Here is a 229,150-nt window from a genome sequence, read left to right on the forward strand (position 1 = left end):
CGGGTTCGTCCAGCGACGACGTCCGTGTCCGGTGGATCAATCCGCCAGGGCCGGCGACATAGGACAGGCCTCCACCGTTGGAGCCGATGACCAGACCACGGTTCTTCTGGCCGGCATCGACATCGACAGTGCCGTAGTGCTTGAACCGCAGAAGGACATCGGCTGCAGGGTCGACGAAGCAGCCGTTACCGACGTCCGCCCAGGTGACCTCGCCGATGCTGCCGTAGAAGGTGACCAGGTCGGCAGGGACGAGGCCGTCCCGGGCGAGCGTGCGAGCCGCGGCCCGGTCGGCGCTGTCGGCCAGCCGTACCTCGTTGACTCCCGGGGGAAAGCCGTGCCGGCGCTCGAAGTCGTCTGTCATTGCCTCCAGGGTCTCCGAGACCCTGCTGGCCCACGAGGCCACCCAGGCGGGAGAAAGCGAACGATCACTCATGAGGTCGGATCATGGCACGGGAGCGACGGGCGACGAGGTCGTCATAGGTGCCGTCGCGCTCGGCCCAGCGGTGCGTGAGGACGCCCTTTACGAGGATTTCGTGGGGGGTGGGGTCCTGCGCCAGCAGGTGCATTACCTCGGTGGCGAAGTCATCGAGTGGCAGCGCGTGCGGATTCACCTCCTCCTGTCCCGCCGTGGCGACGGCCGGCGGGACCAGCTCGACGACGCCGACACCGGTGCCGTCGAGTTGCGCGCGCAGGGCCTCGGAGTAGGCGTGCACCGCGGCCTTGGAGGCGGCGTAGCTGGGCATGGGCGGAAACGGCAGGAAGGCGATGCCGGAGGAGACGGTGATGAAGGTACCGGCGCCCCGTCGGACCAGGTGGGGGGTGAAGGCGTCGATGACCCGGATGGTGCCGAGCAGGTTGGTGTCGATCGTCGTGTCGGCCGCCTCGAAGTGCGCGGGATCGCGCAGGTCCTCAAGGAGCATGACGCCCGACATGGTCACCACGGTGTCCAGCTCGGGATACCGGTCGAGCACGGCGTCACGCAGGGACTCGACGGAGAAACTGTCGGTAACGTCTGCAAGGAAGGTACCCAAGCCTTCTTCGGCGAGTTCCGAAAGCGCTCTCGGACTGCGGCCGGCGACGGCCACGACGCTGCCCGCAGCGGCGAACCGGCACGCGAGCTCTCGCCCGATGCCCGAGGTTCCGCCGACGATGAGAACGGTGCGGTTGGAGAGATCCACGAGTTCTTCCCTTCAGTCCGGGGCGACGACGGCGTGCAGCCCCGTGGCGCGGACAGTGAGGTCTTCTGTCCCCGTCGAACAGTGGTGCCGTAATCCTTGCTGTCGTCCGCCGGACTTGGCAGTTCCCCCGTCTTCCCTGGTCCTGTCAGGGCCCCCACTGAGTCCACGCACCGCATTACGGTGTCGGTATGAAGGACGAATCCGGCAACCGGCTCGGCAGCTACCTCCGTGCCCGGCGTGAGCTGATCACCCCGGCCCAGGCGGGGATCCCGCCCGGCGGCAACCGCCGCGTGCCCGGCCTGCGCCGGGAGGAAGTCGCCCTGCTCGCCGGAATCAGTCCCGACTACTACCTGCGTCTGGAACGGGGGCGAGACAAGAACCCCTCACCGCAGGTTCTCGAATCACTCGCACGCGTTCTGCAGCTCGACGACATCGAACGGACGTACCTGCTCGGCCTCGCCGCGGCCCACCCCAGGGCGCCGCGCCGCAAGCGGCCCGAGCACGTACCGGCGCGCGTGCACGAACTGCTCGCCCACCTTCCGATCCCCGCGTTCGTCGAAGGGCGCGCGTTCGACGTCCTGGCCTCCAACCCGATGGCCGTCGCACTCTCCCCCCGCCTGCGGCCCGGGCAGAACCGGCTTCGCGATCTCCTCCTCGACCCGGAGGAACAGGAGTTCCACCAGGACTGGCCGAAGGCCACCGCCGATTTCGTCGCCGCCCTTCGCACGACCATCGGGGACGACACCGACAACCCCCGGTTCGTCGAACTCGTCGGAGAACTCGCACTGTCCAGTCAGCGGTTCCGTACCCTGTGGGCCCGCCACGACGTCCGCAGCCTCGACGGAGGCAGCACCACCGTCCACCACCCCGTCGTCGGTGACCTACGCCTCCACCGCGACAAACTCCCCGTGGACGACGTCATCCTCGTCGTGTACTACCCCGACAAGGACAGCGACAGCGACGAGAAACTACGGCTTCTCGCCGGACTCTCCCACCCCGAGTCCGCCGGCAGGCAACGCTCCGCAAGCAGCACCGGAGGGCGTTCCCCACAGTAAGAGTGATCAGTTCGGTGCCGGCGGGGGATCAGTGACGATCACACGGTTGTCCGCCGTTGGAAGCGCCGCGGGTTCCGGTTGTTACCGCAGGCGGGTGCCCGTGAGTTCCTCGGAGGTTCGCCAGACGCGCCGGGCGTCCTCGCCGCTGCGCAGGCGGGAGTAGAGCTCCTGTTCTCCGGGTGGCCCACCCAGGTGGCCGGGGCCGCTGGGCCCGTAGAATCCGCCGGGCTTGGCATCGGGGGAAGTAGCGGCCATGAGAGCGGGAAGCTGCGCGGTCTCCACGGTCCCCACGACGGCGCCGCGGGCGGACATGGCCCGGATCATGCGAACCAGCACCGTGTCCTTGTCCCGGCCGACCTCGGGGCGTGCCGCGAGCAGGCTCGTAGGAGCCACCCCGGGGTGGGAGAGATTACTGGTGATGGCCCAACCGCCTTCCTGGCTACGCCTGTTGAGTTCCAGAGCGAAGAGCCCGAGGGCGATCTTCGACTGGCTGTAGGCCTTCCTGCCGTTGTAGGAGCGTTCCCAGTTCAGGTCGTCCCAGTTGATGGCGTGCTGGTTGGCCGCGATGCTGACCTGCGAGGTGACGCGTGCCTGTCCGGCCCGCAGGAGGGGGAGCAGGTGGGCTACGAGGGCGAAGTGCCCAAGGTGGTTGGTGCCGAACTGCAGCTCGAATCCGTCGACGGTGGTCTGCCTCTCGGGCGGGGTCATGACGCCGGCGTTGTTGATGAGCAGGTGGATGGGCCGGCCCTCCTCCAGCAGCGTCTTGCCGAGCGCCGCGACGGAGGCGAGTGAGGACAGGTCGAGGCTGCGCAGCGACACGTCCGCGTCGGGGGCGTGCTGACGGATCTTGGCCAGCGCCGCCTCGCCCTTGCGTGGATTGCGGACGGGCAGGATGACCCGCGCGCCGGCTGCGGCCAGGCGGACCGCCATACCGAGTCCCATTCCGTCGCTCGCTCCGGTGACGACGGCCCGCGTGTCACGCAGGTCGGGAATCGTGATGTCAATGTGTCGACGTGGCATGTGAGACGGCTTCCTGAGGAGTCGGTTGGACGCAGTGGATTCACGGTGACTCCACGGGCGCCGACGAGGGCGAGAGCGGGCAGTGCGGGACGAGTCCGGAAATCAGGTCGGGGGACGCGCCGGGGCGCAACGGCATACCGGCTGCTCCTGCGCACGCTGGTGGGCCGGACAAGCCCATGGCGATCATGGAGCACGTCTCTCATCCTGGGCCGGCACCGCACGTCTCACAATGCGTGAAGGGGGGATCAGGAATCCGTGGATATCAAGAAGCGCCTCAGGTAGATCTGTGCAGAGAACGGGCCATGTACGTCACGGAAGGCGTGGACAGTGATCGATCGATCCGGTCTGGCACAGTTCCTACGGCAGCGCCGGGAGGCGCTGCAGCCCGAGGACGTCGGTCTCCCGCGAGGACGGCGCCGCAGGACCAGCGGGCTTCGCCGGGAAGAGGTGGCCGCGCTGTGCCACATGTCGACCGACTACTACGCACGTCTGGAGCGAGAGCGCGGGCCCCAGCCGTCCCAGCAGATGATCGTCTCCATCGCGCAGGGCCTGCATCTCTCCCTCGACGAGCGCGACCACCTGTTCCGGCTGGCCGGGCACACCCCGCCCCCGCGGGGCACGGACGGCGAGCACATCGGTCCCGGCCTGCTGCGCATCCTCGACCGCCTCGACGACACTCCCGCGGAGATCGTCACCGAGCTCGGCGAAACGCTACGGCAGACCCGGCTCGGCATCGCACTCACTGGCGACCAGACCCGCTACAGCGGCCCGGCCCGCAGTATCGGCTACCGCTGGTTCACCGACCCCGCCACAAGACAGCTCTACCACCCTGACGACCACGCGTTCCTCACCCGGATGTTCGCCTCCGGCCTGCGGGAGGTGGCCACGCTGCGAGGCCCCGGTTCCCGCGCGGCCCGCTACGCCGACTTGCTGCTTGCCCAAAGCGAGGAATTCCGCCGGGTGTGGAAGGACCACATGGTCGGAATCCGGCCCAAGGAGGTGAAACGCTTCGTCCATCCCGAGGTCGGCGCACTGGAGCTGACCTGCCAGACGCTGCTCGATCCGAGCCAGGCGCACATGCTTCTCGTCTACACCGCCACGCCCGGCGGCGAGAGTTACGAGAAGCTCCAGCTGCTCTCCGTGATCGGCGCACAGACGCTGCCATGAGCCTGTGAGAAGACCAGCCCCGTCGATCGATTCCGCGTTGTCGTAGTCGGTATGTGACCGTGCTGCTCAGAGACCTGTCAGACCTGACAAGATGTATTAATAATTAATGCCTGGCGATATCATAGGTCCGCGTTCGCGCCCGCGGCGCCCACCCCGCGCGCCTCGCGTGCGCCTGATGTCAAGGAGATGGCGGCATGGCGGCCTACAGCACCCGCGGCGTGCACGGACAGGTGGTCCAGTCGCTCGGAGCGCGCATAGTGGGTGGCGCCGTACCGGAGGGCACCACGCTTGACGTGCGGGCGCTGGGGGAGGAGCTCGACGTCAGTCTGACCGTCATGCGGGAGTCGCTGAAGGTCCTCGCCGGCAAGGGCCTCGTCGACGCACGGCAGAAGCGGGGCACGTTCGTCAGGGCGCGCAAGGACTGGAACCTGCTCGACGCGGACGTCATCCGTTGGCGTGTCGAAGGAGGGGCCGGTGAGGATCTGATGCGAGACCTCGCCGATGTCCGGTCCATCATCGAGCCTGCCGCTGCCCATCGTGCCGCCCTGCACCGGACCCAGGCCGACCTCGATGCCTTGGAAGCGGCGCTCGGCCTCATGGGGCGGGCCCGAACGGATTCGTCCGACGCGGCCGAGGCCGACGCGGCCTTCCACCGCGCGCTTCTGGTGGCCACCGGCAACGAGATGCTGGCCCGCATGGACATGCTGCTGGAACCGGGCCTGCGGGAGCGGGACCGTCTCGTCCATGCCCATGCGTCCGTCGACGACCCCGTGCCCAGTCACCGTGCCGTTCTCGATGCCGTGCGCGACGGTGACGCCGCCCGAGCCGAACTCGCCATGCTCGACCTGCTGGCGAAGGCGGTCGAAGACTTGGACCAGGTCGCCGGGCGATCGGTCGATGCCGCCGGCCGCAGGTCCTCCCGGACCGGCTGATCGGGCGTCCGTCCGACGCGCCGCCGCCGGTCACGGGGGCGGCGCGTTCCTCGTTTGTGATCGGTGCCTCGTCGAGACATCTTGGCGTCACTCAATAATTCATATTTAATATCCATGAGGGGGTGGTCATGGCCGCCGACCGCAACCATCTCGTTCCGTTCCGTTCCGTCCCGTCCGCGCCACAGCCTTCGGAGCCGCTCATGCCGTCCATGTATCCGCCGCCTTCCGGGGCCGTGCCCCGTTTCGACGGACGCGTCGCCGTGGTCACGGGCGCGGCAGGGGGGATCGGCGCGGCTGTAGCGCGACGGCTCGCCGACGAGGGGGCCCGCGTCCTGGTCGCCGACATCGACACGACGGAAGGGGAGCGCACGGCCCGCGCCATCCGGGACGCCGGGGGAGAGGCGATGTTCCACCCGACCGACGTGAGCGACGAAGAGTCCTGGACCGCGGCGCTGGACGCCGTTCGCGGAGCCTACGGTCCCGTCTCCGCTCTCGTCTCCAACGCCTACGCCGTGCGCGTCGCCCCCGCCCACGACACCACACTCGACCAGTGGAACCAGCAGCTCGGTGTCACGCTGACCGGCGCCTTCCTCGGCTTTCGCGCCTGCCTGGACGACTTGCGCGCCACCCGTGGCAGCGCCGTCCTGGTCTCCTCGGTCCACGCCCTCGTCGGACTGCCCGGCCGCCCCGCCTATGCCTCGGCCAAGGCCGGACTCACCGGACTGGCCCGCCAGTTGGCCGTCGAGTACGGGCCCGACGTCCGGGTCAACGCGCTGCTGCCCGGTCCCGTCCTCACGCGCGCCTGGGACGGTATCGGCGAGGAGGACCGGCGGCGCAGCGCCGAGCAGACCGTCGCCGCGCGGCTCGGGCGTCCCGAAGAGGTCGCCGGGGCCACGGCTTTTCTGCTGAGCGAGGACGCGTCTTTCGTCACCGGCGCATCGCTGGTCGTCGATGGCGGCTGGAGCGCCTACAAGACCTCTTCCTGAACCGTGCCAGTCCCGCGGAGGACGCCCGTGTCCGGTCTCCCGACCGGCCGACGGTGCCGGACCGCACCAAGGAGAAGCATGAAGATCACCCGCATCGAGACGTTCGCCGTGCCGCCGCGCTGGCTGCTGTGCCGTGTCGAGACGGACGACGGCGTCGTCGGCTGGGGCGAGCCCATGGTCGAGGGCCGTGCGGCCACTGTTCGCACCGCCGTGGAGGAGCTGTCCGAACTGCTCGTCGGCCAGGACCCGCTGCGTATCGAGGACCACTGGCAGACCATGTCCAAAGGGTCGTTCTACCGTGGCGGTCCGGTTCTCTCCAGCGCCGTCGCCGGACTCGACCAGGCACTGTGGGACATCGCCGGCAAGGTGTACGGCGCCCCCGTGTACCAGTTGCTCGGCGGCCCCGTGCGTGACCGGGTCCGGGCCTACACCTGGGTCGGCGGCGACGAGCCCGCACGGATTGCCGAAGCCGTCCGGGAGCAGGTGGAGGCGGGTTTCACCGCCGTCAAGATGAACGCCTGCGGCCGGATGAACCGGCTGGCGACCGTCCGGGACATCGACGAGGTCGTCTCCCGTGCGGACGCAGCCCGGGAAGCCCTCGGCGACGACCGGGACTTCGCCGTCGACTTCCACGGCCGCTTCACCGTCGCCAACGCCGCCAAAGTGCTGCCGCACCTCGCCCCGTACAACCCGCTGTTCGTCGAGGAACCCGTACTCCCCGAGTACACCCACCGGTTGCGGGACCTGACCGCGTCGTCCCCCGTACCGCTGGCCCTCGGCGAGCGCCTCTACTCGCGCACCGACGTCCTGCCCGCCCTCACCGCCGGAGTGGCCGTCCTCCAGCCCGACCTCTCGCACGCCGGCGGCATCTCCGAGGTCCGCCGGATCGCCGCGCTCGCCGAGACATTCGACGTACTCATGGCACCGCACTGCCCGCTGGGGCCCGTCTCGCTCGCCGCCAGCCTCCAAGTCGCCTTCGGCACCCCGAACTTCCTGATCCAGGAGCAGAGCATAGGCATCCACTACAACGTGGGCGCCGGTCCGCTGGACTACCTGGTCGACACCTCGCCGCTGCGGTTCCACGACGGCCACCTGCTGCGCACCGACGTCCCCGGCCTCGGTATCGAGGTGGACGAGAAGGCGGTCCGCGCCGCCGACAACACCGTCTCGGACTGGCACAACCCGGTGTGGCGGCACACCGACGGCTCCTTCGCCGAATGGTGACCCGGCCCGGTGCCCCCGCCCGACCCCGACTTTTCTGGACGTGACCATGAACGCCCCGCAGCCCCGCGCCACCGACAGCTTCTCCGCCGTGCTGCGGCGCACCCGGCTGGCCGCCATCGTGCGCGGCCCGGATGCCGACGCCGCGCTGCGCGCCGTCCTGGCCCTGCTCGACGAGGGCGTGTCCCTCGTCGAGGTCTCGCTCAACACCGCCGACGCCCTCGGTGTCATCCGCCGGGCCGTCGCCGAGGCCGGTCCCACGGCCTTCGTCGGCGCGGGCACCGTGCTGACCGAGGACGACGTCGCCCGCGCCCGGGAGGCCGGCGCGAGCTGGATCGTGACTCCCGCGCTCACCGAGTCCGTGGCGGCCTCGGCCCGAGTCGGCCTGCCGGTCCTGGCCGGCGCCCTGACCCCGACCGAGGCCGTCGCCGCCCGGCGCGCCGGAGCCGACGCCGTCAAACTCTTCCCCGCCTCGATCGGCGGCCCCGCCTACCTCAAGGCCCTCCGCGACCCCTTCCCGGACCTGCCCCTCGTACCGGTCGGCGGGGTCGACCCGACCAGCGCCGAGCAGTACCTCGCGCACGGCGCCGTCGCGGTCGGCGTCGGCTCCCCGCTGGTGGGCGACGCCGCGCACGGCGGCGACCTGGACGCCCTGCGCGAACGCGCCCGCCGCTTCGTCGAACTCTGCGCCGCCGACACCGCGCGGGGACAGGCATGAGCACCGGTCCCGACACAGGGCGCGTCGCCGCAGACGTCCTCACGTTCGGCGAGACCATGCTCGCCGCACAGCTGCCCGGACCGCTCGCCATCGGCGCCGAGGCCCGCACCACCATCGCCGGTGCCGAGTCCAACGTGGCCATCGGCCTGGCAAGGCTGGGCCACCGGGCCGCCTGGGCGGGCCTGGTCGGCGACGACGAACCGGGCCGGCTGATCCTGCGCACACTGCGCGGCGAAGGCGTCGAGACCTCGCACGCCGGCGTCCGTCCCGAGGCACCCACCGGTGGCATGCTCCGTGAGCGACGTGTCGCCGACCTGGTCCGCGTCCACTACTGGCGCCGCCACTCCGCCGCCTCCCTGCTCGCCCCGGCCGATCTCGCGCCAGCCCTGGACGCCGGCGCCCGGATCCTGCACCTGACGGGCATCACCTGCGCGCTCGGCCCCGGTCCGCTGGAGGCGGTGCAGGAGGCCGCCGCCCACGCGCACGCCGACGGCTGGACCGTCGTCCTGGACGTCAACCACCGGCAGCGTCTGTGGGCGGCCGAGGATGCGGGCAAGGCCTTGCTGCCGCTGCTGGAGCACGTCACCGTCCTGATCGCCTCCGACGACGAACTCCCCGTCGTCACCGGCGCTTTCGCCGAGCAGCCGCAGGGTGAGGAGGCCGCCGTGGACGCGCTGCTGGCGGCCGGGGTGCGGGAAGTGGTCGTCAAACGCGGGGGAGCGGGAGCCGCATTCCGCGACCGGGACGGATCCCGGTACACAGTCCCCGCCCTCAGGGTGCCCGTTCGGGACACGGTGGGAGCGGGCGACGCGTTCTGTGCCGGCTACCTCTCGGGTCTGCTCGACGGCCTGCCCCCGGACGGACGCCTCGACCGCGCCAACACCCTCGGTGCGTTCGCCGTCGCCTCGGACGGCGACTGGGAGGGCCTGCCCCGCCGTGACGAACTGGGTCTGCTCGCCGCCGCCCCGGGCACCACGATCCGCTGACCCGTCCACCACCACCGGGAGCGCCTCACCATGACCGATCTGTCGCCCTTGGGCGCACCGGACCGCCTGGAGCTCGGCGAGGGCATCCGCTGGGCCGACGGCCGGCTCGTCTGCGTCGACATCCTCACCGGCCGCCTGCTCACCCCGGACGGTGACGGCACGGCCCCGCTGCGGACCCTTGCCCGCCTGGACGTACCGCTCGGCGCGGTGGCCCCGGTCGCCGGCCGGCCCGGGACCTGGATCGCGGCCGCCGGCACCGGCATCTGCCTGCTCACCACCGGCACCGATCCCGAGTGGCTCGCCGACCCCGAGCGGTCCGCGCCGACCGCGATGCGCATGAACGACGGCTGCGCCGACCCGCACGGCCGCTTCTGGGCCGGGAGCATGGCCTACGACGGGACACCGGACGCCGGCTCCCTGTACCGGACCGGCCCCGACGGCTCGGTCACCCGGGTCCTTGACGGCATCACCATCCCCAACGGTCCGGCCTTCGACCGGAACGGCACCACCATGTACCTCGCCGACAGCGCGCGTGGGCTCGTACGGCGCTACTCAGTGGACCCGCGCGACGGAGACCTCGGCGAGGGCGAGGAGTTCGCCCAGGTCACCGAGGGCAGCCCCGACGGCATGACCGTGGACGCCGAGGGTGCTCTGTGGACGGCGGTCTGGGGCGCGGGCGAGGTCCGCCGATACCTGCCCGACGGCACCCTGGCGACCGTACTGCGCCTGCCGGTGACCCAGGCCGCAGGCGTCTGCCTCGGCGGCGACGACGGGCACACCCTCCACGTCACGACGGCCCGGGTGGGACTCGCCGCCCCCGGACCACTCGACGGGGCGGTGTTCCGTGCCCGGGTGGACGTGCCCGGCCTGCCGACGGCCGCCTACCGCTCCACGGCGACCTGACCGCCGTACGCCCGACATGCCTGTGCCCGGTGCCTCGGCGGACCCGAGGTACCGGGCACGGGTGTATGGGCAAGGCTCAGCCGGGCAGCACCGCCACCGTTCCCAGGACGTCCCTTCCGCAGCACACCTCCACGCGCACAGCGCCCGGGTCCGCGCGCAACCGGGTGTCCAGCACCAGGGGTGCACCCGCCCCGCACTCACCGACGGGCAGCCGCCGGAGCACCCGGCCGGCCATGTCCCGCAGCAGTACGGCGGCCGTGCCGCCGCCGGACAGCACGCACACGCCGGTCACCTTCCCCCCGGCGTAGGTGAGCGGCTCGCTCCACCAGGCGTGCGCGCCGACCGAGGTCACCGCGCCGAGCCGGGGACCGAGGGACACCGTGCCGTCCAACGTGGTGGTGTCGCCGGGCGCCAGTTCCCGGTACGGGCCGAGCGCCTCGCACTCCACGACTCGGTGACGTGGCCGCAGGCCCCCCAGGTGTTCCAGCGGCGCGTCCAGTGGGTGTTCCATCCACACCTCGGCCCGCGAGCCGTCGTCCGGGTACGGAGCGTCGGGGTCGACCGGAAAGCGGTAGGTCCAGGTGCCGGCCGGGCCGACGTGGGCGATCCACCCCACCGCGTCGGGGAAGCCGACCTTGCCGACCACGTCCTGCGCCGGGACGTGCAGGACGTCGCCGTGCTGCTCGACGCGCGGCCGGCCGGTGCCCGCGACCAGGTCGGTGACCGGCGCGCCCGCCCCGGACGTCCCCAGCCAGACCCCGTCACCCGGCCGCTCGGCGGGATGCCCAGGCAACTGGGTGACGTTCCACAGCGCCCACCGGACGGTCCGCGGCGAGACGTTGTCGGCGCTGAGCCTCAGCGCGAAGTCGCACCGCCCGGACGCGAGAGTGATCCGGCGGGTCAGGCGCAGCCCGGTCCGTGGATCGTCGCCGCTGGTGAGGGTGATGTCGGCGCGCGAGCCGTCGTGGGCGACGTCCACCTCGCAGGCGTACGCCCCCGAGTCCAGGACGGGGTCCGGGGGACCCGCCCACTCCTCGGGACCCGACCAGCCCTGAGGGGCGGGCCAGGTCTTGTCGCCGCCCCAGTTGTGCCACGCCGACATCGGGCCGTCGTGGGGGCCGACGGCACGCGGATCCCGGGCGTTGAGCGCCTCGTCCAGGAGTTCCGGGTTGCGGTGCAGGAACTCGCGGCCGTCCCGGACCGCCGACAGGAGGCGGCCGCCCAACACGGGGCTGAGCACCAGGCTGATCAGGCCGTTGCCCACCTCCACGATCTCGTGTCCGGCGCGCGCCCGCCGGAAGGCGCTGACCCTGCCCTGGTCGGCTCGGTGTGCGGGTGTACTGCTCACTGAGGTGCTCCTTGAAAGGCGTGCGGTCAGTTCTCGAAGACGAGGCAGACCTTGCCGGCGGCGCGGCCGGCCGCCGCCTCGTAGGCGCGCTGGGCCTCGGCGAGCGGGAAGCGGTCGCTGACCAGCCGCTCGGGGTGCAGCTCCTGCCGGGCGAGCAGTTCGGCCAGCCGGGTCATGCCCTGTACGGAGGTGACCCAGGAACCGGAGATGAGCACCTGCTTGTGGAGGACGTCGTCCGAGACGTCGAGACTCATCTGCCCACCCTCGCCCACGAGTGCGAGCCGGCCGCGTACTCGCAGTGCCTTGAGGGCGAGGGAGCGGGCCGCGGGGTGACCGGAGCAGTCCACGGCCGCTTCGACACCGGTGCCACCGGTCAGCTCCAGCACCCGCTCCAGCGGCTCGGCGGAGGAGTCGAGCACCTCGTCGAACAGCCCGAGCGAGCGGGCCCACTCCATCCGTTCGGGGACGACCTCGGCGCCGTACACGGTGCGCACACCGAAGGCGCGGGCGACCATGGCAGCCGCCGCGCCGACCGGGCCGAGCCCAGTGACCAGCAGTCGGTCCGCGCCGCTCAGGGCGATTCGGGAGAGTGCCTCGTAGACCGTGCCGATGCCGCAGGCGATGAAGGCACCGTCGACGTAGGTGAGCGGCTCGGGCAGCGGGACGCAGGTGTTCTCCTCGGCGAGGAGGTACGGGGCATGGCCCCCGTCGCGCTGCCAGCCGTAGGCGGCGCGGGACTCAGAAGTGCACCCGATGAAGTAGCCGCGCGCGCACTCGTCGCACTGGCCGCAGCCGGAGATGTGGTAGACGGCGACCCGGTCGCCGGGCTTGAGTCGCTTGCAGCCGGGGCCCACGGCGACGACCTCACCCGCCGGCTCGTGGCCGGCCACGACGTCGTCGTAGCGGGCGCCGCCTTCGCCGATGTGGCCGTTGTAGATGTAGTGGATGTCGCTGCCGCAGATTCCCGAGGCGCGTGTGCGCAGGACGACCTGGCCGTGGCCGGCCCGGGGCCGGGACGTCTCGCGCAGGTCGACGGTGCCGTCACCGGGCAGGAAGGCGCCGGTCATCGTGGCGGTGTGGGAGTCCGTGCTCATGTCGGTCCTCATTGCTTCGAGTGGTGGAGGTGGGGAAGGGATCGCGCCCGGTCAGGACGACTGGAGGTCCTTCGGTGCGAGGGAGACCGCCGGCACGGGGCCACCGGCGCGGCGCGACCCCGGGTCCTCGGGCACGTCCAGGTAGCGCCAGGTGAGCAGGGCGCCCGCCAGGTACATGCAGATGTAGACGATGACGACGCCGGTGTGGCCCACGAGTGGGTCGACGACGGAATACGTCAGGGGCCCGACGAAGGTGGAGAGCCCGGCGGCGAGGCTGTAGATGCCCATGGCGTTTCCCTTGTCCTCCTCGGGCACCAGGGACGGCAGCAGCGCGGAGAGCGGGATGTAACCGGCGAGCATGATGCCGTAGACGACCGTGGCCAGCAGGGCGACGGCGTAGTTGCCGGGCGCGAGCTGGGGCACCCAGTAGACGAGCGCCACACCGAGCGCGCAGCCGACGCCGCCGGCCCAGGCGATGGTGGAGCGCCAGCCCAGCCGGTCGCTGATCCGGCCGAAGAACGGGTCGGCGAGAATGCCGATGACACCCATGAAGGTGACCAGGGCCAGGTACTTGGATTCGCTGATGCCGATCTCGTCGGTGAAGAACGACGGCAGGAAGACGAAGAACCCGAAGTACGGCGTCGTGTTGATCATCCGGACCACCGCTGCGATCCCGATGCGCGGATGGCGCTTGAGCACACTGACGCCGCGCAGCAGCTCCGACCGGAAGGAGAAGCCCGGGGCCGTGGTGTCGACCATCGGCCGCGTACCGCGTGCCTCCTTGACGGCGAAGGAGCCGATCGCCGCGCCCACCGCGACCAGCCCCAGGGACAGCCAGAAGGTGGAATAGGCGCCGACCAGCGGGATGCTGACGGCGGCGATGGCGGAGCCGATGGTGGGCAGGCCCGCGCTGTAGGCGAACCAGAACCAGCCCGCGGCGGAACCGCGCAGTTCCCTGCGGGCGGTGAGCTGGATCCACAGCAGGAACGCGTAGGCGAACAGCGGATAGGCGATGCCGCGCAGGCCGTAGAAGACGTAGACGAGAACCTGGTTCTCGCTGGGGAGGGCCAGCGTGAGGAAGAGAACCTCGAAGACGATCCAGAGCACCGCGCCGATCCGCATGACACGGCGCGGTCCCCACACGTTGGACAGGGCGCCGGAGAGCCAGGAGCCGAGGGCGACGAAGGCGCCGTAGACGCTGATGACGAGCCCCGCGCCGGAGGAGGTGAAGCCGCTGTCGCGGAGGTACGGCTCCAGGTAGTTGGACTCCACGCCGTCACCGATCATGAAGATCAGGACCGCGACGTACCCCCACATCAGGGGGCGGGGGATGCCTATGCGCTCCACCCAGGGCAGCGCGCTGCGCGACACCGTCGGCGCGCCGGGGGCTGTGCTCATCGAAGTTCCTTCCTGGGGCCCGGGGCAGGCCGGGGACGTAGCCGGAAGCGGCAAGCGCAGCCATTAAATATGAATTAATACGGGGTTTCAATAGTGGCGCCGGTCACAGGGGGAGGGTCTGGCCCCAGTAGCCGGTGGTCGTCCGAGGATGCCTGGGGGGTCGCTTCGCCAGTGAAGTTCCCGGGAGGTGCGTGAACACCGTGTGGCCGGGCACAAGGGCTGTCGAACCGAGGTCCCGACGTTCGGGGCCGGTAGGGATCGATCAACTGACAGGCGAACTCGGGCCGTTGTGGGGCCTGTACGCACACGCGCCCGAGTCGCGATTGAGGGATGGGGTTTGAAATGATCATTCTTGGACTGATTCTGCTGATCATCGGCCTGCTCGTCGGCATGGGTCTGCTGACGACGATTGGTGGCATCCTCATCCTGGTGGGCGCCATCCTGTGGATCCTGGGTGCCACCGGACGCGCGGTCGGTGGACGCAAGCACTTCTTCTGAGGCCGCCGGGGTGCTTCACCGGCGCTCCGCGGCGAGTGATTCGCCCGCTCGTCGAACCCAGTCCGCTCCGTATCGAACCGGCGGCGCGCAGCGTGCGGCATGTGGCCCGCACGCAGCGCGCCGCCTGCGGTACGGGCCCCGGCGCGATCGGCGGCTCACCGCCGCCATGACAGACGCATCTGGCTGATCGGCCCAGCGCTGATCAGCCGGACGTGCTCACAGGCCGCCGACGCCTCCAGGAGCTTCTCGCGGGACTCCTGTGAGGCGTGGTAGAAGGTCCGCTCGATGATCCGGCACAGGGCGCGTGCCATCGCCGAGGCTTGTTCGGGTGCGGTGCCGGACTGAATGCCGGCCCGCTCCAGGACAGCGGTCCCGCAGAGTGGGCGAGAGGCGGAGGGTCCGGTCAGCCGAACCGGTCGAGCAGGGCGTCGAGCCCCGCGGCCAGTGTCTCCGGGCCGCCCCGCTCCGTCAGCCCGGTGGCGGTGGCACGCAGATGCGGCAGTTGCTGGGCCGAGATGCGGTGCAGCCCGATGCGGAAGGCGGGGTCCGGCTCGTCCGGGGCGTCGTCCATGGCTCGCAGTTCGACGATCAGATAGCCGAGGAGCCAGGCGGTGAAGGCGCGGTGCAGGGCCAGAGCGCGATGTTCGTCCAGGTCCGCGAGGAGGGCGAGGATCCGCTCGTCGCCGCGCAGCACCGGCTCGGGCCGACGGGCGAGTGGTGTCGACAGCAGGCGGGTGGCGAGCAGGGGCACCACATTCGGGTGACGCATCGCCACCCGGTAGGTCGCGAGCGCGATGTGGTGCAGCCCGGCACGCCAGTCGCCGTCCGGTGTCTGGCCGAGCTCCTCCTCCAGCTCCAGGAAGAGCGCCCCCACGAGCCCGTCGAGCAGTTCGTCCTTCCCCGACGCATAGCGGTACAGCGCCATCGCCTCGACGCCCAGCTCGGCTCCCAGTCCGCGCATGCTCAGTCCCGACAGCCCGTCTCGGTCGACAACCTCGAGTGCCGAGGCCATCACCAGCTCACGGTTGAGCCTTCCGTACCGCCCCCGGTCGCCGGCGCGCCGCCGACGCCCGTCGTCGCCAGCCTTCACCTCTTCCGGCACGCTACGTCACCTCACTTCCTCGAACCGTGCCCTCGGGGCACTCTGCTCTCCCTTGACGCAAGTCCACGATAAGCGCAATATCGTACATATACGTCGTAAACATACGGCGTCTGCGTACGGCGTCAGGAGCGACCATGACGCAGAACGGACCGGGGGGAGCGCCAGACCTGCTGGAGGTGGAGCACCACCTCACAGAGATCTCGGACGGCAACGTCGTCCGGGTCACCCCGGCCGGCCCCTTCTTCCGCCCGGCCCCGCACGAGCGCCGCAGGGCCCGCCCCGGCACCTTCGTCCCCGCCGTGCGACGCCGCGACCGCTTCCTGCTCGCCGTGATCGCGCTCGGCTGGACGACGAGCTTCGTCTGGTTCTGGACCTGGTGGCTCCAGCCCGAGCACCGCGTGGGCTGGGCCGGGTTGGTGATCAACAGCGCGCTGCTGCTGTACCTCACGGCCCTGCCGGCGTACTTCTTCGTCACCGCGCTCAGGGTGCGCCGGGTCGACCCGGCTCTGCCGGTGCCCGCGCTGTCGGTCGCCTTCGCGGTGACCCGTGCGCCCAGTGAACCCTGGCCGACGGCCCGGCGCACGCTGGAGGCGATGCTGACCCAGGACTACCCGTACCCCTACGACGTGTGGTTGTGCGACGAGCAGCCCACCGCGGAGTCGGCGCGGTGGTGCCGGGCCAACCGTGTACGGATTTCCTCGCGCGCCGGCGTGCCGGCCTACCACCGGTCCCAGTGGCCGCGCCGGACCCGCTGCAAAGAGGGCAACTTCGCCTACTTCTACGACCACTGGGGCTACGAGCGGTACGAGGTCGTCGCGCAGCTCGACTGCGACCACGTGCCGGAGCCGACGTATCTCGCCGAGATGGTGCGGCCGTTCGGCGACCCCGCCCTCGGCTACGTCGCCGCCCCCAGCATCTGCGACGCGAACGCGTCACAGTCCTGGTCGGCCCGCGGTCGGCTGCACCGTGAGGCCGTGTGGCACGGTGCGGTGCAACTGGGGCACAGCGACGGACTCGCGCCGATGTGCATCGGCTCGCACTACGCGGTGCGCACCCGAGCCCTGCGGGACATCGGCGGGCTGGGGCCCGAGCTCGCCGAGGACTTCTCCACGACGTACCTGCTCAATTCCGCCGGCTGGCACGGGGCGTTCGCCATCGACGCCGAGGCGCACGGCGACGGCCCCCTGACCTTCGGCGACATGGTCACCCAGGAGTACCAGTGGTCGCGCAGCCTGGCGACCATGCTGCTGGGGCTGCTGCCGGGCCATCTGCGCCGGCTGTCCGCCCTGTTGCGGCTGAGGTTCACCTACGCGCTGGCCTACTACCCGATCCTCGGACTGATGGTCATCGCCGGGCTGGTGCTGCCACCGGTAGCCGTGGTGACCGGCATCCCCTGGGTGGCCGTCGACTATTTCGACTTCCTGCTGCACTTCTGGTCCCTTCCGGGCTGGCTGCTGCTGACCCTGCTCCTGCTGCGCCGACGCGGGCTCCTGCGGCCCCCCGGTGCGCCGCTGGTCAGCTGGGAGGTGTGGCTCTTCGCCCTCGCCCGCTGGCCGTTCGTGGTCTGGGGGCTGGTGGGAGCGGCGGCCCAGCGGCTGCGGCCCCGGCCTCTCACCTTCAAGGTCACGCCCAAGGGCGCCGAGGGCCCACAGCCCCTGCTCGCCCGGCTGATCCTCCCCTTCGCGACTCTCGCAGCCGGCCTGTCCGGCGTCGCCCTGTACGGAGAGCTGAACAGCGCGTCGGTCGGCTACGTCTTCCTCTGCCTGCTCGCCGCGGTCGGATACGCAGCCGTGGCGGTCGCCGTGCCCCTTCTGCATCTGCGCGAGGCCGGACGCCGCGTCGGTCTGCGGCCCGCCGGGCTGCTGCCCCTCGCACGGCTTCCGCTGGCCCTCGGCGCGCTCTCGGCCCTCCCGGTCGTCGCGGCCCTCGTCTTCTTCCCGGCGTACGCCGCCGCCGTCCTGGGGTGGTGAGCCACGTGAACGCCTCCTCGACCCGCTCCGCCACCCGCGCGGGTGCCGCGGCGACCGTGCTGGTGACCGGCGGGGCCGGCTTCATCGGCAGTCACGCCTGCGTGGAGCTGCTGGACCACGGTTACGAGGTCATCGTGGTCGACGACCACTCCAACAGCACCCCCCAAGTCCTCCAGCGCGTCGAACGCATCGCGGGCCGTTTCGTCGGTGCGGTCTACGAGCTGGACATTCGTGATCGGCGCGCCCTGTCGGCCGTATTCGACCGTCACCATGTGGACGCCGTCGTGCACTTCGCCGCGCACAAGGCCGTGGGCGAGTCGACACGGATGCCCGTCCAGTACTACGACAACAACGTGGGAGGTACCACCTGTCTGCTGGCCGCGATGCGCCGTCACGACGTTCGCCGGCTGGTGTTCTCCTCGTCGTGCTCCGTCTACGGCGACACGGGCGGTCGGCCGCTCGACGAGTCGGCTCCGGCCCGGCCCACCAACCCCTACGCGGCCTCGAAGTGGCTGTGCGAGCGCATCCTCGCCGACGTCTGCCGGCACTGGCCCGACCTCGCGGTGCTGTGCCTGCGCTACTTCAACCCGACCGGAGCCCACCCCAGCGGGCTGCTGGGCGAGGCGCCGGGCGGTGAGCCCGACAACCTCATGCCCTACGTGTCACAGGTGGCGCTCGGGCGAAGGGATCGCCTCCGTGTCTTCGGCGGCGACTATCCCACCCCCGACGGCACCGCGATCCGCGATTACCTCCACGTCATGGACACGGTGGAGGCACACCGCGTGGCCCTGGACCATCTCGTCGGCCTGAGGGGGATGCGGACCTTCAACCTCGGTTCAGGAAAGGGAAGTTCCGTCCTCGACGTGGTCCGGGCGTTCAGCGCGGCCTGCGGCAGGCCCATTCCGTACGACATCGTGGGCCGCCGTCCCGGAGACGTGGCGGAACTCGTGGCCGACCCCCGCGCCGTCGCCGGCGCCTGGGGCTGGCGCCCCACCCGCGACCTGGCCGCGATGTGCCGGGACGCCTGGCACTTCCAACAGCTCAACCCGCACGGCTACGCCGGATCGGACCGGCGGCCGGGCACGAAGGAGTGACCCGTCATGCGGTTGACAGTCATCGGCACCGGATACGTGGGAACCGTGCACGCCGCGTGCATGGCGGACCTCGGTCACGACGTCCTCGGCATCGACGTCGACGAGGACCGCATCGCCGCGCTCTCGGCCGGGCGCCCGCCCGTGCACGAGAGCGGACTGGGCGAGTTGCTCGCCCGTAACACCGCCGCCGGACGGCTGCGGTTCACCACCTCGCTCGCCGAGGGCGCCGCCTTCGCCGACGTCCACTTCATATGCGTGGGGACCCCGCAGCGGCCGGACGGCGAGTCGGCCGACCTGCGCTACGTCGACGCGGTGGTCCGGGGGCTCCTGCCCCATCTGCGCGCGGGTGCGCTGATCGTCGGCAAGTCCACGGTCCCGGTGGGTACGGCGGCCCGCCTCGGCCGATGGGTCGACGCGGTCGCGCCCGGCCGCGAGGTTGCCTGGAACCCGGAGTTCCTGAGGGAGGGCTCGGCGGTCCACGACACGCTGCACCCCGAGCGGCTCGTCGTCGGAACCGTCTCCCGGCGCGCCGACACGATCCTGCGGGAGGTGTACCGGCCGATGCTGCGGGCGGGAGTGCCCTACTTCGGCACCGACACCGCCACCGCCGAACTGGTGAAGGTGGCGGCGAACTCGTTCCTCGCCACCAAGATCTCCTTCATCAACGCCATGTCGGAGGTCTGCGAGGCGGCCGGCGCCGACGCCCCCCTGCTGGCGCGGGCGGTCGGGGCCGACTCGCGGATCGGCCCGCTGTTCCTCGACCCCGGTCTGGGCTTCGGCGGCAGCTGTTTCCCCAAGGACATCCGGGCCTTCGCGGCCCGCGCGGAGGAATTGGGCGCCCCCGAGGCGGTGGTGTTCCTGCACGAGGTCGACCGGATCAACACCCGGCAACGGCGCCGTACGGTCGAACAGGCCCGGCGGCTGCTGGGCGGTTCCTTCACCGGTCGGCGGGTCGGAGTGCTGGGCGCCGCGTTCAAGCCGGGCAGCGACGACGTGCGCGACTCGCCGGCGCTCACGGTGGCCTCCGCCGTCCACGCGCAGGGTGCCGCCGTCCGCGTCCACGATCCCGCGGCCCTGGACAACGCGCGCGCCGCCCGGCCGGAGCTCGCGTACGCCCCGGACGTCTCGAAGGTGTGCGAGGGAGCGGACCTGGTCCTGCACCTGACCCCCTGGCCCGACTACCGTCGGCTCGACCCGCGCGCGCTGCTCTCCGTCGTGCGCCGGCCGCTGCTCCTGGACGCCCGCAACGCCCTGGACGCGGCGGCCTGGCGAGCCGGTGGCTGGACCGTGCGCGCTCTGGGCCGCTCCGGGACGGAGGCCGTGTCATGAGAGTGCTCGTGACCGGCGGCAGCGGCTTCGTCGGTTCGCACCTGTGCGAGGCCCTGCTGCGCCGCGGCGACACCGTCTGGTGCCTGGACAACCACTGCACGGGTCGGCCGGTCAACGTCGCCCATCTGCTCGGCCGTCCCGGCTTCGAACTCGTGCGGGCGGATGTCACCCGCGCCCACCCGCTGCCGGGCCCGGTCGACGGCGTGGCCCACCTGGCCAGCCCCGCCTCACCGCCCGACTACGCCCGGCTGGCGCTGGAAACCCTGGCGGTCGGCAGCCGCGGAACGGAGAACGCCCTGCGCCTGGCGCAGCGCCACGGTGCGCGGTTCGTACTGGCGTCCACGAGCGAGGTGTACGGCGATCCGGCGGTGCACCCGCAGCCGGAGGAGTACTGGGGCAACGTCAACCCGGTGGGCCCGCGCAGCGTGTACGACGAGGCCAAGCGGTATGCCGAGGCCCTCACCACCGCATACCGCACGACCTGCGGCGTCGACACGGGCATCGTCCGGATCTTCAACACCTACGGGCCCCGGATGCGTCCCCACGACGGCCGCGTCGTCTCCACCTTCGTCCGGCAGGCCATGGCCGGCGCCCCGCTGACCATCCACGGCGACGGCACCCAGACCCGCTGCTTCTGCTACGTGGACGACCTGGTCCGTGCCCTGGTCGCGATGCTCGACACTCCGCACCCCGGGCCGGTCAACCTGGGCAACCCGGTCGAGTGCACGGTCGGCGAGCTGGCCGACCTGGTGCTCAGACTGACCGGCTCCAGCTCACGGATCGAGCACCGCCCGTTGCCGGTCGACGACCCGGCCCGACGCCGCCCGGACATCCGCCGCGCGCGTTCCCTGCTGGACTGGGAACCCGAAGTACCCCTGGAGACGGGGCTGCGCCGTACGGTCGCCTGGTTCGGCGGACGGACGGTCGCGGCCGCCGCGCGTGTGCAGGACCCGGTCGGGACCTGATCACGATGCCCGGCCGCGCCGCCTTCGCCCTCACCGCCGCACTGGCCGCGGGCATCGCCGCCGGCTGCTCGGCCACCCCGCACTACGTACCGCACGGCACCACCTACTACGTCAGTCCAGGCGGCGACGACAGCGCGGACGGCACCTCGCCCGACGCCGCCTGGCGGTCGCTGACGCGGGCGGACAAGGCGGAGCTGCGACCGGGCGACCGGCTGCTGCTCCAGGGCGGCGCGCGCTTCGCCGGTACCGTGACGGTTGCCAAGGGGGAGGCCGGGGACGCGTCACGGCCGGTGACCGTCGGCTCGTACGGCGCAGGCCGAGCCACCATCACCTCGACCCACACCCCCGGGGTGTCCGTGCACAACACGGCGGGAGTCGAGATCCGCGACCTCGCTCTCACCGGGCCGGGCGCACACCACACCGGTGAGGCGGGCGTCAACCTGTACGCCGACGCGCGAGACGGCGGGGACCGACGGCACGTCACCGTCGAAGACGTCGACGTGTCCGGCTTCCGGGTCGGAGTAGCGGTGGGTGCCTCCGGCGCCGGTCCCGGATTCCGGGACGTCACCGTCCGCCAGGTGGACCTGCACGGCAACCGGGACGCGGGGCTGCTCACCTACGGACCCGCGTTCGACCCGAAGCACCCGGGATACGCCCACGAGGACGTGGTCGTGGAGGCGGTGCACGCGCACGGCAACGCCGGGGACCCGACAGCGACCGAACGGCACACCGGCAGCGGAATCATCCTGGGCGGTGTCCGCGAGGCCACGGTGCGCGACTCCAGCGCGTACGACAACGGAGCCCGGTCGGCACGACGGGCACCGGCCGGACCGGTCGGAATCTGGGCCTACGACTCGACCCGTGTCCGTATCGAGCACAACTCCGCGTACCGCAACCACACCGGATCGAAGGTGGACGGCGGCGGCTTCGGCCTCGACTCCAACGTGTCGCACTCGACGGTGGAGTACAACACGTCGTTCCACAACGACGGTTCCGGTTACTACGTGTACTCGGCGACCGGCAACGGCGCGCACACCGACAACACCATCCGGTACAACGTCAGCGCCGACGACGGACGGAAACTGCCCGCCCACGGCGCCCTGACCGTCTACGGGTCCCAGGTGCGTGACCTGAGCATCTACCAGAACACCGTCACGATGTCCCGTTCCCCCGGCGGACCGGGCACGGTGGTCCTGCTGCGCCCGGGCAACAGCGGGATCACCTTCCGCAACAACCTCCTGGTCTCCGACGGTGATCCGCTGGTGTCCGCCGACACGGCCCTCACCACCGACAGGGTCCTCTTCCAGGGTAACCAGTACGCGTCCTCCGGCCGCTGGAGCGTGAAGTGGGGTGCGCACCGCTACCCGGACCTCGACGCCTGGCGCTCGCACACCGGACAGGAGCGCGTGGAGGGCCGCTCCTCGGGGACGTCCGCCGCGCCCTGCCTGACCGGCGGCGCGCTGCCGGACGTCGACAGGCCCGCTGACGCCCGCCTCCTCGCCCCCCGCTGTCCGCGCCCGGGACTGGACCTACGCGGGCAGTTCGGTACGGACGACGCGGCAGTCGACCTGTTCGGCCACACGGTGCCCACGCCACCCGACATCGGGGCCATCCAGCCGTGAGGTGCCCGAGATGCAGCCGCGCACGGGCGGTGTGACGATCGGGTGAGGAAGCAGACCAGGGTGGAGAGCCCGGTCCCCTCCGCCAGGGAGGCGTATGCCTGTGGCGGCAGCACGACGGCTCATGGCCGCCCTCGTCACGCTCGTGGCCTTCGCCACAGCCGTCTACCTGACCGTTCCCAGCATGCGCACTCCGGTGTGGGCCGTGATCGGCCTGGCCGGTGTGGCGGCCATGGCGGCCGGCATCCGGCTCCACCGCCCCGTCCCTCCCTGGCCCTGGTGGGTCCTCGCCACTGGGCTGCTCGCGTTCATCGCGGGGGACACGTACTACAACGTCCTGGAGGAGTACTTCCAGGCATCCAACCCCTTCCCGTCGCCCGCGGACGCCATCTACCTCGTGACGTATCCGCTCTTCGCCCTCGGCCTGTGGGGCCTGGAACGGCAGCGGCACGCGGGCCGCGATCTGCCGAGCATGCTGGACGCGCTGACTCTCACCGCCGGGCTGGCGCTGCCGGTGTGGGTCTACCTGGTGCGCCCGCTGACGGAGGTGGAGGGGCTGACCTGGCAGCAGCGGGCCATCAGCATCGCCTACCCCCTCGGTGACGTACTGGTGCTCGCTCTGCTGGTGCGTCTGCTGCTACCCGGGCCCGTCGGCGGTTCGAATCGTGCGGTGCGGTGGCTGGTGGCCGGGACGGCGACCCTGCTCGGCTTCGACATCGCCTACGGGATCCTCCAGCTGAACGCGACGTGGCAGGCAGGCACCCTGCTCGACATCGGATGGATCGCCTTCTACACGTCCTGGGGCCTGGCCGCCCTGCATCCGAGCATGGCGGAGGTCACCGCCTCGAAGCCCGGACGTCAGTCCCCGCTGCCACCGAACCACCGGCTGGCGGTACTCGCCGTGGTCACCCTGATCGCTCCGGCGATCCTGCTCTACGAGGGGCTGGCCGGTGCCACGCACGACGCCCCGGCCATCGCCGTGTTCTCGGCGCTGCTGTTCCTGCTGGTCATCATCCGCCTGTGGGGGATGGTCGTGGCGCACGAAAGGGCCCTGACCCGGGAGCGGGCGCTGCTCGGGGCGGGCGCGTCGCTCGTGGCGGCCGTCCGGCCGCGGCAGGTCATCGGCGCCTGCGAGACGGCGGTCGCCGGTCTGATGGGCCCTTCGGTCCCGCATCGGACACTGCTGCTGCCTCCCGAGGACGTGACACGGCAGCAGGCACCCCAGCACACCCGTCTGTCCCACCCCGCCGACCTCGGGCCCGGTGTCGCCGACGAGTTGGCCGGACAAGCCGACGTCCTCGTGTGCCCCATGACCCACCCGGACCGGCCGAAGGGCGAGAACGCGGGCGCGCTGCTGGTCGCCGGGCCCGTGGAGCGGCTGCTGGAGACCTGGGCGTCCCTGGAGATCCTCGCCTCGCATGCGGGCCTCGCCATGCAACGTGTCCTCCTGCGTCAGGAGGTCATCCGCCGCCAGAGCGAGGCGTACTTCCGCACCCTCGTCCGCAACGCCTCGGACGTCATCCTCATCGTGGACGACGACGACCGCGTGCGGTACTCCAGCCCGTCCGCCGAGTCCGTCTTCGGCACGGTCGACCTGGTCGGCAGCCCCCTGCCCAGGCTCCTGGACGCGCGCGACCGGTCTCGGGCGAGCGAGGAACTGCGCGCGGTGCGTGACAGCGGGGCCAGGAACACCCGCGGTCACTGGCGGGTGGGGGGTGAAACCGACGGTGTCGAGGTGGAGGTGCGGTGCAGTGACTTCCGCGACGAGCCCACCGTGGCCGGGCTCGTGGTCACCCTCCGCGACGTGACCGAACAGCGTCGTCTGGAGCATGAGCTGACCCAGCGGGCCTTCCACGACCCCCTGACCGGCCTGCCCAACCGGACTCTGCTGCTGGAGCGGGTCGAGCGGGCCCTGCTGCGCGGCCGTCGCGAGGCTGCCCTGACCTGCCTGCTCTTCATCGACCTGGACGACTTCAAACTGGTCAACGACACGCTCGGGCACGTCGCCGGCGATCGCCTCCTGGTGGATGTCGGCCAGCGTCTGGCCCGGACCCTGCGCCGCACCGACACCGCGGCCCGTATCGGTGGTGACGAGTTCGCCGTCCTCATGGAGGACGCCCGACAGCCGCTCGACGCGGAACTGCTGGCAGCACAGATCATCCAGACCCTGTCCCGGCCGTTCACCTTCGCGGGCGAGCCGGTGCCCGTCTCCGCCAGTGTCGGCGTGGCGACCGCCCGCGACAGCGACGACGTACAGGAACTGCTCCGGCACGCCGACCTCGCTCTGTACGCGGCCAAGTCGGCCGGCAAACGGCAGTGGCGCCGCTTCCGCCGTCGGCTGCACACCCGGATGTCCCAACGGCAGGATCTGCAGGGCAGACTCGCCCGCGCCGTGGCCGACGAGGAGTTCACCCTGCGCTACCAGCCGGTCGTGGACATCACCGAGGGTGAGGTCGTGGGCTTCGAGGCGTTGGTGCGCTGGCCGCACCCGCCGCACCCGCCCGTGGCTCCGGAGCGGTTCATTCGCCTCGCGGAGGAGACCGGACACATAAGGAATCTCGGAACGTGGGTGCTGCGCAACGCGGTGCGCGACGCCGTGGGCCTCCAGCACGAGCCCGGCAGGGCGCCCTACATCAGCGTCAACGTCTCCGCACGGCAGTTCCGGGACTCCGGCTTCGTCGAGCAGGTGGAAGACGTGCTGCGCACCCCTGGCCTCGCCCCCGGTTCCCTGCAGCTGGAACTCACCGAGACGGTAGTGCTGCGCAGCGACGACCGGATCCAGACGGTTCTGCACGACATCAAGGACCTGGGAGTCCGCATCGCGGTCGACGACTTCGGCACGGGGTTCGCCTCGCTGCGCTACCTGCGCGACTTCCCCATCGACGTACTCAAGATCGACAAGTCGTTCATCGACGACATCCCGCAGGACGCCCGGCAGGTCGCGCTCGTCGAAGGCATCGTGCGCATCGCCGACACGCTGGGTCTGCAGGTGATCGCCGAGGGCATCGAGCACCCGGAACAGCGCAACCAGCTGGCGGCCATGGGCTGCCGGTTCGGGCAGGGCTACCTGTTCGCCCGTCCCATGACGGCGCACCAGAGCGCGCGGGTCCTGCGCCGGAGGATCGACCGTGACCACCGGAAGCCGGCCAAGAGCGTCGCCGGCCACGGTGAGCGCCGACCCGCGGCAGCGGGGCGCCGACGCGCGCCGACGACGGACCTGGACTCCCTGCGGCGCACCAACCCCATGAGCGACGCCGTCCTCGACGAGGTGCGGGGACGGCACATCCGCAGCGGTGACCACTGGCTGATCGACTTCGCGTCCTGCAACTACCTCGGTTTCGACTGGGACCCCGAGATCACCGCCGCCGTCGAACCCGCGCTGCGCCGTTGGGGCAGTCACCCCAGCTGGTCGCGCCTGCTGGGCAGCCCGCGGCTCTATCCGCAGATCGAGGAGCGCCTCGCCGCGCTCCTGGGCGCCCAGGACACCCTCCTCCTGCCGACCCTCACCCTGATCCATGCCTCGGTGATCCCGCTGCTGGCCGACGGGGGACAGGTCTTCGTCGAGGCGACCGCGCACCGGACGGTGTACGACGGCTGTGTGGCGGCCCGGGGCCAGGGCGCCGTCCTGCACCGGTTCCACGCCGAACGGCCCGGGGAACTCGCCGAGCTGCTGTCCGCGGCGCCGGCCGACAGGCCCCGGCTGGTCTGCATCGACGGCGTCAACAGCATGAGCGGCAACGTTCCCGACCTGCCCGTGCTGGCCGCGATCTGCCGCACGCACGGCGCGACACTGTACGTGGACGACGCGCACGGCTTCGGCGTGATCGGCGAGCGAGGGCCCGCGGAGCCGTGCCCGTACGGCATGCGGGGCAACAGCGTCGTCCGGCACACGGGGGAGTCCTACGAAGGGGTCGTGCTCGCCGGGGGGTTCTCCAAGGCGTACTCGTCGCTGCTGGCCTTCCTGGCACTGCCCACGGAACTGAAGAGCCGGCTGAAGACGCTGGCCGCGCCCTACCTCTACTCGGGGCCGTCGCCGACCGCCTCGCTGGCGACCGCGATGGCCGGGCTTGAGGTCAACGACCGCCGGGGTGACGCCATCCGGGCGGGCCTCTACCGCAAGACCGCCCGTGTCCTCGACCAGCTCGACGCCCTGGGTGTGGACACCCTCAACGAGGACCGGCTGCCGATCCTGGAGATTCCGCTGGCGGACGCCGATGACCTCGACGCGGTCGGTGGCTTCCTGTGGGACGAGGGCATCTACGCGACCCTGGCCCCCCACCCTCTGGTGCCACGCGAACGCGTCGGATTCCGCATCCAGGTCACGGCGCTGAACTCGGACTCCGACATCGACCGGCTCAACGGCACGCTCACCCGCCTGTCCGAACGCTTCGCGCTCCGGCCGAAGGGCTGACGGGCCATGCCGACGCACAACGACGACGTGGACTGGGACGGCTGGCCGGTCACCGACTACCTCGCCGAGAACTACCGGGTGCTGCACCCCGCAGACGCGGCCGTCATCGCCCACCACTCCGCCTTCTACCGGGGCCTCGCACCCCACCGGGTCGACCGGTCGGTGGAGTTCGGGGCAGGCCCGAACCTCTACCCGCTGATCCTCGCGTCGGCGGTGAGCCGCCGGGTGGACGCCGTCGAGGCGGGCGAGGGGAACGTGAACTACCTGGAGCGGCAGGTCCGCGTCGGTCCCGACCCGAGCTGGCTGCCCTTCCACCGGCTGTGCCGACGCCTCAACCCGGACGTCCCCGCGACACTGACGGATGCGCTCATGCCGGTGGAGGTGATACGCGCAGACGTGCGGGATCTGGAAGCCGGGGCCTACGGGCTGGCGTCCATGCACTTCGTCGCGGAGGGGGCCACCGAGGACATCGGGGAGTTCACGGGATTCTGCCGTGCCTTCGCGCGCTGCGTGTCGCCGGGCGGGTTCCTGGTGGCCGCCTTCATGGAGAACATGCCCACCTATCGCATCGGACCCGAATCACGCTGGCCGGGCTGCCCGGTGGACCCGCAGATCGTCGAAGGAGTGTTCGCTCCTCTGGTCCAAGAGCTGAACGTGACGCACATCGACGCCGACCCGACCCTGCCGGACTACGGCGACTCCGGCATGGTGCTGCTCACCGCGGTGACCGCGACCTCCCCTCCGTGAGAGCGTAGGCCGTCTGCACCAGTGCGAGATGACTGAACGCCTGCGGGGCGTTGCCCAGTTGCCGCCCGTCGTCCGGGTCCCATCGTGCCGACAGCAGCCCCACGTCGTTGCGGATCGCCAGCACCCGGTCGAGCAGAGCCCGGGCACGGTCCGGCCGACCCACCGACTTCAGTGCCTGCGCGTACCACAGGGAACACGCGACGGACGGTGTCTCGCGGCACTGCGCGCGGTCGGCCTCCTGGTAAGGGCTGAGGTACCCGCCGTGTTCCAGGGCGCCCATCGCCCGCACCGTGTCGCACACCCGGCCGTCGGTCGCCGGCAGGAAGCCCAGGGCCGGCATCAGCAGGGCGGACGCGTCCAGCCGGGACGAGCCGTACGCCTGGACGAAGGAGCGTCGCCCGGAGTCCCACCCGTGCCGGCACACCTGCCGCCGGACCTCGTCCCGCAGCGAATACCAGAAGGACGGGACGTCAGCGCCCAACAGCGCCCCGAGCCGCAGCACGCGGTCGGCGGCCACCCAGGTCATCACCTTGGAGTGGACGAACTGCCGCGCGGGCCCCCGCTCCTGCCACAGCCCGTGGTCGGGCTCCCGCCAATGCTCCTGGAGGTACTCCATGAGGGACTTGGCCAGACTCCACACATGCGGCGGCACCTCGATCCCGGCCCGCAACGACAGCCACAGCGTGTCCAGCACCTCCCCGTACACATCGAGCTGCCACTGGCCCATCGCGGCATTGCCGAAACGTACCGGGCGCGAATCCTCGTACCCGGGCAACCACGGAGCCTCCGCCTCAGGCAGCAGCCGCTGGCCCGCGACACCGTAGACGGCCTGGATCCGGGCGGGGTCGCCGGCCACGGCACGCACGAGCCACCCCAGCCACGCGGCGGCTTCCTCGCGGTAGCCGCTCTGCAGGAGGCAGGAAAGGGTCAGTGCGGAATCGCGGAGCCAGCAGTAGCGGTGGTCGTAATTGAGCGGACCGCCGATGCGGTCGGGCAGGGAGGTGGTCGGAGCGGCCACGATGCCGCCTGTGGGCGCGTAGGTGAGTGCCTTGAGGGTGATCAGGGAGCGCAGGACGGCACTGCGCCAGGGGCCCTGATAGCGGCATCGAGCCGCCCAGCGCCGCCAGAAGTCGACGGTCTCCTTCTGGAAGGTCTCGGCGGGTACCAGCAGTGCCGTGGGCTGAGCGGCGCGGTGGGAGGGCGCCCAGGCCATCGTGAGCGCGAGCCGCGTTCCCGCCGTGACGCTGTAGTCGGTCACCGTGGCGGCGGTCCTGACGCGTTCCCCCGTCGGGCCGTCGGTTCCCAGCCAGACGGCGTCCGGCCCGGCGACGGCGACGTCGCAGCCGCCCGCGTCACGCGTCCACGGCACGACCCTGCCCTGATGGAACCGCGGACTGAACTCACTGCGCACGGTCACCGCGCCGGAGATGCCCTCGACGACCCGCACCAGGCACGGCGTACCGGCCTGGGGCGGCATGAAGTCGGTGACGCGGACCGAGCCGGAGCCGGTCCGCCATTCGGAGTTGAGGACCAGGGTCTCGGGCCGGTAGGCGCGTCGCACGCAGGGGCCGTCGAGGCCTCGCGGGGCGACGCGCCAGTAACCGTGGTCCCTCGTTCCCAGCAGTGCCGCCAAGCACGCGGGAGAGTCGAACCGAGGCAGACACAGCCAGTCGACCGAGCCGTCCCTGCCGACCAACGCGGCAGTTTCCAAGTCGCTGAGAAGGGCGTAGTCCTCGATGAGACTGCTCATGACGAGACCTACGTCGTCATGCACTTCACCTGATTACAGGATACGCCCCGCTGGGGCACGTTGCCCGGGGCGTATCCGCCCCGGGCCGGGCCCGGCTCGCGCCGGACATGCCGGACGAACGCTACGGATGCCCGCCGCCCCGCGCAGCGTTCACCGGTGGGTGCGGGTCACCGGGCCCGAGGCCTCGACCGTGTCCACCACGAGCCAGTACTCCGAGCGGTAGTGGACCTCGTCCCCCGCGTAGCCGAGCACGTACTGGACGTTGCCCGCCCGCTCCGGCAGCACGTCCTCCAGGACGAACGTTCCGTCGTCGGCGACAGGGACCGGCGGCAGGTCGGAGACTTCCAGGCCGTTCAGCCGCTGCACCGTGATCCGTGGCGCCTGGGTGGGGGCCAGTCCGTCCAGGTCCAGTCGGCCACTGACCCTGAACGGTTCCCCGGCGACGGCCGGTCCGTGCGTCACGTCCACGAGGCGCGACGGGGCCAGGGCCTGCCGGGTGTAGATCGTGTGCAGCCAGAACTTCGAGCCGTCCTCGTTCGAGGTCACGACGAAGAGCTGTTCCCCGTCCCCGGAGAACTCCATCCCCCGCGGGACGACCCGGTGCCCCGCGGCCTCGTCCTCGAAGCTGATGCGCAGTGGCTGCCGCTCGATGGACGGGTCGGCGAAGGCCAGGGTCAGGTCGGCCGCATCGCCCGACGCCGCGCCGCCCTGCGCGAACCACTTGCCGTCCGGGCTGAAGGCGACGGCCGTCGCCGCCACTCCCGCCGGCAGCGGCGCGTAGTGGTTGTCCAGGAAGCGGGCCTCCCGGCCGTCGAGCAGCACGGTTCCCCGAGTTCCGTCGGCCACCGCGAGGACGGAACCGTCCGCGGCGAAGTCGGCGTCCCGGAAGTCCATGCCTTCTCCCGTGCCGTCCGCGGCGAACCGGCGCTCGCCCAGGAACTCCAGAAGGTTCCCGTCCGCCCCGTCCGTCACCCGGTAGATCCCCAGGTCCGGGTCGTCTGTCGGGGACGAGCGCTCCGGAGCGATCGCCAGCAGACCTCCGGGACCTGCATCGAGATGTGTCCGAGCGCCCGTGTACATGACGGTTCCGGGGGTGCCGCCCTCGCCCGTCGCGACGACGCCGACCGTGCCCAGCCCGTCGGTGCAGCCTCCGGGGCCCGTGGCCGGACGGCTGGTGAAGAACAGCCGCCCGCCGGTGTGCACGAGCTCCCGCCCGCACGCATCGGGCGGCGCCGCGATCGGATCCAGGGGCGACAGCGACCCATTGGTGTGCGAGTAGCCGGCGATGTGGTCCGACTGTCCCGCGTAGACCTTCGAGCCGTCCGGCTCCACCGCGACGCCGGACAGCGGGGCGGCCAGGTGGGCACTGGCGAAGGCGGGCCCGGCGCCCCCGTAGAGCACACCGAGCAGTTCGCCGTCCCGCGACCCGTCCGGATAGACCCGATCGCCGGCTATCCACACGCGCCGGCTCGCCTCGTCCACCGTCATCTGGGTGAACGACACAGTCGGCAGCTCCATGCCCGGCCCCGACGGCACCACGGTCGAGTCGGCGGTGCCGGTGGCGGTGACTCCCGAGGCCGCGGCGCCGGCAGCGGGGGCCGCCGCCAGTGCCGTCCCGACCAACACGCTCGCCAGCAGCACCTTCGTTGCCCTGCCGCTTCTTCTTAACCTGTTCCTCAACTCTGCTCCCACCCCTGATTCCGGCACACCACCGCGGATCGGCGGCGCTCGTGAAGCGCAAACGCCGTCAATGATCGGAGATGATCGGCCTGTTGTCACCGTCGCCTTGCGGAGGGAGTCCTTGGTTTCGACAGTTCCAGAGTGGCGGACACGGGGGACCTCGCCTGCGGCATGGGCGAAATCGGCCGCGACCCTGGCCGGTCTCCACTCCAGCTCCCCGTCGAGTTCGCAGACCGGATCACGACCTCCTCTCCGCACCGCCCCATCAGGGCACGCGCTACTGACGTCGGCAGGTCACCAGTCGACGTGTGCCTCGATCCAGCGGTCCAGTGCCGCGGTCTCACCTGTGGGCGGCAACTCGGGGGCCAGGTTGAGGGGAGAGGCGGCGAGTTGCAGATGGGTGAGGTAGCCGTACGGGCCGTTGTCCGCGTGCGGGCCCACGACCACGGCCTGCGTCTCGGTGCGCCAGATCCGGTGGGGCATCGCCGGGCCCGTGACCACGGCCGCGTCGCTGATGACCGTCACCTCCGGCGCGGCCCCGAGGTGTGCGGAGACGGCGTCCGCGGCCCGGTCCAGTACCTCGGTACACGCGTCCACCGCGGCCGGGCGCCGGACGGTCCAGCCCGGGGCCCGGCCCCAGTCGTCCACGAGTGCGCCCAGCCAGGGCATGTTGTCGAGATCCGGGTCGTCCGGGTCGACAGGATAGAGCTCCCCGAACGCGAGGAAGCGTCGCGCCGTCGGATCCCCGAACGGGGTGTCACCCTCGGTACACAGGACGTGACCGAAGCCTGTTCGATATGAGTCGGCCACACATTCATGCTCCCAACTCCAGCCCCGAGCACGCAGAACGGCGTCGACCGCGTCGAAGTCCCCCGTGACCGCTGGTTGATGTGCCAGGGCCAAGAACTCTGTCACCGCATCCGGCGTCAGGGGGCAGTGGGCCAGAGCGTGCACAGAAGTGGACATGGGACCAGGTTAGGAGGTGCCCGCAGGGGCCCCGTCTGCCAGGGGCTTCACTTCCATGTCACCCCAACTGGTGGACAACTTCGACAGGTTGGATCGCAGCCCTGGCCTGGCAAGTGACCCCTATTTCCTCCGGCGCTCGGCGCACGGACAGGGCGCTCGGAGGCATCGCTGTGACACCTTGCGCCCTTAAGCGCCGTTGGCCGGCCGACGTGCGCGGACAGCATCCCTTCAGCACCGCGAGAGAAGGGGCATGTGATGGCCAGTGAGTTTCAGCGGACCAAGCTGCAGGACATGTTCAATGCCTTCGACGTGAACGGCGACGGCTGCCTGGAGGAGGAGGACTTCGCTGCCCTCGCGTCCCGGTGGGGCCGACTGCCCCGCGTGCGGACGGACGGCGAACTGGCCGCGCGGGTCGAGGGCGTCTTGCTGGGGTGGTGGCAGCACCTCTCGCAGGCCGTCGACACGGACAACGACGGCAGGATCGACATGGACGACCTCCTTGCCATGGTCGACCGGCTGCCCACCATGCAGGATGCCGTGGCCGCCACGGCCGACACGGTCTTCGACGCGGTGGACGAGAACGGTGACGGCCGCATCTCGAGGAACGAGCACCAGCGGCTGATCGACCTGTGGCACGGGCAGGGGATCGCTACCGGCGACGTGTTCGACCGTCTCGACCAGGATGCCGACGGTCACCTCAGCCGATCCGAGTTCGCCGCGCTGTGGATCCAGTTCTGGATCAGTGACGACCCCGCCGAGCCGGGCAACTACGTGTGCGGGCCCGTCGCAGGCCACTCCCTCCGTTGACCCGCAGCCCACGGCGCCGCAGGTCAGGTTGAGGTCGTCGTGCCGCCCCCAATGGGCGGTGACGGCGGCCGTCCGCAGAGGCAGGTCCGGTGCAGCTCACCACCCTGGGACCGGGAGCGCGGCGCGCGCAGCAGGTTCCACACCCCGGCGACCCGGACGTCGAACATGTTCCGCACGTCCTCGCCGCTGGTCTCCTCCCCGGCCGCGAGGAAGCCGTAGCCCGCCTTGTGCCGGATCAGGACTGCTGATCCGGCGCTGACTCAAGCGTGATGTGCGAGGGAGCGGTCTGTGTGTGGGGGGCATGCCATGCACCGTGCGCCCCAGGTCGTTGCTGACTAGGACTGAGAGACCCAGCTTCGGCGGCCACCGGCGATTTTCGTGCCACAGACTTGTTCCTATGGCCTCGTCAACCATGAGCTCACCGCATCCCTCAAGCGGTCCCGTGCCCAGCGCGACCCCGAGCAGGTGGGGCTGCCGCCGGACGTAAGGGTGCGGCGAGTGCCGGGACTTCGTCGGGAGAGCCGTCCTCTTGGCGGGGGTCTCCGCCGACTACTACGCCCGTCTTGAGCAGGGCCGCCCCATCACTCCGTCCCCTGCCGTCGTCGAAGCCATCGGGCACGCCCTGAGACTGGACGAGTGCCATCTGTGTGCCGCCCGTGACATCGCTGCCGCCCTCTCGGAACCGACCGGCGAGGAAAGTGATCAATCCAGGTATGGGACGACTGGCCCAGTGCTGTTCGAGAAAGAGAGTCATGAGTTGAGTTCCCCGGTGCGTCGCTCATTGTCCGGCAGACCTGCCATAGCCGTGCTGGCGCTCGTCGGGATCACCGCAGGTGTACTGGTCGGCAGGGAGAGTCTCCGCACCGTGGTGGGCTGCGGCGCGCCCGACGACCCCTTCCCCTCGCAGACCGCGGCGGACTGGAAAGCGGGCGCGGACCACGTGGTGGTGGCGCTGCCGACCGCCGAGCGGGAAACCAACAGGCAGGAAGTCGCCATGGGGGCGGTGAGCCACACGGTGGACCGGGCGGTGACGCTCCGGCAGGAGAAGGTGCTGTGGTCCGCCGCCACCCCCCGGCATGAACTGGGGAGCGAGTTCGACATGACCGCCCCTGGCTGGTCGGTGTACCGCAACGGCAAACGGGTCAAGGGCACGGCTCCCGAGGCACCCCGGCTGGAGATCGGGCACATGTATGTCCTTGCCCTGCGCTGGAAGGCCGATCAGTGGGTCGTCCTGGGAGAAGGGGCTGCCGTGCCGTTCGACGACCGTGTGGCGGGGCGGGGGGAGTGGTGCGGCAAGGTGCTGAGCGAGGACGACTTCGCCAAGGGCGAGCGGTTCTCGCAGCGCGACGACCACAGTCTGGAAGAGAGCGTGCAGGGGCAGGGCGAAGCGGCGATCTCCCGCGAACTCGCGAAGGCGGGCAGCAAGCGGCCGTAAGGCGGCTTACGTCTTTCGGCTGCGCCGGAGCCCGTGGTCGCCCGCTCGTGCCTGAGGGTAGAGCTGCCTGCCCGACCACCTTGCCTGCGTACGGGACTGCGGCCCCGTCGTCACTGCCCGGACGGCCGCTGTACCCGCCAGTACTGCAACGGTGCCTGCCGTGGCTGGTGGCCAGGGTGCCACCCGCGATGGCGGCGAACCCGGTAGCCATCCAGGCCGCGTCTCTGTTTCGCGCCCCGGAAGCACTCCTCGATGCGAAACCCGGAGGTCGGATCGTGAAGTCCTGCTGGAGTACTAGGTCTGGCGCAGGGGTGTGTCTGGGTCTCTGGTCCGATGGTGTTGGGTCGTTGCGTCGATAGTGTCGGTTCGTATGGGGACTGACGGCACGCTCGATGAGGCCTTGGAACGGTTGTATCGGACCGGGCCGGAGTTCGGAGGCCGGCTGTCCAATCACGGTCCCATGGCGGTGGAGTCCATGGTCAGACGCGGATACGCCCGAGAGGTTCACCGCTGGTTGGACCTCTATATGCGTCGGTTGGACGATCGGCCTCGCGGCGCCTGTCCCATCACCGCCGTCGGATGGCGCTCGGCGCTTGGGAATCCTCGCCGCCTTGGGGACTGGCTCGCGTTCTTCGACCGCGAGGTGACCGAACAGCCGTGGCGCGCCGTACTGGAGGTGTGGTGGCCACGGCTTGTGCCCGGCATCGCGGCCGGGGCAACCCACGGGGTGATCCGTACTGGTCACGCCGTCCACGCGCTGCTGGCCCACGAGGACGGCCCCCGCCTGGCCGAGCTCGGCCAGGCTCTCGGCTACTGGGCGGCGCGCTGGCAGCAGGTGCCGTCCGCCGTCCCTTCCGGAACCGCCGGTCCGGCGTCCGCTCTTGCGGGCGTTCCGCGCATCGCGGATCAGAGCGCGGACATCGACCACCGGCTTGGCCAGCTCACCGACCTGAGCGGATGGGCCGCGGCGCTGGCCGCGCTGACACCCGCCGCGGACGCCGGGCAGGCCCGCGACCTGCTGGCCGGTCTGACGACGGCTGCCGCCGTGCGCTACCTCCCCAACGCGCACGGCTCACCCGTCATGCTGATTCACTCCGCGACCGCGCCCATGGCCGTCCTGCGTACCCTGCCCGCACTCCCCAGCACCCAGTGGGTCATGAGTCTGCACGCGGCCTGGGCGGCCAGCGCGGCCGTGACGGCGGCCTACGCCCCTGCCGCACCTCTACCTCGGCACGCCCTGCCCACCGCCCACCGGTCGGCGGAAGAGACCTTCGCCCTTGCCGTCCGCCACCAGGATGAACACGTCATCAAGCTCGCCGACACCTGCCTTGATGTTCACCGGCGCACAGGCTGCCCCGATGCCCTCGCCGCTGTGACACGCGCGATCGAGCTGATCGACGAGCCCTGACGGGTGCCTTGTGCCTGTGTCCTCAGGCGGGTTCTTCCGAACTTCCCCTGGTCGCGGGCGCCCATCCAGCGGGCCCGGTACGGAAACCTGAGCGACCTTCAGCACTGATGGCCAGGTCCGCCGGCAGAGTGGGCGGTGGTGTCCGGGACGGGGGAGTGGTTGGGGTTGATGCGTGGCCATTGAGCCGTGGGGCGTCCGCCCTGCGCCTCCCGCAGTGGCGGCCAGTCGGGAGCCCCGCCCAAGGTCCGTGTGGCCTGCCCGAGGCGTGGCCAGCCTGCCGGTGAGTCCTCCCAGTCCTCCTGGCGCCCGAATGCCGTGAGGTCCATGAGCGCGTAGCTGTAGTCCACCGCTTCGGCCCCGCGACGGTTGGTCCAGTAGGTCTCGAAGACCCGGTCGCCGTCACGCAGGTAGCACACCAGATGGAACAGGCCGGGTTCCCGGCCGACCAGGAGCGAGTCGAGTGAGGGCTGGGCGGAGTACCACGGCATTGTCCAGCCCATGAAGGTGCGGTAGTGCAGGCTCTCCTCGTACGACGTCCGAGCGTCCCCGAAGCCGTAGGCCACATTCCGCCCCTGACACAGCACGGCGAAGGTGATGTCGCGGGAGTGCAGATAGGCCAGCTCGCCCACGTGGCTCATTACCCAGGTGCAGCCTTCGCACTGCTCGGCGGCCGGCCGGCCGGGCCACCACATGAAGTAGTAGGCGATCATCTGCCGTCGCCCCTCGAACGCGTCCAGGAGCGTCGTGGGGCCGTCCGGTCCCAGCAGTGGGCTGTCTGCGGCCACCTCGACCATCGGGAGCCTGCGGCGCGCTGCGGCGATCGCGTCCCCTTCACGGGTGTGGGCCTTCTCCCTCGCCCGCAGCGCCTCCAACTGCTGCTCGAAGGTGGCGCGGTCGACGGCCGGCGGCTGCGCCTGGCTCAGGTTCTCGGACATCAGCGGCTCCTGGGACTGCTGGGTTCGGCCACGGAGGCACTCCTCGGCAATGTCATCGCAGGTCGGGATCGCTGTCATGCGCAATCGGACCTGGGCCTATCGTCTCCGAACATGTCGGCGACCGCTGGTTAGGCCCGCATACCGGGTCCGAGAAACCATCGAGGGGATGAGCCCTTGAGTCCGGCCTGCAGAGTCCTCGCCCCGTCCCGATGAGGGGCAGACCCCCGGCCTGGGCTGTTCAGGTCCTGTGCGTCCTTCTGCTGTCTGTATTGCACCGGCGTGGCCAGCAGACGGTCACCGAAGGCCATCTTGTGTGCGGCTCCGGCACCGGCACCGACCGCGCCGACGTCCCGGGCCGCCCCGTGGCCTTCCTCCTCCGAGTGGAGGCCCATCATCGACGTGTTGCAGAGGATCGGACGCGAGCAGTTGGCGGTTCTCCACCGGCGGCGGTCCTTGTGACCGCATGACGCGGTTCAACGAAGGGTGCGGATACGCGCGTTGGGGAGCGAGTAGCGGGAAAGCTCCGCGCGCTTCCAGTCGTACGCTCAGGGCCGGTGCCTGGCGTCCTGGTCGATGCTGGGCTCGTTGCCCGGTTGGTGGTCCTCGTCGAGTGTGGCGGCCCAGCTGGAAAGCAGTTTGAGGCCGTCAGCCGAGGGGGTGCCGGGTTCGGCGCTCATGGCCGTAAGGACCAGACCGGGGTCGGTCGGCACGGGCAGAGCCTCGAAGGCGAGGGTGAGATCGCCGACCGCGGGGTGGCGGAAGCGTTTGATTCCGGTGTGGTGCAGGCGCACGTTGTGTGCGGCCCACAACGACCGGAAGTCCTCGCTGCGGGTGGAGAGTTCGCCGATCAGGTCACTGAGGTCGCGGTTGTACGGGTCCTGTCCGGCCTCGGTGCGCAGGAGGGCCGCGGCTGCGGCTCTTTGCTGGTCCAGTTCCGTCATGTACTGCTCGGCGCCCGGGTTGAGGAACTGGTAGCGAGCCAGGTTGACCGGCCGGGCGGGGTCCTGGAACAGCGGCCAGTACAGGGCCTTGCCGAGGTTGTTGGTGGCGAGGATGTCGAGGCGGCCGTTGCGAATGAAGGCGGGCGCGTCGGTCATCGCGTCGAGGAGCTGTTGCAGGACGGGCCGGATGGGCTGCGCGGTGCGGCGGCGTGCGGGCCGGCGCGCGGTGCTGGCGGTCCTGGCCAGGTCCATGAGGTGGGCACGCTCGGACTCGTCGAGCCGCAGCGCACCGGCCAGGGAGTCCAGGACGGCTTCGGAGGTACCGGAGAGGTTTCCGCGTTCCATGCGGGCGTAGTACTCGGCGCTGACCCCGGCGAGCATCGCGACCTCTTCGCGGCGCAGTCCCTTGACCCGCCGGTGTCCGGCGTCCGGCAGACCCGCCTGCTGCGGGGTGATCTTCGCGCGGCGGCTGGTGAGGAACTCGCGGACCTCGCTGCGGTTGTCCATGCCTTCGAGGCTACGACGATCGCGGCTTGTGAGGGGTGCCCTGCCAGTACGTGTAACAGCGGGTCCTTCCGCACACGCGTGACCTGCCGTTTCATCGATGTCACACCAGCAGACGGCCGCCCTGCCGTCAGGTGGCACACACCATCCGGGCAAGGCGGAATGGAAGACGATGCCCTCCCGCGCGTGTGGGAACGCGCTGAGCCTCCACACGGAAAGGAGTCGGTGATGGCGAAGGACAAGCAGCCCGAAGCGCCGCGTCAGCAGTCGGGGGATCTTGCCCCGGCACTGACGCGACGCGGCAAGGAGGCGCTGTTCGAGCGGCGAGAGTGCGGGGGCCACGACCGGCCCCGCGTGACTGGAGCCCGGTCAGGGCCGGCCCGGATGGCAGCAGCGAACAGCTCGCCTTCCGTGTGGGCAAGGCCCGGGCGAACGCACACAGCGACCAAGGAGCTGATCCCGACGCTACCACATGGCGTCCTGCCTCGAACGGCCCAGGGTCACGTCCGCGCTCACCGCCGCCCGCAATGCGACGAGCGACGGCGGATGCACACTCCTCCCTTCATCCACCCCACGGTCAACGAGTCCTCGGGGCGCCGCCGCCCCGCCCGAACCTCCTGACCTTCCTGGATACCTGCGTCCGATCCGGCGTCCCGCACTCCACCTCTCACGATTACGGAAAGAATCATGCGCGCAACCGTCCTTCACGCCCCCCACGACGTTCGGGTCGAAGACCGGCCCAAGGCCGCCCTCCAGCAGCCCACCGATGCGGTGATCCGGACCGTCGCCACCTGTGTGTGCGGCTCGGACCTGTGGGACTACCGCGGAATCAACGCGATCGACGGGCCCACCCCCGGCGGCCACGAATACGTCGGCATCGTCGAAGAGGTCGGCAGCGAGGTGGCGAGCATCAAGCCCGGACAACTCGTGGTCGGCTCGTTCTTCGCCTCCGACAACACCTGTCCCAACTGCGAGAACGGCTACCAGACCAACTGCCTGCATCGCGAGTTCGTCGGCGGCTGCCAGGCCGAGTACGTCCGCGTCCCGCTCGCCGACGGCACCCTCGTCCACGTCCCCGGCGATGTGGCCGAGGAGCACATCCCGAGCCTGCTGGCCTGCTCCGATGTGATGGGCACCGGCTGGTACGCGGCCACCGCCGCCCAGGTCAAGCCTGGCGACACCGTCGCTGTGGTCGGTGACGGCGCGGTCGGCCTGTGCGCCGTCATCGCCGCCAAGGAACTCGGGGCGACGCGGATCATCGCCATGTCCCGCCACACCCCGCGCCAGCAGCTGGCCCGAGAGTTCGGCGCCACCGACGTCGTCGCCGAGCGCAGCGACGAGGGTGTTGCCCGGGTCAAGGCGCTGACCGGCGGCATCGGGGCGGACGCCGTCCTGGAGTGCGTGGGCAGCCCCGAGTCCATGCGGCAGGCCCTGCACTCCACCCGCCCCGGCGGAAACGTCGGCTTCGTCGGCGTCCCGCACGGCGTGCAACTCGACGGAGAGGAACTGTTCTTCTCCCACGTCGCCCTGCGCGGCGGCCCCGCCCCGGTCCGCGCCTTCCTGCCCGACCTCATCGAGCGCGTCCTCACCGGGCGAATCAACCCGGGCAAGGTCTTCGACCTCGAACTCCCCCTGGACCAAGCGGCCGAAGGCTATCGGGCCATGGACGAGCGCCGCGCCATCAAGACCCTCCTGCGCCCCTGAGAACCACCAGCAGGCTCATCCGCCGCGGCCAGAACGCGGCCGACCCCAGCACGAGGCGGTGCCCGACGCCGGGACCGCCGGCCACAGAGATCGGACCCCTGAGTATGAACCCGCAGTACAACTTCGAGGGCCAGGTCGCCCTGGTCACCGGTGCCGCCTCCGGCATGGGACTGGCCGCCGCCCGCGCCTTCGCCCAGGCCGGCGCCGCCGTCGTCCTGGCCGACGTGAACGAGGCCGCCGTGCAGACGGCCGCCAAGGAACTCACCGACGCCGGGCACCAGGCCATCGGCGTGGTGTGCGACGTCACCGACGAGGACCAGGCCGCCGCCATGGTGCAGAGCGCGGTGGACACCTACGGCCGCCTGGACATGGCCTTCAACAACGCCGGCATCCAGGCCCCGCCCTCGGACGCCGCCGACGAGACGGCCGAGAACTTCGACCGAGTCAACGCCGTCAACCTTCGCGGCGTCTGGGCCGCGCAGAAGCACGAACTGCGCCAGATGCGCACCCAGGGCTCCGGCGCCATCGTCAACTGCTCCTCTCTCGGCGGACTGGTCGGCTTGCCCGAGCGCGCCGCCTATCACGCGTCCAAGCACGGCGTGATCGGCCTGACCAAGAGCGCCGCGGTCGAGTACGCGCCCAAGGGCATCCGCATCAACGCCGTCTGCCCCGGCGTGATCGAGACGCCGATGGTCGCCGACATGCTCGAAGGCCAGGCCGAGGCCATGGCCGCGATCATGAGCGACCAGCCCATCGGGCGCCTCGGCCAGGCCGAGGAAGTCGCCGCCGCGGCCGTGTGGCTGTGCAGCCCCGGCGCCAGTTTCGTGATCGGCGTCGCCCTGCCCGTCGACGGCGGATACACCACACACTGAACACCGCCCCGAACCGGGGCACCCCGACCGGGGGCGCGTGTACCGCCGCGCCCCGGCGCCGGGCCGTCCCCGACTCGTCAAGGAGACCACTAAGTGGACGAGAAGGGTCACTGCGCACTCGCGGATCTCGTAGCGGTGGGTAGCGCGGTCAGGATCGGGTGTCGGCCCGTTCCTGACCGGTGGCTGCCCAGGACGCGAGCAGCATGAGGGCATCGTGGTCGGGCGTGCCGGGCTCGGCGCTGTAGGTGGTCAGGGCGAGGCCGGGGTGGGCGGGCATTTCCATGGCGTCGAAGTCGAGGGTGACCTCGCCGATGGCTGGGTGACGGAAGGCTTTGCGCCCAGTGTGATGGAGGCGCACGTTGTGCCTGGCCCAGGCCACGCGGAACTCTTCGCTACGGGTGACGAGTTCACCGATCAGACCGGTCAGGTCGGTGTCGCCCGGGGCACGGCCGGCTTCGGTGCGCAGCAGCGAGACCGTGGTGTTGACCGAGGCGTTCCAGTCGGGGAAGAAGCCGCGGCTGGTCGGGTCGAGGAACTGGAAGCGGGCGATGTTCACCGGGGTGGGGGCCGGGGCCGTGAACAGGGGAGCGTACAGGGCACGACCGAGGTCGTTGACGGCAAGGATGTCGAGACGGCCGTTGCGGATGAAGGCCGGTGAGCCGGTCATGGACCGCAGGACCCGCTTGAGGCCGGCGGGGACGGTGTCCCCGGCCCGGCGAGCGGTGCGGCGGGCCGGACGGCGGCGCTGGGCGGCGGCGAGATCGCTCAGATGGGAGCGTTCGGCGTCATCGAGCCGGAGGGCGCGGCAGAGCCCGTCCAGGACTCCCTCCGAGGCTCCGGCGAGCTGGCCGCGCTCCAGGCGGACGTAGTAGTCGACGCTGACACCGGCGAGCATGGCGACTTCCTCGCGGCGCAGTCCGGGGACCCTGCGGTTGCCGTTTCCGAAGGCGGGCAGGCCGGCCTGCTCCGGGGTGATCTTGGCGCGGCGGGTGGCGAGGAACTCGCGGATCTCGCGGGCGGTGTCCATGTTGCCCAGGTTAGGAGCAGTGGAGCGCGACTGGGAGGTTCTGCCAGTACCTGGAACGACAGCACCTTCCGCACGCCTGTGAGCTGCGGTTTCCTCGATGGTGGCAGCGGGTGCGGCCCCGGGTCCGGTAGGCGGGCACCCTCTTGCGGATGCCTGTCGGCCCCGGGTGACCGACAGTGTTCAACGCCGCGCCCTCGTGTTCGTACCCTCGCAAGGAGTCACCTCATGGCACAGTTGTCCGCGCCTCAGGAACTGGCTGGCATCGCGCCGAAGCTCGTCGATCTCACCAACGAAGTCCTGTTCCAGGACGTGTGGGAGCGCCCAGGGCTCTCCCTGCGGGACCGCAGTCTGGTCACGGTCGGTGTGCTGGCCGCCCTCCACCGCGGCGAGCAGCTGCCGTACCACCTGGGGGTGGCCCTGGACAACGGGCTCACCGTGGAAGAGCTGTCCGAGGCGATCACGCACCTGGCGTTCTACGCCGGATGGCCCAACGCCATGACCGCGATCACTCTGCTGAAGAAGATCGCGGACGAGCGCTCCGCCTGATCCTCGGCGCGAGCGGCAAACAGGGCTCGCACGATCGGCGGGGCATATGCACCACAGCAAAGGAGCAAGCAACAACATGGCCGCTACTGGATTCGACCAGATCTTCCCGCTCGGTGAGAAGAACGACGCCTACGCGCAGTACTTCATCGGCCAGAGCTACCTGGCCCCACTCGCCTCCGGAAGCGTCCCCGTCAGCAACGTCTCCTTCGAGCCGGGCTGCCGCAACAACTGGCACATCCACCACGGCACGGGCGGCGGCGGTGACCAGATCCTGCTGTGTACGGCGGGGAGCGGCTGGTACCAGACCGAGGGCGAGGACCCGATCAGCATGGAGCCGGGAACAGTGATCCGCGTCCCCGCGGGCACCAAGCACTGGCACGGAGCCAAGGCCGACTCGTGGTTCTCCCACCTCGCCTTCATCACCCCGGGCGAAGGCGTCGGCAACGAATGGCTCGAGCCCGTCACCGACGAGGTGTACGGCAAGCTGCCGAGGAACGGAGCGAACGCATGACCATCCTGGACGAGACCTACACGCTGGCAAACGGCGTCGAGATCCCCAAGCTGGGACTCGGCACCTGGTTCATCGACGACGATCGGGCGGCCGACGCGGTCCGCGCGGCTGTGGAGATCGGCTACCGCAATATCGACACCGCCCAGGCGTACGGCAACGAGCGCGGCGTCGGCGAGGGTGTGCGCACCGTCGCGGTACCCCGCGACGAGCTGTTCGTGTCGACGAAACTCGCCGCCGAGATCAAGGACTACGACGAGGCGGTCGCCTCGATCGACGAGTCGCTCCAGAAGCTCGGCCTCGAGTACATCGACCTGATGCTCATCCACAGCCCGCAGCCGTGGAATGACTTCCGCGGCGGCGACTACGCCGAGGGCAACCGCGCAGCCTGGCGCGCGCTCGAAGAGGCACACCGAGCCGGCAGGATCCGCTCCATCGGGGTGTCCAACTTCCAGCAGCAGGACCTGGCGAACCTCCTCCAAGGCGCGACTGTCGTACCGCACGTGAATCAGCTGCTCGTCCACGCGGGCAACACCCCGTCGCAGCTCCTCGACCACTGCGAGGGCAAGCAGATCCTCGTCGAGGCGTACTCGCCGATCGCGCACGGAGCGATCCTGGAGAATGCCGAGATCCAGGCGATGGCGGAGCGGTACGGCGTGTCCGTCCCGCAGTTGTGCATCCGCTACACCCTGCAGCTGGGCACGGTGTCGCTGCCCAAGACGGCGAACCCCGAGCACATGCGCTCCAACGCCCAGGTCGACTTCGAGATCACCGACGACGACATGGACGTCCTGCGCGGCCTGCGGGATGTGGACTACGGCGAGCACAGCGCGTTCCCCGTCTACAGCGGCAAATGACGCCTGCTTCGATCGACGGCCTCGGAGCCTCGGAAGCGCCGCCCTGCCACGCAGCGCTCCTCGACCCACAGAAACCGCACGAAGACGTGCGCGCTCTCGCCGGACTCGACGCGCGTTCCGCGGGCGTACTCCGCACGCTGGTGGAAGCCGACAGCATCCGCTCCGCCGCCGCGGCACTGGGCATGCACCACTCCACCGTGCAAGCCCGCCACGAGGCGCTGACGCAGACCCTGGGCTACGACCCGCGCACCAACGTCGCCCAGATGCGGTACATCGCCGCGGCACCGACCCGGTCACCTCGGCGCACTTCCAGCTGCGTAGCCGGTCCCGCGACCGAAACGCCAGCAGAACGCGCGCCGGACTACAACGGCCGACGACCTGATCGCGTCTCAGAGCTGGTCGTCCAGGTCCTCGTCGATGGCGTGCGCTGCCGCCTCCAGCGTGGCGACCAGCGACTGCAAGCGCTTCGGGTCGTAGCGCACGCCGGGCATCGACACGGACAGGCCGGCCAGCACGGTGCCGTCCCGGTCGCGCACCGGGACGCCGACGGCGATCAGACCCCGCTCTGAGCGCTCCTTGTTGACGGCGAACCCGTTGCGGCGCAGCCGCTTCAGCCCGGTCCGCAGCCGGGCGGGATCCGGCCGTTCGGACGGACGGTCGCGGTAGCGCTCGGGCGCGTACACCTCGTCGGCGAGGTCCGCGAGCGTCAGCAGTCCCGCCGTCGTGCGGTGGGCCGGGAATACCATGCCCTCGCGGGAGCCGACCCTGTACGCCTGGCGGCATTCGACGTTGGCGATGAACCGGGCGGTGTCCCCGGTGCGCACGATCAGGTTCGTCGCCTCGTCCAGGAGGCTCACAACCCGGTGCAGATACGGAAGGGCCGTGGCGCGCAACCGTGACACCAGGGACTGGGAGTGCGCGGCCAGCTCCAACACCGGCCCGGCGCGGTAGACACAGTTGCCGCCGTGCACGGCGAAATCCCGGTACACGCGCATGGCCAGCAGCCGGAGGGCGGTCGACCTGACCACGCCGAGGCGCTCGGCGACCTGTGACACGGTCGCGCCACCCTCCAACTGCAGCCGCGGAGCACGACGCCATCGTCGAGGCAAGCATCGACCAGATCGCGGGCAAACTCACCGAATGGCTGGCCACCCGCGCTACCTAAAACACGGCCTAGTTGGCCAGTGGAGGGTGTGGAACTCGTCGACGGGGCCACGTGGGTCAGCAACCATTCCGACCCTGCATGGGTCCTGTACTTCAGCCCCTGGGAGGGGAGAGTGGTGCTTGAGGACGGGGGAACGCTGTGCGAGTCCGGCGGGTAGCGAGAGGGATCAGTGAGTTCCTGCTGGAGACAGTCGGGGAAGCCGTCGCCGAGGTGATCCTCACCCTGCTCGCTTGCGCCCTGCTCGTCGGACTGGCTCTGATCGTCTACCTGAGCTGGTCATTCAGCCCGCGCCTGACCGTGGCGGCGGCCGGGCTGCTCAGCCTGTTCCTCGCCCACGGCGCCTGGGAGCTCTTCCGCGATCCCGCGAAGGGCCGCGGTCATCGGGCCCTTGCCGCCGCGACCACGGCAGGGTTCACCCTGACCGCCGCGACCGCCGTGTTCCTGCTGTTCTACGGAACAGGATGCGGCTGCATGTGAAAGCAGTTCCTTGCCGCAGGGCTCGTCGCCACACCGACTGAGCTGCTCGACAGTACTCAGACTGGCCAACTATCGCGCTCTGCGAGTGGGCGGCGGGGTGTCATCGAGTGGGCTGCAGAGGGTTCGTGGTGTGGGTGTGCTGGCAGGGGGTGTGGGGGTGGGGGCGTGGTGGCTGTCGCGGGGTCCGCCGGCGGACCCGCCGTCCACGTCCGCAACCGCCCCCGTGGAAGGAAACAACGGTTCGTTGTTTCCTTCCACGGGGGCGGTAGCATGCCGGTATGGCAGCTGAAGCTCATGGCCGGGCCCGCGCGCGGCTGTCCGCGGTTGCGGAGGATCCGGCCGGCAGATGGGGTCCGGCGCATCAACTGGAACAGGACGCTGCGCTGCTGGGGCGTCTGCTGGCGGCCGCCGCAGAACACCGGCAGGACGGTGGGCAGCGTCCGGACGTGAGTGCTGACGAGGTGGCCGCTGGGCTGAGTCTGTTCGAGGAGATGCGTGTGGCACTGGACCGGCTGGAGACGCAGGTTGTCATCGAGGCCCGGCGCCGGGGTATGGACTGGCGGCAGATCGCCGGGCATCAGGGCCTGAATTCCTCCCAGGCGGCTTCCCAGCGCTACCAGCGGCTGGTGACCCGCCTGGAGGAGATCCGTCAGGGTGTCCGGTAGAGGAGCGCAACAGATGACAGACCAGCCGCAGCCCTTGCTCACCGCCGTCGACGCGCTGCTCGCCGCCGTCGACGACGGTGACGTGCTGCCGGTCCTGGACGAGCGGGTCCGCCTGCGTGAGGCGGCCGGACTGACCCAGGCCGCCGTCGCACAGGCCCTCGGCGTGCGTGTAGCCAGCATCCAGGCATGGGAGACGGGCCGCGCCGAACCGAAAGCCGAACGCCTCGAGGCCTACCGCAGACTCCTGGAGGGCCTGTCCCGGCGTTTCCCGGCGTCCGCCGCGCCGTCCGGCCACAGTGAGGCCCCGCCGCGGCCGGACCCGGGCGCCCCCTCGCCGTCCGCACCTGCCGCCCCGCCGTCCCCGTCGGCCGCCGCGCCGACGGCACCGTCCCGCCCGGCGGCGCCCGGCAGACAGCCGGCGGCGAGGCGCGGGGAAGGGAAGCAGAGCGCTGCCTCCCTCCACACCGCCCCGGCCGGTGGCACCGATCCGCGGTTCGAGAACGGCCCGTTGGCGGTCGTCGATGTAGAGGACGGGCAGGTACGGGCGTACTGCACGGGCGGTCTGGTCCTGGACGTGCCCGCCAAGAGCCTTGCGGCCCTGGTGGACTGGACCCTGGCGGAGGCGAGGCTCGGGCAGCCGAAGCTGTCCGGGCCGGGCAAGGACGCCGACCCGCTGCTCGTGCTCACCGAAGCCGCTCTGCACCGCTACGGCCTGCCCGTCACGCTCACGGACGAGGAGCGGCTCGCCGGCCGGATTCCGGAGGGCCACAAGGTCGTCAAGCAGCTGGTCCGCGCGGAGTGGAAGCTGACGAAGCGCGGGTTCGGCCCGTGGGCGCGGATCTACCGCCCGGCCAAGAGCTCGGACCGCCAGTGCGTGCAGCTGTGCATCCCCTCCTGGCACGCGCTGGACACTCGGCACTGGGGCCACGCGGAGCAGCTCCCGCCGGCCGAACTCGCCCGCGTCCTGGGCGTGTACGCATCGAGGGTGATGACGCCGCGCGGTTCGACCGCCGTCACCGGCCTGGAGCTGATGACCGCCCTACACCCGCCGACCCGCGCCTCCCAGCCGGACGCGGCAGGCAAGCGGCACTCCGAGCGCAACCCCGGCAGTCTGGGCCAGGACCCGGTCGACTGCGCGCCCTGCGAGGCCCCCGACGGCCACCCGCTCCTGGCGGACCTGCCGCGCTTCCACGTCCGCGGCCCGGCGGAGAAGCTGTTCGAGGAGGCCTACGACTGGGCCCGGCCCATGACCGACGACGAATGCATGCTGCGGCACCTGGTCGGCATCGACGTCAACATGGCCTTCGCCGCCGGCGCCAACGGTCTGACCGTCGGCTTGGGAGCGCCCACCCGCGTCGAGCGACCGGTGTTCGACGCGAAGCTGCCGGGCTCGTGGCTGGTGGACCTCTCCCATGTCGACCTGTCGCGGGTGAAGGCGGGCAAGGAGTGGGTGGAGCTGGACGCCTCGCTGTTGCCCAGCCCGTTCACGCCGAAGGGCGAGCATCCTGAGGGCCCGGCCTGGTACGCGACGCCCACCGTCGCGTACGCGACGGAACTCGGCTACGAGGTACGTCCGATCGAGGCGTGGGTCCGGTACGAGAACGGCCGCTACCTGGACGGCTGGTACCAGCGGCTGCGGGATGCCTACCTCGCCACGATGTCCGACCTCGGCGTCGACGCCGACCGCGCGCCGGACGACTTCCTCGCCGCGATGGCCGACTACAAGACCCGTGATCCCGAGCTGGCGATCGTCGTCGCGGCGATCAAGGCGACGGTCAAGGGCGGCCTGGGCAAGCTCCGCGAGCGCCCCCGGGGCGAGGGCTGGAAACCCGGGCAGCCGTGGCGCGCCCTGTCCCGGCCCACATGGCGGCCGGACATCCGCGCGGCGGTCATCTCCCGCACCCGCACCAACCTGCACCGCAAGATCGTCAAGCACGCGGCGTTCACCGGCCAGTACCCCATCGCGATCCTGTCCGACTGCGTCGTCTACGCGTCCGCCGGGCCCTCGCCGCTCGACTTCCTGCCCTACCGCGACGGCAAGCCGCTGCCCGGTGGCTTCAAACTGGGCGTCAACCCGGGCCTGGTCAAACACGAGGGCACGCAGAGCGTCCTGTGGGGTGAGGAGGTCCGCGAGCGGTTCGACGCCCCGGAGCTGAACCTCGCCCGGTACATCAAGGACGGCACCGTCACCGACGCCGACAGCGGAGAGTAGGAGCCGGCGATGAGCCTGTTCGGGGACGGCCTGGACGCCGCCGTGCAGAAGGCGTTCACCCGCCCGGCGCCCAAGAGCGCGGGCGCGCAGATGCGGTACCTGGTCAAGCAGCTCAAGGGCACCAAGGCGGTCGCCCAGATGCTGCGGGTCTCCCAGCGCACCGTCGAGCGCTACGTGAAGAACCAGATCAGGAGACCCCGTCCCGACCTCGCTGCCCGTCTGGAGCGCGAGGTGAAGGCCCGGTGGCAGCCGCAGGTCCGCGCCAGGGCCCGGCAGCAGGCGGCGACCACCGGCGGCATCGTCATCGACACCCGCGCCCGCATGGGCTACACCGCACCGATCGGGTCCACGGACCAGGACCGCATCCGTCACCTGACCGTAGCCCTGCCGCCGCAGTACGCCGCCCGCCTCTTCGAAGCCCAGGAAGCCGGCGCCGGCGACGCCGGACTCCAGGAGATCGCGGCCGAAGCACTCAAGGAGGTGTACTTCCAGGACGGCGGCCGCCGCGCCGGCTCCCTGGAGGAGGTCCGGTTCACGGACATCGAGCACCTGGAGTTCGACCTGTAGGCGGGCTGTTACTGAGGTGGAACTTGTGGTGTCGCCTGAGGCAAAGGTTGTTGGTCGGATCACCCGCAGGCCAGCAGCCTGACTGGGTGTCGCCCACGGCCAGTCATGGAGGACCCCCGCGAGGACCGGGCGAGACCCCGGTCCTGGTCGAACCGGGATCTCCCGCAGGTTGACCTTCCCGGGAAACCGACTTCCGCACCTCATTCAGGGGCGGGGCCTCGCGCAGGCCTGTCGTCTGTGCTCCGCCGGGCTTCGGGGAGCACGTCAGGGCGCGCCGGGCGCTCGTCGGACGCGTTACCTGGGCAGGGGGATCCCGCTGCCGACGGGGTCACGACCAGGACCTCGTCCGAGGAAGTCCAGACACGTCGTTCCGCCTTGCCGGGGGCGAGACGTACGTCGACATCCCGGCGCGGGGTGCATGCGTCGTGCGCTCGATACCCGATCGCGCACTCCCCACGCCTGAGGGCGGAAGCCACCACGGTGGCGAACGACGCCGCCCGGCCGGGAAGCACGTAGTGCGAGGCCGGGCGCAGGGCCAGGGCACCACCCCGTGCGGCGAAGAGCTCTTCGAACACAGCGGCCATGCCGATGTTCTGCGCGATCCGGGTCATGACCAGGGAGGTCAGCTCGCCGCGCACAACGGCGTCCGCCTCCGAGCCCAGTGGAGCGAGCATCCGGCCCCGATGGTCGTTGAGTTCGGCGACGACGGGCAGGGCCCGGCCCGTCTCCTCCTCGACGGCCCTCAGGGCCAGCAGCGTGAGCAGGAGCTGGTCGTCGGGTCGGGCCAGGTGTGGTCCGACGTCCGGTCCGAGCACGATCACACTGTCGTAGCCGAACAGGTCGAGTGCACGAAGGGTGTCGGGTCGGGTCGGTTCCCCGACGTGGTACGCCACGGTGACCCTTCCGTCGCCGGTGGGGTCCGCGGGCCCCGCGGTCACCGATCCGTCGTCGGAACCGGTGACGACGTGCAGGTGTGAGCCCGGCTGCGCGGTGCGGCTCAGCAAGTCCAGGACCAGTGGAGCGCGACGGTTCCACCCCAGCAGCAACGTCTTCGACGGAGCCCGCTGTTGGTCCTGCGGGACCGCCATGACGGTGAGATCCACAGCGGTGCCCTCCTGCTTCGGAAGAGGCGGCCGATCGTCCCGCGCGACGACGATCAAACGGTCCCCAGTGCCACATCGTGCGCTGGACGCCGGTGTGAGCAGGGCACGACCGTCGGCCGCCAGGTACCCGACGGCACAGACCTCCTCGTACCGCAGCGAAATCTCCGCGAACGTCAGCCCCACGGCGTCCGGTGCGTGGACAACGTGCAACTCGGCGCCCGCGAGATCGAGGAGGTCCTTCAGCGCGGCCACCAAGCCGGGGTGCCGGGCGGCCTGGACGAGCAGCCGCGCCGTCGTGGACTCGACGTCCAGGACGACGCCCCGGGGGCCGGCAGCGAGCCGGGCCGCAGTCAGGAACCGTTCGTCCCGCACGGCGGCCACCACCGGCGGGCCCGCCTCGGAGCCGAGCAGCGTTCCCAGGGCCAACAGGACCCGGACCACTTCCGCGTCGGCGGCGTCGTCGTCGCCCGGCAGCACCAGGACGGAGTGCGCCGCGGCCGGGGACAGCAGCGTGAGGCTGGCCGGGTCGGTCGGCGCGCCCGTACGGCAGACGACGCGTACTCCGCGCGTCACCCCCAGCGCGACGTTCAAGTCCGAGGCCATCGCGGCGGAGTCGCGATCGGCGAGCACGGCGACGGCTCCCCGCACCCTGCCGGCCTGGGTGACGACCATCTCACCGACGACGGTGAACACCTGGTCGGACCAGCCGAGCACCACCGCGTGCCCCTTCTCCAGCACCGTGGACCGGCCCCGTCGCAGTTCCTCCAACCGGTCACCCAGCCCGGTCGTGATCACACCCACGAGCGTGGAGACACACAACAGAGCGATCAATCCGAGAAACACCGACAGGAGCATGCGGAGCGGCGCGCCGGTCACCCCTCCGAGGCGGAGGGTCTCGGCGCTCGTACGCCACACGGCGACGAGCCGCTCCGAGAGGGAGCGGGGCGCCCGCGGGTCGGTCCACACCAGGAGCGTGCTGACGGGAACGACGATCGCCAGACAGCAGGCCGCCAGCCACCCGAGCAATGCCCCCGTGCTTCGGGCCAGTGTCCGGTCGAAGACATAACGCGCTCGGTGTCGCCATGGAACCGGCCGCTGGCGCCGCATCACGTGAACCCCCTACTGCCCCGCCCACCGCGTGAGCCATCAGCGGAAGAGTGCTGACGCGAGGGTCGCGACACACCGTGCCGCGGGGATATTCACCCATTAGGGAATGACATGGCGGGTCACGGTTCCGAACAGTGCGCCCCGTGTCACGCCGCGCCGTTCACTGTCCACCGACATCGGCGTGCGCCCGGGCGTCACCAGGAAACGGCCGCCGCAGCCATCCTGGGATCTGCTCAGGCGACCGGCACAGGACCAGCCTCGTCTCCACCAGGCGCGCAGAGCGGGCCGCTGCGCGAGCTCGGCCTGCTTGGGGCGGCGCCCGCGGTCGCAGGCGATTGCGTCGGCCGTGGCGGCTCGGTAGCGGTTACGGCCTCCGGTGCGGGAGATCTCGCGGGAGACGGTCGAAGGAGATCGGCCAAGCCGCTTGGCCGGCTGCCGGGCTGATTCCCCGGCGGCGATGCCGCGAGACATCTCCTCGCGCTCGCTACCGCTCGGATGCCGCTCTGACCGCGTCTGCAGGGCGAGACGGACACCGCGGCGAGGCCCCGTGCCCTGCTCTCGCCTCAGCTCCCCCGTTCTGGCTCGGGGCCGGCTCATCGGCACGGTGGAACGCTGACGGACGTCGAGTCCGTCGTGCGGGTGCCGCGAGCACGCGGGGAAAATGTGCGGGCGCTATTTCCCGGCTTCGGTCGCCGGGGCGCTCATGGCAGCGGTCAGGAAGGTGATCGCCCAGCTGCGGGCGGCCCGGCCGGTCGCGGCTGGGCATGTGGGGGTCGGCTGGTGATGGGCCTCGACGCGGTCCACGGCCGTCACGGCGAGGACTCCCCGCAGTCGAAACAGCAGCTCGGGCGCGGTGAGGCCGGGCAGCGCGCGGGCGAAGGCCGTCAGGTAGCGCTCGCGAACGGCGGCGTCGTCCGGGCCGGTCCAGCCGCGGGCCTCCTCGGCGGGATCGCTGAGGATCGTCATGATCAACCGGGACGCGTGTACTCCGCGGTCGCCATCGGTGGGCATGTCGTCGAACAGAGGACCCGCGAAGGCCTCTACGAGATCGGCGACCCGCGGCTCCCCGGCCCTCGCGAGAAGCTCGTCGAGCCGGGTGCGCTGGGCGTTGGTGATCGGATCGATCACGCGGCGGACGACCGCGGCCATGAGGTCCGCCTTCGACCCGAAGTGGTAGGCCACCGCGGCCAGGTTGGCTCCGGCGAGGCCGGTGATCGCGCGGACCGAGGTTCCGCTGTAGCCGTTCTCGGCGAAGAGGCGTTCGGCGGCATCGAGGACTTTGGTCCGGGTATCGGTCTGCACCATGTCCCGTACTATACAAACGATCGATTGAAACGAACGTTTGACCAATTCGGATGTGATCGCATGAAACTGCTCGTCTACGGCGCCGGGGTGTGCGGGAGCCTGCTCGCCGCCCACCTGTACGAGGCCGGGCGTGATGTCACACTCCTCGCCAGGGGCCCCCGTCTGGCCTCCCTGCGCCGGTACGGCGTGCAGCTCGCCGAGGAGGACAGCCCTGCCGTCCGGCAGGTGCCGGTCCCGGTCATCGAGGACCCGGCAGGCGGATACGACCTCGTCATCGTCACCGTCCGCACCCATCAGGTCGACGCGGTGCTGGAATCGCTGGCCGGTGTCGACGGCGACGTCCTGTTCCTCCACAACTGGGCCGCCGGTGCGCAGCCGCTGGAAGCAGCGATCGGCCGCGGGCGTGTTCTGCTCGGATTCCCCCCGGCTCTGGCCGGCGGCACCATGGACGGCGACGTGGTCCGCCACCGGGCGCTCAGCTTCATGGCCGGCCGGGTCCCGATGCCGATCGGTGAGCCCCATGGGCGCACCACCCCGCGGTCGGAACGGATCGTCCGCGAGTTCCGCGCCGCGAACATCAAGGTCAAGGCCGAGCCACGGATGGACGCCTGGCTCAAGACCCACGCCGCGTTCGAGATACCGCTCGGCCGGGCGGTGCGCGCAGCAGGCGGGCCGGCAGCGCTGGCCGAGGATGGGGACGCCGTAGGCGGCATGCTCCGCCTCATGCGGCATGGCATGGCCGCCATGCCGACACCACCGGTCCCGCGCGTGTTCGGCGCACTGCAGACCCTGCCGGAAGGCATGCTCGTCGCCTTGCTGCGGCGCTTCCTGCGCAGCAAGACCGCCGCACGCAGCGCACTCAACGACACCTCCCCCTCGGCGACAGCCGAACTGGATCGACTGGCCGAACAGCTCCGCGCCCTGGCAGGGGCTCCGTAGGCATCACCGTCGTGGCTGGCCACGACTGGAGCGTCGGGCTCGCCCGGCGAGCGACACGGGACGACCCGGCCCACCGCGAGGAACGGGCCGGGTGCTGTGCGCCGCGGGTCGGCAGGTGCGCCGGCCCGGGCGGTCGGGGGTGTGGGGCGCCGTGGCCGGCCTGTGCCGGGGGAGCGGTGCACCGCCGCCATCCAGCGGTGCGCCGCTTCCCAGGAGCAGGCCGACCCCGTCGGTCCCGTCGGGCGGGCCCCGGTCAGGCCGGGTCCGTCACCTGACGCTTGGTGGCCAGGACCACCAGCCCGCCGATCACGGCGACGCCCATCAGGACCGCGCCGAAGATCGTGGCGCCGTTGGTCAGGCCCACGGCGTCGCTGAGGTAGCCGGCGGACACGGGCAGCACACCGGCCGGGACGTATCCGCCCACGTTCAGCGCGGCGTTGGTCTCCGCCAGGCGCTGCGGCGGGATGCTGGAGTTGAGCAGCGACAGTCCGCCGAGCCGGCCCATGCCCTGGCCGGCTCCGGCCAGCAGGGCGGAGAGGATGAGCACCGCCACCGCCGGCGAGGAACATCACGAGAGCACGAAGGACGTGGCGGTGATGCCGGGCGCGAACACCCCAATTCCAAGGGCGAGTTGACGACCGTCGCCCTGCGGCACGCCCGGCACCCGCACCCGGGCGCCCTTGGTACGCACCTCGGGACGGCGCACCGGCATCCGCAACACGCAGGGCACCGCGGTGATCAGAAGCGCGGCCTCGACGACGAAGACGGTGACGGTCGGTCCGGGCACCGTCTCGGAGAGCACGCCGGCGAGCAGCGGGCCGAGCCCCGCGCCGAAGACCATCGCGTACCGAGGCCACGGGGCTCGGCGACGTGTGCTCGACGAGGCTGCCCGCCACCGCTCTTGACCTGGAGCGCGCTCCAGATTCGAGTATGGGCGGCATGAACATCACCAGCCCTCAGATCGTCCTCGGGACGATGGACTTCGGCACCCGTATCGCTTCCGACCATGCCTTCGCGGTCCTCGACTCTTTCGTCGCCGGAGGCGGTGTCTGGCTCGACACCGCGAACTGCTACTCGTTCTGGAGCGACCCCAGTGGCGTCGGCGGCGCCAGCGAGCGCGTCATCGGCGCGTGGCTCAGGGCCCGCCCCGGCGCGCGCGACGCGGTGCGGATCGCGACGAAGGTCCGGCAGAACCCGCTCGTCCCGCACTCCTGGCCCCAGAGCGCCGAGGGGCTCTCCGCCCGCGCCGTCCACGACGGCGTGGAAGCGAGCCTGGAGCGTCTCGGCGTCGATCATGTCGATCTGCTCTGGGCCCACGCGGAGGACCGCACGGTGCCGCTGGAGGAGACGGTCGGTGCGTTCGGCGAGTTGGTCGCGAAGGGAGTGGCTCTGCGGGTCGGGGCGGCGAACCATGCTGCCTGGCGCGTCGAGCGTGCCCGGTCGTTCGCGCGGGACCAGGGCGTGGAGCCGTGGACGGCCCTGCAACTGCGCCACTCGCTCGTCCAGCCACGCCCGTTCGCTCCCGTCCCCGAGGCCGGCCACCGCATGCTCACCGCCGAGGATCTGGACCTCGCCCGGTCGGAGGGGCTCGCCGTATGGTCGTACAGCTCGCTGATGTGGGGTTCTTACGTACGCGCGGACAAACCCCTTCCGCAAACCTATGATCATCCCGGGAACACCCGGGTGCTCGCGGTCCTGGACGACGTCGCGGGCGAACTCTCCACCACACGGAATCAGGTCGTCCTCGCATGGCTGATGCGGCAGGGGATCGATCCCATCGTCGGCGCGAGCCGGGCGGAGCAGATCGAGGAGGCACTCTCCGCCCGCAGCGTGCGGCTCGACGACGAGCACTTGGCGCGCTTCGCCGAAGCGCGGTAGCGACGGTCACAGAGGGAACCCCCATGACGACACTCACCCCGGCGGCAACGGCCGACCGCACCGGCGTCTCCATCGACACGCTGCGCTACTACGAGCGCGAAGGGCTCATCGGGCCGATCGGGCGCTCCGCCGGCGGGCGCAGGCAGTACACCGAGGACGACGTCTTCTGGATCGGCATGGTCACGTGCTTCCGCGAGGCCGGCCTCGGAATAGCGGCCCTGCGGGAATTCGTCGCCATCCTGCGCGCCGATCATTCTCCGCAGGACCGGGTCGCCTTCCTCCGCGAGCGGCGCGCCGCTCTGGAGGAGCGGGTGGTGGCGCTGCGTCGGGCCATGACGGTCCTCGACGAGAAGATCGCCTACTACAGCTGAGTGCGGGGGAGCCCTCGCATTCAGCCGGCGATCGGCCGACTGCGTTGTTCCCCGGCCTGGTGCCGAGGCCGGGCGCATCACGTCGTCGATCAGCGCGCCGTGGCTGACAAGCCGAACGTCGCACCAGGCCAGGAACGAACAGGGCAGCCGAGCTGCTCAATCGCGCTTCGAAGAAGCGTCGGTCGCAAGCTTCCACATCTCGTAGTTCCCGCATTCTGCCGTGATCTCAGCCGTCGCCTGAGCCGCGGCGAAGAAGTCGTCGGTCAGCGGCGAGGTGCGCGACGCCGCCATTGCGACGAATACCTGGTCGGGAGCCAGGTCCGGGACGGGCACGTAGCTGATGTCCGGACGTGAGAAGAACACCGTCTCCGAACGCCCCACGAACGAGATGCCGTGGCCGGCCGCGACGTGCTCGAGCTTCTCCTCCACGCCGCGCACCCGGAGTCCGGAGTCCGGGTGCGGGCGCCGGGTGGGCTGCGTGTTCGCGTCGGCATGCCAGATCAGCGGCTCACCGGCCAGGTCGGCCTCGGTGACCTGATCCTTGCCGGCCAGCCGGTGATCGGCGGGCAGCGCCACCATGAGGGGCTCGGTGTAGAGCAAAGTCAGGCGCAGGCCCGTCTCGTCGATGGGCAGCCGCACGTAGGCGACGTCGACGCGGCCGTCGAGCAGCATCGGCGCCTGGTCGTCCCATTCCATGCGCTGCACGTCGACGACCACGTCCGGATGCTGCGCCTCGAACACCCGCGTCGCGGGGATGACCGGGATGCCTGCCCGGAAGCCGACCACCAGTCGCTGGCCGCCGCGTTCTGCCACGGAGACTCGGCGCCGGACCGCGTGCGCGGAGGCGAGCAGCGGGCCCGCGTCGTCCAGCAGCTGTCGGCCCGCGGCGGTCAGCGTGACGCCGTGACTGTCCCTCGTGAACAGCGAGGCGCCGAGATCCTGTTCCAGTGCGCGGATCTGCCGGCTGAGCGCCGGTTGCGCGATGTGCAGCTCATCGGCGGCGCGGCCGAAGTGCAACCGGTCGGCGACGGCGACGAAGTAGCGCAGCTTGCGCAGGTCCAGATCCACGGGGCCTCCCGGTCCGGCAATGCCTTAAGGGTATCACCGCGGTTGAAACAGGTCTTGGACACGCGATCAGGCCGGTGACATTGTCTATTGGGCCGGGGCAATCCGGTTCAAGAAATTCGGGATCGGCGTTTGGTGTCAGGGTCCAAAATCAGAATGAGCGCATGCGCGTCGATTATTTGGCCCTTTCTTTTCCGTTTCGGAAATTCATCAATTCAAAGGAGTGGTCGTGGGAAAGCTCGATGGCAAGGTAGCGGTGATCACCGGTGGGTCCACCGGCCTGGCACTGGCCGGGGCCAAGCTGTTCGTCGAGGAAGGAGCGCATATCTTCATCCAGGCCCGGCGGCAGGAAGCCCTGGACGGGGCCGTCAAGCTGATCGGCCGCAATGTCACCGCCGTCCAGGGTGACGCGTCCGATCTGGACGACCTGGATCGCCTGTACGACCGTCAAGCGGGAGAAGGGCTCGATCGACGTGCTGTGGGCCAGCGCCGGGTTCGGCGAACCCGGCGTCCTTGGCGAGATCACCGAGGAACAGTTCGAACGCTCCTTCTCGCTCAACGCGCGCGGCACCCTGTTCACCGTGCAGAAGGCCCTGCCGCTGATCAACGACCACGGCTCGATCCTCATGACCGGTTCCAACGCCTCCCTCGGCGCCTTCCCCGGCTGGAGCCTCTACGCGGGCAGCAAAGCCGTCCAACAGGCGTGGGCTCGCGTGTGGCTCAACGAGCTGCGCGACCGCAAGATCCGGGTCAACGTCCTGACCCCCGGACAGGTCGCCACCGCCAAGCAGGAAGAGCTGTTCGACGAGGCGACCAGGGCTTCGTTCGAGTCCCTCATTCCCCGCGGAACGATGGGCCGCCCCGAAGAGATCGCCAGCATCGCCCTGTTCCTCGCCTCCGACGACTCCAGCTACGTCAACGGCCTGGAACTTGTCGCCGACGGCGGCACGACCGCCATCTGAACCAGACCCGACCGAGTCATGGCGGCGCCTGAGGGACAGGCGCCTCGCGAACAGAAAGAGGCACGGCTCATGAGCAGCATCACCTTCATCGGTGCGGGGAACATGGCCCGCACGATCGGCACGCGCGCGGTGGCGGGCGGCAACACCGTCGAGATCATGGCACGCGATCAGTCCAAGGCCGACGCCCTGGCCAAGGTTCTGGGCAACGGCACCACGACAGGTGAGTGGGGCTCCGTTCCGGCCGGGGACATCGTCATCACGGCCGTGTTGTACGCCGGTGTCGTCTCCACCGTCGCCGAGTTCGGAGAGGCACTCGCGGGCAAGACCATCGTCGACATCAGCAACCCCTTCAACGCCGCGTTCGACGGCCTGGCCCACAGCGAGCCGACGTCCATCGCGCAGGAGGTAGCCAAGGTCGCCCCGGCCGACGCCAAGGTCTTCAAGGCCTTCAACACCATCTTCCGCGGCGTCCTGGAGAACGGCCGGCCCGACGTCTTCTTCGCCGGCGACGACCTGCAGGCCAAGGCGGACGTGGCGGCATTCATCGAGAGCCTCGGACTGCGCCCGATGCACGTAGGTGGTCTGAAGATGGCGCACTGGCTGGAGGGGGCGGGCCTGCTCACAGTAGGCCTCGCGGGCAACGGAGTTGGCCACCGAGACTTCGCCCTCGGCGTCAACGAAGTCGACGGCTGAGCGCCCTCGTCCGCGCACTCGAGGGCTGCGGCTCTGACGCTCTGTGGGTCGGCGATCGCCTGGTCACGCCCGTCGATGAAGAAGTGGGCGCAACTACCTGACCCGAGGCCCGCAGACGGGCCGCCCCTTCGGCCCCGTGCTGCTGTTGACCGTCGCCGCGGCGGCGACCAGCCGGGTGCGCCTGAACACCAGCACACTCAGCACGGTCTACTACGAGCCGCCGCACCTGGCCCGGCAGTTGACCACGCTCGACGTGCTCGGCGACGGCCGCCTCGGCGTCGGTGCGGGGCTGGGGTGGATGAAGCAGGAGTACGGCTCCGCCCGCAACGCGGACTGGCAGCGGCGCGGCAAGATGCTCGATGACACGCTGGCGCTCTTGCAGGCGTGGTGAACGACCAATCCCGTGTCCTGAGACAGCGAGTTCTTCACCATGCCACCGGTCCACACCGGTCGAGCGGCTGAAGCGGTACGCCGACTCCGGCGTCGGCGAGGCGTACTTCGATGCCTTCGCGATGTTCACCAGTCTTGACCAGCCGCTCGACTTCGCCGCCCAGGTGATCGAGGGCATCGGCCGACTGTGACCCGCCAAGAAACGTTCACTCAAGAAACGACCACCAAGAAGGAGAGCATTCACCATGAGCAGCATCAGTTTCATCGGCCTCGGGGGCATGGCCCATGCCGTCGCCGCCCGCGCGGTCTCGGGCGGCCACTCCGTCGAGCTCATCGGCCGCGACCCGGCCAAGGCCAAGGGCCTGGCATCCGAACTCGGCGCCGGTGCCACGGCGGGGACCTTCGGCGCGGTCCCCGAGAGCGACCTCGTCGTCCTCGCCGTGCCGTACACCAGCGCTGTGCCGGTCGTCGCCCAGTACGGAGACGCCCTGGCCGGCAAGGTCATCATCGACATTTCCAACACCTTCAACGCCGACACCACCGGGCTCGTAACCCCCGACGGCACATCGGGTGCGCAGGAGATCGCCAAGGCGGCCCCGGCGAGCGCGCACGTCGTGAAGGCGTTCAACACCGTCTTCGGCCACGTCCTGGTCCAGGAACGACCGTTGGACGTGCTCTTCGCCGGAGACGACGAGGGCGCCAAGGCGAACGTGTCGGCGTTCATCGAGAGCCTCGGACTGCGCCCGCTCGATGTCGGCGGTCTGGAGATGGCTCGCTGGCTGGAAGGGATCGGGCCGCTGCTGATGGGCCTGGCCCGCAACGGCGCGGGCACCTTCGACATCGCCCTCAACGTCGACCTGCCCGGCTGAGTGCACCCCACACCCACCGCTTCTTCGGCCGCGTCACTCACGCCACATCACTCACGCCGCGTCATTCACAAGGAGGAGTAACGTGCACGTCTTCGTCACCGGCGGGACCGGCCACTCCGGCTCGCACATCATTCCCGAACTCGTCGCCGCGGGGCACGAGGTCACCGGCCTGGCCCGGTCGGACACGGCCGCGGCGACCCTGTCCGCGCTCGGCGCGAAGGTCCGCCGCGGCGACCTCCGGGATCTCGACGGGCTCAAGGAGGCGGCCGTGGACTCCGACGGCGTCATCCACGTCGCGCACAGGCAGGACCTGCTTCCGTCCGGCGGGATCGACGCCGTGGCCGCCGCCGAGCTCCCGATCGTGCTCGCCTACGGCGAGGTACTCGCGGGAACCGGAAAGCCACTGGTCGCGGCGGGGAGCATCGGCTCGCCCGGGACCGGGCGGAACCTGGGCCGACCGTCCACCGAGGAGGATCCCGCCCTCCCCGTCGGCGATGAGCACAAGGGCACCCTGCGGGCCCGTAACGTCGTCGAGACCACGATAATCGGCCTCGCCGAGCGGGGAGTCCGGTCTTCCGTCGTACGGATTGCCAACATCGCGCACAGCACGGCCGATCGTGCCGGCTTCCTCCCCACCCTGATCGCCCTGGCGAAGGAGAAGGGCTTCGCCGGGTACCCCGGAGACGGCACGAACCTGTGGAACGCCGTACACATCCGCGACGCCGCTTCCCTGTTCCGCCTGGCGCTGGAGAAGGGCCCGGCCGGCAGCTACTGGCACGCGGTCGAGGACGGGGGCATCCCGGTCCGCGAGATCGCGGAGGCCATCGGCGACCGCCTGGGCCTGCCCGCGGTGAGCGTGCCCCTGGACGAACTGATGCTGCCGGGACACTTCGGGTTTCTCACCAACATCGTCACGCGGAGCTACCCGACGTCCAACCTCATCACCCGCAAGACCCTCGGCTGGGAACCCGCGCAGCCCGGCCTCCTCGCCGACCTGGACAACGGCCACTACTTCCCGTCAGCCGACGTCCCCGCAATCTGATGACCACTGTGGGATTCATCGGAAGCGGGGCCATCGGTAGTACGATCGCGCGGCTCGCCGTCGCGGCCGGACACCAGGTCGTGCTCAGCAACTCGCGCGGTCCCGGGTCGCTCGCGGACACGGTGGCGGAACTGGGCCCCCAGGCGTCGGCGGGGACGAGCGAGGAGGCCGCGGCGGCCGGTGACATCGTCGTGGTGACGGTGCCGGTCGCGGCCTTCCCCGCCATGCCCCCCGCGCGGCTGGCCGGGAAGACGGTCATCGACACGTGCAACTACGGGCCCGAGCGCGACGGGCACATCCCCGAGCTTGACGACACGTCGCTCACCTCGAGCGAGCTGCTGCTGCGATACGTCCCGGACGCCATGCTCGTGAAAGCTTTTAACAACATCTACTTCAAGCACCTGCTGTCGCTCGCCCGTCCGGCGGGGGCGGCCGACCGCTCATACCTGCCGATCGCCGGGGACTCCGGGCCGGCGAAGGCGGCAGCCACCGAATTCATCGATTCCATCGGGTACGGCGTGGTGGACGCGGGCCTCCTGGCCGACAGCTGGCGGCAGGCGACGGGCACACCGGTGTGGGGGACCCCGTACGGGCCGCCCTCGAACGAGAAGGGCCGGCCGACCGGCCCGGACGTCATCCGCGCGGCACTGGCCGCCGCAACGCGATAACCGCACGTCGGCGCGTGCCGCAGTATGGCCCGGTCGCGATCATGCTGCGCCGACTGCCACCGATGCGGAGACTGCATCAAGGACGCCTGGGTGAGGACGAAGTCGTCGGTTAACCGGGACGCCAGGTCGCCGCCCGAGTCGCTCCAGGCTCGGTACATCTCGACGAGCGAGGCCAGCAGGCCGGTCGGGGAGTCGGACAGAGCGTGGGCCAGGGTGAGCGGGCGGGTGCTCTGCTGGTGCTGGTAGCCGCCCTCCTTCGCGCTCCAGGTGGCGACCTGGTCGAGGTAGGCCTGTTCGTCCAGGGTGAGGCTGGCGGCGTCGTACTCCTGGGGTGCGGCGACGGCGAGCAGATGGATGCAGGCCAGCGACTCCGCGTAGGCCCCCCCAGGCGCGAGGTGATCCCCGCGCCCAGGTCACCGCCGTGGGCGGCGTACCGGTCGAAACCGAGCTCGTCCCGCAGTAACCCGGTGGGCCCGTCAGACCGTGGTCGGCAGCGCGTTTTCCAGGAGGGTCTCTGCCGCTGTCCGCGCGTGCCGGCCGTAGTTCGACTCGCCCAGCACCATGGCGCGGCTGGCGGCGCCGTCCGCGAGGGTCACGAGTTGCTCGGCGAGGAGGGCGGGCTCGCGGCAGCCCAGTTCCGCTACCAGGTCGGTCACCAGCCGCACCATCAGCAGTTTCTGTTCGCGGGCGTAGGAGTGGACCGCGTTCCGGGGATCGGGGAACTCCGCGGCGGCGTCGATGAACGGGCATCCGCGCACGGGATCCGTGCCGGTCGGGGGCGGGTCGAACAGCGCGAGGATTCGCTCCTTGGCGGGGATGTCCTCGCGTGCCAGCACGCCCTCCAGGGTGCGTCCCGTCGAGGAGAGGTCCTTGAGGTGGGCGAGGACCAGCTCGTCCTTGGTCCTGAAGTGCGCGTAGAGGGTGCGCTTGGACACCGGCGCCCGCTCCGCGATCTGCTCCATGCCGGTCGCGTTGATCCCTTGGGCCGCGAACAGTCCGGCCGCGGCGGCCAGGATGCGCTCCCGCCCTCCTCGCCCCGGCCGTCGAGACGCCGTCGTCGTCGTGGTCATGACGTAAGTATACGCCGACGTTTACTTCGGAGGAGGTGGCTGGCTATAGTGGCCTTCAGGTAAACGGTTGTGTTTACTTTGGCGACCCTGAGGAGAGTTCCATGAGCGGACCGGTCTTCACCCGGACACGCACGGGCGAGGCACCCACCGGCGGGACACGGCCGGGCCGGACGCGAACGTCGGAGTACGCCGAGCAGCTGATCCGCGGGCGCCGCGCGACCCGCGCATTCCGTCCCCACCCGGTACCCGAGGACACTCTGCGCGAGGTCTTCTCCCTGGCCGGCACCGCGCCGTCCAATTCCAACGCGCAGCCGTGGCGGGTCGAGGTGGTCGGTGGCGCACGGCGAGACCGTCTGGCCGACGCCCTGCGAACGGCCCACGCCGAGCGACGCGTCACGGCCGACTACCCGTACTCCGAGGACATGTACGCCCCCGTCCACCAGGAACGGCGGGCCGCCTTCGGCGCCGGTCTGTACGGAGCGCTGGGCATCGGTCCCGGCGACCACGCGGCTCGCGCGGCCTACGACGCGGAAAGCCTGGGCTTCTACGGGGCGCCGCACGCCGCGTTCCTGTTCGTCACCGGTGACGGCGGGCCGCGCCTGGCCGCCGACGTCGGCGCCTACCTGCAGACGCTGCTGCTGGCCATGACCGGCTACGGCTTGGCCAGTTGCCCGCAGGGCCTGCTCAGCTTCTACGCCGACACCGTCCGCGATCAACTCGGAGTGGACGAGGGGAAGCTGCTTGTGGGTATCTCCTTCGGCTACGCCGACGAGGATGCGCCGGTAAACCGGGTCGCGACGGGCCGGGCGGACCTGGAGGCAACCACCACGTTCCACGCCTAGAGTCGGTCGGTCCCGAAAGCGCTGGTCACAGCCATTCGTTGAGGGCTGCGACCAGCACGGTCGACTCGTACGGGACGGCGAGGTTGTCGTACCTCGTGGCCACAGCGCGGTTCCGTTTCAGCCGATGGATCCCACACTCCACGGTGTGGCGTTCTTCGCAGTCGTCCTTGTAGCCGTCTTTGGCGAAGGCCGGCGGCTGGCGGCCGGCCGCCTCGGGAGCCGAGCTTTCTGTGGTTGCGTACATGGTCGGCCTTCTCCGGGATGGGTGCATCCGATCCTGCGTCTGCGCAGGTGGGAGCCGTTCGTGCGGGAGCCGTAGGCCTTGTCGGCACGGACCCTGTCCGGCGTGGTGCGCGGGCGTCCGGGGCCGGTGCGAGGCAGGCAGATATCTTCGAGGACGGGCTGGAACTGCGGCCAGAGCCAATTTCGGGGGCCCCGTCAACGACAGCTACTTCGACTCCCTGGCCGCGCGCGGGGCATCCTCAGTGCCCGCAGGACTCCCGCGCCAACTGGCTTTCCAGCGGGGCGGGGCCGTCCAGTCGGCCCGCGACGCCCTCGGTGAAGTACTCGCGAACAGACGTGATGGTGGTGGGAAGGAGCTTGCGGCAGCACGCGGCACCGTCTCAGACCCAGATGCGACCGTCGGGCGTACGGAAATCGACAAGGGTCCACATCGTGCAACCCCGGTCCATGATCGGAACGATGCCTGGCGGGAGGACGGTCTCGTCGCCGGGGTCTCCGGCGGGAGTGGCGAAACTGCGGTAGAGCTCGAGGATGTCCTCGCCATCGCAGAAGTAGTGGTCAGGGAGCGGGCTCAGTGAGGCGCATTCCCGGCCGTCGATGCCGAAACCGCCATTGGAGACCTCGGTATAGAGCCTGCGCAGGAAACGGGGCATCGGATGACCGATCTCCGCTTCGACGGCGGCGATCAAAGCGGGTGTGGCGACCGGTGCCAGGTTGCCGGCAGACGTCTGCTTCCTGATCACCGCGATCAATTCGTCCTCGGTCATGCTCGCCCCTCGGTTCATCGACTCACGGCTCAGCATGAGGCACGGGCACGCCGATAAGGAAGGAGAGTTCGATGTCCACCTGGCGCAGAGCGACGGCAAGGGGCGCTGGCCGGGCGATCATTCATCCCGCTAGCCGACCATTGTCAGTCTCAGCGCCAACGTCTGCACTGATGTTTCCCAAGGCCGTCCGTGCCGGGGGCTATGCGTCTAGAGTCTGTCTCTTGGAAGTGCGGTGCGCAGGGTGCTGCATGCCGGATCGATAACCTGTGTCGGCGTCGGCGGCATCGTGTGAAACTTCGGGCCATGACCTCACCTGAGCTCAGTGACCTGGACTATCTCCGGGAGATCGAGCGCCTCGCCAACCGTGTCAGTGTGGAGGCGTCCAACGAAGGATGGCTCTCGTTCCAGGCAGACCCGGATGAGGCGACACCGCTCCGGCTCAGCGTGAACGTGCTTGCTCGGGCTCTCCGCCACTACCACTTCGAGGGTGACGGCTGTCTGGACGAGGACCGGCCTCTGGTCCGCCTCGTCGGAGCCTCGGTGTTGAAGCCCGGGGCCATGCCGGCCGGGGTGGAGGAAACGTACGAGGAGGTGTGTGCACGGATCGGCGTCGCCCCCAGGCCGGAGGGCTGGGCACTGTGGAACACCTGGAGCGACGGGGACCTGAAGGTGACCATGGTGGTGTCCGCCGTCGAGACGACCGAGGGGCTGTTCGAGAACTGGGTGCGCGGGAGGGCACTCGACCCGGTGTCACCGCTGCCCTCCCAGATCGCCCTCGTCCGCCAGGGGTGGATAGGACCGATGACGTTCTCACCTCGTGGCGTCAGACGGACTGGCCTTGGCGGTCGGCCGCTGTCCTAGGCTCTGGCCCTCGGTCAGGGCCGTGTCCACATGAGAATCGCAGCGAGGTGCAGTGCGGCCTGGTAGGCGATGGCGAGCTTGTCGGTTCGCATGGCCGGATCACGCCACTGCTTGAGGCGATTGATGCACCGTTCGACGGCATTGCGCTGCTTGTATGCCTCAGCGTCGAAGCCGGGCGGGCGACCACCGGCGCGACCTCGCCGCAGTCGGTGACCGACCTGGTCGGTGGGCTGCGGGATCACGGCACGGATACCTCGCCGCCTGAGATGCGCACGGATCGCGCGGGATGAATACGGGCGGTCCGCCAGGACGACGTCCGGCCGGGTCCGCGGTCTTCCCGGTCCACCTCGCGGAACACGGATGCCTGCCATGACAACCTCGAAGGCCGGCGCATCGCCCGCTTGGCCCGCGGAGACGCGGAGGGTCAAGGTCGTGCATGGCTGTCGCTGACGAGGTGGACCTTCGTACTCGGGCCGCCGCGCGAACGCCCGAGCGCATGGTCATCGGGCTCGGCCCGAAATGGCGCCCCTTTTTCCTGGCTCCGGCGGCGTGCTGGTGAGCCCGGCAGACGGTGGAGTCCACCGACACGGTCCAGCCGACGTCCTCAGCACCGTCGGCCGCTGCCAGGAGCGCGGCGAGGATCCGTTCCCAGGTGCCGTCCACGGCCCACCTGAGCAACTGTTTGTGAGCGGTCTGGAATTGAGCCCAGCTCGTCCGGCAGGTCCCGCCAGGGCGAGCCGGTGCGGTACTTCCACGCGATGGCCTCCAGGGTTCGACGACGGTCGGCCCATCGCCGACCACGGACCGGATCGGCCGGCATCAACGGCTCAATCCGGTTCCACATCGCATCAGTGATCACCCACCGGACAGACACATCCGTTCAACCGACGAGCAGATCAAGGAGACACGCTCTAGCGCTGCAACACCCGCGAGGGCGTCGCCCGTAGCCGACGCCGGGTGCGTCGGGCGTGCCCGGGACAGTCTTCCCGTAGCGGGTGGCGATTCCTCGCCAATGCTTCAATCGGTTGATGCACCGCTTGAGGGTGTTGCGCTGCTTGTAGGTCTGGCGATCGAAGGCCGGCGGCCTGCCTCGACGTAGCCGGTGACTGCGCTGGTCTGCGGGGACGGGGATCACTGCCGGATTCCGCGCCCGCGCAGGTGCTGGCGGATCGCGCGGGAGGACTACGCCTTGTCGGTCAGGACCAGGTCCGGCCTGGTGCGAGGCCGTCCTCGCGGACGGGGAACGCGTAGGCGGGCCATGACCTCGGTGCAGGCGGTGCATCACTGGCTCGTCCGGCGGTGAGAACGAACGCGAGGGTCCGACAGTGGGCGTCGGCTGCGAGGTGGATCTTTTTCGGGCCCCGGCCGCGTGCTGATGGGCCCGCACGATCGCGGAGTCGACCGAGACGGCCCAGTTGAGGTCCTCGTCCGCGTCGGCCTGGGCCACCAGGGCGGTGAACACCCGCTCCCAGATGCCGTCGACGGCCCACATGCGCAGCCGGTTGTAGACACCTCGCCAGTTGCCGTACTTCTCCGGCAGGTGAACCCATTGCGTGCCGGTCTGGATGTAGGCGATCGCGTCGATCACCACACAATGATCGCGCCAGCGGCCACCCCGCTTTGAAGGCTGTCCCGTAAATTGTCGTCGTTCGGGGGTCGGCGGTCAGTTGGAGGTGGGTCGCGCTCCGCTCCGCGTACCCGGAGGAGTACCAAGCGCCGCCGAACCGACCGAACGACAAGCTCATCCCTTGATGAACTCGATGATCTGCGGAGCGATTTTCCTCGGGGCCATGACGACGGCGCCATGGTTCAGTCCGGGCAGGGTACGGTGGTCGGCCTGCGGCAGGATTTCGGTGACGGCGAGGGCGGCGCGCTGGAACGCGGCCGGGCTCTTGCCACCGGTCAACACGCGGGTGCGTACGGCCACCCCTTTCCACTCCTCGGCATCGAGCGGCTTGCCTTGCTGGGTATCGCCCATGACCGCGATGTCATAGGGCAGAGTGCTGGCCATCTTGGTGAGGTTTGCCCACATTTTCGGCATGAGCTTCATGAAGAACACAGCGATGCCGGGCATGCCCTGCACCCTGGTCATGAAGTACTTGACCGCGTCACTGTGCCGGCCTTCCGCAAGCAGCGCGGTGATCTGCTGCGCGAGATCCTTGGGCGGCCCGTCGTCGCCTTCGGCGACCACGAACGGCGGCTCATACAGAGCCAGGCGGTCGACGTTGACTCCGGCCGCTGCCGCACGCAGGGCGAGGACCGCTCCAGAGGACGAGCCAAACAGCGACGCCGAACCGCCGACGTGTTCGACCAACGCGGCGATGTCTTCAATCTCACGGTCGACGGCGTAAGCATTGGCGTCACCGCTGGCACCCCGCCCGCGCCGGTCGTAGTTGATCACAGTGAAGTGGTGGGCGAGGAGAGCCGCGAGTTTGGTCGTGTCCGAGCGGTCTGCCAGTGCCGAGGAAACCAGGACGACGGCCGGCCCGCGGCCCGACTGCTCGAACGCGATGTTGGTGCCGTCGGCGGAGGCGACACGGGCCTCGGCTCCGGCCGACTGCTCTCGCGCTGTTGCCATGTTTGTCTCTCCGGTTCACGTAGGGGCCGTACTGCTGTGGTGTGCGTTACTGCCAATAGGACCCCCGCAGCGCAGAAAACTCATCGGTGCGCCAGGCGCTCGACGCCGAAGCCCTCACATCCCGGAGAGGACCAACCCCCTCAATGAGAATCGAGGGCATGGGGTGGCAGCGGCAACTGGGATGGTCCAGTTGTGACTGGTGTGATTTCGGCGTCGCAGCCGTCCTGGATAGCCCCGTTCGCCGGACTGAGCCCGCGTTCCTTCGGGAAGCTGGTGACGACTCTGCGGCACGAGGGGGGGACGCCGTCGGTGAGGCGGGACGGTGGAGCCTGTCACTGGAGGGCCGGACGCTGCTGGTCGCGGCTTACTGGCAAACGAACTTGACGATGCGGCAGCTCGTCCTGCTCTTGGGTGTGTCGAAGTCAGCCGCAGTAGCCGACACGTGATCCCAGGGAAGCGGGACCAGATAGCTGGCCGTCTGTGCAGAGGATTCCGCGGCGGACGGCCTCCGGGCTCGACAAGGACCGCTACAAGAAGCGCAACACCGTCGAGTGCGATCAATGAACTGAGGCAGCTCCGAGCTGTTGCAACCCGCTACGACAAGCGCGGATACGTCTCCCTCGGGACCGTCACCGCCGCAGCACTCCTGATCTGGCTACGCTCGTGACCGGAGGCATATCCGGCTGCCGCCCTCACCGTCCCATGTGGACCGAGAGTCGACGTAGTAGGGCCAAAACGGGTTGCGGTCGGGCATGTGATCGGTTTGGGTGCATGCTCGTGACTGCATTGAACGATCTCGTACGTCCGGACCGCTATCCACGCTCCTCCCGGTATGAACCCGCCTGGTTGCTCGACCTCGACATGGGGCCCAACCCGCTCTGGCTGTTGGAAGACCTCGCACACGATCTCGACCTGCGCCCGGGCATGCGGGTTCTCGACCTCGGCTCCGGCAAGGGCGCCACGTCGGTGTTCCTCGCCCGCGAGTACGGAGTCGAGGTCGTCGCGGCCGACCTGTGGATCGCCCCCGAACAGGCGGCAGCGGTCTTCGCCGAGGCGGGTGTCGGTGACCAGGTGGAGGCTGTGCGAGCGGAGGCGCACGCCCTGCCGTTCGAGGAGCAGAGCTTCGACGCGATCGTCAGCGTGGACGCCTTCGAGTACTTCGGTACGGCGGACAACTTCCTGCCCTACCTGCTGCGCTTCCTCCGGCCCGGGGGACAACTGGGCATGGCCACCCCCGCCATGACACAGGAGATCCGTGAACTCGGGATGATCCCGCCCCACATCAAGGACGTGGTCGGCTGGGAAGCGATCGCCTGGCACACGGCGGAGTGGTGGCGCTTCCAGTGGGACATCACCGAGTTGGTGAAGGTCACATCCGCGCGACTGCAGCAGAACGCCTGGCAGCACTGGCTGCTGTGGGCCCGGGCCGGCGCTGAACACCATCCCGACGGCCAGAGCGCGAACCAGCCCGTTATCGACATGCTCACCACAGACCGCGGAGAATTCCTCTCCTTCGCTCTGGTAACCGCACATAAGAACTGAGTAGACGTCACGTCGACGGTGTGTCTCTCTGGTCGTGACCGGGGAGACAGACCTAGTAGTAGGTTGCACTCTTCTGAGACAGGTCGTGCGGGAGGTAAGCCCACTGGTAGCCGGTCCGCGACTGCTGGAGGATCGCGTTCACGATCTCCCGCACGTCGTAGGCAGCCTGGTGGCCGCTGACCGAGCGGTGCCGGTTCTTCCAAGCGGCGATCACTGGCTCGATCAACGACCACTGCTCGCCCGATAAGTCACTGTCGAAGAAGCCCTTGCCCCCCTGGGACAGGGGTCCCAGGACTCGTGCCGGATGCCGTGCTCGCGGATCAGCCGGTGGTCGGCGGTGCGCTGGAAGAAGACTGGGTCTCGATCTGGTTCACGGCGGGGACGATCTCGTTGTGGGTGATGAGGTCGGCGAGCCGGTCGGGGTAGAAGTTGCTGACGCCGATCGCCCGGGTGCGGCCCTCCCGGTTGAGGTCCTCCATGGCCCGCCCGGCGCCGTAGTGGTCGCCGAAGGGTTGGTGGATCAGGTAGAGGTCGAGGTGATCGAGACCGAGGCGGTCGAGGGAGCGTTTGAAGGCGTGCTTGGCGCTGTCCTGGCCGTAGTCCTGCATTCACAGCTTGGTGGTGACGAACAGTTCGTCGCGGGGGATGCCGCTGGCGGCGACGGCCCGGCCGACGGCTCGTTCGTTCTCGTAGGCCGCGGCGGTGTCGATGAGGCGGTAGCCGGCCTCGAGCGCGTCCTCGACGGCCTTCTGGGTCTGGTCGTCGGGGATCTGGAAGACGCCGAAGCCAAGGAGCGGCATCTGGACGCCGTTGTTGAGGGTGACGCGGGGAATCTTCACGGTCATCGGGGGAGCCTTCTCTTTCCGGTGGTGGGGGCGGTCAGCGGTGCAGGATGCCGGGCTGGGCGCCGGGGGCGAGTGTGGGGGTGGTGACGGGGACGTCGCCGAGCGCCTCGTCGACTGCGGCCAGCAGGTCGTCGGTCAGGGCGATGCCGGAGGCGGCGGCGTTGGCGTGGACCTGTTCGGGGCGGGAGGCGCCGGTGATCGCGGAGGCGACCTCGGTGCGGCGCAGGACCCAGGCGAGAGCCAGGGTGGGCATGCTCATCCCGGCCTGCTCGGCGATCGGGACGAGGCGCTGGACCGCTTCGAGGGTGGCGTCGCTGTAGACGAGGTCCTGGGAGACCGCCATGTCCGCGGAGGCGAAGCGGCTGCCCTCCGGTACGGGCTGACCGGGCTTGTACTTGCCGGTCAGCACACCCTGGGCGAGCGGCGACCAGACGATCTGGGAGATGCCGTTGGCCGCGCACAGGCCGAAGACCTCGGCCTCGGGGGCCTGCCACAGCATGGAGTACTGCGGCTGGGAGGAGACGAACAGGCCGGGTCCGGCGATGTCGATGCCGGCCTGGATCTGCTCGGGGGTCCACTCGCTGAAGCCGATGTAGCGGGCCTTGCCCTGCTCCACGACCTTCTGGAACGCCTCGACGGTGTCCTCGACCGGTACCGACGGGTCGAAGCGGTGCGCCTGGTAGAGGTCGACGTAGTCGGTCTTCAGCCGGGTGAGTGAGGCGTCGATCTGCTGGGCGATCTGCGCCGGGGACAGTCCCTGGTCGGCCGGGTCGTCGGACATCGGGCCCCAGACCTTGGTGGCCAGGACGTAGGAGTCACGCGGTTGGGCGGAGAGGATCTCGCCCCACGCCGTCTCGGCGGCGCCCTGTCCGTAGACGTTGGCGGTGTCGAAGAAGGTGATGCCCGCGTCGAACGCCGCTTCGGTGCAGGCGCGGGTCCGGTCGGCCTCGATGCCGCCGGAGTAGGTCAGCCAGGAGCCGAGGGAGATCTCCGAGACCTGAAGGTCCGAACTGCCGAGCTGGCGGTAGCGCATGGTGCTGCTCCTTCGGGGAGAGGGGTGTGGTCAGCGTCGGCGAGCCGACGGCTCAGGGGCTGGATCGACGCGGTGAACATCGGCCGGATGGCCGCCGGCGAGGTCCTGGCCTGCCTGTTCGCCCTGTTCGCCCTGTGCGCCCTGTGCGCTCGGTCCGCTCGGCCCGCCAGGTGCCGCCTTGCGGTGCGTGGCGGACAACAGGCCGAGCGGTACCAGGGCCAGCAGGGCGAGGGCCGTGCCGGCCAGCGGCGGACCCTGCGTGTTCAGGGTGGAGGTGAGGGCGGCGCCGCCGGCCCAGGGGCCCAGCGCGATGCCGACCTGGAAGGCGGAAGTGGCCAGCGCCATGGGCAGGGCCCGGCCGGCTCCGGCGACGCGGACCACCTCACCGACCACGACCGGGTTGGTCGCGAAGCCCGCGGCGCCGAGAAGTACGACCAGGACCACGGCCACGACGCTGCTGGTCGCCCACAGGGTGAGCGCGGCCAGGACCGCGGCGGTGACCGCGGTGGCGGGGACGAGGGTGCCGTAGGGCTTGCCGTCGCCGCGGCGTCCGCCGAGCGCGGTGCCGGCCAGTGCTCCGGCGCCGAAGCCGAGCATCGCCAGCGGTACCGCCGCCGCGGCGAGGCCCGCACGGTCGGTCAGCAGCGGGGCGACGTAGCTGTAGAAGGCCATGATGCCGCTCTGGATGAGCGCGATGGCCAGATAGACCAGCCACAGGCGCGGGCGCCTGAGCGCGGACGTCTCGGCACGCAGGGTGCTGTCTGCCCCGCTGCGGTCGGCGGGCACCCGCCGGACGATCACAGCGGCGGCGGCCACCGCGAGAGCGGCGAGCGCCCAGAAGGGGGTCTGCCAGCCGGACAGCTGGCCGGCGGCCGTGCCCAGGGGCACGCCGACGACGTTGGCGAGGGTGGTGCCGCCGACCATGACGCCCATGGCACGGGTGCTGGCGGCCGGGCCGGCGGCGGTCGTCGCGATCACCGCGCCCACGGCCCAGAACGTGCCGTTGCCCAGCGCCGCGGCGAACCGGCCCGCCAGGGCGAGTCCCAGGCCGGAGCTGAGTGCGCCGACGACGTGGCCGGCGGCGAAGACGACCAGGGCTGCGATCAGGGCGGTGCGGCGCGGCAGGCGCAGGGTGGCAACGGACATCGCGGGCGCGCCGATCATCATGCCGACGGCGAAGACGGTGATCAGCGTGCCGGCGCTGGCCACGCTCACGCCAAGGGCCGCGGAGAGCTGCGGCAGCAGGCCGGTGACGATCATCTCGCTGGTGCCCATGACGAAGGTGATGGCGCCCAGCAGCTACACCACCGGCGGCAGCTTGGCTCTCCCGGCACGGGCGGGCTTCTCGCCGTGCCGTTGCGGAGCGCCGGCTGGAGGGGCTTGCCGGGTGGTGGGGGACGGGGATGCGGTGGAAGCCACCGGGGATCCTTTCGAGCAGGCGGCGCGTGCCGGGGCCGCCGGGAAGCGGCCGGGGAGGGCGGACGTGCCGTGGAGACGTACGGTCGGGGCGTTCACACCCCGCTGGCATCTACTGGATCTACGGAACCAGCTGCTGCCCACGGCAGACAGTCACGCTCGTGAGGAGTAGCGCCAGGGGCCCCCTCCGTCCCGACCCCGCCCGGGAGCGCACCGGGACACGCAGGACAGCAGGGTCCGGCCCCGGGCGGCGGCAGCGGTCACACGGCCGCCGGAGAGTGGGACCGGCCCGGACCGGCCCGGACCCGCCTGGGGTCAACGCTCGGGCCGGGGCTGCGGGTCGGCTGGGTCCTGCTGCCGGGTGGCGGCCCAGCTGGCCAGCAGCTTCAGAGCGTCGGCGGCCGGTGTCCCGGGGTCGGCGCTGTAGACCGTGAGGGCCAGGCCCTCGTCGCCGAGCAGGTTCAACGACTCGTGGACCAGCTCCATCTCGCCCACCGCCGGATGCAGGAACCGTTTCGTCCCCTCGGTGAAGACGTGCACGCCGTGGGCGCCCCACATGGTGCGGAAGGCGTCACTGCGGGTGGACAGCTCACCGATCAGGTTCGACAGCTCGCGGTCGTAGGGGTTCTTGGCGGCCTCGACCCGCAGGACCCCCACGCCTTCGCGGGCCACTCGTTCCCAATCGGGGTAGAGGCGGGTGGCCCGTGGGTCGAGGAAGACGAACCGGCAGGTGTTGACCGGCTCGGCTCCGGTCTCGAAGAGCTTGCAGTGCAGGGCGCGGGCCAGTGGATTGGCGGCCAGGATGTCCATCCGGTTGTTGCGCACGTACGCGGGCTGGTCATGCAGACCCTCGACGATGCGCAGCACGCCGGGCCGCACGGTCGCCTTCTTCGGCCCCGCTGCTCCCGGGCCCGGCGCCGGCGCGTACAGGTGGTCCCGCTCGGTGTCGTTGAGGCGCAGGGCCTGAGCGAGAGCGTCCAGGACGCTGTCGGAGGCCCCGGCGAGGCTGCCGCGCTCCATGCGCGTGTAGTACTCGACGCTCATCCCGGCGAGCACCGCGACCTCGCCCCGGCGCAGCCCCGGCACCCGCCGCTGCCCGTACACGGGCAGGCCTGCCTGCTCCGGGGTGATCCTCGCCCGGCGCGATTTCAGGAATGCACTGACTTCTTCCTGGTTGTCCATGCGGCCAGCGTAGGAAGACGCCGCGAGAGGTGGGGGACCCTGCTGTTACCCCTCACACCGCAGACTCCCCCCGCTGGTTCTCGCCGGAGGCCCCATTGCGGAGCCAACGAAGACGTGACGGGGGGGAGTCACCTGCAGCATCCATGTCGCGGCGAGCGCCCGGATGCTGCTGGTGACTGAGGGCGCCGGCAGCCGACCTGCCGCATCGGCGATGCCCTGCCACGCCGGGCTCGTCGGACATGCCGGTGCCGACCCGGCTGAGAGCTACCGCGGAGCTGCGCACCGACCGGTGACCGGTCGGTGCGGCCCGGTCTACCGGTTCGCGGCTTCCCGAGAGGGGATCCGGTTTGTGCGACCGACCGCGCGGCCCATCGCGTTGCGCACCGCGAGCCCCGGCCGGGTGCGGGGCACCATGAGCCTGGAGAGCAGCCCGACGCGTCGCTGCCGCGGGCCTACCTCACGGCGGAGACGGGACTCGTAGGCGGCGAAGGCCCGGGCGTGGTCACCGGGTTGGGCGGCGAGCTCTTCGGCGAGGGCGTACGCGCCCGCCATCGCCATGCTGGACCCGTCGCCCAGCAGGGCTGTCGCCGCCGCCGCGTCTCCGAGCAGTACGACCCGTCCGCGGGACCACGAGGGCACCCGGACGGTGGTCAGGGGGTCGAAGAACGGAGCCGGGTGGTCGAGAAAGGCTGCCACGAACTCCGGTGCCCGCCACCGCACGTCGGCGTAGGCGTCGGCCACGGTCCGCTTGTGAAGGGTGACGTTCTTGCGGTCGTGGGGCGCCGACTGTGCGGCCCGGAAGGTGAAGATCGCCAGCGGGGTGGTCCGCGAAGGGTGGAGGACCAGCATCCGGTTCGGCGCGGTCAGCATGGTCATCTCGGTCGGATCCTCGATGGCGTCGGGTTCCAGCGGGACGGTCGCGCCGTACAGGCCCAGGTCGCTCGTGAACTGCCGCTCGGGGCCGAATACCAGGCGCCGTACGGTGGAGTGCATCCCGTCGGCACCGACTACCAAGTCGAAGCGCCGTGGCGCGGACCGCCGGAAGGTGACGTCCACCCCGCCTTCATCCTGGTCGAGAGCGGTGACCGTGTCGTCGAACAAGAACTCGGCCTCGGTCTGCGCCGACCGGTGGAGCACCTCGGACAGGTCGGCTCGGGTCACCTCGACCGTCGGCGCCTTGTCCGAGGTGAGCGGGAGCTGCAGGATTCGCCTGCCGCCGGGGTCGAGCAGGGTCAGCGACCGATTGCGGGTGGCGAGCTCGCGGAGCTGCGGGAGGATGCCCATGCGCTCGGCGACCGGGATCGCGGGCCCCTTCACGACGATCGCGCTACCACCGGAACGCAGCTGCCGGGCGTGTTCGACGACAGTCGGCCGGTATCCGTTCCGGGACAGCCAGTACGCGAGTGCGGGCCCTGCGATTCCGGCACCGACTATCAGCACCTCGGGCTTCTTCATGACGATGACCTCTCGGAGTGTCGATGACCAGGTCACCGGCGAGTGCCGGGCCGGGCCTGAGGGAGCGGCGGCACGGGAAGGTGCAACCGGACAAAGGTACGATCATTTTCGTACCTCAGGAAAGCATGCCCTTCAGGTACGATGCAAGCCATACCTGAAGGAGGTGCGGCGTGGCCCGGAGGAACCTGGTCGGCCCGGAGGTCGATGCGCTCGATCTGGGTGCGGTGTTTCGCGCCCTCGCCGACGAGAACCGTCGTTCGGTGATGACGGAGTTGGCCGCCGACCGCAGCGACAACGAGCGGGGCTGCAACTCGTTCAACCTGCCGATCTCGAAGCAGACCCAGACCCACCACTTCCGGGTCCTGCGCGAGGCAGGTCTCGTTGACGAGATCGACTACGGCAACCGCAAGGGCATCCGGCTACGACGCGCGGACATCGAGAAGAGATTCCCCGGGCTGCTCATGCTCCTGGGCTCAGAGTCCCCGGGCGGTACCACTCCTCGCTGAACACAGCTGAATACTGCTGAGCACACCGGCGGGGAGTCCGAGTTGAGCCGCGAGCTCGGCCGGATCCACCGCGCCCGGCTCGCACGCAGCCGAACACGACGCGGGCATAAATAGGGTCGGTGTCGCTTCGACCGCCGTCCCGCGCTCGTGATCGGCGCCGAACTCTTCCGCGCACTCCCTCACGCCCACACCCACTGAGGATTCCTCAATCTGCATGCGGAGCAGGGCCACTGGGTGGTGAGGGCGAGGTCCGGGCGTAGAGAAGCTCCTGGTAGACGGGCGCGTGTCGAGTCCAAGCCATCCTGCCAGGAGCTTTCCGCATGCTTGTCTGCCCAGCCGGGGTCGATCTGTCCACCTCCGCTCTGCGCTACCTCGCCCGTGAGTTGACCGCACGTCGTCTTGCGCAAGGGACATGATGGCGCCGGCTGGCCACCGGACGGCAGGCACCGCCCGTGGTGGCTCATCTACGATGCGGCCATACCCACGCTCAGCTCGCCGCCGGATTCGGTGCGGGCGTCACCACCGCCTACTGGCACATCGCAGAGGCCGTCGACATCCTGGCCGCTCTGGCTCCAACCCTCGCCGAGGCGGTGCGGACAGCCTCCGGCAAGGCCTTCATGCTCCTGGACGGCACGTTGCTGCCGATCGACCGGATCGCCGCCGACCGACCCTTTTACTCCGGGAAACATAAGAAGCGCGGCATGCGCGTGCGGGGGATCGCCGACCCGGCAGGACGGTTGCTGTGGGCCTCGCCAGCGCTGCCGGGATCTGTCCACGACATCAAGGCCGCAAGAATCCACGGCATCGTCGGTGCCCTGGCGGGAGCCGGGGTGGATTTGCGGGCCGACAAGGTTTACCAGGGCGCCGTCGGCACCGTACGCGTCCGGAGCCGAATGACCGGACTGGTGCCCGGCCCCGTCACCGTGCGTCGAATTTCGGGACTCCGGTAGTTCGGTCAGCAGGTCCTCGGCAGGTCCTCCTGGCCTTCGCGATATGCCCGGCGGATCCGGCCCGGCCGCCGTGGTGATCGCGCGGGCCAGGCGCTGGCGGGGCTCCTGCACGGTCAGCTGCCGGTTCATCAGACGCCGGTACAAGTCCACGAACACGTCGTCGCGCGGGTTCGCGAGCTCTCCGTTCTCGCGGGCCTCGGCGTCGTCGCGGCCGCGGGTCACCGGGCGAGCGTGGCGCTGGAAACTCTGGCGGCCTGGGTGGCCGAGGCGTGTTGGGCCCGGCGGCGGAGGTATTGACGGCGTAGGCCCTGACGACAGCGTCGGCGCGTGACCGTGAACTGCGGCGCGGTCGGCGGTGCGGGCACGGCCGACCGCGAGTCGAGCCTGCAGCAGTAGAACGATGCACGGGTCCTGCCGAATGTGGCCGGGTGTTGAGGACGGCCCGGGCGGCGTGCAACGGGCAGCCGGGCTCTTCGCGTGTGAAGGCGAAGGCTATAGCGACATCGCGTGCTGTCGTCGATGCTGAGCATAGGCGTAGAGAGGACAGCGGAGGTCCACGGCGGCCGCGTCTCGGCCGTGACGGGTCGGTCACCGGAGGCGACGCCTGCCCGACGGGGCACTGTACGTCAAGGGTGCAACCCGTGGACGGAAGCGTGGCGGACCAGCGGGGGACGAGCATGACGGCAATCGAGCCACCGGACGAGAGACGGGATCATCCGCAGCCGGGCGGTGCTGACGGCGCCCTTGCGGAGCCGGGCCCGCAACAGGCCGGGCACAACGGGGACTTGACCGGCGCCCCGCAGCCCCCACGGCAGAGCGACGCCGACGAGGGAAACGGAGCCCGTGAGAGCTTCGCATCGATCGTCGCGGAGGCACTCGGTCTGGCACCCGGCTCCTCTCGGCGGCGACGAGCGGTGGCCTTGCTGGTGATGCTGTCGATCGCCTTCATGGCCGTCTTCCGGGACACGCTGACCGGCTACCTCATGATCAAACCAAGTGTGACCAGGGAGAACGACGCCAACAAGGAGTACGACGCCAACACGGTGCCGTTCACGGTGTCCGTGCGGCCCGCAGAAGGCGAGCCCGAGACGTGGGCCGTGGTTCTCGACCGGGCACTGACGCCCGAAGAGAAGCAGAAACTGGTAGCCGTCGAGAACGACCCCTCGGGCGCCTTCTCATACCTGATGAAACTGGGCGGTCGCCCGCTCGCCACCGTGGCCACGTTGGAGAAGGCCCCCAAGCGGTACAAGGATCAGCTGGCGTCAAGCACCGTCGGAGGATACGCCGACGTGTTCCAGATGAACGTGATGAGCACCCGGTCCACCTCGGTGGTCATCAACGGCTGGCAGGTCACCGACGTTCACTGCCGAAGGAGCACCGGGCACACCGTGGTGCAGCTTCCGGAGCAGGGCGGAGCGTCCTACGAAGGTCTCCAGCTTCATATTCCGCCCCTCGTCGGCGAACCGGTGCTGACCGACGAGATCGAGGGACAGGGCGAGTCCTATTTCAGCACCCACTACATCGAGGTCGGAGGCGGCCAGTCCTCGGGCGGTTTCAAGGTGCACGCGATCGCCCCATGGGGGAAGTCGTGCCAGTGGGGCATCAAGGTTCGCTACACCGACTCGCACCAGACCGCACGGTGGGTGCAGCTGAAGGACAGTAACGGCAAGCCCCTGCGTATACGCACCGACTCCGTACCGACGGACGCTCGGGAGACGTGGGGCTTCATCGTCCAGCCATGGAGACTGTGCGAGCAGTCGGGGAAATGCATCGTGCATCCAAGGACGTAGTTCGGCTGCCGGCGCCGAGCCTCAGTTGTCCCTTCACGCTGGTAGACCCCCTCCTGGAAGAACTACGCCCGCCCCGGCGTCGACGCAGTCACCCAGCACCCCGAACGCGACCCCCGCCGCCCGACGGAAGAACCGACGCCTCCAAGAGCAACTATTGACCCGTGGTGCTCATCGGCCTGGTTCGCGTCAGCACCGACAAACAGAAGGCCCAGCGTCAGCACGACGCCCTCGATGTGATCTGCTTCGGCGGAAGGCCACTCCGCCCGCGAGATCGCCGAAGCCGTCAAGGTATCCGTCGGCGCCGTACACAGGACCCTCAACCCCGCCCCGTAGAACCTGCTTCATGGCTCGGCGCATCATGCCTTCCTGGTAGCTGCCCGTAGGGAACCTGGGCTCAAGACCCCGCCGCCGCGGGGAAGAGCGTCGAGGGCCCGCGTGTGGAGGTCGGGCCACTGGGTCAGCCATGCGGCCAGATCGCTGGAGGCCAGTCGGGCGTACGAGGAACGGCGGGGTCGTCATGCGGTGGTCTCCTGTCGGTGTCGTGGGGAGGGGATGGCGGGCCGCTAGGCTACGTCGATCGGAGTTCACCTGTGAGTCGTCCACGCTTGGGAATCGCGGTCCTGACCATGGGCAACCGGCCCGCGGAACTGAAGGCGCTGCTGGAGTCGGTAGCGCGGCAGACGCTGCCGGCCACACGGATCGTGGTGGTGGGCAACGGCAGCCCACTGCCGGAGCTGCCCGCAGGCGTGGACGGGGTCGAGCTGGAGGAGAACCTCGGGGTGTCCGGCGGCCGGAATGAGGCCATTGAGTACCTTCGGGCGTGCGGGGATGTGGACGTCGTCGTCGACCTGGACGACGACGGGCTGCTCGTGGACACCGGCGCGTTCGCCCACCTGGCTTCGATGTACGAGGCCGATGAACGGCTGGGGATCGTGTCGTTCCGGATCGCCGACGAACGCGGTCGCACACAGCGCCGGCACGTGCCGCGGCTGCGGTCGAAGGACCCGATGCGGGCCGGGGAGGTGACGACCTTCCTGGGCGGCGGGCACGGGCTGTCGATGCGGATGCTGAACAGGATCGGCGGCTGGCCGGAGAAGTTCTTCTTTGCGCATGAAGAGACCGATCTGGCGTGGCGAGCGCTGGATGACGGGTGGCGGGTGGTGTACGAGCCGTCGCTGCTGCTGCAGCACCCCTGGACGTCACCGGCACGGCACGCGGTCTACTACCGCATGACGGCCCGCAACCGGGTGTGGCTGGCCAAGCGGCATCTGCCCGCCCCTCTGATCCCGGCCTACCTCGGCGTATGGACGGTGCTGGCGGCGGCGCGTACGCGATCCTGGGGCGGTCTGCGGGCCTGGGCGGGCGGGTTTGCCGAGGGTGTCCGTGAGTCGGGCGGGCCGCGCCGGCCGATGCGGTGGGCGACGGTGGCACGGATGACACGCCTGGGCCGCCCCCCGGTCATCTAGACGCGCTGTCCGGCCTCCTGGCGCAGCCAGCCAGCCAGCCAGCCAGCCAGCCGGCCGGGCAGCGCGGCGGGTGTGGACTTCATCCAGCGCACATATCGTGCGACTGCGTCCTCGATGGTGATGGCGGGCTGCCAGCCCAGGATCCGTTGCCTCAGGGGGTGCCGGCACAGCCGCCCAGGGGGTTGCCCGGTGGCATCGGTGTCTCCACCACACGGGGGCCGGGGAAGTGGCCTCATGCAAGGTCGGCGACCTGTGGAGGGTGGTGTGGCGTCCGGTCCCGATGTTGACTGTCCTCCCCTCCACGGCGGGCTCGGTCAGGGCGCGCAGGGTGCCTTCCGCAATGTCGTCGACGTGGACGAAGTCGCGGTCCTGGTGGCCGCCACCGTTGAGGTGCAGTAAGAGTCCGGCTGCGGCGCGGGCTGCGAACCATGCGACCACCCGCGAGTGGCTGCCGGGCTTGATGACCTCCGGCTGGCCGTAGCCCAGGTCGCGCGGCTGTTCCCGCTCCATGAGGTGGAGCTGTGTCAGGCGCATCGCCGGTTCGTTTGTACGTGCGATTCGATGATGTGCTGGGCGCGGGGGTCGAGTCCTGCTCGGGGCTCGGGTAACCGTTGATCCTTCGGCTGCCTCTGGCGACGTAGCTGTATCGCCTGTCCGGCCAGGCTGGTCTGACGCGGCCGTGAGCGGCAGCTCGGGGGTCTCGCCTGCGGGGCTCAACGGCGGGACCAGCCAGAAGGCGGTCGGCGGTACGGTCATTCTCCGCATTGTGGGACGAATACCAATGACCGAGTCCAGAAGGCCGCCCAGTGCGGGCTGCCGGCCCGTGACGAGTAGGCTGGTCGTTTGCTATCGGACCGGGGAGGTCGGCGTGGACTATGGCGACAAGCTCTTCTGGCTCTCGGTTGTGATTCAACGCAAGTACGCGGAGGTCTGCGCCGAGTTCGATCTGACCCCCTCGCAGGCCACGCTGCTCTGCGCGGTCAGGAACGAGCCGCGGCGGATGGCTGACCTCGCCGCGTCGTTGGGTATGACCAAGAACGCATTGAGCCAGCTGGTCGATCGCACCGCGCGGCGCGAGTTGGTCGGCCGGGCAAGCTCGGCGCAGGACCGACGGGTGGTCATGCTGAGTGCGACGCCCGCGGGGAAGGTGCTCGGCGAGGCCGTTTACGCCGAGGTCGCCAAGCGCCTGCCCGAGATCGCGAGGAATCTCGACGCCGACGACCAGCGCGACTTCGAGCGCGTGGCCACCGCCGTCGTGGACACCTCGGATCTCTCTGCGCCCACCTCGAACCAACCGATCACACCGTGAGGTCCCGCTGACCCAGCACCTTGACGAGGTTCATGCCGTGAACTAATTTGGTTCACGGCATGAACTACTGAGAGGTGGCAGCGATGAGCACACAGACGACCGGCACGATCGCGGTCTTCGGCGCGACGGGGCAACAGGGCGGGGCGGTGGTCGACGCGCTGCTGGAGCACAAGGCGCGAGTGCGGGCTTTGGTCCGCGACCCGCAGTCCGACCGGGCTCAGGCGCTGGCCGCCCGCGGTGTCGAGCTGGCGGCCATCCGGGCCGACGACCCGGCGTCGCTGGTCGCCGGGTTGGCGACGGTCGAGGGGTTCTACTTCATGACCCCGGAGGCGAACAGCCTCGAAGAGGTCGAGGCGGAGATCCGCATCGGTACCACACTCGTCGACGCGGCGGCCGAGGCCGGCGTCCCGCACGTCGTGTTCAACTCGGTCTTCGGAGCGGACCGGGAGTCGGGTGTGCCGCACCACGACTCGAAGCACTTGATCGAGGAGCGCCTGAGGAAGTCCGGCCTCAGGGCCTCGATGGTTCGCGCGACCGCCTTCATGGAGAACTTCACGAACGTGATGGCACCCAGCCTGGAGCACGGGGAGATCGTGCTGAGGCTGCCGCTGCCGGAGGACGTCGCCCTGAAGATGATCTCGGTCAGGGACATCGGCCGGGTCGCCGCCGCGCTCCTGATCGGCACCGCGGAGGCACCCGACGGAGCCGTCGAACTCGTGGGCGACGAGCTGACGGGACCTCAGATCGCTGCGGCGTTCGGCGCGCGCGCCGGGCTTCCGGCACGGTACGAGGCCCTCCCGTTGAGCGTGCTTCCCACCGACCTCGACAGGGTGATGTTCCGCGAGTTCGCGAAGGCGGCGGAGTCCCCTTCGGACCCCTCCGCGGTGCGCGCGATCGAGCCGGCCACCCTGGACCTGGCCGAGTGGATCCGAGCGACCGGCTGGACCCCGCCCACAAACGTGGCTGGTTCCTGAGCCTCCGACCGCGATGAACGCCCCCGGGGTGACAGTGGTCAAAGGCTCTTCAGTGCAGCGGCGCTGGGGCTGCCCGCTTCCGCCGTGTACATCACCAAGGAGAAACCTGAGCCGGGCAGGCTAAGGGTGTGCCGGTCGATTTCGAGCTCGCCCAGTGTGGGATGATGCAGGTTTTTTCGCACACCGGGTATGGGGCGCACAGCGTGATTGCGCCAGCTGCGCGCAAAATCTGGATCGTGGGTTGCGAACTCGTTGATCAGCTCCGCGAGCACGTTATCTGTCGGGTGCAGAACGCTGGCTGCACGCAATTGAGCGGCTACCTGCTGAGAGAAATCAGACTCCGAACCGGGCGCGCCGGTGCAGAGGGTGTCACGGAATCTCGTTGAGATGCGCGTGAGGTTGCGCTCGTCGGGTGTGAGGCGAGAGAAGTCCGTGATCAGAGCTGCAGCCGCCGCGTTCCAGGCGACGATGTCCTGCCGGTCGTTGACGACGTAGGCAGGGATGCCGTCGAGTCTGCCGAGTAGCTGTTGGGCGTCCTCGGGCACGTGCTCCGGTGCGCCGCCGTTCTCTGCCGGCAGCACTTGTCCGGCCAGGCGGGCCAGATGGTCACGCTCTGCTTCAGTGAGTTGGAGAGCCGTCGCCAGCGCGGACAGCACTTGCGGTGAGGGCCGGGGTGCCCGTGCCTGTTCCAGCCGTTCGTAGTAGCTCACTGACATCTGCGCCAGGGCGGCTACCTCTTCGCGGCGCAATCCGGGTGTGCGACGGGCGCGCCGACTTGGTGGAAGCGTCGTTTCGCCCCGCACGTCTTCTGGTCGCAGGTCCTCGCGGCGGCGGCGGAGAAAGTCTGCGAGTTCCTGGCTGCTCACTCTCCCCATGCTGTCACAGGAAGGACGGCTGAGCCTCGCACTGTTGGTCCGGGGCTCAGCCGTCCGTTCCGCGCCCGCGAAGCTGCTGTGCATGGTGGTCCAGTCGGTTTGTTGACTACCAGGAGGAATGGTGCACAGCACGCCTGAGGAAACTTTTCGCCGCATGATCGACCTGCTGCTGGCCAAGGACATGAATGCCGTGGCAGATCTATGGGCTCCTGACGGAATTGCGGAATTCCCTTTCGCAGCCGGGAGCTCCCCCCAGATTCTCCGCGGACGTGAGGAGGTACGCGCCTACCTCGCTCACTACCCGGAGCTGATGGACATGAAGGAGGTGGCCGCGCTTACCGTGCGGCCCACGGATCAAACGGACACCGTCGTGGTGGAGTGGACGGCCACCGGCCGCACCGTGGCCAGCTCCCAGCCCTACCTCCTGGAATACATCGTGGTTCTCACGGTCCGCGACGGGCTGATCGCTCTGTTCCGGGATTACTGGAGCCCGCTGTCGGCGGCCGCCGCTGCCGGGACTCTCGCCGAGCTGATCGACTCGCTCGAACGGAAGGACGCCTGATGTCCGGAGTGCTCGTGACCGGAGGGACCGGCAAGACCGGCAAGGCGCTGGTGCAAGTGCTCCGCAACGCCGGTGTGCAGGCTCGGGTCGCCAGCCGGAACCCAGCCGCGGACGACCCCGATCCGATCCGCTTCGACTGGAATGACCCGACCACATACGGACCTGCGCTCGACGGGATGGACCGGGTCTTCCTGCTTCCGCCGGTGGAGAGTGTGGACCCACTGCCGCTGGTCGAGCCCTTCCTGCGCCAGGCACAGCGGGCCGGTATCCAGCGCCTCGTGATGCTCGGCTCCGCGATTGTTCTGCCGAACGCGCCCAGCGCCGTGGAGATGGCCGCTCAGGTTCAGGCTCAGCCCGGAGGTGTCGTATTCCGCGCCTCCGGCTTCATGCAGAACTTCCTGCGCCCGCACCCACTGGCCGAACACATCCATCGACTCGGTGAGATCCGTACAGCAGCCGGTGACGGCAAACTCGGGTGGGTCGATACGCGGGACATCGCGGCCAGTGCCGCCGCGCTATTGGCTGACCTGGAGGTGGACGCTCGAAGCGACTACCTGATCACCGGGCCGCACGGGATGAGCTATCCACAGGCCGCGCAGATCATCACCGCGCAGACCGGCAGACAGGTTCGGGTGGAGCGTATTACGGAGGAGGAACAGGCTGCCGCCCACCGTGCCGCCGGAATGCCGCCCGAGTTCGCAGACGCCCTTGCCGCCGTCGAGCGCGGAATCGCGGAGGGACGCGAAGACCAGGTCAGCACCGCGGTGCTCGAACTGACCGGCCGTCCACCGCGTGCCTTTGCCGAATTCGTGTCCGATCACGCGTACGAGTGGACGCAGTAGTGCCTGACCAGCAGCGATCTGCGGTGGGCGGTCGAGTAGGAACCACGCGGAGCGCAGTTCGGCGGCACATGTGTGACGCTCCAGCGGATTGGAGACGGCCCGCCGAGCTCCAACCGGTCTGGCTCTTCGCCACTTGGCGCCGGTTTGCGTTCCGATGTTCCGCAGTCCTCGACTACACCTCGCGGTCAAGCACCACGCCGGAGATCCACAGCCAACTCCTCGACTGTTACCAACGGCTTCGACAACAGCCAGACGATCCCCATGCAACGCAAACCCGCCGAGAGTAGGCAAACCGCGTCGCTCTCGGGGCCGCCAGGCGGGCCGCTGGGCCGCGATCGACGTCGGCGGCTGGCCCGGCCCGGCCCGGGCCGGGCCGGGCCGAGGCCGTGGAGTTGGCCAAAGAGTCTGACCAGCAGCTTCACGCCTCGACGACGATGGTGCCTATGGTCGATTCCGCGCCGGGCCCTTCCGGACGGTCGACCTTCCACCACCCCAGCACGTCCTGGTACTCCGGCTGCGGGACCGCACGTCCTTCGGCAGTCATCAGGCGTCCTTGGTATGCCTGGGCGTAACGTGCTCGAACCGAGTAGACGCCGGGTTCGTCGGGGACAACGACGTCGCACGACACGTTCACCCACTGCGCCGGACCCGGGTTGTCCTCAGCCAAAGCCTCGACGCGCGTGCCGGGATTGACCACCTTCACGCCGCCCCCGCTGCGCTGCTTGCCGTTCCACACCGATGCCTGGGCCCGGTCCTGGCCCGCCAGGCCGACGATCACCTGGTTGACGGCGTTGCCGCACTGCGAGCAGTCGTGCAGCAGGTCGAAGGTGACCTCGTGCGAACCTCCTCCGCGAACGTGCACCACGTCGGCCCGACCATCGATCTTCACGTTGCGGATCTTGAACCGAAATCCGGTCCCGCCTCCGTACGGCTCGACCATCTCGGCGCCGGGAGCGGGAGCCGTAATCAGGTGGACATTGCTGTGACTCATCTTGTCGGTCATGCGCCAAGTAAACAGGGGGTGGCACCGGGGGAGGCAAGGGGTTCTGGATCATGCGCGGGACGAACTCGGGTTCGGCGTGGCCGCAGTTGGCGAACCCAGGACCGCGCCGACCAAGGACATCGGCATCGGCTGCCCTGTTCTCGTACAGCTACGGCCAGGTGGCGAGTAACGCTGGGTGATGTTCCAGGTGTCCCAGCTACATCCCTTCTGATCAACGGAAGAGTGCCACTAGAGTGGTGCGTGGGCCGTGACTGGCGCTGAGGTGGAGTACCACCGGGGAGCGGTCTGACGAATCGGTCGATGCCGTGCGCCTGGGCGAGTGGTCAGCGACGCCTGGAGGCGACCATGTCCCGGACACAGACAGCCCTGCTCATGGACGGTGTCGGCCTTGCCCGACGCATCGTCGAGGAGACGGCGGACAGGGCGGCGGCGCTTGCGCGACATGTCGGCGTGACGCCCTGTCTCGCAACGGTGCTGGTGGGCGAGGATCCGGCTTCGATGACGTACGTCCGGATGAAGCGGGCGCGTTGCGCTGAGGCGGGCATCGAGTCTCGGCTTGTCAGCCTGCCGGCCACCACTACGACGGCTGAGCTGGTGGAGACCCTCCAGTCCCTCTCGCAGGACGCCGGAGTGCACGGCATCTTGCTTCAGCACCCCGTGGGCCCTCACATCGATGAGCGGGCAGCGTTCGAGGCCATCGCGCCGGAGAAGGACGTCGACGGGGTCACGATGAGCTCCTTCGGGGCGATGAGCTTCGGGCTGCCTGGTTTCGCTTCGTGCACCCCGGGCGGGATCATGCGGCTCCTGGACGAGTACGAGGTCGAACTCGCAGGTCGGCACGCCGTTGTCGTGGGTCGAAGCGCGATCCTCGGCAAGCCCGTCGGGATGCTCTTGCTCGCCCGGGACGCCACGGTCACCTACTGCCACTCCCGTACGACCGATCTGGCCGCGACCGTGCGGGAAGCGGACGTTGTCGTGGCGGCCGTGGGACGGCCTCGACTGATTCGCGGCGAAGACGTCAAGCCGGGAGCCGTCGTGATCGACGCCGGATACAACCCCGGCAACGTCGGCGACGTCGACTTCGACACCGCCCGCACTCGGGCCCGCTTGATCACACCGGTTCCTGGTGGGGTCGGCCCCATGACCATCGCGGTCCTGTTGGCTCAGACGGTCGACGCGGCATCCATCCAGCTCGGGCCGGCCGGCCACTGAGTGAGGACAGCCGTGAGTTCGGCGGGACGACAAGCGGCCAACCTGCTGGCCCGGCCCAGCCGATCGTCCGCTCGACTTTCAACGGCGGGGCCGGTCCGTCGGTTCAGCAGCGGCTCTCTCGTCATTCGGGCTGTGCTCCGCCTTGAGGGCAGCAGCAGGCAGCAAGGATGTGAAGCGATCCGACTCGGGAGTCGAAGCATTTCTCCGCGAGCCAACCGGTAGCAGCATCGCTGGTCTGCTGAGGCAGGCTAACGCGGCTGCGTGTTCCGATGCTGGTCGCCTGCCTGCTCCAAGGCGGTCTCGTAGGCGTGCAGGGCGGTGATGACCGTGGCGCGTTCCGCGGGGTCGAGACCGCGCATGACGCGTTCCCAGGCAGAGGCGCTGCCGGAGAGCCATTCGCCGATCGGTGCGGCGTAGGCGGGGGCGATGGCGACGATGCGGCGGCGGCGGTCGGCGGGATCGGCAGTGCGTTGCAGGACGCCCGGCCGTGACAGCTCGCTGACCATGAGGCTGACGGTCGTCGGGGCCACCTCCAGCCGAGCGGCCAGCTCGTTGACGCTGGTGGGGCCGTCGTACTCCAGGTGGGCCAGCAGTGCGAGGTGCCGCGGTGCCAGGTCCAGAGCCTGGAGCGCGGGCGGTATGGGCAGGCGCTTGGCGCGGCCCACGAGCCGCGGCATGAGCAACAGCAGGGTGCGGACGGCCTCGTTGACGGCTGGGCCGTCCGATTCCGTGGACATCGGTTACCTCTTCCAGATACCTTTGAAGACAAAGGCTTTGAGTTCAAAGGGAACGAGGGTTCACTATGCCGCATCTGACGGTCCACCTTCCAGAGAACAGGCTGACCGGGAACGAGCCCGTGCTCGTCGCCGCACTGACCGACGCTGTTGTCGACGTCTATGGCGAATGGGCCCGCGACCTCGTCAGCATCCGCCTGGCCGGAGTCCCCGCAGGCCGTTTCGCCCAGGGCGGCAAGGCCGTGGATACGAAGGCCTCGGTGATCCTGGGAGTCCGCGCCGGAGTCTTCGACCGCCCCGATGCCGACCGGACGACCGCACGCCTCGGCACCGCGCTCACCGACGCGATCACGCAGGTCGTCGGTGACGACCTGCGCGCCGGCACGATGGTCGAGCTCGTCGCGTCACCGCCGGAACGTACCTTCGTCGGCGGCGTGCTCGCCGTGTGACCTTGCAGCCGGGCCACCTCGCAGCCCGGCTGTGCTCAGGATCGGCAGCGGTCGTTGGGGCGAAGAACGACACTCGCTTCGCGACCAGGGGCCGGCGGTGGGAGCCAGATCGCTGTCCGTCTGTCGAGTCGGCCCGTCAGATGACCTTCCGCTCCTCGGTGACCATCACGGCCACCGATTCCATGTCGATGAAGCGTGCTTCGTCGGGGTTGACCAGAGTCCGATAGTTCTCGGAGGCGAAGAAGGCGTCGTGATCCTCCCAGTCGTCGAACCAGATCTCGGTCATGCCGTCGTAGGCCCGGGGCGGATAGTTCCCGGCGGGGACCGGGTGGGACACGGTGCACTTGCGCACGTAGCGATCCGCCTCCGGGATGGAGGTGAACAGCGGCGCGTGCCGGTTCCGGTGATGGTCGACGAAACGCTCGTACGACATACCCTCGGCGCGGTTGATCATGAAGATGAGCTTCAGCATGGAGTTAACCTAAAAGCTCACATCAATGTGAAGGGCAAGTGAGTCATCGGCATGAAAGGAGTCCGGCATGCGGATCGGTGAGCTGTCCGCCCGGACGGGAGCCAGTCGCCGGTCGCTGCGCTACTACGAGGAGCAGGGCCTGCTCGTCAGCTCCCGCTCACCCACCGGACAGCGCCACTACGAGGACGAGCACGTTCAGCGGGTGCGCCTCATACAGGCGTTCCTGGCAGCAGGCATGCCCAGCAGCACCATTGCCGAGATGGCGCCCTGCATGTCGGAGCCGACCGAGGACAGGGCGCGGCAGGCACTGAGAATCATGGGCCGCGAGCGGGCCCGGCTGTCCGAGGCCATCGACGGCCTCGCCGCCGCCAGGACCGCGCTGGACCACCTCATGGAGGACAACCACGCGTACCTGAAACGGTCGGCGGACGACGGTCGGTGAACCGGGGCCCGGACCAACGACCGGCTGATCCCCCCGACGCTAACTTGCAAAGCGGTTGTCAACGTGCCAACAGAAGGCTGCGGTGGATCAGTAGCGGAGGCGGGCCTCCAGCCCATCGATGAGCAGCGAGCAGTTCCTGTAGACCTTCAGCAGAACCCGCTCGTCATCCGACACCAACGTCAGGTCCAGATCCCGCAGAGGCTTGGCGGCTGCGGAAGTTCTAGTTCCGTCTGGGTCAGGACCGCTGAGAGATGCCCAAGCCGCGAAGAGGAATCCTGGTCGGCAACGGGTGTGGTCACCGTGTGATCATCGGGGTGTGTGGGCTCCTTCTGCCTGAGCAGGCCAGCAAGGTGGTCACGGGACGAGCATGAGCTTGCCGCCGGGGTGGCGGGATTGGTGAGCTTGACCGCTTCCTGGATCAGGTCGAGGGCGGGTAGATGCTGCGGAGGGCGGCGAGCAGCTCCCCGGGCGGTCCGTCCGGGTCGATGCGCTCAGGATCCTCCGAACCGAGCAGCTCCTTGAAGGAGGGGTACGAGGTGATCCGCTGCACGGTGACGTCGAGTTCCCGGCCGGTGTCCCGGTCATGGAAGACGACCGTGTCGCCGGCGACGACGGTCCGCTTGTTCGGGGTGGCCACCCTGACCTCGATCGTCTTGCGGCCAGCTTCCACTTGACGGTAGTACCGGCCGAGCAGGTGCATGTGGTGTTCTTGCGGTACGTCGCCGCCTGTCGGGCTCGGCATGACCGGGGTCGCTTGCTGGGTTTCGTCAGGCACACGTGCCTCCGCTCGATGCTTCCCCGTCCGTTGCCGGTCTGGGGGGCGCTACCGGGGCGGGGGTACTGTGGCGGGCTCCTGTGTCGCGGCTGTCGGTGGGCTGGGCCAGTTCGATCGGTCCGTAGCGGGCGTGCGGCTCCTGCCGCATCAGCGCGTCGTACCGGTCCGCTGCCGAGAAGTGCCAGAACTCGGTCCCGTAGTTCGTGAAACCTGCGCTCTCCATGGCGTTGAGTAGGAGGGTGCGGTGGTGGCGCGCCTGGGCGCTGAGGTTCGGGGCGTGTGTGTAGCAGGTGCCGTCGCTCTCCTCGGGGGAGGCGTTGACGCGGGTGCCCAGGTCGAGTTCGTGGCCGTCCTGGTCGACGAGGGTTATGTCCACGGCCGCGCCCGCGGAGTGCGGCGCGATCTCCGGCGGCGACACGTACCGGCTGGCGGCCTGGTGCAGCTGCTCAGGTGTCCAGTCCGGGTGAGCTGCGGCCAGCTCCTCACGGTAATCAGTGAAGTAGCGCTGCTGTAGGGCCAGTGGCCGGTAGCCCTCGATGAATAGAAGGTCGGTGCCGGCGGGTAGCAGCGAGCGGGCGCGCTTCAGCTGGACCAGGACGCCTTCACGGACGTGGGCGAACGCCCCCAGCGGGTCTTGCTTGCGGGGGTCGACGCGGAAGTCGTGGTCGCGCACGTCGACGAGCGGCTCTCCGCACTCGCGCACGGGGATCGCCGCGACCTGCGGATCGGACATCGGCACCGGAGCAATCAGCGAGTCTCCTTGTGACGGTTTGCGCTGAGGCGGCGAGGCGGGGGCGAGAACGGTCAGACCGGTCTCGCGTACGATCCGGGCGACGGTGTCCTGCAGCGTGCTGTCGGCCGGGATTACGCTCTCCAGCCCGCCGGGCAGCAGATCCAGCTCGCGGTACCAAGAGGTGAGATGGTCGTCGGTGACCTGCGCCAGGTAGGCGGCATCCGCCTTCGACGCGTGCCGTACCAACGTCGCTTCCAGCGGCACGTCCAGGTAGTAGCACCTGGAGACCCCGCGGTGATCCCGCACCAGAGACGTGATCATGTGGCCGTAGCGGTCGGCATACAGGATCCCTTCGAGTACGACGTGGAAGCCGGCGTCGAGGGCTGCGCGTGCGATCGTGCCCAGCAGGGCGATGTTGGCGCCGCGCGCGGTGTCGTGTTCCCTGAGCACGTTCCGGCGGATCACGTCCTGGCCCACGATCGCGATACCGCGGCCGTAGTGATTCCGCAGGCCCTGGGCCACGCTCGTCTTGCCGGACGCCGAGTTGCCGCGGACGACCACGAGGCGGGTATCCGGACGCCCGGTCGATGCGCCGGTCATGCGGGCCAGCCTGTCTCGCTGTACAGCTCCCCGTTCTGGATCTTCGCGATGGCTTGGCGGGTGTAGGGGACGAGGTCGTCGGGGAGCGCGGCGGGGTCCCAGAATCTCCACTGGGTGCACTTGTCAGGCTCGCGCAGTTCCGGCTCGCCGCTCCAGGCGCGGGCGCGGAAGAACAGGCCCATGCGGGGCCGGCCCCCGGTGCGGTCAATGTGGTGAATGACGTGAACGAGTTCGACGTCCTGGCGCTCGATGTGCAGGCCGGCCTCCTCCCTCGCTTCCCTGATCAGGCAGGTGACGGCGTTCTCCTGCTCGCAGTGGCCGGCCAGGGCATGCCAGGTCGACGGTGCGAACGCGGAGTTCGGGTGACGCAGCCCGAGCAGAACCGTCCCGTCGGACCGCTCCAGGTAGAGGTGGACGCCGATGACGTTGAGGACCGTGCCGTGCGGCGAGGCTCGGCGCTGCTCCTGCCGCACGAGCCTGCCCTGCGGCGCGGTGCCGGCGGGATGGCTGGCGGCGTGGCGCCGCACGAGGTCGGAGGTGGTGTCCGCGATACGCAGGCGGTGGAGGTCGTCGGGGGCGAACCAGGCCAGCATGACCCCTTCCGTCAGCCGGATGTCACGGGGGTCGCCGTTCCAACGGCCGGCGTAGATGGCGATGGGCACGCTCACGCCGTCGTCGTCGGAGGCGTACTCGGTGGCGAACGGGGTCAGGTCGCCGAGGTCGAGGCCGGTTTCCTCGGCCAGTTCGCGCCGCACGGTGTGCTCCAGGGTGGCGTCCTGGGGCTCTCGGCCGCCGCCCGGCAGGGACCACATGCCCGGCTCCCAGATCTCACCGGGGAAGTAGTCGCGCAGGTGGAGCAGGTACTCACCACGGTCGTTGTGGATCAGTGCGGAGGCGTTGGCCGTCTCCGGTTCGGCCTCGAGGGGGAGCTTGAGCAGCTTCTCGCGCAGTGCCGGGGAGGCCACCCGGTCCACGGGACGCCACTCGATGCCGCCGACCTCCTCTTCCTGCGGCACCACCGGCGCCTCGTTCGTGGTGTGCAGGCGGAAGAGGAACCGGAGGTCGAAGTGCTGATGGCCGGGTTCGCCTTTGTCCGGGTGGGCGTCGATGTCGTGGATGTCGATGTCGAACGGCACCGTCTCGTATGCGGGCCACGGTGCGACCGCCTGGGGCGGGATCCCGGCCTCCTCGTGCAGCTCCCGTAGCGCCGTCCCGGCCAGGGACTCATCAGAGGGCTCGGCGTGTCCGCCGGGGGCGAGGACCTTCCCGCTCGCCAGGTGGAGCACGTGCAGGACGCGGCCGAGCGGGTCGAGGACTATCGCGCCGCAGGTGATATGTCCGGTGAAGGTAGTGCGGCTGGCGATGTCGGTGGGACGTTCCAGGGCGTCCAAGAGGGCACCGAGCTGCTCGTGCTCGTGGGGATGGCGAGCGAGGTAGGTTTCGACGGTGGTGCGGATGTGGTCGTGCGACAGCGGCATGGGATACCTCAGAGGGTGTGGAGCGGGCCGAGTCGAGGCGGGGCAGCGTCCGGGTCAGCTCAGCCGCATCCCCTCCACCGGGACCTCTTGGATGGCGACGGACCTGCGCGTGGGGCGGGTCCCACCGCTCGCGTGCGGTGTCCACCGTGAGCTGGGCTGCCGCGCGCCGGGCGGGCCCCATCCCAGCAAGGCGGCTGCCTGGGGTGCCCGGGCGGGCGTGAGCAGGCGGGCGAAGGGGGACCGGTGGCAGGGTCGACGGCCGCTGGTCCGACGGCGGTGACCCCGTGCGGCCGGACGGAGCCGGGCGTTGGGTCCCACACCGCCGTACACCTTGCCGGTCATGTCCAGTACCCAGCCCGGTCGCACCAGGTCGGCCAGGGGGAGTTGGGCTTCCTCGGTGGCTTCGCGGTGCAGGGTGTGCTCGGGTGTCGCGGCGGCGTACTCCACGGTGCCGCCCGGCGAAGCGAGCGGCCTCGTCGCGAACTGGAGCTGGAATCCGGGGAACCCGCGCGTGAGTGGCCGCTCCATGAGGAAGAGTATGACGGGTTGCACTGCTCGCCGTGGCTGGACGCGGAGCGCCACGGTCTCGGGCTACCGGGTCGGGCGTTGTTCTCTACGGCATGGGGAGCCGTAGGTTCAGCTGTTCACCCAGCGGGACCTGGAGCGCGTCCCGGGCTTGTTCCGGCTCAGTTCCGCCGCGGTGTGACGAGATCAGTGTCGCGGCGCAGATGAGATGGCCGTGAGCCACGCCGTACTGCTGGTTGAGCGCAGTAGTGGTTGTCCGGGCCGGCCTCTTCGTGTCAGCCGCGTTGTCTGCGCGCCCGCAGAGTGGCCCAGTGGCGCAGGCGCTCGGTGATCTGGGCTTCGTATCCGTTGCGGGTGGGCTGGTAGTACGTCCCACGGTTCATACCGTCGGGGAAGTAGTCGGCGCCGGAGAAGCCGTCGGTGGTGTCGGGATCGTACTGGTAGTCCTTGCCGTAGCCGATGTCCTTCATCAGCCGGGTCGGGGCGTTGAGAATATGGGCGGGCGGCATGAGTGAGCCGGTGCGGCGGGCGGCGCGGTGTGCGGAGTTGAAACCGCGGTAGACGGCGATGGATTTGGGGGCGGTGGCGAGGTAGACGACGGCCTGGGCGATCGCCAGCTCGCCTTCGGGGGAGCCGAGCCGCTCGTACACGTCCCAGGCGGCAGGGCCTGCTGGACGGCGTGAGGGTCGGAGATGCCGATGTCCTCGTTCGCGAAGCGGACCAGACGGCGGGCTACGAATAGGGGGTCCTCGCCGCCGTCGAGCATGCGGGCGAGCCAGTACAGGGCCGCGTCAGGATCGGAGCCGCGCATCGACTTGTGCAGCGCGGAGATCAGGTTGTAGTGGCCCTCCTGCGCCTTGTCGTACAGCGGGGCGCGCTGCTGGATGTGGTGGGCGAGTGCGGGGGTGTCCAGGATGGCCCCGGTGTCGGGGAGGGCCTGGAGCTGTTCGGCCATGTTGATGAGGTAGCGGCCGTCGCCGTCGGCCATGGCGATCAAGGCACTGCGTGCGTCGTCGTCGAGGGGCAGCCGGTGGTCGGTGAGGTGTTCGGCGCGGGCGAGGAGCGTGGACAGGGCGGTTTCGTCGAGGCGTTTGAGGACGAGGATCTGGGTGCGGGACAGGAGGGCGCCGTTGAGTTCGAAGCTCGGGTTCTCCGTGGTGGCGCCGATCAGGGTGATCGTGCCGTTCTCGACGTAGGGCAGAAAGCTGTCCTGCTGGGCGCGGTTGAAGCGGTGGATTTCGTCGACGAACAGCAGGGTGCCCTGGCCGACGGTGCGCCGACTGCGGGCTGCGGTGAAGACCTTGCGCAGGTCCGCCACGCCGGAGAAGGTGGCCGACACCGGTTCGAAGGCCAGGTTGCCGGCGTGGGCGAGGAGTCGGGCGATGGTGGTCTTCCCGACGCCGGGCGGGCCCCACAGGACGGCGGAGCTGAGGCGCTGCTGGGCGATCATGCGACCCAGCGGGGCGTCGGGGGCCAGGAGGTGGTTCTGTCCGACGACCTCGTCGAGCCGGGTGGGGCGCAGGCGGTCGGCGAGTGGCCGGGCGGGCTCCTCGCCGAAGAGCGGCAGGGTCGGTTCCATGGCTCTCTAGCTTTGTGCGGGGGTGCTGGCAGGCGTTGGCGCAGCCGCTGGTGGGCGCGCTGGGAGTGCTTACCGGGGGCGGGGGCGATCGCGTTGTGGCAACTGGGCGACGACCAGGTCGTAGGAGTCCTCGACCGCGTCGGTGATCAGCCGTTTGGTGATGCCGGTTCCCGGTCCGAGCGTGATCCAGTGTCGTTTGTCGAGGTAGCGGCCCGGTGTGATCGAGGCGTGGGCGTGCATGTGGGCACGGGCGTGTTCGGGGTCGCACTTGACCGTGATGATCTGCTCGTCCGGGTCGTCGGTGACGATGAGGAACACCTTGCCCGCGACCTTGTACACGTCGAGCTGGGGAGTGAAGGGGCGTGAGTGGCTGACGCCGGGCAGGGCGAGGGCCGCCTTGCGGGCGGTGTCCTGGAGCCGGTCACCGGCCGCGCTCACCGGGACGCCCGCGTGCCGTCGGCGCAGGTGTGCGGGTCGACGGGCTGCGCGGCCTTGGGCAGGTGAGCGACGACAAGCCGGTAGGACTCGGTGACGAGCTCGCGGACGAGGGATTCGTCCACGCCGTCCCCGTCCTCCAGGGTGATCCAGTGCTTCTTGTTCATGTGGTAGCCGGGGGTGATGTGGACGTGGTGTTCCTGTAGGGCCAGCGCCTCGCCGGGATCCGACTTGAGGATCACGACGGGACGCCCGGGGACCTCGGTCATCAGCATGAACACCTTGCCGCGCACCTTGAGAACCTCCCAGTCGTCCCCGAAGGGATGACCCAGCTCGGCTCCGGGAAGCTCATGCGCGCTGTCGGCGGCGGACTTGTACAGAGTCATGAGGCGTTGTCCTCCTTGAGGTAGTGGCGGGCTGCCGTACTGGAGAGTGCGTGCCGGGCAGGTGCGGCGGCACAGTCCATCCTTGCCCGGAAACCGCCGAAAACGGGCGGTAGGCTGCGGACACATGATGGTCGACAAGAGACATCCAGCCCCCACTGGCCAGGCCGGCCCGGCAGAGGTCCCCTTGTACGGCTTCCAGCCCCCGGTGGGCACGCCCTTCGGGCTGGAGGTGAGCACCGTGGAGGACTTCTTCGCCGAGCACGACGACTGGCCGTGGAACCCGCCCCGTCCGGTCCGCGTCTCCTTCCACTACCTCATCGCGGTCACCGAGGGTGAGCTGCTCCACGACGTCGACCACCTCACGCGGAGCGTCGCCCCCGGCCAGTGGCTGTGGGTGCGGCCCGGGCACACACTGTGCTGGCATCCGCCCGGCACCGCCCGCGGCCCGTTCATCCTGTTCGAACCGGACGTCCTCACACCCGGCACCGCCCGCCTCCTGGCCCCGCTCACTTCGCACGAGGCCCCCGCCGTGCTCAGCCCGCACCCCGATGACGCCACCTGGCTCCACCTGACGGCACTCCAGCTCCTCGACGAACACCGGGCGCTCTCGGACGCCGCCCCCTCGATGTCCACCATGCCCTGCGGCGAAGCCTGCTCGAATCGCTGCTGCTGCGCCTGGCCAACGCCCCCGGCACCACCCCTACGGGCGCGACGACGGCCGGCACCGGCCGTGGTGACGCCTACGGCCGGTTCGCGGATGCCCTGGAGCTGCACTTCCGTGAACTGCACCGGGCGGCGGACTACGCCGAACTGCTTGGCTGCTCGGTGCGCACCCTGAGCCGAGCCGCCCGGGATGCCACCGGCAAAGGGGTGCGTGACCTCATCGGCGAGCGGCGCCTGCTCGAAGCCCGGCGCCTGCTGGGAGGTGCCCGGTGGGACGCCCGAAGTGTGGCCGCACATCTCGGTTTCTCCGACACCGCCAACTTCGGCCGCTTCTTCCGTGACCGCACCGGCCTCACCCCGGCCGCGTTCGCGTCCGGAGAAGACACGACCGCCCCCTGGGACGACCGCACAGACTCAGACGGTTCTCACCCCCGGCGAAGCAGCTACGGGCGGTTAACGCCCGAGAAAGTCTCGAGGACCTCTTTGGCGTGAGCGGTGGCGTCGTAGGGCATGTCGCCGATCCCCTTGGCGGTCGGCACCGTGGTGACGGGCTCCCACAGCGCACCGGTGTCCCCGCAGGCAAGTGCGAGCAGCGCGTCCCGGACGAACGTGTCGCGGGCGATCTGCGTGTCGCTGGCGCCGGGGCGGGTCTGGCCGACGATGCCGTACATCTCAGTGCCGTGCACGGCGTGCGCTCCCTCGACCGGGCCGACGACGAGCAGGTGCGCGATTCCGCCGGCCGCGGCGTGCGCGAGCGCGCCCCGGGTCTGCGGCAACGTGAAGGAGAAGTCGGTGAGCAGCGCCCCGCGGACCTCGACAGAAGTGCGTCCGTCGATGTCGTAGGCGGCGATGATCCTGCGGGCGCGGCTGCGCGGGATACGGTTCCGGTTGGCGAACTCCGCAACGAGGGCGTCGATGCTGCCCGGGTCGAAGTCCTCTGTCCGGTGCCGGACCCACCAGTCGGTCTCGTGGGTGGTGCTGCTGAAGAGGATGTCGACGTCGCGGTGCTGACCGGACTCGAGGACGCGCATGGGGTGGTCCGTGAGGACGCCGTTCGGCTGCTCCCGGTCATCGGTGATGGCGATGACCTCGTTGTCCACGCCGTGCGCGGCACCGGGATCTGGCGACTGCGTATTGGTCATCGTCTTGGCGAGCAGGTCCGCGTCCACGGCGAGGAGCTGCTCGGGGTCGTCCTGCAGCCCGAGCGCGGTGAGGACGGCGTGGGCGCGCTCTTCCGCGCCCCAGGCCGGCACCTGACGCGATGGCATGCCCGAGAACGCGGCCAGGTGGTGGTAGAGCCCCTCTGCGGACGGTGCGGCGAGGAGGCTGAGGGCGGAGAACGCGCCTGCGCTGTGACCCGTGACCGTGACATTGTTGGGGTCACCACCGAATCGGGCGATGTTCTCCCGCACCCACTGCAACGCGGCGATGATGTGCTGCAGGCCGAGATTCGACGCTTCTGCGAGAGCGCCGCCGTACTGGGACAGGGAGAGCCACCCGAAGGGGCCGAGCCGGTAGTTGAGGGACACGCCGATGGCGCGGCCGGTCGCGGCGAGACCTGAGGCGTTGGAAGTGGTCTGCGTGTTCGCGCCGAGCATCCACCCGCCGCCGAAGACGTACACGATGACCGGGAGCGGCTTGCCCCCGGCGTCGGCGGGTGCCCAGACGTTGAGGTTCAGGCAGTCCTCGCTGAACCCGTTGTCGGCCTCGAGCCAGCTGGTGTCACCGGCCTGGAGCGGCGCCGGCCCCTTCCGGTCGTAGGGAAGGTCGGGGTCGAAGGGCACGGCCTTCGGGCTGCGGAAGCGGTCGGCGGTGGCGTACGGGATGCCGAGCCACGAACGCACGGCGCCCGGTTCGGCGGTAGTGGTGCTGGTCATGCGAGAGAGTCCTTACGGGGATCAGGTGTCGTCTCAGGTCGTAGAGTCGCCGCCGGTGGCGGTCGTGTCCTTGGTGGCCTCGCGGCCGGATGGCAGTTGCTCCCCGTGGCGGAGTCGCTTCGTGATCGCGCGTTCATTGCCGGCGGTGGTGTGCTGGTAGTACGACTCGGGGTCCATGCCGTCGGGGAGCCGCGTCCCGCGATCGGTTCTCAGTCGTCCAGGACGACGACGTGCTTGCCCGGGGTGGTGCCGGATTCGACGTCGTCCTGGGCGTCCTGGACCTGTTCCAGGCCGTGGTAGACCTTCGCGACCGGGACCCTCAGGCGCCCTTCGGCGACGGCCTCGAGCTGGCGGGCGAAAACGTCCGCCGGGAGGTCGGCGGCCTCGCCCGCATAGCTGGTCAGCCGCACCCCGACAGGGATCATGAACGGGGTGAAGTCGTTGATCGACCACTGCCCGGCCAGTGCTCCGGTGAAGCAGACGGTGCCGTGCCGGCGGACGGTGCGCAGGGTGTCTGCGAGGACCGAGCAGCCGACCAGTTCCAGAGCGGCGTCGACACCGTCCGGCATCAGCTCGCGTACCTGGTCGGCGACGGTGCCGTTGTCGATGAGGGGGTGGTCGACGCCCGCATCCCTCAGTTCCCCGGTTCTGTCCGGGCTGCGGGTGGTGGACAGTACGGTGGCGCCGAGGTCCTTCGCGAGCGTGGCCGCGCTCAGCCCGACGGTGGAGGTGCCACCGCGGATCAGCAGCGTCTGCCCCGCCCGCAGATCGAGGCCGGTGGTCAGGGAGCCGTACGCGGTCTGGAACATCTCCGGCAGCGCGCCGACGACGTCCCACGGCAGGCCGGTCTCGAACGGGATGACCTGGGCCGCGGGGACGCTCACGTACTGGGCGTAGGCGCCGTCGTAGGTGCGGCCCATGCCGCCCATCATGGTCGCCACCTGCTGGCCCGGGCGCAGCCCGCTGTCCTCGTCGGCCTCGTCGACCACGCCGACGCCCTCAATGCCGGGGATACGGGGGTAGGTGACCTCCGGGTCCGACTCGCCCTTGCGGGTGGTGACCTCGGACTCGTTGACGCCGAACGCCTTCACCCGGATCCGCACCCAGCCCCTCTCGCGTACGGGCACCGGCACTTCCTTGATCTCCAGGGCCCCGAGGCCGCCGGGCCGGGTGACGACGACGGCCCGCATCATCGCCTGTACGGCGTCGCCAGCTGCTGTTGATTGGCTCATAGCGCGATCCTCACTCCGTTTTGCCTCTCGGCACGCTGTTCCGGATGATGGCCCGCCCGCCGTCAGGGCGGTCGATGCCCTCCCACAGATCGAGGACCTGCTGATAGTGGGCTGTGCCCTCGAAAGAAGAGTTGCCTACGGTTTACGCGACGGGTCTGTCCGGGACAGCGGGTCACAGGCGGGAGTGCTCGCCGGTGGCGAAGGCGAACACAATGCCGGGCTGGACGGAGACGACGCCCTTGCGGTCGTAGGGGAGGTTCGGATCGAAGTTTGCGACTACGGGGCGCCGGTACCGCTCGGCAGTGGCGTACGGGATCCCCCACCAGGACCGCGCCCCTGGCGCAGTCGGAGCCGTAGGTGCGGCGGCGCTCATGGCCTCTCCTTCATACATCGATGGTGCCGTGTTAGGGGGTGCCAGGCCACCTCGGGCAGCTGGGGGCCGCGGCACTTCTCCATGGTGTGCCCGTCTCTGACACCTCCACCATTCAGAAGCGGACAGCCAATGGTCATTCGACGACTTTGTCGGCGTGTCCGCTATTAACACCGCGCAATGCCTCAAGTGGGCGCTCGCCAACCCCGACCTCACGACCGGCGTGTGGGCGACGACCACGAAGCGGGACCGCGCACCGAGCTGCGCAAGCAACTTGTAACGCGGTGGCCGAGTTGTGCCAGAAATCGAGGACCCGAGGGTACGGCCTCATCGCACGCCCCTGACCTGCCAACATGCCTGGACGATCCACCGCCGACCGCTCAGGAAACCGCGCGCACTCCGGTTAGTTGTTGCTGACCTTGAGGGAACCGGTCGGCCCCGACCACCGACCACACAAACCCGACCACGATCACGAACAGGCACGAAACCCGTGGTCAGCCCGACCACGGCCGCCACAGGTCCACGGCGGCCGGCTCCAGCCACCATCACGACGGGACGAGGATGCGCGTGCCGGCATGCGGGAGGACGAGGCCTGGCTCCCGGCTGTGTCAGCGGACTGACTGTGCAGCCCGAGGCGACTGTGCATCCGGGTTGTGCGCACTCGCCACGCCCTCCGGCTGCGCAGGACCCCCGCCCTCGTTGTGTAGCCGCCGCGTGCGCATTGAGCGCCGAGACCACTGTGCAGCTGCGAGTGTGCACACCGCCTGGCACGTGAAAGGCACCCGTGGTCGGTACGACCATGGGTCCGACCCTGGCTGGTCAAGGGCATGCCGCGAATTTGTGGAGGGTGGTCGGTGGTGGTGGCCGCCTGTCTTGGGCGGGCCGATGATGGCGATCCTTGAAATGGAAGCCTGGCCTCGATTCCGTACGTGATCTTGGTGCTGCGGCAGGCTGCCACTGAATCGGTCTGGCCTCTCGTCCCTGCTGTCGAAGCGGCAGCGCCGGCGAGCGCCGGATTACCGATGCGGTCCCTGCCTTCGGCAGGATGGGCGCATGACCGAAATCCGTACACCCCGTCTTCTCCTCCGTAGCTGGCACGACGACGACCTCGCGTCGATGGCGGACATCAACGCCGACCCACGGGTTATGCGCTGGACTGACGACGGCTCGGTGCGCGACCTGGACCGCACAGCCGAGGACATCGAACGCTGGGAGGAGGAGTGGGACGAGGAGGGATTCGGACTCTTCGCCGTCGAACTGCTGGCCTCGGGCGAACTGATCGGCTTCACAGGACTGTCCGTGCCCGAGTTCCTGCCGGAGGTGATGCCCGCAGTGGCGATCAACTGGCGGCTCGGCTCACCGTTCTGGGGCCAGGGATACGCGTCCGAAGCCGCGCACGCCACACTGGAGTTCGCACTCCAGGACCGCGGCCTGGACCGTGTCATCAGCATCAGCCGGGTGGGGGACAACGCCTCCGAGAACGTCATCCGCAAGCTTGGCATGGCGCCCGAGCGGGAGACGACCCACCCGGTATACGGCTACCCACTGCGCGTTCACGCCATCGACCTCACCGAGTTCCAGGCATGAACCCGCCCAGCCGTCGATCACCACAAGACAGCCGACCACTGCCCCTGCGTCCCTGAACGCGTTGGTCCCGACGACAGGAACACCCAGGCAGGGACGGCCCCTCCCTGCCACTGACACGCTCCTTCACGGAACTGGGGACAGAGCCAACTTCAGATATCGCCAGCAGGAGAGGCCCTCGTGGTCAGCCCGACCACAGCCCCGACCACGGTCCACGGCAGGATGTGCGCCAGCACCGGGAGACGAATTGCGGCTCCCGGCCGCGTATCAGCGGACTGACCGTGCAGCCCGAGGCGACGGTGAACGATCCCGCCTGCAGTGTCGACCTCCGCCCAGTGCGCTATCAGTTCGCCACCGTTCGGGGCGACTCGCACGACGACAACTGGCTGGTCATTGAGGGCACGGTGGCGACTTCTGAGGGAAAGTGGTCGTTCGCCGATCCGTGTTTGCTCACCGACGAGGCCCGTCAGGTGTCTGCATGGCTGCGCGCGGTAGCCGCAGGGACGGTGGACGTCACCGAACCTGATGCCGACGGTGAGCTGTCGCCGGACACGTGTTTCATCGAGCCGGTCGTGGCTTTCAGCCTCGCGCATCGAATCGAGGGCGGGACCCAGGTGATCCGCGTTCATCTGTCTCTGGAGGCGGCACCTCCGTGGCAACAGGGCGAGGGTGGGCCTGGCATCTACCAGTACGGCGTGGAGGTCAGCTTGGACGCCGCAGCGCTGCTGCACGCGGCTGACGAGTGGGACCTCCCTTTGGCTTCCCTCCCGTCCCGCTGATCCAGCCACCCGACACTCCCCGGACAACCGATTCCTACCTGCCGGGGGTGGGTGTCCCTCCACGATCCGGTGAATGCTGGATCCCGAACTGCTGGAACGGATCACCGCGCGGTGCAGCAACGGGGGAGGGGCAGCCGACGGTGCCTTCGTTGGCGTCGCCCGTGGTGCTGCACGCGGCGGGGGGCGATGGCGGTCAGGCCGACGGTCCGGCGGGGGGCCTCTATGTCTTTCGTCAAGCGGCGCGCGGCGTTTTGGGCTCGTAGAAGGTGCTGTCGCGGAGCATCGAGACAGCGCACTGGTGCGGTGGCGGACCAGGCAAAGGGGGCTCGGGTATGGGTCTTTCCGAAGGCCGCGCTATGCCAGCCGCTCGGCGAGCGGACCATCTCCGCGAGGGCCTGCCCCGGCACCAGCCGAGTCACAACTCGGGGGACTCAGGAAGGTGTGCACGCCTCGGCGATCGATACGCTGTTCTCGTAGAGATGATGCCGGGTGATCCGGCCCTCCTCAACGGTGAGGCGCAGCGAGAAGGGGCCCTCGAAGGACTTCCCCGTCGCGCGTACGGTCCCCGAGAGGTAGCCCATCAGGACGGCGTCGGTGCCGTCAACGAGGAACGTGTCGACGGAGGCCCGTGCATCCTCGGCCACCGTGTGGTCGGCTAGCTCCGTGAACTGGGCGGCGCATTCGGCTCCGGTAGAGCGCGGCCGGATCCACGGTACGGCGGGGTTCTCGGCGAGTAGCCAGTCGACGTCGTCCGCGAAGAGCGCGACGAGCCGCTCGACATCCCCGGCCATCCGGGCGGCGAGGAACTCCTGGACGACGTGGCGGGTGGTGTCGGTGACGGAACTCGCGGTGAGGTCAGAGGACTTGATGGGCATGGTTGCTCCTCGCGCCTAAGGTGCCGGAACCCTCGTCGGGATCTCGTTGACATGGACCACGCTGCCGCAGCACGGGAGCGTGGTCGATTACGTCAGAGGTAGTGGCTGGGTGGAGGGCTACTACGTCCGTCGTCAAGCCCGAGTTGGTCATGCGGTGGCTGCTTCGGGGGGGCGTGGTTCGTAGAAGGTGCCGTCGCGGAGCATGGCGAAGAGCACGCTGATGCGGTGGCGGGCGAGGCGGAGGAGGGCTTGCGTGTGGGTTTTCCCACGTGCCCGGCATTGGTCGTAAGACGTGCGGGAGGTGGGTTCGTGCAGGGCGGCGAAGGCAGAGAGAAACATGGTCCGTTTGAGCTGCCGGCTCCGCCTCGGGGCGCGTGTTCGCCGTGGATCGAGGTGCCGGACGACTTCGTGGCCGGGGCGAGGCCGACATAGGGGGCGAGGTGGGAGGCGGTGGGGAAGCCGGTGCCGTCGTCGACGGTGACCGTCTCCGTCGAGTCCGCCGCTCCGTGACTTCGATGACCGCGAGGTCGGGTCGGACGTGACAGGGCACCCCGCCGTTCTTGAAAGGAGCGTCGCGTCTGAAGAAGACCTGAAGAGGAACGCTGGGAAGTCAAGCGCAACCTGATCGGCTACACGCCCAACTGGACATCGTGGAGTGCCGGGGCCTGATCCGCCGCGACGACATCGGCGTCGGCGTCGGCCGCCGGGCTCACGAACGGTACGCGGCGACCGCCGACGACCTCACCTCGGCGCGTGGCGAGTCGACGTGGACCATGCACCTCAGGCGCGACGACTGGGACGTCAACGTCGTGACCCACTCCCGGCTCACCTTGCGACGAACAGAGTTTCTTCGTGGACGTCACGCTCGACGGCTAGGAAGCGGGTCGCCGTGTGTTCTCCCGCACTTGGAACGAAACGGTGCCGCGGTACCGGATGTGACCGCGCGGTCAGGCGGTCGTTCTGCCCCGGACTGCACTGTCGGGCACGCCCATCGAGGTGAGCGCCTGGTGCGCACAGGCGGTGTCGCGGGCCTGTGGGACCCCGGACGGCCTCGGAAGCATCCGTCACGCACGCCGGGGCAGTCGCAATGCACGGCAACTCGTCCCGACGCGACCAGAGATGAGCGTGATGACGTGACTTACCCCGAACACCCGGGAACTCCCGCCGACGCGGCACGGACGCACCCCGGAGCCGACACGGGACGCAGCAACGGACTGGCCGTCGCCGCGCTCGTTCTCGCGATCCTGGCCGTCCTCCTCTTCTGGACCGTCGTCGGCGGGGTGGTGCTGGGAATCCTGGCGCTGATTTTCGGCATCATCGGCGCCCGCAGGGCCCGAGGCGGCCGAGCACCGCACCGCAAGATGTCCATCGTCGCGGCAGTGCTGGGGACGCTGGGACTCATCGCCTCCGTGGTGATCATCGCGATCGGCGCGTCGATCTTGAACTCGGACGAGTTCAAGGACTTCGACGACTGCGTTCAGCACGCCGACACCCAGAGCGAGCGCGACGCCTGCGCGAACGACTTCGAGGAGGACATCAACAACTGACGCGGCCGACGGCCCGGTCCCGCCGACGACGCCGTGGCGAGCCACAGCGACAAGCATCCAGCCAGGTGCGGTGGACCGGGTCGGCCCGGTCGGGGTCGGGCACCGGGAAGGCGGAGGAAGGAGCTGCGCTGCCTGAAGCGTGCCGACTCGGAGACGCTCACGAACTTCGCCGAGTGGTGCGCGACCACCTGAACTGAACCGCCCCCCGGCTACCCCTTGCTGGGGTACTTGTGCCCTCGGTCGGCCCTCACCATCTGTTCCACGCCTAGGAACGACCAGGGGGGAACCGGGATGCCGGACACACTCCCGTCCGCGCCCGCAGTCATCGAGGGGCGCGTCAGCATCGTCCGGCTGCACGGCGAGGCGTGCTTCGACTGCGGTGCCGTCAACATCGTGGAGCCCGACCCGGCGGCCGTCCGCATCCTGACCCCGGGTCCTTCTCGTGCAGGTGATGCGGTTGTGAAGGCGATCATCGGGCTGCTCGTGCACGTGGCGGCCGTCTCGGTGCCGGTCCTCGCCCTGGTGCTGGCGCGGACACCGAACTGACGCACCCCCGCGGCGGCCGCAGGGTCAGGGTCGCACGCCAATCACGCCCGTCCCGTCGCAGGACCGCAAGCCTCCGGCGGGACGGGTCTGCCACACGCCTCCACCCCGCCGCGACCCACCCCGGGCCGGATGACCGCAGTACTGGAACCGTCGGCCAACACCGCGCCCGGCGGCGTGACGTTCCTGGAGCTGGAGGTCACCGGCCGGTGCCAGCCGATGTGTTCGTCGCACTGATACGCCGAAGCGGGCCCGACCAAGGAGCACGGCACGATGACCGGCGACGACTACCTTCTCACGTTGCGGGCCATCGCGGCGCAGCCGCGAGCGGCCGCCGGTCGCGCCGGGCCGTGTACCCGCCGATCCACAGCCCCGCCCCGACGAGGGCCAGCACGAGCCCGAGCCCACCGGTCGCCAGCGGCACCGGCGGTACGACGAACCCCTCCCGTACGCGCCCGAGCACGCCGGAGGCCGTGACGCTGCCCGACTGCTCGTCGAGGGAGAAGCGTGAGTCGTTCGAGTTTCCCCGGTTGTCACCCAGCAGGAACAAGCGCCCGTCAGGGACCCGCACGTCGTACGGTGCGGCCGCGGAGGACAACTCGTCGCGCCGTACGTAGGGTTCGTCGAGCTGCTTCCCGTTCACCACGACACGGGCCCCGTCGCTCTCCACGTGATCACCGCCCTTCCCGATGACCCGCCGCAGGACCGGGGCACCCTGGTATCGGCCGGGCACACGAACGAGCACGACGTCGCCTCGGCGTATTTCGTTCACGCCGATGTGCTCGACGACCAGGTGCTCGCCCTGGCGGTACCCGGGCTCCATCGACTCGCTCTGGACGGTGACCCCCTGGTGACGCGCGAAGAAGTAGCCCGTGCTCCCCAGCACCAGGGCCAGCCCCAGCGGGGCCAACACCCAGCCCGCGACTCTCAGTCGTCCGCCCACTCTCCGCTGCCGCATGAACGCCCCTCCCCGACAACCGCCCCGGGCGGGCGGACCAGCAGAGATTAGCGTCCCGGACGGAAACGCACTTACCGCCCGGACCGCATCCGAGCCACGGCACCCGCGCCCTGCCCGCGGTCAGCCCTGCCCGCCGGTCAACCCTGACCGCGGGGCAGCCCCCGGTCGCAGCCCGTGCCGTCGCCGGACCCGGACCCGGACCCGGCCCTGGACCCGGACCGGCCGGGTCTCCCTCGAAGGCACTTCACTCCCCGGGGCCGTCGAATGCGGCCGGTGCCGGCAGTCGCCTCACTGGCGTCCCCGGCGTTGGCTGGCGACCGAGCCAAGGACGCCCCGGTGCGCGGTTCCGTACGGCGACACACCTTGCCGAGAGCGTGACTGCCCGGTAGGGCCACCGCATCAGATCCCCGGCTGCCCTCACCCGACCGGCGCAGTGGCGGCGCGCCTCGCCGAATCGGCGGCGCCTCACGCGGAAGCGGTGTGTGCGACGGGCCTGAGGCGCTCCTGGCGTGCGACACGGGCGGTCCGTGCGGTCGCGGCGAACACCAAGGGTGCGCGAAAGTTGGGTCATGTGCGGCCGGTACGTCTCCACCCGCGGTCCTGAAGATCTCGCCCGGCAGTTCCAGATCGCCGACCGGGACCTCGACGATCCCCTGGCGCCGAGCTGGAACGTAGCGCCGACCGACGAGGTGTGGGCCGTCCTCGAACGCATCCCGGCCGACGCCGGTGGCGGCGCCCCGGCGGCACGACATCTGCGGAAGCTGCGCTGGGGCCTGGTACCTTCCTGGGCCCGGGACACGAAGATCGGCGCCCGACTGATCAACGCCCGGGTGGAGACGGTCCACGAGAAACCGGCCTTCCGCACCGCGTTCGCCCGGCGCCGCTGCCTCCTGCCGGCCGACGGGTTCTACGAGTGGCAGCGCATCGAGGACCCGGAGACGGGAAAGGCCCGGAAGCAGCCCTACTTCATCCACGCGGCGGACGACCGGGCGATGGCCCTTGCGGGGCTGTACGAGTACTGGCGTGACCCGGACGCCGGACACGACGACGACCCGTCGGCCTGGCTGACCACCTGCACCATCATCACCACCGAGGCCACCGACTCCGCCGGACGCGTCCATCCCCGCATGCCGCTGACCGTCGCCGACGACCACTACGACGTGTGGCTCGACCCCTCCCGCCAGGACACCGGCGCGCTGCGCGACCTCCTGGAGCAGCCCGCCGGCGGCCGGCTCGACGCCCGCCCCGTCTCCACGGCGGTCAACAACGTCCGCAACAACGGCCCACAGCTGCTCGAAGCGGTCACCGGCCCGGCGCCCGGGGCCACTCCGCCCGGTTGAGCCCTCAGCCGCCGAACAACCGGCGCCTCGCGAAAGACCGGTTGAACGTCACCCGCCCAGCGGCAAGGATGAACGTCACCCGCCCAGCGGCAAGGATGAACGTCACCCGCCCGACGGCAAGGATGACGGCATGCGAAGCATCATGGTCATGGACGCCCCCTCGAACCTGGGCCTGCGCCCCCCGGCCCCCAGCACCGTCCCCGGCTGCTACAAGCTGGCCGGGGCGCTGCGGGACAACGGGATCGTACGCAGGCTCGGCGCCCTCGAAGGCGGTGTCGTCGTGCCACCTCGCTACGACCGGGGCGACTGGCAGGAGGGCGACGGCGTCTTCAACGCACACGCCATCGCCGCTTACACGCGCTCCCTCGCCGACCGTATCGAGGGGCACGTGTCCGCCGGTCACTTCACCCTGGTCCTCGGCGGGGACTGCTCCATCCAACTCGGTGCCGCGCTGGCCCTGCGCCGTCTCGGCCGGTACGGCCTGGTGTCGATCGACGCCTCTCCCGACTTCCGCCATCCGGGCACCTCCGACCGGATCGGCGCCGCCGGCGGCGAGGAACTCGCCCTCGCGACCGGGCGCGGGCAGGAGGACCTGACCGACCTCGAAGGACTGCGGCCCTACCTCCGGGACGAGGACGTCCGGCTCTTCGGCACCCGGGACGCGTTCGTGGACGACGTGGACGTCGCCGAACTGCGCGCGCTGAAGGTCCCCGTCACCACCGTCTCCGACCTCCGCCGCACCGACCCCGGCAGCCTGGGCGCCGCGACCGCCGCAGACCTCGGGGCGGCGGCCCTCGACGGCTTCTGGGTCCACCTGGACGCCGACGTCCTCGACCCCTCGGTCATGCCCGCGGTCGACAGCCCGGACCCCGACGGCCTGCTGCCCGGCGAACTCACCGCCCTGCTGCGCCCGCTCGTACGGTCCCCGCGCTGTGCGGGGCTCAACGTCACCATCTACGACCCCGACCTGGACCCCGACGGCAGCGCGGGCGCCCTCCTGACCGACCTGGTGGTTGCCGCCTTCACCACCGACTGAGACGCGCGACCGGGACACGCGGGGGACGGCTCCGCCGCTCGCACGGCGTGGTGGCCGTCAGGCAACCGGCCGCCAGCCCAACGCGGGACCGACCCGCGGCCGTCATCGCCTTCGTCCTCACCCCGCTGACGGCCGTCGTCACCAAGGGCAAGTACGACCTGCGCCGCGCCGGCGACGGAATCGACGAGCCACTGCTCGACGCCGACGGCAACCCGAGCGCGACGACGTACGACTGTCACGTCTGCCACCAGCCCTACGAGCGTCCCGACCTGGCCGCGTGCCAGACACACGACGCCGTGGTCTGTTCACTCTGCCTGAGCACGGACAAGGTCAAAGACCACGTGCTGCCGGCGCAGCCGACCGTCGTCCGAACGCCGGGGCCGGGCGGCGGGGCCGACCAGAGCCCGCGGTCCACGAGCCGTTGGACCACGGAGCGCCGTGGCGTCCCACCTCCCGGTCGACGTGGCCTCCGCAGGTCGCCGTGGTGACAGGTCAGACACCATCGCCGGTGGCACCCGGCGATCCGGGTGACTGGGCGATCTCCCGTTCGGCGGCTTCGATCAGGGCCAGCACGGCATCCGCGGCGGCCACGGGGTCACGGGCCTCGACGGCCTGCACGACGGCGCGATGACCCGGCAGTGAGGCTTCCACCGCGCCGGGGGTCTGGGTGCTGATGAGGAAACTGTGTTCCAGCGCGATCTCGACAGCGCGGCCCAGTGAGCCGAGGAGGCGGTTGCCGCCCGCGTCGAGCAGCGCCCGGTGGAAGGCGATGTCGGCCTCGACGTACCCGCTGCGACCGGGAGCCGCCGCCGCGGCCTCCATGGCCGCCAGGGACTCGTAGAGGACTCGTACGTCGTCGGGGCCCGCCCGGTCGGCGGCGAGCCGGGCGGCCTCCGGCTCGACGATCCGGCGCAGTTCACCCGTGTCGCGCAGCAGCGCGGTGGCGTCTCCCGCCTGCTTCCATCGCAGTACGTCACGGTCCAGATGGTTCCACTGCTCCGGAGGCAGCACACGCGTGCCGGTGCGGGGCCGTACATGCAGCATGCCCTTGGCCACCAGTGACTTCACCGCCTCCCGCAACACCCCTCGGCTGACGCCGATCTCGGCCGCGAGGGCGTCCTCGACCGGCAGCGGGGCCCCCGGCACCCACACCCCCGCCACGATGCGCCGTCCGAGTTCGTCGACCACGCGCTGGTGCGTGGTCTGGAAATTCTCCACGATCTCCGCTTCCCTCTGGACGCCATTCATCGAATCATTCAATGATTGTGTGACAGGGTACGGCCTGCGGGCCACCACCCGACCACGACCCATCGCGAAGCGGACGAACGCCAGAGCCACGGGAGTGCCTACATGACGGACGGTCAGCAGACGAGTCGCCGCAGCCAGGCGTGGTTCGGCGCACGGGGCCGCAGCGGGATGGTGTACCGCTCCTGGATGCGCAACCAGGGCTTCGGGCACGAGGTGTTCGACGGGCGCCCCGTCATCGGCATCGCGACCAGCGCCTCCGAACTCGCCCCGTGCAATGCCCACCTGACCCGCGTCGCCGAAGCCGTCAAGCGCGGCGTGTGGCAGGCGGGCGGCCTGCCCCTGCAGTTCCCCACCATGGCCACCGGCGAGACCCTGATGCGCCCCACCGCCATGCTGTACCGCAACCTCATGGCCATGGAGGTCGAGGAACTGATCCGGGCCAACCCGCTCGACGGTGTCGTGCTGCTGTCCGGCTGCGACAAGACGACCCCCGCCATGCTCATGGGAGCCGCCAGTGTCGACCTGCCCGCCGTCATGGTCACCGGTGGCCCGATGCTCAACGGCAAGTACCGCGGCCAGGACGTGGGTTCGGGCACCCACGTGTGGAAGTTCGAGGAAGACCTGAAGACCGGCCGGATGACCGAGGAGGAGTGCTACTTCGCGGAAGGCTGCATGGCCCGCTCCAACGGGCACTGCATGACGATGGGGACCGCCTCGACCATGGCCTGCATGGCCGAGGCGCTCGGCATGCAGCTGCCGGGCTCGGCGGCCTGGCCCGCGGTCGACTCCCGCCGGATGGAGACCGCGCAGGCGGCCGGGCAGCGCATCGTGCGGATGGTGGAGGAGGAGCTGCGCCCCTCGCGGATCCTGACCCGGGAGGCGTTCGAGAACGCCGTCCGGGTCAACGCGGCCATCGGCGGCTCCACGAACGCCATCATCCACCTCACCGCCCTCGCCGGACGTGTCGGCGTCGAGTTGAGCCTGTCGGACTTCGACGACCTGGCGCGCGCGGTGCCGACCCTGGTCAACCTGATGCCCAGCGGCAAGTACCTCATGGAGGACTTCTGCTACGCGGGCGGCCTCCCGGCCGTCCTGGCCGAACTGCTCGACGGCGATCTGCTGCACGGCGGGCAGATCACGGTCACCGGACGCACCATCGCCGAGAACACCGAGGAAGCCGAACGCTTCGACTCCGACGTCATCACCCGACTCGACGCCCCCTTCCAGCCGGCCGGCACCGGTATCGCCGTCCTGCACGGCAACCTGTGCCCCGACGGGGCCGTGATCAAGCAGTCCGCCGCGTCACCGCACCTGCTCACCCACCGCGGCCCCGCGCGCGTCTTCGACTCCCCGGAGGCCTACCACGAGGTGGCCGACGACCCGGAACTCGACATCGACGAGAACACCGTCATCGTCATCCGCAACGCGGGCCCCAAGGGCTACCCCGGCATGCCCGAGGTCTCCAACGTCCCGCTGCCCGCCAAGCTGCTCAAGGCCGGCGTCACCGACATGGTGCGCGTCTGCGACGGCCGGATGAGCGGCACCGGGTACGGGACGGTGGTCCTGCACGTGGCGCCCGAGGCCGCCGTCGGCGGACCCCTCGCCCTGGTCCACGACGGGGACCCCGTCGTCCTCGACGTCCCCAACCGCACCCTGCGCCTGGACGTGGACGACGCCGAGCTCGCCCGCCGCCGGAAGACGTGGCGGGCACCCGACGAGCGGTACGACAGCGGCTACACCTGGCTGTACACGCAGAACGTGGAACAGGCCGACCAGGGCGCCGACTTCGGGTTCCTGCGCGGAACCCGCGGACACGAGGTCCCCCGCGACTCCCACTGAGCCCGGGCCCCGACCACCGCACCCCTCGAACCCAGGAGAGCAGCGATCGTGGAACCTGGAGCAGCGCGCCCGCGTCCGGTCCTCACCACCGGCTCCGTCCTGCCGGAGGACGCCGATCGCGCGACCCTCGTCGCACGCGTTCACGCCCCCGAGTACGACGGGCCATGTGTGGCCGCCGTTCGCGGCGAGCGCGTAGTCGACCTGACGGCCGTCGTTCCCACCGTCTCCGACCTCATGGAACGCGACGACGCGGTGGCTGTCGTCCGCGAGGCCGACGCAGGACACGGCTGGCGTCTGGACGAACTGCTCGAAGCACCCGTCGGCCGCCGCGACGTCCCCCATCTGCTCGCCCCCGTCGACCTGCAAGTGATCAAGGCCGCCGGCGTCACCTTCGCGGGCAGCCTGCTGGAACGCGTCATCGAGGAGCGCACCGGCGGCGACCCGGCGCAGGCCGCCCGGGTGCGGGAGCGGGTGACGAAGGCGGTCGGCGGCACGCTCGAGGGCATCCGTCCGGGATCGCCCGAGGCGGACAGGGCCAGAGAACTACTGGTCGCCGAGGGACTGTGGTCGCAGTACCTGGAGGTCGGCATCGGGCCGGACCCGGAGGTGTTCACCAAGGCACCGGTACTGTCCGCGGTCGGCGTCGGCGCCGACATCGGGGTGCTCGGCGCCTCGGTGTGGAACAATCCCGAGCCCGAGGTCGTCCTCGTCGTGGACTCGCGCGGCCGGGTGCGCGGTGCGACGCTCGGCAACGACGTCAACCTCCGTGACATCGAGGGACGCAGCGCCCTGCTGCTGGGCCGTGCGAAGGACAACAACGCCTCGTGCGCGATCGGCCCGTTCATCCGCCTGCTCGACGAGGACTTCGACCTCGACACCGTACGCGGGCTCGACATCGGCCTGCGGGTCGACGGCACGGACGGGTACGTACTGCACGGCAGCAGCACGATGCGGGGGATCAGCCGCGACGTGCTGGACCTGGTGGCCGCCACGCACGGTCCGCACCATCAGTACCCGGACGGGTTCGTGCTGTTCACCGGAACGCTGTTCGCCCCCACGGAGGACCGGCAGGCACCCGGCGCGGGCTTCACCCACGAGTACGGCGACGTCGTGCGGATCTCCAGCCCGCGACTCGGCGCCCTGGTCAACACCGTCGTCCCGAGCGAGCAGGCCGCGCCCTGGACGTTCGGCGTACGAGCGCTGACACGCAACCTGGCCCGGCGCGGCGTCCTGTGAGACACCGAGGACCACCAGGCCTCCGGTCGGCCGCCTGCCGTGCCGCACCCGGCGACCCCGGCGCGGCGACCGACCGGCGGGACGTCCTGGCTCGCTCGGCTCATGCCCGGGCAGCCGGCTCCTGCTCGACCACGGAGCACAGGCGCCGCGTGTGGTCCAGATGGCGTTCGGCTCCGGTCAGCGTGACCCTTGCGATCAGGCGTGGATCCGCACTGGAGGCGGCCAACCTCAGCTCCAGCTCGCCCGGTTCGACCACTCGCCGTCCGTCGCGTCCGGTGAACGATGCGAGATCGGCCGGGACCACGGCACGCAGGCGCCGGGCCTCACCCGGCTCCAGGTCGACCCGGGCATAGCCGACGAGGCGCTGCACCGGCTGGACGACGGAGGCGACCGGGTCGTGCAGATAGAGCTGGACGACCTCGGTCCCGGACCGCCCACCGGTGTTGCGGACGGTGAGGGCGAGGGTGAACTCGCCGTCCGTCGGCGCCTCCCGGGCGTCCACGATCAGGTCTGTCCAGTCGAACCGCGTGTAGGACAGGCCGTGACCGAAGGGGAACGCCGGTGTCGGGTCGACGTTGGACACCTCGCCGGCCTGGGCGAGCCTCGCTCCGAGGTAGGTGGCCGGCTGGGACCCCGGCCCGCGCGGCACGCTGACCGGGAGCCGTCCGGACGGGTTGACGCGTCCGCTGAGCACACCGGCGATCGCGTGAGTGCCCTCCTCACCGGGAAAGAAGGACTGCACGATCGCCGCGGACTCCTGCACGGCGCGGCCGAGGGAGTACGGTCGGCCCGCGAGCAACACGGTGACCAGGGGCGTCTCCACGTCCACCAGGGCGTCGAGCAGTTGCTGCTGCGCCCCGGGCAGCGCCAGCGTCTCGACGTCGCATCCCTCGCCGCTGGTGCCGCGCCCGAAGAGCCCGGCTCGGTCGCCGAGCACCACCAGGGCGATGTCGGCCTCGCGAGCCACCCGGGCGGCCTCGCCCAGCCCGGTGAGGTCGCCGTCGTCGATGCCGGTACCGCGGGCGACCGTGATCTCCGTGTCCGGGAACTCGGCGGCGAGGGCCTCGCGCAGCGTGGGCAACTCGATGCCGTGCGGGGTCCCGGGGTGACGGACGCCGATGTGCTGAGGGAAGGAGTAGCAGCCCAGTACGGCGACGGGCTCGTCGGCGTTGGGGCCGAGCAGGGCGATGCGGCGCGGCCTGTCGAGCGGCAGCGTGCCGTCGTTGCTCAACAGCACGACAGCCTCGTCGGCGACCGTGCGGGCCAGCGCGCGGTTCTCCGGAGTGTCCAGATCGATCCGACCGCGCAGGGCGGCCGGATCGTCGAGGTCCGCCCCTTCGAGTGCGGCCGGCAGAGGATTCCAGTCCGGATCGAGCAGGCCGAGCCTCGCCTTCTGGGTGAGTATCCGGCGAAGGGCCCGATCGACCGACGCCTCCGGAACACGGCCGTCGGCGACCGCCTCGGTCAGGGGAGCGCCGTAGGTCTTGACGTTGGGCAGTTCGACGTCGATCCCCGCTCGCAGCGCCAGGCCGGCGGCGTCGGACCACTCGGCCGCGACGCCGTGCAGGGTCTTGAGGAAGGCGATGGCGAAGTAGTCGGCGACGACGGTGCCCTCGAAGCCCCACGTGTCGCGCAGCAGCCCGGTGAGCAGCTCCTCGTCGGCCGCGGAGGGGACGCCGTCGGTGTCGGTGTAGGCGTTCATCACCGACCGCGCGCCGCCTTCCCGGATCGCCATCTCGAAGGGGGGCAGCAGGACGTCGGCGCGCTCCCGCGGGCCCATGGAGGAGGGCGCGAGGTTGCGCCCGGCGCGCGAGGCCGAGTAGCCGACGAAATGCTTGAGGGTGGCGACGATCCCGGCCGACTCAAGACCCTGCACGTACGCCGTTCCGATGGTGCCGACGAGGTACGGGTCCTCGCCGATGGTCTCCTCGACCCGGCCCCAGCGGGCGTCGCGCACGACGTCCAGGACGGGCGCGAGTCCCTGGTGAACGCCGACGGCACGCATGTCCCGCCCGATGGCGGAGGCCATGCGCCGAACCGTTTCGGGGTCGAAGGTGGCACCCCAGGACAGCGGGACGGGATAGGCCGTCGCGCCCCAGGCGGCGAAGCCGGCCAGACACTCGTCGTGGGCGAGAGCGGGGATGCCGAACCGGTTCGTGGCGGCGATCCGGGCCTGGGTGCGGGCCAGGGAGAGCGCTCCCAGGGCGGGGTCCACCGGAACCGTGCCGAAGGGCCGGGTCAGCTGGCCCAAGCCGGTGGGCAGAAGCGCGTCGAGATCGACGGGCTCCTCCATGTCGTGCTGGTGGGGAGCCACTTCACCGCCCTGATCGGAGGCGCCCACCCAGACTCCGTACAGCTGGGCGGTCTTCTCCTGAAGGGTCATCGCGTCGATCAGGGCGTCGACTCTCGCGGTGACGGAAACGGTGGTGTCGTTCCAGCGGGAGACTCCGGCGGTGTTGTCTACGGCCACGTTGGCGTTCACTTTCCCTCCCACGGCCCGCGGACCCTCGACGTGGGCCGTTACGGGCGAACAAGTAGACGAGCGGACTCGATGCGGGCCGGGGCGCGTCCGGGTTCCGGCACCGTCCGGGACCCGGGTCGGCGTCGGTCAACGACTGAATCCGGCGGTCAGACCGCTCAGCAGTTGACGGCGGCCGAACGCGTACAGGACCAGGACGGGCAGTGTGGTGAGGACGACGGCGGCGAGGACGGCGGGGACGTTGACCCCGTACTGGCCCTGGAAGGTCCACAGCGCGAGCGGCAGCGTCCGGCGCTCCGGGCTCTGCGTGAGCACCAGCGGCAGCAGGAATCCGTTCCAGATGGTCAGGGCGTTGAAGATGGTCACGGTGAGGATGGCCGGCCGGGTGAGTGGTGCCGCCAGCCGCCACAGTGTCGTCCACTCGGTGGCGCCGTCGACCCGCATCGAGTCGAACAGTTCCTTGGGCACGTCACGGATGAAGTTGGCGAGCACCAGCACCGACAGCGGGATGGCGAAGGCGATCGACGGGAGGATCAGCGCCAGCAGGGTGTCGTACAACTGCAGCTTGATGATGATCAGATAGACCGGGATCACCGTCGCCTGCAGCGGGATGGCCAGGCCCATGAGAAACAGCCCGTTCATCGCGCGCAGCAGCCGCATGCGCCAGCCCCGGACGATCGCGTAGGCCGCCATGAAGGAGAACACGACCGCCGGCACCACGGCGCCCGCGGTGACCACGACGCTGTTCAGGAAGTAGCGGAGGAAGTCGGACTCGATGACCAGCCGGTAGTTGTCCAGTGTCGGGTCGCCCGAAGGCACCAGCGGGTTGCTCGTGTAATAACGGCTCTGGGCCTTGAGGCTGGTGATGAGGGTCCAGTAGAGGGGCACGGCCACGACCACGAGCCACAGCCATCCGGCCAGGCCGCCGGCCCAGTTGCGTCGGCGCGTCGGCTGGGGGGAGCGGCGTTGTCGTTCGCGTCGTGCGGTCTTGTGGGGTCGCCGAGCCTCGGGCAGCGTGGCGGTCACTCAGGCCCCCTCGAGTTGGCTCGCCCCGGCGTCGCGGCCCCCGAGCCGGCGCAGCAGCAGGGCGAGGGCCAGACCCACCAGGACGAGGATGACCGCGATGACGCTGGCCGGTCCCATCAGGCTGGCCTGGAATCCCCGCTTGTACATGTCCAGTGCCAGGACCCGGGTGGCATCTCCGGGACCGCCCTCGGTCAGGACGAAGATGAGATCGAAGAAGGTCAGCGACCCGACCACCATCAGCGTGGACGAGGTGATGATCGTGTACCTCAGCTGGGGCAGCGTGATGCTGAAGAACTGCCGGATCCGTCCGGCCCCGTCCAACTGGGCCGCTTCGTAGAGGGAATTCGGAATCTGCTGGACACCACCCTGGTAGATCAGGGAGTGGAACGGGACGAACTGCCAGGAGACGACGAAGACGACGATGCCGAAGGCGAGCCCGGGCCGTCCCAGCCAGTCCTGGCTGAGCAGGGGCAGCTTCAACCCGGCCCCGAGCCCGAAGTTGGGATCCAGCAGGGCCTTGTACGCGATGGCGATGGCCGCGGAGCTGAGCATCAGAGGGACGAAGTACACCACGCCGAGCACCGCACGGTAGCGCTGGCGGCCCGCCAGGAACGTGCCGAGCAGGATGCTCACCGGCGTCTGAACGGCCCACGACACCGCCATCACCATGAAGGTCACCCAGAGGGCGTGCGGCAGCCCGGGGTCGCTGAGCACCGCACGCCAACTGGTCAGCCCGGACTGGTGGATGGCGCCGATTCCGTCCCAGGTGGTGAAGCTCAGTGCGAAGACACCGACGAGCGGGACCACGGCGAAGCCGACGAAGACCACCAGGGCGGGTGCCGCCAGCCAGGGCAGGACGCTGCGCGCTCGGCGCTGCTGCGGGTGACCGGTGAGTGTGCTCATGTGCCGATGACCGCGTTGAGGTTGGCGGCGAACTGCTCCGGGGAGAGGGACAGCTGGAACAGTTTGACGATGTTGTCCAGGAGGGTCTCGGCGGCCGTCGGACTGAGTGCCTGGTCCCAGGACTGCACGAACGTCTTGGCCTTGCTGGCGATGCCGTAGTTGACCTGGAGGAAGTCGGCGCTCTTGGAGGCGGCCAGCAGCTTCTCCGTGCCCAGCCGGACCGGAACCGATCCGTTGTCGATCCAGGCCTTCACCTCGGCTTCCTGGAGGACCCCGGTGGCGAAGAAGTCCTTGGCGACCTTCTTCTCCTCGTCGGTGGCCTTCGAAGAGATGGACAGGTACTGGGCGGGGTTGCCGACCGCGTTGCTCGGGTCGCCCTTGCCGCCGTCGACGGGCGGGAAGTTCATGTAGCCCAGTTGGCCGCTGGAGACGAAGTCGCCGCCGTCGGCCTGCTGGATGCCGTACGACCAAGCACCGTGCAGCATCATCGCGGCCTTGCCGGTGTACAGCAGCGCCTGGTCGGCGTTGGAGTCCGCCGTGATGGAGGAGAACCCCTTGATGAACCCGTCGGCCTTGACCAACTCCTGCACCTTGGTCAGCGCTTTGATGGCGTCCGGGTTCGACCAGGCGTTCTTCTCGCCCTCGATGACCGCTTGGAACACCTCGGGACCACCGATGCGGTCGAACAGGAACTCCAGCCACATCATGTTCGTCCACCGGGACTGGCCACCGAGGGAGAGCGGCGCTATGCCCTTCGCGTTGAACCGGGGCACCAGAGCCATGAGGTCGTCCCAGGACTCCGGCGGCTCCACGCCGACCTGGTCGAAGACCTTCTTGTTGTAGTAGAGGATGATCGGCTGCACGGTCTCGCACGGGATCGCGTAGATCTTGCCGTCGACGGTGGCCGCGCCGAACGAGGAGGGGAACAGCCCCTTCTTGACCTCGGAGTGCTCGTCGAACCACGCCGTGAGGTCCTCGACCTGGCCCGCTTCCGCGTAGGTGCGCAGTGTTCCGCCGCCCCAGCCCCAGATGATGGTGGGCGCCTGTCCGGCACCGATGGCGGTCTTGATCTTCGTTTTGTACGCGTCGTTCTGGAACGTCGTGTCGTCGATCCGGTCGTCGGGATGGGCTTTGTTGAACGCGTCTACCGCGCCGGCTCGGACGCCTTCCTGCGGCTGGCCGTTCAGGTACCAGTACGTGGCCCCGCCATCGCTCTTGCCGGGGCCGGACGAGCCGCAGGCCGCCAGTGCCGCTGAGGCCGGTACAGCGGCGGCCAGGCCGAGGAGGGTACGTCGGGAGAGCGCCATGTCTTGTCTCCGCACTCGAGAGCCACCGGCTTCTCGTGAGTCATGGTGAAAGGTTTTCGAAACAGCCTTCTCCGAACTCTGTGCGAGCAAATTAGGTTTCGGGCTGATGGCCTGTCAAGGGACGTGCATGCGCTTCTGAAAGTGCGCAAGAACCCTGCAACTACGGGCCTGTACGGCTCCCGAGGTAGCCTCGCGCGCTACGAAAGTGTTTCGAAACTGCCTGACCAAGGGTAGGCAGTTCAGGCAGTGATCTCTGCTTGAGCGCCCTCGATGCTGGTCAGACCGTGCCCGGACCGCAGGGCTTGTCGACGCCTCCCGGACGGGCTCGTGGCGGGGGTGCCGTACTGTTGACCGGTTCCACCACCCGAGGTGCCGGCCCGACCGGCGACTCACGGCACCGGTGGACGAACACGGGAGGGGAACCGATGCGACCGAACGCGAGACGCACCACTTTGGCGGACATCGCCCAAGCGGCCGGGGTCTCCGTCGCGACCGTGTCCAAAGTGGTGAACGGCCGCGGTGACGTGGCGCCGCAGACCCGAACCCGGGTGCAGGAGTTGCTGCACCACCACGACTACCTCGCCCCCGTGTTCCGCCACACCGAGGCCGTCGAAAGCCCGACCATCGAGGTGCAGTTCAAGGGCGGCCTGAAGCCGTACGTCGCCGAAACCCTGGAAGGGATCATCGACTCCGCCTCCGAACTGGGGGCTTCAGTGGTGATCAGCAAGGCGTCCAGTGCCCCGCACTGGGCCAGGGACCTGGTCTCCGCCGGGCGCCGCGCCGTCATCGCGGTCACCAGCGTGTACACCACGGCGCATCTGAACGAACTGGCACGGTCCGGGCTGCCGCTGGTCGTGTTGGACCCCTTGCACCTGCCGGACAACCGGGTGAACAGCGTCGGGGCCACCAACTTCGCCGGCGGACTGACCGCGACGCAGCACCTGCTCTCCCTGGGCCACCGCCGCGTCGCCTACCTCGGCGGACCCGCCATGGCCGTCTGCAACCAGGCACGCATGCACGGCTACCGCGCCGCCATGGAGGCGGGAGGAGCCCAGGTACCGGAGGCCTACGTCCGGCCGGGAGAATTCACGTACGAGACGGGACTGCTCGGAGCCGCGGCACTGCTGGACCTGGGGGAGCCTCCGACCGCGATCTTCGCAGGCAACGACGAGATCGCCGTCGGGGTCGTCGAGACCGCTCGGGGCCGAGGCCTGCGCGTCCCGGAAGACCTGAGCGTGGTCGGCTTCGACGACACGAGCCTCGCCCAGATGTCCTCACCGCCCCTCACCACCGTGCGTCAGCCCCTGCGGGAGATGGGCGGTGCCGCCCTGCGCACCGCGCTCCGACTCGCCAACGGCGAGAAGGTCGAGTCCCACCACATCGAGCTCGCCACCGAACTCGTCGTACGCGCCTCGACGGCGCCGCCGTCCGAAGTGCCTCCGGATCGGTAGTAACCGGCGTGTCCGGGCGGGGGACCGAGCAGTACTTCCCGTCGAGTTCCACGCAAGCAGGTCCAGGTGCCTACCGAGCACGACTGCCGGGGTGTCCATCCACCGCAGCAGCCGCCGTGTGCTCTCCGGCACCCGCTCCGCACCGCGCTCCACCCGGGCGAGCCCCGGCCGCAGGGTGGCGTGGGCCAGGCGAACAGGTGCCGACGCTCATCGTCGTCGAGCTTGAGCGCGTCGGCGAGCGCGTCCAGGACTCCGTCGGACGGTCGTACCTCGCGACCTTGCTCCATCCGCTGGCAACAGTGCCTCGGGTGGTCAGCCTCGGCTCGATCACCCACAGAAGCGCGCATCTCGACTTCGAGGACCTGATGTCCGAGCGCGACTACCGGGCGAACCTGACGTCACGCGCCTGGGAACACCGGGGCCGGCTCGGACGGGTGATCGCGTGGCTCGGCCTGTTTGCCACCCAGTCGGCGGGTTCCGTCGACTGACATTCGCCGAGGAGGACGGGGACGGGACCCGTTCGTCGGCGGCGGCAGGTCAGTCCGCGAACGCGGCCACATACGACTCCACGCACGACTCCGGTGTGGCCAGCGAGGTGACGACGTGGCTGTCGACGGTCGCGGGCGGATCGAACGGTACGTGGAGCAACCGCTCGGAGCGGAACCCGGCGAGCTGTTCGGCAGGCATCAGGGTCCAGGCCTCGGGGTCACGGCCGACCTCCAGCAGTACGTTGGACAGGTCGCCGGCGGGCCGGCGGAGCGGGGTCACGGGCACGGCGGCGAGGAGCGCGTCGTGCAGCGGCGGGTCACTCTCCCGGGCGGGGAGCCTCAGCCCTCGGGGGTCAAGGTGATGCGGGCCGACCGCAGGCTCGCCGGCAGCGGCGTGGTCGCGCGCGAGCACCGCGTGCACCGGCTCGGACCATGCGCGCACCACCGTCACCGCCGACGAGGCGATCGTTCCTCGTACCAGCGCCACATCCAGCTCGCCGTCGCGGACCGCGGCCACTCGCGCGGCCACCGGGAGATCGACCAGTTCCAGTTCGGCAGGGCGCTCACTCACGCGCAGGCGCTCCAGCGCGCGGTCGAGCCGCCACATGGCGCACGACGCTGTCCCGATCCGCAGGGCCGCGGCCGGTTCCCCGGCCACCACCCGTACTCGCGCCGCCGCGGCAAGGGTCTCACGGGCCGCGCCGAGCACCCGTTCACCGGCCGGGGTGAGACGCACCCGCCGTGATGTGCGCTGGAGCAGCTGTACTCCGAGTTCGCGTTCGAGTCGGCTGATCTGCTGGCTCACCGCCGACTGCACGATGTTCAGCCGTTGTGCCGCCCGTCCGAAGTGCAATTCTTCGGCGACGGTCACGAAGTAGTGCAGCGCTCTGAGCTCCATCTCTTTGATCTATCACATGATGTGATCGCTGCTGCATGAGACTGGTTCTTGTTCGCCCGGGACGTCATCGCTGTGATGGGTGAGACCGCCGCGGCGGCCGAGGAGTTCGGCCGCGGCAAGGCGGCGAGACCTGAACGGAGAACACAGGTGAGCCGAACGACCCTGGGAATCATCGGCACCGGCATGGTCGGCGTCGCGGTGGCCCGCCGCGCCGTCGACGCGGGTGTACACGTCGTCCTGAGCAACTCCCGCGGCCCCGAGACGCTGGCCGAACTGGTCGCGGAGCTCGGTGTCCGTGCCCAGGCGGGAAGTCCCGCCGAGGCGGCGGCCGCCGGTGATCTGGTCCTCGCCGCAGTACCGCTGGCAGCGCACGAGCGACTGCCCCGTGCGGCGCTGTCCGGCAAGACCGTCATCGACCCGATGAACTACGCGCTGTACCCGGGCTTCTCAATTCCGCAACTCGACAGCAACGAGCTGACCTCCAGCGAACTGGTGCAGAGCCACCTCGCGGACAGCAGGGTGGTCAAGGCCCTGCACAGCATCGGACCCAGGCAACTGCTGGAACTCTTCCGCCCCGCCGGAGCCCGCGACCGCACAGCGATTCCTCTCTCCGGCGACGACGCAACCGCGAAGAAGGAGGTGGCCGATCTGCTGGACCTCCTCGGCTTCGACACCGTGGACCTCGGCACGCTGGCCGAGAGCTGGCGCAGCGAACCCAACACCCCGCTGTACGCCCTGCCGTACGTCGGACAACCGCCGACCGGCCTCAGCTCCGAGGAGTTCGTAACCTGGGTCCAGCAAGCCGCCGGCGTCCCCGCACCCACCGCCCGGATCAGGGACCTCGCTGCTGCCGCAGTGCGCGGTCCCGCGGGATTCCGGATGTAGGTCACGCCTGCCGTCGCCAAGCTCACCGAGTTCTTCAAAACGTACTTGGCATGATCGGCGGATCGGCGGGGGAGTGGCGTCGCCGGCCGAGTCGACTACGGGGCCCCTACACGCGCTTCTGCGCCCTCCAGCGGGAGTTCGCCACCACGCCCGGCAGGTATCGGCATGAGGCGCGGGTCGCTCCGCCGACGTTGGAACAGACGGACGGCCGTTCATGGGCCTCACACAGACGGCGCCGGGACGTACTCGAACCAGTCGAAGGCGACCGTGTCCTCGGTGGCGTACATGCCGATCACACGGCCGGTGAAGCCGCAGGCGACCTCGGTGGACAGGTAGCGTCCGTCCAGTTCGGCGAGGAGCCGGGCGTCCGGGGTGTCGGGGTCGCCGAGTCCGAAGGCGATGGTGTCGGGCCCGGTGGTCCCGCCGTCGGTGAGTTCGGGCGACGCGGGAACGAGGTCTGACGTGCGGATCGTCACGGTGAGGTGCTGTGGCCCGGCCGGGACCGGTCGGCGGGCCACGGTCTGGCGCAGCGGCCCGATCCGGGCGACGACACGGACTTCCCCGTCCCCGGCCTCCACCTCGTAGTGGTGGGCCTCGTCCAGGCGCACGCAGAGACCACCGCGTCCTGTGCCCGGGTCGATCAGCGCGGTGACGCGGCAGTCGTGGTGCTGCTGGCGCCGTCCGATGAAGGTGTAGCCGGGGCGGTCGAGGGTTGGGCCGGTGGCGCCGAGGAGCAGCCAGCCGGGCCGCTCGGTGAGCGACCAGGAGCCCTCGTGGCGGGTGAACGGTGAGATCCAGTGCGGTGCGAGGACGGGCTTGTCGAAGTCGTCGCGGGCGGGCGGGGCCGGGACGGGGTGCCAGGCACCGCCCGGGGCGGCATGGCTCACGGGAACGGGCGCGAGGAGGGGCCATCCGTCCGCGTCCCACTCCACCGGGGTCAGGAACGTCTCGCGGCCGAGCACGTGCACGTCGGGCGTGAAGCCGCGGGGGCGGACACCGAGCAGCACCATCCACCAGCTGCCGTCGGGAGCCTCCACCAGGTCGGCGTGGCCCGTGTTCTGGATGGGTCGGGGGGTGCCGCTGTGGGACAGCAGGGGGTTGGAGGGTGCGCCTTGCCAGGGGCCGCGCGGCGAGCGGCTGCGGGCCACGGACACGCTGTGACCGCGTTCCGTGCCGCCTTCCGCGATCAGCAGGTACCATCAGTCGCCGATGCGGTAGAGGTGCGGCGCCTCGGGGTACTTGAGGCCGCTGCCCGACCAGGTGGCGAATGGCTGCTCCAGCACTGTGCCCTCGACCGGGTCGATCCTGGCCATGTTGATGCCACCCTCGGTGCCGGAGAAGGCACACCAGCAGGTGCCGTCCTCCTCCCACGCCAGGTCGGGATCGATGCCGGGCAGGTCGATCCACACGGGGTCGCTCCAGGGCCCTTCGGGGCGCTGGGCCGAGACGACGAAGTTGCCGCCGCCGTCGATGTTGGTGTTGATGACCCAGTAGCGGCCGTCGTGGTGTCGGATGGTCGGGGCGTAGAGGCCGCCGGACGCCTTGGCGCCGGGGAGGGGCAGCGGCAGTTGCCCGGGCCGGTCGAGCACGTTGCCGATCTGCTCCCAGTGCACGAGGTCCTTGCTGTGGAAGAGCGGAAGCCCGGGAAAGTACTCGAAGCTGGAGCAGACCAGGTAGTAGTCGTCACCGACCCGGCACACACTCGGATCGGGGTGGAACCCGCTGATCACCGGATTGTCGTACATGCGCACGGAAGTGTCGTCCCTTCGAGCCGCCGGGTGCCGAGAGTCTAACGATCTCTTCCGACCCGCTCACAGCAGACGCAACACGCGACCCGCATCCGACAGTCGCCGTTCAACTCGCCCTGTTCCACCAGTTGCTGGGTCCGTTTCAGTAGCGGCCCACGACAGGGGGTGGGCGTCAGTCCGCGTTCGGTTGGGGTGCCGCGGCCAGGCTCTGCTTGACGTGCCGGCTGGTCTCGTCGGCGAGGATCTCGGGCAGGCCGGTTTCGATGCCGTGCAGGGCCTGGGCTGCGACTTCGCCGGCATCGACCTTCTGGTCGGCGGGCACGTCGGCAGCCATGTCGGTGTCCATGTAGCCGACGTGCAGCGCCGAGACGGCGATACCGCGGGGAGCCAGTTCGTCGCGCGTCGCACCGGTCAGAGCCCAGGCGGCGGCCTTGGACGCGGCGTAGGAACCGAGCCCCGCCGGGTGGAACCAGGACAGGGCGGAAAGGACGTTGAGTACCGCTCCGCCGCCGTTGGCCTCGATGACGGGGGCGAAGGACCGGGTCGTGGCGAGCGGGCCGAAGTAGTTGGTCTCCATATCCCGGCGTACCTCGGTCATGTCGCCTCCGAGCAGTGTCGCGCCGGTGGAGACGCCCGCGTTGTTGATCAGCAGTGTCGTGTCGGACGCCACGCGCGTGGCCTCTCGTACAGACGCCTCGTCCGTGACGTCCAGCGGCAGCGGGATGACGCCCGGTACGTCGACCGTCTCGGGGCGTCGGGCCGCGCCGTACACCTTGGCGCCGCGCTCGACGAGCTGGGCGGCCAGATGTCTTCCGAAGCCCCGGTTGGCGCCGGTGACGACCGCGACCGCGTTCTTCAGTTCCATGTCTGCTCCTACGTCCTGGCAGGGGCGATCAGGCCACCCGCTCAGATTAGATTATGCATCCAATCTAAACGACCGGGCTACGATAGATGCCAGTCGACATCCAAACGGGAGCTGGTCATGAGCCGCGTATCGCAGGCGCAGGCGGAGGAAAACCGCAGGCGGGTGGTGGACACCGCGTCCCGGCTGTTCCGGGAGCATGGCACCCACGTGAGCGTCGCCGACCTGATGAAGGCCGCCGGTCTGACCCACGGCGCCTTCTACAAGCAGTTCGCCTCCAAGGAGGCGCTCGTCGACGAGGCCACCGCACACGCCTTCGCCGAGCTTGCCCGGCGGTACAGCACCGGGCTCGAGCGGCACGACGGGCAGCGCGTCGCCGCCCAGCGGGCGCTGATCGACGCCTACCTCTCCTTGGAGCACCGCGACGCCCCGGCGGACGGCTGCCCGGTCGCCGCGCTCGCCACCGACATCGCGCGGGAGGGCGGGGGCGAGGGGCGTGAGGCCCGTCGTGTCTATGCCGAGGGGGTGGCCGACTTCGCCGAGTTCCTGGCCCGTGACGATCAGGACGGCCTCGTTCGCCTCTGTACGCTGTTCGGTGCGCTGGTCCTGTCCCGGGCCACCAAGGGTCTCCCGATCTCCGGCGAGATCCTCGCTGCCGCGCACGCGGCGGTGACCGAAGAAGACTGATCGGCCCGATTCCGGGTCCCCCGAACGTCCTCACTGCCGAAGCTTCCGCGCCGAACGTGACGAACCCACGCCGCACGAGAACGCATCGGCACTGCTGTGCTCCTTGCCCGCTGGTCGACGGCGCTGTGCGCACCGCCCGTCTCGCCATGCCTGTCTCCCGGCTGCCGAATCAACTCCTGAGGGATCTCGAAAGTTTCGAGCGGTGTGCATGTGCTTGCGTACTTCCATGCCTGTTTCTCTTCTCAGTGCACACGCTGTTTCGGGCGCGAGGCGCTGTGACCATGTAGTTCGTGTTGGCTAAGGTCCCTGCCCGCGAAGAGAAGGTTTCCGAAAGGCTGTCGAAACTGTTGACAGGGTCATGGCGTTCTACGAAAACTGTGGCCACCGAACGACAGGAAGGCCGTCGGTCCGCTCGCGACATATGACCGGGCATGGCGGTCGGTTGTCGCGGCGTGACGACCGGGCGGCCCCCGCCGTGGTTCGGGCAAGGCCGCGGGCGGTAGCAGCCGCCCGCCCCCCACCAGCCTTCATCGGGAGAACGCATGCAGCAGGACGGCACACAGCAGGACCGGATCAAGCAGGATCCCGCCCCTCTCAACGGAATGAGCCGACGAGGCTTCCTCGGTGGCGCCGGCACCCTCGCGCTCGCTACCGCGTCCGGGCTGTTGCTGCCCGGCACGGCCCACGCCGCCACCACCATCACGACCAACCAGACCGGCACCGACGGCATGTACTACTCGTTCTGGACCGACGGCGGCGGCTCCGTCTCCATGACGCTCAACGGTGGCGGCAGCTACAGCACCCAGTGGACCAACTGCGGCAACTTCGTCGCCGGCAAGGGCTGGAGCACCGGCGGACGCCGGACGGTCCGCTACAACGGCTACTTCAACCCGTCGGGCAACGGCTACGGCTGCCTCTACGGCTGGACCTCGAACCCGCTGGTGGAGTACTACATCGTCGACAACTGGGGCAGTTACCGGCCCACCGGTACGTACAAGGGCACCGTCTCCAGTGACGGCGGCACCTACGACATCTACCAGACGACCCGGTACAACGCCCCCTCCGTGGAAGGCACCAAGACCTTCCAGCAGTACTGGAGTGTCCGGCAGTCGAAGGTGACCAGCGGCTCCGGCACCATCACCACCGGCAACCACTTCGACGCCTGGGCGCGCGCGGGCATGAACATGGGCCAGTTCAGGTACTACATGATCATGGCCACTGAGGGCTATCAGAGCAGTGGAAGCTCGAACATCACGGTCAGCGGTTGACCTCTGTCCGGTGGACGACGGGTTGTGGGCCCCGTCTACGTGGCGGGGCCCACAGCTGTGGTCGCTTTGCTGGGAATCGGCAGGCCGTTCCGCTCTGGGCCCGGCGTTGGTTGCTCTACTACGTTGTAGACGTCGTACCAGAGCTTGGCGGACGGGTCGGCGGCGGAGATGTCGAACCGACCCCGCTGCGGCCCGGTGGCGTCGATCTACGTCTCGTTCTCGGCCGGCCGTTGAACGCCGGATCCCCGACGCCGCCACCGGAGAAGGCAGGCGGCTGGCCGAGCACGGGAGCGAAGGTGTCGTCGGACCGGCGGAAGGATCAGGGGCGGATCCGCAGACGGTCGCGCCACGATGGGCGGCCGACTCCGGCGTCGGCCGGTTCGGATGCCTGGTGGACCGGAAGGGGCTCCGGGAAGTACGCGCTGTCCTTGGGGCGGCTTCGCTGCGTGGCCGAGCGGGGCCGTGGAGCCGGCTCGAGGTGGGGGATGTGCTTGGAGCAGTGGACGTAGGCCTCCTCGACAGTGAGGTGCACCCACAGGTGAGGCTGGCGGCCGGGCGCGGTTTCGGTCGGCAGCAGCGGGTACCACGCGCGGATCTCGTGATCCGTGTACAGCCGGACCGTTCCGTTGACGTGCAGCCCTATGTGGTCATGGGTGAAGTCCATGAAGAGCATGCCGAGCTGCGGATTCTCGGTCATGTTGCCCGCACTGGCCAGAACGCCGTTGCCCCGGTACTCGGGGTACGTCAGCGAGCGGTCGTCGAGGGAGACGCAGAAACCGGGCGGCCCGGCGCGGAAGCTGGCGTCGCAGGCTCCTCGCGAGTCCGCGGTCGACAGGAACACCATGTTCTGCCGGGCTATGAACTCCCGCATGGCAGGGGTCAGATAAGGGTGCACCTGTCGGTCGTAGAAGACGGCCGCCCGGTCGGTGGTGCCGAGCTGCTGCTGCAGCAGGTGTTCTCCGGAGGAGCCCGGTGTCTCGGGGCCGTTCACAGCTGGTGGTCCTCCTCGTCGGACGGAGGCGGTCCCAAAGGTGCGGTCAGCACAGGGGTGTCCCAGGGGTCGTAGTGAATGTGGCGAGGCGGGACACCGTGGCGCCGCAGGGCGTGCACGGCCCCGCTCAGCATCTGCGGTGGGCCGCACAGATACGCCTCGTGCCGGTACCAGGGGCCGAATTCCGCCAACACCTCGGGCAGGGTGCCTTCCAGGCCCGGGATGCGCTCATCGGAGACCGCCGCCCGGACGCGCAGCCAGTGGTAGCGCTGGGACATGCGCAGCATGTCATCGAGTCCGTACAGTTCGTCCGCCGTTCTGGCGCCGATGAACAGACTGACCTCACGTGCGTCGCTGATACTGCCCTGGGCCACCTCTTCGATCAGGGCGCGAATCGGGGCGAGGCCGGTGCCGCCGGCCACGAAGAGCAGGTCCCGCTGGCGGGTTGGACGCAAGACCATGTCGCCCTCCGGCGGGCCGAGTCGGACAGGGTCTCCCGGACGAGCGTGGTGGACGAGCGCGTTGCTGACCTTTCCTTCGCGCACGGCTCGCACGTGGAAGGTCAGTTCGGAATTGGGACGTGGGGCGTTCGCGGGGGAGTACTGACGCCACTGCCTCGGTGCCCACGGCGTTTCGATGCTCACGTACTGGCCCGCCACGAACGGGTACGGCTGGTGGGGCTGGACCGTGATCTCGGCTATTCCGTGCCCCCGGTGCACATGCCCGACGATGCGCGCGTCCCATACGGCTGGGCGGTTACGGGCGTCCTCTTCCGCGGCCCGGACCATCACGTCCGCGGCTGCCGTGTAGGCGCGCTGCCATGCCGTCGCCAGTGCCGGATGCCATGCCGGGCCCGCGAAGTGGGAGAGGGCCTGCAGCAGGCATTCGCCGACAGCAGGATAGTGGCCGCTTTGCGTGCCGAACTTGCGGTGCCCGCGTCCCAGTCGGGAGCAGAACGCTACGAGGTTGTCGGGGTCGTCGACCAGTTCCACAATGCGCAGCAGTGCGCGCACCAGACGTTCCCGCTGGACATCGAGCTCCGCCGGAAACAAATCCCTGACCTGTGGGTAACGCGAGAACAGGATGCTGTAGAAGTGCGCTGCCAGCTCGGACACATGAGGAGCGACAACCGTCAGGCTGGCCCGTACCAGCGCGACGTCCTCGTCAGTCACAGAGGCCGGGGCGGCTGCGATGCGAGCGGGTGCAGCGAGGTGGGCCGCGTTGGCCCCGCCCCAATCGTCTGCCGGGGCGGTGGGTCTGTCGGGGTGCGAGCTCTGGTACATGGACTCGAACCTGCCCGTCACCGTCCACTCCAGCCCTGTTCGATTGCCGAAAGAGCACAGACCCGAAGACCGGACGCCTCTTGCGCGGCTCGAACTCCTTCCCCTCCGTCCCCCGCCGCTCGTTCTCGCACGCCGACCAGGAGGTCCGGTGTGAGCGATTCGGGGCGCGCTCTTCGGGCACTTCCCGGTGCCAGGCGATGTCTTCCCGAAGAGGTCCGGACCCGGATCCGGGTCGGGGGAGTGCCCGCGGGGGCGGGGGAGGGGGCGGGGGTGGCGGCGAGAACGAAACGCGGGACCGCCGACCGTTTCCCCGCCGGTCTGAAGCCAGGGCCTACGGGGTCGACGTCGCAACCATGCGATATGGATCCGACATGGGAGACGCCAGTGCGCCGGGGAGCGCTGTGCAGGGAACTCACGTACCTTCTTCTCTCCACGTCGGCACTTCTCGGCACAAGCGGTGCGACGTTGTCGGACACTGGACAAACTTCTGGGAGTCACGCGCATGTGTGCAGATGCGTACGCCGACAACCCAGTTGCCCGCGACTGGTAACCGTCAGGCGCCCGTCACCCTAGCGTCCGAAGACTGTGTCCAACGACTCAGGAGGGCCCCTGGGGACGGTCTGTGGGGGTAATTGGGCCGTAGGGTGATATGCGTACTCTGAACAGGCGCGGAGTGCCGCGCACGCCTGCTCCGTACGCCGTCGTACCACTCGGAATGCCGGCAGCCCCGCTCCGGGAGGTCCGACGGAGCATTCCGACCCACTGGAACATCATCTGGCTTGGCAGGATTGCTGCGGCATATACGGGAAGGAGCGCTGTAAAGGTCCTTCGTCCCACTTTTTGCCCCAGACCCGGAGGTCGGCCTAAAGGGCTTCCGAGTCCTTGCGGGCACCGGGGCGCGCGGACGTCACTCTGGCGCAGACGGTCCGACGGACGCTGACGTGCTGCGTGTCAGGCCACGGCGCCCAAACGCGGGGCCTCGTGCCCGGACGTGTCCTGGGGCGCGGGCGGAGGAGCGGCCTCGACGACGAGGAAGGAGTCCGCGACGAGATCCATGACCACCTCGGCTCCCCGCCCGTGCTCGCGCAGGCGGGCTGCGAATTCTTCGGCCGGCCAGGAGCCTCGGGGCGAACCGGCGGGGAATGTCTTCAGCACCAGGGCATGCGTTGTCATCGCGACACCTCTGTACGTAGGACGGCATAGCCACCCAGTCGGTCAACTGTCCTCTCTTGCGCATGCCCTTTCCGTCCGGAACACGCCCGCGTGCACATGCCTCGGGCCGGACGACCGGTAGGACACCGGCAACGCACGGCGTCTTGCACCGCAGGCGGTCCAGGGAATCCCGTCGAATCCCTCGCCCGGTCCACTTGAGCAGCCCCTGGCGACGATGTCGTGCACCGAGCCTGACGGTTCGTCACATCACTGTGACTCTGTCAGGCCGGGATCCGGTCGCGGACCGGGGCGAGGGTGCCGTCGACGATCCACAGCCGCAGCCCTCGCCACGACGTTCCCGCACCACACGCAGCAGTCGGCCGAACTGATCGACCCGCAACCCCGTGAACGTCTCCACCCACACCCGCTCACCCTCTACTGATCGTTTCAGAATGCAGCTGAGGCGGTCACTCGTCACCGAGTCGCTGGAGGATCTGCTCGAACTCGCCGGAGTCGAGCAGACCGGCGATCACCTGCGCCGGGCAGGAAGGACGCCACGAAACGGTCCGTACGCGAACCCGCCTTGATACATGGGCAGTTCGAGTGATGCCTGACCGGCTGCGAACGGGTCCCGCACCCGTGTCAGGCCCGCCGTGCCCTGGGTGCGCACCCGGCGGGCCTCGCCCAGGGCGAGGACGTCCGAGACCAGAGCCGCTGACGACGCCTCGGCGGGCGATGAGGGGCCTGATCCCCGCGCTGCCTCAGGACGCCGAACGCCGACGACTGGCGCTCCCGGACGACCAGCGCCCGCAGGTCAGTCCGCCTCAACGGCAATTGAAGCGATTCAATGAACTGAGAATCGGGCAGACCGAGTTCTGCACGCCCGTTGTCATGAGCCAGGGCGAGCATCATAGTGACGTTGAACCGATTCACTCTCTTCTGAGGAGCGCCTGTGCGTCAGCTGACCGCTGCCCTGGTTGCTGCATTGGTCGTCGTCGCGGGGGAACCCGCGGCCGCGACGGCGGCGAGCCCGCCCGCCTCCTCCGCCGTCCCCGCCCTGAGTGCCGGCGACCTGACCACCAACGCCTTGGACGATCCCCTCGGCACAGCGCTGACGGCTCCGACCCTCGGCTGGCAGCTGGACTCCCCGCGCCGCGGTGTCACCCAGCGTGCCTACGAGATCCACGTCGCCTCCTCGGCCGACCGGCTCCGCGACCCCGACGTCTGGGACAGTGGCAAGGTCTCCACCCGTCAGTCGGTCGGCGTCCGTTACGACGGCCCCGCGCTGAAGCCGCGCACGGACTACGTCTGGTCCGTGCGGGTGTGGGACGGCCAGGGCAACACCTCCCCCTGGAGCGAGCCCGCCCGGTTCGGCACCGGTCTGGGCGACCGACCGTGGACCGCCGAGTGGATCGGTGCGGGCTCCCGGAAGTTGGGCGCCGAGTGGAACGACTACACGGTCGAGTTCACCGCCTCGGACATCAGCGGCGCGCTCGGCGTCTACGTCCGCGGCCAGGACACCGAGAACGCCTACATGTGGCAGATCAGCGACGCACAGAAGGCGCTGCGCCCGCACGTGAAACGCGACGGCGGCTACTCGACCCTCCAGGAGACGCCGTTCCCGGCCGGGTTCGACTTCGCCGCCGAGCACGACTACGCGATATCCGTCGACGGTGACACGATCACCACCGTCGTCGACGGTGAGCAACTGGACCGCCGCACCGTCGCGACGTTCGGCGGACCCGGCATCATGGGCTTCCGCACCAGCGGCGCGGAGCGCGGCCTGGTCCACGACGTCACGGTCACCAGCGAGGACGGCACGGTCCTCGTCGACACCGACTTCCCGGCAGACGACCGCACGTTCGCGGCCGGCACCGTGATCGCCGACGGCCTGCGCGTCGACAGCACGGGCGGCGAAGCATGGTTGCGCCGTGAGCAGGCGGTCCCGCTGCTGCGCAAGGAGTTCGACCTCGGCGACAAGGAGGTGTCTCGGGCGCGCGTCTACGCGTCGGCACGCGGCGTCTACGAGCTGCGGCTCAACGGCGAGCGGGTGGGCGACGCCGAACTCGCACCCGGCTGGACGGCGTACGACAAACGCGTCGACTACCAGACCTACGATGTCACCGAGCAGGTGCGCGACGGCGCCAACGTACTCGGCGCCGAGGTCGCACCGGGCTGGTACTCCGGCAAGGTCGCGATGTTCGGCACCGGCGTCTACGGCCAGGACAACTCGGTGATCGCCGAGATGCTGGTCGAGTTCACCGACGGCACCAGCACCGTCCTGCGCACCGACGACACATGGACCACCGCCGACGGACCGACCCGCGAGGCAGATCTGCTCGACGGCGAGTCCTACGACGCGCGGGTGGCCGAGAAGGTCGACGGCTGGGACGAGCCCGGATTCGACGACGCGGGCTGGGCCGCGGCGCACGTCCGCGACGAGCCGACGACCGTACTGGAGCCCCAGACCGCGGTCGACGTGCGTGTCACCGAGCAGCTGAAGACCGCGAAACGGATCCACTCGCCGACCGACGGCGTGTACCTCTACGACCTCGGACAGAACATGGTCGGTCACGTGCGGCTCACCCTGAAGGGCGAGCCGGGCCGGACGGTGAAGGTCCGGCACGGTGAGGTGCTCAACCCCGACGGCACGCTCTACACCGCGAACCTGCGCAGCGCCAAGGCGACCGACCACTACACCTTCGCCACGGACGAGCCGGAGACGTTCGAGCCGTCGTTCACCTTCCACGGGTTCCGGTACGTCGAGATCTCCGGCGTCGACGAGGCCCCGGCGGCCGAGGACCTGGTCGGTGTCGTCGTCGGTACCGACGGCGATCTCACCAGCACCCTCGACACCAACTCCGACCTGGTGGACCAGCTCCACCGCAACATCGTCTGGGGCATGCGCGGCAACTTCCTCTCGATCCCGACGGACACTCCGGCGCGCGACGAGCGGATGGGCTGGACCGGCGACATCAACGTCTTCGCCCGTACCGCCGTGTACAACATGGATGCGCAGTCCTTCCTGACCAAGTGGCTGCAGGACCTGCGCGACACCCAGCGGCCCGACGGCTCGCTCCCCGGCGTCGCCCCGGTGGTGCCCGGTCGCTTCGACGGCGGCTACGAGTCGGCCGGCTGGATGGACGCCGGCGTGCACGTGCCGTGGACGCTGTGGCAGGCGTACGGCGACACCGAGGTCATCCGCGAGAACTACGAAACGATGAAGCGGTACGTCGACTTCCTCGACGCCGACTCCACCGGCCACATCCGTTCCGCCGGCGGCTACCTCGACTGGCTCAACCTCGACGACCAGACCCCGGCCGACGTGCTGGACACCGCGTTCGTCGCCAAGAGCACGCGCGAGTTCGCACAGATGGCGGCGGCCATCGGCCGGGACGACGACGCGGCGGCGTACCAGCGGCGCCACGAGGCGATCCGGTCGGCGTACCAGGCGGCGTTCATCGGCGTCGACGGCACCGTGAAGGGCGACAGTCAGACGTCGTACATCCTGACGCTGACCAACGACCTCGTGCCCGCAGACCGGCGCGACGCGGTCGTGGACCGGTTCGTCGAGACCCTCAAGCGGCGTGACTATCACCTGTCGACCGGCTTCCTCGGTGTCGACGGGCTGCTGCCGGCACTCACCCAGGCCGGTCGCTCCGACATCGCCTACCGCCTGTTGCAGCACGAGGACTACCCGTCGTGGGGCTACGAGATCGGGAAGGGCGCGACCACGGTCTGGGAGCGGTGGAACTCCATCAACCCCGACGGGTCCTTCAACGACGTGGGGATGAATTCGTTCAACCACTACGCGTACGGCGCGGTCGGTGAGTGGATGTACCGGACGATGGCAGGCGTCTCGGCGGCCGAGCCGGGCTACCGGAAGGTGCTGATCGACCCCGAGCCCGGTGAGGGCATCGACCACGTCGACTTCAGCCACGAGACGCCGTACGGGACGGTGCGCAGCGCGTGGGACACGAAGACCGGGCCGATGACGCTCGACGTGACCGTGCCGGCGAACACCACCGCCGAGGTGCGCATCCCGGCGGCGAACCGCTGGGCGGTCACCGAGGGCGGCGAGCCGATCGACGAGGTCGACGGTGTGCGATACGTCGAGGAGGCCGACGGGGACGTGGTGCTGGAGGTCGGCTCGGGGGACTACGCCTTCGCGGTCGACCCGGTACTCGGGCACCTGGGATCCGCCCAGGCACAGGCGGCCGCGTTCGCCGGTGATGTCGACGACCTGGACGTACACGGTCTTGGCGCGATCGCGAAGCGGCACCTGCAGTCCGGAACCGGGCTGATGCGGAAAGAGCTCGGAGGCGCATGGCGGCTGCGGGGTCTGGGCGCGAAGGAGCAGCTGATCGCCGCCACCGTGCACCGTGCGCTCGCCGGTGCCGAGGACCTCGACCGATGGACGCGGACGTACGCCGAGCGGGGGACGATCGACGCGGCGGCGGCAGAAGGGCTGCGCGATGCACTCGCCGGCATCGAGCGGAGCCTCTCACGGGCCTCCTCCAGCCTGGTCGGGGCCGTGGCCACGCTGGACGTGCCGGCCGACGAGATCCTTCCCGGCGACGTCGTGCGCGTGAAAGTGGCGCTGAAGAACACCGGCAAGCGCCCGCTGGCAGGCGTCGACTCCTCGCTGCGGGCACCCGCCGGCTGGACGGTGAAGTCCGCGGGCACCCACAAGTCCACCGCGGGTGCGGGCAGCACGCTCGAACACGCCTACGACGTCACCGTTTCGAAGGACGCGGCGGCCTCCATGGCCGACCTCACCGGCTCGGTGTCCTACCGGTACGGCCCAGGGGCCGCGACGCTGCCGCTGTCAGCGGCGCTGGTGGTCGCCCCGGGTGTCGCCATCGACAGCGTCTCCACCTCGCCCGACCCGGTCGGCGCCGGGGAGGAGGTCACCGTCAGCACCGTCCTGGCCAATCGCACCGACGTGGTGCAGTCCGGCCAGGTCACCCTCGGTCTTCCGGATGGGTGGCCCACTCCGGACCCGGTCGCCTACCGCCTGGATCCGGGAGAGAGAACGACCGTCCAGGACGCCGTGACGGTGCCGCTCACCGTCGTCGGCCGGGCGGCCGAGGTCACCGTGGCGACCGGCTCGACCACGGCGGAACGGGCGACCGGCACGATCGCGGTCGAGCTGCGCACCCCGCCCACGGAGTCCACCGATCGCGTCGACCTCGGCGACGGCGCGTCGGAGTCCGCCCACGGGCTGACGGCGTCGGAGCACTCGGGGACGAACGTGGAGGCCGGGCTGACAAGGCGCTACACCCACTCCTCCTACCCGGGCGGCTGGTTCGAGTTCGATGCCGCCGTACCGGCCGACGGTCGCTTCGTGGTCCGTATCGTCGAGACCTTCGACGGCGCCCGGCACAAGACCTACGACGTCAAGATCGACGGTGAGGTCGCGCACAGCGTCGACCTGACGCGAAGCGAGGGTGGCCAGGGCACCATCACCCACCAATTCGTGGTGGCACCCTCAGCGAGCACATCGGACGGCACCGTGCGACTCCGCTTCCAGGACACCGGCGCCGACTACGATCCCTCGATCGCCGACGTCTGGGTACTGCCGGTCGGCTGAAGCCGCTGATGGCCGCGGTCGTGCAGCGTACCTGACGCCATTGCCGACTGCCCGGCCGACGAGCGCGGTCAGGATGCACCCGTGCGTGCGCCCTGGCCGCCACCGGGCGCGCCGGGCTCCGCGGCCGCGATACTGGCGTCCGGGACCGTCAGCGAAGTGCGCACCGGCGAGCCCAATGCGGTCGACGCACCCATCGGTTGACGGCGCGCGTTCCGCTGCCGCATACCCCTTGACTCCTTCTGAAGCCACAAGAACACTGAGAACCCCACTCTCGCGACAACGTTGTCAGACGTGTCGTCCAGACGTGTCCGAAGGGAGTTCTCCGTGTCAGCGCACTCCTGGCGGCCACGCCGGCGACATTCGCGCCTCAGACGGCCGACCGGACTCGTCGTGCTGTCCGTGGCCGTCGGCGGTGCCGTGGACGCGGCGGCGCCGACGTCGGCCGTGTCCGCGAAACCGGTGACTAGTTGGCGTACCTCGTTCGAGTCGGGCGACGCGGCCGTCGACGGGACCCCGGTGCCGTATCGGGCGTGGTGCAACCGGGTTCCGTCAGATCTTGCTCACCCCGGCAGAACAACGCCCGGAACCTGCCGGAACTGCAAGCCTTCGCAGCCGGCGGTCCGGAGTCCGCACGCCGGACGGCGCCCCCTACTCACCTGGAGCACACATGCACGACGACCAAGCGGCTGTCACAACCCCGGGAGGAGCACCGTCAAGGCGTCGCTTCCTCACCGCTTCGGGCACGGTCCTGGCGAGCGTGTCTCTGGCAGGCGCGCTGCCGGGCCGCGCCTTCGCCGCGTCCGCCGCCGACGCCGAAACCGCCGCGGCCTCCGACCTCGCGCTCCACCGACCCGTGAGGGTCTCCTCAACCGCCTACGCGCCAACGCCCGCGCACTTCGTCACCGATCGTCTGGACCGGGCCGGAGTCACCGGCAGCGGCTGGCGAGCGGCGGACACCGAGGAGCCCCAGTGGGTGGCCGTCGACCTGGAAGGCACCTGCCGTGTCACTGCGGTTGTCCTGGTCTTCGAGGCCACCGAGGGCGATACCGTCTTCAAGCCGTCCCCGGGCGTCAATCCGCACGCCGGAACAACCGGTTGGGAGGTCATGTCCAGCTACGCCAAGACCTTCCGTATCGAGGTGTCGCAGGACGGCACCACCTGGAAGCAGGTGCACGAGGGTGCTACCGGGAAGGGCGGCACCGTCGAAGTGCGCCTGGACGAACCCGTCACCACCCGCTGGGTTCGCATGGTGGGCACCGGCCTGTCCAACGCCAACCCGCTCGGCCTCAACTCCTTCCAGGTGCAAGGCACGGCGCAGGGCAGGCGCCGCACGGCCGAGGGGTGGACCGAGTGGTCGAGCGGGGCCCGCCCCGTGCCCGCCCTGAAGGTCGCGGATGACGGCACCGTGCCGATCGAGTCCGGCTGGAACCTGACCCTTGAGGAGTTCGCCGGATCCGACGACGGGGCGCGCCTGTCCTCGGACGACGTGGACACCGACCACTGGCTGCGCGCTCGGGTCCCGGGAACCGTTCTCGCCTCCCTGGTCGCCGAGGGCCACCTGCCCGACCCGGTGAAGGGCATGGACAACCTCCAGATCCCCGAGGCACTGGGCAGGTCGGCCTGGTGGTACCGGCGCGTGTTCACCGTGCCGCGAGGATTCCGGGCCGCGGGCAAGGACCGGGTCCGGCTCGAGATGGACGGCATCCAGCACAAGGCCGAGATCTGGCTCGACGGCACGAAGCTGGGCGAGCTGGAACACCCAACGGCCCGTGGGGTGTTCGACGTGACCGACCGGCTTCACGCAGGCGGCCGGCACGTCCTCGCCGTTCGGATCGCACCGATGCCGTTCCCCGGCAGCCCCGGCGACCGCGGCGCCGACGGATACTCCTACGCAGACGCCGGCTCCGACACGATGATGCGCAACGGCCCCACCTATCTGGCGGTGACCGGCTGGGACTGGATGCCGGCCGTCCGCGACCGTGTCATGGGCATCTGGAACCACGTCCGACTCCGCGCCACCGGCGATGCCGTCATCGGTGACCCCTTCGTGGATACGACCCTGCCCGCCCTGCCGGACCGATCGCGCGCCGATGTCACCGTCACCGTGCCCGTGCGCAACACGTCGTTGGAGCCCAAGACCGTCACGGTCACCGCCCGGCTCGGCTCGGTCCGCGTCAGCCAAGAGGTCGAGATGGACGCCGACAAGAGCGTCGACGTGAGCTTCACACCGAAAAACTTCCCCGCCCTGAGGCTGAAGAACCCCGACCTGTGGTGGCCCAACGGATACGGCGCCCCCACCCTGCACGACCTGGCCGTCACCACCACCACGGGCCGCCACGAGAGTGACGCGCGCACTCTCCGCGTCGGCCTGCGCCAGTTCGACTACGCGTCCGAGAACCCGGTCGAGTTCGAACCCGGCAGCAACCGTTTCGAGCAAGCCGTCGAGATCGGGGCACAGCACGCCCGCTGGGTACGGATCAGGACAGGCCGCCGTGCCACCGGCTACGGCGCCTCGCTGTGGCGCCTGTCCGTCACCGACAGCGCCCACTCGGACACCGACCTCGCGCTGCACGCCCCCGCCACCGCCTCCTCCACCGACAACGCGACCAACACCGCCGCGGCGGCCGTGGACGGTGACGACAACACCCGATGGTCGTCGGCGTACGCCGACGACCAGTGGATCAGCGTCGACCTCGGCGCGACGAAGGACTTCGACCGGGTCACCCTGGTGTGGGAGACGGCATACGCGCTCACCTTCACCGTGCAGGTCTCCGACGACGGCCGAACCTGGACGGACGTGAAGGCCGTCGACAACCAGCCGCACCAACTCCAGATCGGCGTCAACGGCATACGCGTCATGTGTCGCGGCGGCAACTGGGGCTGGGACGAACTGCTGCGCCGCATGGGCGACGGCCGGATGGAGGCCGTCGTCGGGATGCACCGCGACATGAACTTCACGATGATCCGCAACTGGATCGGCAGCAGCAACCGGGAGGAGTTCTACGCCCGCTGCGACGAGAGCGGGCTGTTGGTGTGGAACGACTTCTGGAACGCCTGGTTCCTCGACCCGCCGCATCACGCCCTCTACCTCGACCAGGCTCGCGACACCGTCCGCCGCTACCGCTCACACCCGTCCATCGTGGTCTGGTGCGGTGCCAACGAAGGCACCCCCTCGGGAGAGATCGACGCCGGTGTCCGCAAGGCCGTCGCCGAAGAACACCCGGGCGTGACGTACATCAGCAACTCGGCGGCCGGCATCGTCAGTGGCAGTGGACCGTACGCCTGGGTCGACCCGACGCGGTACTACGACCCGGATCTGTACGCACACGGCACCTTCGGCTTCCACACCGAGATCGGGATCCCTACGGTCTCGGTCGAGGAGAGCATGCGCAACATGGCCGGCGGCGAGAAGGAATGGCCCATCGGCCTGGTGTGGAACCACCACGACTGGCTGGAACGCGGCGGCCAGAACCCTCAGAGCTACAAGGCCGCCATCGACGAACGGCTCGGCGAATCCTCCTCGTTGGCGGAGTTCTGTGTGAAGGCCCAGTTCGTCAACTTCGAGTCGATGCGGGCCATTTTCGAGGCATGGAACGCCCACCTGTGGAAGGACGCCAGCGGTCTGCTGCTGTGGATGTCCAACCCGGCCTGGCACAGCACCGTATGGCAGACCTACGACTACGACCTGGACGTCAACGGCACGTACTACGGGGCCCGTTCGGGCAGCGAACCGCATCATGTGCAGGCCGACCCGAGGGACTGGAGCGTCATCGCCGTCAACCACACGCGCGAGGCGGTGCGCGGTGCCGAGATCCGCGCCGAGGTGTTCGACCTCACGGGACAGCGGCTGGGAGACACGCAGCGCAAGGCGGTGGACATACCCGCGGCGTCGACTGCGGCGGCCTTCACCGTTCCCGCTCCGGATGGTGACCATCCGCTGCACTTGGTACGCCTGCGGCTGTACGACGCGGCCGGTGACCGCCTGTCGGAGAACATGTACTGGCGCTACGGGCAGGCGAGGGACCTTCAGGCACTCAACGGCCTGGCCCGGGCCGAACTGGACGTGTCCCGAAATCGCGTCTCGCGACGGAACGGCCGTGTCAGCGTCACTGTGACGGTCCGCAACAAGGGACGCTCCGTCGCGCCGATGGTCCGGCTCGCTCTGCGCGACCGCCGCACCGGCAACCGCGTCCTGCCCGCCCTCTACTCGGACAACTACCTGTGGCTGCTGCCCGGTGACGAGTGCGAAGTGACCGTCTCCTGCCCACCGCGTGCGCTGCCGGGCGAGCTGGTGGTGACGGCACAGGGATACCGCACCGCGCGCGCGTCGAGTCGCTAGGGTCCCGGCCGCGGGTGTGACGACGGCTGACCGCCGCATCGAGCCGCGGACGGCCGTCGCGAGCACCGGGAACACCGGGAACACCGTCTTGACGGCCGAGCCGGGCCAGGGCGTCAGTCTCGCGATGCGTGAGCCGGGTGACGCTCGGCGCCGCCCAGTGGCGGCTACCGGTGGCGAGCACACTTGGAGGCGCTCGGGTTCACGGCTTCTGGCGGCCGGTGCCGTACCGGGCGAGCATCGTCTCCACGGCCTCGTCGACGGCGTAGCCCGTCTCCCGCGCGGCAGGGTCCCAGTCGTTGAGCAGCATCCGGGGCCACAGGACGAAGTTGGCGATCATGCCGAGGAACTGGTTCGCGGCACTCTCCGCATCGGGCACGCGGGCGATGCCGGCCTCGTGCTCGGCCTGGAGGTAGAGCCGCACGGAGTCGAAGTAGGGCAGCTTGCCCAGCTGGAACTGCATCCTGCCCAGCTCGGGCAGGCGCGGCAGCTCGGCGATCACAATCCTGAACAGGGCCGTCATGCCGGGTCGGCTCATCAGCTCGGCGTACTGGCGGCCGATGACCGCCAGTCCCGCACGCAGGTCGCCTGCCGGTGGCCGGGCCGGTGCCTGGCCGGCCCCCTGCTGCCACGACTCGATCACGATGGCCTCGAAGAGGGCCGCCTTGGTCGGGAACTGCTTGAACAGCGTCGACTTCGACACCCCGGCCGCCTCTGCGATCCGGGCCAGAGACGTCCCGCCGTATCCGCGCTCCAGGAACAGTGCGGTGGCGGACGAGGTGATCGCTTCCCGCTTCTGCTGAGCCAGCCGTCGGTGGTGGTCGGAGAGTCCTTCTGCCATGGGGACAGTATGCCCCTATGCCGAGGCGAGTCACTTGACTCGCCTCTAGGGGAGCCCTACGGTGAAGGAGGCGAGTCGGTCGACTCGCCCCCCCGCGCCGCGGTAGTACACCCGGCGGTCTCCTTTCCCCTTTCCCCTTCCCCCTTCGCCCGAGGAGCAGTTGCATGGACAGCAGGAAGATCGCGCTGGTGACCGGTGCCAACCGGGGGCTGGGCCGTAGCACGGCGGTGGCGCTGGCGCAGCGCGGGGCCAGGGTGGTCGTCACACACCGGGGCGACGAGGCGGGGGCGCGGGAGACGGTCGAGGCGGTGCGGGCAGCCGGGTCCGCCGCTCTCGCGCTGCGCCTGGACATCAGTGACGTCGCTTCGTTCCCCGCCTTTGCGGTTCAGCTCGGCGAGCATCTGCGGCTCTGGGACGCCGAGTGGCTCGACATCCTGGTCAACAACGCCGGGGTGGGGATCTTCGGTCCCCTGGAGCAGGTCAGCGTCTCGGACTTCGACGCGATGATGGAAACCAACGTGCGCGGCACGTTCTTCCTCATCCAGGCTCTGCTGCCGCTGCTCGCCGACCCCGCCGGCGTCATCAACGTCTCCAGCTCCCTGACCCGCCACACCAGCCCTGCCACCGCCGTCTACTCGGCGTCCAAGGCCGCCATCGAGGCACTCAGCCGCACCCTTGCCGCGGAACTGGGTCCGCGCGGCATCCGGGTCAACTCCATCGCCCCGGGGCCGACCGCCACCGACTTCAACGGCGGCGCGATGCGTGATGACACCGACATGCGAGCGGCGCTGGCGGCGCAGACCGCTCTGGGCCGCGTCGGCGAACCCGCCGAGATCGGCGACGCGATCGCCACCCTCGCCTCCGACAGCCTGCGCTGGGTCACGGCCCAGCGCCTCGAAGTCTCTGGAGGCGCCCTGCTCTAAAGGGTGCTGCAGAAGGCCGTGATGAGGCAGGTCGGAGTGGCGTCTGGGCGTGTGTGGTCATGCGGCGAGGGCGAGGTGGTGCATGCGGGCGACGGCCTGGACCGCGTGATGGAGGCCGTCGCCGCGTTGCCGGCAATGGAGGCCGCCGTCAGGCCTGCTTCTGCGGGGTGACGCAGGACCCTGTCCGGCTGGATGCGGTAGGTGTTGGTGCGTCCGTCGCGGGTGTGGGAGAGGTACCCGTCTCGTTTGAGATCGGAGATGATCCGCTGGACCGCGCGGTCGGTGAGGCGGCAGTGGGCGGCGATGTTGCGGATCCGGATGTTCGGGTTGTCGGCGATGGCCGCCGGCACGCGGGCGTGGTTGGTGCCTCACGTCCATCCGACGTCAGTTTCAGTACCTCTGCCATGCACTGATGCCGCTGATCTTCCTGGTGGGACTGTAGCCGGTCCGCCGCAGCGGACCGGCTCCGAAACTCAGGCGGCCCGGACGCGACCCCGTCCACCGCGGCGCTGTCGCGGGCGTCGGGGGAGTGGTGCTTCGCCATGCGCGAGATCCTCGCCGACTTCAGGACCATAGACGGGGGCCGTGAAGAGGTTCTGCCATTGCGGCTTGGGAGGTGCAGTCCTGTCAACGGTCTGCTCTTCACGGCGAATCTGCGGGTGTGACATCACTCGTTCCCTACTTCGTTACTTCTTTCCGCTTCTGCTGCGGACTGCGCTTCTCGTCAACTTGTCGTACGGCGGGCGGACCGGTGGCGAAGCCACAAGGGCAGGGCGTACCACGACAGCGCGAACCACACCATCACGCCGCCGACGAGCAGTTGCGCCATGAGCCCGGGCACCACGACGTGCAGGATCAGGAGCAGGGTGCATCCGATGGTCAGGGCCATCAGCAGCATGCCGCCCATCATCAGCCGGTGCGCCACCTCGACCATCTCGTCCTTCATCCGCTGCCCCGAGAGGAAGCGGTGGATGGAGACCGGGGCGATGAGGCACGCGGTGGCCGTGGCGCCCGAGATGACGGTGGTGACGTAGACGGCGTGGTCGAAGGTGTCCAGGTCGTGGAAGAGCGGGGTGAACGCGACACTGAGCAGGAAGCCGAAAAGGATCTGGACTCCTGTCTGAGCGACGCGGGTCTCCTGCATGATCTCGTTCCAGCGACGGTTGACCCGCTCGCGTGGCGTCTCCGGTGTTTCGTCCGTGGCGACGTCGCCGTGCCCCGCGCATGTACAGCACCCGCCGGCCCTTGCCTCCGGCCGCCCGATCGACTCCGTGGTCATGTCGTGGTTCCCCTCCGCTTGTGGTCCGTTCATCTGCCCGTCGTAGCCGGTCGTATGCCGCAGACAGTGATGATCCGCTGGACGGCGCGATCGACGAGGCGGCAATGGTTCGCGTTGTCGATGGCAGCCGGCGCGGGCGTGGCTGGTGTCGAAGCCCCATCCGGGATGAGCTTCGGGTACTACGGGCTTCCAGGGTGTTCTACGAGCCGTCTTTGCGTGAACCGAACTACATGACATACATTTCGTGTAACAGATGACGGGGTCGTGTGCGCGGGAGGGACCCGAAGGTGTCTTTGTATGAGGCGGTCACTGGGCGCACGGACGCTGACGTGCCCGGGCCACAGGAGCTCGGCCAGACCTCGGTGGCCCAGTACGAGTGTTGCGGTGTCCGCGTCGTCGGTGCGCGTGGCGCGTACGATCTGTACTCGATCACGCCTCTGTCGGAGGCATTGGCCGCGGCGGCGACGGAGCATTCGAAGGTGGTTCTGGATGCTTCCGGCATCACCTTCGCCGACTCGACTCTCCTGAACCTGCTGATCCTTACCCGACGGTCCGTCGACCTCCGAGTGGCCGCCCCGACACAGCAGTTGCGCCGCCTTCTCGACATCACCGGGGTCGACACGCTCCTCAAGGTGCGGGCGACGGTGAAGGAGGCCGCTACCTGCTAGGTTCCGCAGTCCTGGCCGGGAGGTCGGAATGAACCTTTCGACCCGGGGCATTCGAGATTCTGTTTGGCGCGGCCCTGCCCGAGTTGCGGGGCCCGTGGAGATGGAGACAGTCACCGCCTCGCGGTGCGGCGGTCGGCCGCCGCGCAGGCGGGATTCATCAGGGGAGAGGAAACGCGATGATCCTTCCGGCGGAGACGGAACTGCGTGCGGTGCTGGCTCGGTTCGCCCACGCGCGCATGGAATACGACGTGTCGCCCACCGGTCGCACCAGCCGGGCACTCGAGGACGCCACCTACACGCTGTGTGTGATCACCGGAGCGCGCACCGCCGAGGACGCCCTGGTCACGGCGGACGCACTGCTCGAGCGGTACACCGACCGTACGAGCGTTACCCAGGACGACGAGACTTTGGCCGCCTAGAAAGTGCGCGAGTAGGGCTGTCCCCGGCGTCTACGGGACGAACGGCCCCGGCGGCACACAGGGCCCGCTCGCCCCCGGCAGAGGCCGTCACCGAGCTGGGGTGCGGTAAGCACGATGGTCGTCACGATTAAGGTGAAAAACGCCGACGTCCCTTTGTCCCCGTGACGTTGACACGCACATCTAAGCGCAGTGGCGTCACCATACACTCCAGTGACCCTCGCCGAACCTGATGCCGTGACAGGTAGTCGGCAGCAGGCAGACATGCACTGGTCGAAGTGGTGAAGCCTTGGCGGGCTGTTCAGCCCCGAAGTCAGACACGGGGAGATCTACCGGCCGTCACCCAATTCCGACACAATCATCCCATGACGATGACCGCCGGCGTCGTGCTCCCGGCCCGGAACACACTGTTCACCCTCGCCCGAGGGGCCCTGGGAGGCGGTGTGATCGGGGCATCACTGACTGCTCTCGTCGTCGGCGCCGTCATCAGGAGCGTACCGCTGTTCGTCACCGGACTGGGAGTGCCCGCGGTCTACGCCCTACTCGTCCTCCTCGCTGGTGTGCCGCGTCGAGCACGGGAGGCGGCGATCGCACCGCGAACGGCGCTGGCGACGGTCGAGAGTGTGGAAGCCGTCAGGGACGAGGCGACCAGTGATGTGCCGGTGCGGTTCGTGTCGACGGTTGCGCCGGACGACGCACCGGCATACCGCGTCGCGTTCACGCAGCACGTCCACCTCGCCGACCTGCCCGACTACCGGGCGGGCGACGTTGTGGTGGTCCAGTACCCGCCGGACAGGCCGTGGCGGGTCAGGCTCGTGAAGCGGCCGACGCCTGAGTGGGAGGAGCGGGCGGCCGGCGCCCGCATCGACCCCGCGCCGGGGCCGGTCCTGGCCGGCGAGGAGCCCGAGGGCTCCGCCGTCGGCTTCGTCAGGCTGCTTGCCCTGCTGCTCGCCGCGGCCGGTGTGCTCCTGCTGTTCCGCACCGACCTGTTCGACGAAGACACCTCCGCGGGGTCGCCGTCCCCCACCCGGCCCTCGGTCTCCGCCTCTACCTCTTCGTCGACCACGGTGGTCTCGTCGGCCTCCGGCACGGTCACTCTCGCACCGCACCAGTCATTCCTCGACCAGGGCGAGCTGCGTAAGGCCATCACCGCGCTCACCCGGGGCACGGACGTGCGGATGGGGACCGCCGTCGTCGTACAGGACCGGATGCTGTCCGTCGTGTACGCGCACACCGGCTCGCAGACCGCGACATTCGACCTGGACTCCCTGCCCTACGACCGCTTCCCCGCCCTCGTCAAGGAAGCGCAGAGCAGCCTGGGGACCGGGTCGCCGCAGACCTGGGAGCTCACGGTGGAGTGCCTCACCGGCTCGCTCACCATCAGGGTCGGTGTGACGGCCGTCGGGGGGACGGCATGGCTGGAGGCGGACGGGGACGCCAAGGTGGTCCGGCGCACCCCGGCTCGCTGACGGACGCCGCGCCAACCGGGTCTCACTCGGATAAGGGATCCCACCGATGCGGGGAAGCTGTCCAAGGCTGAAGTCGAGCCGTCAAAGTGACGGGAGGTGTGTTTTGGCGGCACCGGCGGCCACGTACCAAGGTCTGCGAGACGTTGACGCGTCGGCGGGCAAGCGCGAGATCGCGCGAGTTCAGGGCGAACTGAACGCTCACCAACACCGGTACGCAAAGGACTCGTTGGAGGCGCTGACTGGAGCGCCGAGGGCGGTGGGGATTGCCCGCCAGGAGCGCGAGAGCGCCGCTGGTCCCCGGGGCGAGAGCCCGTTCCGGGACCGGGAACGTGATGGCCAGCGGAGACATGAGCCTGCTGAGGCTACAGGTGTGTTCTGCGACCAGGCCGACACGGAGACCGGTCAGCAGCCGCAGTTCCACGATGGCGACGTCGGGGTGGATCGGCTGGAGGACACGCCGCATCCAGGCCTGGCCGCCGGTGACGCGGGATCCCGGGGATCGGTGGCATGGCCGGAGGGCTTCAGCGGTTCGGGCTCATCGTTGCCCATCCATCGCGGCTGCGCGTATGGCCACCGTTCTCCAGGCCCAGGCAGTAGCGACGCCCAACTCCTCTGCGTGCCCCAACCCTACGAATGGCTGGGCCAGACCCAGTAAGAAGGTAGAGCCGCATGAGTCTTGAGGGATATCTGGCACTGTGGTGCGCGGTGTTCGGCACCGTCGCGCTCGTCGGCTACGTCCGGTCGCTGGCTGGGTTGACCGCGGCGCAGCGGTCGGCCCGGGTGACGGGCCGGATCGAGCAGGTCCGCGAACCCAGGCATGGAAGCTCGCAACGCGACGGGATATCCGTGGTCGTTTCCTTCGAAGACCCCTACAGCGGTGAGCAATTCACCGTGACAAACGACAGCGACCACGGGGAGAGGATCACAGCAGCCTGGACGGGACGAGAGATCGGAGTCCGCTACCCGCGCGGAAGACCGCACGCGTACCACTTCACCAGCGACCTCGAGGCAAGCCGGCACGGACTCGGATGGCCGAACTTCGCCCTCTTCCTCATCTACGTCGGACTGGTGGTCTTCGCCGCGATCGACTGGAGCTGGCCGTGGTCTCTGATCGGATTCGGTGTGCCCTGGACCCTGTCCGGCGTGTGGTACATGCCTCAGAGTGCCCGCGCGGTGAGACGTCGTATCGCCGCGCTGAACTCCCGCCCCCCTGTTCAGGGCCGCGTCATCGCCGTGCTTACGGACACCGACACCGACAGCGAGGGCGGCACCTTCACCAGCCACACACCGGTCATCGCCTTCACCACCCACGAGGGAACGGCCGTCACCGCTTACTGTCCTGACGGCCTGCCCCACGCCACCACCTCCCACGGAAGCGACGTCACGATCCACTACGACCCCGACGACCCCGCCGTCTTCACCCCGAACCTCGCGTCCGAGGACCGTTCCCGCCTGCTCGACATCACCTGTGGCACCGTGGCACTGAGCCTCGGAGTGGCAGCGGCCGTCGTCGGGGTAGCGCTGCTGTGACACCCGAAGAGCGACGGTACGCGCCGGAGGACTCCTTCCCACTGGATCCTCGGCGTGCGACGCTCTCTGCCTGGGAGTGCCACCCGTCGCCCGCATCCTGGTGTGCCCCAACTCGCGTGGCGAAGTCCTCTACCACAGCCCGACGACGGTAGGGGGTTACCCTGCCTACGCCGCCCCTCCATAAGCCGTGGACGGTGTCGCGCCACGGCTTGTCGCGCAGATTCAGAACTTCTAACAGCTAGCCACAGTGCCGTCTTTCGTTTCCTGGTGGCTCGGTCCGGCCGCGTATGCCAGCGGAGGTGCGATTGCTTGCGCATCCGCTCCCTGACCGACCCACAGGGCGATGAAGAGCGCGGCGGTCGCTTCCAGGAGTCCCGCATGTACGAGACCGCCGCCGGCCACGGGTTCGCAGCCCACGTCCTGCACCAACCTGCTTACACGCGCGAGGGCAGTCTCGTCGTCTCCGCAGACCGGAACGGCCAGCGGTCGCCCGTCGAAGACGGGCGGCCGCATGCGCCACACGTCCTCGTGGCAAAGGTTGAAAGCCTTGACCACGTGGGCTCCCGGTGCCGCCGCGGCGAGTTGCTGTGCGGCGGAGGGGCCTCCTTGCGTGAGCAGCCCGAAACCCGGACCGACCGCGTTGGAGCAGTCGAGCAGCACCTTGCCCTCCAGGGCCGCGTGCAGGTCCCGCACCACGTCTACTCCCGCCCCGAAGGGCAGCGCGGCCAACACCACCTGGCCGGACTCGGCCGCCGCGCGTAGACTGCCAGGCTTCGCGCTGCCCCCGATGCGCGTCGCGAGCCGCTCCGCCCTGTGCGGGTCCCGCCCCCCGATGGTTACCTCGTGCCCGGCCCGCACCCAGTGGGTGGCGAGTGCGTCGGCCATGTTGCCCGTGCCCAGTACACCGATTCTCATCGCGCGGCTCCTCTCCGTGTCTGCTTCGAGCATTCACGCTGACGCTAGACAACCGTTCGGGCACCATTTGGTACGTGACGACCAATGCCTTCCTCGCCGACTGCCGCGCCCGACTCGCCTTCGACCTGCTCTCCAACACCTGGAATGCCGTGGTGCTCTGGGCACTGCGCGATGGCCCCAGGCGCCCGGTCGAACTGCGAGAACGGATCGGGGGCATCAGCTCCAAGGTTCTTACCGAGACTCTGCGCCGACTGCAGTCCAACGGACTTGTCGACAGGCAGACAGACAACGACCACCCATCTCGGGTCGAGTACCAACTGACCTTTCTGGGTCGGACCTTGCTGGCTCCCATCGACGCCGTCGGGGCGTGGGCCTTCAAGTACGGTGATGAGGTGATGGCGGCTCAGGAAGCAGCATGCGCTCCCAACCCGCAGCGCCCTCGTTCAGCTTGCTAGTGTGCTGCGCCAGAAATCCTGAGGGCTAGGGCCTGTCTGACAAATGATCACCCGTGGACTCGAGGAGCCAGAGGATCAAGGAAGCCAGGACAACTCCGGCACGGTAGCGGTCGCCGAGCTTGTCGGACCGGGTCGCGATCGCGCGGAACTGCTTGAGGCGGGCGAAGCATCGTTCGACGACGTTGCGGTCGCGATAGGTGACCTTGTCGAAGGCCGGCGGCTGGCCGCCGAGGGCTCCGCGTCGGCGGCGGTTCGCCGCCTGGTCGCGGCGCTCGGGGATCGTGGCAGCGATGCCCCTGCGCCTCAGCAGATGACGGATGGACCTGTGGAATACGCCTTGTCACCCAGCACACGATCCGGTGTCGTGCGCGGGCGGCCCGTGCCGAGGCGCGGGGCGCGGATGCCGTCGAGGACTGGCCGAACGCCGTAGCGTCGTTGACGTTGCCGGGCGTGAGCACAATCGACAGGGGCAGGCCCCGGCCATCGACGGCGAGATGGACTTTGGTGGTCAGTCCGCCTCGGGAGCGGCCGAGGGCCTGGCGCGCTTGCGAGCCGCCCGGATCTTCCAGTTCGTCCCCGTTCGCATCCCCTTTTTTTGCGGGCGCCCACTGCGTGCTGATGGGCTCGGTTGATGGTGGAGTCGACGGAGACCGTCCATTCCACCCGGCCCACCGCGTCATCGCGGACCTGAACATGCTCCAGCAACCGTGCCCAGGTGCCGTCCGCCTCCCAGCGGGCGAACCGCTCGTGGACGGTCTGCCACGGAGCCCCGGTCCGCAGCCGCCACAGCACCCCGTTGACCACCTGCCGGTGATCACGCCACGGACGGCCCCGTCCGTCCACCTGGGGCAAAAGGGGCTCTATCCGCCTCCATCAGCTCACCTCGACCTGCCACAAGATCAATTATCAGACCGGCTATAGAGTCCTGCCCGTGGTGAATCATCAGGACGAGACCAGGACGGCCTACGACGGTGTCGTTGAGCTGTACGCATCGCTGTTCGCAAACCGGCTGGAGACACAACCTTTCTCCCGGGCCATGATCGGCACCTTCGCCGAACTGGTCCGCGCGACGGGCAACCCGCGGGCAGCGGACGTCGGGTGCGGGCCCGGACATCTGACAGCCATGCTGCACGAACTCGGCCTGGACGCCTTCGGACTCGACCTTGCCCCCGGCATGGTCGACCACGCCCGGCAGGCCCATCCGGCGCTGCGCTTCCAAGTGGCGCGGATGGAATCCCTGCCGATCGAGGACGCCGCGCTCGGCGGCGTGCTGGCCCACTACTCAATGATCCACACCCCTCCTGGAGAACTACCGGAGCTGCTCACCGAACAGGTGCGCGTCCTGGCGCCGGACGGTCTGCTCCTGGTCTCCTTCTTCGGGACCGACGGACAAGAACCGGTCCGGTTCGACCACAAGGTGGCGCCCGCCTACAGCTGGCCGGTGGATCGCCTCGCCGAACTGCTGGACGATGCTGGGCTCGACCCCTTCGCCCGGCTGCTCCACGATCCAGCCTCTGATCGGGGCTTCCTCGACGCCCATCTACTGGCCCGCCGTTCGTAGCCACTGCCCAGTCCCCAGCCGCTCGGCGCACCTCCAGATTGCCAGCTCAGCCGAATCTCGCTGATCAGACTGGAATTGTCTGACAGGCCCTAGTAAGTACCCTATTGCCATCTCGCATCCGGGGCCTTCTGCTGTGGCGATCACGTTGTCCGAATCGGAGTGCGCCGAGTTGGTGCGCCGGACGAACATGCCGCACCGGCGCTCGGCCGAGAAGGCTCGCGTCATCCTGCCGTGTGCTGACGGCATGTCAAACACGACTGTCGCAGGACTCGTCGGTGTCCAGGCCAAGACGGTCAGCAAGTGGCGTCGGGCTTTCGCCGCAGAGCGGATGGCCGGGCTTGAGGACGCCGGCTGGATCGGCCGTCCAAAGTCGACCTGATCCTCGACGACGCTGAGCGCAGGCAGCTGTAGCAGTGGGCGCGGCATGCCAGCACCGCCCAGGTCCTCGCGTTACGAGCCAAGATCGTGCTGCGCTGCGCGGAAGGCGGGGCGAACCAGCAGGCCGCGGCCGACCTCGGCACCGACAGGTCGACCGTGGACCGCTGACGAGCCCGGTTCATCGCAAAATGCCTCGAACTGGAGAGGCTTGCGCGGATCGGTGGTTCTCGCGACGACCTCAAGGTCGTCGCGGTGCCTGGGTGGGGGTGAGCGGCATACCCGAAGGGCTCGGTCGGGCACAGTAGGCGGCGGGTGGTGCGGCCGTGTTGTTCGAGGTAGTCGGCGAGCCGGAGTTCGGGGCCTGTTGCTGTGGGAAGAGCGGGCACGGGCGACGATCAAGCCGGTCATCCGGCTGCGACCCTGGCTGGTTCCCGGACGACCTCATCCGGTGCCTCGTCGTGCTCCCGCCGCGCGCAGGCGGGCAACGACTGCCGTTGGGGGAAGTAGGCGATGTGACCGTAGGAACTGCGCCGGCCGGGTGGACCCCCAGGTCATGCGGTTGCCGTCAGCGGAACGGCTGACCGGCCCCGACTCCGGCGGCGCGGCCGGGTTGCTCTCGGCGGGCTGGTCCGGTCGCGGCTCGGACACCCTTCCGACAGGTCCGGCGACGACGAACCCTCAGCGAGGAATCCCATCGGGTGTATTGCAGCTCCTGTGCCTCGGCAGGGCCCCGTTGTCCCCTCCCGCCTGCACCAGGCCCGTCTGGTACGCGATGACGACGAGCTGTGCCCGGTCGCGGGCGTTGAGTTTTGTCATCGCGCGGTGGATGTGTGTCCGTACCGTCAGCGGGCTGACCACCAGCAACTCGGCGATCTCCATGTTGGACTTGCCCTCGGCCGCCAGCGCCATCACTTCCCGTTCCCGTCCGGTGAGGTCGGCGAGCCGTTCCGCGGGCACCAGGTGCGTGCCGGGGCCCGGAGAGGTGAGGAAGCGAGTGATCAGGGTGCGGGTGGCGCCGGGGGAGAGCAGCGCCTCCCCGGAGGCCACCGTGCGGATGCCGGCCAACAGGGCGTCCGCGGTGACGTCCTTGCCCAGGAAGCCGCTGGCCCCGGCCCGCAGCGCCTGGGCGACGTACTCCTCGGTCTCGAAGGTGGTCAGGATCAGCACCCGGGTGGTCACCAGCTCTGAATCGGAGCAGATCGCCGCGGTGCCGGACAGGCCGTCCGTCCCGGGCATGCGAATGTCCATGAGCACCACGTCCGGGTGGTGGGTACGGGCCAGCTCCAGCGCCTCCGCCCCGTTGGACGCCTCCCCGACGACCTCCATGTCCGGGCAGGAGTCGATCAGGATGCGGAAAGTGGCCCTGAGCAGGGCCTGGTCGTCCGCGAGCAGCACCTTCACGGTCATGGAGACTCTCCTTCGACGATGGCGGACGGCTGCAGCGGCAGCGCGGTGGTGACCTCGAAGCCGCCCTCGGGGCGGGGGCCCGCGCGCAGGTCGCCGCCGATGGACTGGGCGCGCTCCCGCATGCCCCGCAACCCGAAGCCGCCGGACGTCCCGTTGACGGTGGTGGCGGTGGCCGGGCCGTCATTGCTGACGGTGATGAGCAGCCGGGAGTCGGCGTAGGTGAAGCTGACGTGGGCGGCGCGTTCGGGGGCGTGCTTGGCGACGTTGGTGAGGGCTTCCTGCACGAGCCGGTACGCGGTCAGGTCCACGCCCGGCGTCAGCGGGCGGCGCACACCCTCCTGGTGGACGACGACTTCCAGGCCCGCCGAGCGGTAGGAGTCGATCAGCTCAGGCAGGCGGGCGAGCCCCGGTGCCGGTTCCAGGCCCGCGCCCTTGGGCCGGTCGTCCTGGCGCAGCAGGCCCAGGGTGGCCTTGAGCTCGCGCAGCGCCGAAGAGGTGGTGCCGGTGAGGTCGTCGAGGATCTTCCGGCTCTGTTCGGGGTTGCTGTGCGAGAGGTGGGCGGCGGTGCCGGCCTGGGCGTTGGCGAGCGCCAGGTGGTGGGCTACGACGTCGTGCAGTTCGCGGGCGATGCGCATGCGCTCCTCGGTGACCCGCAGCCGGGCCTCCTCCTCCCGGGTGCGTTCTGCGTGCTCGGCGCGGGACTTGACCGCTTCCAGATAGTCGCCGCGCAGCCGGGCCAGGCTGCCGCCGACGAGCGGCAGAGCCATCCAGAACACCGGGCCGATCACGGTCAGGACGGGGGAGAGGTCGCGCATGCCGTCGGAGAACAGGTTCACGGTCAGCAGGGCCACCGTGACGACGAGCGCGTACGGGCGGACGGTCCGGCGATCGCACAGGACGGCCAGCCAGTACATCGCGGCGAGCAGCGGCGCCAGCAGCATCGGGGTGAGCAGGTAGCCGCGCGCGATCGCGGCGATGGTGACCCCGGCGACCACGACCACGACCGTGCGGGTGTGGGTGCGGTACTTCAGCAGGACGAAGCAGGACAGGCCGAGCATGACCTCCAGCGACTTTCCGGTGTCCGGGCGGTTGACGCCGGGGAGGCTGAGGTGGGTGCCGAAGAAGGCGCAGCCGATGAGGGCCAGCACCATCGTCACGTCCAGGAAGCGAGGGAAACGCGGGAAGCGCGACGCGTACTGTTCCACGCGCTCGGTGTAGCGCTCCAGGCTGCTGTTCATGGTGGGCTCTCTCGGTGAGGGGCTGCATCCATGGTGGACGATGCGAAGCCGCCCGGGACGCTGGGGCGACCCCGGGCGGCTCCTGCGCACCGGTCAGGTGCGGGCGAGGTTCTTTTCGGCCGGTTCCGCCTCGGGATCGGCCGGGCGGGTCAGGGCCTCGCCCTCCACGTCGACCCGGGGCAGGATCCGGTCCAGCCACTTCGGCAGCCACCAGGCCCGCTCGCCCAGCAGGGCGAGGACGGCCGGAACGATGGCCATCCGGACCACGAAGGCGTCGAGCAGGACGGCCGAGGCGAGGCCGAAGCCAATCATCTTGATCATGGCGTCGCTGTCCCCGATGAACCCGGAGAACACCGCGATCATGATCAGCGCGGCGGCCACGACGACCCGGGCGCTGTGCCGGAACCCGGAGGTCACGGCCTGGGCGGGCCGCTCGCCGTGGACGTACGCCTCGCGCATCCGCGAGACCAGGAAGACCTCGTAGTCCATGGCGAGGCCGAAGACGATGCCGACCAGGAAGATCGGCATCAGGCTCATGATGGGGCCGGTGGTCTCCACACCCAGCAGGTCGGCGCCGTGGCCCTGCTGGAAGACCACGACCACCGCGCCGAGCGAGGCGAGCACCGAGAGCAGGAAGCCGGCGGCCGCCTTCAGCGGGATGAGGATCGAGCGGAAGACCACCAGCAGCAGGATCACGGCGAGCCCGACCACCACGAGCAGGTACGGCACCAGCGCGGACTGCACCTTCTCGGAGACGTCGATGTTCATCGCGGTAGTCCCGGTAACCTCGAAGGTCGCCCCGGCCTCGGACTCGATGCCGGGCCGGTCGCCTCGGATCGTGTTGACCAGGTCCTTGGTCTCCTGGCCGGTCGGCGCGGTGGTGGGGACGACGGAGAAGACGGCCGTGTCGCCGGATTCGTTGAACTGGGCCGGGGACACCGACACCACGCCCTCGGTGCCGCCGATCCGCTCGGAGACGGTCTCGGCCGCGGCCTTCGGGTCGTCGGCGTCCTTGGCGTCCACGACCACGGTCAACGGTCCGTTGAAGCCGGGCCCGAAGCCCTCGGCGAGCGCGTCGTAGGCCCTGCGCTGGGTGGTCTCCGTGGACTTGGCCTCGTCGCCGGGCATACCGAGCTGAAGGTCGGTCATCGGCAGCGCCAGGGCGCCGAGGCCCGCGACGGCCGCGAGCAGCACGGGCAGCGGACGGCGCAGCACGAAGCTCGCCCAGCGGGCGCCGCCGTTGACCTTGCGCGTCTCCCGCGGCGTACCGCCCGCTCGGCGGGCCTTGCGGTCCTTGCGGGTCAGTATGGCGTTGGGCCAGAAGCCGAGGAAGGCCGGGACCAGGGTCAGCGCGATGAGGACGCCGACGACGACCGCGCCCGCCGCGCCCAGGCCCATCTCCGTCAGCATCGGGATGCCGACGACGGAGAGACCGACGAGCGCGATGACGACGGTGAGTCCGGCGAAGACCACGGCGGAGCCCGCGGTGCCGGTGGCGAGGGCGACGGCCTCCTGGGCAGTGCGCCCCTTGGCGCGCTCCTCGCGGTAGCGGGAGACGATGAACAGGGCGTAGTCGATGCCGACGGCCAGGCCCAGCATGATCGCCACGGTGCTGGTGGTGTCGGCCAGGCCCAGCGGACCGGCCAGGGCCGTGATGGCGAACAGGCTGATGCCGACGCCGATGAGCGCGGTGAGCAGCGGGAGTCCGGCGGCGGCCAGTGAGCCGAAGGTGATCAGCAGGACGACGGCGGCGACGGAGACGCCGATCGCCTCGGCGGTGCCGCTGGGTCCGCCCATGTCCTCCATGGCGTCGCCGCCCGCCTCGACGGTGAGCCCGGAGTCACGGGCGTGCTCGAGCGACTCTTCCAGGTGGCTTCGGCTGGCGTCGGTGAGGCCGGCGGCGTCGACCTTGTAGGTCACGGTCGTGTACGCGGTGGAGCCGTCCTCGCTGACCGCGCCGGACTCGTACGGATCGACGGTGCTCGCGACCTGCGTGCCATCCCCGAGTTCGGCTATCGCGGCCTCGACGGCCTCCTTGTTCTCGGTGGCGGTGACCTTCTCGCCGTTCGGCGAGACGAAGACGACGCGGGCGGTGGCGCCGTCGGCGGCGGCGCCGGGGAACCGCTCCTCCATCAGGTCGAAGGCTTCCTGCGACTCGATCCCCGGCATGGAGAAGGGTTCCTCCTCAGCCTCCGGCGCGGTCATGCCGGCAAGACCTACGGCGGCCAGCACGGCGGCCCAGACAAGGGCAACGGTCCAGCGTCGCCTGAAGGCCAAGCGGCCCATTCGATACAGAAAAGCAGCCACGGGGAGGTCTCCACATCCGGGTCTCGAAGGTGCCTCCAGACTCCTGAAGAGAGGAGTGTCCTGTCGTCGTCCCGCTGCCGACACTGCGCGATACTGAATCCGCAGTACTGCGCCCTCCGCGGGTCCCACCCGGGGACGAGAGCGGGTCGGCCTCAGGTCGCGGGGTAAGCCCGAGGACAGCCCCACGGACTCCGCGCGAGCCCTGCTCCGGCCGCTGAACAGCACCTCCGACGAAATCTGCTCGACCACGACACACCAGGAGGGGATTCATGGCTGAGTGGCCGACCTAAGTGGCAGCATTCGTCCTACACGACGGAGCCGCCCTCTGGAGCCTGGGCAAGATTCCTGCGTCCCATGTGGTCACCGGCGCCTGCAATGCGCTCGTCACCGGCCTCGACAGCCCCGCCCTGCGAATGCTGGTCGGCGAACTGACGCCGCGCGAACTGGTCTTGCGAATCCATCAGCGCTTCGGGTACGAACTGACTCGTCTACTTCACCTCCGCGAATCCGTGACGCGGTCCTGGCGCGGCCCAGCTCTCAGGACTCGGCGGTCCGTCCGAAGCGCGGGGCGCTCTCCTCGTCGAGCGCCCGACAGGAAGCCGCCCAGCGTGTCGGTGACCTCGTCCAGGCTTCGTGCACTGAAGAGCACCGGCTGGTACCCGGAGATGTCGTACTCGGTGGCCGGCATCGCGCGGATGTCCAGCGGTCGGATCCCCTGTGCGGCGCCCGGTCACGGGGCCAGTGCGACAGCCCACCGCGTGAAGGTCTCGGCGTACCGCGCCGGGTCGGACTGGTGCATCATGTGTGACGCGCCCGGCACCGACTCGTAGTCGACCTTCACTCCTGCCGCTTCCATCAACCGCCTGGCCTGCGCGGCCTGTTCGTCGGAGAGCGCCCCGAGCAGGTTCCCGGTCTCCGGGTCGGTGCCTCGCATGTGGTGCGTGAGGAGCACCGGCGTGTTGACCCGGCCCAGCATGCGCTCGTGCGGACAGTTCAGCCCGACGGTCCCCTCGTAGAAGGCCCGCGCCCATTCCGGGTCGTACTCCTTCAGGTGCTGCGGGATCGCGTCCGCCACGAAGGACCGCGCCATCGGCGACGCCGAGGCGCCGGCCGCGCGGCAGAAGCCCTCCCAGTCGCCCACGCTCCACTGGTCACCGAGATACGTGCGGAACAGCTCGAACACCGGGCCTGCCCCCTGCCGGACCGAGTGACCGTGTGCGGGGACGAGTTCGGACGCGAAGAACGGCGGGTCCTCGCACAGGACGCCGCGGAGCTGACCGGGCATGGAGTACGCCGACAGCCACGCCGCGAGGACGCCGCCGGAGGAATTGCCCGCGACGACGACGGGCCGCTTCACGACCAGGGTGATGAACCGGACCAGGTCGTTGCCGAAGTTGTCGAGGCTGTACCGCTTCGGGGTCCAACTGCTGCGCCCCTGGCCCCGCAGGTCGACGGCGTAGACGTGGAAGTGCTCCGAGAGGAGGCCCATCGCCTCCTCGTACGACCACCAGGACCCCGTCTGCTCGGGGATCAGCAGTACGGCGGGCCGGTCCGGGTCACCGGCCTCGGCGTAGTTCATGGTGATCTCGCCGAGATCGACCTGCTGTTCGGGGTAGGTGTGCGGGACGTGGACGTCGCGCAGTGCGGGGCTGGTCACCATTGTGGTCTCCTCGGTCTGTGCTGCCCGTCGTTACGGGCTGACGGCGCTTCCCGCAGGTCGGCGCCGGTGGTCAGAGCCGGCGCCCGCCCTCGCCGGGTGGGCACGTCACAGAGCTATTATTCGAACCGTGGCAGACGACGCGCACCGACGATTCCGATGAGTGGTACACCGGTACAAGTCCCGCGCTCGGGCAGGCCGTTGCGCGGCGAGCCGGTCCTTGAGCGGGCCTTCCGGGTGCTGGGGGCCTTTACCGAGGCCGGCGAGGGCCTGGCACTCCACACACTCGCGGCCCGGGCGGGCCTGCCGAAGAGCACCACGTCCCGGATCGCGGCCCAGCTGACGGACGTGGGAGCCCTCGAACGCCTCGACAACGGCGACTTCGTCGTCGGCCTGCAACTGCTCGAGATCGCCTCGCTGGCACCTCGCGGCCACGGACTGCGCGCCGCCGCGCTGCCGTTCATGCAGGACCTGCACCGGGTCACCGGCCAGCACATCCTCCTCGCCGTACGCGAGGGCGACGAGGCCGTCCTGGTCGAGCGGCTGTCCGCACGGGGCGCGGCGGCGGTCAAGTACCGGGTCGGCGGACGCCTCCCCCTCATCGGGACCGGCATCGGCATCGCCCTGCTGGCGCACGCCCCCGGGCGCATACGGAAGGAAGCGCTGGCCGGCGCGGTGGACGCGCCCTGCGTCCGCCGGCTCCTGGCCACCGTCCGCACCGATGGGGTCTGCGCCGTGACGGTGCCCAATCCACTGCGCTCGGGGCCCGCCGCCATGTCGACCGTCGCCGCCCCGATCCTGAACCGCCGCGGCGACGCACTGGGCGCGTTGTCGTTGGTCGCCCCCGATCAGGGCGGGCCCCGTACCGCGGCCGTGACGGCGCTGCGCAGGGCGAGTCTGGCGATCTCCCGGGCCGCGGGGCCGTGAACCACGCTCGCGCCGGGCAGCAGACCGGCGCCAGTCGGCGGGAACGCCCACCGCCCGGCCCCCAGTCACCGTTCCGGCCGTCCACGGCACCACCACCGTGGACGGCCGGAACGGCACGTCGCTCTCCGCCTGCTTCGGCCGCGCAGCCGCCGGCGCTTCATGGCTCGACGAACTTGTCGGCCAGTCCCCGGTCCAGGTAGTCGTCCGGCAGATCCTGGATGACCAGCTCGGCTTCCGTCCGCCCGGTGTGCAGCCGCCAATAGGCGTCGGCGATCGTCTGCGGCTGGGAGTCGTGGCCCCCTTGTCCGATGTAGGCGGCGATGGCCACGTGCGCGGCGTAGACGCCGGTACCGGAGAGCGCCGCGTGCAGGTTGAGGATCCAGTTGCGCATCCCACCTGTGGCGATCTGGACGTTCGCCACGTGCGGGGCGATCACGGGCCCCGACCCTGCCCCGCTGCTGACCAGGATCGTTCCCGTGCCGCGCTCCAGCATGCCGGGCAGGACGTGCTGCACCGCCGCCACGCCCCCGAGCAGGTAGAGGTCCAGCTGGGCCAGAACCGAGTCGACGGTGACGTTCGTGGCCTCGACCAGCGGTGCCCGGCGCAGGTCGGCCGGGGACGGCGCGGGCGAGTACTCGAGTATGTCGATCGGCCCCAGCCGCTCCTCGGCTGCGGCGAGCGCGGCGTGCAGAGCCGGACGGTCGGTCACGTCGGCGGGGAACGCCTCGGCCCGCACGCCCGTGTCGGACAACTCGTCGGCCACTGCCTGCAGCGTCGTGCGGCTGCGGGCGATCAGCGCCACGTCGACGCCTTCGGCGGCGAACCGCCGGCCGATCGCGCGCCCGAGTTGAGGACCTGCGCCCACGATCGCGAGTGTGCTCAATTTCCTTACCTCGTTACCCTTGTGTCGACATTCCGGACCGCGGATGTCGGATCTTCGATGTATGCCGGAACAAAGGTAGGAAGCCTGTGGTCCCGGCGCCTCGGACCGGTGCGTCAGCTCGAACGGGAGATTCGCGACAACGATGAGCGGTACTTTCTCGGCGGACGTGAGCGGCGCGAACGCCTTCAGCGTCTTCGCGCACGAGTGGCGGAGCAGGATGGGCGAGCCCTTCGCTCTGGCGCCCTTCCGCCGGACGAGCGTGTCCGGCTTCTCGGTGCGGTCCCATGGGTTCCGGGTGCGGGACATGATGTTCAACCGGTTCGAGACCGCGGCCGCCTTGCGGACGGGGGGCCGGCGGGTCGGGGCCGACGATCACGTGCGCCTGTGGATCGTCCACCGGGGGGCCTGGCGGTTCGGTGAACCGGGAGGGGCCGAGTACACAGCACCGGCCGGCCGGCTGCTGGTACAGACGGGAAGGCTGTCCCACTTTTCCGCGGCGCCACGCACCGCCGTGCAGGTACTCGTTCTGCCCGCCGCGGAGGTGCGGCGCCCACGGGGCGGGTCGGCCTCCGGTCCGACCGACACCGCCGAGGTGCGGCTGCTGACGGCGCACGCCGCCATGGTGGGCCGGATGCTGGACCGTCTCGGGCCGGCCGGGACCGACGCAGCCCGCAACACCCTGGCCGAGTTGGCCCGGGCCGCCGCCGGGGGCGGCCTGGACGACGTGGAGCCCCTGTTGTCGCCGGCCCTGGCCCAAGCCGCGCGAGACCTGGCCGACCGTCGCCTCACCGACGCCGCCCTGTCCCCCTCGGCTCTCGCCCGGGAGCTGAACGTCTCCCCGCGTACGCTTCAACGGGCCTTCGCCAGGGAAGACCGACCGCTGAGCACCTACATCCGACGCCGCCGCCTCGAGGAGGCATGCCGCGCGCTCGTCGCACCGCACCGGCGTATGACCGTCACGGAGATAGCCGCCCGCTGGCAGTTCGCCGACAGCGGCCACTTCGCCCGCGCCTTCCGCAAGTACTACGGCAGGACCCCGACCGACTACGCCGCGACCGCTGCTCGTGAAACGGATGCCACATAGCTGTGCGGGCTGGTGCCGCCACCCGCCCACGGCAGGGACGCCTGGGTCAGCCGAGGCGTACCACCAGCAGACAGACCTGAGGCGACGAGAGTTCCGCCGCGGGTGGTGTCCAGGGCGCGTCCTCGTCGGCGCCGTCGCCAGGCGCAGAGAAGGCCGGCGGCGGCCGCCTCGTGCGGTCCGTACCCTCCGGGGCGTGTCGCCGGAAGCCGGGGCGGCGGTGTCCGGCCGGGGCCGTAGGGGCGTCGGGCCCCAGGTGGTCCCGGAGGTATGGTGTCGTTGCTCTGCGGCGGGGCTGTCGCCGTCGAAGTGCTGAGACTCGACGGACTGCTGCGGCTCGGCACTGTCCGCCGACGGGTGCGGCTGCGACGGGCCGAAGACGGGCGTCGGCCCCTGTGCTGTGCGCTCTGCGGGGGCTCGGGTCCGGTTGGCCCGGAGAGGTGGCGGTCTGGGCCCGGTGGTCGGAGTGTCGGTCCACCGAGGGGAGCCGGCCCGCCGCCGACGATCGCGACTGCACGCGCGGCGACTGCGCGGCGCTTGTTCTTCTTCGACCTCGCCAACTGGTGGCGACGGGCCGCCCGCCTCATTCACCGGCGCAACCCTCAGGTTGGCGCACGCTCTCGGCAGGCGATCAGCCATCGTGTCCCCATCCTCTCTCAGGGATGGAGGCCGGTCTGGCGCGGTCCCTGGGGCCGCGCCAGACCGGCCTTTCCCCGCAGCCGAGTCAGTCGTCCAGTACTGCCAGGGCGTCGATCTCGACGAGCAGTCCCGGAGGGAGCTGCATGTAGACGGTAGTGCGGGCGGGGAAGGGTTCGCCGATGGCCGCCGCGTACGCCTCGTTCAGCTCGGGCAGGTGGGCGGGGTCGGTGAGGTAGACGCGGAGCATCACGACGTCCTTCGGTCCGGCGCCGGCCGCCTTGAGTACGGCGGTGACGTTGCGCAGTGTCTGCGTGGTCTGCTCGGCGACCGTGGTGCCGACGACCGCACCGGTGGCCGGGTCGAACGGGAGTTGCCCGGAGACCTGAAGAATCGAGCCCTTGCGGATGCCCTGGGACAGCGGCGCTGCTGGAGTGGGTGCGTTCTCGGTGGTGATGACGGTTCTCATGGTGTGTCCTTGACGGAAGGGCGCGCAGAGCGATCTGTGCGCGGGGGTCAGGCCCAGGCCTGTCGTTCCTGGCTACGGGGGTCGTCGACCTGGGTCCACTCGATGTCGATGTGCATCGTGGTCCGGCGTGCGACGTCGTACTGGTCCCAGCCGGGGTTGCCGGTCCTGGCAAAGCGGATCCAAGCCTCGTGCATGCGGGTGGCGAGGTCCGCGGGAGGCTTGTCAGGGCCGAGCAGGGCGCCCTCACCCGCCAGCTGCGGGAGTTCGGCGATGTCGAAGACGAAGGGGAGCTCCATCGTGTGGGTGGCGCCGAGGTCTCCGCCCAAGGCCTGGGAGCGCCAGGCGAACTCGTAGCTGAACGTGGCTGACTGGGGGTGGGCGGCATGTGCGCCGGCCAGGGCCCAGCTGCCCGCGCCGAACAGGGCGTCACCCATGATGGCCGACCGCAGCTCACCGAAGGATGCCTCGGGGCGTGTGTTGCGGTACGTCTCCACGAGCTGCGCGGGCTTCGGATGCGAGCGCGCCGCCGTGTCGTCGACGTCGTCGGCGGTCGAGGTGGCGTACGTGCCCACCGGGACCAGGTAGAGGTTGCCCTCCTCGGTGTTGGTGCCGACGAGCAGGTCGACATCGGCGCTCAGGCCGGCGCCGACGGATACGGCGGGCTGTGTGTCGAGCACCAGGCCGAAGGGGCTGAGGCCGAGCAGCGGATCGTGGTGCGTCCCGATCCGCAGATCGATGGGCGTGAGCCGGGAGGCGGCGTCCACCAGGCGCTCGTCGGAGATGGCCGCGAAGGCGTCGGTGTGCGGCTCGATGCCCAGTTCCTCGGCCGCGGCCTTGGTGACACGGGCGGCCTGCTCGGAGGTGAACGCGCCCAGACCGCTGCCGCTCTGGACGATCGCCCGGCGGAACAGCCCGGCGGCCTCGGGGTTGGCGAGGATGCCGCCGACGACGGTCGCCCCGGCCGACTGGCCGAAGAGGGTGACGTTGTCCGGGTCACCACCGAAGGCGGCGATGTTCTCCCGCACCCAGCGCAGCGCCGCGACGACGTCGAGCAGACCGCGGTTGGCGGGCGCCCCGGGGATGTCGAGGAACCCGGCGATGCCCAGCCGGTAGTTGAGTGTGACCAGGACGACGCCGTCGCGGGCGAAGGCGGAACCGTCGTACAGCGCGGACCGCGTCGATCCGGCGACGAACCCGCCGCCGTGGACGAACACCATCACGGGCAGACCGCTGTTCGCGGTGGCGGGCTGGAAGACGTTGACGGTGAGGTAGTCCTCGCCACGGCTCCAGCCGGCGCCGAAGTAGGGGGCCATGTCGATGCTGCCGAGCTTCCGCTCGGACTGCGGGGCGTTGGGGCCGGGCACGGTGGCGTCCCGTACGCCGTGCCAGGGCTCGTGCGGCTGCGGCGGGGCGAACCGGCCGGTGCCCGTCGGAGGAGCGGCGTAGGGGATGTTCAGGAAGGTGGCGGTGCCGTCGTCCTGACGGAGACCGCGGACGGCTCCCTGTGCGGTGGTGACGACGGGCTTGAGATCGTGGCTCACGGCTATGCCTTTCCGGGGGCGTCAGTCTGCGCGGAGTACGGGGAGAAGGGCGCCCAACCCTTGATGTCGAACGTGTTGCCGTTACGCGCGATTTCGGTGGCACCGTGACCACCCAGGTGCGCGGGGATCAGGAGCGCGTTGTTGTCGGCAGCCCAGCCCAGCACCTTGCGGCGGGTGGCGCGGGCGCCCGCGGGGTCCTCGCAGAAGCAGCTGTTGGCGTCCGGCTCGACGATCTGCACCGGGTTGTGCAGCAGGTCACCGACGAACACCGCGCGGTCCGTCCCGGAGCTGAGGGTCAGCACGGAGGAGCCGGGCGTGTGTCCGGGAGCCGCGTCCAGGCGCAGGTCGGCGTCGATCTGGTGGCTGTTCTCCCACAGCAGCGTCTGGCCGGCCTGATGTACCGGGGCCACGCTGTCCTCGAAGACGTTCTGGTTGCCGCGGCCGAGCAGCGGCTGGTGGCCGTTTGCCGGGTTCCAGAAGTCGAAGTCGTCCTTCGGCATCAGATAGGTGGCATTCGGAAAGGTGGGAACCCAACTCCGCCCGTCCAAGTACGTGTTCCAGCCGACGTGATCGATGTGCAGATGCGTGTTGATCACGATGTCCACGTCCTCGGGCTGAACACCTGCCCGGGCCAGGTTGGCCAGGAAGTCCGTTTCCAGGCGGCTCCAGACCGGCGCGTAGGGGCGCTCCTTGTGGTTGCCGACACCGGTGTCGACGAGGATGGTCTTGCCTCCGCTGCGCAACAGCCAGGTCTGGATCGCGGAATTCACGATGTTGGTCTCGGAGTCCAGGAAATGCGGGGCCAGCCAGTGGACGCCGTCCTTCCAGACCTCCTGCGAGCTTTCCGGGAAGAAGGCGTGGGGCTCCATTTCGACAGAACCGTAGTATTCCCAAACTCGGGTGACAGAGACGTTGCCGAGCGTAATCTGTTCCATGTGATTTCCTTGGGGTTCTCAGGGTTTACCCAACCGTATGAGCGGCCCAGCCGGCGCGGTATCCGTCACGTGACTGCACCGGTGCGTACGGCCATGGACACGGGGATTTCCCTCTCGGCTTTGATGCCTGCAAAACAGCAAAATGCAAGGGGGTGCGGTCATCCCTTGATGTGTTCTGGCGGGTGTCAGCCGGCTTGGGCGTTGCATTGGTCCTCGAAGTCGACGCAGCGCACCGCGACAACCGGGGTCGGACCGTGCGGCGAGGGGATGTCAACGCTCTCGGGCAGGACCATGGTGGTGCGGCCGGGGTCCGGGACGAGCGGGTCCGCGGCTCGCACCAGTGCGGTCAAGGTCGCGTCGAGGCGACTGATGTGCTGCTGCAGGCGACACTCCAGCGACGGCCGGCTGCGGCTGACGCGCGGCTCCTCCGAGAGCAGGGACAGTGCCTTGACGACTCTGGGACGTGCCGTGTGCGAGGAGGATCCCGGTCGATGGCCGGTGACGCGGATCAGGTGGGCCACGGTCTCGTGCGCACGGTCGGCTGCGGCAGTGAGGCGGGGGGCGCATTCCGAAGCATGGCCCGCTGAGAGACGCTCGGCCGTGGCGGCCAGGCTGCGTGCGTGGTACGCGCCGACCTCAAGGAGTTCTAGCAGGTGGAGGGTGTGGTGCCGTCGGCCGCGCTGCGGATTGAGCGGATGGGTGAGAGGCAGGCAGGCCTTGCGGAAGGACTCCAGTGCCTGGTCGAGGTCGTGTGCCGCGCGGACCCGGTTCGCCGGGGGTTCCGCGTCCGCGGTTCCTGACGCGATGGCCTGAAGGAGGCGGCCGAGGACGCGCAGGAAACCGACCAGCTCCTCGTCACTGGCCCGGCGGACCGTGGTGGGAAGGACGAGGGTAGCGGCGAGGATTCCGCAGGTTACTCCCAGTGTGGTCTCCTGGACACGCAGAAGCAGCACGTGCGTCGAGAAGGTGTCCATCAGCGCGAGCAGCACGCTGAGTGTGCCGGTGATGAAGAACGTTACGGCCCAATAGGCTCGTGATGGGGTGTAGAAGATTCCGAACATGCACAGCAGGAGCAGGATCAGGAGGCCTGGGCCGTCTCCGCCGACCAGGGTTGCGAGGCCGTAGCCGAAAAGCACGCCGGCGACAGTGCCCGCCAGCCGCCGGGCACTTTGCAGCAGGACCTCGCCGGTGCTCTCGGTCTTGATGAAGACGACCCATGCGGTCACTACTGCCCAGTACCACAGGTGCGGAGACAGGAGATGACCGCCCGCGACTGCGAGGGCCGAGGCTGTTGTCACCTGGACCGCCTGGCGGGTGGCTTGGCGCTTCAGGCTGTCGGTGTCTGCGTCCCTGCGCGGTACCGCACCCAAGGCTGATGGGGCGGCTTTGTGCGGCGGTGTCACGAACCCTTCCGGGCGGCCGCGTGGACCGAGAACCCGCAGGGCTGTGGTGAGTTCGTCGACCGCTAGGAAGCAGTCCTGCACATGTGCGGAGCCGGCCGGCCGGTTCGCCGGGCCGTCTTCGTTCCCGTCCTCGCACTCTTCGGATGCGGGTGCCGTTCCCGTGGTGACCTGGTGCCCGAGAGCCCGGATCCGCTGTGCGAGCCGCTGCCGCGCCCTTCGTTCCGCCACATCGTTGCGGGCCGCCGGTGTGCGGACCGCGCGGACGGTGAGTACAACCAGGCGTTGCGCGGCCACCTCCACACGACCAATGTGCCGCAGCGGGGCCTCGGTGCCCTCGTCGACTGCGCGCTCGTCGAGAAAGTCCTCGATCAGCAGCGCGGCTGCGTGCAGTCTGTCGAGGCGCTCCTGCAACAGACCGCTGCGGGTGCCGTCGTCTTCCCCGGTGGCGACCACCGAGGCCGTGTCCCGGAGGACGTCGTACAGACACACGCCGAATGCGTGCCGCAGCCGTCTCAGAGCTCCAGCCGCCGTGACGGGGCCGACGCAACACCACACGGTCGTAACGGCCCCGAAAGCCACGAGTACCGATGCCCCGAGTTGCGGAAGCTGGTCTGCTCGGGCCTGGACGAATTGAGACAGCAGGAAGAACATGAACCCGAAGATCCCCAGACCCAGCCCTCGTGAGCCGAACCGGCGGGCCTGAACGGCGAGGTAGATCACCACCAGAAAGATCAGCTTGGCTGCCGTCGGGTACGGCGTCAGCACAGCTCCGGCGGCCAGGGACGCGAGAGAGAGCGGAACGCCAAGCCCGACGGTGATGAGCTGGTTGCGTGGATGCAGGTCGCTGATCGCCAGTGACGTCGTCATCGCGGTGAAACCGCCGACCACGAGCACCGTTTCGGGCGCTCCCAGCGCTGTAAGCACGGCAAGTACCGCGGCTGTGCCGAGCACGGCGCGTATCGCGGAGGTCAGACGCGTGAGCCCGGGGTCAAAGGCGGCGATGCGATCCAACGGTGCTGCCTTTGTCCTTGCCACCATGGTGCTCCGTAGGTCCTTTCGCGGGTGCACGACCGCCAGGGGTGTCTCGAGGTTCTGGCCGGCTACCGCCCGCGTCGCCAGTCTCGGTACGCGGGGATCCCGTCCGGTATGCGTCAGGTGACTGCTCTCGGAGGTTCTGCGGCACGCGGGTGTAGGCGCGTGGGATCGCTCGCAGTGGTCTGGACGGTGAAACGAGACAAAACGTCCGTTGTCGGCATTGACGACCCAGCGGCGCCGGACGGGTTTGTACCCGTGGACAATGGCTTACGGTTCAGGGGCCAGGCAGTGCACGGACTTGGGACGGACAATTGCCAGGTGACCGAGGGGAACTCGACACCCGGAGCGTCTTCGTCAGGCCTCAGCTTTCCGCGTCCTGCGCGTTCACTCGGTCGTTCGCCCGTTCAAGAGCTGCCTCGTGGGTCGACTCTGGATCGGCCATGCCCAGCGCGGTCAACACCCGCGAAAATGACAATCCTAAGCTTGGCGTTTACCCAGTTTTGCCTCTTGCGAGGTCTGGTGAGCTCTGTTTTCCGACGTGGGATTCTGCTGGCTCTACGGAATCCGCCGCCTGCGCATAGCGTGATCACCTACCGCCACGTACAACGGCTTTGTTGGTGCATCTGCGAGCCGTTCGAGGCCGGTGGTGATGTAGCTGGTCCAGGGCCAGTGCCCAGCCAGGCGGCGGATCTGCCGTCGGCCGGTGGTCACCAGCTGTCCCGCGGTGACGAACAGGCGCAGTCGCAAACGTCGGGGTTCCCAGAGCCGCGCCTTTCCGGTCAGGGCGAGCATCGGCATCCAGGCCAGCAGGTCGAGGCGGCCCGACTTCGGTCCTCCGCGCGCACCCGCAGCCGGTGACGCAGCTGAAGCTCGGGGATCGGCCGGTCGGCGGTGTTGGTGGCGAAACAGGTCAGCCGCATGCCGTCCGCGTCCGTGAGCCTCAACTGTGCACCGGGATGTGGCCGTTCCTTCCTGACAATCAGCCGCATGTCCTTCGGCCGGCCCGCGAGCAGGTCACCGGCGAGTTCGGCGACCCAGGCCCCGTCACGGGTCTCACCTCCGGTCTCGACGGCCGGGGGCCAGGCCGATGCCGGGATCTCGAGGTCGTGGCTGTGTATGGCCTCGGTGATCACCATGCCGACCGAGTGGGACAGCCACCGTCCCCGCTGAGCGAGCCAGGCGACAAAATCGTGGGTGCCGCCCGCGGAGTCGGTGCGGATCAGGGTCCGGCGCCCGCTCCGGTACTTCTCCGGCGCGTGGTCAACAGGTGCTGCTGGACCGGTTCCGGGAGGCTCACCGGCTGGACTTCTCTTGCGACACGCTCGACGCCTCCCAGGTGCAGGGCGGGTGGGGGGGTGGGGGGGGAAGCCATCCGAACGGTGGCCCGAGTCCGGTTGCCCGGGGACCACCGGGTGACGTCCTTTCTCAGACGTCCACTGTCCCCAGTAGCGCACGGGTCTCGGCGACTACCCGCGCGTTGAACGCCGGGTCGTGCACCTGTGCGGAACCCCGCATTGGTCGTCCTTTCTCGTCGTAGTAGACGCCCGTGGTGTCCGATTCGTCGGTGAGTATCCGGGTGATCATGCGAGCAGCGGTGCCCGGGTTGGTCCAGTACTTGATGAGCGGGGCCAGTGGCGAGAGCACGTACTTCGACAGCAGACGTAGGAACAGGCCGGCGTCGCGGCCCAGATTCGTGCCGGGGGCGAAGCCGGGCTCGATAGCGTTGAACCGCAGTCGGGGTGTCTCGCGGGCGAAGGCGAGCACCGTCGCCAGGTTGCACTGCTTGGACGTGGCGTAGGCGTCTGCGCCGGGCAGTTTCGAGCCGCCGGGCTTCCACTCGCCACGGGCGCTCGCCTCGGCGGAGATGTACCGGGCACCGCGGAAACCGGACATGGTGGCGGCCTTGCGCTCAGGATCCTCCACAGCCGACACGATGAACACCACCTGTGCGCCGTCTTCGAGGTGGGGCACGAGCGTCTCGGTGAACACGAAAGGCCCGATGTGGTTGGTCGCGTAGGCGGTGTCCCAGCCAAGGGCGTTCGTGCCGGGACGGTTGGGGAAGATCCCGGCGTTGTTGAGTACGCCGGTGATCGGAAGGCCGAGCTCGGTGATCTGAGCAACGGCGCGTCGCACGCTCGTCGGGTCCGAGAGGTCGCAGAGGACGGACAGGGCCTTTCCGCCTCTGCCCACGATGATGCTGCGCATGTCGTCGAGCTTGGCGGCGTTGCGCCCGACCAGCACGACGGTGCCGTGCTTGGCAAGTTCGAGGGCGGTGCGGCGGCCGAAGCCGGAGGTCGGGCCGGTGATGACGTAGACCTTGTCGGGCATGGCGCTCCTTGAATGTCTGACTGGTCAGTCATTAATGGGTGTGCTGAGCATGAGGAAGCGGGCCCGGGGCGGGTCAGCCGATCATGCGCCAGAGTGCGTCGAAACCGGATTGCTTGTGCTCGTCGGCGCGGTCCGGGTCGCCGATGATGTAGTCGATGGTGGCCTCGGCCAGGGCATTGGACAGCGTGAACACCAAAGCCGCCGGGGCATCGCGCATCGGGCCGTTCGCCCGCCCACGCTCCAGGATCTCTCCGATGCCTGCCATGGTCCGGTTTGCGGACTCACGAGTGGACGTCGTGATCTCGTCGGAGACCTGGAGATGGGCCAGAGTGCGGCGCTTAAGAGGATTGGCCGTTGCCCAGTCCATCCAGCGTGACCACATGTGTAGCATCTGGGTGCGCGCAGCGGCTGCCGGCAGGCCGCCGAGTGCGGCTGCCCCCATCTCGCCCTTCAGCTCCAGGTAAAGCTGGTTCAGCAGATCCGCTTTGGTGTCGAAGTAGGTGAACAGTGACCCGTTCGAGACGCCAGCCTCTTTCGCGATGGCCGCCGTCGCCGCCCCCAGCCCCTGAGCGGCGATAATCCGCGTGGCGGCGGCCATGATCGCCGCGCGTCTGTCGTCGCTCCTCGGTCTGGGCATGGGGACAGCATGTAGGAGAGTGATCGGTCAGTCAAATCATGGCCGCCGCCTTCGGCGGACAACCAGCGGTTTTCGTCGCCCGGTCTTCGGCCGGGCAATCTAAAGGATCATGCAGGTGGTGGTGGCGTGAGCCATGAGTTTGCCCTGTCCGTCGAGGACCTTCCCTTCGGCGGTGGCGGTGCGTCGGCCGGCGTGGATGACGGTGCCTTCGGCGGTGAGGGTCTGGCCGTCGGTGCGGGCGGCGCGGATGTAGTTGACCTTTAGTTCGAGGGTGGTGTAGCCGGTTCCGGCGGGGAGTGTGGTGTGGACGGCGCAGCCCATGGCGGAGTCGAGGAGAGTGGCGGCGATGCCGCCGTGGACGGTGCCGAGGGGGTTGGCGAAGTCTGGGCGGGTGTCGAGGGAGATGACGATGCGGCCGTGGCCGACCTCGTCGAAGCGCATGCCGAGCAGGCGGCCGATGGAGGGGATGTCGGTGGGGCGTTCGGTCTGCACCCAGCGCATCAGTTCCAGGCCGGTCATGGCAGCAAAGTCGGTGGTGGTCACGGGTCGTTCTCCTTGCATGGTGCTTGTGGTGCCGCCGCCGTGAGAGGCGGTGTTCGTCAGGCGGGAAGAGGCTCGATGCGGGCGGGGACGTGCTTGTGCCAGGGGGTGCCGGCGATGGGGTCGCGCCAGGCGCGGTCGGTGAGGGTGTTCAGGGCGACACCGGTGCGTTCGGTGCCGCCGTCCTCGGTGGGCAGGTCGAGGCCGAAACCGTTGGGCAGGGCCGCGTGGCCGGGTTGCAGACGGTCGTCGATTTCGACGAGTGCCTGAGCGGTGCCGCGGCTCGTGGTGATCCGGGCCGGGGCGCCGTCGGACAGGCCGAGTTGTTCGGCGTCGTGGGGGCTGACGCGCAGGGCGCCTTGAGAATCGCGCTTGCGCCAGGCGTTGTCGCGGAAGATCGTGTTCGCTGTGAAGGCCCGGCGCTGGCCGGCGGCCAGGACGATGGGGAAGTCCTTGGTGGTGTGGACGGCCGGGGTGGAGTCCAGGTCGGCGAGGAGGCCGAGGAGTTCGGGGATGGGCAGTGGGATGCGGTGGCCTGGATGGGGAACGTAGTTCCAGGCGTCGGCGTACTCGTCCTCGGTGAACGTCATCCCGGACCGACCCTCCAGCATCGCGTCGAACAGTGCGTCGGCGCTTCGGTGTCCGGCCCGGCGCATTGCGGCCGGGTACTCCTTGGCGATGCGCTGTGCGAGGGCCCACAGCACCGCGGCGGACCGGGCGCCTGCGGGCAGGGTGGGACCGAGAGTCTCGTACAGCAGGTGCGGGGCCATGGCGAAGGTGGACTTGTCGAGGACGGCCAGGGCGGCGAAGGCGAGCTTGTACGGGGTGCGGCCCAGGCGGGCCGCCGCGCGCAGCGCGGTGAGCCTGCCGTGGGGGACGGCGTCCAGTTCGCGGATGAGTCGGGCGTAGATCTCGGGTTCGGGCAGGGTGCCGGGCAGCGGGTCGAGGACCGGGGCGCGCAGGTGGAAGGTGTTGTGGGGGAACTCGAAGGTGAAGAATGTCGCCTCCCACTTCTCGAACTGGGAGGCGGCGGGAAGTACGTAGTCGGCCTGGCGGCCGGTCTCGGTCAGGGCGATGTCGATGACGACGACGAGGTCGAGCGCGGCGAGCGCCTTCGCGAATCCCGCGGAGTCGGCCAGGGAGTGCGCGGGGTTGGACGACTCGATGATCATCGCCCGGAAGCGGTCGGGGTGGTCGGTGAGGATTTCCTCGGCGATGACGTTGCAGGGAACCAGGCCGCCGGGCATCCGCGCACCGGTGACGGGGGTGCGGCGCGGGTAGGTGGTGTAGCGGGCCAGCGGGGCGATCCACGAGTGCGGCTGCATGGAGCCGGGCTTGGCGAAGTTTCCGGTGAGCAGCCAGGTCAGCTTGTTGAGGTAGGACACGAGCGTGCTGTTGGGGCCCTGCTGGACGCCCAGGTCCTCATACGTCGCGACGCTGGAGGCGGTTCCGATGATGCGTGCCGCCCGGCGCAGCAGGTCCTCGTCCACGCCGCAGGTCCGCGCACAGTTGGCGACATCCACCTCTTTGAGCTGGGCGATGACGGTGTCGGCTCCGGTGGTGCGGGTGGTGAGGAAGGCGTGGTCCAGGATGTCTTCCTGGACCAGGATGCCGAGGAGGCCGGCCAGGCACCAGGCATCGGTGCCGGGCCTGACCTGGAGGTGGATGTCGGCGAGGTCGGCGGTCTCGGTACGCACCGGGTCGATGACGATCATGGTGCGGTGGGGATTCTTGGCGATGTCCTTGAGTACGGTGCGGGCGCGTGGGACGCCGTGCGACTGCCAGGGGTTCTTGCCGAGGAAGAGGGAGACTTCGGCGTTCTGGAAGTCACCGGTGGTGTGTCCGCCGGTGAGGTGGGCGTCGACGAAGCCCTCGCCGGTCTTCTCCTGAGCGAGGGGGTTGGAGCGGTAGCGGGCGCCGAGGGCGCGTAGCAGGGCGCCGCTGTAGGCGCCGCCGAGGTGGTTGCCTTGTCCGCCGCCGCCGTAGAAGAAGATCGATTCTCCGCCGTGGGTGTCGCGCACGGTCTTCAGGCGGGCGGCGATCTCGCGGATGGCGGTGTCCCAGTCGATGGAGGTGAAGGTGCCGTCCGCCTCCCGGCGCAGCGGGCTCGTCAGCCGAGTGCCGCTGTTTTGGTAGTGGTCCAGCCGCAGGGCCTTGTTGCAGGTGTAGCCGGCGGTGGCGACATGCTCCTTGTCACCGCGGATCTTGGCGAAGCGGCGGCCGTCGGTCTGGATCTGAATGCCGCAGTTGTTCTCGCACAGGATGCACGCACTCTTGTGCCAGGCGGCGTCGGCTGTCATCGGCCCTGTCTCCTAATGCGGTGGAAGGCTGGTGCGGCCCGCGCCCCAGGGGTAAGCGCCCGGGGCGCGGCTTGGTGGGGATAGTGAGACGTCGGCTCAGCCGAGCGGGTTGGTGGTGTCGCGCAGGGTGGCCGAAGCCGGGGCGTACATGCGGGCCTTGATGGTGCCGAGGGTGTCGCCGGCCTTGTTCACCTGTGCCTGGGCGATCTCGATGGCTGTGGAGCGCACGGCGTCCTCGCCGACCGCCTGGTCGACGATGCCGGCGGCCGCGGCGTCGGTGCCGCCGTAGCGGCGGGCGGTGAGCATGGCCTCGTGGGCGGTCTGCGGGGCCAGTCGGGACTGGATGAGGGCGGCCATGCCGGGGGTGAAGGGGATGTTGATGTCCGCTTCGGGCAGGCACCAGTAGCCGCGGTCGGCACGCATGACACGGAAGTCGTGGGCGAGGGAGAACATCGCACCGGCGGCGAAGGTGTGCCCCTGAAGCGCGGCCACCGTGACGACCGGCAGCGACAGCATCCGCGCGAACAGTTCATGGACGGAGACGACGTAGTCCTGGTGCTGGTCGGCGTGGGCGAACAGCCAGTCCAGGTCCAGCCCGTTGGAGTAGAACTTGCCAGTGGCTGCGGTGACCAGGGCGCGAGGGCCTTCCGCCTTCTCCACCTCGTCGAGCGCGGCGCTGACGGCGGTGAGCCAGTCGGGGTGGAAGCGGTTCTCACCGTCTCCCAGGTCCAGGACGAAGACGTTGTCGTGACGGTCGAGCGAGGGCATGGCGACTCCTTCGGGGTGTGCAAGTGAAGCGGCTGGGCGGCTGTGGGCTACGGCCGGGGACCGGAATCGACGCCGGGGCGGTCGCGCAGGGCGTGGAGGAGCAGGTCGTGTATTTCGGCGGCGGCAGCCTCGATCGGGGCCGTGCTCTGCTCAGCCCGGCACATGATCACCGCGCCTTCCACCGCGGCGATGATGAAGGCACCGAGTCGGCGGCTGCGTTCCTCGCCCAGGCCGTGCCGCAGGAGGAGGGCCGCGAGGGCCTCCTGCCAGCGGGCGAAGACTGCGGCAGCGGAACGGGCGAGCTGGGGTGCGTCGTCATTGGTCTCCACGGCCACCGCCACGATCGGGCAACCGGCCCTGAAGTCGCTCTCCACGAGCCGCTCACGCCACAGCAGGAAAAATGCGTCGATCGCCGCCACGGGATCATCCGCCTGCATGGCAGCGTCGATCAGCCCCGCGATGAAGTCCCCCGCCAGCGCCACCGCTTCATCGATGAGCTGCGCCCTTCCGCCAGGGAAGTGGTGGTACACCGAGCCCCGAGGGGCTCCGCTGTGAGCGAGCACCCGGTCGATGCTGGTCGCGCTCGCGCCGTACTCCCGCAGCAGAGCGGCAGCACTGAGGATCATCCGGTCACGGCTGTCACTCCTGCGCGGACTCACCTGCCCTACACCTCCCCACGACGTGGCCCTTCCTCCACGAACGGACGGGCTACCTGTCGGTAACTTATGGGATATGGCATAGAACATGCAAGGGGGGTGCGGGCGATGGAACTCCCGGCCCTCCTCGGCCTCGGAGCACCCCCGCGTCGGCGGGGAGAACGAGAACGTCGCCTTCGACCCCGGCGACCTCACCGCAACACCCCGCGTCGGTGGGAGGACCAAGGCACCAAACACCCCGGCTACGGCCGCTGCGGAGCACCCCCGCCGACGCGGGGGTGCTCCGGACACCGTGACGACCAGCCGCAGCTCGTCTTCAACCGGATCGGTCCGCACAACCCCAACACCGTCATCGCGCAGCTGGCCGAGCAGACCCAGCGGCACTGGCAGGGACACGACTACGACGGCGACTTCCACACGTACGACGGCAAGCTGCCCATCGTGGTCACCGGCATGAAGCAGCTCAAGGAGCACGGCCCGGCCGGAGCGGTCTTCCGGCGCTTCGGCCGACCGCACAATCAGACCCTCATCGACGCGATCGGCAACCCGCCGCGAAGCCCACGACGCCCGCAAGCAGGCCGAGTACGCCGCCCGCCAGCGGGAGCCTCAGGAGGAGTTGCGCCGCATCGCCGCACAGCACAGGGCAGAGAGGGAGGCGCACTATGAGAGCGGCACTCTCATGGTGCGCCTGCAGTCGGTCGCCGGCGCCCCGGCACCTGTCGCCTGCGCACCCCCTTCGCGTTGGCGCGCGCCGTCCGGACCAGCTACCTGGGCTTCGCCAGGCGCGACATCGCACCGGAACCCGACCGCGCCGTCCTGGTCGACGTGCCCGCCGGGCCGGTCTTCCCCGACGCGACCACCGACGCACCCGCGTTCATCCGCAACCATCCGCGGCGACGTGCACCGGCCCTAAGCGTTCGGCCGGCCCCGCCGGTCATCACGTCCCGGGACCGGGCCCGAGCAGCGTGCGGGTCAGCCGCCCGCCGGGGTCGGACCGACCGTGCTTCCGGCGCTGGAGGGCGCAGGTGGAGGACGACGGTCCTGTCGTCCAGCTGTCCAACGATGCGGTGATCCGCACGGGTACCGCGAACGGTCAGCCGGTCTCAGCTGCCCGTGTCAACAGAACGACAACCCGGGCCCGACCAGCGCAGCTTGAAGGAATCCTGTCCAGGCCGCTCAGTCGAGGGCGCAGCTATCATCAGGTCAAGGGCGACCATGGGGATTGTGCTCGTGCTCGGGTTGGCGGCTCTGGCCGGGTACATGATCAGAAGCGCCGTGTTGGTGTGGCGTGATCCCTGCCGGGCCAGGTCGGAGGCTGCCGGGTGGTGGGCCAAGTTTGGAGAGCGGGGGGGCGTGGGCAGTCACGCGTGGCGTCGTACCCGTCGCGGCCATGTCGTGCCTGGCCTGCATGATGATGTGCTTCCTCGACGCCGAAAGCTGGGCAGGGGTTGGAGGCCCCCTGGAGACTGCGGGGGAGCCCTCTTCCTTTTGACGCTGACCTGTTGGGCCGGAATCGTGGAGCCGACGGCCGCGCTGAAGGGGGAGAGTCCGCGCCGCACGGCGGGGCACGACGCAGGGCTGGCCACCGACCGCCCTGACCCATGGGGGTGGCGGGGGATCGGTCTCGTGATCAACGGACAGGAGTCGGGAAGGACTTGTCGCCGAAGAGGATCCGGCCCGCCGCGGCCCGGCCGACCGGCGTGCGGAGCAGTGTGAAAGCCGCTTGGGCCATGGTGGGTGTGCGCACCTGGGCCAGTCCTGTGCGCAAGGTCAGCCGACCTCGGAAAGCGGCGCGCAGAGCGGCTCCGTCGTAGGCGGACAGCGTGTCCGGCCGCCTGGCATGCAGTGCGTGGTCCAAGACTTCGGCCGCGAACTCCGACAGTCGCAGACAGGGATCCAGGCCGCCGGCGGTGAGCGGGGAGACCGCGCCGGCCGCGTCCCCCACCAGAAGGCCGGCGGCGCAGCCGATCCGGCGCAGTACGCCCCCGACGGGAATCGGGCCGCCGCGCCGTTCCACCGCCTCCGGCCGGTCCACGCCGGACACCCCGGGCGCTGACGCGCTGAACCGCTGCAGTGCTCCGCGAAGTCCGCCCGGGAAGCGGTCCGCATAACCTGCGACGCCCACATGCGCGTGCTGCCCGTCGTTGACCACCCACGCCAGGTAGCCGGGAGCGAGCGAGGGGTCGAGCACGCAGTGGAAGGTCGGAGGCTCGTCGCGGCCGGCAAGCTCGAAGACCTCTTCGGCTCCGACCAGCAGGTGGTGATTGCGGTCGAGGGCGAGGTCGCGGGCGACGGTGGAGCGTGCTCCGTCGGCACCGACGACGAACCGCGTTCGGACCGCCGTAGGCCCGTCGCGGCTGAGGAGGCGGAACGTGTCGCCGTGCCGTCCGGCGTAGCGCGTGCCCAGGGCGATCCGCACGCCGGCGATCGCCGCGGTGGCCGCCGTCGCCGTGTAGAGAGGCGCCATGTCTCCTACGCGGTACTCGTCGCGGCTACTGACCAGGGTGACCGGGCGGCGCAGGTCGGGCGGGTAGAGGACGACCCGACGAATCGGTGGGCCGAGGTGCTCGGGCGGCAGCGGAAAGTCGTCGAGCGTCTTCCGCACGAAGATCCCCGTGGTGCGGACCGCGCCGGCGAGACTGGTTCGCCGGTCGATCAGGAGGACGTCGTGGCCCTGCCGTGCGAGGAGTGTGGCGGTGTGGAGGCCGGCCAGCCCGGCGCCGACGACCAGGACGTCGGTACGGGCGGTGGGCCCGAGGCCGTCGCAGCCGGTCGGTGTCGTCACAGGTGCCGCCCCGCGGCCGTGGCCTCGTTCGCCAGGCTTTCGGCCTCCCAGCGCAGCAGGTCTCCGGGCTGGCAGTCCAGGACCTCGCAGAGCGCGGCCAGGGTGGAAAACCGGACCGCCTTGGCGCGTCCGTTCTTGAGGACCGCCAGGTTGGCGGGGGTGATGCCGACACGTTCCGCGAGTTCGCCCACGGACATCTTGCGCCTGGCCAGCATCACGTCGATGTCGACGACGATCGGCATCAGATCACCCTGGCCAGCTCGGCCTGCATCCGGGTCGCCTCGACCTCGCGGACGACCGCCTGGGCCAGCAGCATCCGCAGCACGAGCACGATGAGGGCGACCGCGAAGACCGCCAAGGAGACACCGCCGAGCAGCAGGACGACGCCCGGGGCCACCGCCTCGCCCGGCGCCAGAACGACGCCCAGTGTGAAGACCAGGAGCGCCGCAGCGGTGAAGGCGCCGATCACGACATGCACGTACCGGAAGGCGCCGTCTGAGAACACGTTCCCGCGTCGCACCATGTTCACCAGCCGCCATACGCAGACCAGGACGGTCTGGGCCGTGCCGATGCCCAGGACCACGATCAGCAGGATCGGAACGCGCCGGTCCGCGAGCACACCGCCCTCCATGTCGTCGGCCAGCAGCGCCACCATCACGGTCTGCACGAACAGCGAACCGGCGAGCAGTGCCACGAGCACGGTACGCAACGCCAACACGGTGATCTTTCTCATCACTTCCCCTTCGATCGAAATGCAACAGGAATCTATCGAAACTCAATAGGATGAGCAAGGTGGTGCCGGCGTCCGGGCCGGGCGCTGTGCGCCGAGGGTCGGCAGGTGTGCCGGCCCGGGCGGTCGGGGTGTGGGGCGTCGGGGTGGCGAGTACGACATCGTTGAGTACGGGGATAGGACGTTGGCGCAGCTCGATGCCGAGGGCACGGCCGAAGCTCAGCGTCTGTCGCATGGCAGGCCCGACCAGAACCGACATTCGCACCGATCGAGCTTTGAAGTAGCTAAACCGTCCGGTTCTTGCGTGCCGTGGTCCGGCAGCCTCCTGCGATCCGGTGCATGTTGGATCCCGAGCTGCTGGAACGGATCACCGCGCGGCGCGCGGAACTGGACGAACTGGTCCTGTCGGCCACGGCCCGTAGCGTTCGGGCAGGTCACGCCAGGAGATCCCGGTGCGGATCTTGTAGACCATCCCGTTGATGACCTGCCGGTGTGCCACCCGGGGCCTGCCTGTCGCGGCCCGCGGTATCAGCGGAGCGAGCAACTCCCACTCCTGATCAGTGAGCTCATGGCGACGTATCACCCCCATGATCCACCACCCGATGATCTTTGAAGACGGACCCAAGCTCGCCGAAGGCAGCGCACGGCTCGTCACCCCATTACTGTTCCGGAGTGACTACCTTCATGCCAAGAACGCGAAAATCTGTGTTGGCTGGAGTAGACATTGGGTAGTGGTGTGGTTATGTTTCTCCTGTAACCCAGAAGGATCGCAGGGCCCGACAGACACGAACTGCCGGGCAGTAGTACCCGCAGTTGCAGGACGGTGCGGTGATGGAGTGTCGAAGCCAGGATGTTGCAGGACGGCGACGGGACTGATGACCGGACCGGGCGGCCCGCAGTGATCAGGGGCCGCCACCGTAGTGGCACTACCCAGCAGTGAAGTCAGTGAGCGGTACCTCGGTGAAGGCGTCGGCTGCGGACGCGCGCACCGGGAGGTTCGGCAGCGGGGTTCCAAGCCAGAGCAGACGCAGGACGGGCAACGGGGCTGGCTGCCGAAGAGTGGCGCTGTCACAAGTCACTGAGATGTTCGTAGCACCAGCAGGAGAGCAGTACTAGAGGAAAGAACGGAGGAACGAAGCGCCATCAGGATCGCCCGGGCGGAGTTTTGGGCCTGGGTACCGCAGGACATCGATAGTGAGGTGGTCTCCGGTCAAGAAACCGCGATCCCCGCGCCCCCGGCAGCAGGCAGGTCGGGTCCGCGGACACAGAAGGCCGGTGCAGTCTCAGGGCCGGCAGATGGTGTAGGAGTTCCTTCGGGGCCCTGGTGCCGTATGGCACCAGGGCCCCTCCACGCGTTCCGCAGAGAGGTGCAGATGACAGCAGACGATTCGTACGGCCGACTCGACGACGACGACTACCCCGCCTACACCATGGGGCGGGCGGCCGAGATGCTCGGCACGACCCCCGCCTTCCTGCGGGCCATCGGGGAAGCCCGACTGATCACGCCGCTCCGCTCGGAGGGCGGCCACCGCCGCTACTCCCGCTACCAGTTGCGCATCGCAGCCCGCGCCCGCGAACTGGTCGACCAGGGCACCCCTGTCGAGGCGGCCTGCCGCATCATCATCCTGGAAGACCAGCTTCAAGAAGCGCGGCGTATCAACGAGGAACTGCAGAGGCGCCCCGGCGGCTTGGTGGACAAGTCCGATGGCTGAGGCCGCCTCTGCTCGCTGGTCCTGTGAGGGACCGGCTGTCAAGGCGGGAAGCCCTTGCCGTAACCGAAGAGGCAGCTGTCCGCACCGATGTGCCGGGCCCGGCTCAGGCTAGGACTCTCGCCTTCTCGCCGGAGCGATGCGGCTGTAGACGCGGAACCGGACGGCAGTGTCGTGGGGCGTGGGGCGCAGGTCGATGGCGACAGGGCCGGCGAAGATGTATCCCTGTTCGGCGGCGTGACGGCGCACTTGGGCGGCGAGGGCCGGTGCCACGGGCAGAGGGCTGGCCGCGATCAACCGGTGGGTCTTCGGGAGTAGCTCGATGACGAAGTCGTTGGGTGCCACGAGGCGTTGCCGGCCGACGATCAGGGTGTTGGCGTCACACTGCCGTAAAAGCGTGGTCAACGCTTCGCCCTGCTCTTGCCTGGACGGCAGCATGCAGCGCCACACACTCGTTGTCCACTGCTCCATGAGGCGTTCGCTAGTTCCGAGGAATCCCATCGAGGGCGCCTGCCCCACCGCGCCCTGAGCAGGCTCGCCCGTATGGGTGCACTTCGGTATGAGGTGTCCCGGCTGTTGTCGGCTGCTCGAGGGAGTGGGAAACCAGCGCTTGGGCTGAGAGTGGCTCTGCGAGTGGTACGCCAACCTTCCATGCGAAGCGTTACGACGTCCGTGTGACGCTGGCGTGCTGCGCGTGCTGCGCGTGCTGGACGGGAGGGGAGGGCTGAGGCCGCGGATCGGAACACGCTTGAGTGCGGTTGGGTGTCGGTCGGTGGGGCGCCGCCGGGCGTGTGCCGCGCGATCAGGGCGTTGCGGAGATGCGCAGGCAGTTCGGCAACCGGGCCGGTCACAGGTCACGGCAGTCGCGCTGCCGGGTGCCCGCCGGGATCGTCGGCCAGCACGATGGCGGTTTTGACGCGTTTTCCCACCGGCTCGCGGCGGATCTCGAAGGTGCGGCACACGGCCATCACGATCTCCAGGCCGTGCTTGCCGACCCGGGGCGGGTCGGTCGCCTGGGGCATCGGCGGGCCCGGGTCACTGTCCCAGACGCTGATCTCCACGGCACCGTCGCTGATCTCCAGATCCAGCAGGCACGGTCCGGGCGCGTACTTGTGCGCGTTGGTCACCAGTTCACTGACCACCAGCTCCGCCAGGCCCATCGCGCGCTCCGACACCGGGAGCCCGTTCACGGCCTGTGCCCGGGCCATGAAACGGCGGGTCATGTCCCGGGCTTCCCCGATCCGCTCTCCGCCCTCCAGCGCGACCGCGGACTGCAGAGGGCGGCCGGCCAGCGACTGATCCGCGTCTTCGTGCACCACTGGCCCCATACCGCCACCCTTGTCCTGAGCAATCCGGCTCGTGGACGCCCAACTGCCCTGAAACCCCTACTACATGCAACCCTCACGTCACAGTTGCATAAATCACTCAAGTGTGGCGCGTCGTCAGGTGGGAAACGTCGGTGGGGGGAGAGAGGGACGGGACGGGGCGATGCCAGCGCTGGCGGCGCAGGTGTCACGGGGGACATCGATTCCGACTTCCACCACCAGCCCGGGTCCCACCAGAATGTCGTCCACCTCATCCAGGCTGCCCCCATAGGCGCTTGACGTCGGGGGTGTGTGTCCGTCAGATGGCAGGCGATCCCATGCTGTCTGCGACCCAGGGCTGTCGTCCGTCTGGGCGAGGGTCCACGTCTTCGGGGCGGCACCCCTTTAGAGTGGGTGGCAGCCGCCGAAGGGAGGCGCCATGTCGGACGATCCGACGGGCCCGTTGGGTACGGCAATGCGGGAGGTCACGTTCCCGGACCAGTCTCGCGGGATCATCTTGGTGCGGGCGGGGACACCGCAGGACGAGGCCGAGGCAATGGCCGCCCGGGTGTGGGCCGCGATGCCGGAAGGCTGACCCGCATGAAGTCAGGTATCCCGTACTGACCTCTCGCGCCTTTGCTGAGCAGTCGGCCGTGAATCGGAACCAGCCGTACGGAGCCCGCACCGGTGTTGCGTGGCGCCATCGCGTCGATGGCCTGGGGAGGAGGCGCGGTGGCGGTCTCTGCAGCGAGGTCGAGCCACTCGGGGCGAGGGACGCCGCGCCGCGTTGTGCAGCATGGTGCGCCTGCTGGCTGTCCAGGAGAGGCTCGCCGAAGGCGGCCCGAGGGGACCTCGTCGGTCAGCCGACGTGCACGTCTTTCACTGACCCAGCGGCGGCAGGTCGCAGGCGCCCCCGCTGTCTCAGGGGCAGCACTCACCCCGTCTGGAGCTCCCGGTCCGGCGGTGGGAGCTTGACCTTCCGCAAGGCTGTCGCAGGCGTGCTTTTAGCATGATCGGATGGTTTTCGATGATGCCGATAGGAGCAGGCCGGCACGGGGAGTTGTGGAGGGGGAGGCTGTAGCCGGTCTCTCCGGCGGATCACGCCGTGGCGATGCCGAAGAGAACTCTCGTCCTGTTGCCGACCTGGCCGGGTGGGCGGCGGATCTGGTCGAGCCGGTCAAACCGAAGCTACGTGGCTGGCTCCACGCTGCGATGGTCCCGGCCTCGTTGAGTGCCGGCATCGTCCTGATCTGCCTGACCCGGACGCCGGCGACCTGGGCCTGCGCCGTGTACGCCGTGACTGCTTGGCTGCTGTTCGGAACAAGCGCCGTCTACCACCTGGGGACCGCTGGGCGAGGCGATTCTGCGGCGTTTCGACCACGCCAACATCTTTCTGATCATCGCGGGAACCTGCACGCCGCTGGCCGTGCTCCTCCCTGCTGACCGGGAGGCCCTGCTGCTGTGGATCGTGTGGACGGGTGCGCTGGTCGGCATCGTCTTCCGTGTCCTGTGGGTCAGTGCTCCCCGCTGGTTGTACACCCCCTGCTACCTGGCCCTGGGATGGGCACCGGTGCGTTACCTGCCCGACTTCCTGCACACCGGCGGAGCCGCCGTAGTCATCCTGATAGTGGCCGGCGGTCTCCTCTACAGTGCGGGAGCGGTGGTGTACGCGGTCCAGCGCCCCAATCCCTCGCCCCGCTGGTTCGGCTTCCACGAGGTGTTCCACCTTCTGACCGTGGCAGCCTTCACCGCGCACTACATTGCCATCTCCCTCGCCGTCTACTGACCGCAGCAGCAGGATTCACTACGGCGTCACGGCGCTGCCGCCTCACTCGCGCACCGATCGGGCAAAGCGGCATGCGTTGAGGGCCCCGACCGGCACGCCGGTCGGGCCCTCAACGCTGTTCCAGTGTCAGCGCGCGCCTGTCGCGTCGGTCAGGCGGACAGGGGAGCGCCGAGCATCGCGGAAGCCCGCTGCAACGGACTCTCGATCCGCGCGGGGGCGGCTCTAGGGAGGGTGCGGCAGGTGAAGCCCAGCAGGGCCATGGCCCTCAGGACTTCGCCGGCACTGAAGTCGCGGCGGTCCTGGCGGGTGATGACCTGGCCGACCTGCTTGGCAGGGTAGTGACGCCGTCCGATGATCACGGACTCGCCGGTGACCGGTTCCGGCTTGACGCCCTTCATCGATTCCAGCACGCCGCCCTTGGTCAGGTCGAACGGGAAGCGGGCAATGACACAGCGCATGATGCCTCACAGGCAGAAGAGAAAACGGGGCCGACCGCCGTCCAGCGGTTCAGCGGGACAGAGCGAGGACGCCCAGGGCGCTACCGTGTTCGTCGACCACGGGCACCAGCCCGCGCCGCCCGAAAGGTACCGTGTCCTCGGCTTCTTCCCTCGTGGCCGACGGTGAGACGAAGGGCTCGCTGTCGTCGGTGATGTCACCCAGGCGGAGCCGGTCGGTGTATCCGGAGCTGTCCCGGACGGCGGTGAGCCGGGCCTGGGTGACCAGGCCGACGCACCGGGCATCTTCGTCGCACACGACCAGATGCTCGGCCCGGGCGGCGGCCATTACGGACAGCGCCACCTCGACGGTCATGTCGTACCAGACCTGCGGCCCGGCGGCGTCCATGACGTCGACCACCGTGCCGTGCCATGGGCGAGCTCTTACGGAGCGATCCTGCAACTGTCCTGGCGTCAAAGGGTGCCTCCTGTGCAGACGGGCGGGGTTTCTGATCAGGACGGTTCTAGGCGGCCGTACCGGCAGTGGACTGGGGTGCGGGGGTACGCCGGGTCGCCGGGGCGGGGCGGCGTCGGCCGCGGGAGGTGGCGCCGCGCTTCCTGGGGCGTTCGGTCACCGGGGCGGTGATGACGACCGGGATGCCGGTCGGGGCCTGGGCTCCGGTGATCCGGCTAAGGGCCTCGTCGCCCGAGCTGACCTGGGTGGGCTGCGGCCGGATCCCGGCGTCCGACATGAGGCGGACCATGCCGCGGCGCTGGCTCGGGGTGACGAGCGTGACGACGCTCCCGGACTCGCCGGCGCGGGCCGTGCGGCCGCCCCGGTGGAGGTAGTCCTTGTGGTCGGTCGGCGGGTCGACGTTGACGACGAGGTCGAGGTTGTCGACGTGGATACCGCGCGCCGCGACGTTGGTCGCCACCAGCACGGTGACGTGTCCGGTCTTGAACTGCGCCAGGGTGCGGGTGCGCTGCGGCTGGGACTTGCCGCCGTGCAGGGCGGCGGCCCGTACCCCGCTGTTGAGCAGGTCCTGGGTCAGCCTGTCGACGGCGTGCTTGGTGTCGAGGAACATGATGACGCGGCCGTCGCGCGCGGCGATCTCGGTGGTGACCGCGTGCTTGTCCGCGGCGTGGACGTGGAGTACGTGGTGCTCCATCGTCGTGACGGCGCCGGCCGAGGGGTCGACGGAGTGCACGACGGGATCGGTCAGGTAGCGGCGTACGAGCAGGTCGACGTTGCGGTCGAGGGTGGCGGAGAACAGCATGCGCTGGCCCTCGGGGCGGACCTGGTCGAGCAGAGCGGTGACCTGCGGCATGAAGCCCATGTCGGCCATCTGGTCGGCCTCGTCGAGGACAGTGATGGACACTTGGTTCAGTCGGCAGTCGCCGCGGTCGATGAGGTCCTTGAGGCGTCCCGGAGTGGCGACGACGACCTCGGCGCCGCCGCGCAGCGCGCTCGCCTGCCTGCCGATCGACATCCCGCCCACGACCGTGGCCAGCCGCAGCTTCACAGAGCGGGCGTACGGGGCGAGCGCGTCGGTGACCTGCTGCGCCAGCTCACGAGTCGGTACGAGGACCAGCCCCAGCGGCTGACGGGGCTCGGCCCGCCGTCCGGCCGTGCGGGCCAGCAGGGCCAGCCCGAAGGCGAGGGTCTTTCCGGAGCCGGTGCGCCCGCGGCCGAGGACGTCTCGGCCGGCGAGGGAGTTCGGCAGGGTCGCGGCCTGGATCGGGAACGGTACGGTGACGCCGACCGAGCCGAGCGCGGCCAGCAGCTCACCGGGCATGTCGAGATCGGCGAAGCCCTCCACGGCCGGGAGCGCGGGAGTGATCGTCCGAGGGGGAGCGAACTCCCCCTGGACGGCGGCGGGCCGGCGGCCGTAACCGCCTGAGCGGCTGGGTCCGGCCGACCGGCGCGGCGCCGGCGAACCGAAGCGGCTGCCGCCCTTTCCGGAGTCGGCACTGCCATTACGGGCGCGGGCGAAGCGGTCGTTTGTGCGTGTGCGGTTCATGCGGAACCTTCCTCGATGCGGCACATATCAAGGAATTCCCGAAGCAATGAGCAGCACGGAGAACCGCAAGAATGGACCGGTGGGCCTTGAAAGCGAATCTGGCCAACAGAAAAACTGTGCGGGCGCAGGCGCTGGAAGGATTGGGTGCGCTATGGGCTCGATATTTGAAGCGCCCACTGCGCTGTAGCTGTGAAGGGATGCGTCTGCACCCTCGAAGGGCGTTCCGCCAACGATGTCCGGGGTGTCGTCCACGGGAGAAATCACTGCGGAAAACGCATGTAGCTGGGGCCCGCACCCCGAGGGATGCGGGCCCCAGCTACAAGTGTGTGACAGTCAGCGTCAGGCGGGAACGATGTTCTCGGCCGTCGGGCCCTTCTGGCCCTGCGCGATGTCGAAGCTCACCTTCTGGCCCTCGAGCAGCTCGCGGAAGCCCTGGGCGGCGATGTTCGAGTAGTGGGCGAACACGTCAGCGCCGCCACCGTCCTGCTCGATGAAGCCGAAGCCCTTTTCCGCGTTGAACCACTTCACGGTACCAGCAGCCATGTCATTTCTCCTTTGGGGCAATGCATACGGGATCCGCATCCTGCGAACCTCGTGTCGCCGCGATGATCGCCCCGCCCGGAAAAGACCGGAGATACAAGAGTGCTTCCAGGGGCACAGGACCCGACCGGAGCACTTGAAGTTTCGGGAACCACAACTGCAACTGGCAACGACACTAGCACGCCTCGGCAGCGACTGTGCGATGAAGAACGACACCCTGCTTATTGCGGCAGAGAATCTATCCGCATGCTCCGATGAAAACTCTAACCGCGCGCACAGATATTGACCCACCGTGCGACGCCAAATCTTCGCGTGCCGCTTTTGCGTGATCCGGTCCCCCGCCTCGCTCTCCGCTACCGCACGGGTCGCACCGCCACGGGGCCAGACAGGCCCGGCTCCACCTACGACGCGCTCGCCGCCCCCGCCCCCGCCTCCCGACACCACCGCCCTGCGCCGCCTGCTGCGCCTGTCCGTACGGCTGTGGTGGCACCCCTACTGGGAGAGCGCCCCCTCGATACCGGCGGCGGGTTCCGAGTTGCGCCAGCTGGTTCGTGCCCGGGGAGCCGTCCGGGCCGCTTGACCCGGCGCCTCGGTCGACCAGGAGCACAGGGTTGCGACAAGGGTTGCGCCTGGCTGTTGCGCGACCCGTTGGACCGTCTCCTCGTTCGCGCTGGTCACCACACGATTTCACCGTGGTCGACCGCTGACATCCCCGTTGCGGCCGCTCGGCCATGTCCTCTGGCTGAAGTGAGGGAGCAAGGAACGGGCGGCACGGCCGCGGCCGGGGATCGGTGTTCGTTCAGCCGGTTGCGCGTCGGCCCGGGACTGCCGCGCCGTGCCGCCTCACCGGGACAGTGGCGTGAGGCGGGGAAGGTTCGCGGGGGAGAGGTCGGGGCGGGCGCGGTGCCAGCGTGCGGGGTGGCGTCACCGGACGGAAGCGTTCCGGGCGACGTCGACTCCGCCTTCCACCACCAGTTCGGATTCCATCAGTGCGACTGAACCGGCGGCAAGTCTGATGCGGAGGACGGTGCATGCGAGCCGTGGTGAGCCCCGGGGGCGTCTGTGGGGCGGGTCAGCGGGAGGCGCAGACGGCTTGAGTGTGGAGGTGTTCCAGGGCGTGTAGGACGACGGTGTGGCAGTGCCATGACAGCCAGCGGCCGACGTCGGTTCCCGTCTGCTGCGGCGCGGCGAGCTGAGCCCAGGTGAAGTCGGCCAGGCGGCGTCAGCACGTGGCCCTTGCCGTTGGTCAGCGGGATGCTGTGGGCGGCTCTGCTGCCTGTCTGCAGGATGGCGTGGCGGGACGCCTCGTCGACGACGGCTGCGGTTCCTACCTCCCGCACGGTCACCTGCTGGCGGGTCGAGGCCGCCCGCGCGCACGAGGTGGTGGGGGCGTCGACGAAGGCGAAGTAGTCGGTGAAGTACTTGTTCAGGCCGGTGTGCCGGGCCAGGTGGAGCCGACCGCTTTCCGCGAGCTGAACGTTGCCCATGGAAGTCTGTGTGATCGTCAGCACCCGGTGGAGGGCTGCCTTGAGCACGGCTCCCTGGTTCTTGCGTGAGCTCACCTCCAGGCGGAGCCCTGGCAGCCGGGGCGGGCTGGAACGGGCCGGCCGGGAAACCACGACGCAGGGCAACGGTGTCTGGTTGCTGCAGCCGATGCAACAGCCGCAGCCGAAGTGGCTGCTTGGTGCGGCAGTGGTCGCGGGCGGTGAATGCAAGGTCGTCGGCCTCGGCTCGGCCTGTGGGCTGCACGGCCTCTCGGCGCCGGTACGCTCGGCCGAACGGAAATCAGGATCATCAGCCGGACTCACAGGGCCGGTTGCCGCGTTCACCTTCTTCTCATCGGCGGTTCACCGGCCTCGTTGAGACTGACTGGTGGCCGGGTGGGGGTCGCCATTCGTCAGGGGGAGCCGGCCAGTGTTGCCGCGGCCGCCCGATCCCTGCATGGGCACGGGAAGTGAGACGTGGGTGCTGTTGGAACGACGGCCAGACCAGGACCGGCGCGCTGGCTGCGGGCGTCAAGTGGCGGCAGGCGGGCCTTGACCCTGACCACTGTGGTTGCGGTGGTCTGGGCGCTGCTGTCCGCGCTGGTCCTGCCCGCCGGTGTTGCGGCGGCGGCTCCGTTGACCAGATCGCAGACGACGGTTTTCACCGAGGGCGAGCGAGAGGCCGGGGCCTCCGCCTCCTACGTGTGCTTCCGGGCCCCCGCGGTGGTCAAGGCCGCCGACGGTACTCTGCTCGCCTTCGCCGAGGGCCGGATTGGCAGCTGCTCTGACACAGCCTCCATCGACATCGTCGTGAAGCGCTACGTCAACGGCGCATGGAGTGCCCTGCAGGTGGTGGCCCGCCACAGCGCCGGGCACATCTACCACAATGTGACGCCGGTGGTCGACGCCGCCTCGGGTCGGGTCGTCGTGCTGTACACCGAGAACTACGACCACATCCACCGCATCACCAGCGAGGACGACGGCCTGCACTGGACGGCCGCGGACGACATCTCCGCCGACGTCTGGTCAACTGCCTGGGGAGCCCTGTACGCCGGTCAGATGGCGACAGGTCCCGCGAGCGCCATCCAGCTCACCCACGGCCAGCACGCCGGCCGCCTGGTCGCCGGCATGACGGTACGCGTGGCACCGGGGGCCGCGCCGGCCAACCTGGGCGGAGCGCTTATCTACAGCGACGACGGCGGCCTCACCTGGAGGCTCGGCGCCTCCTCACTCGGCGCCGAACCCGCCATCGGAGCACAGGAGCTGAGCCTGTTCGAACGCGGTGACGGCAGCCTCTTCGTGACGGCGCGCAATGAGGAAGGCGACTCCGGGACCAGGGACAGGGCGGTCTACGCGGTCTCCGGTGATCAGGGGCTCAGCTTCAAGTCCGACTTCGCACTCCTCCCGGACATGGACTTGCCCGGCACCGGCATACAGGCGTCGACCCTCGCCCTGCGCGAGATGAACCGCGACGGCTATGACCGGGCCCTGTTCGCCGCCCCGGTCGGCCCGAACCGCGAGGATCTCACCATCCGCTCCTCCTTCGACGGGGGTCTCACCTGGCAGGATGCCGCCGACGGCGCCCTGGTGAAGGACGGGTACTCCGCCTACAGCTCCATGACCGCCCTGGGCGGCGGAACCTTCGGCATCCTCTACGAGGCCGGAACCACCAAGCAGTATCAGGACATCAGGTTCGCCACGTTCACCGAAGCCGACCTGGACCTCCCCGTCGGCGTCGGCTCCCTCACCCTGAACCAGAACACCGGCGCGCTGGCCACCACCAGCCCAGACCAGCTGCACCTGTTCGCACCCACACCCGCCGGTGACCTCGGCCACTGGTTCGAGGAGGCCGACGGCACGGTCAAGCGCGGCACCTGGGGCACGGGCATCGCGGGGAAGACGCTCGCCTTCAACGACGGCGCCCAACAACACGTCCTCGTGCGCGGGACCGACGGCAGCCTCATCCACCGGTTCTGGAGCACGACCGGCCTCTCCTCACAAACCTGGCTCGCCGCGGGCACAGTGGCCGGAGCACCCACCGGCTACGTCGCCTCCGGCCAACAGCACGCGTGGGTCCGCACGACCGACGGACGGCTCCTGCACACCTGGTGGGACGCCGGCACCGCCTCCCTGAAGCAGCAGACCTGGGCCGCCGCGGGCACCCTCGCCGGTGACCCCGTCGCCGTGCGCTACGGCGAGCAGCAGCACGTCTGGGCCACCGGCACCGACGGCCGGCTCCACCACTGGTGGTGGACGAAGGGCCCGGGCATCCGCCACGAACTCTGGCCGGGATCGGCCAGGGGCGCTGCCACGGCCCTCGTCCAAAAGGGCCAGCTGCACGTCTACGCCGCCGACCCGGAGAACCGGCTCACCCACTGGTGGTGGGACAGCACGGACCAGGTGGTCAAGAGTCAGGTCCTGAGCACCCCGACCGCGCTCGCCGGACCGCCCGTCTCATTCGTGCACGGGGGACAGCAGCATGTCTTCGCCCGCACCACGGGCAACACGCTCGCCCACTGGTGGTGGGACCCGGCCACAGGCAACAACTACGCCGTGTGGCCCGGCCCGATCTCCTCGGACCCGGTGGCGCAAGTGGTCGGTGACACCCAGCACGTCTACGGTGCCGCGTCCGACGGAACACTCTCGCACTGGTGGTGGAACTCCGCCGAGGGCACCAAACGGGAATCCTGGGGCGGCAGTATCGCCACCACACCAGCCTGGTGACCGCCTGACCAGAGGAGGCAACCTCACCGCCACCTACCCTGCGGGCGGCGCAAGAGCGCTGCCCGCAGGGCACGCCCCTTTCAGCACTGCGGCCCGCGCCGTCCTCCGTACGCAACTCAGCCTGAGATGGCAAGTGCCGAACCGTCTGCCCTTGTCAACGCACCGGGGCGGTCAGGGCCCGCAGATCCGCCCGTGCAGGGGCCAGAAAACCCCTTTACGCGACTTGGGTTAACAACGCGCAAACCCGAAATCTGAAACAGAAGAACGTCGCGACATTGCTCTGGAATCACGACGACCATGCACTTGGTCGTTCCCGCGGCGGCCTGAGTGCGAAGGTCCATCTCGCCAGTGACAGCCATGCGCGCCCCTTGGGCCTCCGCGTCACCGCGGGACAGGCGGCTGACGCCCCGGCCTTTGAGGCCGTCATGCCCGGTATCCGTGTTCCGCGAAGCAGGCCGGGAAGACCGAGAACCCGGCGGGACACCGTTCTGGCAGATCGCGCGTATTCGTCACGCGCGATCTGGAAGCATCTCCGCCAACGCGGGATCCGCGCTGTCATTCCGCAGCCGTCCGACCAGGCCGGTCACCGTCGGCGCCGAGGTCGTTCGGGTGGCCAACCGCCCGCCTTCGGCATCGAGGCGTACAAGCAGCGCAACGCCGTTGAGCGCTGCATCGGCCGGTTCAAGCAGTGGCGAGGGCTGGCCATGCGAACGTACAAACTCGCCATCGCCTACCAGGCGGCGCTCCACGTCGCCGCCCTCCTCATCCGGGCCCGGACGTAGAGGCGTCGGGCCACCTGTTTTGGAGGGGAACCTTCTCAGTCAGCGTGACAGCATGCGGCAATGGTCTTGCGACACCCCGACGGCAACTACACGATCTCCGCGACGTACTCCGTACCCGATGACGCCTGGTACCTGGAGCTGGACCTCGTGGCCAAGCAAGAGACTCTCGTCACCGCGATCGTCCCTGACGAGGATCCGGCACGGGAACCCACCGTCTGCTTCACCCCACACGCAGGGCACGCTGACGTCCCGTACGAGGTCATACGTTGGTTCATGCACCATGTCGATGAAGAAATCCGTACCTCCCGTTCCTGGATGCGGCTGAGACCGGAGCTTGTCGAGATCATCTACCAACTCCGCAAGGAACACATGGGAGTCATCGACGATGACGACTTTCCCCAGATTCTGACGGACGTACGGACCACAGTCTCCGAGAAAGACCTCCCTGACGTTCTAAAGGCCGCCTTCGGGCGGAATCCTGACGGCACCACGATGGACCACCCACAAACGCCCCAGCCTTTAGACGGTCAAGGAGACAGGGCCTAGCCCTGTCTGGAGACGAAGTGATGTCTACACCGGCAACCACTACGAGTCGCACGGACAAGAACCTTGACGCCGCCCTGGCGACCGTGCAGACAGAGATCGGCCGCACCGACGGCAAGGCAAGTGGTGCTGTCAAGGGCTGGAGGTCTTGGTGCGTCAGCCACGTTGGTATCTGGCTGCCATCGTGTGGAATACCTTCTTCGCTTCCCAGCGCTTCTCATCGAGCATCCTGACGACGCCGTAGGAGCCAAGGTCTCGCTCCCCGTGCCTGCTGTAACCGGCGAAGGTGAACCAGAGCGCGGTGTCCACGCCTTCGTCCTCGAAGATGTCCAGCAATTCGGTGAGGTAGCGCGCCTGCTCGTCTTCGTCCGGGACCGCGCCGTGCGGCACCTGCCAGGCCATGCCGCCACGTTCTCCCGCGCCCTGGTACGCACAGGTTCCGTACTCGGTCACCGCGACGGGCTTGCCGTGGGCGAGGTGCCCACGCAGCTCGGCACGGAAGCTGTCGGCGTTGTAGGCGGCCCGGTAGGCATCGATGCCGACGAGGTCGAACGCACCCCAGTCGACGAACTCCCAGGGAGCCGAGGCGTAGGTGATCTGCCCGCCGAAGTGCCTACGGACGGTCGCGGCGATCTGGGAGAGGAAGTCGTTGAGGCGTTCTTGCACCGGCCCGAGGGAGGACCACCACTCCATGTCTGCGGCAGCCATGGCCCGCATACGGTCGCCGTAGGTGTCGCCAGGGAGGAAACCGCCGCAGAACGCGCTGATCTCGCAGCCGGCGACGAACACCACATCGGCGCCAGCCTCCCGTACGGCTTCGGCCCGAGCGGCGCAGTCGGCGAAGAACGGGAGCAACTGGTCGCGGGGGAGGTCCACGGGAAAGGGGGAGAACCAGGCCTCAAGGCCGACGTCTGCAGCGTGTCTTGCGGCGATGCTCAATCGTTCAGGCTCTCGTCCCGAGATACGAACGGCATCACAGTGGAGATCTCTGGAGATCACCGCCATGTCGTGCCGGACCGTCTCAGGGGTGAAGCTCTTGCGGGAGAGTTCTTCTCCTGGGAGGAACCCTGTGTCGTAGTTGATGCCCCGTGCGCGCACGTCCGTGTCCCTTCACTGCCGATGCCGGGTTCGAGCAAGTCAAAGCCGGACTCGGGGTTCTTGGCCAGAGGGCGGCTGCCAAAGGCTCCTTGGCCAACTGTTCTTCGAGTTCGTCCAGCTCCGCACGCCGCGCGGTGATCCGTGCCAGTAGTTCGGGATCCATACACCAGATCGTAGAAGGCGCCTCTGCCCCAGAGAGCAGGAACCGGCAAGTCGCCCCCGACGGACGATCTCTCCTCAGACAGCCGCCCACGATCAGCGTGAGCGCCCCGAGAACGGGCCACACCAGCCGTTTGGTCTGCGGCTTCAAGTTGGCGGAGGCTCAGTGCAGTCCACCACTTTCGACCCCGAGAGCGATGGATACCCGGTGGTCGCCAGCCGCGACTGAGGGGTGTTGCAGAAGGCCGTGATCAGGCAGGTCGAAGTGGGTGTCCGGGGCTGTGTGGTCATGCGGCGCGGGCGAGGTTGTGCATGCGGGCGGCGGTTTGGACGGTGTAGCGAAGGTCGTCGCTGCGACTGCCGACAGTCCCGGAGGATCTTGTAGTTCTTCATCCAGGAGAAAGTGTGCTCGACACGGGCGCGGACCTTGCGATGCTGCGCGTTGTCCTTCTCCTCACCCTTCAACAACGGGCGACCGGGGCGTTCGCGGTGCGGACGATCAGACCGGTGTTGCTGTGAGCGCCGTAACCGAGAACCGTCGCACCTTCGCAGTGCGCGGCCAGACCGGAGTCCCGGCAGGCTTTCGGGTCTGCAGTGTTGCCGCGCACCGGACGTGCCGCGGTCACCACCCGGCGGGTCTCCGCGTTTACGACGACCTGCACTATCGCCGAGAAACGGTAGTTCCGCGACGACGCGCCGACTGTGCGGTCGCGGACCGGGAGTAGGGTGCCGTCGACGATCCACAGACGCTCAGCGGCGTCGTGGGCGGTGTAGGTCGGCTCGTGCGCGAGCAGCGAACCGAGCCGCTGGATCACCCGGCACACGGTCGCCGACGAGACGCCGAACAGCGGGGCGGGCTGCCGCGTCATGAGGTCTGTGTGGCAGTACACGGCCACCAGCAGCACCCGCCCGGCCAGCGCCGCCATGGCCGATCCCACCCGCAACCTCGCCACCACGTTCCCGGACAGCCTTCAGTAACCGGCTGAACTGGTCCACCTGCAGTCCGGTGGACGTCTCCACCCACACCCGCTCGGCCCTCAACACTCCACGCATGCAACGGGGATGCCCATGGTGCGGCCTTGTGCTTCACCCTTTAGCTCCTCTTCGAACCGGTCGGACGATGACGGCGGTCATCCGGACGCCAGGGTGAGCGCCGCCATCGTGGGACCTGCGGGGCTACGGTTGCGCGCATGACCATTCTGATCGTTGGCGGGTCGGGCTTCCTGGGGGCCGAGCTGGTCCGGCAGGCGCGAGTGGCGGGGCACACGACAGAGGCCACGTACGCGACCAGGCCGGGCGCGGCGTCCCCGAGCGCATGGCACCGCCTCGATCTGCGCGACGCGGGAAATGTGGATGCCGTTATGACGGAGGTGAACCCGCGCGTCGTCATCAACGCTTCCAGCGGCAGGGCCGACTGGGCGGTCACGGCAGAAGGCCCGCTCCAGCTCGCGATGGTCGCGGCGAAACGCGGAATCCGCCTGGTCCACATGTCCACCGACGCAGTGTTTTCCGGCCACGGCCGTGTCCACTACGACGAGTCCTGTCACCCGGACCCCATCACCCCGTACGGCGCAGCCAAGGCCGCAGCGGAGACCGGGGTCCTCGCGGTCCACCCGCAGGCGGCCGTCGTCCGCACATCACTGATCATCGGCCATGGTCGTTCTGAACACGAGCGTCTGGTCCACCGACTTGCCGCCGGCACGTCCGACGGACTCCTGTTCACCGATGACATCCGGTGCCCAGTCCACGTCTCGGACCTGGCCGGTGCCCTGCTGGAACTGGCGCTGAGCGGAGCTGCGGGAATCCATCACGCTGCGGGAGCGGACGCCTTGAGCCGCCACGAACTCGGCGTCCTGATCGCGCGGCGCGATGGTCTGGACCCCTCCTGTCTTGCCTCGGGACTGCGAGCCGAGAGCGGGGTTCCTGGAGCCATCGACGTGCGCCTCGACAGTCAGGCGATCCGGCGGACCTTGCGCACCCCCCTGCGAGGAGCCCGGGAATTCCTTCGTCCTCATGAGGGCGGGGCGTAGATGGGTCGAGAGGTGTAACGGCGCGGGACACCCCCGCTCAGCGGTGCCACTTCGCGACGAGCTGAGCGCCGGTAGGCCCGGTCGCGACCGCTCACAGCGGCACAGTACGTTGACCAGCGGGGAGACCGAGGAGTGGGGACACGGACGTACCGAACGTCATCGGCGATTGGCAGGAGAATCAGGCCGACGAGCTTGCCGGCCTGCGAGTACGCGTGCATCACCTCAAGGAGGCCACGGCACCGCGCGGCCGCGCCGACGATGCCAAAGGCCTGACCTACGTCAGCTTTCAGGTCACCTTCGAGAACCGCGGCAGCGAGTACTACAGCATCGACCCCGATGAGTGCCCGGAGTACTTCGAAGTCCGGGCAGGGCGTGACGGGCACCAGGCCTTCGTCGACGTCTACGGCTCCAGCCGCACCAAGAAGAACAACCTCTCCCCACAGCACCGCGTGACAGCGGTGGTCTACGCTGCGGCAACTCCAGCGATGCTCAAGCAGCTCGACATTCAGATCGCCCTCGAGATCGATGAGGACGCCGTCTTCGGATACCACTGGGTCGGGGGCCTTGGAGTGCACGAGGGCTCCACGCGCCCGGCCTCTCGCGCCCTGACTGCGAAACCGAGTGTTGTCAACGAAGTCGAGCAGTTCCTCAGGGGCGCTGCCTCCGATGAGCCCTGACGGCGGCCACCGGCCACCGGGCTCGAGTCATAGCCGTACAAGGAGCGCCCGGGGGCGCAGCCGGAATCCTGCGAGGAGGCTGCCGCAGGCACGCCCCTGTTTGACCCCGCTGCGAGGAACGGCCAGGTCACCACCATGCTGGCGGAGCAGGCGCGGCGTTGTTCAGTCGAGCATGCGCAGTGCAGTGTCTGGTCGGCAGTGTGGACATGATCTGATGCCGTCCGCGAGTGTGGCGGGCTTGCGCCTGCTTGACGCCCTTGCTGCGATTGCCTGCGTCCCGGCAGTCGCCGGTGTGGCTGTAGGCGGGTGGGCTGTGCGCGTTTGGCCGTGTTCCAGGAGCCAGTCGGGCGGGGCTGGCCTGTCCTTGATGCCGCGTCGGCGTTCTGCTTCGCGGCGTTCCTCGTGGGCGATCCAGCGGCGGGTGCGGTCCAGGTCACGCAGCAATCCAGGGTGGGTGAACGGAGGCGACGGCATGGAGCTCGCCGACCTGCTCACCCGGTACGGTATCGATCCTGGTGGCCTGGTGGCCTGGTGGCCTGGTGGCGGCTGCGGCGCCGCTCGCGCGGTGGGAGACGCTGGCCCGTGTGCAGGCGACGCCGCCCCGGGCGTGTGTGGTGTGTGGTGATCAGGCGGCTACCGTCCGAGCCGTGTCCTTCCCCCTACCAGCGAGCCGGACACCTCGGCACGCACGTGCCCCGGCGACCGGATCGGCCCGTGCTCCACGTGCCGCCGGCCGACGCGTACATACGGCTCCGGAGCCCGCTCCCCGTTGTGTGAGTACTGCGACTCCAAGGCAGTTCTGCGCTGGGGGGGAGGCTGTGCGCCGCCTGACGCGCGCTGGCGTAAACAGGCTTGAGCCCAGACACAAGACAGCCGAACCGGCCGATCCGGCGGATATATGCGGCCATCCTTGTACGGCGCAGACGTCTCGGCTGAGCATGCTGGCTACAACCTTGACCAGGGGCGTTCACTGAGCTGGTGGGGGTGCGTGCTGACCATCAATGCCGCCGTGCTGCTCGCGGTCATCATCATGGTCTGGCTACGCCGACGGACCCGCGCTTGCAGCCGCAACGACAAGAGGCTGACCGTGCTGATCGTTCTGGTTTTCGGCATCCTCGTGGCGCCGACCGCGTTCGGACAGGACGTGCTCGACGTCGTGGGGCAGTAGGCCTCCGGCATCAACGACGCCGGCCGCTGACCGCCCCACATGCGCTGCTCGCGCTTCCGGGCCGGCAGGAGCACCATGGAGGCGTGAGCTGCGCGCCCATCGTCGTGCACCGGCCCTCGGTCTCCGGGGGCCGTCGGGTCAGCGTGCACCGCCACGGCCGGGACGAGATACTCGGCACCGCCTACAGCGATCACGACCTGGTGGTGTTCCTCGAAGGCGCCGGCATCGACGATGCCGAGGCCGTGCTGGACAACCGGCGGTGGGTGGAGTGGCGCGGCGGCCCGGCTCACGAATTCCGCGCCGCCTGACCCACAGGCGCACACAAAGCGAGCGGGCGTGGAAAGCATCAGGCATGACCTGGACGCTGCCGGAGCCGATGCTCACCACACCGGTGGCCGGCCCCGACCTGCCAGCCGGAGCTGCCGCTGAGCCGAAGTGGGACGGTTCTCCAGACACCTTGAGATGTCTCATCCGGGTGCACCTCTGCAGAGGTGGGAATGAGGGCCCTGCACAGAAATAGCGAGGCGTAGCCACCCTCTGACGAGCGACACTGGGAACGTGCTGATCGTGGAAGCTGTCCTGGAGACCTACGACGCCACCGACTTCGCGCTGTGGCCCGTTGCCGACTCGCCCGCAGACCACCTCCTGGCCCTGTCCGGCCGACTGTCCCTGCGAGAGATCGGCACCTCCATGGCAGTCCTGACCAGTTATAACAAGAGCGATGACGAGGCCCCGGCCCGCGACCTCGAAACCAGCACGGGGCAGGTCAGCCAGCTGCTGACCACGGCCAAGGCGGCCTTGACGTGCTCACCCCGGCCGGCACACTCCATGCCGAGCACGTGATCCTGGCCGTCCCCCCGGGCCCTCGCCCTCAGCGCATCGACTTCCACAACGCGTTCCCCGCCGACCTCGTACGCCTGGCCCAGTCCACCCCGGTCTGGATGGGCGCGGCCGTCAAGGTCGTCGCCCACTACCCGGGCGCCTTCTGGCGCCAGGACGGTCTGGCCGGAGCGGCATTCAGCAGGACCGGCCCGCTTCAGGAGTTGCACGACATGTCCGGGCCCGACGGCGAGCCCGCCGCGCTCTTCGGCTTCGCCCACGCCCGCACCGTCCGTCCCGGCTTCGAGCAGGCGGTCACCGCACAACTCGCCCGGCTTTTCGGTCCGGCCGCCGGCGCCCCCGTGACCCTGCACGTACAGGACTGGAGCGGCGAACGGTGGACCGCCCCCTCCACCGTGCAGCACCTCACCGACTACTCACTCTTCGGCCACCCCCTCTACCGGCGGCCGGCCCTCAACGGCAGCCTGCACTGGGCGTCGACCGAGACGGCCACCGACCACGCCGGCCACATCGAAGGTGCCCTCGCCTCCGGAGAACGCGCGGCACGCGCCGTCCTCGCGGCGCCCGCAGACGTGAACGACACCGCCCAGGACGTCACCGCACCCCAGCAGGTAGGCCACCGGTCTGACACCGTACGGAATCCGTACGACTTGCCATGCCTCCAGCTCACCGGACCTGGCCGGCTTCCTCACACTTCAGGAGAGAGATGACCAACGTCGCACCCGCCGCCACGCCAGGACTCATATCCGGCCCAGTCCACGCCCAGCAGCGGATCCTGCGCGTCCTGGTCGCCTCCCAGATCCTCAGCGGCGCGGGTCTCGCCGCCGGTGTCACCGTCGGCGCCCTCCTCGCCCAGGACATGCTCGGCACCACCAGCCTCGCCGGACTGCCCAGCGCCCTGCTCACCGCCGGCTCCGCCCTCACCGCCGTCGCGGTCGGCCGCATCTCCCAGGCCCGCGGCCGCCGTCCCGGCCTCACCACCGGCTACCTCACCGGCGCCATCGGATCCGCCGGCGTCATCACCGCCGCCGTCCTCGACAACCCCGTCCTGCTGTTCATCGCCCTGTTCGTCTACGGCGCCGGCACCGCCACCAACCTCCAGGCCCGCTATGCCGGAGCCGACCTCGCCCCGCCCGGCCACCGCGCACGTGCCGTCTCCAGCGTCCTGGTCGCCACCACCCTCGGCGGCGTCGCCGGACCCAACCTCGCCGCCCCCGCCGGCACCCTCGCCGAACACCTCGGCATCCCCCACCTCGCCGGACTCTTCGTCATCTCCGGCGCCGCGTACGCGCTGGCCGCGCTCGTCCTCGCCCTCTGGCTGCGCCCCGACCCGCTGCTCCTGGCCCGCGCCGTTGCCCAGGCCAAGGAGGCCGACGCCGCCGCGACCGACCCGGCCAGCGCCGAGACCGCGGGCACGGGCGAGGGCCGCGGAGGTGTGGTCCTGGGCGCGCTGGTCATGATCCTCACTCAGCTCGTCATGGTCGCGATCATGACGATGACCCCGGTCCACATGCACGACCACGGCCACTCCACCGCCGCATCGGGCCTCGTCATCGGCATCCACATCGGTGCCATGTACCTGCCCTCGCCTCTGACCGGATGGCTCGTCGACCGCTACGGCCAAATGAAGATTGCCGCAGCCTCCGGCATCACCCTGCTGGCCGCCGGAATCCTCGCTGCCGCAGCGCCCGGTGACTCGGTCTTCCTGCTCGCTCTCGCGCTCGCTCTGCTGGGCCTCGGCTGGAACTTCGGCCTCGTCTCCGGCACCGCGATCATCACCGACACCGTCCCGCTCGCCACCCGCGCCAAGACGCAGGGCATGGTCGACGTCTCCATCGCCATCGCCGGCGCCACCGGCGGCATGGCCTCGGGCGTCATGGTCGCCGCCGCCAGCTACCCCGCCCTCGCCCTCACCGGCGGAGCGCTCTCCCTCGCGCTCCTGCCCGCCGTCGCCGCCACCGCCTACCGCCGATGAGCCCCATGAACACCGAATTCCCCACGTCCGGCGTCACCGTCGACGGCACCGGACTGCTCTGCGTCACCCCCCTGCTCCGCCTGCGCAAGGAGATCGACACCGCCGCACCGGGCACCATCGTCCATGTCATCGCCACCGACCCGGCCGCCCCGCTCGACCTGCGCGCCTGGTGCCACATGACCGGCCACCACTACCTCGGCCCCGTTCCTGAACCGGGCCGAGACGTCTACGCCCTTCGTCTCACGCCCCAGCCGATGGCGACCCGACCCCGTGCACCCTGGCGCCGGCTCGGCGTCAGTGGGGGGGTGTTGGGCGGCAGGAGGGGTTCGGTGGTCAGCGGCCGGCTCAGGTCGGGCGCAGGCAGAAGGGGTGTCCGGCCGGACTGGTGTAGACGCGGCTGACGGTGTGAATTTCTGCGGTGGCCTCGTCGGCGGGCCGCAGCCGAGTGGCGCCGGCGTCGGTGGCCGTGCGGTCGGCGGTTGTGAGGTCGTCGACGCCGAAGTCGAGGTGCATCTGCTGGGAGGTGCCGTCCGGCCAGTTCGGAGGGGTGTGGCCGGGAGCGGACTGGACGACGATCACCGGGAGGCCGGGGGCCTGGACGAAGTGGTGGGTCGGTGTGGGGGTGAGGGAGCCGCCGAGCAGCCGGTGCCAGAAGGAGCTCTCCTTCTCGATGTCGGCGGCGTCGATGATCACGGAGGTCAGGGTGATGGGCATGGAGGTGTCCTGTTCGTGCTGTCGGGGGGCTGCTCAGACGGTCGGGATGATGCCGCCGTCGACGCGGAACTGTGCTCCGGTGAGCCACTTCGCGCGGTGGGAGGCGAGGAAGGCGATCATTTCGGCGACGTCCTCGGGGTCTCCGGGGCGGCCCATGGGGACCTTCAGGTGGTCCACGATCTGCTGCGTGACTTCCTCGGTGGTCGCGTTTTGCGCCTGGGCCATGTGCCGGAGGTGGGCGGTGGCGCCTGCGGTGACGACGAAGCCGGGAAGAACGCAGACCACACGTACCCCGTGTTCGCCGACCTCGGTGGCCAGTTCACGGCTGTAGGTGTTGAGCGCGGCCTTGGCGGCGGCATAGGACGCCTCGGTGCGCTGAGGCAGGTGGCTGGCGATCGAGGAGACGTGCACGACGACGCCGGAGCCCCGCTCGGCCATTGCCGGCACCAGGGCCCGGTCCAGGCGCACGGCGCTGAGCAGGTTCATCTCCAGGTCCGCCTGCCAGGACTCGTCCGACCGGTTAAGGGTCGGCGCCGGGGCGCTCGCGGCGCCCGCGTTGTTCACGAGGACGTCCACTCCGCCCACCTGCTCGACGACTCGGCGGGCGAGTTCGGCCACGCCCTGCTGCGTGGCGAGGTCTGCCGCGAGGAAGGTGGCACCGCTGTCCTCTTCGGGCCGGCTGCGGGACGCCGTCAGTACGGTGGCACCCGCGGCGATGAAGCGGCGCACGGTCGCCGCGCCCAGGCCCCGGCTGCCGCCGGTGACCAGCACCCGCAGGCCGGCCAGGCCTTCGTCGATGTTCGGCATGGGGGTTCCCCTCCGTAAGATGAACCTGACTCCGGAAACGGTACACGTAAACGGAACCAGACTCACCTTATGGAGATTGCCTTGCCGTCCCCACGCCCCCGGCGCGCCGACGCCCGACACAACCGCGAGGCCCTGCTGTCCGCCGCCCGCCAGGCATTCCTCGACGGCGACACCGACGTGCACGTCAAGGACATCGCCCGCAGCGCCGGCGTTGCCATCGGAACGCTCTACCGCCACTTCGAAACCCGCGAAGCACTGATCGAGGAGGTCTACCGCAAAGAGGTCGACGACCTGTGCGCCGCACCCGGCGTCCTGCTGAACCAGCACACACCCGAAGAGGCGCTACGCCGCTTCCTCTTCCTGCTCGTGGACCACGCGGCAGTGGGCAAGGGCATGTCCAGCGTGCTGGAGAGCATCATGGCGACAGACTCACCCGTCTTCGACGACGCACGCACCCGTATGGCAGACGCCCTCTCCCTGCTGCTCCAAGCCGGCCACGCGGCCGGCGCCGTCCGCGACGACGTCACCGGCCCCACCCTGCTGCGCGCCCTGGGCGGCATCTGCGCAATGCGCGCCACAGAGGGCTGGTTGGCCGAGGCCCGGCAGATCACCACCCTCCTCTACGACGGCCTGCGAAACGGCACCCCGCAGCCGTCTTGAGCCGAGGGGCCACCCGTCACGGCCTCGACCAGGCCCTGCCCGTCACTCCTGACTCTCGTCCTCGTCCAGCGCATGCGAGTCAGGGGCGCCAAGGGCGCAGGGCGCCAGCGGTCGGAGAAGAGGCCGTGAAGCTGTAGTGACCGGGTGGGACGAGGTTGCGGTGCTTGGACACGCGAAGCCGGCGGGCGCCACGCGGCTGCGTCGGGCGCCCTCCACCGTCCCCTGCCGGCCGGCCGCGGTAGACCGCTGCTCGCCCTGCACGCAGGAGTACAGATGGCTCTCCCGCTATGACCTGGCCTGTTCTCCTCTTCCTTGATCACCTGATGTGTTGATGTGCTGACGCCTTGTCAGTGGGTGCTGTCAGCACGTCCCGGCGTGGGGGAAGTTGTGACGAGGGGGAGGCTTGCATGCCCTGGGTACGGCCGTACGCACACTCCGGCGGGACACCGGTGCGTGGACATTCGTGATGGGCGCCGGGCGCGAGGCGAGAAGCGATGATCTTCGCTGTGGTGGCCTTAGCCGTTGTGGGCATGGGCAACAGCAGCATCTGAGCAGGCGACGGGAAGACTCTGCGGCCGCAGAGCACGGTGCAGTACCCGGTCCAGTTCGAGGGCGCCCCCGCTGAGCGGGCGCCGCGGCCTCGTCCCACGGTGTCGTACCCGATCCGGTCGTAGCGGTGACCCGCCGGCGACCGCCCGTCCGGCGACGCAACCGGCGCCCCTCCCGCAGGCAGCAGCAGCGCGGCGCCCAGCTGCTCGCCTTCGCCGTGGCGGCCGCGGCCGGCTTCGGGCTCGTGATGATGCGGGTCCACTGGCTGCTCACCCACTGGTGGATCCTCATCGTCGCCCTGGCGCTCGCCGTACTCGCGGGCGTGGGCTGGCTCTACCACCGGCAGTAGCGCGCGCAATTGGGAGGCAGTACGGGCTCGGGGCCTGCGCTACGGTCTGCCGCAGCTGGACGCGTTGCACCGCAGCCGCTTCGGGGATGCGGTCCGAGAGCTGATGCACCGGGACGCCCAGCGGGTCGGTGGCCGCGGCGACCTGGGCACGGACGTGAAGGCCACCGACCTCTGCGGGCGGCGCTGGTGATCCAGTGCAAGCACCGCCGCAACGGCGCCCAGGGCTCGCCGGACCTCCAGGTCATCAACGGCACGGCCCGCCAGGTCCACGGCGCCGACGTCGCAGCCATCGTCACGAACGGCCGGGTGACCGGGCCAGCTGTGACCTTCGCCAGACAGTAGCGCCTGCACGTCGTCGAGCGACAGACCCTGGCCGTCTAAGGGTTGTCCCGAAATCGTGTCTGACCTGGCAGAGCTGATCCGACGGGCAGCGGGGGGCTGGCTGGGTGGCCGGAAAGAACGAGACGACGCTGTCTGCCGTACCTGCTCCCGGAACGGGTCGTGTGGTCACGGTGGCGTCCTGGGTGAGGGCTGCGTGAGAGGCGTGTGGCACGAGGCTCACGCACTGACCGCCCGACCCGTGACACCGTGTCTTCGCTGCCGGCATGCCCCGTGATCCAGCTGACAGCTCCTGGACGGCCCGTTCACAGGTACGGAAAAGGGACGTGCGAGCACCTCAGACGGCATGCTGGGATGGATCATCATGAACCCCATGCACATTCCGTCCGTCAATGAATTTGACCTTCCGCTCGCGATGGAGCTGAATCTCGCCGAACACGCCTGCCACCTGCACCGAAACCTCAAGGGCGCGTCCGTCACTGAGACAGACGACTTGCTGATCGCCGACAGCGGTCTCGACGACGACACCTTCAACATCGTTGCGAGGGCCCGCTTCACCCCGGGCACCGCCCCGGCCCGCGCCGCGGAGACGGCCCGGACCCTGGCCGCCACCGGGCGCCCCTTCTCCTGGTGGGTGGGCCCCGCCTCCACGCCGGGCAATCTCGCCGAGCATCTTCAGTCCGCCGGCCTGGAGGCGTCGGAAACGGAAGCAGGCATGTGGAAGGACCTGCGCGACCCCCTCCCCGACGCGCACGTCGACGGCCTGGCAATCCGCCGGGCCACCACCCCTCAACAGCTCGCCGACTACGCCACGGTCCTCGCCGCGAACTGGGACCCGCCCGCCGCCACGGTGCGCCGGTTCTTCGCGGACACCGCCGACTGGGCGCTTGCCGAGGACTGCCCCGCCCGCTACCTGGTCGGCTACGTCGACGGCCGGCCCGTCTGCTCGGCCGAGGTCTTCCTACATGCAGGCGTCGCCGGGATCTACAACATTGCCACCCTCGCCACCGTCCGCCGCCGCGGCTATGGCGGCGCCATCACCGCGGCCACTCTGTACACCGCCCGCGACGCGGGCTACGAGACGGCGGTGCTGCAGGCATCGGCCGACGGGGAACCCGTCTACCGCCGCCTCGGGTTCACCGTCAGCGGCCACTTCACCGAGTACGCCCTCACCCCCTGACCCGTCAGGGCAACCGCTCCGCTGCTCACCAACGCCTGGTAGTCCATCGGCAACGCTTCACGCCCGGGGCATCGCCTCGATGGGCTCCAGCTCCGGCCTCATGTCTGACCAGTGAAAACCACACAGGGAGGTCGGAGAGAGAACGCCCTCTCAGCCCACCACCAGGGCCAGGTTGTGCAGGCACGCGGCGCCGAGCATTGCGTGGTGCACGCCGTCGCCCCTGAGACGGCAGTCGCGCAGGATCTTCCACCCCTTCATGCGGGCGAAGGCGCGCTCGACACGGGCCCTGACCTGTTTGTGGGAGCGGTTATGCTCTTGCTTCCAGCCCGGCAGTTCGGTTTGGCCGTTCGCGCGGCGGTGGGGAATCACCAGGCTGGTACCCCGATAGCCTCTGTCTGCGATGGTCATCGTGGCACCGACAGCGTCCTTCGCTCCGGATTCCGCCCACGCTCGTCAGTCCTTGCGGTTGCCGGGCAGTGATCGGCCGACCACCACCACGAGGCGGCTGTCGGCATCGATGAGGACCTGGTTGTCGGTCGAGTAATGGCAGTTCTTCGACTGCTCGGCCAGTGTGTGATCGCGGGTGGGCACGAGAGTGCCGTCCACGATGAGCACAGCGTCCTGGCGGAACCGCCTACGCGGCTGGAAGGCGAGCTTGGGGCCGAGGCGGTTGATAATCCGGTCGGCCGCCGGCTTTAAGACGCCGAAAAGTGGACCGAGCTGGCGCAGCGTCAAATTCGTGTGCCGGTACGTAGCAACCAGCAACACTCGATCCTCCAAGGGAAGGCACCACGGCCGCCCATGCTGCGAGTCGCCCGCGATCCCGCGGTGCACGTGGGTCACCAAGTTGCCGAAGCAGCGTGGGCTCAGCCCAGTGAACGGGGCTGTCCAGGACCGCTCCGACGCCGTGATCACACTAAGGGCTGTCCCGTAAATGATCTATGGCATGCCGACTGACCAGCGACGCTGCCCCTCACCCTGTGAGGGTGAGGTTGTGGAGGCGGGCGATGCCGAGCATGGCGTGGTGGACGCCCTCGTCCTTGAGGCGGCAGTCGCGGAGGATCTTCCACGTCTTCATGCGTGCGAAGGCGTGCTCGACGCGGGCGCGGACCTTGCGGTGGGAGGCGTTGTGCTCCTCTTTCCAGGTCGGTAGTTCGCCCCGGTCGCGTTCCCGGCGGTGAGGGATGACCACGCCGGTGCCGCGGTAGCCGCCGTCAGCGATCACGGTTGTTCTGCCGACGGCGGCCTTCGAGCCGGACAGTTCCCATGCCTTGCAGTCGTTGCGGTTACCCGGCAGGGGCCGACCGACGGCGACGACGCGCCGGGTGTCGGCGTCGATGACGACCTGGTGGTTGGTGGAGTATCGGTAGTTCTTCGAACGCTCGGCGATGCTGTGGTCGCGGGTGGGGACCAAGGTGCCGTCCACGATCAGCACGGCATCTTTGCGAAACCGCCGGCGCTGGCGCAGAGCGAGGGCGGGCCCGAGGTGGTCGATGATGCGGTCGGCGGCCGACTTCGATATCCCGAACACGAGCGCGAGCTGTCGTAGTGTCATGTTGGTCCGCCAGTACGCGATGACCAGTAGCACGCGGTCCTCCAGCGGGAGACCCCACGGCCGTCCCCCTGCGTACCGGGACCGCGCCTTCCTTGCGCAGAGCGGTGATGAGCGTGCCGAACTGCTGCGGGCTCAGCCCGGTGAACGGGCTTGTCCAGCGGGGCTCCGATGCCGTGATCACGGCGAGATCATCTCCCGGCCCCGAGGATCCGAGCTGAGCTACGGGATGTCGGGGTACTGAGGGCGCTTCCGCTTGAGCTTGGCCAGGTCACTGAGATCGATGCCCGTGGCCTTGGCATACTGCCTGGACCAGTCGGCGACGGCCTGCCGGAACAGGTAGTCGGGGCGGCGAGCCACCGGTTCTTCGCCGCGGTTCCGCAGCCAGGGCTGGACAACCTCCACGCCCTACCCCCGCTGCTGCGGGCCGAGATCCAGTGGGGCCTGCACGCTCATGCCCAGTACGCGCAGCACTCCGAGTGGACCACCAACGGCATCAGCAACCTCGTCACAGCTCAACGCGGCCAAGTTCGAGGTCACCGGCGCCTTCGAGTAGAGGTTGCCGGCGTACGCCTACTCCAAGGCGGAATGGGCGGCCCTCGGCGAGGGGCGCGAACTGCCGCTGACCCACGTCGAGCAGTGGGTGCCGCTTATTTCACTTTCGCCCACGTCGTCGCGTTCTGCGGTCTGGTGGTCTGACGTTCAGCCCGACCACTGTGCTGCCCAGCAGGGGCTGCTGCGGCAGCAGCGGGGAAGGGACAGGCGGCGGGGGAGGGGTGGTGACGACCGGTGCCGGCGGAGGGATCGTGTCCGGGGCAGCCTGCCGCTGCGGCAGAGCCGCCCACGCGCCCACTAACGCGTCGATGCGTTCGCGCACCAACCTGCGCATGGTCCAGACGTGACGAATCCGCGGGACCGTGACGACGAACCAGTGCAGGCTCGGCTGCCACTGCTGGTCGAAGGTGACGAAGGCCCTGAGGGGCGACTGCCACTCACGCTTCGAGGCCGGGGGCCGCGCGGGACAGTCGGGCAGTCGTGGTAGCGGAGCCCAAATGCTGCCCGGCTCCTCGGACTTCCGGACGGCGTACTTCTCCACGACAGCCGTACGGAAGGCGTCGTACTCCTCGGATCCGCAGCAGACCATGAGCACCAGCCGTTCCGGAGGCGTCGTTCGCAGTGCCTCGGTGAACTCCCACACCGTTCCCGGGCCCGGCGCCACGGACATGAGGACGCAGTGAGCCCCCTGGATCAGCTCGCTCACGGTCCTCTCCCAGCCGTCGAGCGGCAGGTAGCCCCGCTGTGCGCCGAGCAGAGGCAGTTCTTCGCCGGGTTCCCCCACCGCGACGACCCTGCCGTGCCGGGTGAACTGGCGGACGAGGAAGTCCTCCATTGTGAGCCCGGGAAGCTCATACGGGGAGCGCATCCACCATCCTGGAGCCTCAGGAGGGGGCAGCGACATCCGGGCGTCGAGAGCGAAAGGCCGCAGATAAAGGATGTAGCGCTCACCCCGTAACTCCTCGAAGCCGGTGATGACGCGGACGCGGTGCCGTCTGCCCCGGACCACCACCCTGCGACTGGCGCGGAAGACGAGCCATCCGCCCTCCAGGACGCCCAGCATGATCAGCAGGCGCAGGACCCAGGGGATGTGACTGACCGGCGGTCCGGGCGCGATGACGAAGTGCTTCAGCAGCAGGGACCCGCATCCGGTGGCCAGGGCGTACCCAAGAAATCGCAAGGCGCGGCCCGTCACGGTCAACGTGTTCCCGGAGGCACGCCGTTGATGGGGAAGGAACGGGGTCGTCCTCGGTTGCTGTTCTCGCTCAGCACTCATGTTGCCTCCGACGCCGTCGTGCACGATCGCAGCACTACTCCTGCCTATGCTGGCCCGCGCGCAGAAGGAGCGTGCCCGATTCGGCGCAACGCGACGCCGGCAGTCCTGTTCCGGCGATTTCGACGACGCCGTTGAGCGGTCTGCCGGATGTCTCCGGCACCAGCGGTCCGCCGCGCGGAGCCCACGTCCCGCAGCCCGGTCAGGATCAGCCCCGCACTTGACCCCCTCCGACCGGCGCAGACTGAAACTGATGACGGGGCACCACGGGCAAGTCCTGGTGGGCGTACGTCGAGGTGGCATCCGGCCCGCTACCCCGGATGCCCCCACTGCCGCCGTGGATGGGTGGCCGGCGACTACCTAGCCACCGGCCACCGGCACGGCGACTGACCGGCGCCACCGCCCCGGCTCACACGGGCCGGTGGTCCCCCGGCTATCCCGCAGCTTGTGCGGCCGCCGCCCATTCGAGGCCCAGCCCAGCGAGTGCTGCCCGCTGCTCCTGGGAGAGCTTGTCCCGCCTCGCCCGAGTGTTCGATACCCATACACCCAGTTTCACGACTACCGGCTCCATCTCGCTATCGACCACGATCTCTTCGCTGTGGCCGCGGGGAACAGACCGATGGCCTTCCCGCTCGACCCACTGTGTGAGGGCCGCGAGGCCTCGTTGGAAAGCCTGCTGCGCCTTGCTCGGGCCCTTCATTGCGCGACCGGCTGCCGGACCGGGCAACGGTGCCTCGGCGGGCTTGATGCCCAGTGTGGACAGCCTCTCCTGCTGCTCGCTCGACAGCAGCTTCCAGTTGCCCGGCTTCTTCTGCCGCTGAAGCCACCGCCCGATGTCATCGCCCTCGAACAGCACGCCCGGCGCGATGTAGGGCAGCACGCCGTCGGCGTCGACCAAATCCGCGAGGACGCTGTAGTGCCGTTGCCAGTTCAGCGGCCACGGGCAGTTCCAGTCCTCATCGATCGCCGCCAGCTGCTGCGCCCGCTCCGCCGCGCGCTTCGGATCCTTCCCAAGCCCGCCCTTCCGCCGGAGGTTGGCCACGTGCTGTCCGACCGGCACCACCATCGCCTCGCCCTCGCCCCACACCGCGTCCTGCCGCGGTGCGAGGTGCCCGGTCGCCCGCCGGAACGAGCGGAGCACGTCGAGCTTGTGCTCCCAGGCCTCCTCGCCGGGCTCCCAGAGCATCCCGGCCTCCGGCAACTCGAGCAGCGTCTTGCGGCGCTCCTCCAGCTCTCCGGCCCGCAGCGCCTTCCTCTGCTGGTGGACCCATCGGCCAAGCGGAAACGCCTTCGTCGCCCCGACCTCGACCTCAACGTCATAAGGCACGGCGTAGACACCGGAAATCTGGTTCTCTGCCCGCCAGCGGATCAGGGCTTGGTATCCCTCGAGCCACACCAGCCGCTCCGGCCGGTAGACCCGAGTGCGCAGGAAGGCGGCGATGGTCGCAGCGTCCCGGGGAGAAGAGAAATGGAGCAAGGCCGACTCGGCAGCGGCGTTGGCGTCGTCCTGCTCCTGGTCCTCACCGTCACTCTCGCCGCCGGGGGCCCGACGATCCGCCCGTCTTCGTCCCGGTGCAACTTCGGCCGCCCAGCGAACGCCCGAGTCGCCATCGTACGGGACGCTTAGCAGGCCAGTGATCGTGAGCGACTGGGGCCGATCGACGCCCCATCCTGCCTCCTCGTATCGTCGTATTTCGGACCAAGTGCAGCCAGGGTGATCGCCTCGGCCACAGCACCCCAGCACGAAACCCAGGAAAGCATCCCCGGTCGTCCACGGAGTCGAGAACGCCTACCAGCGCCATGTTGCTTCGTCGTACACCACTGCCCATGGCCGGGGCGGCGCTGTCTCCGCGGGCGCGCCGTCGTCGCGGTGCAGGGTCGCCGTACGGTCGCGGGCGAGTACGTCGGCTGCGAGCTCGGCGAAGTGAGGGGCGGCCGGGTGGGAGGATCGGGCGGCGGACCAGACCGCGCTGGTCCGCTGGATGAGAGGGCGGCCTGACAGTGGCCGCCAGACGACGCGCGGCTCCTTGCCGGCCACCGCCTCCTGATCGAAGGCGATGCCGTGCCCCGCGCTGACCAGGGCCAACAGAAGCTCGGGGCGTGAGGCATGCCGCAGTCTGGTGGGAACGAAGCCCCCAGCCCGACAGGTGTCCAGAATCCGGTCGTACCAGCCAGGGGCCTGCTCACGGGGAAGGAGTACGAGGTCGTGTCCCGCCAGGTGGGCAAGTGGGACCTCCGGGAGCTGGGCCAGCGGTGAGATGCGGGGCAGGACGACGCCGAGTTCCACGGACACCTCCGGACCCATGCGGAGCTCTGTGATGTCCACGGGCTGGTGGACGAGGCCGACATCGAGCTCGCCGGAGGCGATCAGCCGCAGTTGCTCGTCGGTGGTGATCTCCTGAAGATCGACGGACATGCCCGGATAGTGTTCCGCACATGCGCCGAGCAACAGCGACAGCGTGGCAACCATCGTGCCGGGGGGTATGCCCGCGCGCAGGGTCCCCAGTTCGCCATTCCCGGCGCGGCGGGCCAGCGTCCGCAGCCGCTTTTCGCCGGTCAGCAGTGCACGGGCCTCATCCAGCAACACGGCGCCTGTGGGCGTCAGTTTGACCTGCCGGCGCGACCGGTCGAACAGTTCGGCGCCGAGCTCCGTCTCCAGCCTGCGCACCGCCTGGCTCAGAGGTGGCTGGGCCATGCCAAGCTGGTCGGCGGCCCGGCTGAAGTGCAGCTCTTCGGCAACGGCGACAAAGATGCGCAGGTGGCGCAAGAGATCCACAGCCAGCGAGCTTACGTGAGGGGCGAAGCGATGGTCGAGGACCGGATACATGAGGCCTTCGCGAAGGCGGGAGCCGAAGGGTTGTTGCACGCGGTTCCCATCGCCGGGAAGCCGGGCTGTGATGAGATGACGGTCGGCAGGTGTTCGGCGGGCGACACGGCGGCCGTGGGTGAGCGGGCGGCAGCCGACGAGGTCGCTGTTGGCGCTGACGAGCCCGTCGTGATCGCCTCGATCTTCAAGGTGTTGCTGGTCCTGGAGTTCGCGCGCCAGGTCGCCGCCGGGCAACTCGACCCCCGTGCACGGGTCCGGGTCACGGCCGGCGACCGGCTCGGTGGCTGGGGTACGGCCGGTTGTGCGGACGATGTCGAACTGTCCCTGCGCGACCTGGCCCTCTTCGCGATCTCGGTGAGCGACAACTCGGCGGCGGACCTGCTGCTGGCGCAGATCGGTCTGGACACGGTACGGCTCCTGGTCAAAGAGCTCCGCCTCGAACGGACCCGGATCTTGGGCGGTCCTCGCGATGTGCTGCATTCGATGCTCAGCGAGGTCGGCGCACGCGACGAGAGCGAGTTCGCCCTCCGCTACCCGGCGCTCCCGGAGGCCCGCAAAAGACGGATGAGCGTGTTGGACCCCTCGCGGACCAACGCCAGCACGCCCCGTGAGATCACCCGGCTGCTACGCCTCATCTGGTGCGACGAGGCGGGCCCACCGCAAGCCTGCGCGTGGGTACGGGAACTGATGTCCCGGCAGGTATTCCGGCACAGGCTGGTGTCGGGATTCCCTGACGAGGTGACAGTCGCGGCGAAGACCGGAACCCTTCCCGGCCTTCACATGGAGGCGGGAGTCGTCCGGTATCCCGACGGAAGCCGCTACGCGGTCTCCGTCTTCGCCCGCACGCGGGAACTCGCCTCATCACGTACGGCCGTCGACGCGGCGATCGGCACAGCGGCGCGAATCGCTGTCGACTTCCTCCACCGTCGCGGCAGCTGACCTGGTCCCATATGAGTATGCATATGAGAGCGTGTACATCTCGATCTTGGACCGTAGCGGGGGTCTCCTGATCTCCTGGCCGCATGAGCGACGACACAGACGCACCCCGCCCGAAGCGGCGCATCCAGGATCTCGGCCGGCGCACGGTGCTGCGCGGCGCCGCGTTCGGCGCGGCCGCCCCGCTTCTCGCCTCCCCCGCTCACGCCATCGCCAGCGACACTGCCACGACGCGCGGGGCCTCCCTGGCTGGTTCGCCGTCCTTCCGCTGGCTGGGCACGTCCGGCTGGCGCATCGACGTCGAGGAGCGGACAGTACTCTTCGACCCGTACATCACCCGGTTCAAGACCGGCCTGTTTGACGGGAACTTCAAACCAGGGACGAAGCTGAGGTCCGATCCTGAGCGGGTGCGGGAGCATGTCGGCCGCCCTGAAATCGTCCTGGTCAGTCACTCCCACTGGGACCACATCGCCGACGTGCCGTACATAGCCAAGACCACCGGTGCGCGGATCGTAGGCACCGAGACCACGTTCCACCTGCTGGTCGCGTTCGGCGTCGACCCCGGGCAGATCTCGGTGGTCAAGGGCGGTGAGGTGCTGGACTTCGACGGGATCACGGTCGAGGTCGTATCGAGCCTGCACAGCCGCAACAAGCGGCACACCTACTTCGCGCCGGGAACGTTGAACGCGCCACCGCCGACGGCCCCCCGTATCATCTCCGACCTGCCGGAGGGCGACACACTCGCCTACCAGGTGACGACCGGCAGCGGCGGACCCTCAGCCTTCCTGATGGGCGCCAGCGACTTCTCCGAACGAGCCGTCCAGGGACTGAGCCCCGACCTCGCGATGATCGCGGTGCCGTCCAGCGCCTCGACGTCCCGCTACGTGCCCCGGCTGCTGAGAGCACTCGGACAGCCCGGCGTCGTCGTACCCGTCCACTGGGACAACTTCGAGGAGCCCTTGAGCGAAACACCGCGCCGGGACCCCGCGATGGACCTGGACGCCTTCGTCGCACTGGTGCACCAGGAGACCCCGATGAGCCGGATCGTTGTCCCGGACTACCACACCACCTACGGCGGAGACATGCGGCCGAAGCCGCGCCCCGTTCCGAGGAACGGAGACCACCGGCTGCCGTGAAACGACTTCCCCTGTGGCATGCGGTCCGATGCGGCCAGGCAAGGGCGGTATGCAAACTAGTCGGCCAGCACACGGTCAGCGAAGCCGCTTCAAGCTGTACGTGATGTACGCCCGCCCCCTCGACTGACACGCCGAACAGCCCAGAAGCCAGGCCCCTGACGGTCCTGGGCCACGGGCCCAGGACCGTCAGGCGGAGGCGGAAGTGTTCGAGGGGACGCCCTTACTGCGCCGCCCGTTCCGGGCAGCCGCCCGTATCTCTGATACATGCATAGGTCTGGAGAAGGACGGATTCCGTGCGCAGCTCGCCCGCTACGCCGACTGCCGGGTCCTGCTGCGCTCCCGCTCGCGCATGGATATGACCGCCGCGTTCCCGAAGATCCAAGACGCCGCCCCACCCAGTTGCCCGACGACACCACCGTGTTCCTGGACGAAGTTATGTGAGCTGTACGGGTGTCTCAGGCGCTGCCCCTCTGTAGACGAGTCGCGTTAGCCTCCGACGTCTCGCGGATCCAGGGGAGGCATGGGGGCGTGTGGCCGCTGGCGCGGCGCGGATAGATTGCGCGAATGGAGTGGATTCAGCGGGCGGCTGGCGCGGTCGTCGGCTCGGCGGTGGGTGACGCTCTGGGTGCCCCCTTCGAGTTTGGCCCCGAGGGAGCGTTCTCTGCGCGGTTTCCCGCGCCCGGTGCGGGTGGTGAGATGTGCGGAGGTGGTGGCTGGGACCCCGGCGAGGCCACCGACGACACGCAGATGGCCGTCCTGGTCGCGGAGTCGCTGCTGGAGCGGTGCGGGCTGGATCTCCGGGACATCTTTGCCCGCTTCCAGCGGTGGGCGGCATCAGAGCCGAAGGACATCGGCTTGCAGACCGAAGACGTCCTGACCAGCGGCGCGCCTTGGGACCTCGCCGCAGCGATCCATTTCCAGGTCAACCAACGAGCAGCGGGAAACGGCTCCTTGATGCGGGCGTCGACCTCCGCGGTCCACTTCGCGGCCGCCGGCCAGGAAGCCACTATGGAGGCGGCCCGCCGTATCGCTGCCCTCACCCACGGGGACCGTGCGGCCTGGGAAGGCACTGCGATCTTCCACGAGCTCATCCGCCTCACGTTCGAGGACATTGACCCCTTCGCCGCGCTCCCGGACGTCCTGGCTCTTGTCCACCCCGACCACCGCGGCCGCTACGCCACCGTCCTCGCGCCCGACTGGCACCCCGAGCAGGCGACCGAGTTCAACGGTGCCGTCTGGTTCTGTCTGGGCTCGGCCGTCTGGGCCCTGCGCACCACGACCGGCTTCGAGCACGCGATACGCGCGGCGATCGACCTCGGCGGTGACACGGACACCGTCGCCGCGGTGACCGGAGGCCTCGCGGGGGCCCGCTACGGGCTGGACGCAATTCCCGCCCGCTGGATCCAACCGCTCCATGTCCCCCTCCCAGGATTCGACGGACGGGTGCTGTACCCGACAGATCTGCTCCACCTTGCACACCGCCTCCTCGGGGAGGGCAGGCGATGAGGAACACGTGGTAGTTCACATAGACGGCGAACTGGTGGTGCGGGAGGGCGCGCGGCTGGCGTTCGAGAGGTTGCAGCAGCGGATGGCCCGCCGTCGCGGCGCTGGCGCGCTCACGGCTGCCCGTACCTGGCCTGCGTACCTGGTCGTGTTCGACGTCCTGAGCTTGGAGGGCGCCAACCTCACCCTGTGGCCCTACACCCGGCGCGGACCGCTCCGGAGACCCTGTTCGCGGACACGCCCTGACCGCGCCGTTCACGCTCCGCCCGTCGACCACCGGCCCCGCCACCGGAACGCGCGACATCCACGAAGCCTTCCTCGGCCTCGCCACCTGCCTCATCACCCATCGCCACGTCCAACGCCTTTGTGAGGAGTCCAAAAGAGACGGAGGGGCGTAACCATTGGCGGATGTGAGGGTGCTGGCGGGCGGCGAGGCTGCTGGCATGTCCCTACACCACACGCCCGCCCCCGAGGGCGGCGCGCAAGAAGAAACTGTCCGGCTCCCGCGCGGAATCTGGTTTCCCGGACGCTTCATCGGTGGGACGGCTTGCATCCTTGCTCCTGTCGTCTGGTGCGTCGGGCTGCTCCTGCGCTACCTAGCCGTGCGCACGGCGGGTTTCACGCCGGAGCAGTTGGCGTGGTACGAGAGCCAGCCGTTCCCCGCCTACGGCCAGCTCGCTGTCTTCCAGGCCAGCCCCGGCCTGACCACCGCAGGCTACGGATGCTTCGCCGCAGGCGCCGTCCTGCTGTGTATCGCCTTCGTCGCCCTCGCCGCGATCGTCGCCGTGCGCGCCCCGAGACTCGCCTGCACCGGCGGCACGCTCGTCGTGATCGGCCTGTTCTGCCGCCTGTACTGGGCCGGGGTGGACCACACCGCCTTCCAGCTGATCGAACCGCTGGGGCTGGAGCGGGCCACCCAGTTGGTGATGGCCGACTACACGGACATCTCCTACGGGCCCCTGCGGGTGCCCATCACAGCCGCTTTCGCCCTGTACGCCGGCACGGCGGTGCTCGCCATCGGGGCTTTCCGGTCGGGAACCTTCGGTACGGGGCGGCTGGTGCTGTTCCTCCTCGGGGGATCGCTGTGGACCGGCGCGCTCAAGGAGAGCGGGCTTCTCGACGTCGTCCTGTCCGCCGGTCTGTGCGCGGTGTTCGTCCCTCTCGGTATCCGAGTGCTCCGGGACACCGTGCCTGAGCTGCGCAGCCGGGGGGTGCTCGCGCCCGGGCGCAGGCCGTTGAGGATCCTGAGCTGGTGACACAACCATCATGCGTGGCAGGGGCGTTGGCGAGGCAGAGTAGTCCGGTCCGTCGTCGGCTGCGGGCCTGGTCGCTTCCCGTCGTCGCGTTCGGCGGCGCGTTCTTTCCGGCCGCACTGCCCGGTGCGTACGTGCCCGCATGGCCGGTGCTCGCCTCGGTGCCCGGCCCGGTCGTGGCCGCGGTAGCGGGGCTGCTGGCGGCGGTGGCAGTCCGGACCGCGTCGGAGCGGCCGTGGCTGCTGTTTCTGCTCGCAGGCGTCGACTCCGTGGTCAGGCCGCCGGGGCTGCTGGTATCGGTGGCCTCCTATGTGGCCGCGACCTCGTACCGACGGCCTCGTCACCTGGTGTTCTTCACGGTGGTCGCGAGCCTGCTGGTGGCGGTGCCCCGGCCGGGAGTGGAGGCGGTGTCGGCGCTTGGCGGTGTGGCGCTGTTCGTCTGGCTGCCCGTCGTGGGCGGGTTGTGGCGGGGTGCCCGGGCGCTGGTGGTGGCCGAGCTGCGCGAGCGGGCTGAACGGCTGGAGCGGGAGCAGGCCGTACGGACCGAGCAGGCCCGCGCGCAGGAACGTGCCCGCATCGCCCGAGACATGCACGACGTCGTGGCCCACCGCGTCTCCCTGATGGTGCTGCGCGCCGGAGCCCTGGAGATCAGCACCACCGACGAGAGGGCCGCGCAGGAGGCGGAGCTCATTCGCACCACGGGAAGGGAGGCGCTCGCTCAACTCCGCTCAGTTCTAGGTGTCTTGACGGAAGCAGAGGCAGCCGACTCGTTCCTGCCGCAGCCGACGCTCGCCGACCTCGAACGGCTGCTGGAGCAGTCCAGGTCGGCGGGTATCCCCGTCGAGCGGCAGGACGAGGGCACTGTGCGCGACGTCCCCGCCATGGTCGAGCACACCGCCTACCGGGTCGTTCAGGAAGCGCTCACCAATGTCCACAAGCACGCCGTCCGGCCCACGGTCCGGGTGGCGGTACGGCACCTGCCGTCGGCGTTGGAGGTCAAAGTAACGAATACCACAGTGCACGTTCCCGCTCCTCCGCTGCCCGGCAGCGGCCTGGGGCTCGTGGGGCTGCGGGAGCGCGTCGAACTCCTCGGCGGGCAGTTCGCGGCTGCCCCCGAACCCGCCGGAGGGTTCGCTGTCACTGCGAGACTGCCGACATGACCCGGACCTCCCGCCCCATCCGCACTCTGGTAGTCGACGACGAAGCCCTCGTCCGGACCGGCCTGCGCATGATCCTCGAAGCCGCCGGGAACATCGAGGTGGTCGCCGAGGCCGACTCCGGAACCGCTGCCGTCGACGCGGTCGCGCGCCACCGGCCGCACGTCGTCCTGATGGATGTACGTATGCCCGGCATCGACGGCGTGGGCGCACTAACGGAGATCAACCGGCTGCCCGACCCGCCGGCCGTGATCATGCTGACGACGTTCGACCGCGACGAGTACGTCCACGGCGCCCTGCGCGCAAGGGCCGCTGGGTTCCTGTTGAAGGACACCGCACCGCGCGACCTCATCGCCGCCGTCCGTGCGGTCGCCGAGGGCAGCGCGATGCTCGCGCCGACGGTCACGAGGCGTCTGATCGATGCCTACGCCGGACAGCGTTCCGCCGACTTCGTCGCAGCCAGGCAGCGTCTGTCGGTCCTGACTGACCGCGAGCGAAGGGTAGTCAGCGCTGTTGCCCGCGGGCTGGCCAACGCGGAGGTTGCCCGTGAGCTGGGGATGGCGGAGACCACCGTCAAAGTCCATGTGAGCCGGTCGCTCACCAAACTCGGCCTGTCCAACCGGGTGCAGATCGCCCTCCTCGTCCGCGACGCGGGTGGTCCGGGGGCTGAGTCTCGGGGTTGAGGGGCGAGTTTCCCACTTTCTCACGCCCGGACCTACGAGCACCCGGACGATCGCTGCCGATCGCGCGTCTTTGCTGGTGAAGTCTTGGGCGTAGGACAGTTCTTCGGCCGGGATGCGCTGGTAGCGTTCCACCTTCCCGTTGTGGCGGGGTGTGTAGGGCTTGGTCTTCTGGTGGCGGGTCTGGTTGCCGACGGTCCGGGCGAAGCCGCCGGATCAGTAGCAGGCGCCGTTATCGGTGACGATCGATCCTGTTGATGTGGTTGATGCCGTGGGTGGCAGCCAAAGCCTCGCACGGGCGAGGAACGCCGCCGCGGTGGAACCCTTCTCGTCGTGCAGGGGTTCGGAGTAGGCGAGCAGGGAGTGGCGTCGACGACGGAGTGCAGGTAGATGTAGCCGTGCTCCGCGCCGGCCGTCTTCGCCCGTGCCATCACCTTGGCCTGGTCGCTGTTTCGGCCGTGAACCCGCCAGCCTCCGCCGTCGGGGATCCGGCCGACCCTCTTCACGTCCAGGTGGACGATGTGCCCGGGCCGGCAGGCAATGATCTTTCCTGGCTTGTGGTTGGTGCCGCCGCTGGGGGCGATGAACCGTCGTCGACCCAGCCCGAGCCGGCTCAGGTGGCGGATGACCGTGCGTCGGTCGACGACGATGCCCAGTCGGCGAGTTCGTCGGTGATCCGTCGGGCGGTCCGCTTGTGCTCACGCCGCTTTGCCTCGGCCTGTTGGATCACCTCGGGCGGTGTCTCGGTCGGGCTGCTGTGCGGCGTCGAAGGGCGGCCCTGAAGACCGGCTTCGCCGTATCGCCGTCATCGGTTCACCCTCACTTGGACGCGCACGCACGCGAGATTCCCATCTCGGCTGCTACGTGAGCGATCGGTCGGATGCGACACCGAGCGATCAGGCGGCGCCGCCCCTCGGGACTGAGCGGGGCGTTGCGATGCACCATGAGCACATCCATGCTCGTCGGTGACAGCGTTACGCCGTGGTCGGACGGTTGCGCTGCCTCTCGCACAGCTCCCAGATGGTGTTGCGGGTGGTGTCGTCCAGGACGGCATCGGGCCACGGGGTTCGCTTGGCCTTGCTGTTGAAGTAGGCGCCGTTCGTTTTGCGCTCCTCGGGGCTGGAGGCGAGGTACACGCTGGAGCGCGTGGCCCTCAGCAGCGCCCGGCGGCCGTAGACGACCGGCATCGTCAGCCGCAGCAACGGGACGATCGGGCGAGCCAGTGGCGGATAGGTGCCGACGGTGAGGTTCTTGTTCATCGAGGTGTAGGCGTGTCCGGGGTAGGCGACGTTCAGCGTTACCGGTGTGGCCGCAAGTTCCTGGGCGAAGCGGTAGCTCATCGCCATCTGCGCCAGCTTGGTCTGGTTGTAGAACGACAGGCCGACATAGGACTTCTCGCCCTGCAGGTTGTTGAGGTCGATGTGCCCCCGGGGGATGCCGCCGGTGATGTTGATGACCCGGGCCTGCCCGGACGCGGTCAGGGCCGGCATCAGCCAGTGGGTGAGGCAGAACGGCGCGACCACGTTGACCGCGAACGCGGTCTCGATGCCGTCCTCGGTCACCTCGCGGTGGGATCGGGTTGCTCCGGCGTTGTTGATCAGCACGTCCACGCCGCCGGTCCGGCCGGTGGCCTCCTGGGCGAGGCGACGGACGTCGCGCAGCCGGGACATGTCGGCCGTGATCGCCGTGACGTCGTCGTTCCCGCTGGTGTGACGAAGATCCGCCACAGCAGCGTCGGCGCGGTACTTGTCCCGTCCGACGAGTATCACGCTCGCGCCGAGCGCGGCCAACTGTCGCGCGGTCTCCTTGCCGATGCCACCCGTGCTGCCGGTCACCAGGACGGTCTTGCCTTCCACTGCCACCACCTCACTCGCATCTGTCACTTGGTGACATGATAGTCATCGAATGATGCAAAGTAGACTGGGCGCATGAAAGAGGGACTGCGCGAACGCACCCGCCGAGCAGTGCGGGCGGAGCTCGCCAAGGTGGCCATCGACCTTTTCGCCCGCCAGGGCTTCGACGAGACGACCGTCGAGGACATCGCCCGAGTGGCCGGCATGACCAAGCGCAGCTTCTTCCGTTACTTCCCGACCAAGGAAGACGTCGTCTTCGACGGCATTGACCTCACCGGAGAGAGCGTCGTCGCCGACATCGCAATGCGACCAGCGGGCGAAGGGCCGTGGGAGTGCCTGCGCCAGGTCCTGCAGGCTTGGCAGGAAGAGATCCACGCCAGTGAGCAGGCGCTCGCAACCATCCGCCTGATCGAGGCAACGCCCGCACTGGCCGGGCGACTCCACCAACGCAGAACCGAATGGCGCAGGCGAGTCAGCGACGCGCTCCGAGATCGGCCAGGGACCGACCTCGACCCGTACACCGCGGATCTGCTCACCAACGCCGCCACGGCTGTACTCGACGCTGTATCCAGCCAGTGGGCCCGATCAGACGGGAACGCGGACCGCCCAGCCCTGCTGGACCAGGGGTTCAATCAGGTCCACGTTGATCTCAGCCCGCGGCAGGTGTGACGCGCCCCCCCCGTCACCAACGTCCTGCCCCACAACAGCTAGGCGGTTTCGTTTGGATCACCGGACGGACCAGAGGAGGATGCCTGCGATGTGGAGGCCGGCCAGGTAGATGGTGGCAGTCTTCTCGTAGCGGGCGGCGATTCCTCGCCACTACTTCAATCGGTTGATGCACCGCTCGACGGTGTTGCGTTGCTTGTAAATCTCGCGATCGAAGGCCGGTGGCCTGCCTCCTCGGCTGCCTCGACGTGAGACCGCCGCGGGAGCGGCCGATGGCATGGTCGCCGGGTTCGCCGACCGGGACCCGCTTTTTCGGGCCCCGGCCGCGTGCTGATGGGCCCGCACGACCGTGGAGTCGACCGAGAGGGCCCAGTTGAGGTCCTCGTCCGCTCGGCCTGGGCCACCAGGGCGGTGAACACCCGCTCCCAGGTACCGTCGATGGCCCACATGCGCAGCCGGTTGTAGACACCTCGCCAGTTGCCGTACTTCTCCGGCAGGTGAACCCATTGCGTGCCGGTCTGGAACTTCTAGGCGATCGCCTCGATTTTCGGTGTCCGGTCCGGAAGCAACGGCTCGATCCGCGCCCACTGCGCATCAGTCGACGGCACAAGCAGACCAACGACCGACTGATCCAAACGAACTGCCCAGGTCCACAGCCTTTGACAGTTACGCGATGGGCAGGGTCACCACGAAAGCCGGCTCCCCGGACGGGTCATTCGTCCCGTAGTAACTGACCGTCCCGCCCTTCGCGGCGACGTCGAGGACGAGCACCCCTATGACGGACTGGCCAGGCACATATGTCCTGTCTAGCGCCGGACCACCGACGCTTTCCAGCGTCGTGGCGTCCTGCGCTGCGTGGTTGGCGTCCTGCCACTTCATCATGCCGTAAGTTGTAATTTTCGCTGGAGCATCGCCGACGTTCTCCAGCATGAGCGTCAGTGTGAGGTACTGACCGTGCTCCGGCTCGTTCGTCTTGTCAAATTCCGCCAGTGTCAGGGCTTTCGCATCATCGAGCTCCGTCGGTGTCATGTACTTCACATCGAGGACTCTGACGCTCATCTTCGTCGTTACCTTGTAGTTCTCCCCGTACTCATCGGTTTCCCCGACGCTGAACGTCCTGTGTCCGCTAGCGAGGCCCAAGCTTGGCCCAGGGGTGGGCGTATGCCCCTCTTCCGACGGCTCCTGAGCGGGCTCGTCGACGGCAGCTTCCGCTGCGGAGGACTTCTGCGGAGCGGCCCCCTCGTCGGAGTCGCTTACTCCACAGCCCGTCAGCAGAACTACGGACAGGACGACGGCTGGTACCACGGCACGGCGAATGTAGGCGCGCACAGCGCATCCCCCCATGACTCAGTGGCCCTTCCTGGCCACACAAAGACCACAGCGTAAGGCAAAGGTGTAGGACGAGGAGGGGCTATGTCGTGGCAAGGAAGCACACGTAGCAGCCTACTTCCGAAGAACTGGCCCTTCGACGCCGTGTCCTGCAGAGCGGTAAACACTCGCGCCCAGGTGTCGTCAGCCGGTCGTAGACACCTCGCCAGTTGCCGTACTCCGCCAGGTGAACCCATTGCGTGCCGGTCTGGAACTTCTAGGCGATCGCCTCGCTCACCACACGATAATCGCGCCAGCGGCCACCCCGCTTCGGTGTCCGGTCCGAGAGCAACAGCTCGATCCGCGCCCACTGCGCATCAGCCAACGGCACACCCAGACTAACGATCGACTGATCCAAACGAAAGGCCCTAGACGTCAGCCAGAGGCGTCTTGTGCGGCGGCCCGGGCTCGGGTGAGGGCCGGGCGGTAGGATCCGGTCCCCGTTCTGGATGAGGTTGCCGCCGCAGCGTCGGCGGCCTGTTCTGTCACCTCGCGGTGGCGTCTGCACGTAGCCATGGCATTTCTCCCTCGACGGCAAAGTGGTCGGCCGGCCGCCTCGACCGCAGCAACTAGGCCGTTTCGTTTGGATCTTGCAGGGCTTGTCATACTTCCCGAGTGGAGATGCAAGCCGAGGAGGCAGCGCGGCGTTGGCTGGCTGATCAGGGTGTCAGTCAGGTGCGCGACGGGTGGGTGAGCGACGAGAAGCCGGACGCGTTGCTCACCACCAACGAGGTAGCGCACTCCTGGGCCGGTGATGTGTTCACCGAAGACCTGGATGCAGCCGGCCAGGTGAGGTTGGCTTTCGGGCTGCTGGACCTCCTCGACGAGTACTGGGTCACGCGCGAGATCCGGTTCGCGAACGAGGGTGCGGAGGGTCCCCTGCCGGCCGACGTGATGTGGGACGGCTACCGTCAGCGACTGGAGGCGGACCGGGACTCTGAGGCCGTCACCTACTCGCTGTGGGTGGACTGGTTCGAGGACCACGCCACTTCCGCGACGGCCTTCGCCGAGGTTCTCGGCAACGACATCGACCGGATAGTGGCCGAGCGATCGGAGGCCCTGCTCCGCCGAGCCCGTCGGGTTCTGGAGTGTTCGGGCCCGGTGCGCTGGACGGTGAAGGAGCTGACGTACCGCACCGCCATGCGACTTCCTGCCCTGCACTCGGCCGTCTTCCGCGGCCTCCTGGCGAGCTTCCACGACGTCTACGGCGACCTGGAGCCGACTGTCGCACTGACCTTCCTCGGCCAGCTGGATCTCCCCACGAACACCCAGCACCTTGCCGAACTGCGCCACGTACTTGCCGCCGGGCACAAGAACCACTACCGCAGCCCTGGCGCCTGGGACGATGCGCTTCGCTCCTGCTCCTGAGCCGTTGGCCTGGCAGACCAAAGAAAGATGCCAGCGACGTAGAGTCCGGCCAGGTAGATGGTTGCGGTCTTCTCGTAGCGGGTGGCTATGCCCCGAAACTGCTTCAAGCGGTTGATGCAGCGTTCGACGGTGTTGCGCTGCTTGTACGCCTCGCGGTCGAAGGCGGGTGGCCTACCGCCCTGGCTGCCGCGCCGCAGCCGGTGGCCGCGTTGATCGGCCGGAACGGGGATGACCGCCCGGATTTTGCGCTTGCGCAGGTGCTCGCGGATCGCGCGTGAAGAGTACGCCTTATCGGCCAGGACCACGTCCGGCCTGGTACGGGGACGTCCTCGCTGCCGAGGGACGCGGAGGCGGGCCATGACATGAGCGAAGACGGGCGCGTCACCGGCCTGTCCGGCGGTGAGCACGAAGGCCAGTGGCCGACAGTGAGCATCAGAGGCGAGGTGGATTTTCGTGGTCAGTCCACCACGAGACCGGCCGATGGCATTGTCATCGGGCTCGCCGGCCGGGCCCTTTTTGCGGGCCCCGGCTGCGTGCTGGTGCGCGCGCACGACAGTGGAGTCGACCGAGACGGTCCACCTGAGGTCTTCCTCGGCATCGGCCTGCGCGATGAGCGCGGTGAACACCCGCTCCCAGCTGCCGTCGATGGCCCACATCCGCAGCCTGTTGTAGACGCCCCTCCAGTTCCCGTACTTCTCGGGCAGGTGGACCCACTGTGATCCAGTCTGGAACTTCCAGGCGATCGCATCGATCACCTCACGGCGATCCCGCCACCGGCCACCCCGCTTCGGAGTCCCATCGGGGAGTAACGGCTCGATCCGCGCCCACTGCGCGTCGGTCAACGGCACACCCGGATCAACGATCGGCTGATCCAAACGAAACCGCCTAGTCGAGGGCTGGGACCGACGGCAGCGGCCGGTTGTCGGGCGGCAGAGGAGCCGGGCTCCGTTCGGTCAGGAACGTCACACTCGCCTGGTCCGGCTCCGAATCTGCCGTCGTGGCAGGCGCATCGGCGGCCTCGGGGCCTTGTGGGCTTCCAGTGCGACCGCGTCCGCGGTCAGGGCACCGGCCCGGAGGGCGGGGGCGAGCCCGGTCACCAGGCACTCGTGATGAAGATGCCGTCCCAGCAGCAGGACCTCGATCAGAGCGCGGGTGCCGTCCCGGTCACCATGACGTCTTGCAGGCAGCCGCCCACCAGGCGTCATGGAGGGGCCAACTTGCCTGCAGAGCGGGTCTGTTCCAGCGCGGACGCACCGGGAAAGGCGCCAGGCGTGGGGACCAGTGCCTCCAGGCCGGACGACTCATACATGCCTCCGCTGTTCCGCTGTTCGCTGCTTGCCCGAACTGGCAGCCGAGGTGCCCCCCGAACGGCGCGAGACGCTGCTCTTCAACGTCGACAGAGCCAGGCGCGTCCGATGAAGATCTTGGGCCAGCCGCCCAACGACTCGTTGGGTGGCGATGGCGACACGCCCCCCTGCCGAGCCGCCTCCGCATTCCGGCTCACACCCGTTTTTGTATGCAAGTTCACCTCCGGCAAAAACTGGCAGAACGCCGTCAAGTCGATGGTCGTCACGGACGGTGAAGGACGCGTGCTGTGGTGCAGCCCAGCACGGCCCGCAAGCTGCGCGGACCTCACTCACGCCCGCCGGTCAGGGCTGGTCAGGCTCTTGGCCGGCGGGCTCGCGGGGAGTCACGATCAAGGTGTCGGCCGGAGGCTGTGAAGCCGGATGAATCGTGGGTTACTGGCCGTCCACCGCGCCGTCCCCCGGAGGCGAAGCCGCAGCGCTCGCGTCGGGTTGCCCGCGCTTGATGGCCGCGTCCACCGCCGCACCGATGCGGCGCAGTGCCGCCAGCTCCTGAGGACCGAGATCATCGATCAGGTACTCGCGGACTGCGGCGACGTGTCCCGGCGCCGCCGCCACCACTACGTCGCAACCGGCCTCGGTCAGCGTCGCGGTGGTGCGCCTTCCGGAACCGGGGATCCGCTTCCGTGCGAGCAGTTCGCGCTTCTCGAGCCGACCGACGACATGGGACAGCCTCGACAGCGACGCCGCCGTTCGCGCGGCCAGGGCGCTCATCTGCATGGTGCGATCCGGCTGCTCGGAGAGGACCGAGAGCACCATGTACTCGAAGAAGGTCAGCTGAGCCTCGCGCTGCATGCGCGCATCCAGCGCGGCCGGCAGGCTGATCATGATCGCGGAGTTGGCCAGCCACGCCGCCAGCTCGTCGCCGTTCAGCCATCGCGTCCCGGCAACCGGACCGGTGGACGCCCCCGAGCCGGAGCCTTCGTCGGCACGAGCCGTCGCCTCGGATGTCGGTTCGTTCCGTGGACGCCGACGGCGCCGGCCGTTCGTGTCATCTGCCGTCCTCGCCATGAGGCCATCCTAGACCCACTTATTGACGCGTCAAGTTCGGAGGAGTAGAACTTGACGCGTCAAGTTCGCTCTGCGGCGCTGAGGCCCGCCCCACACGGAATGGACAACAGATGCAGTCCACGTCGCTCGGCAGGCTCGATGTCCCGCGCATCGGCCTGGGTGTCATGGGGATGTCGGCCTTTTACACCGGCGCCGGCCGGGACGAAGCCGAGTCGATCCGCACCATTCGTCGCGCCGTCGACCTCGGTGTCACCCATCTGGACACCGCCGAGGTGTACGGCCCCTACATCAACGAGGAACTGCTGGGTCGCGCGATCAAGGGCCGCCGGGACGAAGTCGTCCTCGCCACCAAGTTCGGCCTCGTCTCCCACACCGGCCGGCCGGGCCCGGACAGCACCCCCGCCAACGTTCACACGGCTGTCGACGGCTCACTGCGGCGGCTCGGAACCGACCGCATCGACCTCTACTACCAGCACCGGGTCGACCCCAATACTCCCGTCGAGGAGACGGTGGGGGCGCTGAGCGAGCTGGTGGAGGCGGGCAAGGTCCTCCACATCGGGCTGTCGGAGGCGGCAGCGGCGACCGTCCGCCGGGCCCATGCCGTCCATCCCGTGGCCGCCGTCCAGAGCGAGTACTCGCTGTGGACGCGGGACCCGGAGGCCGAGGTGCTGCCAACACTGCGTGAGCTCGGCATCGGACTGGTTCCCTACGCACCGCTGGGACACGGCTTTCTCACCGGTGACATCCGCACCCTGGACGGCCTGGACGCCGCCGACTGGCGTCGCTCCAATCCCCGGTTCACCGGCGACAACCTCACGCGCAACCTGCGCATCGTCGACGAGGTACGCGAGGTCGCCGACGAGGTCGGGGCCACGCCCGCGCAGGTCGCTCTGGCCTGGCTGCTCGCGCAAGGAGACGGCATCGCGCCCATTCCGGGGACGACACGCATCGACCGCCTCAAGGAGAACAGCGCCGCCGACGGCATCCGACTCACCCCGGGCCAGATCGCCCGCCTGAACAACCTCACACCGGCGTCCGGCGAACGCCATGCCGAGCCCGACATGGCCGCCGTCGACCAGTGAGTCAAGCGCGCACGTACCGATTTGCCCCGCGCACCACACCACGTCCTGCTTCAGCGAAAGAAACGGAACACCACATCATGTCAAGCAATCTCATCCGGGTCGGCATCATCGGCGCGGACACGAAGGCGAGCTGGGCGGGCGCCTCGCACATACCAGCGCTGGCGGCCCAGCCCGACTTCCACCTGGCCGGTGTGGCGACGCGCCACGAGGAGAGCGCGCGCGGCGCTGCCGAGGCGTTCGGCGCCGAGCGTTGGTTCGCGGACCCCTACGCGCTCATCGGTGACCCTTCGATCGACCTCGTCACCGTCGCGGTGAAGGTCCCGGCTCACCGCGAGCTCGTCCTGGCGGCCCTCGCGGCGAACAAGGCCGTGTACGCGGAGTCGCCGCTGGGCGCGACCGTCGCGCAGACGGAAGAGATGGCTGAGGCGGCCGGCTCACTGCACACCGCGATCGGCCTGCAGGGCCGGCTCAACCCCTCGGTACGCCGCGCGTCGGAGATCATCGCCGAGGGCCGGCTCGGGCGGCTGCTCTCGGCGCGAGTCGCCGCGACGACCTTCGGCAACGGCCCGGAGTCGGTGAGCGCGTACGAGTACTTCGACAAGGCAGCGTCCGGAGCCGGTTTCCTCACCATCGCCGCGGGCCACGTCCTGGATGTGGTCGAGGCCGTTCTCGGCGACATCACCGAGATCGACGCCCGCACCGAACTCCTCTGGCCCCAGGTGAAGTTGGTCGACACCGGCGCGATGTCCGTCCGCGAGGTCCCGGATCACCTCGACGCCATCGCCAAGACCTCTTCGGGGGCGCCGGTCGGGGTGCAGATCCTGGCGGGCGTGCCCGCACCCGACGCCCACTTCAGTCTGGAGGTACGCGGATCGGAGGGCTGGCTGAAGCTGACGGGCGACCACCCCGCGGGCGTTCAGGTCGGCGACCTCACCCTCTCGTCGAGCGTCGACTTCACCGCGCCCGACCGCCCGGTCGCCACCGGCGCGGGACCCACCGCCGCCGACATCTGGACGGGCGCTTCCATCAACGTCGGCGAGGTCTACGCCAGCCTGGCCCGCGACATCACGAACGGCACCCACCACACCCCGGGATTCCAGCACGCCGCCCACAACAGCCGTCTCATCGCCCGAGTCGAACAAGCCGCCCGGACCGGCGTCCGGCAGTGACCCGCCGCACCTCGCGACACCGTGCCTCACTGCCGTGACGGATACGGCGACCGATCCGCGGGCACGGGCGGCCGACATAGGTTCGGACTCGCTGAAGGGTTCCTGAGGCCCACCCCCCGATCAGAGAGTCGCTGATGATGTCAGTCCCTCGTCCTCGTCACCATGGCCCTCGCGGCGCTTCGCGGCAGGCTCACGGCGTATGACCACCTCCGCGCGCGCCGCTGTTCTCGAAGCGCAGGACGGGCCCTTCGAGTTCCGCGACATTGAGATCGAGGACCCGCGGTCCGACGAGGTACTCGTTCGCATGGTCGCGACCGGAATATGCGCGACCGACGCTCACGTGCGGGCACAGCGCATGGCAACGCCGCTGCCGGTGGTGCTGGGGCACGAGGGAGGAGGAGTCGTCGAACGCGTGGGGGCCGCTGTCACCACCGTCGAGCCCGGTGACCACGTCGTCCTCTCCTATCACTCGTGCGGCCGCTGCAAGCCGTGCTTGTCCTCGCACGCGGCCTACTGCGACAACGTCTGGGCGGCCAACTTCGCAGGTGCCCGCCTGGACGGCTCGAACGGTCTCCACGTCGCCCACGGTGCTGAGCCGCACGGTCACTTCTTCGGCCAGTCCTCGTTCGCCACCCACGCCCTGACGCACCAACGGAACACGATCAAGGTCCCCCGCGATCTGCCCCTCGACGTCATGGCTCCGCTGGGGTGCGGGCTGCAGACGGGCGCGGGGGCCGTACTCAAGGCCCTCGCCGTGCCGGCGGGAGCGTCCTTCGCGGTCTTCGGTGTGGGAGCGGTGGGCCTGGCGGCGGTCATGGCGGCACATGTCGCGGGTGCCACCACCATCGTCGCCGTCGACGTCGACGCCGGCCGCCTCGATCTGGCCCGCGATCTCGGAGCGACGCACCTCGTGGACCCCGGCCGGGTCGAGGATCTGACCGGCGCGCTCCGCGCCGTCGACGAACGCGGTCTGGAGTACGTGCTCGACACCAGCGGCCGCGCGGAGAACCTCGACGCCGGGGTCGGCGCCCTGGCCCCGATGGGACGATTCGGCTTCGTGGCGTTCCACGAAGGAGCGGGCGCCGTGCTCGACGCCGGCCGGCTCACGCTCGGCCAGTCGCTTCAGGGCATCATCCAAGGCGACGCCGTCTCGTCGCTCGTGATCAACGACCTTGCCCAGCTCTATCGAGCGGGCCGGTTCCCCATCGACCGACTGCTGTCCTTCTACGACTTCGCCGATATCAACACCGCGTTCGAGGACGCGGGCTCAGGCCGCGTCACCAAGGCGGTCCTTCGATTCACGTCACCGGGATAGCCCACCCGTTCCACAGCTTCCCAAGAACACAGAAAGGCGTCCCGTCGATGTGCCAGAGCAGTCAGAAACCCATCAGGGTCGAAGAAACCCCGAGCTTCTACGGGATCGAACCTTATGGGTTCCCCCGCGCGGGGGCGGACGACCCGTTGGACCCCGCGGACTATTACCCCCCGTATTTCCAGAGCGAGCACTTCCAGAAGTACGGCTACCACGTGGAAGAACTGCGCGGCGGCTTCTACTGGGTCACCAGTGCCGGCTACGACGCCGCGTTCGTGGTGACCGAGGAGGGCGTGGTCGCGATCGACGCGCCCCCGACGCTGGGCGAGAACATGCTGGCGGCGATCGAGGACGTCACCGACCGACCGGTGACCCACGTCATCTACAGCCACTGGCACGCCGATCACATCGGCGCGGCCTCCGTGTTCGGTCCCGACGTCGAGATCGTCGCCCACCGCATCACCAAGGAACTCCTGGAGCGCTTCCCCGACCCGAAGCGTCCCCTGCCGACGAGGACGTTCGACGACGAACTCGTCCTCGAAGTGGGCGGCGTGAGCCTGCAGCTCTCCTACAAGGGGGAGAACCACTGCCCCGGCAACATCTTCATCTACGCACCGCGGCAGAAGGTGCTCACGGCCGTGGACATCGTCAGTCCGGGAAGCGTCACGTTCATGCACTGCGACGCCTCGCAGAACATCTCCGGCTGGTACGAGGCTCAGTCCCGGATCCTCGAATACGACTTCGACTACTTCGTCGGCGGGCACCACATGCATTACGGCACCTACGAGCAGGTGAAGCTGTGCGTGGAGTACTTCGCCGACGTGCTCGAGGGGGCGACTGCGGCGGTCGAGCGGTTCAGCCGCTCGGATGCGCTCGTCGACATAGTGACCGGCACCGGCTGGGACAGGATCTTCGTCGGTACCGAGAACTGGATCAGCTCCATGGCGAACTACACCACCCGCCACGTCCTCGAGAAGGAGACGAGCGACGGCCGGCTCTGGTGGGAACGGCTGGCAGGAGCCACCACCCAGACCAAGTACCACGCGTACACCGTGCTGGAATCGATCCGCCTCGAACGGCCCCGGCCCGACTACCGCCTGCGGGGCGAGAATCCTCCGGTCTTCCTGACCTGACACCGTTCTGAACGGTGCGAGCAAACCTTGTATACGAGAAGGATCATCATGAAAGCCGTCGTCATCACCTCGTTCGGCGAACCCTCCGTGTTGCGGGTTGCGGAGGCTCCGCGACCGGTGCCGGGTCGGGGTCAGGTACTGGTGCGGGTTCACGCCGCCGGGGTGAACCCCGCGGAGATCCAGGCACGCGCCGGAGCGTTCGGCCTGCGTGCTCCCGCCATCCTCGGATTCGAGTTCGCCGGCGTCGTCGAGGCGGTCGGCCCGGGCGTCGACGAGGACGTGGTCGGCAACCGCGTCGCGGGCTGGCCGGACTCCGCCACCCAGGGCTCCTACGCCGAGTACACGGTCAGCAGCAACTTCGCGACGATCCCCGACGGCGTTTCCTTCGAGGAGGCCGCGGCCACTGTCATCGGCGCCGACAACGCGGCGAGGGCTCTCGGCCTTCTGAACATTCGCCCGGGTGAAACGCTCGTGGTCACCGGCGCGAGCGGTGCTCTGGGCAGCGCAGCCGTGCAGTTCGCGCGACAGCGCGGTGTGACGGCGATCGGCGTCGCCGGGACTGCCAACGCCGACTTCGTCAGGAGTCTCGGGGCGACCCCTGTCGCCCACGGCCCGGGCCTGGTCGATGGCATCCGTGCCGCCGCTCCGGGCGGGGTCGATGCCGCGCTCGACACCGTCGGCAACGGGCTCGTTCCCGCCCTCGTCGATCTTCTCGGCGGCCCCGGCCGGATCGTGACGCTCGCCGACCCCGATGCCGCACAACACGGCGTCGTATTCAGCCCCGGAGGCAGCTGGAACCGCGACCGCGGCCCTGTCCAGGAAGCCCTGAATCTGATCGCCGCCGGCGCATGGACCGCACGCATCGGCCGGAGCTTCCCACTCGACGAGGCCGCCGACGCTCATCGCCTCGTCGCCACGGGCCACACCCACGGCAAAGTCATCCTCCTTCCCTGACTCGGCCGACCGACCATTTCAACCACGACAACAAACAACTGGAGAATCCGAAATGCCTGCAGTCCTCGTCCATGGTGTACCTGATACCCACCGGCTTTGGGACACCGTCCGTTCCCATCTTCAGCGCGAAGATGTTTTGACGATCGATCTCCCCGGGTTTGGCGTACCCCTGCCAGAGGGATTCACGTCGACGAAGGAAGAGTATCTCGATTGGCTCATTGAGAGGATCGAGGAAATCGGCGAACCCGTCGACCTGGTCGGTCATGACTGGGGGTCTCTACTCACGGGCCGTCTCGCGTCTGTCCGACCGGAACTGGTGCGGACATGGACAGGCATCAGCGGTCCCATCGATCCGGAGTATCCGTGGCACTATCTTGCCAAGATCTGGCAGACGCCGGGCGAGGGCGAGCAGTGGATGGCGGACCTCGACCTCGAGGAGTTCGCGGCAAGCCTCAACGAGGCGCAGATGCCGCGCGACGCGGCAGACGAAGCGGTCCGGCACATCGATGCCACGATGAAGGCAAGCATTCTCGCCCTTTACCGTTCGGCGATCGAGGTCGGGGCGGAGTGGAAGCCGGGTCTGAGCAAGGTGACCGCACCAGCGCTAGTGATCTGGGGCCTGGACGATCCGTTCCTTCCTCACCGCTTCGCCGACGAGCTCGGTAATGCCACACGCGCACGTGCCGTCTTCAAGCTGCGCAGCTCGCACTGGCCGATGATAGAGCGTCCGGCCGATGTCGCGCGCGAACTTGAGGCCCACTGGGCTCACGTGTAAAACCTGCGCTTGGGTCACTCGGGCTCACCATGGCGAACGGCAGTAATTGCTCGCTCGCCGTGGTGAGCCCGAGTGACCA

General features: G+C 69.4%; 195 protein-coding genes, 29 pseudogenes and 1 riboswitch (1 of these 225 only partly in view). Of the genes and pseudogenes, 114 read left to right on the forward strand and 110 right to left on the reverse strand.

Going from position 1 to position 229,150, the window contains the following annotated elements:
• Positions 1-361 carry the 5' portion of an SMI1/KNR4 family protein gene (locus Sru02f_RS18905; protein WP_174855046.1) on the reverse strand. The gene continues 98 nt to the left of window position 1, outside the view, so 361 of the gene's 459 nt are visible here — the first part of the coding sequence; it begins with the start codon at positions 359-361; the stop codon falls past the left edge of the window.
• Positions 362-425: 64 nt separating this feature from the next.
• The gene (locus tag Sru02f_RS18910) at positions 426-1,178 is read right to left on the reverse strand and encodes an SDR family oxidoreductase (protein WP_109031185.1); all 753 of its coding nucleotides are present in this window, start codon (positions 1,176-1,178) and stop codon (positions 426-428) included.
• Positions 1,179-1,366: 188 nt separating this feature from the next.
• On the opposite strand from Sru02f_RS18910, the gene Sru02f_RS18915 reads away from it, so the two are divergent.
• Positions 1,367-2,233, forward strand: coding sequence for a helix-turn-helix transcriptional regulator (locus Sru02f_RS18915; protein WP_109031186.1), 867 nt, complete (start codon positions 1,367-1,369; stop codon positions 2,231-2,233).
• 81 nt (positions 2,234-2,314) lie between these two features.
• Here Sru02f_RS18915 and Sru02f_RS18920 read toward each other — a convergent pair whose 3' ends face one another.
• The gene (locus tag Sru02f_RS18920; protein WP_109031187.1) at positions 2,315-3,253 is read right to left on the reverse strand and encodes an SDR family oxidoreductase; all 939 of its coding nucleotides are present in this window, start codon (positions 3,251-3,253) and stop codon (positions 2,315-2,317) included.
• A 327-nt stretch (positions 3,254-3,580) separates the two neighbouring features.
• Here Sru02f_RS18920 and Sru02f_RS18925 point away from each other — a divergent pair, with 327 nt between their 5' ends.
• From Sru02f_RS18925 to Sru02f_RS18955, 7 genes are all read left to right on the forward strand, one after another.
• Positions 3,581-4,420: a helix-turn-helix transcriptional regulator gene (locus Sru02f_RS18925; protein ID WP_109031188.1), complete on the forward strand. Its 840-nt coding sequence runs from the start codon at positions 3,581-3,583 to the stop codon at positions 4,418-4,420.
• 194 nt (positions 4,421-4,614) lie between these two features.
• Positions 4,615-5,352: a FadR/GntR family transcriptional regulator gene (locus Sru02f_RS18930; protein WP_109031189.1), complete on the forward strand. Its 738-nt coding sequence runs from the start codon at positions 4,615-4,617 to the stop codon at positions 5,350-5,352.
• A gap of 200 nt (positions 5,353-5,552) precedes the next feature.
• A complete protein-coding gene (locus tag Sru02f_RS18935; protein WP_373103483.1) occupies positions 5,553-6,338 on the forward strand; it encodes an SDR family NAD(P)-dependent oxidoreductase in 786 nt (261 codons plus the stop codon).
• A gap of 78 nt (positions 6,339-6,416) precedes the next feature.
• A complete protein-coding gene (gene dgoD / locus Sru02f_RS18940; RefSeq protein ID WP_109031190.1) occupies positions 6,417-7,562 on the forward strand; it encodes a galactonate dehydratase in 1,146 nt (381 codons plus the stop codon).
• A gap of 46 nt (positions 7,563-7,608) precedes the next feature.
• On the forward strand, positions 7,609-8,277 hold the full coding sequence (locus Sru02f_RS18945) for a bifunctional 4-hydroxy-2-oxoglutarate aldolase/2-dehydro-3-deoxy-phosphogluconate aldolase (RefSeq protein ID WP_109031191.1): 669 nt from the start codon (positions 7,609-7,611) through the stop codon (positions 8,275-8,277).
• The gene (locus Sru02f_RS18950) at positions 8,274-9,263 is read left to right on the forward strand and encodes a sugar kinase (RefSeq protein ID WP_109031192.1); all 990 of its coding nucleotides are present in this window, start codon (positions 8,274-8,276) and stop codon (positions 9,261-9,263) included. The genes Sru02f_RS18945 and Sru02f_RS18950 overlap by 4 nt, the downstream gene beginning before the upstream one ends.
• 30 nt (positions 9,264-9,293) lie before the next feature.
• On the forward strand, positions 9,294-10,166 hold the full coding sequence (locus Sru02f_RS18955; protein ID WP_109031193.1) for an SMP-30/gluconolactonase/LRE family protein: 873 nt from the start codon (positions 9,294-9,296) through the stop codon (positions 10,164-10,166).
• A gap of 76 nt (positions 10,167-10,242) precedes the next feature.
• Here Sru02f_RS18955 and Sru02f_RS18960 read toward each other — a convergent pair whose 3' ends face one another.
• Genes Sru02f_RS18960 through Sru02f_RS18970 form a run of 3 tightly spaced genes read right to left on the reverse strand, consistent with a single transcriptional unit; the run spans position 10,243 to position 14,006 of the window.
• Positions 10,243-11,514 (reverse strand): hypothetical protein, encoded by a 1,272-nt coding sequence (locus Sru02f_RS18960; RefSeq protein WP_109031194.1) that lies wholly within the window; start codon positions 11,512-11,514, stop codon positions 10,243-10,245.
• Between the two features lie 26 nt (positions 11,515-11,540).
• The gene (locus Sru02f_RS18965) at positions 11,541-12,608 is read right to left on the reverse strand and encodes a zinc-dependent alcohol dehydrogenase family protein (RefSeq protein ID WP_109031195.1); all 1,068 of its coding nucleotides are present in this window, start codon (positions 12,606-12,608) and stop codon (positions 11,541-11,543) included.
• A gap of 51 nt (positions 12,609-12,659) precedes the next feature.
• A complete protein-coding gene (locus Sru02f_RS18970) occupies positions 12,660-14,006 on the reverse strand; it encodes an MFS transporter (RefSeq protein WP_109031196.1) in 1,347 nt (448 codons plus the stop codon).
• Between the two features lie 342 nt (positions 14,007-14,348).
• On the opposite strand from Sru02f_RS18970, the gene Sru02f_RS18975 reads away from it, so the two are divergent.
• Positions 14,349-14,504 carry a hypothetical protein gene (locus Sru02f_RS18975; RefSeq protein WP_010059700.1) on the forward strand — a complete coding sequence of 52 codons (156 nt, stop codon included), beginning with the start codon at positions 14,349-14,351 and terminating at the stop codon, positions 14,502-14,504.
• A gap of 155 nt (positions 14,505-14,659) precedes the next feature.
• Here the strand turns inward: Sru02f_RS18975 and Sru02f_RS18980 are convergent.
• Positions 14,660-14,875, reverse strand: a pseudogene (locus Sru02f_RS18980) (hypothetical protein); the annotation flags it as partial.
• Between the two features lie 32 nt (positions 14,876-14,907).
• Positions 14,908-15,606 carry a TetR/AcrR family transcriptional regulator gene (locus Sru02f_RS18985; protein WP_331478588.1) on the reverse strand — a complete coding sequence of 233 codons (699 nt, stop codon included), beginning with the start codon at positions 15,604-15,606 and terminating at the stop codon, positions 14,908-14,910.
• A gap of 134 nt (positions 15,607-15,740) precedes the next feature.
• Between Sru02f_RS18985 and Sru02f_RS18990 the strand changes: the two genes are divergently transcribed.
• From Sru02f_RS18990 to Sru02f_RS19020, 7 genes are all read left to right on the forward strand, one after another.
• Positions 15,741-17,576 carry a glycosyltransferase family 2 protein gene (locus Sru02f_RS18990; RefSeq protein WP_109031197.1) on the forward strand — a complete coding sequence of 612 codons (1,836 nt, stop codon included), beginning with the start codon at positions 15,741-15,743 and terminating at the stop codon, positions 17,574-17,576.
• Between the two features lie 56 nt (positions 17,577-17,632).
• Positions 17,633-18,670: a UDP-glucose 4-epimerase GalE gene (gene galE / locus Sru02f_RS18995; RefSeq protein ID WP_109031483.1), complete on the forward strand. Its 1,038-nt coding sequence runs from the start codon at positions 17,633-17,635 to the stop codon at positions 18,668-18,670.
• 6 nt (positions 18,671-18,676) lie between these two features.
• Positions 18,677-19,999: a UDP-glucose dehydrogenase family protein gene (locus Sru02f_RS19000; RefSeq protein WP_109031198.1), complete on the forward strand. Its 1,323-nt coding sequence runs from the start codon at positions 18,677-18,679 to the stop codon at positions 19,997-19,999.
• Positions 19,996-20,964 carry a UDP-glucuronic acid decarboxylase family protein gene (locus tag Sru02f_RS19005; RefSeq protein WP_109031199.1) on the forward strand — a complete coding sequence of 323 codons (969 nt, stop codon included), beginning with the start codon at positions 19,996-19,998 and terminating at the stop codon, positions 20,962-20,964. The genes Sru02f_RS19000 and Sru02f_RS19005 overlap by 4 nt, the downstream gene beginning before the upstream one ends.
• Before the next feature lie 5 nt (positions 20,965-20,969).
• Complete coding sequence (locus Sru02f_RS19010) at positions 20,970-22,586, forward strand: right-handed parallel beta-helix repeat-containing protein (RefSeq protein WP_109031200.1); 1,617 nt, start codon at positions 20,970-20,972, stop codon at positions 22,584-22,586.
• Between the two features lie 121 nt (positions 22,587-22,707).
• Positions 22,708-26,994, forward strand: a complete 4,287-nt coding sequence (locus Sru02f_RS19015) for an aminotransferase class I/II-fold pyridoxal phosphate-dependent enzyme (RefSeq protein ID WP_109031201.1) — start codon at positions 22,708-22,710, stop codon at positions 26,992-26,994.
• A 6-nt stretch (positions 26,995-27,000) separates the two neighbouring features.
• The gene (locus tag Sru02f_RS19020) at positions 27,001-27,741 is read left to right on the forward strand and encodes a methyltransferase (RefSeq protein ID WP_109031202.1); all 741 of its coding nucleotides are present in this window, start codon (positions 27,001-27,003) and stop codon (positions 27,739-27,741) included.
• On the opposite strand, the gene Sru02f_RS19025 is transcribed toward Sru02f_RS19020, so the two are convergent.
• The 3 genes from Sru02f_RS19025 to Sru02f_RS19035 all read right to left on the reverse strand — a co-directional run bounded on the left by Sru02f_RS19025 (position 27,710) and on the right by Sru02f_RS19035 (position 31,981).
• Entirely contained in the window at positions 27,710-29,491 is a 1,782-nt protein-coding gene (locus tag Sru02f_RS19025; RefSeq protein ID WP_109031203.1) for a glycoside hydrolase family 15 protein, read from the reverse strand. The two genes, Sru02f_RS19020 and Sru02f_RS19025, sit on opposite strands and share 32 nt — an antisense overlap.
• A gap of 150 nt (positions 29,492-29,641) precedes the next feature.
• Positions 29,642-31,117, reverse strand: coding sequence for a WD40 repeat domain-containing protein (locus Sru02f_RS19030; protein ID WP_244941785.1), 1,476 nt, complete (start codon positions 31,115-31,117; stop codon positions 29,642-29,644).
• A gap of 348 nt (positions 31,118-31,465) precedes the next feature.
• Positions 31,466-31,981, reverse strand: coding sequence for a hypothetical protein (locus tag Sru02f_RS19035; protein ID WP_244941786.1), 516 nt, complete (start codon positions 31,979-31,981; stop codon positions 31,466-31,468).
• A gap of 411 nt (positions 31,982-32,392) precedes the next feature.
• On the opposite strand from Sru02f_RS19035, the gene Sru02f_RS19040 reads away from it, so the two are divergent.
• The 4 genes and pseudogenes from Sru02f_RS19040 (at position 32,393) to Sru02f_RS19055 (ending at position 35,787) form a co-directional block, all read left to right on the forward strand.
• Positions 32,393-32,944, forward strand: a complete 552-nt coding sequence (locus Sru02f_RS19040) for an EF-hand domain-containing protein (RefSeq protein WP_109031205.1) — start codon at positions 32,393-32,395, stop codon at positions 32,942-32,944.
• Between the two features lie 378 nt (positions 32,945-33,322).
• Positions 33,323-33,608, forward strand: a pseudogene (locus Sru02f_RS19045) (helix-turn-helix domain-containing protein); the annotation flags it as partial.
• 66 nt (positions 33,609-33,674) lie between these two features.
• Positions 33,675-34,379 carry a hypothetical protein gene (locus Sru02f_RS19050; protein ID WP_109031485.1) on the forward strand — a complete coding sequence of 235 codons (705 nt, stop codon included), beginning with the start codon at positions 33,675-33,677 and terminating at the stop codon, positions 34,377-34,379.
• A 370-nt stretch (positions 34,380-34,749) separates the two neighbouring features.
• Complete coding sequence (locus Sru02f_RS19055; RefSeq protein ID WP_109031206.1) at positions 34,750-35,787, forward strand: questin oxidase family protein; 1,038 nt, start codon at positions 34,750-34,752, stop codon at positions 35,785-35,787.
• A 98-nt stretch (positions 35,788-35,885) separates the two neighbouring features.
• Here Sru02f_RS19055 and Sru02f_RS19060 read toward each other — a convergent pair whose 3' ends face one another.
• Both Sru02f_RS19060 and Sru02f_RS19065 read right to left on the reverse strand, forming a co-directional pair.
• The gene (locus tag Sru02f_RS19060; RefSeq protein WP_109031486.1) at positions 35,886-36,722 is read right to left on the reverse strand and encodes a DUF899 family protein; all 837 of its coding nucleotides are present in this window, start codon (positions 36,720-36,722) and stop codon (positions 35,886-35,888) included.
• Positions 36,723-37,267: 545 nt separating this feature from the next.
• Positions 37,268-38,170: a helix-turn-helix transcriptional regulator gene (locus Sru02f_RS19065; RefSeq protein WP_109031207.1), complete on the reverse strand. Its 903-nt coding sequence runs from the start codon at positions 38,168-38,170 to the stop codon at positions 37,268-37,270.
• A gap of 684 nt (positions 38,171-38,854) precedes the next feature.
• On the opposite strand from Sru02f_RS19065, the gene Sru02f_RS19070 reads away from it, so the two are divergent.
• Complete coding sequence (locus tag Sru02f_RS19070) at positions 38,855-39,871, forward strand: zinc-dependent alcohol dehydrogenase family protein (protein ID WP_109031208.1); 1,017 nt, start codon at positions 38,855-38,857, stop codon at positions 39,869-39,871.
• A 104-nt stretch (positions 39,872-39,975) separates the two neighbouring features.
• A complete protein-coding gene (locus Sru02f_RS19075; protein ID WP_109031209.1) occupies positions 39,976-40,743 on the forward strand; it encodes a glucose 1-dehydrogenase in 768 nt (255 codons plus the stop codon).
• Positions 40,744-40,891: 148 nt separating this feature from the next.
• On the opposite strand, the gene Sru02f_RS19080 is transcribed toward Sru02f_RS19075, so the two are convergent.
• Positions 40,892-41,770: a helix-turn-helix transcriptional regulator gene (locus Sru02f_RS19080; protein WP_109031210.1), complete on the reverse strand. Its 879-nt coding sequence runs from the start codon at positions 41,768-41,770 to the stop codon at positions 40,892-40,894.
• A 225-nt stretch (positions 41,771-41,995) separates the two neighbouring features.
• On the opposite strand from Sru02f_RS19080, the gene Sru02f_RS19085 reads away from it, so the two are divergent.
• The 3 genes from Sru02f_RS19085 (at position 41,996) to Sru02f_RS19095 (ending at position 43,681) form a co-directional block, all read left to right on the forward strand.
• The gene (locus tag Sru02f_RS19085; protein ID WP_109031211.1) at positions 41,996-42,316 is read left to right on the forward strand and encodes a carboxymuconolactone decarboxylase family protein; all 321 of its coding nucleotides are present in this window, start codon (positions 41,996-41,998) and stop codon (positions 42,314-42,316) included.
• A 76-nt stretch (positions 42,317-42,392) separates the two neighbouring features.
• Positions 42,393-42,827 carry a cupin domain-containing protein gene (locus tag Sru02f_RS19090; RefSeq protein WP_109031212.1) on the forward strand — a complete coding sequence of 145 codons (435 nt, stop codon included), beginning with the start codon at positions 42,393-42,395 and terminating at the stop codon, positions 42,825-42,827.
• Complete coding sequence (locus Sru02f_RS19095) at positions 42,824-43,681, forward strand: aldo/keto reductase (RefSeq protein WP_109031213.1); 858 nt, start codon at positions 42,824-42,826, stop codon at positions 43,679-43,681. The genes Sru02f_RS19090 and Sru02f_RS19095 overlap by 4 nt, the downstream gene beginning before the upstream one ends.
• 389 nt (positions 43,682-44,070) lie before the next feature.
• Here Sru02f_RS19095 and Sru02f_RS19100 read toward each other — a convergent pair whose 3' ends face one another.
• Positions 44,071-44,736: an IclR family transcriptional regulator gene (locus Sru02f_RS19100; RefSeq protein ID WP_244941787.1), complete on the reverse strand. Its 666-nt coding sequence runs from the start codon at positions 44,734-44,736 to the stop codon at positions 44,071-44,073.
• Positions 44,737-45,056: 320 nt separating this feature from the next.
• Between Sru02f_RS19100 and Sru02f_RS19105 the strand changes: the two genes are divergently transcribed.
• The 4 genes from Sru02f_RS19105 (at position 45,057) to tpg (ending at position 48,767) form a co-directional block, all read left to right on the forward strand.
• A complete protein-coding gene (locus tag Sru02f_RS19105) occupies positions 45,057-45,323 on the forward strand; it encodes a lysine transporter LysE (RefSeq protein WP_167469426.1) in 267 nt (88 codons plus the stop codon).
• A gap of 278 nt (positions 45,324-45,601) precedes the next feature.
• On the forward strand, positions 45,602-45,988 hold the full coding sequence (locus Sru02f_RS19110; protein ID WP_109031216.1) for a hypothetical protein: 387 nt from the start codon (positions 45,602-45,604) through the stop codon (positions 45,986-45,988).
• Positions 45,989-46,001: 13 nt separating this feature from the next.
• Positions 46,002-48,200 (forward strand): telomere-associated protein Tap, encoded by a 2,199-nt coding sequence (gene tap / locus Sru02f_RS19115; protein WP_109031217.1) that lies wholly within the window; start codon positions 46,002-46,004, stop codon positions 48,198-48,200.
• A gap of 9 nt (positions 48,201-48,209) precedes the next feature.
• A complete protein-coding gene (tpg, locus tag Sru02f_RS19120; protein ID WP_109031218.1) occupies positions 48,210-48,767 on the forward strand; it encodes a telomere-protecting terminal protein Tpg in 558 nt (185 codons plus the stop codon).
• Positions 48,768-48,967: 200 nt separating this feature from the next.
• Here the strand turns inward: tpg and Sru02f_RS19125 are convergent, their stop codons facing one another.
• The 3 genes from Sru02f_RS19125 to Sru02f_RS19135 form a co-directional block, all read right to left on the reverse strand.
• The gene (locus Sru02f_RS19125; protein ID WP_109031219.1) at positions 48,968-50,977 is read right to left on the reverse strand and encodes a CASTOR/POLLUX-related putative ion channel; all 2,010 of its coding nucleotides are present in this window, start codon (positions 50,975-50,977) and stop codon (positions 48,968-48,970) included.
• A 99-nt stretch (positions 50,978-51,076) separates the two neighbouring features.
• Positions 51,077-51,574 (reverse strand): helix-turn-helix domain-containing protein, encoded by a 498-nt coding sequence (locus Sru02f_RS19130; protein WP_331478591.1) that lies wholly within the window; start codon positions 51,572-51,574, stop codon positions 51,077-51,079.
• Between the two features lie 75 nt (positions 51,575-51,649).
• On the reverse strand, positions 51,650-52,282 hold the full coding sequence (locus tag Sru02f_RS19135) for a TetR/AcrR family transcriptional regulator (protein WP_109031220.1): 633 nt from the start codon (positions 52,280-52,282) through the stop codon (positions 51,650-51,652).
• A 60-nt stretch (positions 52,283-52,342) separates the two neighbouring features.
• Between Sru02f_RS19135 and Sru02f_RS19140 the strand changes: the two genes are divergently transcribed.
• Entirely contained in the window at positions 52,343-53,221 is an 879-nt protein-coding gene (locus Sru02f_RS19140) for a ketopantoate reductase family protein (RefSeq protein ID WP_109031221.1), read from the forward strand.
• Positions 53,222-53,474: 253 nt separating this feature from the next.
• On the opposite strand, the pseudogene Sru02f_RS19145 reads toward Sru02f_RS19140, so the two are convergent.
• A pseudogene (locus Sru02f_RS19145) lies at positions 53,475-54,065 on the reverse strand (MFS transporter); the annotation flags it as partial.
• A gap of 95 nt (positions 54,066-54,160) precedes the next feature.
• Between Sru02f_RS19145 and Sru02f_RS19150 the strand changes: the two are divergent.
• Both Sru02f_RS19150 and Sru02f_RS19155 read left to right on the forward strand, forming a co-directional pair.
• Entirely contained in the window at positions 54,161-55,099 is a 939-nt protein-coding gene (locus tag Sru02f_RS19150; RefSeq protein ID WP_109031487.1) for an aldo/keto reductase, read from the forward strand.
• Positions 55,100-55,122: 23 nt separating this feature from the next.
• Positions 55,123-55,470 (forward strand): MerR family transcriptional regulator, encoded by a 348-nt coding sequence (locus Sru02f_RS19155; RefSeq protein ID WP_030869840.1) that lies wholly within the window; start codon positions 55,123-55,125, stop codon positions 55,468-55,470.
• 156 nt (positions 55,471-55,626) lie between these two features.
• Here the strand turns inward: Sru02f_RS19155 and Sru02f_RS19160 are convergent, their stop codons facing one another.
• Positions 55,627-56,538, reverse strand: coding sequence for a LysR family transcriptional regulator (locus Sru02f_RS19160; protein ID WP_109031222.1), 912 nt, complete (start codon positions 56,536-56,538; stop codon positions 55,627-55,629).
• 226 nt (positions 56,539-56,764) lie between these two features.
• Here Sru02f_RS19160 and Sru02f_RS19165 point away from each other — a divergent pair.
• The 6 genes and pseudogenes from Sru02f_RS19165 to Sru02f_RS19190 all read left to right on the forward strand — a co-directional run bounded on the left by Sru02f_RS19165 (position 56,765) and on the right by Sru02f_RS19190 (position 61,159).
• Positions 56,765-57,497, forward strand: a pseudogene (locus Sru02f_RS19165) (SDR family NAD(P)-dependent oxidoreductase).
• 69 nt (positions 57,498-57,566) lie between these two features.
• Complete coding sequence (locus Sru02f_RS19170) at positions 57,567-58,190, forward strand: NADPH-dependent F420 reductase (protein WP_109031223.1); 624 nt, start codon at positions 57,567-57,569, stop codon at positions 58,188-58,190.
• A gap of 136 nt (positions 58,191-58,326) precedes the next feature.
• Complete coding sequence (locus Sru02f_RS19175; protein WP_203697246.1) at positions 58,327-58,581, forward strand: LLM class flavin-dependent oxidoreductase; 255 nt, start codon at positions 58,327-58,329, stop codon at positions 58,579-58,581.
• Positions 58,582-58,825: 244 nt separating this feature from the next.
• On the forward strand, positions 58,826-59,449 hold the full coding sequence (locus Sru02f_RS19180; protein WP_109031224.1) for an NADPH-dependent F420 reductase: 624 nt from the start codon (positions 58,826-58,828) through the stop codon (positions 59,447-59,449).
• 82 nt (positions 59,450-59,531) lie between these two features.
• Positions 59,532-60,491, forward strand: coding sequence for an SDR family oxidoreductase (locus Sru02f_RS19185; RefSeq protein ID WP_109031225.1), 960 nt, complete (start codon positions 59,532-59,534; stop codon positions 60,489-60,491).
• An 8-nt stretch (positions 60,492-60,499) separates the two neighbouring features.
• A complete protein-coding gene (locus Sru02f_RS19190) occupies positions 60,500-61,159 on the forward strand; it encodes an NADPH-dependent F420 reductase (RefSeq protein WP_109031226.1) in 660 nt (219 codons plus the stop codon).
• A gap of 476 nt (positions 61,160-61,635) precedes the next feature.
• On the opposite strand, the gene Sru02f_RS19195 is transcribed toward Sru02f_RS19190, so the two are convergent.
• Complete coding sequence (locus tag Sru02f_RS19195) at positions 61,636-62,229, reverse strand: TetR/AcrR family transcriptional regulator (protein WP_109031227.1); 594 nt, start codon at positions 62,227-62,229, stop codon at positions 61,636-61,638.
• Between the two features lie 101 nt (positions 62,230-62,330).
• On the opposite strand from Sru02f_RS19195, the gene Sru02f_RS19200 reads away from it, so the two are divergent.
• A complete protein-coding gene (locus tag Sru02f_RS19200; RefSeq protein ID WP_109031228.1) occupies positions 62,331-63,071 on the forward strand; it encodes a nitroreductase in 741 nt (246 codons plus the stop codon).
• 25 nt (positions 63,072-63,096) lie between these two features.
• Here the strand turns inward: Sru02f_RS19200 and Sru02f_RS19205 are convergent, their stop codons facing one another.
• Positions 63,097-63,315, reverse strand: coding sequence for a hypothetical protein (locus Sru02f_RS19205; RefSeq protein ID WP_218030708.1), 219 nt, complete (start codon positions 63,313-63,315; stop codon positions 63,097-63,099).
• 379 nt (positions 63,316-63,694) lie between these two features.
• Positions 63,695-64,081 carry an SMI1/KNR4 family protein gene (locus Sru02f_RS19210; RefSeq protein ID WP_167469429.1) on the reverse strand — a complete coding sequence of 129 codons (387 nt, stop codon included), beginning with the start codon at positions 64,079-64,081 and terminating at the stop codon, positions 63,695-63,697.
• A gap of 303 nt (positions 64,082-64,384) precedes the next feature.
• On the opposite strand from Sru02f_RS19210, the gene Sru02f_RS19215 reads away from it, so the two are divergent.
• Entirely contained in the window at positions 64,385-64,942 is a 558-nt protein-coding gene (locus tag Sru02f_RS19215; protein WP_109031229.1) for a hypothetical protein, read from the forward strand.
• Between the two features lie 14 nt (positions 64,943-64,956).
• On the opposite strand, the pseudogene Sru02f_RS19220 reads toward Sru02f_RS19215, so the two are convergent.
• From Sru02f_RS19220 to Sru02f_RS19230, 3 genes and pseudogenes are all read right to left on the reverse strand, one after another.
• Positions 64,957-65,816: pseudogene (locus Sru02f_RS19220) on the reverse strand (IS5 family transposase).
• 108 nt (positions 65,817-65,924) lie between these two features.
• Positions 65,925-66,560: pseudogene (locus tag Sru02f_RS19225) on the reverse strand (IS5 family transposase); the annotation flags it as partial.
• Positions 66,561-66,683: 123 nt separating this feature from the next.
• A complete protein-coding gene (locus tag Sru02f_RS19230) occupies positions 66,684-67,520 on the reverse strand; it encodes an alpha/beta fold hydrolase (RefSeq protein WP_109031230.1) in 837 nt (278 codons plus the stop codon).
• A 192-nt stretch (positions 67,521-67,712) separates the two neighbouring features.
• Between Sru02f_RS19230 and Sru02f_RS19235 the strand changes: the two are divergent.
• From Sru02f_RS19235 to Sru02f_RS19245, 3 genes and pseudogenes are all read left to right on the forward strand, one after another.
• Positions 67,713-67,951, forward strand: a pseudogene (locus Sru02f_RS19235) (IS5/IS1182 family transposase); the annotation flags it as partial.
• Positions 67,948-68,187, forward strand: a pseudogene (locus tag Sru02f_RS19240) (IS5/IS1182 family transposase); the annotation flags it as partial. The pseudogenes Sru02f_RS19235 and Sru02f_RS19240, both read left to right, overlap by 4 nt.
• A 110-nt stretch (positions 68,188-68,297) precedes the next feature.
• Positions 68,298-69,062, forward strand: a complete 765-nt coding sequence (locus Sru02f_RS19245; RefSeq protein ID WP_373103485.1) for an SAM-dependent methyltransferase — start codon at positions 68,298-68,300, stop codon at positions 69,060-69,062.
• A 55-nt stretch (positions 69,063-69,117) separates the two neighbouring features.
• Here Sru02f_RS19245 and Sru02f_RS19250 read toward each other — a convergent pair.
• From Sru02f_RS19250 to Sru02f_RS19275, 6 genes and pseudogenes are all read right to left on the reverse strand, one after another.
• Positions 69,118-69,345, reverse strand: a pseudogene (locus Sru02f_RS19250) (transposase); the annotation flags it as partial.
• A gap of 5 nt (positions 69,346-69,350) precedes the next feature.
• Positions 69,351-69,895, reverse strand: a pseudogene (locus Sru02f_RS19255) (aldo/keto reductase); the annotation flags it as partial.
• 46 nt (positions 69,896-69,941) lie between these two features.
• Positions 69,942-70,940, reverse strand: coding sequence for an aldo/keto reductase family protein (locus tag Sru02f_RS19260; protein ID WP_109031232.1), 999 nt, complete (start codon positions 70,938-70,940; stop codon positions 69,942-69,944).
• Between the two features lie 30 nt (positions 70,941-70,970).
• Complete coding sequence (locus tag Sru02f_RS19265) at positions 70,971-72,239, reverse strand: MFS transporter (protein ID WP_218030707.1); 1,269 nt, start codon at positions 72,237-72,239, stop codon at positions 70,971-70,973.
• A 432-nt stretch (positions 72,240-72,671) separates the two neighbouring features.
• Positions 72,672-73,538: a helix-turn-helix transcriptional regulator gene (locus Sru02f_RS19270; RefSeq protein ID WP_109031234.1), complete on the reverse strand. Its 867-nt coding sequence runs from the start codon at positions 73,536-73,538 to the stop codon at positions 72,672-72,674.
• Positions 73,539-73,850: 312 nt separating this feature from the next.
• The gene (locus Sru02f_RS19275; RefSeq protein WP_109031235.1) at positions 73,851-74,993 is read right to left on the reverse strand and encodes an FAD-dependent monooxygenase; all 1,143 of its coding nucleotides are present in this window, start codon (positions 74,991-74,993) and stop codon (positions 73,851-73,853) included.
• A 170-nt stretch (positions 74,994-75,163) separates the two neighbouring features.
• Between Sru02f_RS19275 and Sru02f_RS19280 the strand changes: the two genes are divergently transcribed.
• From Sru02f_RS19280 to Sru02f_RS19295, 4 genes and pseudogenes are all read left to right on the forward strand, one after another.
• Complete coding sequence (locus Sru02f_RS19280; protein WP_109031236.1) at positions 75,164-75,499, forward strand: ArsR/SmtB family transcription factor; 336 nt, start codon at positions 75,164-75,166, stop codon at positions 75,497-75,499.
• 320 nt (positions 75,500-75,819) lie between these two features.
• Positions 75,820-76,413, forward strand: a pseudogene (locus Sru02f_RS19285) (transposase family protein); the annotation flags it as partial.
• 713 nt (positions 76,414-77,126) lie between these two features.
• The gene (locus tag Sru02f_RS19290; protein ID WP_159107516.1) at positions 77,127-78,239 is read left to right on the forward strand and encodes a hypothetical protein; all 1,113 of its coding nucleotides are present in this window, start codon (positions 77,127-77,129) and stop codon (positions 78,237-78,239) included.
• A gap of 590 nt (positions 78,240-78,829) precedes the next feature.
• Positions 78,830-79,705, forward strand: a complete 876-nt coding sequence (locus tag Sru02f_RS19295) for a glycosyltransferase family 2 protein (RefSeq protein ID WP_109031238.1) — start codon at positions 78,830-78,832, stop codon at positions 79,703-79,705.
• A gap of 288 nt (positions 79,706-79,993) precedes the next feature.
• On the opposite strand, the pseudogene Sru02f_RS19300 reads toward Sru02f_RS19295, so the two are convergent.
• Positions 79,994-80,470 (reverse strand): annotated as a pseudogene (locus Sru02f_RS19300) (NAD-dependent epimerase/dehydratase family protein); the annotation flags it as partial.
• Between the two features lie 103 nt (positions 80,471-80,573).
• Here Sru02f_RS19300 and Sru02f_RS19305 point away from each other — a divergent pair.
• Together Sru02f_RS19305 and Sru02f_RS19310 are read left to right on the forward strand one after the other, a co-directional pair.
• The gene (locus Sru02f_RS19305; RefSeq protein ID WP_109031488.1) at positions 80,574-81,014 is read left to right on the forward strand and encodes a MarR family winged helix-turn-helix transcriptional regulator; all 441 of its coding nucleotides are present in this window, start codon (positions 80,574-80,576) and stop codon (positions 81,012-81,014) included.
• Positions 81,015-81,097: 83 nt separating this feature from the next.
• On the forward strand, positions 81,098-81,988 hold the full coding sequence (locus Sru02f_RS19310) for an NmrA family NAD(P)-binding protein (RefSeq protein WP_109031239.1): 891 nt from the start codon (positions 81,098-81,100) through the stop codon (positions 81,986-81,988).
• A gap of 38 nt (positions 81,989-82,026) precedes the next feature.
• On the opposite strand, the gene Sru02f_RS19315 is transcribed toward Sru02f_RS19310, so the two are convergent.
• Positions 82,027-82,863, reverse strand: coding sequence for a helix-turn-helix transcriptional regulator (locus Sru02f_RS19315; protein WP_244941828.1), 837 nt, complete (start codon positions 82,861-82,863; stop codon positions 82,027-82,029).
• Between the two features lie 154 nt (positions 82,864-83,017).
• Between Sru02f_RS19315 and Sru02f_RS19320 the strand changes: the two genes are divergently transcribed.
• Positions 83,018-83,425: a nuclear transport factor 2 family protein gene (locus tag Sru02f_RS19320; protein ID WP_244941789.1), complete on the forward strand. Its 408-nt coding sequence runs from the start codon at positions 83,018-83,020 to the stop codon at positions 83,423-83,425.
• On the forward strand, positions 83,425-84,267 hold the full coding sequence (locus tag Sru02f_RS19325; protein WP_109031241.1) for an NmrA family NAD(P)-binding protein: 843 nt from the start codon (positions 83,425-83,427) through the stop codon (positions 84,265-84,267). Before Sru02f_RS19320 ends, Sru02f_RS19325 begins: the two co-directional genes overlap by 1 nt.
• A gap of 418 nt (positions 84,268-84,685) precedes the next feature.
• On the opposite strand, the gene Sru02f_RS19330 is transcribed toward Sru02f_RS19325, so the two are convergent.
• Positions 84,686-85,270, reverse strand: a complete 585-nt coding sequence (locus tag Sru02f_RS19330) for a hypothetical protein (protein WP_109031242.1) — start codon at positions 85,268-85,270, stop codon at positions 84,686-84,688.
• A gap of 237 nt (positions 85,271-85,507) precedes the next feature.
• Positions 85,508-85,594: riboswitch (ZMP/ZTP riboswitch) on the forward strand.
• 21 nt (positions 85,595-85,615) lie between these two features.
• On the opposite strand from Sru02f_RS19330, the gene Sru02f_RS19335 reads away from it, so the two are divergent.
• Positions 85,616-86,482, forward strand: coding sequence for a bifunctional 5,10-methylenetetrahydrofolate dehydrogenase/5,10-methenyltetrahydrofolate cyclohydrolase (locus Sru02f_RS19335; protein ID WP_109031243.1), 867 nt, complete (start codon positions 85,616-85,618; stop codon positions 86,480-86,482).
• A 248-nt stretch (positions 86,483-86,730) separates the two neighbouring features.
• On the opposite strand, the gene Sru02f_RS19340 is transcribed toward Sru02f_RS19335, so the two are convergent.
• Entirely contained in the window at positions 86,731-87,219 is a 489-nt protein-coding gene (locus tag Sru02f_RS19340) for a MarR family winged helix-turn-helix transcriptional regulator (protein ID WP_109031244.1), read from the reverse strand.
• A 65-nt stretch (positions 87,220-87,284) separates the two neighbouring features.
• Between Sru02f_RS19340 and Sru02f_RS19345 the strand changes: the two genes are divergently transcribed.
• On the forward strand, positions 87,285-87,665 hold the full coding sequence (locus Sru02f_RS19345) for a tautomerase family protein (protein ID WP_109031245.1): 381 nt from the start codon (positions 87,285-87,287) through the stop codon (positions 87,663-87,665).
• Between the two features lie 136 nt (positions 87,666-87,801).
• Here Sru02f_RS19345 and Sru02f_RS19350 read toward each other — a convergent pair whose 3' ends face one another.
• Positions 87,802-88,137 (reverse strand): EthD domain-containing protein, encoded by a 336-nt coding sequence (locus Sru02f_RS19350; RefSeq protein WP_109031246.1) that lies wholly within the window; start codon positions 88,135-88,137, stop codon positions 87,802-87,804.
• Positions 88,138-88,204: 67 nt separating this feature from the next.
• Between Sru02f_RS19350 and Sru02f_RS19355 the strand changes: the two genes are divergently transcribed.
• Positions 88,205-88,579, forward strand: coding sequence for a MerR family transcriptional regulator (locus Sru02f_RS19355; protein WP_109031247.1), 375 nt, complete (start codon positions 88,205-88,207; stop codon positions 88,577-88,579).
• A 418-nt stretch (positions 88,580-88,997) separates the two neighbouring features.
• On the opposite strand, the gene Sru02f_RS19360 is transcribed toward Sru02f_RS19355, so the two are convergent.
• The 7 genes and pseudogenes from Sru02f_RS19360 to Sru02f_RS19390 form a co-directional block, all read right to left on the reverse strand.
• Positions 88,998-89,321, reverse strand: a complete 324-nt coding sequence (locus tag Sru02f_RS19360; protein ID WP_244941790.1) for an ASCH domain-containing protein — start codon at positions 89,319-89,321, stop codon at positions 88,998-89,000.
• A 25-nt stretch (positions 89,322-89,346) separates the two neighbouring features.
• Positions 89,347-90,687 (reverse strand): M15 family metallopeptidase, encoded by a 1,341-nt coding sequence (locus tag Sru02f_RS19365; RefSeq protein WP_244941791.1) that lies wholly within the window; start codon positions 90,685-90,687, stop codon positions 89,347-89,349.
• Positions 90,684-92,165 (reverse strand): NUDIX domain-containing protein, encoded by a 1,482-nt coding sequence (locus tag Sru02f_RS19370; RefSeq protein ID WP_109031248.1) that lies wholly within the window; start codon positions 92,163-92,165, stop codon positions 90,684-90,686. Before Sru02f_RS19370 ends, Sru02f_RS19365 begins: the two co-directional genes overlap by 4 nt.
• Before the next feature lie 54 nt (positions 92,166-92,219).
• Entirely contained in the window at positions 92,220-92,693 is a 474-nt protein-coding gene (locus Sru02f_RS19375) for an NUDIX domain-containing protein (protein WP_167469432.1), read from the reverse strand.
• A 272-nt stretch (positions 92,694-92,965) separates the two neighbouring features.
• Positions 92,966-94,269, reverse strand: a pseudogene (locus Sru02f_RS19380) (replication-associated recombination protein A).
• A 69-nt stretch (positions 94,270-94,338) separates the two neighbouring features.
• Positions 94,339-94,707, reverse strand: a complete 369-nt coding sequence (locus Sru02f_RS19385; RefSeq protein ID WP_109031249.1) for an MmcQ/YjbR family DNA-binding protein — start codon at positions 94,705-94,707, stop codon at positions 94,339-94,341.
• Positions 94,704-95,090: an MmcQ/YjbR family DNA-binding protein gene (locus tag Sru02f_RS19390; protein ID WP_109031250.1), complete on the reverse strand. Its 387-nt coding sequence runs from the start codon at positions 95,088-95,090 to the stop codon at positions 94,704-94,706. Before Sru02f_RS19390 ends, Sru02f_RS19385 begins: the two co-directional genes overlap by 4 nt.
• 124 nt (positions 95,091-95,214) lie before the next feature.
• Between Sru02f_RS19390 and Sru02f_RS19395 the strand changes: the two are divergent.
• Positions 95,215-96,143 (forward strand): annotated as a pseudogene (locus Sru02f_RS19395) (helix-turn-helix domain-containing protein); the annotation flags it as partial.
• 53 nt (positions 96,144-96,196) lie between these two features.
• On the opposite strand, the gene Sru02f_RS19400 reads toward Sru02f_RS19395, so the two are convergent.
• From Sru02f_RS19400 to Sru02f_RS19415, 4 genes are all read right to left on the reverse strand, one after another.
• On the reverse strand, positions 96,197-97,630 hold the full coding sequence (locus Sru02f_RS19400) for a carboxylesterase family protein (protein ID WP_109031251.1): 1,434 nt from the start codon (positions 97,628-97,630) through the stop codon (positions 96,197-96,199).
• Positions 97,631-97,663: 33 nt separating this feature from the next.
• Entirely contained in the window at positions 97,664-97,807 is a 144-nt protein-coding gene (locus Sru02f_RS19405) for a hypothetical protein (RefSeq protein WP_159107517.1), read from the reverse strand.
• 32 nt (positions 97,808-97,839) lie between these two features.
• Positions 97,840-98,862 (reverse strand): alcohol dehydrogenase catalytic domain-containing protein, encoded by a 1,023-nt coding sequence (locus Sru02f_RS19410; protein ID WP_109031252.1) that lies wholly within the window; start codon positions 98,860-98,862, stop codon positions 97,840-97,842.
• A gap of 172 nt (positions 98,863-99,034) precedes the next feature.
• On the reverse strand, positions 99,035-99,235 hold the full coding sequence (locus Sru02f_RS19415; protein ID WP_244941792.1) for a hypothetical protein: 201 nt from the start codon (positions 99,233-99,235) through the stop codon (positions 99,035-99,037).
• Between the two features lie 1,050 nt (positions 99,236-100,285).
• On the opposite strand from Sru02f_RS19415, the gene Sru02f_RS19420 reads away from it, so the two are divergent.
• Complete coding sequence (locus Sru02f_RS19420) at positions 100,286-100,819, forward strand: GNAT family N-acetyltransferase (protein WP_109031253.1); 534 nt, start codon at positions 100,286-100,288, stop codon at positions 100,817-100,819.
• A 278-nt stretch (positions 100,820-101,097) separates the two neighbouring features.
• Complete coding sequence (locus tag Sru02f_RS19425; RefSeq protein WP_244941793.1) at positions 101,098-101,595, forward strand: WapI family immunity protein; 498 nt, start codon at positions 101,098-101,100, stop codon at positions 101,593-101,595.
• A gap of 431 nt (positions 101,596-102,026) precedes the next feature.
• Here Sru02f_RS19425 and Sru02f_RS19430 read toward each other — a convergent pair whose 3' ends face one another.
• Positions 102,027-102,470, reverse strand: a complete 444-nt coding sequence (locus tag Sru02f_RS19430; protein ID WP_109031254.1) for a nuclear transport factor 2 family protein — start codon at positions 102,468-102,470, stop codon at positions 102,027-102,029.
• Positions 102,471-102,617: 147 nt separating this feature from the next.
• A pseudogene (locus tag Sru02f_RS19435) lies at positions 102,618-102,952 on the reverse strand (transposase); the annotation flags it as partial.
• 651 nt (positions 102,953-103,603) lie between these two features.
• Between Sru02f_RS19435 and Sru02f_RS19440 the strand changes: the two are divergent.
• Both Sru02f_RS19440 and Sru02f_RS19445 read left to right on the forward strand, forming a co-directional pair.
• A complete protein-coding gene (locus Sru02f_RS19440; RefSeq protein ID WP_109031255.1) occupies positions 103,604-104,017 on the forward strand; it encodes a hypothetical protein in 414 nt (137 codons plus the stop codon).
• Between the two features lie 291 nt (positions 104,018-104,308).
• Positions 104,309-104,563, forward strand: coding sequence for a hypothetical protein (locus Sru02f_RS19445; protein ID WP_109031256.1), 255 nt, complete (start codon positions 104,309-104,311; stop codon positions 104,561-104,563).
• A gap of 292 nt (positions 104,564-104,855) precedes the next feature.
• Here the strand turns inward: Sru02f_RS19445 and lepB are convergent, their stop codons facing one another.
• A complete protein-coding gene (gene lepB / locus Sru02f_RS19450; RefSeq protein WP_109031257.1) occupies positions 104,856-105,518 on the reverse strand; it encodes a signal peptidase I in 663 nt (220 codons plus the stop codon).
• 569 nt (positions 105,519-106,087) lie between these two features.
• Here lepB and Sru02f_RS19455 point away from each other — a divergent pair.
• From Sru02f_RS19455 to Sru02f_RS19465, 3 genes and pseudogenes are all read left to right on the forward strand, one after another.
• Positions 106,088-106,858 carry an SOS response-associated peptidase gene (locus Sru02f_RS19455; protein WP_109031258.1) on the forward strand — a complete coding sequence of 257 codons (771 nt, stop codon included), beginning with the start codon at positions 106,088-106,090 and terminating at the stop codon, positions 106,856-106,858.
• Between the two features lie 130 nt (positions 106,859-106,988).
• Entirely contained in the window at positions 106,989-107,894 is a 906-nt protein-coding gene (locus tag Sru02f_RS19460) for an arginase family protein (protein ID WP_109031259.1), read from the forward strand.
• Between the two features lie 95 nt (positions 107,895-107,989).
• Positions 107,990-108,253 (forward strand): annotated as a pseudogene (locus Sru02f_RS19465) (allantoin permease); the annotation flags it as partial.
• A 133-nt stretch (positions 108,254-108,386) separates the two neighbouring features.
• Here the strand turns inward: Sru02f_RS19465 and Sru02f_RS19470 are convergent.
• Positions 108,387-109,138: pseudogene (locus tag Sru02f_RS19470) on the reverse strand (FadR/GntR family transcriptional regulator).
• A 106-nt stretch (positions 109,139-109,244) separates the two neighbouring features.
• Between Sru02f_RS19470 and Sru02f_RS19475 the strand changes: the two are divergent.
• Together Sru02f_RS19475 and Sru02f_RS19480 are read left to right on the forward strand one after the other, a co-directional pair.
• Complete coding sequence (locus Sru02f_RS19475; RefSeq protein WP_109031261.1) at positions 109,245-110,981, forward strand: IlvD/Edd family dehydratase; 1,737 nt, start codon at positions 109,245-109,247, stop codon at positions 110,979-110,981.
• A 48-nt stretch (positions 110,982-111,029) separates the two neighbouring features.
• Positions 111,030-112,217, forward strand: a complete 1,188-nt coding sequence (locus Sru02f_RS19480; protein WP_109031262.1) for a fumarylacetoacetate hydrolase family protein — start codon at positions 111,030-111,032, stop codon at positions 112,215-112,217.
• A gap of 100 nt (positions 112,218-112,317) precedes the next feature.
• Here Sru02f_RS19480 and Sru02f_RS19485 read toward each other — a convergent pair whose 3' ends face one another.
• The 4 genes from Sru02f_RS19485 to Sru02f_RS19500 form a co-directional block, all read right to left on the reverse strand.
• On the reverse strand, positions 112,318-114,699 hold the full coding sequence (locus tag Sru02f_RS19485; protein ID WP_109031263.1) for a beta-xylosidase/alpha-l-arabinosidase: 2,382 nt from the start codon (positions 114,697-114,699) through the stop codon (positions 112,318-112,320).
• A gap of 126 nt (positions 114,700-114,825) precedes the next feature.
• On the reverse strand, positions 114,826-115,722 hold the full coding sequence (locus tag Sru02f_RS19490) for a carbohydrate ABC transporter permease (RefSeq protein WP_109031264.1): 897 nt from the start codon (positions 115,720-115,722) through the stop codon (positions 114,826-114,828).
• The gene (locus Sru02f_RS19495) at positions 115,723-116,625 is read right to left on the reverse strand and encodes a carbohydrate ABC transporter permease (RefSeq protein WP_109031265.1); all 903 of its coding nucleotides are present in this window, start codon (positions 116,623-116,625) and stop codon (positions 115,723-115,725) included.
• The gene (locus Sru02f_RS19500) at positions 116,622-117,932 is read right to left on the reverse strand and encodes an extracellular solute-binding protein (RefSeq protein ID WP_109031266.1); all 1,311 of its coding nucleotides are present in this window, start codon (positions 117,930-117,932) and stop codon (positions 116,622-116,624) included. The genes Sru02f_RS19495 and Sru02f_RS19500 overlap by 4 nt, the downstream gene beginning before the upstream one ends.
• Before the next feature lie 425 nt (positions 117,933-118,357).
• Here Sru02f_RS19500 and Sru02f_RS19505 point away from each other — a divergent pair, with 425 nt between their 5' ends.
• Positions 118,358-119,383 (forward strand): LacI family DNA-binding transcriptional regulator, encoded by a 1,026-nt coding sequence (locus Sru02f_RS19505; protein WP_109031267.1) that lies wholly within the window; start codon positions 118,358-118,360, stop codon positions 119,381-119,383.
• Positions 119,384-119,622: 239 nt separating this feature from the next.
• Here the strand turns inward: Sru02f_RS19505 and Sru02f_RS19510 are convergent.
• Together Sru02f_RS19510 and Sru02f_RS19515 are read right to left on the reverse strand one after the other, a co-directional pair.
• Positions 119,623-119,730: pseudogene (locus Sru02f_RS19510) on the reverse strand (hypothetical protein); the annotation flags it as partial.
• 190 nt (positions 119,731-119,920) lie between these two features.
• Entirely contained in the window at positions 119,921-120,769 is an 849-nt protein-coding gene (locus Sru02f_RS19515) for a LysR family transcriptional regulator (RefSeq protein WP_109031268.1), read from the reverse strand.
• Positions 120,770-120,844: 75 nt separating this feature from the next.
• On the opposite strand from Sru02f_RS19515, the gene Sru02f_RS19520 reads away from it, so the two are divergent.
• The gene (locus Sru02f_RS19520; protein ID WP_109031492.1) at positions 120,845-121,654 is read left to right on the forward strand and encodes an NADPH-dependent F420 reductase; all 810 of its coding nucleotides are present in this window, start codon (positions 120,845-120,847) and stop codon (positions 121,652-121,654) included.
• Between the two features lie 221 nt (positions 121,655-121,875).
• On the opposite strand, the pseudogene Sru02f_RS19525 reads toward Sru02f_RS19520, so the two are convergent.
• Together Sru02f_RS19525 and Sru02f_RS19530 are read right to left on the reverse strand one after the other, a co-directional pair.
• A pseudogene (locus tag Sru02f_RS19525) lies at positions 121,876-123,399 on the reverse strand (glycoside hydrolase family 43 protein).
• Positions 123,400-123,574: 175 nt separating this feature from the next.
• Positions 123,575-124,267, reverse strand: coding sequence for an SDR family oxidoreductase (locus Sru02f_RS19530; protein ID WP_109031269.1), 693 nt, complete (start codon positions 124,265-124,267; stop codon positions 123,575-123,577).
• 117 nt (positions 124,268-124,384) lie between these two features.
• Between Sru02f_RS19530 and Sru02f_RS19535 the strand changes: the two genes are divergently transcribed.
• Together Sru02f_RS19535 and Sru02f_RS19540 are read left to right on the forward strand one after the other, a co-directional pair.
• Positions 124,385-124,951, forward strand: a complete 567-nt coding sequence (locus Sru02f_RS19535) for a TetR/AcrR family transcriptional regulator (protein ID WP_109031270.1) — start codon at positions 124,385-124,387, stop codon at positions 124,949-124,951.
• A 542-nt stretch (positions 124,952-125,493) separates the two neighbouring features.
• Positions 125,494-126,219 (forward strand): glycoside hydrolase family 11 protein, encoded by a 726-nt coding sequence (locus Sru02f_RS19540; protein ID WP_109031271.1) that lies wholly within the window; start codon positions 125,494-125,496, stop codon positions 126,217-126,219.
• 319 nt (positions 126,220-126,538) lie between these two features.
• On the opposite strand, the gene Sru02f_RS19545 is transcribed toward Sru02f_RS19540, so the two are convergent.
• The 4 genes and pseudogenes from Sru02f_RS19545 to Sru02f_RS19560 all read right to left on the reverse strand — a co-directional run.
• Positions 126,539-127,210, reverse strand: a complete 672-nt coding sequence (locus Sru02f_RS19545; protein WP_109031272.1) for a pyridoxamine 5'-phosphate oxidase family protein — start codon at positions 127,208-127,210, stop codon at positions 126,539-126,541.
• Positions 127,207-128,382, reverse strand: a complete 1,176-nt coding sequence (locus Sru02f_RS19550) for a globin domain-containing protein (protein ID WP_244941796.1) — start codon at positions 128,380-128,382, stop codon at positions 127,207-127,209. The genes Sru02f_RS19545 and Sru02f_RS19550 overlap by 4 nt, the downstream gene beginning before the upstream one ends.
• A 1,062-nt stretch (positions 128,383-129,444) precedes the next feature.
• On the reverse strand, positions 129,445-129,666 hold the full coding sequence (locus Sru02f_RS19555; RefSeq protein WP_109031275.1) for a hypothetical protein: 222 nt from the start codon (positions 129,664-129,666) through the stop codon (positions 129,445-129,447).
• Between the two features lie 319 nt (positions 129,667-129,985).
• Positions 129,986-130,096: pseudogene (locus tag Sru02f_RS19560) on the reverse strand (IS5/IS1182 family transposase); the annotation flags it as partial.
• A 501-nt stretch (positions 130,097-130,597) separates the two neighbouring features.
• On the opposite strand from Sru02f_RS19560, the gene Sru02f_RS19565 reads away from it, so the two are divergent.
• Together Sru02f_RS19565 and Sru02f_RS19570 are read left to right on the forward strand one after the other, a co-directional pair.
• Complete coding sequence (locus Sru02f_RS19565) at positions 130,598-135,238, forward strand: family 78 glycoside hydrolase catalytic domain (protein WP_167469433.1); 4,641 nt, start codon at positions 130,598-130,600, stop codon at positions 135,236-135,238.
• A gap of 757 nt (positions 135,239-135,995) precedes the next feature.
• Positions 135,996-139,577, forward strand: coding sequence for a discoidin domain-containing protein (locus Sru02f_RS19570; RefSeq protein ID WP_167469434.1), 3,582 nt, complete (start codon positions 135,996-135,998; stop codon positions 139,575-139,577).
• 199 nt (positions 139,578-139,776) lie between these two features.
• Here the strand turns inward: Sru02f_RS19570 and Sru02f_RS19575 are convergent, their stop codons facing one another.
• Positions 139,777-140,415 (reverse strand): TetR/AcrR family transcriptional regulator, encoded by a 639-nt coding sequence (locus Sru02f_RS19575; RefSeq protein ID WP_109031277.1) that lies wholly within the window; start codon positions 140,413-140,415, stop codon positions 139,777-139,779.
• 164 nt (positions 140,416-140,579) lie between these two features.
• Here Sru02f_RS19575 and Sru02f_RS19580 point away from each other — a divergent pair, with 164 nt between their 5' ends.
• Positions 140,580-141,338, forward strand: a complete 759-nt coding sequence (locus tag Sru02f_RS19580) for an SDR family NAD(P)-dependent oxidoreductase (protein ID WP_109031278.1) — start codon at positions 140,580-140,582, stop codon at positions 141,336-141,338.
• Here Sru02f_RS19580 and Sru02f_RS19585 read toward each other — a convergent pair.
• Positions 141,335-141,688 (reverse strand): MarR family transcriptional regulator, encoded by a 354-nt coding sequence (locus Sru02f_RS19585; RefSeq protein WP_244941797.1) that lies wholly within the window; start codon positions 141,686-141,688, stop codon positions 141,335-141,337. The genes Sru02f_RS19580 and Sru02f_RS19585 overlap by 4 nt on opposite strands.
• A gap of 374 nt (positions 141,689-142,062) precedes the next feature.
• A complete protein-coding gene (locus Sru02f_RS19590) occupies positions 142,063-142,617 on the reverse strand; it encodes a DUF6328 family protein (RefSeq protein WP_109031279.1) in 555 nt (184 codons plus the stop codon).
• Between the two features lie 329 nt (positions 142,618-142,946).
• Between Sru02f_RS19590 and Sru02f_RS19595 the strand changes: the two genes are divergently transcribed.
• The 4 genes from Sru02f_RS19595 to Sru02f_RS19610 all read left to right on the forward strand — a co-directional run bounded on the left by Sru02f_RS19595 (position 142,947) and on the right by Sru02f_RS19610 (position 146,700).
• Positions 142,947-143,285, forward strand: coding sequence for an STAS domain-containing protein (locus tag Sru02f_RS19595; RefSeq protein ID WP_244941798.1), 339 nt, complete (start codon positions 142,947-142,949; stop codon positions 143,283-143,285).
• A gap of 176 nt (positions 143,286-143,461) precedes the next feature.
• Positions 143,462-143,704, forward strand: a complete 243-nt coding sequence (locus Sru02f_RS19600) for a DUF5133 domain-containing protein (protein WP_109031280.1) — start codon at positions 143,462-143,464, stop codon at positions 143,702-143,704.
• A gap of 362 nt (positions 143,705-144,066) precedes the next feature.
• Positions 144,067-145,170, forward strand: coding sequence for a hypothetical protein (locus Sru02f_RS19605; protein WP_109031281.1), 1,104 nt, complete (start codon positions 144,067-144,069; stop codon positions 145,168-145,170).
• Between the two features lie 669 nt (positions 145,171-145,839).
• Positions 145,840-146,700, forward strand: a complete 861-nt coding sequence (locus tag Sru02f_RS19610) for a DUF3592 domain-containing protein (RefSeq protein ID WP_109031282.1) — start codon at positions 145,840-145,842, stop codon at positions 146,698-146,700.
• A 231-nt stretch (positions 146,701-146,931) separates the two neighbouring features.
• Here the strand turns inward: Sru02f_RS19610 and Sru02f_RS19615 are convergent, their stop codons facing one another.
• Positions 146,932-147,615, reverse strand: coding sequence for an NADPH-dependent F420 reductase (locus tag Sru02f_RS19615; RefSeq protein WP_109031283.1), 684 nt, complete (start codon positions 147,613-147,615; stop codon positions 146,932-146,934).
• Between the two features lie 74 nt (positions 147,616-147,689).
• Between Sru02f_RS19615 and Sru02f_RS19620 the strand changes: the two genes are divergently transcribed.
• Positions 147,690-148,070 (forward strand): winged helix-turn-helix transcriptional regulator, encoded by a 381-nt coding sequence (locus tag Sru02f_RS19620; protein WP_109031284.1) that lies wholly within the window; start codon positions 147,690-147,692, stop codon positions 148,068-148,070.
• Positions 148,071-148,095: 25 nt separating this feature from the next.
• Here Sru02f_RS19620 and Sru02f_RS19625 read toward each other — a convergent pair.
• Positions 148,096-148,934, reverse strand: a pseudogene (locus Sru02f_RS19625) (IS5 family transposase).
• Between the two features lie 67 nt (positions 148,935-149,001).
• Here Sru02f_RS19625 and Sru02f_RS19630 point away from each other — a divergent pair.
• Together Sru02f_RS19630 and Sru02f_RS19635 are read left to right on the forward strand one after the other, a co-directional pair.
• Complete coding sequence (locus Sru02f_RS19630) at positions 149,002-149,631, forward strand: class I SAM-dependent methyltransferase (RefSeq protein WP_109031285.1); 630 nt, start codon at positions 149,002-149,004, stop codon at positions 149,629-149,631.
• Between the two features lie 133 nt (positions 149,632-149,764).
• Positions 149,765-150,010 (forward strand): helix-turn-helix domain-containing protein, encoded by a 246-nt coding sequence (locus Sru02f_RS19635; RefSeq protein WP_167469435.1) that lies wholly within the window; start codon positions 149,765-149,767, stop codon positions 150,008-150,010.
• Between the two features lie 677 nt (positions 150,011-150,687).
• Here Sru02f_RS19635 and Sru02f_RS19640 read toward each other — a convergent pair.
• The 4 genes from Sru02f_RS19640 to Sru02f_RS19655 form a co-directional block, all read right to left on the reverse strand.
• A complete protein-coding gene (locus Sru02f_RS19640; RefSeq protein WP_109031286.1) occupies positions 150,688-151,416 on the reverse strand; it encodes a response regulator transcription factor in 729 nt (242 codons plus the stop codon).
• Complete coding sequence (locus Sru02f_RS19645; RefSeq protein WP_109031287.1) at positions 151,413-152,654, reverse strand: sensor histidine kinase; 1,242 nt, start codon at positions 152,652-152,654, stop codon at positions 151,413-151,415. The genes Sru02f_RS19640 and Sru02f_RS19645 overlap by 4 nt, the downstream gene beginning before the upstream one ends.
• Positions 152,655-152,747: 93 nt before the next feature.
• The gene (locus Sru02f_RS19650; RefSeq protein ID WP_159107518.1) at positions 152,748-154,961 is read right to left on the reverse strand and encodes an MMPL family transporter; all 2,214 of its coding nucleotides are present in this window, start codon (positions 154,959-154,961) and stop codon (positions 152,748-152,750) included.
• Positions 154,962-155,691: 730 nt separating this feature from the next.
• Positions 155,692-156,621 carry an alpha/beta fold hydrolase gene (locus Sru02f_RS19655; RefSeq protein WP_109031290.1) on the reverse strand — a complete coding sequence of 310 codons (930 nt, stop codon included), beginning with the start codon at positions 156,619-156,621 and terminating at the stop codon, positions 155,692-155,694.
• A 156-nt stretch (positions 156,622-156,777) separates the two neighbouring features.
• On the opposite strand from Sru02f_RS19655, the gene Sru02f_RS19660 reads away from it, so the two are divergent.
• On the forward strand, positions 156,778-157,545 hold the full coding sequence (locus tag Sru02f_RS19660) for an IclR family transcriptional regulator (RefSeq protein ID WP_109031291.1): 768 nt from the start codon (positions 156,778-156,780) through the stop codon (positions 157,543-157,545).
• Between the two features lie 157 nt (positions 157,546-157,702).
• Here the strand turns inward: Sru02f_RS19660 and Sru02f_RS19665 are convergent, their stop codons facing one another.
• Complete coding sequence (locus Sru02f_RS19665; protein WP_109031292.1) at positions 157,703-158,428, reverse strand: SDR family NAD(P)-dependent oxidoreductase; 726 nt, start codon at positions 158,426-158,428, stop codon at positions 157,703-157,705.
• 142 nt (positions 158,429-158,570) lie between these two features.
• Between Sru02f_RS19665 and Sru02f_RS19670 the strand changes: the two genes are divergently transcribed.
• The gene (locus Sru02f_RS19670; protein WP_109031293.1) at positions 158,571-159,512 is read left to right on the forward strand and encodes a helix-turn-helix domain-containing protein; all 942 of its coding nucleotides are present in this window, start codon (positions 158,571-158,573) and stop codon (positions 159,510-159,512) included.
• A 721-nt stretch (positions 159,513-160,233) separates the two neighbouring features.
• Here the strand turns inward: Sru02f_RS19670 and Sru02f_RS19675 are convergent.
• The 15 genes and pseudogenes from Sru02f_RS19675 to Sru02f_RS19745 all read right to left on the reverse strand — a co-directional run bounded on the left by Sru02f_RS19675 (position 160,234) and on the right by Sru02f_RS19745 (position 176,861).
• A complete protein-coding gene (locus Sru02f_RS19675; RefSeq protein WP_109031295.1) occupies positions 160,234-160,614 on the reverse strand; it encodes a RidA family protein in 381 nt (126 codons plus the stop codon).
• Positions 160,615-160,661: 47 nt separating this feature from the next.
• Positions 160,662-162,155 (reverse strand): carboxylesterase/lipase family protein, encoded by a 1,494-nt coding sequence (locus tag Sru02f_RS19680; RefSeq protein ID WP_109031296.1) that lies wholly within the window; start codon positions 162,153-162,155, stop codon positions 160,662-160,664.
• 2 nt (positions 162,156-162,157) lie between these two features.
• A complete protein-coding gene (locus tag Sru02f_RS19685) occupies positions 162,158-163,090 on the reverse strand; it encodes an MBL fold metallo-hydrolase (RefSeq protein ID WP_109031297.1) in 933 nt (310 codons plus the stop codon).
• 185 nt (positions 163,091-163,275) lie between these two features.
• Entirely contained in the window at positions 163,276-165,504 is a 2,229-nt protein-coding gene (locus Sru02f_RS19690) for an FUSC family protein (RefSeq protein ID WP_244941799.1), read from the reverse strand.
• Between the two features lie 579 nt (positions 165,505-166,083).
• Positions 166,084-166,964: pseudogene (locus tag Sru02f_RS19695) on the reverse strand (transposase); the annotation flags it as partial.
• Positions 166,954-167,856 (reverse strand): SDR family NAD(P)-dependent oxidoreductase, encoded by a 903-nt coding sequence (locus Sru02f_RS19700; protein ID WP_109031299.1) that lies wholly within the window; start codon positions 167,854-167,856, stop codon positions 166,954-166,956. The pseudogene Sru02f_RS19695 and the gene Sru02f_RS19700, both read right to left, overlap by 11 nt.
• A gap of 73 nt (positions 167,857-167,929) precedes the next feature.
• Positions 167,930-168,493, reverse strand: coding sequence for a TetR/AcrR family transcriptional regulator (locus tag Sru02f_RS19705; protein ID WP_109031300.1), 564 nt, complete (start codon positions 168,491-168,493; stop codon positions 167,930-167,932).
• A gap of 99 nt (positions 168,494-168,592) precedes the next feature.
• Entirely contained in the window at positions 168,593-169,036 is a 444-nt protein-coding gene (locus Sru02f_RS19710) for a PaaI family thioesterase (protein ID WP_109031301.1), read from the reverse strand.
• Positions 169,037-169,092: 56 nt separating this feature from the next.
• A complete protein-coding gene (locus Sru02f_RS19715; RefSeq protein WP_109031302.1) occupies positions 169,093-171,333 on the reverse strand; it encodes a molybdopterin-dependent oxidoreductase in 2,241 nt (746 codons plus the stop codon).
• A 96-nt stretch (positions 171,334-171,429) separates the two neighbouring features.
• Entirely contained in the window at positions 171,430-172,101 is a 672-nt protein-coding gene (locus tag Sru02f_RS19720; protein ID WP_109031303.1) for an enoyl-CoA hydratase-related protein, read from the reverse strand.
• A 47-nt stretch (positions 172,102-172,148) separates the two neighbouring features.
• Positions 172,149-172,760 carry a TetR/AcrR family transcriptional regulator gene (locus Sru02f_RS19725; RefSeq protein WP_244941800.1) on the reverse strand — a complete coding sequence of 204 codons (612 nt, stop codon included), beginning with the start codon at positions 172,758-172,760 and terminating at the stop codon, positions 172,149-172,151.
• 1,627 nt (positions 172,761-174,387) lie between these two features.
• Entirely contained in the window at positions 174,388-175,542 is a 1,155-nt protein-coding gene (locus Sru02f_RS19730; protein WP_109031305.1) for an FAD-dependent oxidoreductase, read from the reverse strand.
• On the reverse strand, positions 175,539-175,784 hold the full coding sequence (locus Sru02f_RS19735; protein ID WP_109031306.1) for a helix-turn-helix domain-containing protein: 246 nt from the start codon (positions 175,782-175,784) through the stop codon (positions 175,539-175,541). The genes Sru02f_RS19730 and Sru02f_RS19735 overlap by 4 nt, the downstream gene beginning before the upstream one ends.
• The gene (locus tag Sru02f_RS19740; RefSeq protein WP_109031307.1) at positions 175,784-176,275 is read right to left on the reverse strand and encodes a DUF2975 domain-containing protein; all 492 of its coding nucleotides are present in this window, start codon (positions 176,273-176,275) and stop codon (positions 175,784-175,786) included. The genes Sru02f_RS19735 and Sru02f_RS19740 overlap by 1 nt, the downstream gene beginning before the upstream one ends.
• Before the next feature lie 364 nt (positions 176,276-176,639).
• Complete coding sequence (locus Sru02f_RS19745) at positions 176,640-176,861, reverse strand: transposase (protein WP_373103730.1); 222 nt, start codon at positions 176,859-176,861, stop codon at positions 176,640-176,642.
• 784 nt (positions 176,862-177,645) lie between these two features.
• Here Sru02f_RS19745 and Sru02f_RS19750 point away from each other — a divergent pair.
• Positions 177,646-177,984: a MerR family transcriptional regulator gene (locus Sru02f_RS19750; RefSeq protein WP_109031495.1), complete on the forward strand. Its 339-nt coding sequence runs from the start codon at positions 177,646-177,648 to the stop codon at positions 177,982-177,984.
• Positions 177,985-178,092: 108 nt separating this feature from the next.
• Here Sru02f_RS19750 and Sru02f_RS19755 read toward each other — a convergent pair whose 3' ends face one another.
• Complete coding sequence (locus Sru02f_RS19755; protein ID WP_159107519.1) at positions 178,093-178,452, reverse strand: FhaA domain-containing protein; 360 nt, start codon at positions 178,450-178,452, stop codon at positions 178,093-178,095.
• A 383-nt stretch (positions 178,453-178,835) separates the two neighbouring features.
• Positions 178,836-179,297: an ATP-binding protein gene (locus Sru02f_RS19760; protein ID WP_109031496.1), complete on the reverse strand. Its 462-nt coding sequence runs from the start codon at positions 179,295-179,297 to the stop codon at positions 178,836-178,838.
• Between the two features lie 427 nt (positions 179,298-179,724).
• On the opposite strand from Sru02f_RS19760, the gene Sru02f_RS19765 reads away from it, so the two are divergent.
• Together Sru02f_RS19765 and trhA are read left to right on the forward strand one after the other, a co-directional pair.
• Positions 179,725-179,880, forward strand: a complete 156-nt coding sequence (locus Sru02f_RS19765; RefSeq protein ID WP_167469437.1) for a hypothetical protein — start codon at positions 179,725-179,727, stop codon at positions 179,878-179,880.
• A 422-nt stretch (positions 179,881-180,302) separates the two neighbouring features.
• Positions 180,303-181,071 (forward strand): annotated as a pseudogene (gene trhA / locus Sru02f_RS19770) (PAQR family membrane homeostasis protein TrhA).
• Positions 181,072-181,220: 149 nt separating this feature from the next.
• Here the strand turns inward: trhA and Sru02f_RS19775 are convergent.
• The 4 genes from Sru02f_RS19775 to Sru02f_RS19790 form a co-directional block, all read right to left on the reverse strand.
• A complete protein-coding gene (locus tag Sru02f_RS19775; RefSeq protein WP_109031310.1) occupies positions 181,221-181,529 on the reverse strand; it encodes an SCO5918 family protein in 309 nt (102 codons plus the stop codon).
• 49 nt (positions 181,530-181,578) lie between these two features.
• Positions 181,579-181,983 (reverse strand): CBS domain-containing protein, encoded by a 405-nt coding sequence (locus Sru02f_RS19780; protein WP_109031311.1) that lies wholly within the window; start codon positions 181,981-181,983, stop codon positions 181,579-181,581.
• 46 nt (positions 181,984-182,029) lie between these two features.
• Positions 182,030-183,526 carry a DEAD/DEAH box helicase gene (locus Sru02f_RS19785; protein WP_109031312.1) on the reverse strand — a complete coding sequence of 499 codons (1,497 nt, stop codon included), beginning with the start codon at positions 183,524-183,526 and terminating at the stop codon, positions 182,030-182,032.
• A 339-nt stretch (positions 183,527-183,865) separates the two neighbouring features.
• The gene (locus Sru02f_RS19790) at positions 183,866-184,069 is read right to left on the reverse strand and encodes a cold-shock protein (protein WP_023586105.1); all 204 of its coding nucleotides are present in this window, start codon (positions 184,067-184,069) and stop codon (positions 183,866-183,868) included.
• Positions 184,070-186,102: 2,033 nt separating this feature from the next.
• On the opposite strand from Sru02f_RS19790, the gene Sru02f_RS19795 reads away from it, so the two are divergent.
• From Sru02f_RS19795 to Sru02f_RS19805, 3 genes and pseudogenes are all read left to right on the forward strand, one after another.
• Positions 186,103-188,274, forward strand: coding sequence for an exo-alpha-sialidase (locus tag Sru02f_RS19795; protein ID WP_167469438.1), 2,172 nt, complete (start codon positions 186,103-186,105; stop codon positions 188,272-188,274).
• A 293-nt stretch (positions 188,275-188,567) separates the two neighbouring features.
• A pseudogene (locus Sru02f_RS19800) lies at positions 188,568-189,056 on the forward strand (IS5 family transposase); the annotation flags it as partial.
• A 60-nt stretch (positions 189,057-189,116) separates the two neighbouring features.
• Positions 189,117-189,602 (forward strand): hypothetical protein, encoded by a 486-nt coding sequence (locus tag Sru02f_RS19805; RefSeq protein ID WP_109031314.1) that lies wholly within the window; start codon positions 189,117-189,119, stop codon positions 189,600-189,602.
• Between the two features lie 153 nt (positions 189,603-189,755).
• Here the strand turns inward: Sru02f_RS19805 and Sru02f_RS19810 are convergent, their stop codons facing one another.
• Complete coding sequence (locus tag Sru02f_RS19810) at positions 189,756-190,697, reverse strand: hypothetical protein (protein ID WP_109031315.1); 942 nt, start codon at positions 190,695-190,697, stop codon at positions 189,756-189,758.
• A 446-nt stretch (positions 190,698-191,143) separates the two neighbouring features.
• A pseudogene (locus Sru02f_RS19815) lies at positions 191,144-191,909 on the reverse strand (transposase family protein).
• Positions 191,910-192,046: 137 nt separating this feature from the next.
• Here Sru02f_RS19815 and Sru02f_RS19820 point away from each other — a divergent pair.
• The 8 genes from Sru02f_RS19820 to Sru02f_RS19855 all read left to right on the forward strand — a co-directional run bounded on the left by Sru02f_RS19820 (position 192,047) and on the right by Sru02f_RS19855 (position 197,947).
• Positions 192,047-192,886, forward strand: a complete 840-nt coding sequence (locus Sru02f_RS19820) for an SDR family oxidoreductase (protein ID WP_109031317.1) — start codon at positions 192,047-192,049, stop codon at positions 192,884-192,886.
• Positions 192,887-193,098: 212 nt separating this feature from the next.
• Positions 193,099-193,563, forward strand: coding sequence for a hypothetical protein (locus tag Sru02f_RS19825; protein ID WP_244941801.1), 465 nt, complete (start codon positions 193,099-193,101; stop codon positions 193,561-193,563).
• Between the two features lie 988 nt (positions 193,564-194,551).
• Positions 194,552-194,731, forward strand: coding sequence for a hypothetical protein (locus Sru02f_RS19830; RefSeq protein ID WP_109031318.1), 180 nt, complete (start codon positions 194,552-194,554; stop codon positions 194,729-194,731).
• A gap of 83 nt (positions 194,732-194,814) precedes the next feature.
• A complete protein-coding gene (locus tag Sru02f_RS19835; protein WP_109031319.1) occupies positions 194,815-195,039 on the forward strand; it encodes a hypothetical protein in 225 nt (74 codons plus the stop codon).
• A 250-nt stretch (positions 195,040-195,289) separates the two neighbouring features.
• The gene (locus Sru02f_RS19840; protein ID WP_109031320.1) at positions 195,290-195,574 is read left to right on the forward strand and encodes a hypothetical protein; all 285 of its coding nucleotides are present in this window, start codon (positions 195,290-195,292) and stop codon (positions 195,572-195,574) included.
• Positions 195,535-196,281, forward strand: a complete 747-nt coding sequence (locus Sru02f_RS19845) for a flavin monoamine oxidase family protein (RefSeq protein ID WP_109031321.1) — start codon at positions 195,535-195,537, stop codon at positions 196,279-196,281. The genes Sru02f_RS19840 and Sru02f_RS19845 overlap by 40 nt, the downstream gene beginning before the upstream one ends.
• Positions 196,278-197,546, forward strand: a complete 1,269-nt coding sequence (locus tag Sru02f_RS19850; protein ID WP_109031322.1) for an MFS transporter — start codon at positions 196,278-196,280, stop codon at positions 197,544-197,546. Before Sru02f_RS19845 ends, Sru02f_RS19850 begins: the two co-directional genes overlap by 4 nt.
• 5 nt (positions 197,547-197,551) lie before the next feature.
• Positions 197,552-197,947 (forward strand): sulfurtransferase TusA family protein, encoded by a 396-nt coding sequence (locus Sru02f_RS19855; RefSeq protein WP_244941802.1) that lies wholly within the window; start codon positions 197,552-197,554, stop codon positions 197,945-197,947.
• On the opposite strand, the gene Sru02f_RS19860 is transcribed toward Sru02f_RS19855, so the two are convergent.
• Both Sru02f_RS19860 and Sru02f_RS19865 read right to left on the reverse strand, forming a co-directional pair.
• Complete coding sequence (locus tag Sru02f_RS19860; protein ID WP_109031324.1) at positions 197,892-198,260, reverse strand: VOC family protein; 369 nt, start codon at positions 198,258-198,260, stop codon at positions 197,892-197,894. The two genes, Sru02f_RS19855 and Sru02f_RS19860, sit on opposite strands and share 56 nt — an antisense overlap.
• Before the next feature lie 33 nt (positions 198,261-198,293).
• On the reverse strand, positions 198,294-199,067 hold the full coding sequence (locus Sru02f_RS19865) for an oxidoreductase (protein WP_109031325.1): 774 nt from the start codon (positions 199,065-199,067) through the stop codon (positions 198,294-198,296).
• 81 nt (positions 199,068-199,148) lie between these two features.
• On the opposite strand from Sru02f_RS19865, the gene Sru02f_RS19870 reads away from it, so the two are divergent.
• The 5 genes from Sru02f_RS19870 (at position 199,149) to Sru02f_RS19890 (ending at position 202,144) form a co-directional block, all read left to right on the forward strand.
• The gene (locus tag Sru02f_RS19870; RefSeq protein ID WP_109031326.1) at positions 199,149-199,727 is read left to right on the forward strand and encodes a TetR/AcrR family transcriptional regulator; all 579 of its coding nucleotides are present in this window, start codon (positions 199,149-199,151) and stop codon (positions 199,725-199,727) included.
• Between the two features lie 676 nt (positions 199,728-200,403).
• Positions 200,404-200,625, forward strand: coding sequence for a hypothetical protein (locus Sru02f_RS19875; protein ID WP_373103488.1), 222 nt, complete (start codon positions 200,404-200,406; stop codon positions 200,623-200,625).
• Between the two features lie 64 nt (positions 200,626-200,689).
• Positions 200,690-200,815: a hypothetical protein gene (locus Sru02f_RS19880; protein WP_373103491.1), complete on the forward strand. Its 126-nt coding sequence runs from the start codon at positions 200,690-200,692 to the stop codon at positions 200,813-200,815.
• Positions 200,812-200,967 carry a restriction endonuclease gene (locus Sru02f_RS19885; protein WP_373103493.1) on the forward strand — a complete coding sequence of 52 codons (156 nt, stop codon included), beginning with the start codon at positions 200,812-200,814 and terminating at the stop codon, positions 200,965-200,967. The genes Sru02f_RS19880 and Sru02f_RS19885 overlap by 4 nt, the downstream gene beginning before the upstream one ends.
• Before the next feature lie 412 nt (positions 200,968-201,379).
• Complete coding sequence (locus Sru02f_RS19890) at positions 201,380-202,144, forward strand: GNAT family N-acetyltransferase (RefSeq protein WP_109031327.1); 765 nt, start codon at positions 201,380-201,382, stop codon at positions 202,142-202,144.
• A gap of 150 nt (positions 202,145-202,294) precedes the next feature.
• On the opposite strand, the pseudogene Sru02f_RS19895 reads toward Sru02f_RS19890, so the two are convergent.
• From Sru02f_RS19895 to Sru02f_RS19920, 6 genes and pseudogenes are all read right to left on the reverse strand, one after another.
• A pseudogene (locus Sru02f_RS19895) lies at positions 202,295-203,080 on the reverse strand (transposase).
• A gap of 37 nt (positions 203,081-203,117) precedes the next feature.
• Positions 203,118-203,880, reverse strand: a pseudogene (locus Sru02f_RS19900) (transposase).
• Between the two features lie 38 nt (positions 203,881-203,918).
• Entirely contained in the window at positions 203,919-204,101 is a 183-nt protein-coding gene (locus Sru02f_RS19905; protein ID WP_109031328.1) for a hypothetical protein, read from the reverse strand.
• Between the two features lie 250 nt (positions 204,102-204,351).
• Positions 204,352-205,431 (reverse strand): hypothetical protein, encoded by a 1,080-nt coding sequence (locus tag Sru02f_RS19910; RefSeq protein WP_244941803.1) that lies wholly within the window; start codon positions 205,429-205,431, stop codon positions 204,352-204,354.
• A 526-nt stretch (positions 205,432-205,957) separates the two neighbouring features.
• Positions 205,958-207,135, reverse strand: a pseudogene (locus Sru02f_RS19915) (helicase associated domain-containing protein); the annotation flags it as partial.
• Between the two features lie 178 nt (positions 207,136-207,313).
• Positions 207,314-208,291, reverse strand: coding sequence for a LysR family transcriptional regulator (locus Sru02f_RS19920; RefSeq protein WP_167469485.1), 978 nt, complete (start codon positions 208,289-208,291; stop codon positions 207,314-207,316).
• A gap of 39 nt (positions 208,292-208,330) precedes the next feature.
• Between Sru02f_RS19920 and Sru02f_RS19925 the strand changes: the two genes are divergently transcribed.
• The 7 genes from Sru02f_RS19925 (at position 208,331) to Sru02f_RS19955 (ending at position 215,019) form a co-directional block, all read left to right on the forward strand.
• Positions 208,331-209,290 (forward strand): serine hydrolase, encoded by a 960-nt coding sequence (locus Sru02f_RS19925; RefSeq protein WP_109031331.1) that lies wholly within the window; start codon positions 208,331-208,333, stop codon positions 209,288-209,290.
• An 83-nt stretch (positions 209,291-209,373) separates the two neighbouring features.
• The gene (locus Sru02f_RS19930) at positions 209,374-210,423 is read left to right on the forward strand and encodes an MBL fold metallo-hydrolase (RefSeq protein ID WP_109031332.1); all 1,050 of its coding nucleotides are present in this window, start codon (positions 209,374-209,376) and stop codon (positions 210,421-210,423) included.
• 564 nt (positions 210,424-210,987) lie between these two features.
• Positions 210,988-211,929 carry an ADP-ribosylglycohydrolase family protein gene (locus tag Sru02f_RS19935; protein WP_109031333.1) on the forward strand — a complete coding sequence of 314 codons (942 nt, stop codon included), beginning with the start codon at positions 210,988-210,990 and terminating at the stop codon, positions 211,927-211,929.
• On the forward strand, positions 211,838-212,296 hold the full coding sequence (locus Sru02f_RS19940; RefSeq protein ID WP_167469441.1) for an ATP-dependent DNA ligase: 459 nt from the start codon (positions 211,838-211,840) through the stop codon (positions 212,294-212,296). The genes Sru02f_RS19935 and Sru02f_RS19940 overlap by 92 nt, the downstream gene beginning before the upstream one ends.
• Positions 212,297-212,528: 232 nt before the next feature.
• Positions 212,529-213,182: a hypothetical protein gene (locus Sru02f_RS19945; protein ID WP_159107520.1), complete on the forward strand. Its 654-nt coding sequence runs from the start codon at positions 212,529-212,531 to the stop codon at positions 213,180-213,182.
• Positions 213,183-213,313: 131 nt separating this feature from the next.
• The gene (locus tag Sru02f_RS19950) at positions 213,314-214,339 is read left to right on the forward strand and encodes a sensor histidine kinase (protein WP_218030701.1); all 1,026 of its coding nucleotides are present in this window, start codon (positions 213,314-213,316) and stop codon (positions 214,337-214,339) included.
• On the forward strand, positions 214,336-215,019 hold the full coding sequence (locus tag Sru02f_RS19955) for a response regulator (RefSeq protein ID WP_109031335.1): 684 nt from the start codon (positions 214,336-214,338) through the stop codon (positions 215,017-215,019). Before Sru02f_RS19950 ends, Sru02f_RS19955 begins: the two co-directional genes overlap by 4 nt.
• A gap of 971 nt (positions 215,020-215,990) precedes the next feature.
• On the opposite strand, the gene Sru02f_RS19960 is transcribed toward Sru02f_RS19955, so the two are convergent.
• The gene (locus Sru02f_RS19960) at positions 215,991-216,899 is read right to left on the reverse strand and encodes an SDR family NAD(P)-dependent oxidoreductase (protein ID WP_167469442.1); all 909 of its coding nucleotides are present in this window, start codon (positions 216,897-216,899) and stop codon (positions 215,991-215,993) included.
• Between the two features lie 45 nt (positions 216,900-216,944).
• Here Sru02f_RS19960 and Sru02f_RS19965 point away from each other — a divergent pair, with 45 nt between their 5' ends.
• Positions 216,945-217,538, forward strand: a complete 594-nt coding sequence (locus tag Sru02f_RS19965; protein WP_167469443.1) for a TetR family transcriptional regulator — start codon at positions 216,945-216,947, stop codon at positions 217,536-217,538.
• A 153-nt stretch (positions 217,539-217,691) separates the two neighbouring features.
• Here the strand turns inward: Sru02f_RS19965 and Sru02f_RS19970 are convergent.
• Together Sru02f_RS19970 and Sru02f_RS19975 are read right to left on the reverse strand one after the other, a co-directional pair.
• Positions 217,692-218,149 (reverse strand): annotated as a pseudogene (locus Sru02f_RS19970) (transposase); the annotation flags it as partial.
• A 52-nt stretch (positions 218,150-218,201) separates the two neighbouring features.
• Entirely contained in the window at positions 218,202-218,864 is a 663-nt protein-coding gene (locus Sru02f_RS19975) for a DUF4352 domain-containing protein (protein ID WP_159107521.1), read from the reverse strand.
• A 660-nt stretch (positions 218,865-219,524) separates the two neighbouring features.
• Here Sru02f_RS19975 and Sru02f_RS19980 point away from each other — a divergent pair.
• Positions 219,525-220,271: a hypothetical protein gene (locus tag Sru02f_RS19980; protein ID WP_167469444.1), complete on the forward strand. Its 747-nt coding sequence runs from the start codon at positions 219,525-219,527 to the stop codon at positions 220,269-220,271.
• Here Sru02f_RS19980 and Sru02f_RS19985 read toward each other — a convergent pair.
• Entirely contained in the window at positions 220,223-221,119 is an 897-nt protein-coding gene (locus tag Sru02f_RS19985) for an IS5 family transposase (protein ID WP_109031339.1), read from the reverse strand. The two genes, Sru02f_RS19980 and Sru02f_RS19985, sit on opposite strands and share 49 nt — an antisense overlap.
• An 891-nt stretch (positions 221,120-222,010) precedes the next feature.
• Positions 222,011-222,646 carry a MarR family winged helix-turn-helix transcriptional regulator gene (locus Sru02f_RS19990; RefSeq protein ID WP_109031340.1) on the reverse strand — a complete coding sequence of 212 codons (636 nt, stop codon included), beginning with the start codon at positions 222,644-222,646 and terminating at the stop codon, positions 222,011-222,013.
• A gap of 110 nt (positions 222,647-222,756) precedes the next feature.
• Between Sru02f_RS19990 and Sru02f_RS19995 the strand changes: the two genes are divergently transcribed.
• From Sru02f_RS19995 to Sru02f_RS20020, 6 genes are all read left to right on the forward strand, one after another.
• Entirely contained in the window at positions 222,757-223,728 is a 972-nt protein-coding gene (locus Sru02f_RS19995; RefSeq protein ID WP_109031341.1) for an aldo/keto reductase, read from the forward strand.
• A gap of 77 nt (positions 223,729-223,805) precedes the next feature.
• Complete coding sequence (locus tag Sru02f_RS20000; protein ID WP_003977845.1) at positions 223,806-224,897, forward strand: Gfo/Idh/MocA family protein; 1,092 nt, start codon at positions 223,806-223,808, stop codon at positions 224,895-224,897.
• A 199-nt stretch (positions 224,898-225,096) separates the two neighbouring features.
• Positions 225,097-226,212, forward strand: coding sequence for an NAD(P)-dependent alcohol dehydrogenase (locus tag Sru02f_RS20005; protein ID WP_109031342.1), 1,116 nt, complete (start codon positions 225,097-225,099; stop codon positions 226,210-226,212).
• A 47-nt stretch (positions 226,213-226,259) separates the two neighbouring features.
• The gene (locus Sru02f_RS20010) at positions 226,260-227,342 is read left to right on the forward strand and encodes an MBL fold metallo-hydrolase (protein WP_109031343.1); all 1,083 of its coding nucleotides are present in this window, start codon (positions 226,260-226,262) and stop codon (positions 227,340-227,342) included.
• 48 nt (positions 227,343-227,390) lie between these two features.
• Positions 227,391-228,296, forward strand: coding sequence for an NADP-dependent oxidoreductase (locus Sru02f_RS20015; RefSeq protein ID WP_109031344.1), 906 nt, complete (start codon positions 227,391-227,393; stop codon positions 228,294-228,296).
• A gap of 52 nt (positions 228,297-228,348) precedes the next feature.
• Positions 228,349-229,071 (forward strand): alpha/beta fold hydrolase, encoded by a 723-nt coding sequence (locus Sru02f_RS20020; protein ID WP_109031345.1) that lies wholly within the window; start codon positions 228,349-228,351, stop codon positions 229,069-229,071.
• Positions 229,072-229,150 lie beyond the last annotated feature (79 nt).

The organism is Streptomyces rubrogriseus, from assembly GCF_027947575.1.
Taxonomy (GTDB): Bacteria; Actinomycetota; Actinomycetes; order Streptomycetales; family Streptomycetaceae; genus Streptomyces; species Streptomyces rubrogriseus.

Bases quoted from the DNA above. Each gene is read 5' to 3' on its own strand.
- Sru02f_RS18915 (WP_109031186.1), top strand. From the start codon at position 1,367: ATGAAGGACGAATCCGGCAACCGGCTCGGCAGCTACCTCCGTGCCCGG.
- Sru02f_RS18920 (WP_109031187.1), bottom strand. From the start codon at position 3,253: ATGCCACGTCGACACATTGACATCACGATTCCCGACCTGCGTGACACG.
- Sru02f_RS18930 (WP_109031189.1), top strand. From the start codon at position 4,615: ATGGCGGCCTACAGCACCCGCGGCGTGCACGGACAGGTGGTCCAGTCG.
- Sru02f_RS18935 (WP_373103483.1), top strand. From the start codon at position 5,553: ATGCCGTCCATGTATCCGCCGCCTTCCGGGGCCGTGCCCCGTTTCGAC.
- dgoD (WP_109031190.1), top strand. From the start codon at position 6,417: ATGAAGATCACCCGCATCGAGACGTTCGCCGTGCCGCCGCGCTGGCTG.
- Sru02f_RS18945 (WP_109031191.1), top strand. From the start codon at position 7,609: ATGAACGCCCCGCAGCCCCGCGCCACCGACAGCTTCTCCGCCGTGCTG.
- Sru02f_RS18950 (WP_109031192.1), top strand. From the start codon at position 8,274: ATGAGCACCGGTCCCGACACAGGGCGCGTCGCCGCAGACGTCCTCACG.
- Sru02f_RS18955 (WP_109031193.1), top strand. From the start codon at position 9,294: ATGACCGATCTGTCGCCCTTGGGCGCACCGGACCGCCTGGAGCTCGGC.
- Sru02f_RS18965 (WP_109031195.1), bottom strand. From the start codon at position 12,608: ATGAGCACGGACTCCCACACCGCCACGATGACCGGCGCCTTCCTGCCC.
- Sru02f_RS18970 (WP_109031196.1), bottom strand. From the start codon at position 14,006: ATGAGCACAGCCCCCGGCGCGCCGACGGTGTCGCGCAGCGCGCTGCCC.
- Sru02f_RS18975 (WP_010059700.1), top strand. From the start codon at position 14,349: ATGATCATTCTTGGACTGATTCTGCTGATCATCGGCCTGCTCGTCGGC.
- Sru02f_RS18990 (WP_109031197.1), top strand. From the start codon at position 15,741: ATGACGCAGAACGGACCGGGGGGAGCGCCAGACCTGCTGGAGGTGGAG.
- Sru02f_RS19000 (WP_109031198.1), top strand. From the start codon at position 18,677: ATGCGGTTGACAGTCATCGGCACCGGATACGTGGGAACCGTGCACGCC.
- Sru02f_RS19005 (WP_109031199.1), top strand. From the start codon at position 19,996: ATGAGAGTGCTCGTGACCGGCGGCAGCGGCTTCGTCGGTTCGCACCTG.
- Sru02f_RS19010 (WP_109031200.1), top strand. From the start codon at position 20,970: ATGCCCGGCCGCGCCGCCTTCGCCCTCACCGCCGCACTGGCCGCGGGC.
- Sru02f_RS19015 (WP_109031201.1), top strand. From the start codon at position 22,708: ATGGCCGCCCTCGTCACGCTCGTGGCCTTCGCCACAGCCGTCTACCTG.
- Sru02f_RS19020 (WP_109031202.1), top strand. From the start codon at position 27,001: ATGCCGACGCACAACGACGACGTGGACTGGGACGGCTGGCCGGTCACC.
- Sru02f_RS19025 (WP_109031203.1), bottom strand. From the start codon at position 29,491: ATGAGCAGTCTCATCGAGGACTACGCCCTTCTCAGCGACTTGGAAACT.
- Sru02f_RS19040 (WP_109031205.1), top strand. From the start codon at position 32,393: ATGGCCAGTGAGTTTCAGCGGACCAAGCTGCAGGACATGTTCAATGCC.
- Sru02f_RS19055 (WP_109031206.1), top strand. From the start codon at position 34,750: ATGGGGACTGACGGCACGCTCGATGAGGCCTTGGAACGGTTGTATCGG.
- Sru02f_RS19060 (WP_109031486.1), bottom strand. From the start codon at position 36,722: ATGTCCGAGAACCTGAGCCAGGCGCAGCCGCCGGCCGTCGACCGCGCC.
- Sru02f_RS19065 (WP_109031207.1), bottom strand. From the start codon at position 38,170: ATGGACAACCGCAGCGAGGTCCGCGAGTTCCTCACCAGCCGCCGCGCG.
- Sru02f_RS19070 (WP_109031208.1), top strand. From the start codon at position 38,855: ATGCGCGCAACCGTCCTTCACGCCCCCCACGACGTTCGGGTCGAAGAC.
- Sru02f_RS19075 (WP_109031209.1), top strand. From the start codon at position 39,976: ATGAACCCGCAGTACAACTTCGAGGGCCAGGTCGCCCTGGTCACCGGT.
- Sru02f_RS19080 (WP_109031210.1), bottom strand. From the start codon at position 41,770: ATGGACACCGCCCGCGAGATCCGCGAGTTCCTCGCCACCCGCCGCGCC.
- Sru02f_RS19085 (WP_109031211.1), top strand. From the start codon at position 41,996: ATGGCACAGTTGTCCGCGCCTCAGGAACTGGCTGGCATCGCGCCGAAG.
- Sru02f_RS19090 (WP_109031212.1), top strand. From the start codon at position 42,393: ATGGCCGCTACTGGATTCGACCAGATCTTCCCGCTCGGTGAGAAGAAC.
- Sru02f_RS19095 (WP_109031213.1), top strand. From the start codon at position 42,824: ATGACCATCCTGGACGAGACCTACACGCTGGCAAACGGCGTCGAGATC.
- Sru02f_RS19110 (WP_109031216.1), top strand. From the start codon at position 45,602: ATGGCAGCTGAAGCTCATGGCCGGGCCCGCGCGCGGCTGTCCGCGGTT.
- tap (WP_109031217.1), top strand. From the start codon at position 46,002: ATGACAGACCAGCCGCAGCCCTTGCTCACCGCCGTCGACGCGCTGCTC.
- tpg (WP_109031218.1), top strand. From the start codon at position 48,210: ATGAGCCTGTTCGGGGACGGCCTGGACGCCGCCGTGCAGAAGGCGTTC.
- Sru02f_RS19125 (WP_109031219.1), bottom strand. From the start codon at position 50,977: ATGCGGCGCCAGCGGCCGGTTCCATGGCGACACCGAGCGCGTTATGTC.
- Sru02f_RS19130 (WP_331478591.1), bottom strand. From the start codon at position 51,574: ATGAGCCGGCCCCGAGCCAGAACGGGGGAGCTGAGGCGAGAGCAGGGC.
- Sru02f_RS19135 (WP_109031220.1), bottom strand. From the start codon at position 52,282: ATGGTGCAGACCGATACCCGGACCAAAGTCCTCGATGCCGCCGAACGC.
- Sru02f_RS19140 (WP_109031221.1), top strand. From the start codon at position 52,343: ATGAAACTGCTCGTCTACGGCGCCGGGGTGTGCGGGAGCCTGCTCGCC.
- Sru02f_RS19150 (WP_109031487.1), top strand. From the start codon at position 54,161: ATGAACATCACCAGCCCTCAGATCGTCCTCGGGACGATGGACTTCGGC.
- Sru02f_RS19155 (WP_030869840.1), top strand. From the start codon at position 55,123: ATGACGACACTCACCCCGGCGGCAACGGCCGACCGCACCGGCGTCTCC.
- Sru02f_RS19170 (WP_109031223.1), top strand. From the start codon at position 57,567: ATGAGCAGCATCACCTTCATCGGTGCGGGGAACATGGCCCGCACGATC.
- Sru02f_RS19180 (WP_109031224.1), top strand. From the start codon at position 58,826: ATGAGCAGCATCAGTTTCATCGGCCTCGGGGGCATGGCCCATGCCGTC.
- Sru02f_RS19195 (WP_109031227.1), bottom strand. From the start codon at position 62,229: ATGACCACGACGACGACGGCGTCTCGACGGCCGGGGCGAGGAGGGCGG.
- Sru02f_RS19200 (WP_109031228.1), top strand. From the start codon at position 62,331: ATGAGCGGACCGGTCTTCACCCGGACACGCACGGGCGAGGCACCCACC.
- Sru02f_RS19205 (WP_218030708.1), bottom strand. From the start codon at position 63,315: ATGTACGCAACCACAGAAAGCTCGGCTCCCGAGGCGGCCGGCCGCCAG.
- Sru02f_RS19210 (WP_167469429.1), bottom strand. From the start codon at position 64,081: ATGACCGAGGACGAATTGATCGCGGTGATCAGGAAGCAGACGTCTGCC.
- Sru02f_RS19215 (WP_109031229.1), top strand. From the start codon at position 64,385: ATGACCTCACCTGAGCTCAGTGACCTGGACTATCTCCGGGAGATCGAG.
- Sru02f_RS19230 (WP_109031230.1), bottom strand. From the start codon at position 67,520: ATGGCAACAGCGCGAGAGCAGTCGGCCGGAGCCGAGGCCCGTGTCGCC.
- Sru02f_RS19260 (WP_109031232.1), bottom strand. From the start codon at position 70,940: ATGCGCTACCGCCAGCTCGGCAGTTCGGACCTTCAGGTCTCGGAGATC.
- Sru02f_RS19270 (WP_109031234.1), bottom strand. From the start codon at position 73,538: ATGGACAACCAGGAAGAAGTCAGTGCATTCCTGAAATCGCGCCGGGCG.
- Sru02f_RS19275 (WP_109031235.1), bottom strand. From the start codon at position 74,993: ATGAAGAAGCCCGAGGTGCTGATAGTCGGTGCCGGAATCGCAGGGCCC.
- Sru02f_RS19290 (WP_159107516.1), top strand. From the start codon at position 77,127: ATGACGGCAATCGAGCCACCGGACGAGAGACGGGATCATCCGCAGCCG.
- Sru02f_RS19310 (WP_109031239.1), top strand. From the start codon at position 81,098: ATGAGCACACAGACGACCGGCACGATCGCGGTCTTCGGCGCGACGGGG.
- Sru02f_RS19315 (WP_244941828.1), bottom strand. From the start codon at position 82,863: ATGGGGAGAGTGAGCAGCCAGGAACTCGCAGACTTTCTCCGCCGCCGC.
- Sru02f_RS19320 (WP_244941789.1), top strand. From the start codon at position 83,018: ATGATCGACCTGCTGCTGGCCAAGGACATGAATGCCGTGGCAGATCTA.
- Sru02f_RS19325 (WP_109031241.1), top strand. From the start codon at position 83,425: ATGTCCGGAGTGCTCGTGACCGGAGGGACCGGCAAGACCGGCAAGGCG.
- Sru02f_RS19330 (WP_109031242.1), bottom strand. From the start codon at position 85,270: ATGACCGACAAGATGAGTCACAGCAATGTCCACCTGATTACGGCTCCC.
- Sru02f_RS19335 (WP_109031243.1), top strand. From the start codon at position 85,616: ATGTCCCGGACACAGACAGCCCTGCTCATGGACGGTGTCGGCCTTGCC.
- Sru02f_RS19340 (WP_109031244.1), bottom strand. From the start codon at position 87,219: ATGTCCACGGAATCGGACGGCCCAGCCGTCAACGAGGCCGTCCGCACC.
- Sru02f_RS19345 (WP_109031245.1), top strand. From the start codon at position 87,285: ATGCCGCATCTGACGGTCCACCTTCCAGAGAACAGGCTGACCGGGAAC.
- Sru02f_RS19350 (WP_109031246.1), bottom strand. From the start codon at position 88,137: ATGCTGAAGCTCATCTTCATGATCAACCGCGCCGAGGGTATGTCGTAC.
- Sru02f_RS19355 (WP_109031247.1), top strand. From the start codon at position 88,205: ATGCGGATCGGTGAGCTGTCCGCCCGGACGGGAGCCAGTCGCCGGTCG.
- Sru02f_RS19360 (WP_244941790.1), bottom strand. From the start codon at position 89,321: ATGCCGAGCCCGACAGGCGGCGACGTACCGCAAGAACACCACATGCAC.
- Sru02f_RS19365 (WP_244941791.1), bottom strand. From the start codon at position 90,687: ATGACCGGCGCATCGACCGGGCGTCCGGATACCCGCCTCGTGGTCGTC.
- Sru02f_RS19370 (WP_109031248.1), bottom strand. From the start codon at position 92,165: ATGCCGCTGTCGCACGACCACATCCGCACCACCGTCGAAACCTACCTC.
- Sru02f_RS19375 (WP_167469432.1), bottom strand. From the start codon at position 92,693: ATGGAGCGGCCACTCACGCGCGGGTTCCCCGGATTCCAGCTCCAGTTC.
- Sru02f_RS19390 (WP_109031250.1), bottom strand. From the start codon at position 95,090: ATGACTCTGTACAAGTCCGCCGCCGACAGCGCGCATGAGCTTCCCGGA.
- Sru02f_RS19400 (WP_109031251.1), bottom strand. From the start codon at position 97,630: ATGACCAGCACCACTACCGCCGAACCGGGCGCCGTGCGTTCGTGGCTC.
- Sru02f_RS19405 (WP_159107517.1), bottom strand. From the start codon at position 97,807: ATGGACCCCGAGTCGTACTACCAGCACACCACCGCCGGCAATGAACGC.
- Sru02f_RS19410 (WP_109031252.1), bottom strand. From the start codon at position 98,862: ATGAGCCAATCAACAGCAGCTGGCGACGCCGTACAGGCGATGATGCGG.
- Sru02f_RS19415 (WP_244941792.1), bottom strand. From the start codon at position 99,235: ATGAGCGCCGCCGCACCTACGGCTCCGACTGCGCCAGGGGCGCGGTCC.
- Sru02f_RS19420 (WP_109031253.1), top strand. From the start codon at position 100,286: ATGACCGAAATCCGTACACCCCGTCTTCTCCTCCGTAGCTGGCACGAC.
- Sru02f_RS19430 (WP_109031254.1), bottom strand. From the start codon at position 102,470: ATGCCCATCAAGTCCTCTGACCTCACCGCGAGTTCCGTCACCGACACC.
- Sru02f_RS19445 (WP_109031256.1), top strand. From the start codon at position 104,309: ATGCCGGACACACTCCCGTCCGCGCCCGCAGTCATCGAGGGGCGCGTC.
- lepB (WP_109031257.1), bottom strand. From the start codon at position 105,518: ATGCGGCAGCGGAGAGTGGGCGGACGACTGAGAGTCGCGGGCTGGGTG.
- Sru02f_RS19455 (WP_109031258.1), top strand. From the start codon at position 106,088: ATGTGCGGCCGGTACGTCTCCACCCGCGGTCCTGAAGATCTCGCCCGG.
- Sru02f_RS19460 (WP_109031259.1), top strand. From the start codon at position 106,989: ATGCGAAGCATCATGGTCATGGACGCCCCCTCGAACCTGGGCCTGCGC.
- Sru02f_RS19475 (WP_109031261.1), top strand. From the start codon at position 109,245: ATGACGGACGGTCAGCAGACGAGTCGCCGCAGCCAGGCGTGGTTCGGC.
- Sru02f_RS19495 (WP_109031265.1), bottom strand. From the start codon at position 116,625: ATGAGCACACTCACCGGTCACCCGCAGCAGCGCCGAGCGCGCAGCGTC.
- Sru02f_RS19500 (WP_109031266.1), bottom strand. From the start codon at position 117,932: ATGGCGCTCTCCCGACGTACCCTCCTCGGCCTGGCCGCCGCTGTACCG.
- Sru02f_RS19505 (WP_109031267.1), top strand. From the start codon at position 118,358: ATGCGACCGAACGCGAGACGCACCACTTTGGCGGACATCGCCCAAGCG.
- Sru02f_RS19515 (WP_109031268.1), bottom strand. From the start codon at position 120,769: ATGGAGCTCAGAGCGCTGCACTACTTCGTGACCGTCGCCGAAGAATTG.
- Sru02f_RS19520 (WP_109031492.1), top strand. From the start codon at position 120,845: ATGGGTGAGACCGCCGCGGCGGCCGAGGAGTTCGGCCGCGGCAAGGCG.
- Sru02f_RS19530 (WP_109031269.1), bottom strand. From the start codon at position 124,267: ATGGAACTGAAGAACGCGGTCGCGGTCGTCACCGGCGCCAACCGGGGC.
- Sru02f_RS19535 (WP_109031270.1), top strand. From the start codon at position 124,385: ATGAGCCGCGTATCGCAGGCGCAGGCGGAGGAAAACCGCAGGCGGGTG.
- Sru02f_RS19540 (WP_109031271.1), top strand. From the start codon at position 125,494: ATGCAGCAGGACGGCACACAGCAGGACCGGATCAAGCAGGATCCCGCC.
- Sru02f_RS19555 (WP_109031275.1), bottom strand. From the start codon at position 129,666: ATGACAACGCATGCCCTGGTGCTGAAGACATTCCCCGCCGGTTCGCCC.
- Sru02f_RS19575 (WP_109031277.1), bottom strand. From the start codon at position 140,415: ATGGCAGAAGGACTCTCCGACCACCACCGACGGCTGGCTCAGCAGAAG.
- Sru02f_RS19580 (WP_109031278.1), top strand. From the start codon at position 140,580: ATGGACAGCAGGAAGATCGCGCTGGTGACCGGTGCCAACCGGGGGCTG.
- Sru02f_RS19590 (WP_109031279.1), bottom strand. From the start codon at position 142,617: ATGACCACGGAGTCGATCGGGCGGCCGGAGGCAAGGGCCGGCGGGTGC.
- Sru02f_RS19600 (WP_109031280.1), top strand. From the start codon at position 143,462: ATGATCCTTCCGGCGGAGACGGAACTGCGTGCGGTGCTGGCTCGGTTC.
- Sru02f_RS19605 (WP_109031281.1), top strand. From the start codon at position 144,067: ATGACGATGACCGCCGGCGTCGTGCTCCCGGCCCGGAACACACTGTTC.
- Sru02f_RS19610 (WP_109031282.1), top strand. From the start codon at position 145,840: ATGAGTCTTGAGGGATATCTGGCACTGTGGTGCGCGGTGTTCGGCACC.
- Sru02f_RS19615 (WP_109031283.1), bottom strand. From the start codon at position 147,615: ATGAGAATCGGTGTACTGGGCACGGGCAACATGGCCGACGCACTCGCC.
- Sru02f_RS19640 (WP_109031286.1), bottom strand. From the start codon at position 151,416: ATGACCGTGAAGGTGCTGCTCGCGGACGACCAGGCCCTGCTCAGGGCC.
- Sru02f_RS19645 (WP_109031287.1), bottom strand. From the start codon at position 152,654: ATGAACAGCAGCCTGGAGCGCTACACCGAGCGCGTGGAACAGTACGCG.
- Sru02f_RS19655 (WP_109031290.1), bottom strand. From the start codon at position 156,621: ATGGTGACCAGCCCCGCACTGCGCGACGTCCACGTCCCGCACACCTAC.
- Sru02f_RS19660 (WP_109031291.1), top strand. From the start codon at position 156,778: ATGAGTGGTACACCGGTACAAGTCCCGCGCTCGGGCAGGCCGTTGCGC.
- Sru02f_RS19670 (WP_109031293.1), top strand. From the start codon at position 158,571: ATGAGCGGTACTTTCTCGGCGGACGTGAGCGGCGCGAACGCCTTCAGC.
- Sru02f_RS19675 (WP_109031295.1), bottom strand. From the start codon at position 160,614: ATGAGAACCGTCATCACCACCGAGAACGCACCCACTCCAGCAGCGCCG.
- Sru02f_RS19685 (WP_109031297.1), bottom strand. From the start codon at position 163,090: ATGGAACAGATTACGCTCGGCAACGTCTCTGTCACCCGAGTTTGGGAA.
- Sru02f_RS19700 (WP_109031299.1), bottom strand. From the start codon at position 167,856: ATGCCCGACAAGGTCTACGTCATCACCGGCCCGACCTCCGGCTTCGGC.
- Sru02f_RS19705 (WP_109031300.1), bottom strand. From the start codon at position 168,493: ATGCCCAGACCGAGGAGCGACGACAGACGCGCGGCGATCATGGCCGCC.
- Sru02f_RS19715 (WP_109031302.1), bottom strand. From the start codon at position 171,333: ATGACAGCCGACGCCGCCTGGCACAAGAGTGCGTGCATCCTGTGCGAG.
- Sru02f_RS19720 (WP_109031303.1), bottom strand. From the start codon at position 172,101: ATGCCCTCGCTCGACCGTCACGACAACGTCTTCGTCCTGGACCTGGGA.
- Sru02f_RS19735 (WP_109031306.1), bottom strand. From the start codon at position 175,784: ATGCCGATCGTCGTCGACATCGACGTGATGCTGGCCAGGCGCAAGATG.
- Sru02f_RS19740 (WP_109031307.1), bottom strand. From the start codon at position 176,275: ATGAGAAAGATCACCGTGTTGGCGTTGCGTACCGTGCTCGTGGCACTG.
- Sru02f_RS19745 (WP_373103730.1), bottom strand. From the start codon at position 176,861: ATGGGGGTGATACGTCGCCATGAGCTCACTGATCAGGAGTGGGAGTTG.
- Sru02f_RS19750 (WP_109031495.1), top strand. From the start codon at position 177,646: ATGACAGCAGACGATTCGTACGGCCGACTCGACGACGACGACTACCCC.
- Sru02f_RS19755 (WP_159107519.1), bottom strand. From the start codon at position 178,452: ATGGAGCAGTGGACAACGAGTGTGTGGCGCTGCATGCTGCCGTCCAGG.
- Sru02f_RS19765 (WP_167469437.1), top strand. From the start codon at position 179,725: ATGTCGGACGATCCGACGGGCCCGTTGGGTACGGCAATGCGGGAGGTC.
- Sru02f_RS19775 (WP_109031310.1), bottom strand. From the start codon at position 181,529: ATGCGCTGTGTCATTGCCCGCTTCCCGTTCGACCTGACCAAGGGCGGC.
- Sru02f_RS19785 (WP_109031312.1), bottom strand. From the start codon at position 183,526: ATGAACCGCACACGCACAAACGACCGCTTCGCCCGCGCCCGTAATGGC.
- Sru02f_RS19790 (WP_023586105.1), bottom strand. From the start codon at position 184,069: ATGGCTGCTGGTACCGTGAAGTGGTTCAACGCGGAAAAGGGCTTCGGC.
- Sru02f_RS19805 (WP_109031314.1), top strand. From the start codon at position 189,117: ATGGTCTTGCGACACCCCGACGGCAACTACACGATCTCCGCGACGTAC.
- Sru02f_RS19820 (WP_109031317.1), top strand. From the start codon at position 192,047: ATGACCATTCTGATCGTTGGCGGGTCGGGCTTCCTGGGGGCCGAGCTG.
- Sru02f_RS19850 (WP_109031322.1), top strand. From the start codon at position 196,278: ATGACCAACGTCGCACCCGCCGCCACGCCAGGACTCATATCCGGCCCA.
- Sru02f_RS19855 (WP_244941802.1), top strand. From the start codon at position 197,552: ATGAACACCGAATTCCCCACGTCCGGCGTCACCGTCGACGGCACCGGA.
- Sru02f_RS19860 (WP_109031324.1), bottom strand. From the start codon at position 198,260: ATGCCCATCACCCTGACCTCCGTGATCATCGACGCCGCCGACATCGAG.
- Sru02f_RS19865 (WP_109031325.1), bottom strand. From the start codon at position 199,067: ATGCCGAACATCGACGAAGGCCTGGCCGGCCTGCGGGTGCTGGTCACC.
- Sru02f_RS19890 (WP_109031327.1), top strand. From the start codon at position 201,380: ATGGAGCTGAATCTCGCCGAACACGCCTGCCACCTGCACCGAAACCTC.
- Sru02f_RS19925 (WP_109031331.1), top strand. From the start codon at position 208,331: ATGGTCGAGGACCGGATACATGAGGCCTTCGCGAAGGCGGGAGCCGAA.
- Sru02f_RS19930 (WP_109031332.1), top strand. From the start codon at position 209,374: ATGAGCGACGACACAGACGCACCCCGCCCGAAGCGGCGCATCCAGGAT.
- Sru02f_RS19935 (WP_109031333.1), top strand. From the start codon at position 210,988: ATGGAGTGGATTCAGCGGGCGGCTGGCGCGGTCGTCGGCTCGGCGGTG.
- Sru02f_RS19940 (WP_167469441.1), top strand. From the start codon at position 211,838: ATGTCCCCCTCCCAGGATTCGACGGACGGGTGCTGTACCCGACAGATC.
- Sru02f_RS19955 (WP_109031335.1), top strand. From the start codon at position 214,336: ATGACCCGGACCTCCCGCCCCATCCGCACTCTGGTAGTCGACGACGAA.
- Sru02f_RS19965 (WP_167469443.1), top strand. From the start codon at position 216,945: ATGAAAGAGGGACTGCGCGAACGCACCCGCCGAGCAGTGCGGGCGGAG.
- Sru02f_RS19980 (WP_167469444.1), top strand. From the start codon at position 219,525: ATGCAAGCCGAGGAGGCAGCGCGGCGTTGGCTGGCTGATCAGGGTGTC.
- Sru02f_RS19990 (WP_109031340.1), bottom strand. From the start codon at position 222,646: ATGGCGAGGACGGCAGATGACACGAACGGCCGGCGCCGTCGGCGTCCA.
- Sru02f_RS19995 (WP_109031341.1), top strand. From the start codon at position 222,757: ATGCAGTCCACGTCGCTCGGCAGGCTCGATGTCCCGCGCATCGGCCTG.
- Sru02f_RS20000 (WP_003977845.1), top strand. From the start codon at position 223,806: ATGTCAAGCAATCTCATCCGGGTCGGCATCATCGGCGCGGACACGAAG.
- Sru02f_RS20005 (WP_109031342.1), top strand. From the start codon at position 225,097: ATGACCACCTCCGCGCGCGCCGCTGTTCTCGAAGCGCAGGACGGGCCC.
- Sru02f_RS20010 (WP_109031343.1), top strand. From the start codon at position 226,260: ATGTGCCAGAGCAGTCAGAAACCCATCAGGGTCGAAGAAACCCCGAGC.
- Sru02f_RS20015 (WP_109031344.1), top strand. From the start codon at position 227,391: ATGAAAGCCGTCGTCATCACCTCGTTCGGCGAACCCTCCGTGTTGCGG.
- Sru02f_RS20020 (WP_109031345.1), top strand. From the start codon at position 228,349: ATGCCTGCAGTCCTCGTCCATGGTGTACCTGATACCCACCGGCTTTGG.